Below are 170,785 nucleotides of genomic sequence, written 5' to 3'. Positions count from 1 at the left end.
TGGTGACCTGCATGGTCGGTCGCGATATCCAGGACATCTACGACTACCGCCCGCGCGAGCACGGCGAAGTGGCGCTCAAGGTAGACGGCCTGCTTGGCCCGGGCCTGCGCGAGCCGATCAGCTTTGAGGTGCGCAAGGGCGAGGTCCTTGGGCTGTTCGGGCTGGTGGGGGCAGGGCGCACCGAGCTGTTTCGCCTGCTCAGTGGCCTGGAGCGCGCCAGCGCCGGCAGCCTGCAGCTGTGCGGGCAAGCCCTGCAATTGCGCTCACCCCGCGACGCCATCGCCGCCGGTATCTTGCTGTGCCCGGAGGATCGCAAAAAGGAAGGCATCATCCCGCTGGGCAGCGTCGCTGAAAACATCAACATCAGTGCCCGGGATGCGCACTCCACCTTTGGCTGGCTGTTGCGCGACGGCTGGGAGAAAGCTAACGCCGACCGGCAGATCCAGGCGATGCGGGTCAAAACCCCGAACGCGGCGCAGAAGATCCTGTACCTCTCCGGCGGCAACCAGCAGAAAGCCATTCTTGGCCGCTGGCTGTCGATGCCGATGAAGGTCCTGCTGCTGGACGAGCCCACCCGCGGTATCGACATCGGCGCCAAGTCGGAGATTTACCAGATCATCCATAACCTGGCGGCCAGCGGCATTGCGGTGATCGTGGTGTCCAGCGACCTGATGGAGGTGATGGGTATTTCTGACCGCATCCTGGTGGTGAGCGAAGGCGCCCTGAGCGGTGAACTGCCCCGCGCCCAAGCGGATGAAGCGCGCCTGTTGCAACTGGCGCTCCCGCGTTCGCGGGCTTGAAGAAATGAGAGGGGTTGGCTATGTCTGAAGTTAAAACTGCAAAGGGTTTCTGGCCGGGGTTCAATCAGCGCAAGTTTCTCGACGACTGGGTGATGCTGCTGGCAGCGTTGAGCATCTTTGTACTCAGCGCGGTATTTATCGACAACTTCCTTTCGCCACTGAACATGCGCGGCCTGGGGCTGGCGATATCCACGGTGGGCATCGCCGCGTGCACCATGCTGTTCTGCCTGGCGTCGGGGCACTTCGACTTGTCAGTGGGGTCGGTGATCGCTTGTGCCGGGGTGGTGGCGGGCATCGTGATCCGTGACACCGACAGCGTAGTACTCGGCGTGTCGGCGGCACTGGCCATGGGGCTGGTGGTGGGGCTGATCAACGGCATCGTGATTGCCAAGCTGCGCATCAATGCGTTGATTGCCACCTTGGCGACCATGCAGATCGTGCGCGGCCTGGCGTACATCTTCTCCAACGGCAAGGCAGTGGGGGTGATGAATGAAGATTTCTTCGTATTCGGCAATGGCCAACTGATGGGCGTACCGGTGCCAATCATCATCACTGTGCTGTGTTTCGTGTTCTTCGGTTGGCTGCTCAATTACACCACCTATGGGCGCAACACCATGGCCATTGGTGGTAACCAGGAAGCCGCGCTGCTGGCCGGGGTGAATGTCGATCGCACCAAGATCATCATCTTTGCCGTGCACGGTTTGATCGGCGCATTGGCCGGGGTGATTCTCGCGTCGCGCATGACCTCGGGCCAGCCGATGATCGGCCAGGGTTTCGAGCTGACAGTGATCTCTGCGTGCGTGCTGGGCGGCGTATCGCTGAGCGGCGGCATCGGCATGATCCGCCATGTAATTGCCGGGGTGCTGATCCTGGCGATCATCGAGAACGCGATGAACCTGAAGAACATCGACACGTTTTACCAGTATGTGATCCGGGGTTCGATCCTGCTGCTGGCGGTCATCATCGACCGCATGAAGCAACGCTAATGTTCGCCCTGTGAAGATTAAACTGTGGGAGCTGGCTTGCCTGCGATAGCGGGCTGTCAGCCAGCCTATCTTTAACTGACCCACCGCCATCGCAGGCAAGCCAGCTCCCACCTTGGATCTCCTGTGTTCAGGAGGGCGGTATTTGCCATAATGCCGCTCGTTTTCGTACTACCACATAGGCCCGATATGCAGGAAAACGCCCACACCCCCGTCAAAGACGCCGCCCCCACCGGTACCCAAACCCTGTTGCGTGGCCTGGGCGTGGTGCACGCGGTGGCGGCTGGTGCGCGGGATCTGAAAGAGATTGCCCGGCGTATCGGCACTACCCGTAGCACTACCCACCGCCTGGCCAGTTGCCTGGTCGAGGAGCGTTACCTGCGCGTGGTGCCGCAGGTTGGTTACCTGCTGGGGCCAAAGTTGATAGAGCTGGGCTTCCAGGCCCGCGAAGAGCTACCGTTGGTAAGCCTGGCGGTACCCTATCTGGACGAGTTGTCGGCGCTCACCGGCGACACCATCCACCTGGCGATCCGTGAATACGACGATGTGCTTTACCTGCACAAGAACCCTGGCCGCAATGGCCCGGAAATGCGCTCGCGGGTCGGCCACCGTATGCCGCTGGCGCGCACCGGTATCGGCAAGGCGTTGTTGCTGGATGATTCGCCGCAGGAGTGGCAGCGCCTGTACCACGCCAGCTTGCCGGCGACGGGCAAAAGCCTGCAATGGCCGCAGCACCCGGAGCAATCCTGGGCGCAGTTCGAACAGCGCATGGGCGAGTATGTAGCGGGCGGGTATGCGTTCGACCTGGAAGACAACGAACCGTCGATTCGCTGTGTGGCCGCACCGGTGCGCGATGCCGGCGGGCGAATTGTCGCCGGCATCAGCATCGCCAGTACCGTGCCCTACATGCCGCTGGAGAAAATGGCCGAGCTGATCCCTGTGATCAAACAGGTCGCAGCCCGGCTGTCAGCGGAGTTGGGCGCCAAAGCCTGATCAGGCTTTGAGGCTCGCCATGTCGATAACGAAGCGGTACTTCACGTCACCGGCGATCATGCGGGTGTAAGCCTCGTTGATCTGGCGGATGTCGAGCATTTCGATGTCGCAGGTGATGTTGTGCTCGGCGCAGAAATCCAGGACTTCCTGGGTTTCGGCAATGCCGCCGATCAGCGAACCGGCCAGCACTTTACGGCCCAGCACCAGTTTCGCGGCGTTGACGGGCGGGTCTACCGGCTCGATCAGGCCGACCAGGATATGCACGCCGTCAAAGCGCAGTACATCGAGGTAGGGGTTCAGGTCGTGCTGTACCGGGATGGTATCGAGCAGGAAGTCGAAGTGCCCGGCAGCGGCCTTCATCTGCTCGGCATCGGTGGACACGATCACATGGTCGGCGCCCTGACGGCGGCCTTCCTCAGCCTTGCTCGCCGAGCGGGTGAACAGCGTCACCTCGGCGCCCATGGCCTTGGCGAACTTGATGCCCATATGGCCCAGGCCGCCCATGCCGAGAATGCCGACTTTGTCGCCGGCTTTCACGCCGTAGTGCTTGAGCGGCGAGTAGGTGGTGATGCCTGCGCACAGGATCGGCGCAGCGCTGGCCAGGTCGAGCTTGGCCGGGATCTTCACCACGAAGTGTTCGCTGACTACGATGCTGTCGGAGTAGCCGCCCATGGTGTTGCTGCCATCCACGCGGTCCGGGGTGGCGTAGGTCATGGTCGGGCCTTCGAGGCAGTATTGCTCAAGGTCTGACTGGCAGGCTTCGCAGTGGCGGCACGAATCCACCATGCAGCCCACGCCAACCAGATCACCGACTTTATGCGCGGTGACGTTGCCGCCGACGGCGGTGACCTTACCGACAATTTCATGGCCCGGCATCAGCGGGTACACGGCAATGCCCCACTCGTTGCGAGCCTGGTGGATATCGGAGTGGCACACGCCGCAGTAGAGGATCTCGATGGCCACGTCATCGACACGCGGGCTGCGGCGTTCAAACGACATAGGGGCGAGGGGAGTGGTGGCCGACTGGGCGGCATAACCGATGGCGGTGTACATGAAGAAACCTCGCAAAAAAGCAATGACAAGTGAGGCGAGCCATTCTGCGTACCGAGCGCACCGGCGGCCATGGCGATTGCTCCGAGTCTCATGCCTATTCGTCCGACACTGCCTCAAGTTTGGATGTATTGGTCGCCAGACCTGCGATGATGCTCTCATCCCTAATTCGCGAAGTTTTTTGCCATGTTGCTGACCCGCCATCTCGATGCCAATGCCACCCTGGTCGCCTTGATTGAGGGCCTTGCATCCCGCGACGGTTTTTCCCCGACTCATCTGCCCGGTGTAAAGGTATTGCGCGCCAGTTGCGATGTGGCGCGCGGGCCACAGATCTACGAGCCGAGCCTGATGTTCGTGGCCCAAGGCAGCAAAGTCGCGTACCTGGGCCCGCGTACCCTGGAGTATGGCGCCGGGCACTATCTGATCCAGGCGATGCCGGTGCCGTTCGAGTGCGAGACTTTTGCCATGGCGCCCGATGCGCCGCTGTATGGCGTGACGGTGGGCATCGACCGGGTGGTGTTGGGCGAGTTGGTGATTGCGATGGGTATGCAGGCCGGGCCGCCGCCTACGGCGCAGACGTTGGAGTCGATGAGTTCGGTGGTGCTCGATGACGTCATGCGTGGATGCGTCGAACGGCTGTTGCAGTGCCTGCACGATCCGCTGGAAAGCCGGATCATGGGCCCGGCGCGGGTGCGCGAATTGTTGTTCACCGCCTTGCGCGGGCCGCAGGCGGATGTGCTGCGTGCATTGGTGGAACAACAGGGGCAGTTTTCGCGCATCGCCACCTCATTGAATCACCTGCATGCCCATTATGCCGAACCGCTGAATATCGAGACGCTGGCCGGGTATGCGCACATGAGTGCGTCGACCTTTCATGAACATTTCAAGCGTTGCACCTTGTTGTCGCCGGTGCAGTACCTCAAGCGCCTGCGACTATTGAAGGCCCAACAGTTGCTGCTGGTGGAGGGCATGAGCGTGGCGCAGGCGGCGCACAGCGTGGGGTACCAGAGTACGTCGCAGTTCAGTCGCGAATATAAGCGTTACTTTTTGCGTAACCCTGGTGAAGAGCGAGCCGCCTGAGTCTGCCGGGTACGCCTGCCAGATAAGCCTTGCTTGCATGAAGATCGAATAGGGGGGCAATACCTGATAACTGTTTAAGCGCGGTGGCAACGGAACTGCTCTGGCTCGTAATGCACTCACGATTGCACCAGGCGAATTAGCGACTGGGACCAAGGAGGTAGTGCGCGTGAAAGTTCAGCCCCTCACTCATACGATGCTTATCAGCACTCAGCAATCCGTTTCTGCACTGCCTGCAAACCCTGTAACCGCAGGTGAGGTTAACGGTTCGGCAGGCATGAAAGTGAGTGTTGTCAACAACACGACAGTCGCCCCTGACCCGAGTCACGAACTTGATTTTTCCAAAGGTGTAATTTACGGCTCGCTCGATGTAACACCGCCTACCGCGAGGTATACGTTTGGCGAGCGTGAACGGCGAATCAATGCCTATGCTGGTCGCGTTGTTGCGCAGATACGGACTATGGAAACTGGCGACGAAGGCCAACGCAATATCAGATTCCAGCACCTGCGTCCGTTCTTGGAGCCTGCAGGTTATTTCAGCGGTGGATTGCTGGCGGCGGGGTACGACCCACATCAAAAAATCACGGTGACGTTCCAGTCTTACGTCAAGGAACTCAATGGTGTCTCGCATCTGACTAATCAGGATGAACGCACCTACTTGGCATGGCAAATTGCAGCCGGTGCGTTGAAGCACGATAAAGTGGCGCCGGGGGGCCAGTTGAACGCCCAAGGCATGCATATCAATGCGCAGGCCAAGGAAGTGATCAACGACCTTGAGGCCCTGGGCAGCGTACTTCAACGTCATTGGGAGCAAGAAATAGCCAAGCCGATGCGCGACCCTGAGGGCAAGCTAGCAGAGCGCTCGGGGAAAGCGGACGCCTATGTGCTCAAGGGGACATTGCAAGGTCTGCATGACGACAAGGCTACGTTCAGTCAGCTTACGCCGGCGGGCCAGAAAGCCATCATTCGTACACTTGAGGACAATGGAAACGTCGTTGTTCCAAATATATACGGTTACTCTCTGACCGGTTATGCCTTTGTTCCTTATGTCCATTATCACGGTGATTATGACCATCGACCTGATAAAGGCTTAATGGTCGATTTGAGACGCGGCACTGTCAGTGAATTGCACGGGGATGATGACTTTGCCAAATGGGCTGAAAGAAATCGTGCTCATGTGCAGAACAGTTTCAACGCCCGTGACCGGCAAGGCGGCAAAGACGCGCATTGGCCAAGGGCAGACTATGTTCTGGGGGCGCTTATTCACGGTAATAGCGCCACCTTCCCAGGCAGAAAAAATCTGCTTGCGGATAGGGCCGTACCCGTTCGGGAGACATTCAATTACACCCAATCGAGAGACAGCGATTATTACCTGAAGTTTGGCGATCTGAAGAGCGGCATTGCCTCTCACTTTCAGGCTGTTAACGCAAAAGACGCAAGGTGGGCCGACCAGACTGAGGTCTTTGGTGCGTCGCAGCAGAACTGGAAAGCCGCGAAAGAATTTTGGGGCAATACCTTCGGTTACCTGCCCATCATCGGTAACACCGGCAACATTGTCTTCGGGGTTCATGACGCCGTTGATGGCATGACGCAAAATGATCGAGTAGCCGGCGGTGCCGCAGCGGTGATCTCAGGTCTGCAACTGGCCCATGAAATTGCCATGGCGAAGGCAAATGTAGAGTTGGGAGAACCCTCGTTAACCAATAGCACTGCCGCCCAACACTACCGCTGGGAACTTGACTCACAGACAAACGACCTGCAATTGATGAGAGCGCCCAATGCTGGCGCTTCTTTTCCAGGTATGCGGGAAATCGAGTTAGGTGGCAGACCCTATTACGTCGCCAATGCCCCTGATGCCGGGGACGGCACGCATTACATTTTGCGTGTAGTCGATCCACATGACCCCGACCAGTTGGCCAGTAGCGCCATTGTTGCCAAGCCCGATGCTCAGGGTGTTTGGCGTCGAAGAGGAGTCACGGGCGGTGGGCTGGATGAACTTGAGGGACGATTGAAAGACCCCGTCGGGTTTGGCTCCCGTGCGATGGTGTATGCCGACCCGGACGATGCTGACTATGTGATCAAAGTAACGTTCCCTTTACCGGCTGCCAAGCGCATTGCCGATATGAAAAATGAGGTGGCGTTATTTAACCGATATTATGGAGAACAGCGTGCGACGTTCCTTGGCAGCAATGCTGCTGACACCGTTTCCTATATGCGTATGCCCAAAGTGCCGGGAGAATCGCTTGAGCAACTGATGGTCGGGGATAAAGCCTTGCCAGAGGGCTTATCAGCCAGCGTGTTGAATATGCTGGTCGAATTGGAAAACGCCGGCATTGCTCACAATGATTTGGCCGCAAGGAATATTCTTTACGACGCCAATACTCGCAAGTGTTATCCGGTGGATTTTGGTTCGGCGAAGACGGCAGGGGTTAACCTGGCACAGTCCGATGACCGCTACAGTATTTGGGAGCTGAGGGAACAGATTCAATCGGATAACCAATCTTTTGAAGAAATGGTCGAATTGTTGGAGTCGTTGAAAACCAATGCCGTCAGTTGAGCCGATCAGCAATTTTAGCCCCGCTGACAGCACGTCCACCGGCTGAATCGAAGAAGCCATTGATTCAGCCGGTGCAGCCTGATCGTAGAACCACTGGTCAAGCGGCCTTACATATTCGGGTAAGTCGGCCCGCCCGCACCTTCCGGCGTTACCCAGGTAATGTTCTGCGAAGGGTCCTTGATGTCACAGGTCTTGCAGTGCACGCAGTTCTGGGCGTTGATCTGGAAGCGCTTCTCGCCGTCCTCCTTGGTCACCACCTCATACACGCCGGCCGGGCAGTAGCGCTGCGCCGGTTCATCGTAGAGCGGCAGGTTGGTGCCGATCGGGATGCTCGGGTCTTTGAGCTTCAGGTGGCACGGCTGTTCTTCTTCATGGTTGGTACCGGAGATGAACACCGAGCTCAGTTTGTCGAAGCTCAGCTTGCCGTCGGGTTTGGGGTAGGCGATCTTCTGGCTGTCTTTGGCCAGCTTCAGGCAGGCGTAGTCCGGCTTGGTGTCGTGCAGGGTGAAAGGAATCTTGCCGCCGAAAATGTTCTGGTCGAGCCAGTTGAAACCGCCGCCGATGATCGCGCCGAACTTGTGCACGGCCGGGCCGAAATTGCGGCTGGCGAACAGTTCTTCGTACAGCCAGCTGGCTTTGAAGCTGTCGACATACGCGGTCAGTTCATCACCCCCTTCGGATTCGGCAAACAGGCGGTCGGCCACGGCGTCGGCGGCGAGCATGCCGGACTTCATGGCGGTGTGGCTGCCCTTGATCTTGGCGAAGTTCAGGGTGCCGAGGTCGCAACCGATCAGTGCACCGCCCTTGAAGACCATCTTTGGCAACGAGTTCAACCCGCCTTTGCAGATCGCGCGGGCGCCGTAGCTGACCCGCTTGCCGCCTTCCAGGTATTGGGCCAGCACCGGGTGGTGCTTGAGGCGCTGGAATTCATCGAAGGGCGAAAGGAAGGTATTGCTGTAGGACAGGTCGACGATCAGACCGACCACGACTTGATTGTTTTCCAGGTGATAGAGGAACGAGCCACCGGTGTTCTCGTTACCCATGATGTCCAGCGGCCAACCGGCGGTGTGCACCACCAGGCCTGGCTGGTGCTTGGCTGGATCGATTTCCCAGATTTCCTTGAGGCCGATGCCGTAGTGCTGGGCGTCGGCGTCGCTGTCCAGGTTGAAGCGCTGGATCAGTTGCTTGCCGATGTGTCCACGGCAACCCTCGGCGAACAGAGTGTATTTGCCACGCAGCTCCATACCTGGGGTGTACAGGCCGTCTTTGGGCTTGCCTTCGCGGTCGACGCCGAGGTCGCCAGTGATGATCCCGCGCACCACGCCGTTTTCATCGAACAGGGCTTCCTGGGCGGCGAAGCCTGGGTAGATTTCCACGCCCAGGTTTTCGGCCTGCTGGGCCAGCCAGCGGCACAGGTTGCCCAGGGAAATGATGTAGTTGCCTTCGTTGTGCATGGTCTTGGGCACAAAGAAGTCGGGAACCTTGGTGGAAGTATCGCCGCTGCGCAGTACATAGATGTCATCGCGCACCACCGGGGTGTTGAGCGGGGCGCCGAGCGCTTTCCAGTCCGGGAACAGTTCGTTCAGGGCGCGGGGTTCAAACACGGCACCGGAGAGGATGTGGGCGCCGACTTCGGAGCCTTTCTCGACCACGCAGACGCTGATTTCCTTACCGGCTTCGGCGGCCTTCTGCTTCAGTCGGCAGGCGGCAGACAGGCCAGCCGGGCCGGCGCCGACGATGACCACGTCGAATTCCATGTATTCGCGTTCCACAGGCTATCTCCTACTCAAGGCTCAACAGGCTTTTTTTTCTAATGGGTGGAGGTTCGGTAGCGTCATGCACAACGGCACGACCCACCTGTCTCTCTAGGTGGCGCATTATATATAGACCACTGGCAGCGTCCAATACAAACGTTTGTTTGAATTGCCCGCAGCCTAGGTAAATCAAAGCAACGGGGCTTATGACTGACCATTTTGCCGTATTGACCAGAATAGGCGTTCCGGTCAAGATACGGTCGGTTTCGCGCTTCCCGTAGGCAGACTGCAGGTTTCAAGAGCACGTCCAAAGGTAAGCTGGTGTGCAGTTTACACGCCGCGATAAAGAATGACCTCTCAGTCACCGCTGACGAACGGTCATCATTTTCCCGTGTGCAAGGCCACTGCCGAGGTCTTTGGAGGTGCCCTTGTGTGCCGATGAGCATCAACCGCCAGGTTCGCCTAGGCGACTTTCTTTTCACCGGAGAGTAACGAGGAATCCATGAAGGTTCTTGTAGCTGTCAAACGCGTTGTCGATTACAACGTGAAAGTTCGCGTCAAGGCGGACAATTCCGGCGTCGACCTTGCTAACGTCAAGATGTCGATGAACCCTTTCTGCGAAATCGCTGTGGAAGAAGCCGTACGCCTGAAAGAGAAAGGCGTTGCGACTGAAATCGTCGTGGTGTCCATCGGTCCGACCACTGCCCAAGAGCAGCTGCGTACCGCTCTGGCCCTGGGCGCCGACCGCGCCATTCTGGTGGAGTCCGCTGAAGAACTGACTTCCCTGGCCGTTGCCAAACTGCTCAAGGCCGTTGTCGACAAGGAACAGCCTCAGCTGGTGATCCTGGGCAAACAAGCCATCGACAGCGACAACAACCAGACTGGCCAGATGCTGGCTGCACTGACCGGTTACGGCCAGGGTACCTTTGCTTCGAAAGTCGAAGTGAGTGGCGACAGTGTTGCTGTCACCCGTGAAATCGACGGCGGCGCCCAGACGGTTTCCCTGAAACTGCCGGCCATCGTCACCACCGACCTGCGTTTGAACGAGCCGCGCTATGCGTCCCTGCCAAACATCATGAAAGCCAAGAAGAAGCCGCTTGAATCGGTGACTCCGGATGCTTTGGGCGTTTCCACCGCCTCCACCAACAAGACCATCAAAGTTGAAGCGCCGGCTGCACGCAGCGCGGGCATCAAGGTCAAGTCGGTGGCTGAACTGGTCGAGAAACTGAAAAACGAAGCGAAGGTGATCTGATCATGGCTATCCTCGTAATCGCTGAACACGACAACAAGGTGCTGGCCCCGGCCACCCTGAACACCGTGGCTGCCGCCGCTAAAATCGGTGGTGACATCCACGTACTGGTTGCAGGCCAAGGCGCTGGCGCCGTGGCTGAAGCGGCTGCAAAAATTGCAGGCGTGAGCAAAGTCCTGAACGCTGACAATGCCGCTTACGCACATCAGTTGCCGGAAAACGTGGCTCCTCTGGTTGCAGAGCTGGGCAAAAGCTACAGCCACATCCTGGCTGCCGCTACTTCCAACGGCAAAAACATCCTGCCACGCGTTGCCGCGCAGCTGGACGTTGACCAGATCTCCGAGATCATTTCGGTAGAAAGTGCTGACACCTTCAAGCGCCCGATCTATGCCGGTAACGCCATCGCTACCGTGCAGTCCAACGCCTCGGTCAAGGTCATCACCGTACGCGCCACCGGTTTCGACCCGGTTGCCGCCGAAGGTGGTTCAGCCGCCGTTGAAGCCGTCTCCGCTGCCCACGACGCGGGTACTTCCAGCTTTGTTGGCGAAGAGCTGGCCAAGTCGGACCGTCCTGAACTGACCGCCGCCAAGATCGTCGTTTCCGGCGGGCGTGGCATGCAGAATGGTGACAACTTCAAACACCTGTACGCCCTGGCCGACAAGCTGGGCGCTGCGGTCGGCGCTTCCCGCGCAGCCGTGGACGCAGGCTTTGTACCCAACGACATGCAGGTCGGCCAGACCGGCAAGATCGTTGCGCCACAGCTGTACATTGCCGTCGGTATTTCCGGTGCGATCCAGCACTTGGCCGGTATGAAAGACTCCAAGGTGATCGTTGCGATCAATAAGGACGAAGAAGCACCGATCTTCCAGGTGGCCGATTACGGCCTGGTGGCGGACTTGTTCGAAGCCGTACCAGAGCTTTCGAAGCTGGTCTAATCCAGCAGCTTCACTTATAAAGAGCCCGGTCTTATGACCGGGTTTTTTTTTACTTATCAGGAGAACCTTGCCATGGAGTTGCGCCCCTGGACTTTACTGCTGGGCCTCACGCTGCTGCCGAGCCTGTCATTCGCCGCCGGCAAATGCGAACGCCTGGTGATCACCGGCAGCCCGGACGCACCGCCCTTGCTGTGGCGCGACCCCCAGGACCCCACGCACCTTATCGGCGCTACCGCCGACGTGTTGCAACAAGTGGGCAAGGACCTTGGGTTGAAAATCGACCTGCTCTACGGCGGCAAACGCTCCCTGGCCTTGGATGAGGCGCGCAGCGGGCGCATGGATATTCTCGCTGATGCTCCACTGAATCTCGGTGAGCTGGACAACTTCGACTACATCCATCCGGCGTTGATGCAGACCGACTACCTGGTCTGGACGCGCAGGGAGTCGCCGCTGGCCTATACCACGGCGGCTGACCTGCACGGCCACAAGGGTGCGGTATCGGAGCGCGCCCGTTTGAGCGCTGAATTCGAAACCTTCGCCGGCCAACAGCTCAGCCTGCAACGCCTGCCGAATCTCACGCCGGCGTTCCAGAAACTGTTACTGGGGGAGGTGGACTACGTGCTGGCGGGACGCTATTCCGGCATGGCCATGGCCCAGACCTTGGGCATGAGTAACGACTTGGTTGCCCATGAGGTGCCTGTCGATCAGCCCGGGTTGTACCTGGCGATTTCCCATAACTCGGCGTGCAATGATCCTTGGCTGCGCGGACAGCTGACCAAAAAGATGACAGAATTGCCCGCGTCCGGTGTCGCGCAAGCCGCGCTGCAGCGCAATCTGGAGCGCTGGAAAGCGCAATTGCAACAACCCGTCGGCACCCCAACAAAGTAGGGATTTACAGTGATTTTTCGACCTCTTTTCGCGGCCCTCGCCGTTGTCGCTCTGGCGGGATGTGCAACCGATCCTGCGCCGAATGAACAAATGCGCCTGACCCAGCAAGCCCTGGAGCAAGCCAACGCGGTCGGGGTCAACGCCGATGAATCGCCCGAACTGAAACTGGCCGAAGAAAAATTCGCCAGGGCCAAGTCCAACATGGCCGACCAATCCTACAAGCGCGCGCGTATGCGGGCCGAGCAGGCCGAGCTGGATGCGCGCCTGGCCGAGGCAAAAGTGCTGACCGCCAAGAGCCAGGAACAATTGAACGTGCTTAATACCCGTATCACTCGCCTGCGCAAGCAACTGCAATTGGGAGACGCGCAATGAGCCCGATGATCCGTGGTTTGAGCTGTGCGTTGCTCTTGGGCAGTGCGGCACTGGGCGGATGCGCCAGCCAGCCCAGCAGCGAGCAGGCATTGCAGCAGGCGAGCGATGACTTCCAGAAGGTCAAGGAAGACTCCAATGTGCTGCGCTTTGCGCCCAAGGATGTGATCCGCGCCGGCGAGTCCCTGGCCCGTGCCGATCGCCTGTCCAGCTACTGGGGGAGCGGCTCCGACGTGGTGCATTACGCCTACCTGAGCCAGCGCTACAGTGCCATCGCCCGCGAACACACCGAGCAGGGCCTCAATGCCGAGCGCGGCACCCAGCTCGAGTTGGAGCGTCAGCGCCTGCAACTGGCCCTGCGCGAAAACAAGCTGGCCAGTGTGCAGCAGCAGGGCAAGTGGGTTGAAGCGCAGATCGCCAGCCTCACCACCCAGACCGACCGAGGCCTGGTGATGACCCTGGGGGATGTGTTGTTCGATACCGGCGAAGCCGAACTGCAAAACTCGGCCAGCCGCACCGTGCTCAAGATCGTGCAGTTTCTGCAACTGAACCCCAAGCGTCGGGTGCGTATCGAGGGCTATACCGACAACACCGGGGGCGAGCAGGAGAACCACAAACTGTCTCGTGACCGCGCCCAATCGGTGGCAGACCTGTTGATGGACCTGGGTGTCGACGACAAGCGTATCGAAGTCCAGGGTTACGGTGATCAATACCCGGTGGAAGCCAATGCCTCCGAGCGTGGCCGCGCGCAGAACCGCCGGGTGGAAATCGTGTTCTCTGACGAGAAGGGCCAACTGGGTGCCGCTCGCTAAAGTCTGACGCAATTGCATGTGGGAGGGGGCTTGCTCCCGATAGCGGTAGTTCAGTTGCAACATCTTCGACTGATACACCGTCATCGGGAGCAAGCCCCCTCCCACATTTTGTCACGCGTACTCCCTTCACAGTTTTTGCTGTCACTACGGTTCGCGCTCGATTATTGTGTTAACTGTCCCCGTACACTTCTAAACTGTGCTGGTATGTTTCACACAAAAATAAAATAGCCGTGAAATCGAGTGCTGCGTCATGACCAATCTGTTGCTTTACCAACGTATTGCCCAGCAACTGGCTGAGGACATCCGGCGCGGTGTCTACCAACCGGGAGAGCGCGTGCCCTCTGTGCGCAAGATGAGCTCCCAGCTCAATGTGAGCCATGCCACGGTGTTGCAGGCCTACGCCAACCTGGAAGACCAGGGGTTGATTCGGGCGCGGCCGCAATCGGGTTATTACGTGCACCAGACCCCGGCACTCACGGCGCCGACGCCAGACATCGCCCGGGTCGAGCGCCCGGGGCTGGTCACCCGCAGCAGCATCATCCAGCAGGTGTTGGTCGAGTCACGCCGTGAAGGCGTATTCCCCCTGGGCGCTGCGGTGCCGAGTGTGGACTACCTGCCGGTACGGGCGCTGCACCAGCAGTTGGCCAAGGTCACGCGGTTCCAGAGCCCACGGGCCTTCAGCTACATGTTCAGCCCCGGCTTTGAACCGTTGCGTCGCCAGGTGGCGATCAGAATGCGCGATGCCGGCGTAGTCGTGGATCCGTCCGAAGTGGTGATCACCCACGGCTGCGTCGATGCGTTGCAGATGTCCTTGCGCGTGCTGACCCGGCCCGGCGACTTGATCGCCGCCGAATCACCGACTTACTACGGCTTGCTGCAACTGGCCGATTTGCTCGGCCTCAAAGTCATCGAGATCCCCAGCGACCCCGCCACAGGCATGAGCCTGGAAGCCCTGCAATTGGCGGCCAACCAATGGTCGATCAAAGCGTTGGTGCTGACCACGCGCCTGAGCAACCCCTTGGGCGGCACCATGCCGGAGGAGCGGCAGAAGCAATTGCTGCGCCTGGCGTCGGATTTCGATATCCAGATCGTCGAGGATGATATCTATGGCGAGCTGATGTTCGAACTGGGCCGCACCAAGGCCCTGAAAGCCTATGACCGTCTTGACCGGGTCATCTATTGTTCGAGTTTTTCCAAGACCTTGTCCCCGGGCGTGCGCATCGGCTGGATGATCGCCGGCAAGTACCAGCAGGAGATTCAGCGCCTGCAAATGTTCAGCACTCACTCCGCCTGCAGCGTCACGCAGATGGGCGTGGCGGCGTACCTGGAAAATGGCGGCTACGACCGTCACCTGCGTTACATTCGCCAGGAATACCGCAAGAACCTCAGCGCCTTCCAGCTGGCGGTACAGCAATATTTCCCCGAAGGCACCCAGATGACCCGTCCGACCGGCGGCTTTATCCTGTGGGTCAGTTTGCCGGGGCGGGTCAATACCCAGGAGCTGCACGTGCGTGCCCTGCAACAGGGCATCAGCATTGCACCAGGGCTGATCTTCAGTAATACCGAACAGTTCAACCACTGTATCCGTCTCAATTGTGGCACCCCGTGGAACCGCGAGGCAGAGCGTGCATTGATGACCCTGGGCATGCTTGCCAGCCAGCTGTGCCAGGAAACTGCAGCAGGCTTTTGAGGGGGGCAGAGGGGACAACATTGATCTGCGCCCTTGTCATGCCACGCACAACAAGCGAGCATATGGCCTTCTGCCGTTAATGCTGTTGGCGATATGACGTCTATTTTCCGCGTAACTTTGGTGATTGGCCTGTTAAGCCTGTGCAACGTCTGCACTGTGCTGGCTGCAACGCCGGTGGCTGACGTTAAACCCGCCGCGAGTGCCGAGCAAAAAACGTCGGTCAAGCAGCCAACGCCCGCAAAAAAAGCCCCAGCCACCGTGAAAAAAGCGGTGAAGACCAAAAAGCGCGCACCTGTGGCGAGCAAGTCCAAGTCGGCCCATGAAGTGGCCCAGACCAAACTGCCACCGGCACAGTTGGACCTGTCCCTGCCTTCGGACATGGTCAGGCACTTGCAACCGATCGGCACCATGCCCAAACCCAAGAGCGTGCCCTTGCTGCCGCCGATGTTTGGCGAAAAGCCTACCGATAACAGCGCGTTCCAGATCAACGGCCGCTTGCTCAGCAATGAGATGAAGCTGCAACTGCGTAACGATGAGCGTCGCGATGTAGAAGGCGCCGCGCTGGATTTCGAATTCAAGCAATAAACTGTTCAGTCACAGGTGACCCGGGTTGCCGACCATCTGTCGTAGACTGGTCGGTCATCTTTGCTTTGTGCGAAAAACCCCTGTTGGACCATTTTAAAACGGCTGTTTAAGGGCGTACTCTAGCCCGGCCATCCTATTGAGTCGTCGAGGACCTGCTGGTCATGAAATGCCGTGAAGGCTGTGGCGCATGCTGCATCGCCCCCTCCATCAGTTCACCGCTGCCGGGAATGCCCCAGGGCAAACCTGCAGGCGTGCGTTGTCTGCACCTGTCGGTGGAACAATTGTGCCAGCTGTTCGGTCAACCGGAACGTCCGGCGGTGTGCAGTGATTTCAAGGCGGATATCGAGGTCTGCGGTAACGACCAGGCCGATGCGATTCGCTTGATCGGCTGGTGGGAGCAAATGACGGCGGCTTGATGGGCTTTACTATCGGAACTTCAACAACAAGGAATACAACGATGGGTTCGCTGAAACGAATGGCTGTGGTGTGCGGTTTTACGATGATGTTCGCGGCCACTGCCCAGGCTGAGGATTGGCAAGTTGCCAAGGACGAAGACGGCATCAAGATTTCGCTGAGCGAAATGGCCGGCTCCAAGTACAAAGCCTATCGCGGTGTGACGGTAATCAAGGCCCCCGTCGCCAAAATCCAGGCTTTGCAGGAAGACGTCGCGGGGGCCTGCGTGTGGATCCATGAATGCAAATCCCAGAAACTCGTCGACAAGAAAGGCGACGAGGCATGGACCTACACCCAGTTCAAGGCGCCGTTCCCTGTGACGGATCGTGATTCGTATATCCACGTCACCACCACCAAAGCCGCTGACGGCAGCATTACGCGCAAGCTGGTAGGCGTGCCGACTTACAAGCCTGAAGAAAAAGGCTACGTGCGAGTGGCCCAGGTTGATGGCTTCTGGAAACTGGTGCCCAAAGGTGCCAATGAAACTGAAGTGACCTACCAGGTACACACCGAGCCAGGCGGCAGCGTGCCGTCGTGGTTGGCCAACAAGTTCGTGGTGGACGCGCCGTTCAACACCTTGAAAGCCTTGAAGGAACACGCTGAAAAATAAGCGCTGTTTGATCAGGTGCCTCCGGGCTTGAGTGGAACGTTTGGCGAGCCCTCAAGGTCCAGATAAATGTTAGCCCACCAATGGGTTTTATCGAGGAGGCACCGATGCAAAAGTGGCAGATTACCTTCGTTGATGATCACGGTGTGAAGTCCGTGGAGCAGTTCACCTGCGAACAAAAGCCCAGCCTCGAAGATGCGGCGCATATGATTCGCAACAAGCTGGTGCCAGTGGCTGCCGAGCTCGACCTCAATGATCTCGAGGGCCGTAAGCCCGAGCCAACGGTAAAGATTCTTAAAGACCAGAACAGTATTCAGATTCTCGATATTTCTCCCTCCGTCTGAATATTCCCTGTCTGCCTTTCAAGCACCTCTGGTGGAGGTGATAGCTTCGCGCTACTCTGCAATCGAGATCAGCGAATGAATCGCTAAGGTCTGGTCTTGTCAGCTACATGCTTGTTTTCCAGCGGTGTTGTTCCTGCCGTAGTACTCGCGCCAGCAGGGCGCGAGCTTCGGGAAGCACGGAAAGTCTATCCATCATTTGAGGAGCACTTTTCATGAGCACAGCCTATCAAGAAGACATCAGCACCAACGTTCTGCGCCGCATGAAAGAAGGCGGTTTTGATTTTTCGCGTTTTCACCCCATCGAGTTCTACGCCATTTTCCCGGATGAGGAACGGGCGCGCAGGGCTGCGGGTCGATTTCGTGGAGAGTCCCTGAATGCCCAGGTCAGTGCGCGCGATGACGGCGCCTGGTACCTGGAGCTGAGCAAGGTCATGTTCGCCACCTACGACGGTATAGGAGACTTTGAGCAAGACTTTGAAGCGGTGGTCGAACCGCTCGGCGGCATCATCGAAGGATGGGGCGTCAAGCAGGAGGTGCGTGGGTTACCCATGTAGCAAGTGTTATGAGCAGCGCAGCGTATCGGCTGACCTTTGGGTCGGCCGTTTTTGTTTGCAGGGCTGCACATCGCAGTCTTGCGCGCAAAAAAAACCACCCGGATAGGGTGGCGGAAAGGGAACCTTGAGGAGTAAATCAGTACAACAGGTAACACATTACCGATTGCGCAAAAGCGTTGGCTGTAGGACATCTCCTGATCAGCTGATGGAAGCGATTATGTGCGGTGTCCGCCGAGCCGTGAAATCAACTCTGACTATGCTGTTGATAGTTAAAGCGCGCGTTGCAATGAAGCACCCCACATCACAGCGGGCGTTCTGCGCACCAGGACGGTGCGGCGAAGCCGCTTGGTTTATTCAACTCATTGATAACCAAGTGTTTATGTCGATGGCACGGGCCTTGCGAAGGTTCTTGCGTCCCAGTGACAAGGAGTACGGCATGATCCGCACTTATTACGATGAAATGTACGATGGGGCAGGGCAGGTGCGCGCCCATTACCGCGAGTTCGCCCGCTGGCTCGCCGATACCCCTGCCGAACTGCTGGCCCAGCGTCGGCGCGAAGCCGATTTGCTGTTCCACCGCGCCGGCATCACCTTCACCCTCTACGGAGACGAGCAGGGCACCGAACGCCTGATCCCCTTCGACACCATCCCGCGCAGTATTCCCGCCAGTGAATGGCGGATCGTCGAACGTGGATGTATCCAGCGGGTCAAGGCGTTGAACATGTTCCTCGCCGACCTGTATCACGAACAGCGCATCATCAAGGCCGGTATCGTGCCCGCCGAACAGGTGCTGGCCAACGAGCAATACCAGTTGGCAATGCAGGGGCTGGATCTGCACCGCGATCTGTATTCCCACATCTCTGGGGTAGACCTCGTACGTGATGGCGATGGCACCTACTACGTGCTGGAAGACAACCTGCGCACGCCCAGCGGTGTCAGCTACATGCTCGAAGACCGCAAGATGATGATGCGTCTGTTCCCCGAGTTGTTCGCCGCCCAGCGCATCGCGCCCATCGACCATTACCCCAACCTGCTGCTCGATACCCTCAAAAGCGCCAGCCCTCTGGATAACCCCAGCGTGGTGGTGCTGACCCCGGGGCGCTTCAACAGTGCGTTCTTTGAGCATGCCTTCCTGGCCCGGGAAATGGGTGTGGAACTGGTGGAGGGCGCGGATTTGTTTGTGCGTGATGATCGCGTGTTCATGCGCACCACCGACGGCCCCAAGGCTGTCGATGTGATCTACCGCCGCCTCGACGATGCTTTCCTCGACCCCTTGGCATTCAACCCCGACTCGATGCTCGGTGTCCCTGGCCTGCTTGCGGCCTATCGCTGTGGCAATGTGGTGCTGGCCAATGCCATCGGCACCGGGGTCGCGGACGATAAATCGGTGTATCCGTTCGTGACAGAAATGATCCGTTTCTATCTGGATGAAGAACCGATCCTGCAGAACGTTCCGACTTTTCAATGCCGCAAGCCTGACGAACTGTCCCACGTACTGGCTAATCTGCCCGACTTGGTGGTCAAGGAAACCCAGGGCTCCGGTGGCTACGGCATGTTGGTTGGCCCGGCGTCCACGACGGCCGAAATCGAAGCGTTCCGTGCGCGTATCAAGGCCAAGCCACACGCCTATATCGCGCAGCCGACCCTGTGCTTATCCACCTGCCCGACCTTTGTCGAAAACGGCATCGCCCCACGCCACATAGACCTGCGCCCGTTCGTGTTGTCCGGCAAGGAAACCCGGGTGGTGCCTGGCGGCCTGACCCGCGTGGCGCTGCGCGAAGGTTCGCTGGTGGTCAACTCGTCCCAGGGCGGCGGCACCAAGGACACCTGGGTGGTCGAGGACTGATGCCATGCTGAGTAGAACTGCCTCGGATTTGTACTGGATGTCTCGCTATCTGGAACGCGCCGAAAACCTCGCGCGTATGCTGGATGTCAGCTATTCGCTGTCGCTGATGCCCCAGGATGGGCGCGGCGATGGCCTGCACGAACTGGCCATGCCGTTGTTGATCACTGGCACGCTGGAGGATTATCACGAGCGTCATGGCGAACTTCATGCCGAACGGCTGCTGCATTTTTTCGCGCTGGATGCGGCCAACCCGGCCAGCATCTACAGTTGCCTTGGCGCCGCGCGGGCCAGCGCCCATGCGGTGCGTGGGCGTATTACCGCCGACATGTGGGAAAACATCAACGCCACCTGGCTGGACATTCGTGACATCGCCCAGCAAGGGCTGAGCCACTACGGTATGAGCCGGTTTTGTGAGTGGGTCAAGGAGCGTTCCCACCTGTTCCGCGGCGCCACCTACGGCACCATCATGCGTAACGATGCCTTCCGCTTTATCCGCCTGGGTACCTTTATCGAGCGCGCCGATAACACCCTGCGCCTGCTGGATGCCCGCTATGAAATGGCCGGCGACCAGGCGGCGGTCAGCGATGGCACCGCTCACGCGTATTACCAGTGGAGCGCATTGCTGCGTGCGCTGTCGTCATTCGAGGCGTACACCGAAATTTATCGTGATGCCCCAGGTGCCCGGCAGGTTGCCGAGCTGCTGCTGTTACGTGCTGATGTCCCGCGTTCACTGCGGGCGTGCAGTGAAGAGATCGACCAGATCCTCGCCAGCCTGCCCGGTCTCAACGGCCGCCCGGCCCAGCGCCTGGCCGCCGAGATGGATGCGCGCCTGCGCTTCACCGCCATCGACGAAATCCTTGAGGAAGGCCTGCACGCCTGGCTGACCGACTTTATCCCCTTGGTCCGCCAGTTGGGCGACGCCATCTACAGTTCTTACCTGGAGGCGGCATGAGACTCTCCATCAGCCACGAAACCACCTACCACTACGAAGACCAGGTACGTGCCAGCATTCAATACCTGCGCCTTACACCCCACGACAGTGAGCGCCAGCACGTGCTGAGCTGGCAACTTGACCTGCCGCGCCCGGTGCGGGCGCAAGTGGACCCGTTCGGCAACATCCTGCATGTGCTGACCCTGGATGAACCCCACGACGCCATCATCATCGGCGCCCGCGGCCAGGTAGAAATTGATGAGTTGCGCGAGGCTGAGCACGAAAGCCAGTCGCCCTTTCCGTTCCTGCGCAGCACGCGCCTCACCGAGCCCGACGAAGCCTTGCGCCGGTTTGCCGAACAACACTGCCATCAGCGTCGCGACCGCACCGCGTTGATCGACCTGATGCAGGCCCTCAACCAGGCGATGATCTACACGCCAGGTGCGACTGCCGTCGATACCTGCGCCGCCCAAGCCTTCGCGGGCGCGGCGGGCGTGTGCCAGGACCACACCCATGCGTTCCTGGCCTGCGCGCGCAGCCTGGGGATTGCTGCGCGGTATGTGTCGGGGTATTTGTACACCGAAGACAGCGCGCACCTGGCCAGCCATGCCTGGGCCGAAGCCTGGCTGGATGGCGCCTGGTACAGCTTTGACGTGACCAACCAACTGGCCCGTCCGGAGCGGCATTTGAAGCTCGCCGTGGGCCTGGACTACCTCGACGCCTGCCCGGTACGCGGTATGCGTCGTGGCGGCGGGCATGAGCAGATGCATGCCAAGGTATTTGTAGCCCCGACCTTGGTTTCCGTGCAGCAGCAATAAACTTCCTGAGCACAGCAGGCCAGATGTGGGAGGCTTAAGGTTGCTGTTTACGCCCCGCCATATGCTGCAAATACCCCACCAGCAAATCCAGCTCGTGGTCTGGCAACACGCTGGCGGCAAACGCCGGCATCTTGGCCTGTGGCCAGTGCCTCAGGCTTTGTGGGTCGCGGATGTAGCGCTTGAGGAAATCGCCACCGAAATACTCGGTCGGGTTATAGGGAATATTCAGGTCCGGCCCCATTTGCGCATCGCCGGCACCATTGAGGCGATGGCAAACCATGCAGTTCTTCTGGAATAACGCAAAGCCTTGGTTCACCGGGTCATCCGCCGCCAGCTTCGGGTCGGGCAGCAACGCTGGAAAGCGCTCGGCGACCGTCTGCAATTGCTTGATCGTGGAAATCTGGAAGGGCCATTGTTCCGGGCTGATATGCCCGGCTTGGGGGTTGGTCCACACCAGGTAGAACGGCCCGGCGCTGGGTTTTCCTTGCGCCAGCGCCGGCCACGGATGGGCCGGGTCTTCCACGGCCAGCCAGGCGCGTGCACCGGTTTTTTCCAACAAGGGCGCGGCGGTGAGTTCGGCGGCAAAGCCATCAAGGGCAACGGCTTGCAGGTGGTTCGCAGGCTTCAGGCCCGGCAGGAGTACCGCCAGGGGCACCGCGCGATAGGTCATGTCGCGCTTGTAAGACACGTCGTCGACGATTTGTACGTCCTGCGCCTCGGGGTGCTTGAGCAACTGCGCGGTCTGCCAGGTCTTGCTGGCGTGGTCCAGCTCAATGGTCAATTGCGCAGCCGCAGCGGGTAGGCTCAGCAAAGCAGTAAAAAAAGCGAGGATCAGTTTCAAGGCACAGGCCCGACGATAAATGGCGATAGCGCACAAGATACCCGAAACGCACAGGTAAAAAGACAGCGCCCGCAACGGTAGCGCTAAGCGCAGTATCCCGGCAGGTGCTGCCAAACGCTGCTGGTCCGGTGCTGTGTGAGCACGAAGACCGGGTGCTGGGTCGTCACCCGATAACCTTGGTTAAATTGGGCAAGATCAGAATCAGTGTGGTGGCGAACAGAATAAGTCCCGCCTGACGTACTTTCGAATGTTTGAACATGGCTGACTGCCTATTTGTTGTTATTCCTGAGCGTCAAATGCGTGCCGGTTTATTTCAGTATCGCGAGATGACATTGCACTTTTCTTACAACTGCTCCAGCAAAACCCGGCAGCAGTGTCCTACAGGTTCAACCTTAGAGCGCCCGATCTTCTTCGCTTAGATCCATTTCATATCAGCTAATCAGCATTTGCGCTAAAAACGGCATGAGGCTTATTGCCATCTTGGCGCGAGCCCTAGGGCTAGACAGCTAAAACGATTAATCAGGTAATTCCCGTAGCTACCTACCGTTCGTCCGAGCGAGGGGGTCAAAAGCAATGAGCGCATCCGTCATTGAAACCGTGTCAATCGGGCCTAAGGTAGGGGGCATACACCCACAGCGGTTCGAGGATGTCATGACCCAAGCTTTGATCTTTGATGCGATACGCACGCCCCGGGGCAAAGGCAAGGCCGATGGTGCCTTGCACAGCGTCAAACCGGTAAACCTGGTGGCCGGCTTGCTCACGGCGCTGGCACAACGCAGCGACCTCGACACCCGCCAAGTGGATGACATCGTCCTGGGCTGCGTCACGCCGGTGGGCGACCAGGGCGCCGATATCGCCAAGACCGCCGCCCTGGTGGCGGACTGGGACATCAGCGTCGCCGGCGTCCAGGTCAATCGCTTCTGCGCCTCGGGGCTGGAAGCAGTCAACCTGGGGGCAATGAAAGTGCGTTCCGGCTTCGAAGATCTGGTCGTGGTGGGTGGCGTCGAATCCATGTCCCGCGTGCCCATGGGCAGCGATGGCGGCGCCTGGGTGCTCGACCCGCAAACCAATATGCACAGCCACTTCACCCCTCAAGGTATTGGCGCTGACCTGATTGCCACGCTGGAAGGGTTCACTCGCCAGGATGTGGACAGCTTTGCCCTGCAGTCACAACAGAAGGCCGCCAGGGCGCGGGCGGACGGTTCCTTCAACAAGTCGTTGATCGCGGTGCAGGATCAGAACGGCATCGTGCTGCTGGATCATGACGAATTTATCCGCGGCGACTCCACCCTCGAAGGCTTGGGCAAGCTCAAGCCCAGCTTCGAAATGATGGGCCAGATGGGCTTTGACGCCACCGCGCTGCGGGTCTACAGCCATGTGGAACGCATTGACCATGTGCACACACCGGGCAACAGCTCCGGCATCGTTGATGGCGCGGCATTGATGTTGATCGGCTCCGAGGCCAAGGGGCGCGAGTTGGGCCTGCAACCGCGGGCGCGCATTGTCGCCACGGCAGTCACCAGCACCGACCCGACCATCATGCTCACCGGCCCCGCACCGGCCACCCGCAAGGCGCTGGCCAAGGCTGGCCTGCGGGTAGAAGACATCGACCTGTTCGAAGTCAACGAAGCGTTTGCCTCGGTGGTGCTCAAGTTCATCAAAGACATGGGCATCGACGCCGCACGGGTCAACGTCAACGGCGGTTCCATCGCCATGGGTCACCCATTGGGCGCCACCGGTTGCGCCATCCTCGGCACCCTGCTCGACGAGCTGGAGGTGCGCCAGCAACGCTACGGCCTGGCCACCCTGTGTGTCGGCGGTGGCATGGGAATCGCCACCATCATCGAGCGCCTCTGAGCTCAAGGAATTTGTCATGACCGATGCCATTCGTTACGAAAAAGGCCAGGACCAGATCGTGGTACTGACCCTGGACATGCCCGGCCAGAGCGCCAACACCATGAACGCCGTCTACCGCGAAGCAATGGAGGCCACCGTCACGCGCCTGGAAGCAGAAAAGGACCAGATTGCCGGGGTGGTGATCACCTCGGCCAAGAAGACCTTTTTTGCCGGTGGCGACCTCAATGAACTGATCAAGGTCGACAAGGCCCAAGCCAAGGATTTCCATGACAGCGTACGGGTGCTGAAAGCGCAGTTACGCCGCCTGGAAACCCTCGGCAAGCCGGTGGTGGCCGCGATCAATGGCGCGGCCTTGGGCGGTGGCTGGGAAATTTGCCTGGCCTGCCATCATCGGGTCGCTCTGGACGACAAGTCCGTGCAGTTGGGCCTGCCCGAAGTCACCCTTGGCCTGTTGCCGGGCGGCGGCGGGGTGGTGCGCATGGTGCGGATGCTGGGTCTGGAAAAAGCCCTGCCGTATTTGCTCGAAGGCAAAAAAGTCCGGCCCGCCCAGGCACTGCAAGCAGGCTTGATTGATCAATTGGCGGCTGATCGCGATGAGCTGCTGGCCAAGTCCCGCGCCTGGATTCTCGCCAATCCCGAGGCCAGGCAACCCTGGGACAACAAGGGGTATCAGATCCCTGGCGGCACGCCGTCCAACCCCAAAGTCGCGCAGATGCTCGCCATTGCCCCGTCGATGTTGCGCAGCAAAACCAATGGCTGTTTCCCGGCACCGGAGAAAATCCTCTGCGCCGCCGTTGAAGGTGCCCAAGTGGATTTCGACACCGCACACCTGATCGAAACCCGCTACTTCACCGAACTGGTGACCGGGCAGGTGGCGAAAAACATGATCGGCACCTTCTGGTTTCAGCTTAATGAAATCAATGCCGGCAGCTCACGCCCACAGGGTTTTGCCCCTCACGTCACCCGTAAGGTCGGTGTGCTCGGCGCCGGGATGATGGGTGCGGGCATCGCCTATGTCAGTGCCTGTGCGGGGGTCGAGGTGGTGCTCAAAGACATCAATCTCGCCGCCGCCGAAAAAGGCAAAGCCCATAGCGCTGCCTTGCTGGACAAGAAAGTCAGCCGTGGGCAATTGACCGCCGAACAGCGCGAAGCCACCTTGGCGCGCATTCACCCTACGCAGGATGATGCTGACCTGGCCGGCTGTGACCTGATCATCGAGGCGGTGTTCGAAGACCGCGAACTCAAGGCCAGGGTCTCGGCCGCCGCACAAAGCGTGGTCGGTGCCGATGCGGTGATCGCCTCCAACACTTCCACTTTGCCCATCAGCGGCCTGGCCACGGCGGTGCCGGACCCATCCAGGTTTATCGGCCTGCACTTCTTCAGCCCCGTGGACAAGATGCCCCTGGTGGAAATCATCAAAGGCACCCACACCAGCGATGAGACCCTGGCCCGCGGTTTCGATTTCGTCCTGCAAATCAAGAAAACCCCGATTGTGGTCAACGACAGCCGTGGCTTCTTCACCTCGCGGGTCTTTGGCACCTTCACCAACGAAGGCATTGCCATGCTCGGCGAAGGCGTGGCCGCGCCGATGATCGAGACCGAAGCGCGCAAGGCCGGGATGCCGGTGGGGCCGCTGGCGGTGTCCGATGAAGTGTCCCTCAGCCTGATGAGCCATATCCGACAGCAAACCGCCAAGGATCTGCAGGCCGAAGGCAAGGCACTGCCGAATCATCCGGCGACAGCGGTGATTGATTTGCTGGTGAATGAATACAAGCGCACCGGCAAGGCGGCGGGCGGCGGTTTTTACGATTACCCCGCCGGTGGTCAGAAGCACCTGTGGCCAGAGTTGAAAGCCCGGTTCGAACGGCCCGGCAATCGAATTTCACCCCAGGACGTGCGCGACCGCTTGCTGTTTATCCAGGCCATCGAAACCGTGCGCTGCGTGGAGGAGGGCGTGTTGATGTCCACGGCTGACGCCAACGTCGGTTCGATCTTCGGCATCGGCTTCGCCGCGTGGAGTGGCGGCGCGCTGCAGTTTATCAACCAATACGGGCTGAACGATTTTGTCGCCCGCGCTCGTTATTTGGCCGAAGAGTATGGGGAGCGCTTCTCACCACCGACGTTGTTGCTGGAGAAAGCGGCACAGGGCGAAGTGTTCGGCTGAGCAAAATGTGGGAGGGGAGCTTGCCTTGAGGGTGTATTTCAAGGCAGGCTCTGGGGTGTGCAATATTCCCATCGCCGTGTCAGGTATTTTTTATGTCGCTACGCGTCTGCATCCTGGAAACCGATATCCTGCGTCCAGGCTTGATCGATCAGTACCAAGGTTACGGGCAGATGTTCAAGCGCCTGTTCGCCAAGCAACCGATTGCCGCCGAATTTGTCGTCTACAACGTGGTGCAGGGCGAATACCCGCCGGATGACGAGGTGTTTGACGCGTACCTGATCACCGGCAGCAAGGCCGACTCATTCGGCACTGACCCCTGGATCCAGACCCTCAAGGCTTATTTGCTCACACGGTACGAGCGTGGCGACAAGTTGCTGGGTGTGTGCTTTGGCCATCAGTTGCTCGCCCTGCTACTGGGCGGCAAGGCCGAGCGTGCCAGCCAGGGTTGGGGCATGGGCACCCACGCCTACAAGCTGGATGCCAAGACGCCATGGATGAGCCCCGAGGTGCCGGAGCTGACGCTATTGATCAGCCACCAGGATCAAGTCACCACGTTGCCGGACAATGCCACGGTCATCGCTTCCAGCGAGTTCTGCCCGTTCGCCGCTTACCACATCGGCGATCAGGTGCTGTGCTTCCAGGGCCATCCGGAATTTATCCATGATTATTCCCGCGAGTTGCTGGAGATTCTTCAGACAACCCTGGGTGAGAAGGTCTACACCAACGGCGTGGCCAGCCTGGATCGCGACCACCACGGCGTAACCGTGGCGGAGTGGATGATGCGCTTTGTCGCGCACAAGCCGGATACCGCGGCCTAAAGCCAGCCTGAACGCTTGAAGCTGGCCCACAAACCGCCACAGCCCACAGCGATAAACCCGAGCACCGCAAAATAGCCGTAATGCCATTGCAGCTCGGGCATGTTCTGAAAGTTCATCCCGTAGATCCCCGCCACCGCCGTGGGGAACGCCAGGATCGCCGCCCACGCGGCGAACTTGCGCTGCACCACGCTCTGGCGCGACGCCTCCAGCAACACACCGATCTCGATGGTCTGGCTGGCAATGTCGCGCAGGGTGGTGAGGTCTTCCATCTGCCGCGTAACGTGGATTTGCACATCGCGGAAATACGGGCGCATGTTCTTGTCGATAAACGGGAAGCTGAGCTTCTGCAACTCCTGGCTGATTTCCACCATCGGCGCCACATGACGCTTGAGCCGCAGCACGTCACGACGCAGGCCGTGGAGGTGCTGGATATCGCGCTCATTGAGTGAGCTGCACAATACGTTGCGCTCCAGCTCATCGATCTCGGCGTGGATCGCTTCGCTGACCGGCTGGTAGTTTTCGGTGACAAAATCCAGCAGCGCATAGAGTACGAAATCTTCCCCATGCTCCAGCAACAGCGGCCGCGCCTCACAGCGTTGGCGCACAAATCCGTAGGACGCCGAGTGACCGTTGCGTGCGGTGATGATGTAGCCGTTGCCGGCAAAAATATGGGTTTCGATAAACTCCAGCTTGCCGTTCTCGCGCACCGGTGAGTAGGTGACGATAAACAGCGCGTCGCCGAAGGTTTCCAGCTTCGGGCGGCTGTGTTTTTCCATGGCGTCTTCGATGGCCAGTTCATGCAGGTTGAACTGGCGTTGCAGGTTGTTCAACTCCTGGGCGCTGGGCTCTTCCAGGCCGATCCACACAAAGTGTCCGGGTTTGGCGGCCCAGGCCGCGCCTTCATCGAGGGTGATATCCGAGACTTTCTTTCCGGCGCTGTAGACGGCGGCCGCAACAACTCTACCCATGGTGCTGATCACTTCTTATTAAGAGGACAGATATTGGGCAGCTTAGCCTGAATGGCGTTCCGTTGTTGCTGACTGATATTGCCCATTCCCTTGTGGAGCGAGCTTGCTCGCGAAGATCATCAACGATGACGCAGCGCTATCAGATGACCCGCGTCGCTTACACGGTTTTCGCGAGCAAGCTCGCTCCTGCAAGTTCACGGTCCATTGTTTCAATGCATGCGGTCATTTGCGCATGACAGTCCAGCATCAATTGAGGGATGTCATCCACCGTCATGCCAGTTGTAGGAATCGGCGGCAACGACCGTATCAGTACTTCCCCGCTGTTCCAGCGGTTGAGCTGCATCTGCGTTACATAATTGCTGACACACACCTGCACGATAGGCACGCCGGCCGCAATCGCCATATGAAACGCACCTTTCTTGAACGGCAACAGCCCTTTACCCAGGTTGCGCGTACCCTCCGGGAACACCCAGATCGACGTGTCCTTGTGTTGCAAGGTCTGGGTGGTGGTGAGCATGGCGCGTCGGGCCTTGTGCGCATTACCGCGGTCGATCAGCACATTGCCCGCCAGCCAGAACAACTGGCCGAACAGCGGCACCCATTTCAGACTTTTCTTGGCGATACATACGGTGCGGTGCGGCACTACATTGCCAAGTACAAACAGGTCGTAGTTGGACTGGTGGTTGGCGATCACCACACAGGTGCCGGGCTTGTTGCGCAGCGAGTCGACATCCGTCTTCACCTTCAGGCGCAAGATCCACATGGCTGGCAATGCGTAAAGGCGGGCGCAGAGGCGGCTGTTGTCCGGATTGAATGGCCGGCATACCCCTAAAAGTACGCCCAATACCCCTGCGATCATAAAGTGCAGGCCCATCAACAACATACGTAACAGAAAAAGCATCGAAGCGGCCCATTGGGACAAAAGGTGGCGCAGTGTACGGATGTGCACTGTATTCGGCAATTGCCCCTACAGAGGTGGGAGATAGGCGATGTTTAAGCGCATGTTTCCACATATGCCCACAAAGGCCGGCTAGAGCGGCTACGGATATGTCGGATTCATTTGTAAGAAAAAGCCCGACGCTAGGTCGGGCTTAGGTAAGACGGGTGTAGGCATTAACTCAGATTGTGGCCCTGATCCTGGATGATCGCATCATCCAGGGCTTCCAGCAGTGCGCGGCGCACTTTCAACTTGGTGTGCTTGTGGGCATTCATATTGATCTTCTTCAACTGACGTGCCGCTTCCAGTGCGGCTGCGTGCAATTCCTCCGGTGCTACCACCTTATCGAGGAAGCCCGCTTGCAAGGCGCCTTGCGGGTCAAACATCTCGGCATTGATCACTGACCGATGGAACGCCGACTTGCGCAGCCGATCCCGCGCCAACTCGATACCGGCGTGGTGCATGGTCATGCCAATCGCGACCTCATTCAAACCAATGCTGAACGGGCCTTCGACGCCGATACGGTAATCGGCCGACAACAACAGGAACGCGCCCTTGGCTACCGCATGGCCCGGGCAAGCCACAATCACCGGGAACGGGTGCGCCAACAAGCGCCGCGCCAGGGTCGAGCCCGACGTCACCAGGCTGATCGCTTCTTTAGGGCCGGCAGTCATCACCTTCAAATCATAACCACCCGACAAAATCCCCGGCGTGCCCGTGATGATCACCACCGCCCGATCCGTCACGGCCTTATCCAGCGCAGCATTGAATTCACTGACCACCGCCGGAGAAATGGCATTCACCTTGCCGTTGCTCAGGGTCAGGGTCGCGATACCGTCTTCGAAGTGGTAGGCAATCAACTCACTCATGACGCGGTTCCTTGTAGGGTTTGTTATAGAGGTAGATGCGCAGACGTTACTCACCACGCCCGCGCTGGTAAAGCGCCGTGACTGACTACCCAGTCAGGCTTTTCCTGCATCCCCAAGGGTAGACGGCCCGCAGCAGGGCGCAGCAACCGTCCCAGACGCCTGCCGCCGGTGCCCGAGAATGGCACAATCATCACCCCTTGCCGGGCGGGGAATGGCATAACCGTCTAACCGCATGAAAATTCTGAAAAAAACCTTTGCCATCAGAAAGGCTTTCGACTACATTAGCGCGCCTCGACAGACTGAACTGGTTTGCCGAGATACGGTGAAGTGTCCGAGTGGCTTAAGGAGCACGCCTGGAAAGTGTGTATACAAGAAATTGTATCGAGAGTTCGAATCTCTCCTTCACCGCCACATTTAGTAAACGCAAACCCCTGATTTTCCTAGAGAAAGTTGGGGGTTTGTGGTTTTTGGCGTCTAAAAAAGCGTGATATGGGACAGATCTGGGACAGATTGCTGGTTCTCTTATACGAGCGCGGTATCCCTTTTCCTGCTTCGCTGTGCATACAATTGGCCAGCATCCCAGGAGCCTTTTGCCATGAGCACGCATACCTGTCCCAGCTTTGCTGAGTGGTTCAAAGTCGTTGACCTCAGTGGCGCGTTTCCAAGAGGTAGGAGCGTGACAGCATTATCTGTCCTGCCTGTGGTGCCAAGGTGAGTATTGAGGTCGCCAGTGCAGTTGTGTTCACCAACGCTTTACGTGCCGAAGAAAAGGTCTCGCATGAGCTTGAAGTGAGTCCTCGGTCCCCGAGTCAGAATTCAGTGCGTTTATGGTAGACAGGTTATTCCATCTGGGTATCAAGGCGCGGCGGGATACTTTATCCGGTAACGCCAAACAAGTGATTGCGGCTACGTCAGGGCGCACACTCAATTTCAATACATTAAGAGCTGGGATTATATGGATATTAGAATAAAGAAATTCAAAAAAATTGATGATGTCGCCGTAACTTTAGCACCATTGAATATCTTTATTGGTGCGAATAATTCTGGGAAAAGCAGCTTTATACAAGGTATTCAGTTTGCTATTTCAGGTTGCCAAACATTGAATCTTAAAGGTGGCGTTTGGGGTAAGGGAGTTAAAACCTTGTCGTTGGACTCAAGTGAATACCTATATACTCCAACCAATAATATTGAGTATCTTTACCACGGAAAGAGATTGACGGGGTCGCGGACAAAGACGGCTAGGAATTGGATTGAGTTTGTTTTGACTGATGGTAAGACTTCAACGCTAAAAATATCAAAAGGTAAAAATGGGGGGTTTACGACTAGTCTTATTGGAAAAGACTTGGGAGAAAAGCTCAGCGATATTGAAAAACCTTACTGCGTATATGTTCCAGGGATTGCTGGGGTGCCAACGCAAGAGAAGTATGAAGTAGCTATTACGGTCAAAAAGTCTGCAACGCGTGGGGATAGTAATAACTATCTGAGAAATATTTTATATTCGATTAGTAAAGACGGCGAGCGCTGGAGGGCATTTAAGGATTCAGTAAATAGTATTTATATAGATATTGATGTGGTTGCAAGATTTGATGAGCATAAGTCGGAGTTTATTCATGTTTTTGTAATCGATGGCAATCTTGAGTTGCCTTTGGATTCCGTAGGTACAGGACTGCTTCAGGTAATCCAGATATTTGCATATATAGAGTATTTCAATCCTAGAGTGATTTTGTTGGATGAGCCCGACTCTCATATTCACCCAACAAAACAAAAGCTGCTAGCTAAAGAACTAGCTAGACGGGCTGATGAAAATCATGATCTGAGAATTGTTTTTTCAACCCATTCAAGATACATATTGGACGCTCTCGAAGATAAGGCGAATGTCGTTCACTTTCAGGATGGTAATGTTTTTCAAGATGTAAAAGGTAGTAATATTTTATTGGATATTGGCGCGGCGGATGCTGATTATTTGTTTGCGAAGAAAGCATTGAAGTACGTTATTGTGACGGAAGATAAGGTCGATAAGATAGATGAGAAGAAAGACTTTCTGAAAAAGTTTTTGATTGCTAACGGACTCAATGAAGAAGAGTTTGTATTGCATTCATATGAAGGCTGTACAAAAGTTGATTTTGCAAAAATACTTCAGGGTTTTGTTCGGAAGCAGATCCCGACAGTTAAGGTTATTGTGCATATAGACAGGGATCAAAAAATAGATAGCGATAGGGAAGTGCTGAAGTTACTTGCCGACTGTGAAGCACGAGACCTGATTTTTTTCATGACTAAGCATCAAGAGGTGGAATCTTATTTTTGCACGCCTCTGCATATTCATAATGTGTATGGTGTTCCGCTACCCGAAGCAGAAAAAAAGTATAATGAGTTTATAGTTGAGCTGGCAGATGAAACTAAACGGAAGCTTTCGAATTTTATCTTAAGGGATAGACCAGAGCTTAGTTTGAATAAAGATGGCCGTAGGGATATAGATGTTATAAATAAACTCGTTGCTCAATGGTATGAGCTGTACGGTGAACAGCTCACCCCAGGTAAAGAGTTATTGGGAAAGGTTAAAAATTATGCACAAGTGGTATTGGGCAGAGATCCTAATGAAATATTGAATATTTCGGATGGTTTGGCCTCCGATGAATTCAAAAAACTATTAGAAGTGTAAGTGAGGGATAAGCGGGTAATGCTTGTAGAGGGCTCATCTAGGCTTAGCCCGCTTATCCAAAGTTAATGATTCTTCTGACCATTAGCATCCGATTGTGAATGCAAAATCCACAGCTAGAGTTTTAAAGCGAGTTGTAACATTCCAACTACGTCGGGTCCATCCTCGTTGATCCAAATTCCATAATGTTGGCGGATCATGTTCCCATTGGTATGTCCCATCTGTTCTGCTATCCAGTCGATCGAAGCCACACCGGTGGTCAGCAACTGGCTGGCGTACGTGTGCCGGCATTGACCTAGTAGAAAAGGGGACGGATTTATTTGATTTTCGGATTTATTTGATTTTCGCTTCACCACCAATTTGAAGCAAACAGCCCCTCTGGTTTCAGAACCGGAGGGGTGTAGTTTTTGAGTCTCAAAATGTAGGTTTCTTAGATCATGCGCACGGCACGTCCATTCGTCGTCCAATGACATCGAGCAAATCACACCCGTCCCGCAGAGGAATCGAGCAGAGCAGTGCAAAATCACTGAGCACCACCGCATCACTACTGATTTCACTACGTAGAGCAAGGTTCTCAAGGACTTGTGTAACGGCACGAAGTCGATAGGTCGCGGCGTCGAGGAGTATTTCCAATGGCACGGTGGTATCGACAAAAAGGGCAGGTGTGGCGCTGTCGTTGCTGGTAAGTGCTATGTATTGGTTCATGCGTAAAGTCCGTTCGCTTGGAGGGGTAGAAGCCACCTATTTGTCGCCAAACAAAAGGTGGCAACTGTACGCAGGTTGGCGAACCGGCATAAGAACGGACAAAGACCGGCAGACCCGAGGGTCTCCCACGCACAGCTACCATTGAGCAGCTTATTGCGTGCAGGGGCATCCCGCAAATCAGCCGGGAGGCTTTTGCCATCTTATAGTCGAGTCGCCAAACCCGGTCGCCATATGGGCGACCAAAAGACTATAGGCATTGAGGTTTTAAAACGGCAGCCTGTCGCTTCTGAGTAATGTGTAGGACGTTGCCCAAAGCCACCAACCCCTGTGCGATTGAAGGCGCACATGTAGCTCGAACCTACTCTGGCGACGGGTGGTGTGATCATGACCCGTTGCATTGACTCACAACCGTAGCCGTTTCCTCGAGGCTCCCCGTTGATCCTGGCTCAAGCAGCTGAACAAATCGGGTATCTTTAGCCGACTCAGCCGCCAGTTTTCCTCAGGCTCAGCGCATGATCGATTGTTTAGGGAAGAATGGAATGACTCTCAGGGTGATGGTAGTTGGTGGCTACGGCAATTTCGGCAGCATCGTTTGTCGTCATCTAGTATTGGCGCCGGGTATTGAGGTGGTGATCTCTGGCCGCGACCCACACAAGCTGCAGCGCAAGTTGGATGAGCTGAAAAACCAATCGGGCACCCTCTGCGAAGGCTGGTGCGGCGATGCCATGGAAGCCGGGTTCGCCTCGGTTTTGCGGTCGATGAACATCAAGTTGGTGATCCACACAGGCGGTCCGTTCCAAGGACAATCCTATGCCGTCGCCCAGAGTTGCATCGACGCTGGCGTGAACTACTGCGACTTGTCCGACTGCCGCACCTTCGTCAACGGCGTGAGCATGCTGGATGCACAAGCACGGCAGGCAGGCGTGGCGATCCTTAGCGGGTGCAGCTCGGTGCCGACCCTGTCGTCGGCCATCATCGATCAGTACCGCTATCGCTTCACCCGTATCGACTCGATCGAGCACGGTATTTCCTCCTCGGCCAAGATGCCGGGCCGGTCCACCGTCGAAGGTGTGCTGGCTTACGCGGGCAAACCCATCAAGCAGCTCAGGCATGGCCAGGTGCATGAAGTGCTGGGCTGGCAGGACCTGACGCTGCGCAAGATGCCTGGGCTTGGCACGCGGGTGCTGGCGAATGTGGACGTGCCCGACATGGATATCTTTGCTGGCCGCTATGGTGCCCACACCCTGAGCTTCAAGGCTGGTGCGGGGCTCAAGCTTGGCGGTGTTGCTAACTATCTGCTGGCCCAGGCGCTGCGGTGGGGCGTCGTGCGTGACCATCTTGCCTGGGCTGCACGACTGCATCGGCTGGGTACTTGGTTCGAGCGCTTTGGCGATGGCAAAAGCGCGTTGTACATCGACGTGAAAGGCCTCGGTAAAGAAGGGCAATCGCTGTCCCTGCTGGTGCAACTGACGGCGCTGAATGACAAAGGCCCGGAAATCCCCAGCTGCGCCGCTGTTGCTCTATCCCTCAAAATTGCCCAAGGCTATGTGCCCGAACCCGGCGCGCGGCCATGCATTGGCGAAATCACTGTCGACGAATACATGAGCGCTATCAACGACCCGGCGAACCTCAGCCTGGCCGTGCAATTCTCTGACGGGCAGGGCTGACCCATGCTCTATCTGGGCCTGAAGTACATCCACATCATTGCGGCGATTTTCCTGTTCGGCTTCGGCATGGGCTCGTATCTGTATCTGATTGCCGCGAGCCGTACGGCCAACCCGCAAGTGATCGCCCATGTGGCGCGGATGGTGGTGCAGTTTGATACCTGGATTACTACGCCGGCGGGCGTCATTCAGATCATCACCGGCTTTCTGCTGATCAAGCTTGCCGGGATTCCGTTGAGCATCGAATGGGTGCTGACTTCACTGATCATCTTCTTGTGCGTGGGGGCGCTTTGGCTGCCGGTGCTCGTGCTGCAGAAGCGTTTGCAGCGGATGGCGCTCAGTGCGGTTGAGACGGGCAGGGCGCTCGATGATGGCTACCGCAGCATCTATAGGAAATGGTTCTGGATGGGTGTTTTCGGGTTTTCGGGGATGTTTGTGATCGTGCTGATCATGGTGACGAAAATGACGCCATGGCAGTTGATTGGGCTGTTTATGTGTTGCTGATATCAGCACTGGCAGCTGCACTTGAGACGATCGAGCCGAAATAAATGCCCGCTCAGGGCTTGGTATTCCAAGCCACCGCACACAAGGCCAACCCCGTCACATTCAGCGACACTGGATTAAACGCTTCCCTGAGCATCGCCGGGCTCAATATAGCGACATCCACCAGCAATGCCGTCAGCGCAGTCGCAGCCACTGTAATCGGCCAGGCACTGCGTGGCGAAAGCAGTATCCATGCCGCCAGGACAATCTCACCAATCCCCGCCAGCGTAGCGAACAACTGCACCTGTTCGATCCCGTGCGCCTGGATCATTGCCCGCTCACCCTGGCTTAGCCACAGCAGCTTTGGCACCAGCCCATGGTAGGCAAACATGAACGCCAGGCCGCCCCGGGCGATCCAGTTGATGCGTACCAAGGTATTCATGGCTGATCCTTTAAAAAACGCTGTTCATGATCCGGGTTCGGCAACAGGCAGGTGTCGTATTTCCCGAAGAGCCGATAGCGATTGTGCGCGATGCGGTCGTAAGCCCAATCCCGAAGGATGCGCGGGATGGCGCGCAGGAGCAGCAATGGGCGCCAGCGGGCAGGCAGTTGCGCAATGATTTCGAACGCCGCCTCCGAACGCTCCCAACAGTGCCGGTCGCGGATCACTGCGATGGTGTCGAACTGATCCAGCGGCAACCCCGCCCATGCCAGCAGCGCCTGGCCCTCGGGCGACTGCACGGCAGCTAATCGCAAGCGCTGTTGGTGGTCGTGGCGGATCAGAAACCTTGCCCAACCGTTGCACAGCTTGCACACACCGTCGAACAACACCACGGTTTCGCCGGGCTTGAGGAATGGCGCAGGGGTAGGGTGGGTTTCGGAGGCAGGCATGTGTATGGGTCCAGTCGGGCCGGGTTAGTCTGATCATACCTGCCTTCGCCCAAACTGTGCTGTTTGGGGTTAGCTACCCCAATGAGCTTCAGGGGGCGCGTCGATGTTTCGAAGGCAGATCTGTCACCGCTTCAAGGCGATTCTTCGGTACTCAGAAACGGTCCGACTGAGCCAAATGGGTAACTGTTCATGCCAATACGCAAAGGCGCTATCGGGCTAGCTGCAGCGCCGATCAGCAGGACGTTGTCGATAACAATGGTCTCTCCCGGCGCCCGATTATCTGCGGCGACGATGAGGTAATAAGTACCGCTGTTTTTCACTGTACCGGTCAAGGCTTGGTTGATGACTCCGACTATGCCGGTGGCCTTGCCAAAGCCTTCGCCTTGCACATTACCCTGGGTATCGATGAGGATTAAATACGGGTTCAAAGCGTATTTGCTGAATCCTAAACAAGCGTTGACGCACCAAGAGTTAACGTTGATATGGAAGACTTTGTCTTTAACCAGGGTAGTGCTGAACACTCGATAATTAGAGGGCGTTCCATTGATCAGGATACGAGGTTCTGCGGCGGTAATTTTCCATTGAGGTGGTCGCCAACCGGGGTCGACAGGCATGGGTACTGCCTGCGAAATATGCAGGGCTTCCACCGGTGTGAGAGCCAAAGGCGTCTGGCTGTTTTTGACTTGGTCTACAAACAGCGTTGCTGGATTGCTTGAACACGCAGTTATAAAAAAACAGAAGAGTGATACAAACAATATTCGCATGGCTGCTTCCCTTAATCGGCTGCTCTCGACTTAGCACACCCGCCTATCACTTGCGCTAAAAAGCCGCTGTCTCATACCGAGATCAAGCGGCTTTTTCACACTTATTGCGCGGTTTTCAGCTTGATCACATCACCGGAAATCTTGGTGGTGTAGCCGTTCAATACCCAGGCCCAGAACCACTTCTCCTGCACTTGGGTGTTGATCAGCGCGTCGCCGCCTTTGGCCTTGATGGCTGCATTCTGGGCGCGTACGAAACGGTTGTTCTGGCCGATTGGGATGACGCCCAACAGCATGATGCCGGTGGCGCTGGCTTCGCTGTGGCCGAGGACGGTGTATTGGCTGGCGTCGTATTGCTGGGTTTTCATGGCGGTGCCGGTGCAACCTGCCAGGGTGAAACCAAGAACAGCTGCTGCAACTACTTTACTGACGTATTTCACTTGAAACTCCATGGACTCAACCTCGAGATTCAATTCCCGAGGGGGCGACACTTTAAGCGCTCGGTTGGCAGATTGAAAACAATCTGCCCAGGTTTCATGTTCAGGCTTGTGCGTGCGCCCAGGCGATCAAGCTCGGGTCTGAAGGTTATGCGCTTCTGCGTGCCAGCAAACTCCGGATCAACCGCCCATACACCACGGCATTGATCAATATCACCACCGCCCCCAGCAGCAGTTGAATATTCGCCGTCAGCCCGGCGGGGTAGATCAGCGTCAGGATGTAGTGCTCGATAAACCCACCGCCATAACCGTCTTGCCCGGCCAGGTGACGAAACAGGTTTTCCCAGCGGGTGAGGGGGCAGGGCAGGTGCAGCACCTCTACCGCGATCCCCCAGGCCACGGCGGGCAAGTGCAGCCACATTACCCTGGGCCATTTCAGGGCGAGCAGGCCACCGAACAGTACGAACAGGATAAAGGTCAGGTGAAACAGCACGAGGCCGTCGGCGACGAGTCGGTAGAGCATTGTGGGCACTTCGAAAGGAGGGGCAAACAGTCTAAAGGGTTGCTCGCCGGCAAGGGTGGCCGTTATTGTGCTGAATCCATTTAGTCCTTGCCCCAAGGTTGTATCGTGATGAATGCACCGCGTACCGCTGTCCCGATCAAAGCCGTGATTTTCGATATGGACGGGTTGTTGCTGGATACCGAAGGCATCTACACCGAAGTCACGCAGATCATCGCCGAGCGCTATGGCCGTACCTATGACTGGGGTATCAAGCAGCACATCATCGGGCGAGGCGCTCAGGATCTGGCCGATTACGTGGTCAAGGCGCTGGATTTGCCGATCACGCCCGCCGAGTTTCTGGAAATTCGCGAACCGCTGATGAGCGAGCGGTTTCCCAAGGCCCTGGGTATGCCGGGCGCCGAAGCGTTGGTGCGGCATCTGAAGGCGCACAATATCCCGATTGCGGTGGGCACCAGTTCATCGCGTAACTCGTTTGGCCACAAGACCACCTTGCACCGCGAATGGTTTGGCCTGTTCGACACCATCGTCACTGCCGACGACCCGGAAGTCGGTGCGGCCAAGCCGGCGCCGGATATCTTCCTCACGGCTGCGCGCCGTCTGGGTGTGGCGCCTGAGGATTGCCTGGTGTTCGAAGATTCGCCGTTCGGCGTGACTGCGGCGAAGGCTGCCAACATGACCGCCATCGCCGTGCCCCATGAGGCCATGGCGGACAGCAAGTACCAACATGCTGACCAGATTATTCGCAAGCTCGCCGACTTTGATTTGGCCGCCTACGGCTTGCCCCCCATGGCCTGACCCCGCGCGGTCAAAAATGTGGGAGCTGGCTTGCCTGCGAAAGCGGTAGTGCAGTGACAGATGTGGCACTGACACACCGCCTTCGCGGGCAAGCCCGCTCCCACATTTGGTTTGCGGTTTTGCAAAATCAGGCGCTGAAACCACCATCGATGGTCAGGCTGGCGCCCGTGATATACCCGGCTTCCGGCCCGGCCAGATACGCCACAAAGCTGGCAATCTCCTCCACGTGCCCATACCTGCCCACCGCCATCAACCCGATCAAGCTTTCGGCAAACTCACTGTTCGCCGGGTTCATATCGGTATCCACCGGCCCGGGCTGCACGTTGTTGATGGTGATACCCCGTGGCCCCAGATCCCGCGCCAAACCCTTGGTCAACCCCACCAGCGCCGCCTTGCTCATGGCATAAGGCCCGCCACCACCGAAGGGCATACGCTCGGCGTTGGTGCTGCCGATATTGATTACGCGGCCACCTTCGCCCATGTGCCTGGCGGCTTCCTGGGTGGCGATAAATACGCTGCGCACGTTGATTGCCAGGGTCTGGTCGAAGTCCTCCAGCTTGAAGTCTTCCAGCGGCGCTATGGCCAGCACGCCTGCGTTGTTCACCAGGATATCCAGGCGCCCAAACGCATCGACCGTGGCGTTGACGGCATTGCGAATTGCCGTGGCATCGGCGCTGTCGGCTTGAATCGCCAGGGCTTTGCCGCCTTCGCTGATCACGTCGTGCTGCAACGCTTGGGCCTTGGCGGCCGAACTGACGTAGGTAAAGGCGACTGCAGCACCCTGCGCGGCGAGGCGCTTGACGATGGCGGCGCCGATGCCGCGGGAACCGCCTTGAATCAGGGCGACTTTGCCGGTGAGGTTTTGTGTGGTCATGTCGATCTCCAAGTAGTTGATGGGCTGAGTATCGACCTGCCTCCGGCACGCCGGTAGACCGTGATTGCTATAGTCTGTGTAAACCAAAAGTTTAGAGTGGCCGATATGGAGAGCTTTGGCAGTATCGAATGCTTTGTGCGCAGCGCCGAGGGTGGCAGCTTTGCCGAGGCGGCCCGGCACCTGAGCCTGACGCCCGCAGCCGTGGGCAAAAGTGTCGCCAAACTGGAAGCGCGCCTGGGTGTGCGGCTGTTTCAGCGCAGCACTCGGCGGCTTACGTTGACTGAAGCCGGCAAGTTATTCCTGGAAGAGGTCAGCGCCAGCCTCACCACTATCCAGAATGCTGTGGCCAACCTGGCCAGCGCCGAAGGGCGACCGGTGGGCACGCTCAAGGTCAGCATGGGCACGGTGGTCGGCTGTTTGTATATCGTGCCGCTGCTGGGGGAGTTTCTGAAACGCTACCCCGATATCAGCCCGGATTGGCATTTCGACAATCGCCAGGTCGATCTGATTGGCCAGGGCTTTGACGCGGCCCTTGGCGGCGGCTTTGAGTTGCCCCAAGGCGTGGTGGCACGCAAGCTGACGCCGGCTCACCGCGTGCTGGTGGCATCGCCTGACTATTTGGCGGCACGCCCAGCGGTGTTGCAGCCAGAAGACCTGGAGCACTGCGACGGCATCCTGATTCGCTCACCGCAAACCGGGCGCGTGCGCTCCTGGCAACTGACTCATCGCAATGGCGAGCACGGCCCGCTGAGTCTCAAACCGCGCATGACCATGAGCGACTCGCAGGCCGCCTGCATCTGCGCCGAACAGGGCTTGGGCGTTGCGCTGGTGAGCATGCCGTTTGCCGTACCCTGGCTGGCGAGCGGCAAGTTGCTGCGGGTATTGCCGGACTGGTATGTGAACGACGGCAATATTTGCATCTACTACGCCGAACATAAACTGCTGCCAGGCAAGACTCGGGCGTTTGTGGATTTCATCATCGAGCAGTTTGCCGAGCAGCAGTTAGGCCAAAGATTCAGTGCCATCTAACACCTTGTAGTGATCAAAATGTGGGAGGGGGCTTGCTCCCGATTGTGGTGGGTCAGCTATAGATAAGCTGGCTGATACACCGCTATCGGGAGCAAGCCCCCTCCCACATTTGATCTCAGTGGCCGAACTTGCCGGGCCAACCAATGACTTTTTTGGGTCTTGGCGCCGCATACGTTCTGATTTTGGATGTCGACAACCCCAACCGTACCAACGATTCGGCAATCATCACCGCCGCTGTCACCCCGTCTACCACCGGCACCCCGGTGCGCTGTCGAATCTGCTCATCTAACCCGGCCATGCCGCCGCAGCCCAGGCAAATCACCTCGGCCTTGTCGTCACGAATCGCCAGTTCCGCTTGGCGCACAATGGCCTCCATAGCGGCCAGCGGGTCTGCTTCCAGCTCCAGCACCGCCATGCCGCTGGCGCGCACCGAAGCACAGCGCTGGTACAGGCCGGCGAGTTTCAGTCGGTCTTCAATCAGTGGCACGGTGCGGTCCAGGGTGGTGACCACCGAGTAGGCGTGCCCCAGGAACATCGCGGTGCTGGCCGCCGCCTCGGTGATATCCACCACCGGCACATTGAGCAGCTCCTGCAGGCCTTCACGGCCATGTTCGCCATAGCCGGCCTGGATCACCGCATCAAAGGGCTGGTCGTAGGCCATTACCCGATCCATCACGGCGATGGCTGCCAGATAGCTTTCAAAATTGCCTTCCACCGATTCTGCGCCGAAGTACGGGGTGAGCCCGACAATCTCGGTGCCCGGTGAAGCCACGGCCCGTGCTTGCTGGGCAATGGTGTCGGTGATGGATTCGGTGGTGTTGACGTTGACCACGAGGATACGCATGGAGAGTCCTTGTTTAATGACTGACGTTATCGACGGCAATGCTTTCGCCGCTGACATCGGCGTAGTGCGGCTGACGCTTGGCGATCAGCAGGTACAGCAACCCTGCGATGCCGGCGCCGAACAGCCAGGAAAACGGTGAAACGCTGGCAAACCCCGGCAACAGCGCCAGCAGGATGGCGATCACCGCGGCAGGAATAAACGCCGCCACGGCGCGCATATTCACCCCCCGGCTGTAGTAATAAACGCCATTGGGGTCTTCGCTATACAGCTGCGGCACGTCCACCCGGCTTTTACGGATCAGCCAGTAATCGACCATGATCACCCCGTACAACGGCCCCAGCAGCGCGCCCAGGCCAGAAAGGAAGTACACAATCACCAGCGGGCTGTTGTAGAGATTCCACGGCAGTATCAGTACCGCCACGAAGGCGCTGATCAACCCGGCGCGGCGAAAGTTCAGGTACTTGGGCGCCAGGTTGCTCAGCACAAAGGCCGGGGCGACGAAGTTGGCCATGATGTTCACCGCCACGGTGACGATCAGAAAGGCCAGGCAACCGAGCACCAGGAAGAAGGTATTGGGGATTGCCGCGATGATTTCGGTCGGGCTCTCGATCACCCGGCCATTGAGCTGGAACTGGCCGCCGCACAGCAGCACGGTAATGGCGGCAAACACCAGGATATTCACCGGCAGGCCCCAGAAATTGCCGACCTGGATGGTCTTGCGGCAGGGCGAAGAGCGGGCGAAGTCGCAAAAGTTGAGGATCAAGGTGCCGTAGATCGCCAGCCACAGCGCGCCACCGGCAAAGATATTGCGCCACATCTCGCCGCCGCTCAGCGGTTCACGGATCGACCAGGCGATATGCCCGCCCGCCTGGAAGTACATCCAGCCGGCCAACGCAGCCACCGTAAGCAAAATCACCGGCCCGGCGAAGCCCTCATAGCGGCGTACCATTTCCATGCCATAGGCGAGGATCACCAACTGCACCAGCCAGATCGCGACAAAACACGCCCAGCCCAGGCTCGACAGGCCCAGGATCGAGTTGTGGTCATAGTCGGCAAAGCCCGGATGAATCGCCGTCAGCAATACACGGAAAACCACCGACGCCAGGTACGTCTGGATACCAAACCAGGCAATCGCAATCACCGCCCGGATCAATGCTGGAATCTGCGCACCGTGGATACCGAAACTGATGCGGCTGATCACGGGAAACGGCACACCGGTCTTCTGTCCCATGTACCCCGACAAGTTCATGAAGAAGTACACCAGCGCCGCGCCGATCCCCAGGGACAGCAATATTTGCCAGCCGCCCAAGCCCAATGCATATAAGCCGATGGCAAACGAATAGTTGGCAATGTTGTGCACGTCATTGGTCCACAGCGCAAAGATGCTATAGCGCCCCCAGCGTCGGCCCTCGACTTTGGTGGGGGCCAGGTCCTTGTTGTGCAGGCGCGGGCTGAGGACCAGGGGGCCGGGGCTTGCAGCCTCGGGGTGGAGGGTGGAGGAGGGCAGATCCAGCGCGATATTGCTCGAAAGACTTGTACGCATTCCGGCAGGCTCCAGCGCATCGGCAGCAAAGCGGCGGATGGCAAAGTGTATGTAGGTTTTGTATTGATTGTATACAAAGCGTACTTTTCACTAAGCCACATGCGTGCCAGTTTTCGTTATATGAAAAACGGGGATAATTTCTTTTTTATAGTATTTTTAAATAAACTACTGAATTAAAAGCAATATAAATTGACCGTTTGAACAGGTATTTATTTTTGATTGGGAGTAGCGTGATTCGGGGGTGTGGGGACTAGCAGAGATGAATGTTACGTTTTGGTGCGCTCGAATATGAGTTGCACACAAAAATGGCACCTATGGTTACAAGGTTGTGTACATTTTATGCTGCGCACAAAACAAAATGTGGGAGGGGGCTTGCTCCCGATAGCGGTATATCAGTCAGAAAATCTGCAACTGACCCACCGCTATCGGGAGCAAGCCCCCTCCCACATTTTTACCTCACCAGTTTGCCAGGCCTCAGGCCTTGCTGATGATATTCCCCGCATGCAGCCCGCATTCCTTCTGCGTGGCTTCTTCCCACCACCAGCGACCTTCGCGCTCATGCTGGTTCGGCAATACCGGGCGGGTGCAGGGCTCGCAGCCGATGCTGATAAAGCCGCGCTCATGCAGGCTGTTGTAAGGCAACTCCAACATGCGGATGTAACCCCACACCTCTTCGCTGGTCATCTGCGCCAGCGGGTTGAACTTGTACAGGGTACGTTCCGGGGTGGAGAAAGCCGTGTCGATTTCCAGCGCGGCCACCTGGCTGCGGGTGCCGGGGCTCTGGTCGCGGCGCTGGCCGGTGGCCCAGGCACTTACACTTGCGAGTTTGCGGCGCAGCGGTTCGATCTTGCGGATGCCGCAGCATTCGCCATGGCCGTCCTTATAGAAGCTGAACAGGCCCTTTTCCTTGACGAAGGGTTCCAGTTTGCTCTGGTCCGGCGAGATCAGTTCGATATCGATCTTGTAGAACTCACGCACCTGCTCGATAAACCGGTAGGTTTCCGGGTGCAGACGGCCAGTGTCGAGGCTGAATACCTTGACGTTCTTGTTCAGCTTCCAGGCCATGTCCACCAGCACCACATCCTCGGCACCGCTGAAGGAGATCCACAGGTCATCGCCGAACTGGCTGAACGCCAGCTTGAGAATATCCTGGGCAGACTTGTTGGCATAAGTCGCAGCGAGTTCAGCGACGTCGAAGGCTTGGTTCATCAGGACGGTTCCTACAGGTCAGTGGCGCTGAGCGCTCTATAGGCGGCGATGGTATCAAAATCTGCCGTGCGTTGCGGCGGCGTGCTTGAGTCGCTAGAGTTCGGCAGTCCTTTTGCCCGCCCAACTAATAAATCCAATGGAGTGTCTTGTGGAAATTGCCTGTCTTGACCTGGAAGGGGTGCTGGTTCCGGAAATCTGGATTGCCTTCGCCGAAAAAACCGGTATTGAATCACTGCGCGCCACCACCCGCGACATTCCCGACTATGACGTGCTGATGCAGCAGCGCCTGCGCATCCTCGACGAGCACGGGCTCAAACTGGCCGATATCCAGGCGGTGATTGCTACGCTCAAACCGTTGGACGGGGCCGTCGAGTTCGTCAACTGGCTGCGCGAACGCTTCCAGGTGGTGATCCTGTCCGACACCTTCTACGAATTCTCCCAACCGCTGATGCGCCAGTTGGGTTTCCCGACCTTGCTGTGCCACCGCTTGATCACTGATGAAAATGATCGGGTGGTAAGCTACCAGTTGCGCCAGAAAGACCCCAAGCGCCAGTCGGTATTGGCGTTCAAAAGCCTCTACTACCGCGTGATCGCTGCCGGTGATTCGTACAACGACACCACCATGCTGGGGGAAGCGGACCGTGGGATTCTGTTCCATGCGCCGGAGAATGTGATTCGCGAATTCCCGCAGTTCCCGGCGGTGCATACGTTTGAAGACTTGAAGAAAGAGTTTATCAAGGCGTCGAATCGGCAGTTGAGCCTGTAAGTTATGCGACGCGACTGATTGCCCCATCGCAGGCAAGCCAGCTCCCACCTTTGATCGCGGCGCGGTCGAAGGTGGGAGGGGGCTTGCCCCCGATAGGGCCGGTACAGGCCCTACAAACTTTCCAAAGTCTGTAACAACACCCGCACCTTCGTCAGCGACTCCTGATACTCCGCCTGCCACTGCGAATCCGCCACAATCCCACCGCCACCCCAGCAACACACCTGCCCGTCCTTGACCAGCAAACTGCGGATGGCAATGGAGCTGTCCATCTCGCCGCGCACGTCCAGGTAGACCAGCGAGCCGCAATACAACCCGCGGCGGGTGGGCTCTAGCTCGTCGATGATCTGCATCGCGCGTATCTTCGGCGCGCCGGTGATGGAGCCGCCGGGGAAGCTGCCGGCGATCAGGTCGAGGGCGTCTTTGTCGTCGGCCAGTACACCGGTGACACTGCTCACCAGGTGGTGCACGTTGGGGTAGCTTTCCAGGCTGAACAGCTCTGGCACTTTCACTGAGCCGATGCGGCAATTGCGACCGAGATCGTTGCGCAGCAGGTCGACGATCATCAGGTTTTCTGCGCGGTCCTTGGGGCTGGCGAGCAACTCGGCGGCGTTGGCGGCATCTTCTGCAGGTGTTACGCCGCGAGGGCGGGTGCCCTTGATCGGGCGGGTCTCGACCTGGCGTTCGCTGATGCGCACAAAGCGTTCCGGTGACAGGCTCAGTACCGCACCGTCATCGGGCAAGCTCTGGAACCCGGAAAACGGCGTGGGGCAGGCTTCGCGCAGGGCGCAATAGGCTGCCCAGGGATCCCCCATGCAGGGTGCGCGAAAGCGCTGGGCAAAGTTGACCTGATAGCAGTCGCCGGCCTGGATGTAATCCTGGATACGCGCGATGGCTTGGCGGTAGGCCTCTGCGGTGAGGTCTGGTGCCATCGGGCCCTGGAGTTTGAACGTCGCAGAGGTGTCGACAGTCCCGTGGCTGAACAGCGCGATCAACCGTTGTCGTTCGCTATCGGCCAGCGTGGGATGAAACACCAGTTGGCTGCTCCGGGCCTGGTGGTCGCTGATCAGCGCCCAGGCGTACAGCCCGAAGCGCGCGTCCGGCAGGTGCAGGTCATCCAACGCCAGGTGCGGCATGGCCTCAAGGTGCCGGCCGAAGTCGTAGCTCAGGTAGCCTATCAAGCCTCCGGCGAACGGCAACTGTAAATCCGCGGGGATTGCGGCTTCACCCAATCGCGTGAGGTTTTCCCGTAAGCGTTGCAGGAAATCACTGCCGCTTTCGTCCGGCCCTACCGTCAATGTCGCTTCGGGCCAGGCACTGAGCAGGTCATACCGGCCGCGCTCAGCCGTCGGCCGGCCGCTGTCGAGCAGTACCGCGCCTGGAGCATGGCGAATCGCCGCAAAATACTCGGCGGGGTTGGCCCGGTAGGGCAATGGGTGTACGGAGCAGGTCAACATGCGGGGTTGGATCAGCCAATGGCGCGGGGGAGGGGGATTGTAGTCCCCTGTAGGATTTGCTCCTAGAGGGGATGTCGGGGATAGACAGTTTGAAGACCGGATCAGCCTTCCACGGGCGGTATATGCCCAAACATCTCCTGCACGAACTTCACCCGCTCTTGCGGGGTTTCCGTCACGCCGGCAGCTTTGAGTTCCTCCAGTCGCGCCTCCACCGCATGGGTGCGCAAGGTCAGCCCGCAGTCATTGGCGATCTGGATATTCAGCCCCGGCCGTGCATTCAATTCAAGGATCAGCGGGCCTTTTTCCTGGTCCAGCACCATGTCCACGCCGATATAGCCCAGCCCGCACAGCTCATAGCAGCCGGCCGCAAGCTGCATGAAACCGTCCCAGTTGGGCAGTTGCACACCATCGACCGCATTGGTGGTGTCAGGGTGCTTGGTGATGATGTTGTTCAGCCAGGTACCGCGTAGGGTCAGGCCGGTGGCAAGGTCGACGCCTACGCCGATCGCGCCCTGGTGCAGGTTGGCCTTGCCGCCGGATTGGCGGGTCGGCAGGCGCAGCATGGCCATCACCGGGTAGCCCATCAGCACGATGATGCGGATATCCGGCACGCCTTCGTAGCTGATGCTCTTGAAGATCTGATCGGGCACCACGCGGTACTCGATCAGCGCCCGGTCGCGGTGGCCACCCAGTGAGTACAGGCCAGTGAGGATGCTGGAAATCTGGTGCTCGATCTCTTCATGGCTGATGATCTTGCCGGACACCGTGCGATAGCGTCCTTCAAACCGGTCGGCCACTACCAGGATGCCATCACCGCCCGCACCCTGGGCCGGCTTGATCACGAAGTCGCTGCGCCCACCGATGATCTCGTCGAGCTTGTCGATTTCCTTCTCGGTGGAGATCACCCCGTACATTTCCGGCACATGAATGCCGGCCGCCAGCGCCCGCTCCTTGGTGATGATCTTGTCATCCACAATCGGGTACAGGCTGCGCTTGTTGTACTTGAGCACGTAGTCGGCGTTACGCCGATTGATGCCCATGATCCCGCGCGCTTCCAGGGCCTTCCAGGTTTTCCAGAAGCCAAACATCAGGAGTCAGCCTTCAGGAATGCCTTGAAACGCACCAGCTCGGTGAGGCGATAGCCGCGATAACGACCCATGGCCAGCATGAAGCCCACCAGAATCAGCAGGATCGCCGGGAAGGTGAACACGAAGTAAACCAACTCCGGCACGCTCATGATGAGGTGGGCCAACGAGGCGGCGAACAGGGTGCCAATCGCCACTTTCAGTGCATGGTTGGCGCCGCGTTCTTCCCAGGTAATCGACAGTCGCTCGATGGTCATCGTCAGGATCACCATCGGGAACAGCGCCACCGACAAGCCACGCTCCAGCCCCAGCTTATGGCTGAACAGGCTGATGGCGGCGATCAGCACCACCACGAAGGTCAGCACCACCGACAGCCTCGGCAGCATCTGCAGTTTCAAATGTTCCAGATACGACCTGAGTGACAGCCCCAGTGCCGTGATGATCGTGAACAGCACAATGCCGAAGCCCAGTTGCGTCTCGCGGAACGCCAGGGCGATCAGCACCGGCGTGAAGGTGCCCAGGGTCTGCAGGCCGATCAGGTTGCGCAGGATCAGAATCACCAGCACGCCAATCGGGATCATCACCATGATCATGAAGGTCTGCTGGGTTTGCAGCGGCAGGCCGTACAGCGAGTATTCGAGGAAGTTGGCGTCGGTGTTTTCGTCGGTCAGCTTGGCCAGGCGAATCGCGTTCATTTCGCTGTTGTTGAGGCTGAAGGTCACCATGGCCTTCTTGCCGCCATCGACCGTGATCAGGTTTTCATCGCCGGTCCACCACAGCAGGCGGTCGGCGGGCAGGCCCTGTTCACCGGTCTCCGGGTTGAAGTACAGCCAGTCGTTGCCGTTGAAGCTGCGCAGCCACAGTTCCGGGGTTTGCGGCTGGTCGGCCACCAGGCGGATGGTGTGGACTTTCTCCACCGGCACATGGGCAATGGACAGCAGCAGCTCGACGATCCTGGCCTTGTGCGGCGTCGACGGGTCGCCGGCCAGCAGCAGCTTCACATTGTCGTCGTTGAGGTTGTTGGTGCGCTTGATGGCTTCGCTGATAAAGGTCTCGACGTCGGCCGAGTGCTGGCGGATCGGCGCCAGCAAGGCTTCGGCGGCGATTTTTTCCGGGCCTTCCACGGCGATGCTGTCGCGGAAGGTCGGGCCTTTGATCTTGACCTTTTCGCCGCTGTAACGCTTGGTCAGCACCAGGCGGTAATACAGGGTCTGGTTGCCCTTGGCCCGGCGCGCTGACCAGGTGACCTTGCGGTTGCCGTCGATGCGGTTGACGCTGACTCCGTAGTTGTTGGAGATAAAGCTTTCATTAAGGCTGACGAAGTCGCGGCTCAGTGGCGGCACGAACATCTGGATCTTGACCGGGTCCTTGGGGTTGGCGACGAACTCGACCTTGGCGTCGATGTTCCACAAGTCGTCGGTGGCATCCTCGGTCACGGGGATCCCCAGCACGAAAATCTGATAGGCGGTGACCGAAATGCCGAGCACCACCAGGAAGGTGATCAGGATTTTCAGGTGCAGGGTCAGAGAGCGCATTCGGTTTACTCGGCGGTATGAGCGTCGGCGACGCAGGCGGGTTTGCCTGCTGCATATTTAAGACTGGGGTCGACCAGCGCATCAAAGCGTTTAAGCGCTTCGGAGCCGATCAGCAGCGGGTATTGGAAACTGCTGCGGTCAGTCAAGTTCACTTCGATGCTGCGTAAAGCAGTGCCCATGCAGATATCCAGGGCAACCACCGGACGGGCGGTGTAGTTCTTGTCCTCATCGGGGTCGTAGTCGCCGGCGCGGCGCTTGATCTTGCTGACGCGGGCCAGGGGCAGTTCGATGGGGTGGGAGTGGGCGGTGTCGATGGCCAGGTAGAAGCGTACCCAGGTTTCGCCGTTGCGCTTGAAGCGCTTGATATCGCGGGCGCTCAACGAGGCGGTCTTGGCGCCGGTGTCGAGCTTGGCCGCGACTTCCAGGTCGATACCGTCCAGCTTGGCGTATTCATTGAGGCCATACACCGTTTTCTCGGCGGTGAAGCCAAGGCTGGGCAGCAACAGTAGGCAAACAAACAGGGGGAAGGGCTTGAGTCTCATAAATCCTGAGGCGGTGCCGTGCGATGTTTAATTCAAGGCGACTGGCATTGCTGCGCAAACTCCCTCGTGCGCCGTTTCATCCAGGGATGTCAGGCAAATACGCCGGGCATTCTAACATGATGCTTTTTTGGCGCCAGCGCTGGCAGGCGGCCATGCCTTGGATTGGTTAATCAGGCGTATTAGACGATTGTCGACAATGTGTATTTATTCTTTGACTGTTAAGGGGTAATTGGCTAGTTTTTGCGGCATTGCTTTTGAAGGTGTCGACAATATGCTGGGTCAGGCGGAAATTCCGATAGCGGCGTCAGACGATTCCCAAACCATGTCCGAGAACGTTTTTCGGCGTATCCAGGCCGCCATCGTCAAAGGTGAAATCGCCCCCGGCAGCAAGATTTCCGAGCCGGAACTGGCGCGTACCTACGGCATCAGCCGCGGCCCGCTGCGCGAGGCGATCCACCGCCTGGAAGGCCAGCGCCTGCTGGTGCGCGTGCCCCACGTCGGCGCACGGGTTGTGTCGTTGAGTCATGCCGAGCTGATCGAACTCTATGAGATCCGCGAGTCCCTGGAAGGCATGGCCTGCCGTCTCGCTGCCGAGCGCATGACCGACGCGGAAATCGAAGAGCTGCGCCAGGTATTGCACACCCATGAGCGCGATGCCGCGTTCCAGGCCGGTGTTGGCTACTACCAGCAGGAAGGCGACTTCGACTTTCATTACCGGATCATCCAGGGCGCCGGTAACCGCACCCTGACCCAAATGCTCTGCGGCGAGCTGTACCAACTGGTGCGCATGTACCGCATCCAGTTTTCCGCCACCCCCAATCGTCCACGCCAGGCATTTGCCGAACACCACCGCATTCTCGACGCGATTGCCGATCGCGATGGTGAATTGGCCGAACTGTTGATGCGCCGGCATATCGGCGCCTCCAAACGCAACATCGCCCGTCACTTCCCGGACGGTGCTCCTTCATCACGAGGTGAGTCATGAGTTCCCATAACAACAGCACTCCCGGCCAGCGTTTCCGTGACGCAGTCGCCAGCGAACAGCCTTTGCAAGTTGTTGGTGCAATCAATGCCAACCACGCGTTGTTGGCCAAGCGCGCCGGCTTCAAGGCTATTTACCTGTCGGGTGGCGGTGTCGCCGCCGGCTCGCTCGGCGTGCCGGACCTGGGTATTACCGGGTTGGATGACGTACTCACCGACGTGCGCCGCATTACCGACGTCTGCGACCTGCCGCTGCTGGTGGACGTGGACACCGGTTTCGGCTCCTCGGCGTTCAATGTGGCGCGCACCGTCAAGTCGATGATCAAGTTCGGCGCCGCCGCCATCCATATCGAAGACCAGGTCGGCGCCAAGCGCTGCGGGCATCGCCCCAATAAAGAGATCGTGTCGCAGCAGGAAATGGTCGACCGCATCAAGGCTGCCGTGGATGCGCGTACCGATGACAGCTTCGTGATCATGGCGCGCACCGACGCCTTGGCGGTCGAGGGCCTGGAGTCTGCCCTTGAACGTGCCGCCGCGTGTATCGAAGCCGGTGCCGACATGGTCTTCCCGGAAGCCATCACCGAGCTCGAGATGTACAAGCTGTTCGCTTCCCGCGTAAAGGCGCCGATCCTGGCTAACATTACCGAGTTCGGCGCGACGCCGCTGTACACCACCGAACAGTTGAAATCTGCGGATGTTTCCATTGTGCTGTACCCGCTCTCGGCCTTCCGTGCCATGAACAAGGCCGCCGAGAACGTCTACACCGCGATCCGTCGCGACGGCACCCAACAGAACGTGATCGACACCATGCAAACGCGCATGGAGCTCTACGATCGCATCGACTACCACACCTTCGAGCAGAAGCTCGACGCGCTGTTTGCCGCGAAAAAATAATGCGGTGCGCCTCCCTAATAAATTCAAGATTGGAGAACGAACATGGCTGAAGCAAAAGTATTGAGTGGCGCCGGCCTGCGTGGCCAGGTTGCCGGGCAGACCGCACTGTCGACCGTGGGCCAGGCTGGTGCAGGCTTGACCTATCGTGGCTACGATGTGCGTGAACTGGCCGCCGATGCGCAGTTTGAAGAAGTCGCCTACCTGTTGCTGTACGGCGAGTTGCCGACCAAGACCGAACTGGCCGCCTACAGCGCCAAGCTGAGCAAGCTGCGTGACTTGCCCCAGGCATTGAAAGAAGTGCTCGAACGCATCCCCGCCGACGCCCACCCGATGGACGTGATGCGCACCGGTTGCTCGTTTTTGGGCAATATCGAGCCGGAAAAAGATTTCAGCGTACAGCGCGATGTCACTGACCGCCTGCTTGCCGCATTCCCGGCGATCATGTGCTACTGGTACCGCTTCAGCCACGACGGCAAGCGCATCGACTGCGTGACCGACGAGCCGAGTATCGGCGGCCACTTCCTGCACCTGCTGCACGGCAAGAAACCCAGCGAGCTGCACGTCAAAGTCATGAATGTGTCGCTGATTCTCTACGCCGAGCACGAATTCAACGCCTCGACCTTCACTGCCCGGGTGTGCGCCTCGACCCTGTCCGACCTGTATTCCTGCGTCACTGCCGCCATCGGTTCCCTGCGCGGCCCGCTGCACGGCGGGGCCAACGAAGCGGCGATGGAAATGATCGAGCGCTTTTCCTCGGCCGAAGAAGCGGTCGAAGGCACCCTTGGCATGTTGGCGCGCAAGGACAAGATCATGGGCTTCGGCCACGCGATCTATAAAGACAGCGACCCGCGTAATGAGGTGATCAAGGGCTGGTCGAAAAAACTCGCTGATGAAGTGGGCGACACGGTGTTGTTCCCGGTGTCTGAAGCCATCGACAAGACCATGTGGGAGCAGAAGAAGCTGTTCCCCAACGCCGACTTCTACCATGCCTCGGCGTACCACTTCATGGGCATCCCGACCAAATTGTTCACACCGATCTTCGTGTGCTCGCGCCTGACTGGCTGGGCCGCGCACGTGTTCGAACAGCGCGCCAACAACCGCATCATCCGTCCAAGCGCCGAGTACATCGGCGTTGAGCAGCGCAAGTTCGTGCCAATCGAACGTCGCTGAATGGGATGGGCTGTGTTCGCTGGCTAATGTGCTTTTTTGTGGGAGCTGGCTTGCCTGCGATGGCATCACCTTGGTGTACCTGTCACACCGCAGTGATGCAATCGCAGGCAAGCCAGCTCCCACAGGAAACAAAGCCAGTGTCGACAGTTCACCTTTCGAACTTACCGTGACCGAGTCCTGACGATGAACACTGAATTTCGCAAACCGCTCCCCGGCAGCCGCCTGGATTTCTTCGACGCCCGTGCGGCTGTCGAAGCAATCACCCCCGGCGCCTACGCCACCTTGCCTTACACCTCGCGCGTGCTTGCCGAAAACCTGGTACGCCGTTGCGACCCGGCCACCCTCAACGCATCCCTGAGCCAGTTGATCGAGCGCAAACGTGATCTCGATTTCCCCTGGTTCCCGGCGCGCGTGGTGTGCCATGACATCCTCGGCCAGACCGCTCTGGTGGACCTTGCCGGTCTGCGCGATGCCATCGCCCTGCAAGGCGGCGATCCGGCGCAGGTCAACCCGGTGGTGCCGACCCAACTGATCGTCGACCACTCCCTGGCTGTCGAGGCTGGCGGCTTTGACCCGCAGGCGTTCGAGAAAAACCGCGCCATTGAAGACCGTCGCAATGAAGACCGCTTCCACTTTATCGAGTGGACCAAAAAAGCCTTCAAGAACGTCGATGTCATCCCGCCGGGCAACGGCATCATGCACCAGATCAACCTGGAGAAAATGTCGCCGGTGATTCAGGTCCGTGACGGCGTAGCCTTCCCGGATACCTGCGTCGGTACTGACAGTCATACTCCCCACGTCGATGCCCTGGGCGTGATCGCCATTGGCGTCGGCGGCCTGGAGGCCGAGAGCGTGATGCTCGGCCGTGCGTCGTGGATGCGCCTGCCGGAAAGCGTCGGCGTGGAACTGACCGGCAAGCTGCAACCGGGCATCACCGCCACCGATATGGTGCTGGCACTCACCGAGTTCCTGCGCCAGCAGAAAGTGGTCGGCGCCTGGCTGGAGTTCTTCGGCGAAGGGGCTAGTGCACTGACCCTGGGCGACCGTGCGACCATCTCCAACATGGCTCCTGAATACGGCGCCACTGCAGCGATGTTCTATATCGATCAGCAGACCATCGCCTACCTCAAACTCACTGGCCGAGAAGACGAACAAGTCGCCCTGGTCGAACAGTACGCGCGCCACACCGGTCTGTGGGCCGATGACCTCAAGGGGGCTCAGTACGAGCGTGGCCTGACCTTCGACCTGTCCAGCGTCGTGCGCAACATGGCCGGGCCCAGCAACCCACACGCCCGTGTTGCCACCCGCGACCTGGCGTCCAAAGGCATCAGCGGCCAATGGGACGAAGTGCCAGGGCAAATGCCCGACGGGGCGGTGATCATTGCGGCCATCACCAGTTGCACCAACACCAGTAACCCGCGCAACGTCATCGCGGCGGGGCTTCTGGCACGTAACGCCAACAAGCTCGGCTTGGCCCGCAAGCCGTGGGTCAAGTCGTCGCTGGCGCCGGGCTCGAAAACCGTGGCCATGTACCTGGAAGAGGCCGGCCTGGGCCATGAGCTGGAAAAGCTCGGTTTCGGCGTGGTGGCCTTTGCTTGCACCACCTGCAACGGTATGTCCGGCGCGCTCGACCCGGTGATCCAGCAGGAAATCATCGACCGCGACCTGTACGCCACCGCCGTGTTGTCGGGCAACCGCAATTTCGACGGGCGCATTCACCCTTACGCCAAGCAAGCCTTCCTGGCTTCGCCGCCGCTGGTGGTGGCCTATGCGATTGCCGGCACCATCCGTTTCGATATCGAGAAGGACGTGCTCGGCCTGGATGCCGACGGCAAGGAAATTCGCCTGCAGGATATCTGGCCGAGCGACGAAGAGATCGACGCGGTGGTCAAGGCATCGGTCAAGCCCGAGCAGTTCCGTGCGGTGTACATCCCCATGTTCGCGATTCACGAAGACACCGGCCCCAAAGTCACCCCGCTGTATGACTGGCGCCCGCAGAGCACCTACATCCGTCGCCCGCCGTACTGGGAAGGCGCGCTGGCCGGCGCGCGGCCGCTCAAGGGTATGCGCCCGCTGGCGGTGCTGCCGGACAACATCACCACCGACCACCTGTCGCCGTCCAACGCGATCATGCCGGGCAGTGCCGCCGGGGAATACCTGGCGAAGATGGGCTTGCCGGAAGTCGACTTCAACTCCTACGCGACCCATCGCGGTGACCATCTGACGGCGCAGCGCGCCACCTTCGCCAACCCGAAACTGTTCAACGAAATGGTGCAGGAAAACGGCAAGGTCAAGCAGGGCTCGCTGGCGCGAATCGAGCCGGAAGGCAAGGTCACGCGGATGTGGGAAGCGATTGAAACCTACATGGAGCGCAAGCAACCGCTGATCATCATCGCCGGTGCCGACTACGGCCAGGGCTCGTCCCGCGACTGGGCCGCCAAGGGCGTGCGCCTGGCCGGTGTGGAAGCGATTGCCGCCGAAGGCTTCGAGCGCATTCACCGCACCAATCTGGTGGGCATGGGCGTGTTGCCGCTGGAATTCCTGCCGGGCACCGACCGCCACACCCTCAAGATCGACGGCAGTGAAACCTATGACGTGATCGGCGAGCGCACCCCGCGCGCGCAACTGACCCTGGTGATCAACCGCAGGAATGGTGAACGTGTCGAGGTGCCGGTGACGTGCCGCCTGGATACTGCCGAAGAAGTGTCGATCTACGAGGCGGGCGGCGTGTTGCAACGTTTTGCCCAGGATTTCCTGGAATCGGCGGCCACCGCCTGAAGAGGACTACCATGGCACACGTAGCGCAAATCAAGATCCCCGCCACCTACATGCGTGGCGGCACCAGCAAGGGCGTGTTCTTCAGCCTCAAGGACCTGCCCGAAGTCGCTCAGGTGCCGGGGGCGGCCCGCGATGCCTTGTTGCTGCGGGTCATCGGCAGCCCCGACCCTTACGACAAGCAGATCGACGGCATGGGCGGTGCCACTTCAAGTACCAGCAAAACCGTGATCCTGGCCAAAAGCGCCCGCGCCGATCACGACGTGGACTATCTGTTCGGCCAGGTCTCCATCGACAAGCCGTTTGTCGATTGGAGTGGCAACTGCGGCAACCTGTCGGCCGCAGTGGGCTCGTTCGCCATCAGCGCGGGCCTGGTTGACCCGGCCCGCGTGCCCGAGAACGGGGTGGCGGTGGTGCGGATATGGCAGGCCAATATTGGCAAGAGCATCATCGCCCATGTGCCGATCACCAACGGCGCGGTGCAGGAAACCGGCGACTTCGAACTGGACGGTGTGACCTTCCCGGCCGCCGAAGTCCAGCTGGAATTCATCGACCCGGCGGCGGAAGAAGAGGGCGGCGGTGGTTCGATGTTCCCCACCGGCAACCTCATCGACGACCTGGAAGTACCGGGCGTGGGCACCTTCAAGGCCACGTTGATCAACGCCGGTATTCCGACCATTTTCATTAACGCTCAAGACCTCGGCTACACCGGTACCGAACTGCAGGGCGCGATCAACAGCGACCCCAAGGCCCTGGCCATGTTCGAGACGGTACGGGCTTATGGCGCGTTGCGCATGGGCCTGATCAAGCACCTGGACGAGGCCGCTCAGCGCCAGCACACACCCAAGGTTGCGTTCGTGGCCAGGCCTGCGGACTACGTGGCCTCAAGCGGCAAGGTAATCAAGGCCGGCGATGTGGATCTGTTGGTGCGTGCTTTGTCCATGGGCAAACTGCACCACGCCATGATGGGTACGGCGGCGGTAGCGATCGGCACGGCGGCGGCGATCTCCGGCACCCTGGTCAACCTGGCGGCGGGCGGCGTGGAGCGCAATGCCGTGCGCTTCGGGCATCCGTCCGGCACCTTGCGCGTCGGTGCCGAAGCCAGCCAAGTGAACGGTGAATGGGTGGTGAAGAAAGCCATCATGAGCCGCAGTGCGCGGGTGTTGATGGAAGGTTTCGTGCGCGTCCCCGGTGACGCTTTTTAGCTTTATGTGGGAGGGGGCTTGCTCCCGATAGCAGGGTGTCAGTCGCCCCATTCATTAACTGACCCACCGTCATCGGGAGCAAGCCCCCTCCCACAGGGATACAAGCAGGCAATCAGACCTGCGCAACGATTAACCCTGACCCTGAGGATGGAACAACCCAACTTTTAGGAGAACTGCCATGAGCGCCAACGTCGACCAGAACAACCGCCCCGACTACGACCAGGTTTTGCAGGACATCGCCGACTATGTCCTCAACTACCGCATCGAATCCCGGGATGCACTGGACACCGCCCGCAATTGCCTGATGGACACCCTTGGCTGTGGCCTGCTGGCCCTGCGGTTCCCCGAGTGCACCAAGCACCTGGGGCCGATAGTGGAGGGCACCGTGGTGCCGTTCGGCGCGCGCGTGCCGGGCACTTCGTTTCGCCTCGACCCGGTCAAGGCCGCCTGGGACATTGGCTGCATCGTGCGCTGGCTCGACTACAACGACACCTGGCTCGCCGCTGAATGGGGCCACCCTTCGGACAACCTCGGGGGCATTCTCGCCGTGGCCGATCACCTTTCGCAAAAACGCGTGGCCAATGGCGAGGCGCCGCTCACCGTACGTGCGGTGCTGGAAGCGATGATCATGGCCCACGAAATCCAGGGGGTGATCGCCCTGGAAAACTCTTTCAACCGCGTCGGCCTTGACCATGTGCTGCTGGTCAAAGTCGCCTCCACCGCGGTCACCGCCAAGCTGATGGGCGCCAATCGTGAACAACTGCTGTCGGCCTTGTCTCACGCTTTCGTTGATGGGCAGGCGTTGCGCACCTATCGCCATGCACCGAATGCCGGCTCGCGCAAATCCTGGGCCGCAGGCGATGCATCGAGCCGTGGTGTGCGCCTGGCGGATATCGCCCTGCGTGGCGAAATGGGCATCCCCGGTGTGTTGAGTGCGCCGCAGTGGGGGTTCTACGACGTGTTGTTCAGCCACACCAACAAGGACCTGGCGCTCAAGCCCACAGACAAGCGCGCCTTCAGCCTGCCTCAGGCCTACGGCACCTACGTGATGGAAAACGTGCTGTTCAAGATCAGTTTTCCGGCGGAGTTCCACGCGCAAACCGCCTGCGAGGCGGCGGTGACCTTGCACCCGCAGGTCAAGCATCGTCTGCATGAAATCGAACGTATCGTGATCAGCACCCATGAGTCGGCGATTCGGATTATTTCCAAGGTTGGCCAATTGGCCAACGCTGCCGATCGCGACCACTGCCTGCAATACATGACCGCCGTGCCCTTGGTGTTCGGCAATCTGGTGGCCGAGCACTACGAAGATGATTTCCACGCGGCCCACCCGATCATCGACGAGCTGCGCGACAAGATGGTCATCGTTGAAGACCCACGCTATAGCCGCGAATACCTGGAGGCGGACAAGCGTTCCATTGCCAATGCGGTGCAGGTGTTCTTTATGGATGGCACCTGCACTGAGCAGGTAGCGGTGGAATACCCGATTGGCCATCGCCGCCGTCGGGTGGACGGTATCCCATTGCTGGAAGACAAGTTCAAAGCCAACCTGGCGACGCGGTTCACTGCGCAGCGCAGCGCCGAGATTGTTGCGTTGTGCAAGGATCAGGCACGGCTTGAGGCGACGGCTGTGAACCGTTTCATGGATCTGTTGGTGATCTAAAAAACAACGCGGCCAATGTGGGAGGGGGCTTGCTCCCGATAGCTGGGTGTCAGTCAACAGATTCATTGACTGGTCCACCCCTATCGGGAGCAAGCCCCCTCCCACATTTTTCCTCCATTGGGGCAACTATCGGGTCAGGCGCAAGCTTGTTCAAACCGCAGTATCACCCTGCGGTTGTGCTTGCTCTTCTTTTCGATTTTCTCGCAGAACACCCGGCCGATTTCCTCGGTGTTGAGCACATGGGTGCCGCCGCATGGCTGGATATCGATGCCGGGGATCTCAATCACCCGTACCGAGCCCGACACCACCGGTGGCGCAACCGCCTGGGTGCGGGTGATCTGTAGCAAGGTCGCGTATTCGGTGGCGGGCATCGACAGGGTCTTCACCGCGTGGGCCTGCTCGATCAGGGCGTTGAGGTCACGGGTTAGACCGTCTTTGTCCAGGGTCATTTCCGGCAGGTCGAAATCCAGTCGGCCTTTATCCGCACTGATGCTGCAACCGGTCACGGGCGCGTCAATGAGCGAGCACAACAAATGCAGGCAGGTGTGCATTTTCATGTGCTGGTAGCGCCGCTCCCAATCCAGGCCGGCGTCTACCTGGATGCCCGCCGTCAACTGCTCGGGGCAATGGTCAACCTGATGCCAGATGATCGAGCGCAACACCGGATCGCGCACGGTACCTGTCACCTCGACCCGCGTGCCATCGGGCAGGGTGAAATGGCCGGTATCGCCCGGTTGCCCGCCGCCGGTGGGGTAGAACAGTGTGTGCTCCAGGGCGATGCCGTGTTCACTGACCGCAATAACCCGGGCGCTGAACGCGTTCTGATAGGGCGCGCTGTCGAACAGCGCCAGGGTTTCCATGGTATGCACGGACATGTTCAACCTCCAACGATCAGTGGGCTGGCTTGCAAGAGATGGCGCACCATCGCGCTCAAGCCAGGGGGAGAGAGCAGGGTGATTTCAAATTCCGGCCCGCAGACTTTCAGGTTCAGCGGCAAGCGCGGCAGTTGTTCGCCGGTATCGACACGGTGCAGACGAAATTGCAGGTGGTGGCGCTCTTTCACCGTGGGTTCGAGCATTAACCCTTGCAGCGGATGAAAGTCGGCATCCAGCACCGTGACCTTATGACCGGCACTCACCTCACCGACGACGTGCAAGCGCTCATCCAGGGCAAAGGCGCCTAGGTAATTGCTGCGGTCCGATTCGTCGTTTTTTTGCAACTGGATCTGGTTGACTACCTTGACCTTGGTGCCTGCCGGTACGTCCTGGGTGATCACGCAGGAGGGGCTGATAAATACGTTGTCGCCGATCGACACGTAGCCCAGCACCCGGGCACCGGCGCCCACCTCGACGTTGTTGCCCAGGCGCGGGTGGCGCTTGCCGTCCGGATTGTTGGCGATGCCGCGGGCTCCCAGGGTCACGCCGCACAGGATGTAGCAGTCGTTGCCGATCACGCAGGTTTCGCCGATGACGGTGCCATAGCCATGGTCCAGTACAAAGCGCCGGCCGATACGCGCCGCCGGATGAATCTCGGCACCGGAGAGAATCTTGCCCTGGTTGCTGAGCTTGAGTGCCATGCGCGAAAACATCCCATGGCCCGTGTCGGGGAAATTCCACACCTGGTGCGCAAGACGATAGAACAGCACTGCCTTGAACGATGCATAGGATTCCAGGATCAACTCACCGCGCCCACGCGATGCCGGATCTCGATAGGCGTAGGCGATCAGGTCCTCGGCCACTGCTTGGGCGGCGTTCTGGATCAGTGGCGCCAGGTGTGGTTCCAACTGCTTCATCTGCCCGGGCGTCAGGGTCGTGATGAGATGGGTAAGCAACTCATCGTGCAGCAGTTGCATGTCGATAAAGCCCCCCATGGAGGCACCCCCGCATTCTGGATGATTGAAAAACCCGTTACTCGAAACTGGGCAGGTAGCTGTCGGCATTGTCGTAGACCATGGTCAGCACCACCGTTTCAGGCGGCAGTTCGGGGGCGAGTTGGGCGATGGCAACCATGTTGGCGGCGGAGGACAGCCCCAGGCTGATGGCGTCGGTGCGCATGATGCGTTTGATCATGTCCAGGCACGCCGAGTGCGACACCTTGAGCATGCCGTCGATCACGTCCAGGTTGAGGATGCTCGGGATCAGGCCAATCGACAGGCCCTGGATTGCGTGCGCAGCGTGCTGGTCTTTGAGCAGGTCGCATTCCTGCGGCTCCACGCCCATCACGCGGATCGCTGGCCAGGCGGCCTTGAGGGTTTCGCCAATGCCGGTGATATGGCCACCTGTGCCGATGCCGCTGACGAAGTAGTCCACGCGCTGATCACCGAAGGCGCGGATGATCTCCGGCGCGGTGGTGTCGCGGTGGGTCTGCGGGTTGGCGCCGTTGCGCTGCTGGTTGAGCATCACGAAGTTGGGGTTTTCCAACTGCAGTTCCATGCACTTTTCGCCGTGGGAGTTGTTGCCCAGGCGGCTGTCTGACAGCACCACTTTGGCACCATACAGGCGTAGCAATTTCTGCTTTTCGGGGCTGTAGTTGTCAGGGATCACCAGCACCACTTTATAGCCCAGGACATTGCCGGCCATCACCAGGCCAATGCCGGTGTTGCCGCCGCTGGGTTCGATGATGGTTTGCCCGGAGTCGCGGATCAGTACGCCACGGCGCTCGGCATCGAGGATCATGCCCAAGGCGATGCGCGCCTTGTGGCTGCCACCGGGGTTGAGGGATTCCAGCTTGGCGTAGACTTCGATGCCGAGGTCTTCGGAAAACTGGGCCAGGCGCACGATAGGCGTTTGGCCGATGACGTCGAGAATGGAGTTATGCAGCATCAGCAAGTCTCCACGATCAGTACAGAGGCATGTCGGGTTCGACGTCGCGAACCCAGTGCTTCATGCCGCCCTGCAGGACTTTGGTGTTCGCGAACCCGGCTGCCAGCAGGGTGCTGGCGGCTTGTTCGGCTCGGGTGCCCGCGTAGCAGATCAGGTAATGGGTGTTGTCTCGGCTGAGGTTGTCGAGTTGCCCATCCAGTTCGGCCAGGGGAATGTGCAACACGCCTGGCAGCTTGCACACTTCCAATTCGCTGGCGTCGCGCACGTCCAGCAATACATCGGCGCTGTTGGGGTGCTCAAGCACCTGCTTGAGGTTCTGAGGCTTGATGTAGCGTTCTGCCGCCAGCGACGGTTGGCTCGGTACGGCATCGGCACATGCCGTGGGGGCGGCGCTTTCGCTGCTGCGCAGCTCCGAGCAGCAGGGGCAGTCGAGGCGGCGCTTGAAGCGGATCTCGCTGAACTTCATCGCCAGCGCGTCAAAGCGCATCAAGCGGCCGGATAAAGGTTCGCCAATGCCGATCAGCAATTTGATCGCCTCGGTGGCCTGGATCATTCCTACCACACCCGGCAGCACGCCGATCACGCCGCCGGCGCTGCAATTGGGCGCCAGTTCTGCGGGCGGGGCCTTGGGAAACAGGCAGCGATAGCACGGCCCGCCTTTGTAGTTGAGCACGCTGATCTGCCCGTCGAAACGGTAGATGGCGCCATAGACCAAAGGTTTGCCCAACTGTACGCAAGCATCGTTGACCAGGTAGCGGGTATCGAAATTATCGGTACCGTCGATCACCAGGTCATAGGCGCCCACAAGTTCCAGAGCGTTGTCGGTGTCAAGCGCGGTGTTGTGCGCATTGATCCGGATATGAGGGTTGAGGTCCAGCAGGCGTTGCTTGGCGGACTCGACCTTGGGCATTCCCAGGGTGCTGTTGCCATGGACAATCTGGCGCTGCAGGTTGCTGCTTTCCACCACGTCAAAATCCACCAGCCCCAGGGTGCCGATGCCTGCCGCTGCCAGGTACAGGCTGATGGGCGAGCCCAGGCCCCCGGTGCCGATGACCAGAACTTTGGCTTTCTTCAGGTTCAATTGGCCTTCGCGGCCGACGCCCGGCAGGGTGATGTGGCGCACGTAGCGCTGCACTTCTTCGTTGCTCAGGGTGTCGATGTCCATGCCGCCTGAGGTGGCGAGCAACACTTCGATCCGGGATTTTGGCGGCAGGACTTCATCGGCTTCGATCAGCGCCTCCTCGGCGGTAAACAGGAAATGTTCCTTGAGCTGGTTGTTCTTTTCATGGAACAGGTGCTGACGCAATTGGGGGTGATTGGTGCAGAGATTTTCAATGACTTCGCGCAATGTCGATCCGGCGCCCTCAAGGGTCGATTCCGGCAGCTTGGCCACGCGAACCAGAATGTCGGGGAAAGAGACAGCGTTCATGGACAACTCCGTGTGCAGGTCGTTGAAGGGTTGAGGTGCGAAATGCTTGCCATCCCAGGCAAACAGTTTTGAACCCAGGACCTGGCGTTGGCGAACATCCACCACCAGATAGCTGACGGGGTAGATCGGCTCCCCCATGAACAGCGCCTTGTCCTGGTCTTCATCACTGAAATAGGCGCCGACATCCGGGTGGGAGTGATAGATCACCACCACCGGATTGTCGCTGCGAAACGCCTTGTTCAGCAGCAGGGTATCGGCCACCGAGAAGGTGTAGCCGTTGGCCGCGCTGCGGGGGTACATCTGGGAGTTCTTGTGGTGCAGCTCGTTCTGGATATTGCTGCCCAGGTACACACTGCCGTCGGCGAAGACGAAGCCGCAGCACTCTTCTGGGTAGCTGCGGCTGGCGTGGGCGTAGATCTGTTCCAGGGCGGTGGGGCGGAGGACTTCCATGTTTCTCTCGCGTTGGTTGAGGGTCATTTTTTCTTGGCCAGGAGTTTTTCAACCGGCAGCTTGGTGATCGCAAAGCCGGCCAGCAGAATCGCCGAATACAGCATAAGGTCGCGGGAAATTTCCACGCCTTCGTACCAGGCACCGATGATCACCGCGAACACCGGGAAGATGATGAAGACGAACGACAGGATGATCGGGCTCAGGCGCTTGAGCAGCATGAAATACACAATAAACCCGCCTACCGAGGCCACCAGCCCGAGGTAGAACAGTGCAGTCCAGGAGCGCAGGGTGATGTCATTGAAGGCTGGCGTTTCAAACCACAGGCCGGCGACGAACAACATCAGCCCGGCGATGCCGATGGGCAGGGTGTTGTAGGTAATCACGCTGATGGCACTGCCTTTCTGCTTGGTAATCACGTAGCACAACGCGTGCATGATCGCGGCGCTCAGTATCGCCAACACCCCGAAGAACTCGGCGTGGTCCAGGTGCAGGCCCTGGCTCTTGATGATCATGTAGAGGCTGCCAAACCCGATACCGATGCCAACGACCTGGGAGAAGTAGATGCGCTCACGCAGGAACAGCGCCGAAAAGATCAGGATGAATACCGGCATGCAGCTGAACAGCAGGGCCGTCAGGCCGGATGACACGTGCATCTCGCCATAGTTGAGCAGGTAATAGGGAACGCTGAAGTACGACAGGGTCACAAACACAAAGAACCAGCGGCTTTCCCGTGGGAACAGGATCGGCTCGCGACGCACCATGGCAAAACACAGGAACAGCGGAAACGCGATCAGAAAGCGCAGCCCGGCGGATGTCAGCGGCGGCACGCTCTCTACGGCGATCTTGATGCCCAGCCATGTAGTGCCCCAACTCAGGCACACGATCAGAAACATCAAGCTGGTCACCAGCCCGGCGAGCCACTGTTTTTGAGTTTTTGTTTTTGCAGTGTTTTCGAGAACGGCGGACATTGGCATCTTTTATTGCTTCCCTGAGCCGGAATTGAACTCTATATTGAACTTGTAATGAGTTATGTTTATCGGCGATTGAACCCGTAAAAGCACACTATTAGGGCGAAAGATGGCTGTCAAAACAAATATTGACATGGTGTCAATTATGCGTGAGGGCCTGTCCAATGGGCAGGGCGTGAAGTACAAGCGCCTGTCTGATGTGATGGAGCGGGGCATCCTCGAAGGCTTGATTGAACCGGGACGAAAACTGCCGCCCCATCGGGTGCTGTCCGACAACCTGGGGGTGACCATTGGCACCATCAGCCGGGCCTACGGTGAGCTGGAGCGCCTGGGCTTGGTGGTTGCACGGGTCGGTGACGGAACCTTCGTGCGCAAGCGTGGGATGGAGCGTCAGCGTGATGAAGGCTTTCGCAATTTCAGCGAGGAGCCGCGCCAGTACTTCGACATGAGTCGCAACATGCACATTCCGGGGCAGGAAACGGTGTTTCTTGCCCAGAGCTTCCAAACGCTGTCGACCAACGCCAAGTTCCTGCAGGACATCAGCGCCTATACCCCCGACGCCGGCTTGCCGCGTTACCGTGAAGCCGGGGCGCAATGGCTGGTGCAGCGCGATTTTCATCCGATTCCAGAGCAGGTCATCTGCGTCAACGGCGGCCAGCACGGTTTGCTGTGCGCGATGATGGCGCTGCTGCGTGCTGGCGATACGGTAGTCACCGAGCAACTGACTTATCCTGGGCTGATTACGGCTGCGCGCATGTTGGGCGTGCGCCTGATTGGCCTGGAAATGGATGAAGAAGGCGTGTTGCCCACGGCGCTGGATGAGGTCTGTCGTAATCACCGCATTTCGGCGTTGTACTGCACGCCGACTATTCAGAATCCCACGACGGCGGTGTTGTCGGTGGCGCGTCGCGAAGCCTTGGCCAAGGTGTGTCGTGAGCACAACCTGCTGATTCTCGAGGACGAAGCCCACGGCGTGCTGGTTGAGGATCGCCCGCCGCCCCTCAGCTATTTCGCGCCTGAGCGTACGATTTTGATCAGCAGTCTGAGCAAAGCGGTGTCGGCAGGGTTGCGGGTAGGCTACGTCCACGCACCGCCCGCGCTGGTCAGTCGCATTTCCGCGGCGTTGCGCTCGACCTGCTGGATGGCGACGCCTGTGACCCTGGAACTGGCCACCCAGTGGATCGAAAACGGCACGGCGGAATATCTGTTGCGCCAACAAATCAACGAAATCAGCCGCCGCAAGACCTTGGTCGAGGATTTATTGATCGGGCTGGCGTATCGCACCCACCTCAACAGCCCGCATTTCTGGATCGAAGTGCCGGAGCCATGGCGTGCGTCGGAAATCGAGGCAGAGCTCAGGCAGAACAATTACCTGATCGCCACCGCCGAGGCGTTTGCCGTGGGGCAGACGGCGGTGCCGCAGTTTATTCGGGCGAGTATCTGCAATACGTCTGGCGATGATCAGTTACTGCGCGAGGGGTTTGATGCGCTGGCGACGGCGTTGGGGCAGGGGGGGGGGCGGTTTCATCTGTAAATCCGCGTTACCGTTCATCGCAGGCAAGCCAGCTCCCACAGGGGAACGCATTCCAACTGTGGGAGCTGGCTTGCCTGCGATAGCGTCAGATCAGGCGACAGAGATCACTTGAAGCGCCGCTCCACACCCTTCTCAACCAAAATCTTTGCCGAAATCTCTTCCACCGAAAAATGCGTGGAATTGATGTGTGCAATATTCTCGCGACGGAACAGATTTTCCACTTCACGCACTTCGAATTCGCACTGCGCATAGCTGGAGTAGCGGCTGTTGGGCTTGCGTTCGTTACGGATGGCGGTCAGGCGGTCCGGGTCGATGGTCAGGCCGAACAGTTTGTGCGAGTGGGCGCGCAGGGCGGCGGGCAGCGTCAGGTGCTCCATATCGTCTTCGGTCAGCGGGTAGTTGGCCGCACGGATACCGAATTGCATGGCCATGTACAGACAGGTCGGGGTCTTGCCGCAACGCGACACGCCCACCAGGATCAGGTCGGCCTTGTCGTAGTAGTGGGTGCGGGCGCCATCATCGTTGTCGAGGGCAAAGTTCACCGCCTCGATGCGCTCCATATAGTTGGAGTTATGCCCGATGGAATGGGACTTTCCGACAGAGTATGAAGAATGCTCACTCAACTCCTGTTCCAATGGCGCCAGGAAGGTCGAGAAAATGTCGATCATGAAACCATTCGACGTTGCGAGAATCTCACGAATGTCTTGATTGACGATGGTGTCGAAAATGATCGGGCGAAAACCGTCTTTTTCAGCCGCCAGATTGATTTGTTGTACCATGGCCCGCGCTTTATCCACGCTGTCTATATAAGGCCGGGTGAATTTGGCGAAGGTAATGTTTTCGAACTGCGCAAGCAGGCTCTGGCCCAGTGTTTCGGCTGTGATGCCGGTGCCGTCGGAAATAAAGAAAGCAGATCGTTTCATTTGAGCCCTGGGCCTTAAGCTGATGGCGAATCTTGGATATGATAGGCGCGATTTTGCCGTCCCGCAGTGGGCCGCATTCTCACTTATTTTCCAGGTCCAGGCCACAAGCGCTGGCGTTAGCTCCTACTGAGCAACCCGCGTCCTGAGCTTTTCCAACACAGAAAGTGGAGAGATCACCTTGGTAGAGTACGTAGTTTCCCTCGATAAGCTCGGCGTCCATGATGTAGAGCATGTGGGGGGCAAGAACGCATCCCTCGGCGAGATGATCAGTAATCTTGCAGGCGCTGGTGTCTCGGTGCCCGGTGGTTTCGCCACCACGGCCCAGGCTTACCGCGACTTCCTCGAGCTGAGCGGCCTCAACGCCCAGATCCACGCCGCGCTGGATGCCTTGGACGTCGACGACGTCAACGCCCTGGCCAAGACCGGCGCCCAGATCCGTCAGTGGATCATGGAAGCCGAGTTCCCCGAGAAGCTCAACGAAGAAATTCGCACCGCCTTCGCCACCCTGTCCGCCGGCAACCCGGACATGGCCGTCGCCGTGCGCTCCTCGGCCACCGCCGAAGACTTGCCGGACGCTTCCTTTGCCGGCCAGCAGGAAACCTTCCTGAATATCCGTGGCGTGGAAAACGTCATTCGCGCGGCCAAGGAAGTATTCGCCTCGCTGTTCAACGACCGCGCTATTTCCTACCGTGTACACCAGGGTTTCGACCACAAGCTGGTGGCCTTGTCTGCTGGTGTGCAGCGCATGGTGCGTTCGGAAACCGGCACTGCTGGCGTGATGTTCACCCTGGACACTGAGTCGGGCTTCCGTGATGTGGTATTCATTACCGGTGCCTACGGCCTGGGCGAAACCGTCGTACAAGGCGCGGTCAACCCTGACGAATTCTACGTGCACAAGCACACCCTTGAGGCCGGACGCCCGGCCATCCTGCGCCGCAACCTGGGCAGCAAGGCGATCAAGATGATCTACGGCGACGAAGCCAAGGCCGGTCGCTCGGTGAAAACCGTTGACGTCGACAAGGCCGAGCGCGCGCGTTTCTGCCTGACCGATGCTGAAGTCAGCGAACTGGCCAAACAGGCGATGATCATCGAGAAGCACTACAAGTGCCCGATGGACATCGAGTGGGCCAAGGACGGTGACGACGGCAAGCTATATATCGTGCAAGCGCGTCCGGAAACCGTGAAGAGCCGCACTTCGGCCAATGTCATGGAGCGTTACCTGCTCAAGGAAACCGGCACCGTACTGGTGGAAGGCCGTGCCATTGGTCAGCGCATCGGTGCTGGCAAGGTGCGGATCATCAAGGACGTGTCGGAAATGGACAAGGTCCAGCCCGGCGACGTGCTGGTTTCCGACATGACCGACCCGGACTGGGAGCCGGTGATGAAGCGCGCCAGCGCCATCGTCACCAACCGAGGCGGGCGTACTTGCCACGCGGCGATCATCGCCCGTGAACTGGGGATCCCGGCGGTAGTCGGTTGCGGCAACGCCACCCAACTGCTCAAGGAGGGCCAGGGTGTCACCGTGTCCTGCGCCGAAGGCGATACCGGTTTCATCTTTGAAGGTGAACTGGGCTTCGACATCAAGCAAAACTCCATCGACGCCATGCCGGACCTGCCGTTCAAGATCATGATGAACGTCGGCAACCCGGACCGCGCCTTCGATTTCGCGCAGTTGCCGAACGCCGGTGTGGGCCTGGCCCGCCTGGAATTCATCATCAATCGCATGATCGGCGTGCACCCCAAGGCCTTGTTGAACTATGACGGCCTGCCGCTGGATATCAAGGAAAGCGTCGACAAGCGCATCGCCGGCTACAACGACCCGGTAGGCTTCTATGTCGAGAAGCTGGTGGAAGGCATCAGTACGCTGGCCGCGGCGTTCTACCCGAAAAAGGTCATCGTGCGCCTGTCGGACTTCAAGTCCAACGAGTACGCCAACCTGATCGGCGGCAAGCTCTACGAGCCGGAAGAGGAAAACCCGATGCTGGGCTTCCGTGGCGCCTCGCGTTACATCAGCGAAGCGTTCCGCGACTGCTTCGAGCTTGAGTGCCGTGCCCTCAAGCGCGTGCGCAACGAGATGGGCCTGACCAACGTCGAGATCATGGTGCCGTTCGTACGCACCTTGGGCGAAGCAAGCCAAGTGGTCGACCTGCTGGCCGAAAACGGCTTGACCCGTGGCGAGAACGGCTTGCGCGTGATCATGATGTGCGAATTGCCGTCCAACGCCATCCTCGCCGAAGAGTTCCTGGAGTTCTTCGACGGTTTCTCCATCGGCTCCAACGACCTGACCCAGCTGACCCTGGGCCTGGACCGCGACTCCGGGATCATCGCTCACCTGTTCGACGAGCGTAACCCAGCGGTCAAAAAGCTGCTGGCCAATGCCATCCAGGCGTGTAACAAGGCCGGCAAGTACATTGGTATCTGTGGCCAAGGCCCTTCCGACCACCCTGACCTGGCCAAATGGCTGATGGAGCAGGGCATCGAAAGCGTCTCGCTGAACCCGGACTCTGTGCTGGAAACCTGGTTCTTCCTGGCGGAAGGCCAAGCGTCCGCTTAAAGTCGCAACGTCAAAAGTGCCGGTCACTCGTGAGGGTGACCGGCATTCTTATCTGTACTGGGCGGGAACTCCTTGCGGACGCCGCCCTTTTTTGTGCAAGAGCATTATGCAAAGCAGCAGCAACCTGTTTCCCGTCGCCTTGATCAGCGCTGAACGTCGTGGCGACCTGAGTGAAGACGTCTACCGGCTCAAGCCCGGCAATAGCCCTGATGGCACCGTCGAGCTGGCGGTTACCCGTTTGGGCCTGGCCGATGTCCCGGAAAACCGGGGCACGCCGATTATTTTATTGCATGGCAGCTTTTCCAATCGGCGCTTCTGGTACTCGCCCAAGGGGATCGGCCTGGGCGCTTACCTGGCGCGCCGGGGTTTTGATGTGTGGATCCCGGAAATGCGCGGCCATGGGCTGTCCAAGCGCAACCATGAGTACGCCAGAAACCGCGTCGCCGATTACGCCCGCTACGATTTGCCGGCCATGGGGGCCTTTGTGCGTGAGCAAAGCGGGCAGGTCCCGCACTGGATCGGGCATTCCCTCGGTGCCACGACCTTGGCTGCGGCCCTGGGCGGGCAACATTTGGGGGCGCCTGAGGTGGCTTCGGTGGCATTGTTCGGCTGCCAGGTCAGCCGCACCCATTGGCCGTTGAAAATTCCACCCGTGGAGTGGGGTACTCGGTTGATCCTCAAGCGCCTTGCCCATGTGTCTGGCCCACGCTTCAAGCGCGGCCCCGAGGATGAGCCGGCGGGAGTGATGATCGAAGCGATGCGCTGGAATGGCCTGTTCGGCCGCTTCGGCGATGCCGAATGTGACTGGTGGAAGGGCTTGGCGCAGATCGATGTGCCGTTGCTCGCGGTCAGCGCGGCGGGCGATCGGCAAGACCCGGACTGGGCGTGTCGCAAGCTCTTCGAGCAGGTCGGCAGCGAGCATCGCCAGTATCTGTGCCTGGGGCGCGAGCAGGGTTTCAGCGAGGACTTCGGGCATGTGCAGATGCTGGTCAGCAAAGCCGCGCAGGCCGAAGTATGGCCATTGGTGGAACGGTGGTTGAACGACCCACTGACACCATTATTCGGGACTCGACCCCAAGTGGCCGCAGCAGTTTGAGCAAACGCTCTACCAAGGGCGTTTCACTCTTGAGTGGTTGCGGCTAAGATATGACGCGCTGGGCGCTTCTGGTCATATTCAGTCGCGCAACGTGTATTGCGTTGCGCTGATGCGGGTCCGATCATGGCGGCTCACCACTGGCAGGCACTTAAAGAATGCCTGTCGCGGCGCGTTTTTCTGATGTACACCGTGGATGTTCGATCTCTTCTTTGACGACAGGAGCTTCTCGATGAACCATTACGTGACCCCCGACCTGTGTGACGCCTACCCGGAACTGGTGCAGGTAGTGGAGCCGATGTTCAGCAACTTCGGTGGCCGAGATTCTTTTGGGGGTGAGATCGTCACCATCAAATGCTTCGAAGATAATTCCCTGGTAAAGGAACAGGCTGACCAGCCGGGCGCTGGCAAAGTGATGGTCGTTGACGGCGGAGGCTCACTGCGCCGCGCGTTGCTGGGCGATCTGATTGCCGATAAAGCTGCGAAAAATGGCTGGGAAGGGCTGGTGATCTATGGTTGCGTCCGGGATGTGGATGTTCTCGCCCAGACCGACTTGGGTGTGCAGGCACTGGCCTCCCACCCGATGAAAACCGACAAGCGTGGCCTCGGTGACCTGAACGTCGTTGTGACGTTCGCGGGTGTGACGTTCCGTCCGGGTGAGTACATCTACGCCGACAATAACGGCGTGATCGTGTCGCCCAGCCCGCTGAAAATGCCTGAATAAACCCAAGGAGTCTGGATGTTCGAGGAAGAGAACGCGCAATGGGGGCTGGTACATGCCCTGGTGCTGGATGGTAAAGGCGGTGCGCGTTCGATTGCCCGGACTGAGCTCGACGATCTGCAGTTGCAACCCCAGGAAAGCCTGTGGCTGCATTGGGATCGCAGCCATCCCCAGACCCAGACCTGGCTGCGCAAATCCAGCGGCCTGAGCGAATTTGCCTGCGACCTGCTGCTGGAGGAGAACACCCGCCCACGGTTGTTGCCGTTGCCCGACGCCGAATTGCTGTTGTTTCTGCGCGGGATCAATCTCAACCCCGGGGCAGAGCCGGAGGACATGGTTTCGGTGCGTATCTTCGCCGCCGCCAATCGTGTGATCTCCCTGCGTTTGCGCCCGTTGCGCGCCACCGATGAGCTATTGGTGCAACTGGCGGACGGCAAAGGCCCAAAAACGGCGTCTGAACTCATACTTTATATGGCTCAGTACCTGACCAATAAAGTGCAGGATCTGGTTACAGGGTTGTCAGAAATCGTCGATTCCGAGGAAGAAAAACTCGATGCCGACGAACGGTATACCCCAGAGCACGGCAGCGTTTTGCAGATCCGTCGGCGCGCGGCCGGGCTCAAGCGGTTTTTGGCACCACAGCGGGATATTTTTGCCCAGCTGACGCGAATAAAATTGGCATGGTTCTGCGATGACGATGCTGACTATTGGAACGAGTTGCACAACAGTCTGACCCGTTACCTGGAAGAGCTGGAACTGGCCAGAGAGCGCGTGGGGCTTGTGCTTGAGGCCGAAGACCGGCGCTTGAGCCTGCGCATGAACCGCACCATGTATCGCTTCGGGATCATCACCGGGATCTTCTTGCCGATGAGTTTTCTCACCGGTTTGCTCGGTATAAATGTGGGTGGCATTCCGTTCTCCGAGAGCCCCTACGGATTCATGATTGCGTGCCTGTTGATGGTCTCGGTGGCCCTGGGACAATGGTGGCTATTTCGACGATTACGATGGGTTTGAGCTGAATATGACCTGAACGTAGGAAAGGGTCGATGTGACCCGATGAATTTTACCCTCGTCTTTTAATTCACTTGCGAGAGGTCTCTATGCACGATCCGTTCGAACAGTCTTTGCGTGACATGCTCAATGCTTCGCCATCCAACCGTGATGACGATGCTTGCCTGGGTCGCGTATTGAAAACCGCCAACCGTCAGGTCGGTGCGGGTGATCTGTTCGGGCTGCTCGGGCGTTGGTTGCCGGCATTGATGATGGCCCTGAACAACGGTTCGGCCCATGTGTCACCGGTTTCGCGCCGTAAACCTCTTGCTCGCACTGCTGATAAGGCTGATTGAATATGGAACTTGATCTCTGGACCCAGAGCCTGGTCACCGCGATGACCGCATTGTGGACCAAGGTTGCGAATTTCATTCCCAACCTGTTTGGTGCCCTGGTCCTGGTGTTGCTGGGCTTTGTCGTGGCCAAGTTGCTCGACACCCTGTTGTCCAAGCTGCTCGCCAAACTCGGGCTGGATCGCCTGATGGCCGGCACCGGTTTGACCAAATTGCTGGGTCGCGCCGGGCTGCAGGTGCCGATTTCTACCTTGATCGGCAAGATCGTCTACTGGTTTGTTCTACTTATTTTTCTGGTTTCTGCAGCGCAATCCCTTGGACTTGAGCGAGTTTCAGCTACGCTCGACATGCTGGCACTGTATTTGCCGAAAGTTTTCGGCGGCGCGCTGGTGTTGCTGGTAGGTGTTTTACTCGCGCAATTGGCCAATGGGCTGGTGCGCGGGGCCGCTGAAGGCGTGGGGTTGGACTACGCGGCAGGCTTGGGGCGAATCGCACAGGGGCTGGTGATCATCATCAGTATTTCCGTCGCGATCAGCCAGTTGGAGGTCAAGACTGACCTGCTGAACCACGTCATTGTGATTGTTTTGATTACCGTTGGTCTGGCCGTTGCACTGGCCATGGGTTTGGGAAGCCGGGAAATTGCCGGTCAGATTCTTGCGGGAATCTATGTGCGTGAGCTATATCAGGTTGGGCAACAAGTGCGTGTGGGCGAGGTTGAAGGGCAGATCGAGGAGATCGGTACGGTCAAGACGACAGTGCTGACCGATGACGGAGAACTGGTTTCGCTGTCCAACCGGATTCTCCTGGAGCAGCAGGTCAGTAGCCGCTAATCCGGCAAACCCTGCTAATGTACGCCGCCGCAAACCCGGGTGACCGGGTTGCAACGGACATTGACCTGACTGCCGGCACGACTTGTTTTGAATAAAGCCCAAACGCTGTCCACGCGCTATGACCCCCGTGAGCTCTCTGATGAGGAGTTGGTCGCGCGCTCGCACACGGAGCTGTTTCACGTAACACGCGCGTACGAAGAATTGATGCGCAGGTATCAACGCACTCTGTTCAACGTTTGTTCAAGGTATTTGGGGAACGATAGAGACGCGGACGATGTCTGTCAGGAAGTGATGCTCAAGGTGCTATATGGCCTGAAGAACTTCGAGGGCAAATCGAAGTTCAAGACCTGGCTGTACAGCATCACGTACAACGAGTGCATCACGCAGTATCGGAAGGAACGGCGAAAGCGTCGCTTGATGGACGCTTTGAGTCTGGACCCCCTTGAGGAGGCGTCTGAAGAAAAGGCGCCGGCACCCGAGGAGAAGGGCGGACTTGATCGCTGGTTGGTGCATGTGAACCCGATTGACCGGGAAATTCTGGTGCTTCGCTTTGTCGCAGAGCTGGAATTCCAGGAAATCGCTGACATCATGCATATGGGCTTGAGTGCTACAAAAATGCGGTACAAACGTGCTCTTGATAAATTACGTGAGAAATTTGCGGGCGAGACTGAAACTTAGTGCGTAGCAAATATCTCTTACGTGTAGGCAAGTTCTGTTAGACTTGTCGCCGAGTTGTCCCCCGGTTTGTGGGACTGCTTTACAATCACCAGATGGGGATTTAACGGATGAAACTGAAAAACACCTTGGGCTTGGCCATTGGTTCTCTTATTGCCGCTACTTCTTTCGGCGTTCTGGCACAAGGCCAAGGCGCAGTTGAAGGCGAGCTGTTCTACAAGAAGCAGTACAACGATAGCGTTAAGCACATCGAAGACGGCTTCAACCCAGGCGCTCGCATTGGTTACTTCCTGACCGACGATCTGTCGTTGAATCTGTCGTACGACAAGACCAACCACACCCGTTCGAACGACGGCACTGGCAACCAGAAGATCAAAGGTGACACTGGCAGCCTCGTTGCTCAGTACCACTTCGGTCAGGCTGGCGTTGATAGCCTGCGTCCATACGTTGAAGGCGGTTTCGGCCACCAGAGCCGTACCAACGTCAAGGCTGACGGCCACAGCGGTCGCGACCAGACCACTTTCGCCACCATCGGTACTGGCGTGAAGTACTACTTCACCAACAACCTGTACGCTCGTGCTGGTGTTGAAGCTGACTACGGTCTGGACAACGGCAAGTGGGACTACTCCGCACTGGTTGGCCTGGGCGTGAACTTCGGCGGTAACGCTGGCGCAGCTGCTCCAGCTCCTACCCCAGCACCAGCTCCAGAGCCAGTTCCAGAGCCAGAAGCTCCGGTTGCTCAGGTTGTTCGTGTTGAGCTGGACGTTAAGTTCGACTTCGACAAGTCGGTTGTTAAGCCTAACAGCTACGGCGACGTGAAAAACCTGGCCGACTTCATGGCTCAGTACCCAGACACCAACGTAGAAGTTGCTGGTCACACTGACTCCGTCGGTCCAGACGCTTACAACCAGAAGCTGTCCCAGCGTCGTGCTGACGCTGTTAAGCAAGTCCTGGTTAAAGATGGCGTAGCTCCTAGCCGCATCACTTCCGTTGGTTACGGTGAGTCCCGCCCAGTTGCTGACAACGCAACTGAAGCTGGCCGCGCTGTTAACCGTCGCGTAGAAGCAGCTGTTGAAGCCACCGCTAAGTAATTAGCCTGGCTTTACAAAAAAACCCGGCTTAGGCCGGGTTTTTTTCGCCTGGAATTTGCCTCAGGCACTGGCCGCCGTCGCCAGGCAAGCCGCCTGCGCAGCACCAGCAACGCTACCAATCACCAGGATAGCCGGGCTTTTCAGGGCGAACGCTTGCGCATCCTCATGCATCCGCGCCAGATCACTGCGGCATTCGCGCTGCTGGGGCAGCGAAGCATTTTCGATCATCGCCACGGGCATGTCCGGGGCCATGCCGCCTTCGAGCAACTGCTGACGAATCTCCTCCAGCTTCGCCACGCCCATGTACACCACCAGTGTGGTTCCACTTTCCGCCAGTGCGCGCCAGTTCAACGCGCTGTCGTCCTGAGTATGAGCAGTGACCAGCGTCACCCCACGGCTCACACCGCGTAACGTCAGGGGAATATCGCAGCTCGTCGCCCCGGCTAACCCCGACGTGATGCCGTTGACCAACTCCACCTCAATGCCACGTTCGCGCAGCCACAGCGCCTCTTCGCCACCGCGACCAAAAATGCACGGGTCGCCGCCCTTGAGCCGCACCACGCATTTGCCCTGGCGGGCATAACGCAGCATCAGGCGATGGATAAAATCCTGGGGCGTGGAGCGGCAGCCACCGCGTTTACCGACGGTAATCACGCGTGCATCGCCGCAGTGTTCGAGCACGGCCGGGTTGACCAGGTCATCAATCAGCACCACGTCCGCTTCATGCAGGGCTCTGACTGCCTTGAGGGTCAGCAACTCCGGATCACCGGGCCCAGCGCCTACCAGCCACACTTTTGCGCTCATGTTGTTCCCCTTACACACTGATGGCGATTGGCTGCGGTTTGCTGGCCAAAAGACGTTTGATTTCCGGCACGCAGGAGCCGCATTGGGTGCCGCAACCCAGTTCCCGTTTAAGTCCATCCAGGTCCAGGCCACGTCCAACGCCCGCACACACGGCGTTTTCGCTGACGTTCTTGCAGTTGCACACAATCTTGTTGCTGGCCGTTGCGGCACCGGGTGGCGCGCTTAAAGGTGCCAACAGCCAGCGTCGCAGTTGTTCGTCGGCGCGGCCTTCCAGCCACAGGCTTTGCAACCAGTGGCGGGCCAGGGTTTCGCCGGCCAGGCGCAGGGCGGTGATACGTCCTTTTTCGATTTTCACGCGCTTGCCGATCGAGCGGCGCGGGTCGTCGTAGGCCATGACCGGACCGTCGTTCAGGCCCAGCAAGTGGTCAATCCGAGTCAACAAATGCAGGTCCGGCGCCTCGGTATGGGCTGCCCGTACCAGCAACGCAGGGCGTTCACGGCCGGCCAGGCTCAGGCTGACGTAGGCAAATTCCTCACACAGCGGGCGCAGCGCTTCGAAATGCTGCTGCACATTGCCCTCGATCAACGCGAACAGCTGCCACGGCAGTTGCACGGCTTCCAGACGCACCCCGCTGTGCTTGAGTTCAGGCTGTTTGGACAGTGGGTCAAACGCCGGTTGGGTGATCACATTGACGCCGCCCTTGAGAAAGCGGTCGCCCCAATGCATCGGCAGAAATGCATGGCCGGGCCGTACGCTGTCATCGCTGCTGACAGCGACGATCACGCTGCCGCGACGGCTTTTCAGGCTGACCAGGTCACCTTCCTGGAGGCGGTGGCGGCGAAGCTCGTCCGGGTGCAGGCTCAACAGCGCTTCACTGACATGCCCGAACAACTGTGCGGCCGTGCCGGTGCGGCTCATACCGTGCCACTGGTCACGCAGACGGCCGGTGATCAAGGTCAGGGGGAAGCGCGCGTCCCGTTGTTCCTTGGCCGCGCGGTAAGGGGCGGCCACAAACCGCGCCCGGCCATTGTCGGTGGGGAAGATGCCATCGCTATACAGGCGCGCTGTGCCTGTCTGTGCGCCTGTGGGAAACGGCCATTGCTGCGGGCCGAGTTGGTCGAGCAGGCCATGGCTGATACCGGACAAGTCGAGGTCACGCCCTTGAGTGAGCCCCTTGAACTCGTCAAACAGCTGCGCCGGCTGTGCAAAGGCGAACAGGCTGGGCAACCCTGGCCGTAGGCGACGCTCCAGGCGCTGTGCGAAATCTACGGTAATTGCCCAGTCCGCCCGCGCCTCTCCCGGTGGGCTGATGGCGCGGCGTACGTGGGAAATACGCCGCTCGGAATTGGTGACCGTGCCGTCTTTTTCGCCCCAACTGGCGGCAGGCAACAGCAGGTCGGCATAAGTGGCGGTTTCGGTGGTGCGAAAAGCCTCCTGCAACACCACGAACGGGCACGCCGCCAAGGCCGCACGCACGGCGTTCTGGTCGGGCAAGGATTGTGCAGGGTTGGTGCAGGCGATCCACAGGGCCTTGATCTTGCCTGCCTGCATCTGTTCAAACAGTTCGATCGCGGTAAGGCCGGCGGGTGCAGGCAGTTGCTCCACACCCCAATAGGTGGCCACTTCAGCGCGATGTGCCGGGTTGGACGCCTCGCGGTGGCCCGGCAGCAGGTTGGACAGGCTGCCGGTTTCGCGACCGCCCATGGCATTCGGTTGACCGGTCAGGGAAAACGGCCCGCACCCCGGCCTGCCAATGGTGCCCGTGGCCAAGTGCAGGTTGATCAACGCGCTGTTTTTTGCGCTGCCGGCAGTGGATTGGTTGAGGCCCATGCACCATAGCGACAAAAAGCTGCTGGAGGTGCCGACCCACTGCGCACACAGGCGCAACTGTTCGACGCTGATCCCGCACAACTGCGTGACCATCTGCGGCGTGTAGTCATGCACCAGGCGTTTGAGCTCGGCCAAGCCATCGGTGTGGGCCTGGATGAACGCACGATCAATCCAGTCTTCCCACAGCAGCAAATGCAAAATCCCGTGAAACAACGCCACGTCCGTCCCCGGCAAGATTGCCAGGTGCAGGTCAGCCAAATCGCAGGTGTCTGTACGCCGAGGATCAATTACCAGTACTTTCATCTGCGGGCGCTGCGCTTTGGCCTGCTCCAGGCGTCGGAACAATACCGGGTGGGCGTAGGCCATATTACTGCCGACGATCATCACGCAGTCGCTGTTTTCCAGGTCTTCATAACTGCATGGCGGCGCATCGGCGCCCAGGCTGCGTTTGTAGCCGACCACCGCCGATGACATGCACAGCCGAGAATTGCTGTCGATATTGTTGGTGCCTACCAACGCCCGGGCCAGCTTGTTGAAGCTGTAGTAATCCTCGGTCAATAGTTGCCCCGAGATATAGAACGCCACGCTGTCCGGGCCGTGCTCGGCGATGGTCTCGGCGAACACGTTGGCGGCGTGATCCAGGGCGGTGTCCCAGTCGGTACGGGTACGGGCCAAACCTTTGCCCAGGCGCAACTCCGGATACAGGGCGCGTGCGCTCACGTCGCCGGTCAGGTGCAGGCTGGCGCCTTTGCTGCACAATTTGCCGAAGTTGGCCGGATGGCTCGGATCGCCTTGTACCCCCAGGATCTGCTCGCCGTCATGCTCGATCAGCACGCCGCAGCCCACGCCGCAATAACAGCAGGTGGACGCGGTGGTCTGGCGGTTCATCAACCCGCGTCCCGCAGGGCCAGCATCACCCGGCCGTTTTCTACCCGGGCCTGATGATGGTGGGCGCAGCCGATATCCGGCGCCTGGGCTTCGCCGGACGCCAGGTCAATCTGCCAGTTGTGCAGCGGGCAGGCGACGCGCTTGCCATAGATTAAGCCTTGGGAGAGCGGGCCGCCCTTGTGCGGGCAACGGTCGTCAAGGGCGAAGACTTCGTCGTCACTGGTACGAAAAATCGCGATGTCGCCTTTGGGCCCACTGATGATGCGCGAGCCCAGGGTATTGATTTCATCAAGGGCGCAGATATCCAGCCAGTTCATAGCGACACCTCCAGTTGTTTGACCGGGATAACGTCGAACTCCTTTTTCAGCAGCGGCTGTTCCAGGCGTTCCTTCCACGGGTCCTGTTCGAATGACAGCGAGAACTGCAAACGCTCATTGAGCGCCTGGCGGCGGGCCGGGTCTTCCAGAACGGCCTTCTTGATGTGCTCCATGCCCACCCGTTGCAGGTAGTGCACCGTGCGTTCCAGGTAGAACGCTTCTTCGCGGTACAGCTGCAGAAATGCGCCGTTGTATTCGCGCACTTCATCGGCGGTCTTGAGCTTGACGAAAAACTCCGCGACTTCGGTCTTGATGCCGCCGTTGCCACCGATATACATCTCCCAACCGGAGTCGACACCGATAATTCCCACGTCCTTGATGCCCGCTTCCGAACAGTTGCGTGGGCAACCGGACACCGCCAGCTTGACCTTGTGCGGTGACCACATATTGAACAGGTCATGCTCCAGTTCGATGCCCAGTTGGGTGGAATTCTGCGTGCCGAAACGGCAGAACTCGCTGCCCACGCAGGTTTTCACGGTGCGGATGGATTTGCCGTAGGCATGGCCGGACGGCATGTCCAGGTCCTTCCACACCCCTGGCAAGTCCTGCTTCTTGATGCCGAGCAAGTCGATGCGCTGGCCGCCGGTGACTTTCACCATCGGCACGTTGTACTTGTCGGCCACATCGGCGATGCGGCGCAGCTCCGAAGGATTGGTCACGCCGCCCCACATCCGTGGGACTACAGAGTAGGTGCCGTCTTTCTGAATATTGGCGTGGGCCCGTTCGTTGATCAGTCGTGATTGCGGGTCGTCCTTGGCCTCGCCCGGCCAGGTTGAAATCAGGTAGTAGTTGAGAGCGGGGCGGCAGGTGGCGCAGCCATTGGGGGTACGCCAGTTCAGGTAGCGCATGGTGCTGTCGATAGTCAGCAAGTGCTGCTCGCGGATAGCCTGACGGATCTGCCCGTGATTAAGGTCGCTGCACCCACAGATGGCCTTTTCGCTTTTGGGTTTGACGTCAGCCGCGCCGCCCACGGTGTTGATCAGGATCTGCTCAACCAGCCCGGCACAGGAACCGCAGGAGCTGGCGGCCTTGGTGTGTTTTTTCACCTCATCGACGCTGAACAGCCCTTGTTCCTGGATTGCCTTGACGATGGTGCCTTTGCACACGCCGTTGCAGCCGCAGACTTCGGCGCTGTCGGCCATGCTCATGGCTTTGTCCTGGCCTTGATGGCCCACATCGCCCAAGGCGTTCTCACCGAACATCAGGTGATCGCGGATCTCGCCAATTGCATGGTTCTCACGGATCTGGCGGAAGTACCAACCACCATCCGCGGTATCGCCGTACAGGCACGCACCGACCAGGATGTCGTCCTTGATTACCAGCTTCTTGTATACGCCGCCGATCGGGTCGGAGAGGGTGATGGTCTCGGTGCCTTCACCGCCCATGAAGTCGCCGGCAGAAAAGAGGTCGATGCCGGTCACCTTCAGCTTGGTCGAGGTCACCGAGCCTTTGTAAGTGGCAAAGCCCAGTTGGGCCAAGTGGTTGGCGCAGACCTTGGCTTGTTCGAACAGCGGCGCCACCAGGCCATAGGCGATCCCGCGATGGCTGGCGCATTCGCCGATCGCGTAGATGCGCGGGTCGTAGGTTTGCATCGTGTCGTTGACCAGGATCCCACGGTTGCAGGGGATGCCGGACTTCTCCGCCAGTTCGGTGTTGGGGCGGATACCGGCGGCCATCACCACCAGGTCGGCGGGGATGATGTCGCCATTTTTGAATTGCACCGAGCCGACGCGACCATTACCGGCATCATGCAAGGCCTGGGTTTGCTCGCACAGGCGAAACACCAGGCCACGGCTTTCCAGTTCGGTTTGCAGCAACTGGCCGCTGGTCTTGTCCAGTTGGCGTTCCAGCAGCCATTCACCGAGATGCACCACCGTCACGTGCATACCGCGCAGCATCAGGCCGTTGGCCGCTTCCAGGCCGAGCAGGCCACCACCGATCACCACCGCGTGCTTGTGGGTCTTGGCGGTGTCGATCATCGCCTGGGTATCGGCAATGTCGCGGTAGCCAATCACGCCCTGCAAGGTGTTGCCGGGAATCGGCAGGATAAACGGCGTAGAACCGGTGGCGATCAGCAGGCGATCGTACTCGGCCTCGGTGCCGTCTTCGGCGATGACTTTGCGCTTGACCCGGTCGATCTGCACCACCTTGCGGTTGAGCAGTAGCTTGACGTTGTTATCCAGGTACCAGTCGAGGTCGTTGAGCACGATCTCTTCGAAGGTTTGCTCACCGGCCAGCACCGGCGACAGCAGGATGCGGTTGTAGTTGGTGTGGGGCTCGGCGCCGAATACGGTGATGTCGTACAGCTCGCTGCTCAGCTTGAGCAATTCTTCAAGGGTGCGAACCCCGGCCATGCCGTTGCCGATCATCACCAGTTTGAGTTTTTTCATGTCGTTCTCCGCAATGGCTCGACAAATCATGCGCAAACAAAAAAAGGCGTCCCCGCTAGTCAGCTAGCGAGGACGCCTTTGTCCTGGTCCCGTTCTCTCGGGAAGCTCGACCCTTCGACGTTGAAGGGGCGGCTATATGTGGGTTGTTGGAAGACCTAATGCAGCAGCTGTGCCAAGTTGCATACCCCCAGTTTTATTGGGCGTTTAAACAGGAGAGAGGTGGATTTTGCTCGTTAGTGGTGCAGCAGCCAGTACAGCAGCACCAGATTGATCAACAGTGAGGCCACTGCCAGGGTTTGCCAGACCTTCAGCGGCTCGCGCTCCAGCAGCGGCCGTGGCCGTACGCTCAGTTCGCGGCGGTCAGCCTGTTCCAGTACCAGCAGCCATTCTTCGGCAGTTTCATAGCGCTGTGCGGGCAGGGCGGCCACGGCGCGCTCCAGGCTGTGGGGCAACCAATCCGGCAGGTCGGGGCGATAGCGGCTGGCGCTGACAGGCTGGTTGAAACGCGGGCGTTGGAAGGCTTCGATTTCGCCGTAGGGGTAATGCCCAGTCAGCAGGTAATACAAGGTCACACCGACACTATACAAATCCTGTTGCGCAGTAGGATGCTCGCCACCGAAAGCTTCGGGTGCGATAAAACTCGGGGTGCCGGGCAGTAAGTGGGCACGGTCTTCAGAAAGGCCAGGGCAGTAGGCCAGGCCAAAGTCCAGCACCCGCAGTTCCCCGTCATCGCCCAGCAGCAGGTTTTCCGGCTTGATGTCGCGGTGCAGAATCTGTCGGCGATGCAGCAGGCCCACGGCGCGCAGCAAGCGTTCGGCGATTGACTGCCATTGCGCCAGCGGCAGCGGGCCTTGTTGTTGAAACAGCTGGGCGAGGGTCTGCCCGGGGTATTCGCGCATCACGTAGTACAAATGCTGACGACCACTGGCGGCATGCACCTCCGGAAAGGCACGGCCAGCGACGCGGCGCAGAAACCATTCCTCCGATAACAAGGCTTGGGCGGCGTCGGTGTCATCGTGGCGCAAGGGCAAGGTCTTGAGCAGCCAGGGTTGCCGCTGCGCATCGTGCACGCGGTACAGCAACGATTGCCGACTCTGCGCCAGCACGCTTTGCACCTCCCAGCCTTCAAAGATCTGCCCAACCTTCAGCGGCGGCGGCGTTGGCCATTGCTGCAACTGCACCAAGGCGTCGCCGAGGGTGGCGGCGCCGAGTTGGTCGATGCGCACCAGCAAGGCGCTGGCGTTGTCTTGGCTGCCGGCCAGGTGGGCGGCGCTGACCAGGGTGCTGACGGCCAGGTCGAGGTCGTCTTGCTCACGCAGAATCGCGCCAATGCTGTGATCGCCCAACGTCGCCCACACCCCGTCGCTGAGCAAGAGGAAACATTCGCCCTCGCGCAATTGGCCGTCGAGGAAGTCCAGCACCAGGTGCTGATCCAGGCCAAGGGCGCGTTTGAGTACGTGCTGCATACCCGGCTGTTCCCACACATGGTCTTCGCTGAGGCGTTGCAACTCGCCGTCGAACCAGCGATATGCACGGCAATCACCGACATGGGCCAGCGTGAAGCGTTGGCCGCGAAACACTAGGGCGCTGAGGGTGGTGAGCAACGGTTGCCCACCACCGTTGGCTTGCAGCCAGCGATTTTGCGCGACCAACAGACGTTCGAGCGCCTGGGCCACCCCCCAGGTCTGCGGCGTGGCGTAGTAGTCCAGCGCCAGCGCCTGCAAGGTCGAGCGCGCGGCCAAGCCACCGTCGGCGCATTGGCTGACGCCATCGGCCAATGCGCACAGGTAGCCTTTGCTCGCCGCCAGTTCCGCCATCGGTGTGACCACCCGCAGCGCATCCTGGTTTTCACTGCGTGGGCCAATGGCGCTGGCCTGGGCGACGCTCAGTCGAAGGCTCATCAGACGCGGGCAGCGGTGACCGCAGCCGAGCCCCAGGTGGTTCTCCAGCGGCGCTTGACGCCATGCAGGCCAAACCAGGCCAGCACTCCGAGGCTGGCGAACAACCACAGCGCCAACTGGTAACTGCCGGTGCTCTGTTTGATCGCGCCCATGCCGGCGGCGAGGGCGAAGCCGCCGATGCCACCGGCCATGCCGATCAAGCCGGTCATTACGCCGATCTCACTGCGAAAACGCTGCGGCACCAATTGGAATACCGCGCCATTTCCGGCACCCAGGCCGAGCATGGTGCAGACGAAAAGCGCCAGCGCCGCGTAGGAGCTGGGCAGGTTGAAACCCACTGCGGCAATACAGATCACCGCCACGCTGTACATGCCGAGCAGGGTCTTGATCCCGCCAAAACGGTCGGCCAGGGCGCCGCCCAGCGGGCGCATCAGGCTGCCACCGAACACGCAGGCCGCGGTGTAGTAACCGGCGGTCACCGGGCTCAGGCCGTATTGGTCGTTGAAGTAGCCGGGCAGGGCGCTGGCCAGGCCGATGAAGCCACCAAAGGTCACGCTGTAGAAGAACATGAACCACCAGCTGTCGCGGTCGCCCAGGGCCTTGAAGTAGTCGGCCATGGACTTGGCTTTCGGACGTTGTGGCGCGTTGCGTGCGAGCCAGGCGAATACGATCAGGGTAAGGACCAGCGGAATCAGCGCAAAGCCGAACACATTGCTCCAGCCGAACGCAGCCGCCAGCACCGGTGCCAGCAAGGCGGCAAATACGGTGCCGGAATTACCGGCACCGGCGATGCCCATGGCCTTGCCCTGGTGCTCTGCGGGATACCACTGCGATGCCAGGGGCAGAGCCACGGCAAAGGAGGCACCGGCCATGCCCAGAAACACGCCCAGCAGCAAGGCTTGCTCGTAACTGTGGATCCCCAGCTTCCAGGCGCAGAACAGCGCCACGATCACAATCACTTGGCCTATCAGCCCAGCGGTCTTGGGTGACAGCTTGTCGGCCAACATGCCCATCAGAAAACGCAGGACCGCGCCCGCCAGGATCGGCGTGGCCACCACCAGGCCGCGCTGCTGGGTGGTCAGGTGCAGGTCGGCGGCAATTTGCACCGCCAGCGGGCCCAACAGGTACCAGACCATGAAACTCAGGTCGAAATACAGGAACGCGGCAAACAGGGTCGGGGTATGCCCGGATTTCCAGAAGCTTGATTTCATCACGCACCTCAACGGTTGGGGGTCTGAAACGAAAAAACGCCGCCACCGGGTTCGCGAGGGCAAACCGGGTGGGCGACGTCTTTGTCGTGGAGGGGCAACCGCCGTTGGTTACCTGTGAGGATTCTTTAGCAAGAGCTGAGCCAGATCAGCCGAGCAACTCGCTCATGGCAATAATCTGCTCTGCCACCTGGATCAGTTTCTGCTGGCGACTCATGGCCTGACGGCGCATCAGGGTGTACGCCTCTTCTTCATTACAGCTCTTCATTTTCATCAGCAGGCCCTTGGCCAACTCGATGCGTTTACGTTCGGCCAATTGCAGGTCGCGGGCCTGCAACTGCGCGCGCAGGGCCTGGTCACTCTCGAAGCGGGCCATGGCCACATCAAGGATCGGTTGCAGGCGTTGGGCCTGAATGCCTTCGACGATATAGGCACTGACGCCGGACTTGATTGCCTGGCGCATCACATTCGGGTCATGCTCATCGGTAAACATCACGATAGGCCGGGGCTGGTCGCGGCTGACCAACACCACTTGCTCCATCACATCGCGGCCGGGTGACTCGGTATCGATCAGGATCACGTCCGGGCGCACTGTTTCGACGCGTGCGGGCAGGTCGATGGTCAGGCCGGATTCATCGATCACCTCGAAGCCGGCTTCGGTCAGGGCGGCCTTGAGGCGCCCGACCTTGCGCGGGGTGTCATTGATCAACAGGATTCGTAGCATCATTGAGCTCCTGTCAGCGCAGCGCTTGACGGTGGTTGTCATCGCCCAGGGCATTGAGGCGGAAGCTGCGGGCGTAACCGGCGGGGTCGGAGCCGTCCCAGATTTTGCCGTCGATCAATTGGCTGCTGCGCATCGGCGCGTCGCCAACGCTGAGGCCCAGCGCATCGGCGGCCTGGCGATACAGCGCCAATTGCTGGACCTGGCAGGCGACGTCGAGGTAGTCAGGGTCTTCACGCAACAAGCCCCAACGCCGGAACTGGGTCATGAACCACATGCCGTCGCTGAGGTAGGGCAAATTCACCTCGCCACCGGCGAAAAAGCGCAAAGCATGGGGATCCTGCCACTGGTTACCCAAGCCGTCCTCGTAATGACCCAGCAGACGCGGCTCGATGCAGTCCAACGGGGCGTCGAGGTAGTCGCGAGCGCTGAGCAACTGCGCGGTGGAACGGCGGTTTTCAATGCTCTGTTCGATAAACCGGCTGGCCTCGAGGATCGCCATGACCAATAGGCGGGCGGTATTGGGAAACGCGTCGACGAACGCCTGGGTGCAGCCCAGGACCTTTTCCGGATGATTGGGCCAGATTGCCTGGGTGGTCGCCAGAGTAAAGCCTTGATGATGTTGCACTGCACTGGCACTCCAAGGCTCGCCGACACAAAAACCGTCGATGCGTCCGGCCTGCAGGTGCGCCACCATTTGCGGCGGCGGTACCACCACGCTGTTCACATCCTGCAATGGATGAATGCCTTGGCTTGCCAGCCAGTAATACAACCACATGGCGTGGGTACCCGTGGGAAATGTCTGGGCGAAGGTCAGTTTTGTCCGGCTTTGGTGCACGTGGCGTTCCAGCGCTTCAGGAGTGACCACTCCCTGATGTTGCAGGCCGTGGGACAGGTTGATGCTCTGGCCGTTCTGGTTGAGGCCCATCAGTACGGCCATGTCGGTAGGCGCAACGCCGCCGATGCCCAGATGCACGGCATAGATCAGCCCGTACAGCCCGTGGGCGGCGTCCAGCTCGCCACTGACTAGCTTGTCCCGCAGGTTGGCCCAGGATGATTGGCGCTTGAGGTTCAGTGTGAGGCCGTAGGGCTGGGCGAAGCCCTGGGTGGCAGCGACCACCAGCGACGCGCAATCGGTCAGGGCCATGAACCCCAGGTCAAGGCTGCTCTTTTCCGGGGCATCGCTGCCGTTTACCCAAGCCAGCGGATCGTTCATCAATACCTGCCTTTTCTGAAAAAAAAGCGTCGTTTCCCGGCTTGGCGTGACAGGCCATTGCCGGGTAACGACGCCTTTGTCCGTAGGCCCGCGCCGCCTTTGGTGCGGGCCTGATACAAAGTGCGAAGCAAGGCACATGCCACGGGGGCGTGGTGCAGTCTGCCGTCAACTTTCCATCATGATTGAACCTCTTGCGCCTCGCAGTATGGCCGCTTCTTCAGGCCAGATCGCCCAGGAATACCCACGGTGCACACTGATTCCCCGAACCCCATGAACTGCCGCTGGCTGCACTGCGGGTTACTGTGTGCCGCCCTGTTGCTGGGTAGCCGCGCAGCCTGGGGCCAGGCGTACCAGGCACAGGATGAAAGTTTGCATACTTTCTTTACCGCGCTGTCGGGGCCATTGGGCCTGCCTGTGGTCACCAGCCGTGCGGTGGCGCGCAGGCGCATCAGCGGAACCTTCGACTTTGCAGCGCCGCAACGGGTCCTGGAAACCCTCGCTGAGCAGCAAGACCTGATCTGGCACCGCAGCGGGCAAGTGGTGCATCTCTACACCGCCGATGAGGTGCGTAGTTCTGCGGTCGTGCTGCGGCATATCTCAGTCAATCGGCTGCGCGGCATCATGCGGCGTGCGGGGCTGGATGAGCCGCGCTACCCATTGCGTGAGAGCGGGGCACGTACGTTCTACGTTTACGGGCCACCGAGCTATGTCGATCATGTCTTGCGGCTGGCCAGCCTGATGGACCAGCCACGCCGCAAGCAGCCCGAAGGCGCAACGGCATTCGGCGTTGTCCAGGTGATCAATGCAGCTGTTCAGGACCGCCAGCAAGGAGAGGGTGCCAATAAGGTCCGCGTACCGGGTATGGCTGCCATGATCGAAGCCCGGCTATCCCCTGAGCAGAAAGGTCAATTGGCAGACGGTAGCCTGGTGTTGGTGGCCTATTCGGATACCAACAGTTTGTTGATCAAGGGCCAGCCTGCCCAGGTGAGTCTTATCGAAAAACTGGTGGCGGAGCTGGATAGCGCCACGGTCCAGGATGACGTTTCGTCAGGCCCTGACCCATTACCGCCACCTCCCGCGCCTGCGCAATTGAGCACAGCACAACATGAGCGTGTGCAGCGTGCGTTCCTGCGCACCGATCGTGAGTTTTCCCCATGAAAAAGGCGTTTGTCCATGCACCTGGAAATACTGCTGCAGGAGCAATTGATCAGCCGCAAGCGTTTGGCTGCGTTCGCACCGGGGAAGGTGCTGCCTCTGGATCCAGGGGCGACTCGATGTGTGGAGGTACGGGTCAATGGGCAACTGATGGCGTTGGGTGAGCTGGTGCAACTGGAGGATCGGCTGGGGGTTGAGTTGCAGGAGACGTATCAGGAATGGCTACCCCAATAAGTGCGTCAGGAGAATTGTCTGACCGAAAGTTTCCAAAAAAGGGCGCCCGAATGGGCTTTGTCCTAGCGCGAGCCGTAGGCCGGTTTTTTATAGTCGTGACATTGGCAGGTGAGCCGGTACGGAAACTAAGGATGTGAATGTCAGTAGTAAAAAGCAGAGGTGCGTATGGCCGTCGTGATTGATGAATCGACGACCTCCCTGGTCTTCGCTCGCTGGACCTTGCATGGCGATGGCCGGTTGACAGGCGGCGATGCGGATATTCAGTTGCCGCCCAAGGAGTGGCATGTGCTGCGATTGTTGCTGGCCTCCGGTGGCACGCTGATGACCAAGGATCGCCTGCTGGAGCTGGCCTGGCCCCGGGGAGAGGTGGCCGATGAGTCACTGACGCGCTGTATCTATTCCCTGCGCAAACATTTGAGGGCCGACAAAGGGTTTATCAAGACGATTTATGGCAAGGGGTATCGCTTTACGTGCCCGGTGCGGGTGGGGGAACCACCACGGGGTGTCGTGCATGTGTGCTCTGTGTGTGGCCAGGCCAGCAATGCTTAAGGTTTGGAGCGTGGTACTGCTGCTCAGTGGGCTGATGGGCAGTCACCAGGTACTGGCCTATTGCTGGGACGAGGCGGCCAGCCGGTACGATCTCGAACCGGAACTGTTGCAGGCTATCGCTGATGTCGAATCGGGTTCGCGTGCGCAGGCGATCAACTACGCCAACCGCAATGGCACGCGTGATATCGGCTTGATGCAGATCAACAGCATCCACCTGCCGCGTTTGCTCAAACAGGGCATTACCGAGGAGCGGTTGTTGAGCGAACCTTGTTTGTCGGTGCAAGTCGGTGCCTCGATTCTGGCCGAGTTTATTCAGCGTTTCGGCTACAACTGGATGGCGGTGGGTTCCTACAATGTTGGACCGGGCCCTGGCTCGCAGCGTGAGGCGTTGCGCCAGCGCTACGCCGAAAGGATCTGGGTGCGTTATCAGGCGTTGATTGCTCAGCGCCGATGAGCGCAGCACGCCTCGCATGAGGCCCGCCACCCCGGCTATAATCGCGTCACCTTTTGCCGCCATCCGAGTCTAGCCCGCCCATGTATACCTTGGCCCGCCAGCTGTTGTTCAAACTCTCCCCGGAAACCTCCCACGATCTGTCCCTGGACTTGATCGGTGCCGGTGGCCGCCTGGGGCTCAATGGCCTGGTATGCAAGGCTGCGGCGAAAGTGCCGGTGTCGGTGATGGGCCTGGATTTTCCCAATCCGGTCGGCCTGGCAGCCGGCCTGGACAAAAACGGCGCGGCCATCGACGGGTTTGCACAGTTGGGGTTCGGCTTCGTTGAAATCGGCACCGTGACGCCACGGCCACAGCCGGGAAATCCCAAGCCACGCATTTTCCGCCTGCCGGACGCAGAGGCGATCATCAATCGCATGGGTTTCAACAACCTCGGCGTCGATCACCTGTTATCGCGGGTTCAAGCGGCAAAATACACAGGCATCCTCGGGATCAATATCGGCAAGAACTTTGACACGCCGGTAGAGCGTGCAGTGGACGATTACCTGATCTGCCTGGACAAGGTTTACGCCCACGCCAGCTACGTCACCGTCAACGTCAGCTCGCCCAATACCCCGGGCCTGCGTAGCCTGCAATTCGGTGACTCCCTCAAACAACTGCTCGAAGCCTTGCGCCAGCGTCAGGAAGACTTGGCCGTGCGTCATGGCAAGCGTGTACCCCTGGCAATCAAGATCGCCCCGGACATGAGCGATGAAGAAACCGTACTGGTGGCCCAGGCCCTGATGGATGCGGGCATGGACGCAGTGATTGCGACCAACACCACCCTCAGCCGCGTGGGCGTCGAGGGGCTGGCACATGGCGACGAGGCGGGCGGCCTGTCCGGCGCGCCGGTACGGGACAAGAGCACCCATATCGTCAAGGTGCTGGCGGCCGAGTTGGCCGGGCGTTTGCCGATCATCGCGGTGGGCGGTATTACCGAAGGCAAGCACGCGGCCGAGAAGATCGCGGCTGGCGCCAGCCTGGTGCAGTTGTACTCCGGCTTTATCTATAAGGGGCCGGCGTTGATTCGCGAGTCGGTGGATGCCATCGCTGCCCTGCGCTGACAATCTGCCAGGCAATAAAAAGGGCTCCATAAAGGAGCCCCTGGGCCGAAGCCCGCCGCCCGGATGGGGCGCGCGTGGTTAAGTCGTTACTCATTCAAAGATGTGTGTCGGAATAAAATGCCCCTGATTAGCCGACGGCGTGAAGTTCGTTGAGTCTGTGGATGCCCGCAGTGCCAGTCATACCGTCCCAATTGTCGCCGCGTCCTTCTCGCCAGCCGTTGATCCAGGCTTGGCGTACCGACGGTAGAGTAAATGGGCAAAGCTCACGGGATTTTCCATGAACGCCATATTGATATCCGCGTAAAAATGCTCTTTCCAACGGATCACGCTTAAGTCTTCTCATAGGGTGTTTCCCTCACTTGTTGACTGTCTAGATATCCTTCGGCCTTGTCCAAGGCCGGGCAGAGTTTTTCTGCCGTTGGTGGGCTCGCTGCCGGCGTGGCGAGCCGATGTGTCGGCGTCGTTACGGCGCCAACCTGTGTTGAGTTCTAACCAATAGGTCACATGTATTCAATGATCGTTTTGTCATAAGCACGTAACGATAACGATGCTATAGCCATAAGCTGGGATGGTTTTTCGCCCCTTTTATGCAGCAAAGCCAGCTATGATGTGCCCTGCACAGCGAAGCGGGTTAATCCTTTAGTGAGAATGCCCGCCTGTTGCAGTCGGTTATTATTCGACGAAGGGTCTGAATATTTCCTTTTGTTGCTTCACATTGTTTCTCTGCCCCGTCAAACAAGGCTCAACGGCCCGGAAAGCGGGGTGGGACGGCACATTCGTGCCACGCGAGCACTCTTCAAGAAAAGTGCTTGATTGAAAACCGAGCCGGCGATGCGTCGCCCGTTCATTTATTGCTGAAAAGCCTGGAATGCCCCATGTCGGACCGTTTTGAACTCTTCCTCACTTGCCCCAAGGGCCTCGAAGGCCTGCTGATCGAGGAAGCCGTCGGGCTTGGCCTTGAGGACGCCCGCGAGCACACCTCGGCCGTTCGCGGCATGGCCGACATGGAAACCGCCTACCGCCTGTGCCTGTGGTCACGCTTGGCCAACCGTGTGCTGCTGGTACTCAAGCGCTTCCCGATGAAGGACGCCGAAGACCTCTACCACGGCGTGCTGGATATCGAATGGGCCGACCACATGGTTCCCGACGGCACCCTGGCGGTCGAGTTCAGCGGTCACGGCTCGGGCATCGACAACACTCACTTCGGCGCGCTGAAGGTCAAGGATGCGATCGTCGACAAGCTGCGCACCCCAACCGGCGAGCGTCCATCCATCGACAAGATCAACCCGGACCTGCGCATTCACCTGCGCCTGGACCGTGGCGAAGCGATCCTGTCCCTGGACCTTTCCGGCCACAGCCTGCACCAGCGTGGCTACCGCCTGCAGCAGGGCGCGGCACCGCTGAAGGAAAACCTGGCAGCGGCGATCCTGATTCGCGCCGGCTGGCCACGCATTGCAGCCGAAGGCGGTGCGCTGACCGACCCGATGTGCGGCGTCGGCACCTTCCTGGTTGAAGGCGCGATGATCGCCGCCGACATGGCCCCCAACCTCAACCGCGAGCTGTGGGGTTTCACCACGTGGCTGGGCCACGTCCCGGCGCTGTGGAAAAAGCTGCACACCGAGGCCAGCGAGCGTGCGGCCATTGGTATGAACAAGCCACCGTTGTGGGTCCGCGGTTACGAAGCCGACCCGCGCCTGATTCAACCCGCCCGCAATAACATCGAACGCGCCGGCCTGAGCCACTGGATCAAGGTGTACCAGGGCGAAGTGGGCACGTTCGAGCCGCGCCCGGACCAGAACCAGAAAGGCCTGGTGATCTGCAACCCACCCTACGGTGAGCGCCTGGGTGACGAAGCCAGCCTGTTGTACCTCTACCAGAACCTCGGCGAGCGCCTGCGCCAGGCCTGCATGGGCTGGGAAGCTGCGGTGTTCACCGGCGCGCCGGACCTGGGCAAGCGCATGGGCATCCGCAGCCACAAACAGTATTCGTTCTGGAACGGCGCGTTGCCGTGCAAATTGCTGCTGATCAAGGTCAACCCGGATCAGTTCGTCACCGGCGAACGTCGCACGCCGGAGCAGCGCCAGGCTGAGCGTGAGCAAGCGGCTTACGACCAGGCGCCGACCGAGCCCGTTGAGCGCCAGTACAACAAGAACGGCAACCCGATCAAGCCAGCCCCGGCCCCGGTGGTCGAACAGGCGCGCTTGAGCGAAGGCGGGCAGATGTTTGCCAACCGCCTGCAAAAGAACCTCAAGCTGCTGGGCAAATGGGCCAAGCGCGAAGGGGTGAATTGCTACCGTGTGTATGACGCCGACATGCCCGAGTACTCCATGGCCATCGACCTGTACCACGATTGGGTTCACGTACAGGAATACGCGGCACCAAAATCCATCGACCCGGAAAAAGCCTCGGCGCGCATGTTCGACGCCCTGGCAGCGATTCCCCAGGCCCTGAACGTCGACAAGAGCCGCGTGGTGGTCAAGCGTCGCGAGCGTCAGAGCGGCACCAAGCAATACGAACGCCAGAGCGCCCAGGGCAAGTTCACCGAGGTCAGCGAAGGTGGCGTGAAGCTGCTGGTCAACCTCACCGACTACCTGGATACCGGCCTGTTCCTCGACCACCGCCCGATGCGTATGCGCATCCAGAAAGAAGCGGCCGGCAAGCGCTTCCTCAACCTGTATTGCTACACCGCCACCGCCAGCGTCCATGCTGCCAAGGGTGGAGCGCGCAGCACCACCAGCGTCGACCTGTCCAAAACCTATCTGGACTGGGCGCGTCGCAACTTCTCCCTCAATGGTTTCTCCGACAAGAACCGCCTGGAGCAGGGTGATGTCATGGCGTGGCTGGAGGCCAGTCGCGATGAGTTCGATATGATTTTCATCGATCCGCCGACCTTCTCCAACTCCAAGCGCATGGAAGGTATCTTCGACGTGCAGCGTGACCACGTGCAGTTGCTCGACCTGGCCATGGCGCGCCTGGCGCCGGGTGGCGTGCTGTACTTCTCCAACAACTTCCGCAAGTTCCAGTTGGAAGACAACCTCAGCGAACGCTATGCGGTCGAAGAGATCAGCGACAAGACCATCGACCCGGATTTTGCGCGCAATGCGAAGATCCACCGGGCCTGGAAAATCACTGCTCGCTGATTAATATCAGCAGTTCTGAATGCGCCGAGTATCCAGTGTGGGAGGGGGCTTGCTCCCGATAGCAGAGTATCAGTCACCCATGTATTGGCTGATCCACCGCTATCGGGAGCAAGCCCCCTCCCACATTAAGCCCCTGCAGTTTTTAGGCTGGTCAAACACCCGACCAATGGCTATAACTTAAACCCCAGCCAACGTGACACCCCCGCACACTGGCGTTGTGAGTGTTGCCTATGCCGATGCAAGCTGTCCGCCCGAAAATCCTTGGTTTTATCAGTGAACAGGCGTCGGCTTGGCTGGTGGCATTGGTGGTGTTGTTGGCTGGCAGCGCGTTGACGATGGTTGTCGCGTGGGCGACTGCCGACCTGTATCAGCAACAGGTGCGCCAGCGTTTCCAGTTGCTGGTCAATGAGCGCTACACCCGCATCCAGGAGCGTTTTGAGGATCAGGAGTTGCGCCTGGGTAGCCTGCAGCGTTTCTTCATCAACTCTGGCGATGTCTCCCGTGCCGAGTTTGACGGCTTCGCCCAGCCTCTGTTGCTCAATGCGCGTGCCTACGCCTGGGCACCGCGCATATTTCGTGAGCAGCGCAGCGCGTTCGAGCAAGAGATTTCCCGTCAGCGTGGCATCCCTTTCAGCATCCGTGAACTCAATGGCTTGGGTGAGTTGGCGCCCGCGCCCGAGCGCGATGAATACGTACCGGTGTTGTACAGCCAGACGCAGAGCTTGTTGGGTTCGCCCTTGGGTTTTGACCTGCTGGCCCAGCCCTTGCGCCGTTCAGCCCTGGAGCGTGCGCAAAAAAACGCCAGGCCGGCAGTGTCACAGCCCATGCAATTGGTGGGCGTGGAGCCTGCCTACGCGGCCGGCGTGCTGCTGGTGGCGCCAGTGAGCAAAGCCGTTGGCAGCGAGCCCTACGGCTTTGTCATGGCGGTGCTCAGCATGCGCCAACTGGTGGCCGATGGGTTGCCCAAACCGAATCGCGACAATCTGGTCATGCAGATCGTTGACACTTCCGATACGCAGCAACGGGTGTTGTATGCATCCAGCAATACGGTGGGCAACAGCGACCTGACGGCGACACGCCGCCTCACCCTTGGCGATCACGTCTATGCCCTGAGCCTGCGTGCCAGCGAGGTGTTCGACAAGGCCAATCATTCCTCGATGAACACCATTCTGGGCATGGGTGTGCTGCTCAGCGCCTTGCTCAGTGCCTTGCTCTACGTGCTGGTCAGCCAGCGCCAGCGTGCGCTGAAACTGGTGGAACAGCGCACCGTGCAGTTGCGCTTGCGTGAGCAAGAGTTGCGTGGGGCTCACGGGCAATTACGCAGTGTGCTGAATGCGGCGACTCAGGTCGCGATCATCGCCACCGATTTGCGCGGTGTGATCAACACCTTCAATGCTGGCGCCGAACAGATGTTGGGTTTCAAGGCCGAAGAGGTGCTGGGTCGCCTGACCCTGGAAAGCCTGCACCTGGCCGTGGAACTCGAAGCGCGGGCTGCGCCGTTGAGCCTGGCGCTAGGCAAGCGTATTGCGCCGAGCCAGGCAATGCTGGTGGAGAGCCCTGACAGCCTGCATGAAGCTCGCGAGTGGACGCTGGTGCGCAAGGACGGTACCCAACTGACGGTCAACATGCTGGCCACCGTGCTCCTGGACGACTTTGGCCTGTGGGTCGGGCACTTGGCAATTTACCTGGATATCACCGAGCAAAAGCGCGCCTATGAAGCCCTGGCCGCCCGGGACCGTCTGCTGAAAAAACTCAGTGCTCATGTGCCTGGCGGGATTTTCCAGTTCACCCAGGACCTGCAGGGCAATGGGCGTTTCATTTACGCCAGCGAAGGTATGCGCGATATCTATGAAATCGAACTTGGCGCATTACAGCAGGATGCAGGCAAGGTGCTGGAACGCATTCACCCCTTGGACATTGAGCGAGTGCGTGCCTCGATACGTTTGTCGGCGTTGCAACTGAGCCATTGGCGCGAAGAATATCGCGTGCAGTTGCCTCAGCGAGGCTTGCGCTGGATTCGCGGCGAAGCGACACCTGAAGAGTTACCTGGAGGCGGTACGCTTTGGCACGGTTATGTGTCGGATATTTCCGATCTCAAACGGGTCGAGGAAGAACTGCGCGCGCTTTCCATCACTGACTCTCTGACGGGCATCTATAACCGGCGTTATTTTCAGGATCGGCTCAAGGGCGAGATGCTGCGGATCAACCGCACCTCGGGTGCACTGTCGTTGATCATGCTCGATATCGATCACTTCAAGCGCATCAACGACCAGCATGGTCACGCCGTGGGCGACGGGGTGTTGCAGGAGTTGTGCAAGCGCATAGGCCAGCGCTTGCGCCGTACCGACGTGTTTTGCCGCCTGGGTGGGGAAGAATTCGTGGTGCTGTGCCCAAGTACCAATGGTGCCCAGGCCTATAGCCTGGCAACTCAGTTGTGGCAGTCGTTGCGCGATACGCCGATGGAACCGGTGGGCATCGTCACTGCCAGCTTTGGCGTAGCCAGTTGGCGGACCGATGAAGATATCGATGGGTTGCTGCTGCGCGCTGATTCGGCAGTGTATGTGGCCAAGCAGGCGGGCAGGGACCGGGTCGAGGCGTGTGGGAGCGAGCAAGCCCTACTGACTGTAGGAGCGAGCTTGCTCGCGAAAAAACCATAGACGCCGCGTGTACTCAGGAAACACGCGTGATCGTTGACGTTTTTCGCGAGCAAGCTCGCTCCTGCAGGGTAGTGTGATGCTTTACAGAACCGGCGCGGCTGCAACGGCCTTCGGCTGGCGATACAGGTCCAGGAGCACCTGGTCCAACACCGATGACGCGCCCCAAGGCTTGGAGTCGTTGAGAATCGCCACCACCGCCCAAGTGTTGCCATTGTTGTCACGGCTGAACCCGGCGATGGCGCGCACGGTGTTCAGGGTACCGGTCTTCACATGAGCTTCGCCGCGCATCGCTGTGGTCTTCAGGCGTTTACGCATGGTGCCGTCAGTGCCGGCGATTGGCATCGAGCTGATGTACTCCGCCGCGTAGGGGCTTTTCCAGGCGGCTTGCAGCATGGCCGCCATCTCGCGGGCGCTGACCCGTTCGGCGCGGGACAGGCCGGAGCCGTTCTCCATTACCAGGTGCGGTGCGGTGATGCCTTTTTTGGCCAGCCATTGGCGCACGACGCGTTGCGCGGCCTTGGCATCGTCGCCATCGGCATCGTTGCGAAATTGCGCGCCCAGGCTCAGGAACAGTTGCTGGGCCATGGTGTTGTTGCTGTATTTGTTGATGTCGCGAATGATTTCCGCCAGGTCCGGCGAGAATGCGCGGGCCAGCACCTTGGCATCCTTGGGCACTGGCGCCTGGATATCGCGGCCCTGGATGGTGCCGCCCAGCTCCTTCCAGATCGCACGCACGGCGCCGGCGGTGTAGGTGGCGTGGTCGAGCAGTGACAGGTAAGTCTGCGAGCTGCAGCCATCAGCCAGTTGGCCGCTGACGGTCACGGTCACACTGCCGTCGGCGGCGGTCACCGGGTTGTAACGCACGTCACCGGTGCACTGCTTGGCGTTGGTGACTTTCACCTGGTTGTCGATGCGAATGCTGGCAATCGGCGGTTCGACCGACACGATCACGCGTCCCGAATCATTACGGGTCACGAAGCGCAGGGCCTTGAGGTTGACCAGCAAGGCATCGGGCTTGACCAGGAACGGCTTGTTCTCGTCGTTGCCGTCGTCATTGAAATCAGGCAACAGCGGCTGGTTGAAGAAGTTGCGATCCAGTACCAGGTCGCCGGTGACCTGCTGCACGCCATTGGCACGCAGGTCGCGCATCAGCAGCCAGAGCTTTTCCATGTTCAGCTTGGGATCGCCGCCGCCCTTGAGGTACAGGTTGCCGCGCAACACGCCACCGCTGAGGGTGCCGTCGGTGTAGAACTCGGTCTTCCACTGGTGGTTGGGGCCGAGCATCTCCAGGGCCGCGTAAGTGGTCACCAGCTTCATGGTAGAGGCCGGGTTCACCGATACGTCGGCATTGAATACGGTTGGCGTACCGGGGCCGTTCAGAGGCAGCATCACCAGGGATAACGCGGTATTGGGCAGTTTGGCTTTCTGCAAGGCCTGCGCGACGCTGGGGGGCAGGGCAGTATTGATGGGGGCGGCAGTGGCCGAAAGGGCCAGAGGCAAAAGGACACTGGCAAGTAATACAGAACGCAACGATTTGATCATAAGAAATAAAACCCTACTGCTGAGAAGGGTGAAAAAGGCGAGGGGTATATAAGAAAATCCCTCAATGGTCACGAAAGTGTCGGCATTATGCCCCAAGGTGGCTTCACTTGTAGCTGAACGATAGCTGCTAATCAGGTTTTTTTAACGGCCGATATGCCGCCCGTCCCAGAGAGTCGGGCAATTGCCGCCTTAAACTGCTAAAGTGCCGCCCGTTATTACTTATGAGGATTGTTCCAATGGCGACTAACCGTTCCCAGCGTCTGCGCAAAAAACTGTGCGTTGATGAATTTCAAGAGCTGGGTTTCGAACTGAACCTGGACTTCAACGAAGGCCTGAGTGAAGAAGCTATCGACGCTTTCCTCGAAGCATTCATCAAAGAAGCCATGGAAGCCAACGGTCTGGGCTATGTCGGCGGCGACGACTACGGTCTGGTTTGCCTGCAGAAGCGTGGCTCGGTTTCCGAAGAGCAACGCGCAGCTGTCGAAGCCTGGCTGAAAACCCGTTCCGAGCTGACCAAGGCTGAAGTCAGCCCGTTGCTGGACGTGTGGTATCCGGAAAAGCCGATCAACGCGGCTAAGTGATACTAAACAAAACGGCGACCTGAGGGTCGCCGTTTTTTTATGCCTTGCGCCAATTCAGAATCAACAGCGTCAACACCCCCGCCACAATCCCCCAGAACGCCGACCCGATGGAAAACAACGTCAAGCCTGACGCGGTGACCATAAAGGTGATCAGCGCCGCTTCCCGCTCCTTCGGCTCATTCATGGCAATGCTCAGGCCGTTGATGATCGAGCCAAACAACGCCAGCGCTGCAATCGAAAGCACCAGTTCCTTGGGTAGGGCTGCGAACAATGCTGCCAGCGTGGCGCCGAATACCCCGGCAATCCCATAGAACACCCCACACCACACCGCAGCGGTGTAGCGCTTGTTGCGGTCTTCATGGGCGTGCGGCCCGGTGCAGATCGCCGCGCTGATCGCCGCCAGGTTGATGCCGTGGGAGCCGAACGGTGCCAACACCAGCGAGGCCAGGCCGGTGGTGGTGATCAGCGGCGAAGCCGGCACGGTGTAGCCGTCGGCCCGCAGCACGGCGACCCCGGGCATGTTCTGCGAGGTCATGGCCACCACAAACAGCGGGATACCGATGCTGATGGTCGCCGCCAGTGAGAAATGCGGCGTGGTCCATACGGGCGTCGCCACTTCCAGATGAAAACCGCTGAAGTCCAGCAACCCCATCAGCCCCGACAGCGCGGTGCCTATCAGTAGCGCGGCAAGCACGGCATAGCGCGGCGACAGGCGCTTGATGATCAGGTAGGTGAAAAACATCCCCAGTACCAGACCGGTGCGATGCTGCGCAGCGACGAAGATTTCGCTGCCGATCTTGAACAGGATCCCCGCCAGCAACGCCGCCGCCAGCGATGCAGGGATGCGCTTGACCAGTTTTTCAAAGCTGCCGGTCATCCCGCATAGGGTCACCAGCACTGCGCAGGTGATGTAGGCGCCGATGGCTTCGCCATAACTCACGCCGCCTAAACTGGTGATCAACAGCGCCGCGCCGGGTGTGGACCAGGCGATGGTGATGGGTGTGCGATAGCGCAGGGACAGGCCGATGCTGCATACCGCCATGCCGATGGAAATCGCCCAGATCCACGAAGAAATCTGTGCGGTGGTCAAACCGGCGGCCTGGCCGGCCTGGAACATCAGCACCAGGGAGCTGGTGTAGCCGGTCATCATGGCGATAAAACCGGCGACGATGGCCGAGGGGGAGGTGTCGGCCAGCGGGCGCAAGGGCGCTTGGGTGGCGTCGGTCATGGAAGGGTGTTCCTTTTACCTGGGATTTGCCGGTGACGGCGCAGATTCAAGCCTAAACTCAAACGTAACGAGTCATTGCAATACAGCCGGGGCCGCAAACAGCCGTACAGTGTGTTGGCGCATTGGGTTGTGTACAATGTGCGCTGTTTTTAGGTGATACTTGCCAGCGACCCGTAGTTGCCGTATTACCTTGAATTTGCCGTATTACCGTTAATTCGCCGCCGTTCTCCCTACCCGAGTGCCCATGAACGAACAGTTGCAACCTCTCAAGAAACAACCGCGAGCCGGCAAGACCGGTCGCAGCGGAACCCAGGACGATATCGTCTACGCGCATATCTTCGAGGCGATCCTCGAACAACGCCTGGCACCCGGAACCAAATTGAGTGAAGAGGCACTGGGCGAGATCTTTGGCGTTAGCCGCACCATCATTCGCCGCGCACTGTCGCGCCTGGCCCATGAAGGCGTGGTACTGCTGCGGCCCAATCGCGGCGCAGTGGTTGCCAGCCCCAGTGTGGAAGAAGCGCGCCAGGTGTTCATGGCCCGGCGTCTGGTGGAGCGAGCGATCACGGAGTTGGCGGTGCAGCACGCTACCGCTGAGCAATTGGCCGAGTTGCGCCAGATGGTCAATGACGAGCGCGACAGTTTCTCCCGGGGTGATCGTGGTGCCGGTATCCGTCTTTCGGGCGAGTTCCACCTGAAACTGGCCGAAGCGGCCAAGAACGCGCCGTTGATCAGCTTCCAGCGCAGCCTGGTGTCCCAGACCTCATTGATCATCGCCCAGTACGAAAGCGGCAACCGCTCACACTGTTCCTACGATGAGCACACCCAGTTGATCGACGCGATCGAAGCCCGCGATGCGGTGCTGGCGGTGAACTTGATGATGCACCACATGGATCATATTGACAGCAAGCTCAACCTCGATGAAGAGAGCGCGTCGGATGATTTGCATGCGGTGTTTTCGCATTTGTTGCAGACCAGGAAGCCTGGGCGCTCTTCGGTAAAACTGTAATCGCCCTGATTCACTGGGGGACAAAAATGTGGGAGGGGGCTTGCTCCCGATAGCAGAGTGTCAGGAGCAGATAGGCTGACTGACACACCGCTATCGGGAGCAAGCCCCCTCCCACATTGGTTTTGTGGTGTCTCTGAGATCAGCGCTGGTGCACCAGCTGGCCGGCTGCATAGGTTTGCAACACTGCCCGATCATCCCCCAGCGTCATCAGCACAAACAACGTCTCGGCAATGTTATTGGCCTGCTTCAAGCGATAGCTGAGCAGTGGCGTGGCGTTGTAGTCCAGCACCAGGAAGTCCGCATCCGTCCCCGGCTGCAATGTGCCGATCCTGTCTTCCAGACGCAACGCGCGCGCACCGCCCAGGGTCGCCAGATAGAGCGACTTGAACGGGCTCAACCGCGCTCCCTGCAACTGCATGACCTTATAGGCTTCATTCAGTGTTTGCAGGAGCGAGAAGCTGGTGCCGCCGCCCACGTCGGTGCCCAGGCCTACGTTCAATTTGTGTTTCTCGGCCATGGGCAAGTTGAACAACCCACTGCCGAGGAAGAAGTTCGACGTTGGGCAGAACGCCACCGCCGAGCCGGTCTCCGCCAGCCGTGCGCATTCGTCGTCACACAGGTGCACGCCGTGGGCAAACACCGAGCGCTCGCCGAGCAGTTTGTAATGGTCGTACACGTCCAGGTAGCCGTTGCGCTCGGGAAACAGCTCGTTTACCCACTCGACTTCCTGCTTGTTCTCACTGATGTGGGTCTGCATGTACAGATCTGGGTATTCGCCCAGCAATTGCCCGGCCAGCGCCAGTTGCTCAGGCGTGCTGGTGGGGGCGAAGCGTGGCGTAACGGCATAATGCAGGCGGCCTTTGCCGTGCCAGCGTTCGATCAACGCCTTGCTTTCCTGATAGCCGGATTCAGGTGTGTCGGTCAGGTAGTCCGGCGCGTTGCGGTCCATCATCACTTTGCCGGCGATCATGCGCAGGTCGAGTTTCTCGGCCGCTTCAAAAAACGAGTTCACCGATTGCGGGTGTACGCTGCCGAAGACCAGTGCGGTGGTGGTGCCGTTGCGCAACAACTCCTTGATGAAGATATCCGCGACGTTATCGGCGTGGGCCTTGTCGGCGAACTGGCTTTCACAGGGGAAGGTGTAGGTGTTGAGCCAATCCAGCAATTGCTCGCCGTAGGCGCCGACCATGCCGGTTTGCGGCAGATGGATATGGGTGTCGATCAGGCCGGGGGTGATCAATGCGTCCTGGTAGTGCGTGATGTCGATGTCGGCGGGCAGCGTCGGCAGCAGGTCGCTGGCGTGGCCGAGCGCACTGATCTGGCCGTTATCGATCACCAGCAGGCCGTCTTCGAAATACTCGTAGGAGGCGTCGATGCCAACGATGGCAGGGTCGTCGATGCTGTGCAGGATGGCGGCGCGGTAGGCTTTGCGAGTCAAAGGCATGGTTATCTCAATTGATAGCTTGGCTGCGGCGCGAAGCCGGCAGCAGTTTGGCAATGGGTTCGGCGCCGGCAGTGTGCTGGCCGAAATTGGCGTTATAGGTGGCGATGATTTCGCCGGCGATGGAGATGGCGATCTCTACCGGCAACTTGCCCTTCACCTCGGTGAGGCCCATGGGGCAGCGCATGCGTTGCAACTGTGCGGTGTCGAAGCCGCGGTCACGCAGGCGGTGTTCGAATTTGACGCGTTTGGTTTTCGAGCCGATCAGGCCGAAGTAGGCGAAGTCATTGCGCTTGAGCAGGGCGGCGGTGAGTTCCAGGTCCAGCGCGTGATTGTGGGTCATGACGATGCAGTAACTGCCCGCGGGCAGGTCGGCAATTTCATCGACCGGTTCTTCACTGACGATTTTACGCACGCCTTGCGGGATGTGCTCCGGAAACTCCTGCTCACGGGAATCGATCCAGCGTACGCGGCAGGGCAAGCTTGCCAGTAACGGCACCAGCGCACGCCCGACATGGCCGGCGCCAAACACCGCGATCTGCGCCTGCACCTGGCCCATGGGTTCGAACAGCAATACCGCCACGCCACCGCAGCACTGGCCCAGGCTCGCGCCGAGGCTGAAGCGCTCCAGATGAGTGGTTTGCTGGCCGCGCACGAGCATGTCGCGAGCGAGCTGCATTGCCTTGTATTCCAGGTGCCCGCCGCCGATGGTGTCGAAGGTGCGCGCGGCACTGATCACCATCTTGGAACCGGCATTACGTGGCGTGGAGCCCAGCTCTTCGATGATGGTCACCAGTACGCAGGGTTCGCCCTGGTTTTGCAGGGTGGCGAGGGCGCTGATCCAGTTGTCCATGTCTACCTCAACATTTCTGCTGTTAGTTCGGCCGCTATCGCAGGCAAGCCAGCTCCCACATTTGATCGGGTTAGCACCTCAAAATGTGGGAGCCGGGCTTGCCCGCGATGGCAGCGCCTGGGTCTAGAGCGAAGCCAATTCAGTGTCAGCCTCGACAGCCTTCGCCGCCCGCAATTGCCGCATCTGCTCACACCCCCACAACACCCGCTCGGGCGTGGCCGGCGCATCGATCTTTGGTTGCTGGCGATAGTCAGCCAAACTCGCCACCGCATCTTTGATCGCGCACCACGAAGCAATCCCGAGCATGAACGGCGGCTCACCCACGGCCTTGGAATGGAATACTGTGTCCTCCGGGTTCTTGCGGTTCTCCACCAGTTTCACCCGCAGGTCCAGCGGCATGTCCGCTACGGCCGGGATCTTGTAGCTGGCCGGGCCGTTAGTCATGAGCTTGCCCTTGTTGTTCCACACCAGTTCTTCCATGGTCAGCCAACCCATGCCCTGGATAAAGCCGCCTTCGACCTGGCCGATGTCGATGGCCGGGTTCAACGAAGCGCCCACATCGTGGAGGATGTCGGTGCGCAGCATCTTGTATTCGCCGGTCAGGGTGTCGACGATCACTTCGCAACACGCGGCGCCGAACGCGTAGTAGTAGAACGGTCGTCCGCGCGACTGGCTGCGGTCGTAAAAGATTTTCGGGGTCTTGTAGAAACCGGTGCTCGACAGCGAGACCTGGCCGAAATACGCCTGCTGGATCAACGCTTCGAACGTCAGGATCTGCTCGCGCACGCGCACATGGCCGTTGCGGAACTCTACGTCCGCTTCACTGACGTCGTACTTGCGCGCAGCGAACTCCACCAGGCGCTGCTTGATGGTCTCGGCGGCATTCTGTGCCGCCTTGCCGTTCAGGTCGGCGCCGCTGGAAGCCGCAGTGGGCGAGGTGTTGGGCACCTTGTCGGTGTTGGTGGCGGTGATCTGCACGCGGTCGATGTCCACCTGGAACACTTCGGCCACCACTTGCGCGACCTTGGTATTCAAGCCTTGGCCCATCTCGGTGCCGCCGTGGTTCAGGTGGATGCTGCCGTCTGTGTAGATATGAATCAGCGCGCCGGCCTGATTCAGGAAGCTTGCGGTGAAAGAGATGCCGAATTTCACCGGGGTCAGCGCCAGGCCCTTTTTCAGGATCGGGCTGTGGGCGTTATACAGACGGATCGCTTCGCGGCGTTCGGCATATTGGCTGCTGGCTTCGAGTTCGGCGGTCATCTCTTCGAGCATGTTGTGCTCGACGGTCTGGTAGTAGTGGGTGACGTTGCGCTCGGTCTTGCCGTAGTAGTTGGCCTTGCGTACCGCCAGTGGGTCTTGGCCTAAATGGCGGGCGATGGCGTCCATCACTTCCTCGATGGCGACCATGCCTTGGGGGCCGCCGAAGCCGCGATAGGCGGTGTTGGAGGCCGTGTTGGTCTTGCAGCGATGGCCGTTGACCGTCGCATCGCCCAGGTAATACGAATTGTCGGCGTGGAACATCGCGCGGTCGACAATCGAGTTGGACAGGTCTGGCGAGCAGCCGCAGTTACCCGCCAGTTCCAGGTTGATCCCGTGCAGGCGACCGTTGTCGTCGAAGCCCACGTCGTACTCGATATAGAACGGGTGACGCTTGCCCGTCATCAGCATGTCTTCAACCCGCGGCAAACGCATCTTGGTCGGCTGGCCGGTCAAGCGTGCCACCACCGCGCACAGGCAGGCGGGGCTGGCGGCCTGGGTTTCCTTGCCGCCGAACCCGCCGCCCATGCGACGCATGTCCACGACAATCTTGTTCATTGACACGTCAAGCACTTCGGCCACCAGCTTCTGCACTTCGGTGGGGTTTTGCGTAGAGCAATAGACGATCATGCCGCCGTCTTCGGTGGGCATTACCGAAGAGATCTGGGTTTCCAGATAGAAGTGTTCCTGGCCGCCGATATGCAGGGTCCCCTGGATACGGTGCTTGGCACTCGCCAGCGCAGACGCCGAATCGCCGCGTTGGTGCGTGTGGCTGTCGAGCACGAAATGCTTGTTGCGAAAGGCCTCGACCACATCCAGCACTGGCTCCAGGTCTTCGTATTCGATCACTGCCGCCATCGCCGCCTTGCGCGCGGTCTCCAGGTCACGGGCCGCCACGGCCAGCACCACCTGGCCGACGAACTGCACAGTGTCGATGGCCAGCAATGGGTCGCCGGGCATCAACGGCCCGATGTCTTTCAGGCCCGGTACATCTTCGTGGGTAATCGCAATGCGCACGCCGTCGAAGGCGTAGCAGGGCGCAGTGTCGATACTGAGGATGCGGGCGTGGGCACGGTCGGACAGGCGCGCATACAGGTGCAACTGGTTGGGAAATTCCAGGCGGTCATCGATGTACTGCGCTTCGCCGCTGACGTGCTTGGCGGCGCTGTCATGCTTGACGCTGCGCCCGACCCCGGAGGTGAGATCCCGGGCAAACAGTTCGGCAAGTTCGGCCTGGGTCTTTACGACGGCGTGATGGTTAGACATAAGCGGTCACCCGAGTCTCGATGTGCGGCGTTTGCAGTTCGATGAAGTATTTGCGCAGCAGGTTCTGCGCGCTGAGCAGGCGATATTCCTTGCTGGCGCGGAAGTCCGACAGCGGGGTGAAGTCCTGTGCCAGGGCGGCGCAGGCTTTCTCGACCGTGGCCGAGTTCCAGATGGCGCCCACCAGCGCGGCCTCGCAACTTTTTGCGCGTTTTGGTGTGGCAGCCATGCCGCCGAAGGCAACGCGCGCCGCGCTGATCACACCGTTGTCGATGTTCAGGTTGAACGCCGCGCACACGGCGCAAATATCATCGTCCAGGCGCTTGGACACCTTATAGGCACGGAACAGTGCGTGGCCCTTGGGCACGATGATCTTCTCGATGAACTCGCTGTCCTGGCGGGCGGTGACACGGTAATCGATGAAATAGTCTTCCAGCGCCAGCGTGCGGCGGGTGTTGCCTTTGCACAGTACGATCTGGGCGCCGAGCGCAATCAACAGTGGCGGCGAATCCCCAATCGGTGAGGCGTTGCCGATATTGCCGCCCAGGGTGCCCTGGTTGCGGATTTGCAGGGAGGCGAAGCGCTGCAGCAGTTCGCCGAAGTCCGGGTATTCATGGTGTAGCGCGGTGTAGCAATCGGAGAGAACGGTGGCCGCGCCGATCTCCAGGCGGTCGTCGAAATGTTCGATGCGCTTCATGTCTTCAATGTTGCCGACGTAGATCATCACCGGCAGGGTGCGGTGGAACTGGGTCACTTCCAGCGCCAGGTCGGTGCCGCCGGCCAGCAGGCGGGCTTGCGGATAGGCGTCGTAGAGGTCGGCCAGGTCGGCGACGGTCAAGGGCACCAGGCAGCGTTTGTCACCGCTGTTGAGCTCGCCGGTCTGGGTGGGCGCGATGCTTTTAAGGCGGGCGATGGTGTCGGCCTCGCGGCTGTCGAACTGATCCTGAGGCTTGTTGCAGCAGGCTTGTTCGGCGGCGGCCAGGATCGGGCGATAACCGGTGCAGCGGCACAGGTTGCCGGCCAGGGCTTCATGGGCTTTGTGGCTGTCGGGGGCGTCGCTGTTCTTTTGCAGGGCAAACAACGACATCACGAAACCCGGGGTGCAAAAGCCGCACTGCGAGCCATGGCACTCGACCATGGCCTGTTGCACGCTGTGCAGTTGGCCCTGGTGCTTGAGATCTTCAACGCTGATCAGTTGTTTGCCGTGCAGCGACGACACGAAAGTCAGGCAGGAGTTGAGGCTGCGGTAACGAATCTGCTCGGTGCCTTGGTCATCGGTATGCAGCTCACCGACCACCACCGTGCACGCACCGCAGTCGCCGCTGGCGCAGCCTTCCTTGGTACCGGATTTGCCCACATGCTCACGCAGATAGTTGAGCACGGTCAGGTTGGGGTCCAGGGCGTGCTCGCTACGGAGTTCCTGGTTGAGTAAAAACTGGATCACGGAAGGCCTCGCAGACTCATTATTGTTGTTAACCGCTTTGCGCCGAATCTAGTCATGTCTGACTTTTCGGTCAATGGTTTTCTGACCTGTGGGTCAAGAAAATGCGATCGCAACACTTTCAATTATGGTTCAGTCTTCTGGAACCGGTGTTTTTGGCGGCGTGTGGGCTGTTAACGTTGCTTATTTCATGCCAAATTCGCCACGGTGGGCGTAGCGCCATCAGCGGGCCAATGCGCTACACTGCCGCGCTTGTACCGATAGAAGATTTTGAAGGGAAAACATGACGTTCAAGGCGCCGGACAGTCTCGCCGAGCAAATCGCTCACCACCTCGCCGAACGTATCATTCGCGGCGAACTCAAGCCTGGGGAGCGGATCCAGGAACAGAAGGTCACGCTGGCGCTCAACGTCAGTCGCGGTTCCGTGCGCGAAGCCTTGCTGATCCTCGAACGCCGCCATCTGATCGCGATCCTGCCGCGCCGTGGCGCCCACGTCACCGAGCTCACCGCGCACAAGGTGCAGAGCCTGTGTACGTTGATGGGCGAGATGTACATCCTGCTCGGCAATGCAGTGGCCGAAGGCTGGCAGACCCAGGCCGATATGGCGCCGTTCCTGCAGATCCAGCAACGCCTGCAGCTGAGCTTGGAGCGCGAGGACATCCGCGCCTTCGTCGAAGAAAGCTTCAGCGTGATGCGCGCCGCGTATCCCTTCGCCAACAACCCTTATTTGCAGGAAACCGTTGAAAACCTGCAGCCGGCGATGAACCGCGCTTATTACCTGGCCCTGGATCAGCGCAAGGCGTCCATGAGCGAGTTCCAGGCACTGTTCGAGCAATTGCTCGCCGCGGTGCTCGCCCGTGATCTGGTGCAGATTCGCCTGGTGCTGTCGGCCTACTGCCAGCGCAGTAGCTCGCTGGTCATCGCTGCGTTGGCGGACGCCTAAGCGTGCGGCTCAAGTGCATCAAGTTGGCGGGGTTCAAATCCTTCGTCGACCCGACTACCGTGAACTTCCCCAGCAACATGGCAGCGGTAGTGGGACCCAATGGCTGCGGCAAGTCGAACATCATCGACGCCGTACGCTGGGTGATGGGCGAGAGCTCGGCGAAGAACCTGCGTGGCGAGTCGATGACCGATGTCATCTTCAACGGCTCCACCAGCCGCAAGCCGGTGAGCCAGGCCAGCATCGAACTGGTGTTCGACAACTCTGATGGTACCCTGGTCGGCGAATACGCCGCCTACGCAGAGATCTCCATTCGCCGCAAAGTCACGCGCGACAGCCAGAACAGTTACTTCCTCAACGGCACCAAGTGTCGCCGTCGGGACATCACCGATATTTTCCTTGGTACCGGCTTGGGCCCGCGCAGCTATTCGATCATCGAACAGGGCATGATCTCCAAGCTGATCGAAGCCAAGCCCGAAGACCTGCGTAACTTTATCGAAGAAGCAGCCGGCATTTCCAAGTACAAGGAGCGCCGCCGCGAAACTGAAAACCGCATCCGCCGTACCCATGAAAACCTCGCCCGCCTGACCGACCTGCGCGAAGAGCTGGAGCGCCAGTTGGAGCGTCTGCACCGCCAGGCCCAGGCCGCCGAGAAGTATCAGGAATACAAGGGCGAAGAGCGCCAGCTCAAGGCGCAACTGTCGGCCCTGCGTTGGCAGGCACTGAACGATCAAGTGGGCCAGCGCGAAGCGATCATTGGCACCCAGGAGGTCAGCTTTGAGGCGCTGGTGGCCGAGCAACGCAATGCTGATGCCAGCATCGAACGCTTGCGTGACGGGCACCATGAATTGTCCGAACGCTTCAATCTGGTGCAGGGGCGTTTCTATTCGGTGGGGGGCGATATCGCTCGGGTCGAGCAGAGCATCCAGCACGGCCAGCAGCGTTTGCGCCAGTTGCAGGATGACTTGAAGGAGGCCGAGCGCGCCCGCCTGGAAACCGAGTCGCACCTGGGCCATGACCGCACCTTGCTGCTGACCCTCGGCGAAGAGCTGGACATGCTCACCCCCGAGCAGGAAATCACCAACGCCGCCGCCGAAGAGGCCGCCGCCGCGCTGGAAGAATCCGAAACCACCATGCACGTCTGGCAGGAGCAGTGGGATATCTTCAACCTGCAATCGGCCGAGCCGCGTCGCCAGGCCGAGGTGCAGCAGTCGCGCATTCAGCAACTGGAAACCAGCATGGAGCGCCTGGCCGAACGCCAGCGTCGCCTGCAGGAAGAACGTGTATTGCTCGCCGCCGACCCCGAAGACGCGGCGATCATGGCGCTGAGCGAGCAACTGGCCGAAAGCGAAATGACGCTGGAAGAGTTGGAAGCCAGCGAGGAACAACAGGTGGAACGCCTGGAGCAATTGCGTCAGCAACTGCATACGGCAACCCAGGCGCAGCAGCAGGCCCAGGGCGATCTGCAACGGCTCAATGGGCGCCTGGCATCTCTTGAAGCCTTGCAGCAAGCTGCGCTGGACCCTGGCACCGGCACCGCCGAGTGGCTGCGCGACCAGCATCTGGCCGAGCGCCCGCGCCTGGCCGAAGGCTTGAAGGTAGAAGCCGGTTGGGAGCTGGCGGTGGAAACCGTACTCGGCGCCGATCTGCAAGCGGTGCTGGTGGACGATTTTGGCGGCTTCGACCTGGCCGGTTTCGCCCAGGGCGATTTGCGTTTGCTCAGCCCGGCGGCCGACGGCACGCGGGTACCGGGCAGCCTGCTGGACAAGGTCGAGGCGGCGATTGATTTGTCGCCATGGCTGGGCCAGGTCAAGCCGGTTGAGTCACTTGAACAGGCCCTGGCCCAGCGCGGTCAACTGAGCGCCGGCGAAAGCCTGATCAGTCGCGACGGTTATTGGATCGGCCGCCATTTCCTGCGCGTGCGCCGTGCCAGCGAGGCGGAAAGCGGCGTATTGGCCCGCGGCCAGGAAATCGTCAACCTGATCGCCGAACGCGAAGAGCGCGAAGCCACCCTCGAAAGCCTGGAAACCGAACTGCAAACCCTGCGCGCCACCCAGCGCCAGCAAGAGACCGGCCGCGAACACCTGCGCCGCTTGTTGCAAGACGAAGCGCGCCAGCAAGGCGAATTGAAAGCCCAACTGTCGGCGAGCAAAGCCAAGGTCGAACAACTGACCCTGCGCCGCACCCGCCTTGACGAAGAAGTGGCCGAGATGGGCGAACAGCGCGCCCTTGAACATGAGCAGGTTGGCGAAGCGCGCCTGCAATTGCAGGAAGCCCTCGACAGCATGGCGCTGGATACCGAGCAGCGCGAGTTGCTGCTGGCCCAGCGTGACAGCCTGCGCGAACGCCTCGACCGCGTGCGCCAGGAAGCTCGCCAGCACAAGGATCACGCTCACCAGTTGGCGGTGCGCCTGGGCTCTCTGCGGGCCCAGCATGATTCCACGCGCCAGGCCCTTGAGCGCCTGGAGATGCAGTCCGAACGCCTCACCGAAAAACGTGAGCAACTGAGCCTCAACCTGGAGGAGGGCGAGGCGCCGTTGGAAGAGCTGCGCCTCAAGCTTGAGGAACTGCTCGACAAGCGCATGACCGTCGACGTAGAGCTCAAGACCGCGCAGATCGCTCTGGAAGATGCCGACCGCGAACTGCGTGACGCTGAAAAGCGCCGTACCATGGCCGAGCAGCAATCCCAATTGATCCGCGGCCAACTCGAACAACAGCGCATGGAGTGGCAAGCCCTCACCGTGCGCCGCAAGACCTTGCAAGACCAGTTGCTCGAAGACGGTTATGACCTGCATGGCGTGCTCAACACCCTGACCGCCCAGGCCAACGAGAAGGAAGCCGAAGAAGAACTTGAGCGGATTGCCGCACGCATTCAACGCCTGGGCGCGATCAACCTCGCGGCCATTGATGAGTACCAGCAGCAGTCCGAGCGCAAACGTTATCTGGATGCCCAGGATGCCGATCTGGTCGAAGCCCTGGATACCCTGGAAAACGTGATCCGCAAGATCGACAAGGAAACCCGCAACCGCTTCAAAGATACCTTTGATCAGATTAATGGCGGTTTACAGGCGTTATTCCCAAAAGTTTTCGGTGGTGGCAGTGCCTACTTGGAACTGACGGGCGAAGATCTACTCGATACAGGGGTAACGATCATGGCGCGGCCTCCGGGCAAGAAGAACAGCACCATCCATTTGTTGTCCGGTGGCGAAAAAGCCCTGACCGCATTGGCCCTGGTATTTGCCATCTTCAAGTTGAACCCGGCGCCGTTCTGTATGCTCGACGAAGTTGACGCGCCGCTGGATGACGCTAACGTTGGACGCTACGCTCGGTTGGTCAAAGAGATGTCCCAGACTGTGCAGTTCATCTACATCACCCACAACAAGATCGCCATGGAAATGGCGGACCAGTTGATGGGGGTCACGATGCACGAGCCGGGCTGTTCGCGTTTGGTCGCAGTGGATGTGGAAGAGGCGATGGCAATGGTGGAATCCTGAACCATGCCAGGAGAGAGAATTTACGGCACGTCGTAGGGCGATTTACCGGTCTGGCGAAAGTGGCAAATGGACATATTTGTTCAAGGCATTTTGACAGACGGTGTAAAGTTATCTTTGGTCGTGCTAGTTTAATGTCAATTTTTCGTATGCGTGGGCAAAACGTCAGTCAGAACATAGAGTTGGCGCCACGTTTTAAAGCGGTTTGCACGGTGCTAAACCCCTTATTTTTCAGCATTTTTTATTAGAGGCACGGGATTACATGGAAATCGGTCTGCGCGAGTGGCTGATCGTCATCGGCATCATTGTCATTGCCGGTATTCTTTTCGATGGCTGGCGCCGCATGCGCGGTGGCAAGGGCAAGCTCAAGTTCCGCTTGGACCGAAACCTGTCCAACTTGCCTGACGACGACGGCGCCGCCGAGCTGCTGGGGCCGCCCCGTGTGCTGGATACCCACAAAGAGCCGCAACTGGACGAGCATGATTTGCCGTCAATGAGCGCGCCGTTGCGGGAAGCCCGCGAGCCGTCCTCCAAGCGCGGCAAGCGTGGTGGCGCGGCGGTTGCCGAGCCGCATCAAGGTGACCTGAACCTCGACGTCGATGACGGCCCGAGCTTCAGCAGCCGTGATGACGACTTCCCCGACGAGACTCCGACCAAAAGCGCGCCACGCCAATCGGTAAACGATCAGCCGGCCGCCGAGGAAGTCCTGGTTATCAGTGTGATCTGCCGCGATGCCGGTGGCTTCAAGGGCCCTGCGCTGTTGCAGAACATCCTTGAGAGCGGCCTGCGCTTTGGCGAGATGGATATATTCCACCGTCACGAGAGCATGGCCGGTAATGGCGAAGTGCTGTTCTCCATGGCCAATGCGGTCAAACCCGGCACTTTCGATCTGGACGATATCGACCTGTTCAGCACCCCGGCGGTGAGTTTCTTCCTCGGCTTGCCAGGCCCGCGTCACCCCAAGCAAGCGTTTGATGTGATGGTGGCCGCAGCTCGCAAGCTGTCCCAGGAATTGAACGGCGAGCTCAAGGACGACCAACGCAGCGTCCTGACCGCCCAGACCATCGAGCATTATCGTCAGCGCATCGTCGAGTTCGAGCGTCGTGCCCTGACACAGAAACGCTGAGGTTCGATCATAAGCGTTGTCTGTAGAATCCATGCACTAACATATTGAGCAGCTTCGGCTGCTCTTTTGCTTTATGAGAGAACACCCATGACCGCCGCCCCTACCCGCATTCTCGAACTGCGCGCTGAACTGGATCAGCACAACTATCGCTACCACGTGCTTGACGAGCCGAGCATTCCGGACGCCGAGTACGATCGCTTGTTCCACGAGCTCAAGGCCCTGGAAGCCGAGCATCCCGAGCTGGTGACGCGTGATTCACCGACACAGCGGGTCGGCAGTGCGGCGCTGTCGGCATTCACCCAGGTCAAGCATGAGATCCCGATGCTCAGCCTGGGCAACGCCTTTGATGAAACCACCATGCTGGAGTTTGATCGCCGGGTGACCGAGGGCCTCGACCTGCCGGTAGGCGATCTGTTTGGCGCGGGTGCGGCAGTGGAGTACAGCTGCGAGCCAAAGCTCGATGGCCTGGCGGTCAGCCTGCTGTATCAGGACGGCGAACTGGTACGCGGCGCCACCCGGGGTGACGGCACTACCGGTGAGGACATCAGCGTCAACGTGCGCACCGTGCGCAATATTCCGCTCAAGCTGCACGGCAGCGGCTGGCCGGCTACTCTGGAAGTCCGTGGCGAAGTGTTCATGTCCAAGGCCGGGTTCGAACGCCTGAATGCCTCGCAGCTGGAAGTTGGCGGCAAGACCTTCGCCAACCCGCGCAACGCCGCGGCGGGCAGCCTGCGCCAACTGGACTCGAAGATCACTGCCAGCCGCCCCCTGGAATTCTGCTGCTATGGCATCGGCCAGGTGACCGCGGATATCAGCGATACCCATATCGGCAACCTCAAGCAGTTGCAGAAGTGGGGCATGCCGATCAGCCACGAACTGAAGTTGGCCAAGGGTATCCAGGAGTGCCTGGACTACTACCGCGACATTGGCGAGCGCCGTAATGCGCTGGGCTATGAAATCGACGGCGTGGTGTTCAAGGTCAACAGCATCGCGTCCCAGCGTGAACTGGGCTTCCGCGCCCGCGAGCCGCGTTGGGCGATTGCGCATAAATTTCCGGCGATGGAAGAGCTGACCGAGTTGCTCGACGTGGAATTCCAGGTTGGCCGCACCGGTGCTGTGACCCCGGTGGCGCGCTTGAAGCCGGTCAAGGTGGCTGGCGTGACGGTGTCCAACGCGACCCTGCACAACATGGACGAAGTGGCGCGCCTGGGGCTGATGATCGGTGACACTGTGATCATCCGCCGCGCTGGTGATGTGATTCCGCAGGTGGTCTCGGTGGTCACCGAGCGTCGCCCGGAGCACGCCCGTGCGGTGCAGATCCCCGAGAACTGCCCGGTGTGCGGCTCCCATGTGGAGCGCACGCAACTGGTCAAGCGCAGCAAAGGCAAGGAAACCGTCAGCGAAGGCGCGGTGTACCGTTGCGTCGGGCGCCTGGCCTGTGGCGCGCAGCTCAAGCAGGCGATCATCCATTTCGTCTCGCGGCGTGCCATGGACATCGACGGCCTGGGCGACAAGACCATCGAGCAATTGGTGGATGAGAAACTCATCGGTTCGCCGGCAGACCTCTACAAGCTCAAGTACGAACAGATCATCGACCTGGAAGGCTTTGCCGATATCTCCAGCAAGAAGCTGATCAGCGCCATCGAAAACAGCAAGACCCCGACCCTGGCGCGTTTTATCTACGCCCTGGGTATTCCCGATGTGGGCGAAGAGACCGCCAAGGTGCTGGCACGCTCGCTGGCGTCCCTGGAGCGTGTGCAGAAGGCTTTGCCTGAAGTGCTGACCTACTTGCCCGACGTCGGCCTGGAAGTGGCACACGAGATTCATAGCTTCTTTGAAGACAGCCATAACCAGGATGTGATCGGTGCACTGTTGTCGCCGGACGAATGCGGCCTGCAATTGCAGGAGCAAGGCGAACTCAGCGCAGAATTCGCCGCCAGCACCACCTTGGGCGGCTTGCTCGACAAGCTGCATGTACCTTCCGTCGGGCCGGGAGCTGCGCAGAAACTGGCAGACAAGTTCGGTTCGCTGGAAGGCGTGATCAAGGCCGATTGGCTGGATATGCGCCAGGCCCTGCCCGAGAAGCAAGCCAAGGCCGTGCGCGAATTCTTCGACAACCCTGACAACGCCCATCATGCCCTGGCCATCGAGCAGCAGCTCAAGGACTTCGGAATGCACTGGCAGAGCGAGAAAAAGGTCGTTGAAGGCTTGCCCGAAGCCGGGCACACCTGGGTACTCACCGGCTCCCTGGAGTTGATGAGCCGCGACGTCGCCAAGGACAAGCTCGAAAGCCTGGGCGCCAAGGTGGCCGGTTCCGTCTCGGCGAAAACCCACTGCGTGGTCGCCGGGCCGGGAGCCGGTTCCAAATTGGCCAAGGCCAGCGAGCTGGGCCTTAAAGTGCTGGATGAGGAGGCCTTCGTCGCCTTCCTGGCCAGCCACAACATCAGCGTCTGACCTCTTCCTGTGGCGAGGGAGCTTGCTCCTGTCGGGCTGCGCAGCAGCCCCTCAAGAAAGCGGAACGATCTCGAGCGAGAAATGATCTAGTCTCTGTCACCCCAGGGAGAGCCCGCCATGTTCCGTTACTTCGAGCAACTCAGTTCGCGCATCGCCGCCCCGTTCATGGCTCAAACCTCGCGCAACAGCAAGGTGTGGCAATGCCGCTGCGGCCAGTCTTTATTCTTTCGCAACAGCCAATGTCTGGCCTGCCAGGCGGTGCTGGGTTATCTGCCGCAGCAAAGCCGTCTGTCTTCCCTGCAACCCGGCCCTGTCGTTGACACTTGGCTGGCGGATGACGCGCCCGATGCCGGCACCTGGCGTCGCTGCGCCAACCTCGACTCACCGGCCGCGTGCAACTGGCTGATCCCCGCCCACAGCACTGCGTCGCTGTGCGTGGCCTGTAGCCTGAATCGCACAATTCCTGATCTATCCATCCCGGAAAACCCCGAACGCTGGCGCAAGGTCGAAACTGCCAAGCGTCGGCTGGTGGCACAACTGATCAGCCTGGGCCTGCAGGTGGTGCCCAAGAGCGTTGACGAAGACACCGGGCTGGCCTTCGACTTCATCGGGACTGACCTGGCAGGCAATGCGCCGACCACTGGCCATGCCAACGGCCTGATCACCCTCGATATCAAGGAAGCCGACGATGCTCACCGCGAAAAAGTCCGCGTACAGATGCGTGAGCCTTACCGCACCTTGCTCGGTCATTTTCGCCATGAAGTCGGCCACTATTACTGGGATCGGCTGATTGCCAACAGCCACTGGCTTGACGCTTTTCGCACCTTGTTCGGCGATGAGCGCGCCAGTTACGCCGAAGCGCTCGACCAGCATTATCAGAACGGCCCGCGTCCGGATTGGCAGCACACCTGCGTCAGCGCCTACGCCACCATGCATCCCTGGGAAGACTGGGCTGAAACCTGGGCCCATTACCTGCACATGATGGACGCGGTGGACACCGCGTTGGGCTTTGGCATGAGCGCCCGCGAGATGGACCTGGACTACCAACCGTTCCCGCTGACAACGCTGTATGACCCGGCACACCCCGGCGGCCCGGCGTTCCTCTCGTTCGTCAATGCCTGGATCGAGCTGGCCGGTATGCTCAACGAACTGTCCCGCGCCATGGGCCAGCCGGATTTCTACCCCTTCGTGCTGCCGCCGGCGGTGATAGCCAAGTTGCACTTTATCCACCTGGTCATCCAGGAAGAGGGCGGCAGAGCGGACGAGGTTCTGCAGGCACAGTGATTGCCCCTGTGGGAGGGGTAATTGCAGAGGGCCATGGCAAGTACTTGAAGCTTCTCATTTTTTACGGTTGTAACTTCCGATCAGATCGGTACAATGGCGCGGCTTGCCGAGAGGCTTGCGTCGTTATGGTGACCCCATCGGTCCCCCCGCAACGATTACCCGTGAACCTGGTCAGAGCCGGAAGGCAGCAGCCACAGCGGGAACATTGTGTGCCGGGGTGTGGCTGGTGGGGTTGCCTCCATAACGCTCCCTTCTGTTTTACCTATTCCTGAATCCATATAGTCAGCCAGTCATCTGTGACCCTTATCGCACAGTGCACGACGGCCACTCCACGACTAGTGGCATACTCCCAAGCGTGTCTTTCCCCTGGCTACGAGGCTGTATGCACTCGGAACATTTTGATTTGTCCAGCCCTGTGTTCTTGCCGATCACCGAGCAAACCTGTGTGGGTTTGTTGAGCGGTGAGGGTTTCGATGCGCTCGTAGCCCTGAGTGAGCCGGAGTTGGCGGCGGTGCTGGTGATCCAGAACCTGGCGCAGGTGCCCGAAAGCGACCTGAGCGCCAATGGTGCCGAAAAAGTGTTGGCCAAGCTGATTGACTGGGCGGTAGAGCCCAGCCATTCGGCAAGCGTCTCCCTACTCTCCGAGGCGCAGCGGCTGTTCGACCAAAGGAAGCTGTACTTCGGCCTCAATGTGGTCAAAAGCCTGAAGCTGCGTTTTCTGTTAGCGGAGGAAGTGCAGGCGCGCGACTATCTGTTGCCCAGCGGCAAGTGGGACGTAGAGTACAAAGTCCGCCATCTCAAGACCAATGATCCCTTCAGCAAGCAGATGGTCACGCCCAGGCATCGCGAGCGCTGGTTGAGTGCCGAGCAAGACAAGTTGGTCAGAACCTTCCGCGCCAACTTGAACGAAGACCTGCATGTTCAGGGCTATGCAGGTATCGGCAAGAGTCACCTGCTGGTGGCCTTGATGGAGCACTTGCGTCCGGAAAAGACTTTGTTGCTGGCGCGTACCCCGGCAAAGCTGGAAACCCTGCGTGCCCGTATGGTGGGCGTACGCGAGCGAAAGGCCGGGCACACCTTCCATGCATTCGCCCACGCCTTGATGCAGGGTCCCAGGCCCAAGCCGCTGACTGCGCAGGTGAGGGCGCCGAGCAAGCAGGCACTGGCTCAGGAGCTGAATATCTTCGGCTTTCGTGGCCTGCAAGGGCAGGCTGTGGTCGACGTTTGCCTCAACGTATTGCAAGCCTACTGCCGCTCCTGGGAATACAGCCTGTCGGCGAAGCACTTGCCGCATTTCAAACAGCCGCTGTCCAGCGTTGATGCCAGGGCACTGCTCGAATATGCCAGCCGGCTATGGAGCTATCTCGAAGCGAATCCGGCCTGGGGCAGCCAGACTGGGTTTGAAGCCTTGCTGATGATCAAGCGCGCCAGCCTCGCCGGCTGCGTGGTGCCCGAGCGTTATACCCACGTCCTTATCGACGAGAGCCAGGATATTCCGGCGCCGCTGCTGCAAATCATCGAGCGGGGCCGGCAGGTGCTGATAACCCTGGGGGATGAGTATCAGCAGGCCAGTGGAGTCATGGTCAGGCGCGCCCGTGAGGTGCGCCATACGGATGTGTGTTACTCCGTGCGCTCCGGACGCAATGTCGAGCGCCTGGTCAATCCCTTGATCAGCCAGCATTCGGATAAGAGCAAAGTGCTTTTCGAGGGGGCTCGGGATGCCGACGTCGGTATCGAGTTTTATCCGCTGGGCTTTGTACCGCCGCAAGGCTGCGTGTTATTGACCGCATCCCACTGGGACACAATGAAGTGGGCCATCCAGTTGAGCGAAGCCCGTTGTGCGTTCAGCCTGACCGGTAAAGAAGCGCAGCAGTCGCTCAAGTACTTTATGGACACCGTGGTCGCGTTGTTCAAGCCTGACTTCTACAGCAGCGAGTTCAATGACAGCGGGCCCCATCCGTTTTTCAGCGATATGGCCGATTGGCAGCAAGTACGCGAGGCCTGCCAGTTCGATGAGGCGTTTCTCTGGGTCGAAGCTGAGCTGCAAAAAGGCTTTAATCTGGCGGATGTCACGCGCTTGAACAGGCAAAGCGGCCATCCGGATGAGCGCTGCCTCTTGATGTTGGCGCAAGACGCCGGTGGCATGGAGTTCAACCGGGTGTTGCTCACACCAGCGTTGTTGACCAACGTAAAGTTCCAGGATGCCTACGCGTTCGACCAGCGACTGTGTGCGGTGTATATCGCAATTTCGCGAGCAACCCAGCAGCTCTATCTGCCCTACGATGTGGTGGAGTGGCTCGACTATCACAAGTATCAGAAAACCCGCGAATTACACGGTTACTGAAGGATTTAATCCAGCTGTTTCACAACTTTGGAAAAGCCCTCTGGACAACCCCCAGACCGCCTTGTTAGCTTGCGTCGGCCACTTGTTTCAGAGCATGACAAGGGCATGGACTTGATATTGAAGTGCTATCGCTTCTCTAACTTACAAGGATGTCTGTCATGAAAAGCCTGCAAGGGTTGCCTCGACTTATCAGTGCCTCAGTCGGCGCTCCCGGCAAAGCCCGCAACTTGCCCGCCGATGTGCAGTGCATCCAATATTTATTCAACCTGATCATTCCCAAAATGGGCTTTGCCTTGCTGGAAAACGGCAAGTGCGATGGCCAGTTGGTGCAGTGCATCAGCCAGTATCAGTTCCGCCATCTCAAATATGCTCATCCCGATGGGGTGATCGACCCCACGGGGCGTACGTTCAACAGCTTGATCGAGGAAGCGGTGAAAGTACCCGTACGGGCCTTCCCGACCATGCGTATTCCGAGCTTTCTCAACGCATTGGGCAATAACAACGTCGATGCGGTGCAAGCCACGGTCAATGTCTACCTGAACCAGGTGCGTGCGGTGATCGAGGCCGAGCGGCGCAACCGCCAATTAATGCTGCAGGCCACCTGCGACGGCGGCACGACGCTGAGCGATACGGACTTCCAGAATGCTGCCAAGCAATTGGGCAACGGCATCTCGGTGAATGTGGTCAAGGCGTTCGCCACCATCGAGTCGGGCGGGAAGGTGGGGTTCGGGCCGGCCAAGCTGCCGATCATCGCCTTCGAAGGTCATCACTTTCGCAAGTACACCAAGCATATCTACGACCAGTCGCACCCGCTGCTGTCGTACGTCTACAAGAAAAAAGCCGGGCCGCAGTGGCAGACCAACAACAAGGACCAGGTCAAGGCCTGGGAAACCATGGCCACCGCTTTTGCTCTCGACCAGGAAGCGGCACTGATGTCGGCGTCCTGGGGGATGTTTCAGGTCATGGGGTTCAACTTCGCGTCGTGCGGGTTCAAGACGGTGTTCGAGTTTGCAGCGGCGTTAAAAGTAAACGCCGGTAATCAACTCAAGGCCTACCTCAGTTTTTGCAGCAAGAGCACGGCGCTGATGAGTGCGATGAAAAACAAGGATTTCACAGCCATGGCTCGTAACTATAACGGCGAGGACTACGGCAACTATGACGTGCTGATGAAACAAGCCTACGAAGCCTTTGAAGGGAAGAAATAAGATGATTCGTTTTCTGGCGATGGGAATGCTGTCGTTGTGCGCCGTGGCCCCCGCGTTTGCTGGTTCGGCCGCTTTGCATTCAGGCAAGTACGAAGGGTTGATGCTGGCGGTGACGCCCGGTAACCAGGTTGAAGGCTTTTATTCCGAAGCGATGGGCGAGGGCGTTAGCCGCCGTTGCACCTTCTACCTGCAAGGCAAGCCAGAGACGCTTACCACCTGGCTGGATGCTGCCTACCCTGGGAGTGTGGCAGTGGCGTCCGACGGTGTGGTCCTGACAGTGGAGCAGGGCCGGCAACACCCCGGCTGCATCAACGTGTTGATGCCGGAAATCGCCACGGGCCTGGACCTGACCCAGACTGCCAGCAAAAAGTGGATCGGGCTGGTGACGGTGTCTGCCGACAAGGCTTACCTGCTGAAAACTCCGGGGGCCAAGGCGGTCAAGCGTCCCTATATCGTCAAGGGTGATGTAGTGGGTGTGCTGGCGTTCAAGGACGGCTGGGCGCAGGTGGAGTTTATCAATGCGCACGACCGTTCCTTCACGGGCTGGATCAGCCAGGGCCAGTACACACGGTTGGCTGCACCGAAGCTCTGAGAAGCTCTGAAATGTGGGAGGGGGCTTGCTCCCGATGAGGAAGGGTCAGCTAGCACCTATATTGATTGACCCGCCGCTATCGGGAGCAAGCCCCCTCCCACATTTTGGCGGTGTTAGCCGAAGGTTTCGCGCAGTAGCCCGGAGAATGCATCCCGTGCAAGATGCCGATGGGTATCTTTGTGCCAGAACAGCAAGTTGTCTACCGCTGCCAGTTCGTCGAACCGATACGATGCCAGCTGATTGGCCTGCTCATAACGCGCCAGGACGCCCTCCGGCACCAACGCCACGCCAATCCCCGCGCTGACGCAGCCGATGATCGTGCCCCAACTGGTATAGCTGGCAATCGCCGGCTTGAAGTCCTGGGGCTTGAGCCAGTTTTCCAGTGTTGCGCGGTAGGGGCAGCCGGGCGGCCACACCAATAATGTGCGGCCAGCCAGGTCTTCGGGGCTGTGGATGGGCGCGCTGGACGCGCTGGCGATCAGTACCAGGCGTTCGCTGTAGACCACGCTGTGCTCCAGCTTCGTGTGTTTGCCACTGGCGGCCACGAGGGCCACATCCAGACGATGGTGTTGCAGGTCGTCCAGCAGTTGCGCCCAGGCGCCGGTCACCAACTCCAGGCTGACCTCGGGATAACGCCGGTGATACTCCGCCAACAGCGGCGGCAGGCGGCCGCTGGCGCTGGATTCCACCGCGCCGATGCGCAAGGTGCCACGGGGAATCGCGCTGGCATCCACCGCACGTTTGGACTCATCCACCAGCGCCAGGATGCGTTCGCAGTAATCCAGGAAGATCTCACCCGCAGCACTGATCGCCAACCCGCGGCCGGCGCGGATAAACAACGGTGTGCCCAACTCACTTTCCAGCTGCTTGATGCGGGTGGTGATGTTGGACGGCACACAGTGCAGTTGCAGGGCGGCCTGGGCCACGCTGCCGGTTTGCGCCACGGCTCGCACCATTTTCAGTTGGGCCAGTTCCATTGCTCAGTTCCAGTGATTTCAGAAGTCAGAAACGCTTAATTGTCCTACGCCTGGCCCGGGCCAAGACTGACGGCACTCCTTCTTTTATGGATGCCATCGATGAGTACCCCGTCACCGCTCAAGCTTACGCTAGTCATTGCCAGCGTCATCCTCTGTTGGGCTTATTCACCCATAGGCGTGCATATGGGGCTGCACAGCTACAGCCCTGGCCAATTGGCGTTGCTGCGTTTCTTGATTGCGTCGCTATTCATGGCGGCTGTGGCCTGGGTAGTCGGCATTGGCCGGCCCCAGGTGCGCGACCTGCCGTGGCTGCTGGTGCTGGGTTTCTTCGGGGTGTTCCTGCACCACACCAGCCTCAATCACGGGCAGCAATGGGTGACAGCGGCGGCGTCGAGTGTGTTGGCACAGTCGGCGCCGCTGTTCAGTGTGTTGATCGCTTTTTTCTGTTTGCAGGAGCGCGTCAGCATCTGGCGTTGGAGCTGTGTACTGTTGGGGTTGGCCGGCGTGCTGGTGGTGATCTGGGGCGATCATGGTGTAGGCGATATCGACCCGCGCGGCTTGTTGATCCTGCTGGCGGCCTGCTCATGGAGCGTGTACTTCGCCATCCAGAGGCATTTCGCCCATCGCTACAGTCCATTGACGATGGCGTGCTACATGGTCTGGTCCGGCACCTTGATGCTGTGCGTGAACCTGCCGGGCCTGCCTGCCGCTATCGTGCAGGCGCCGTTGCGGGAGAACCTCGCGGTGCTGGTGTTGGGTATTTTTCCCAGTGCGTTGGCCTATCTGGCCTGGGGTTATGTGCTCAAGCACGTCGAAGTCAGCCGCGCTTCGGTGGCGATGTACCTGATTCCGCCGGTTGCCATGGTGATGGCCGCCACGCTGCTCGGTGAACAGGTGACCCTGCAGGTGATGCTGGGTGCGGTGATCGTGCTGACCAGCGTCGCCGCTATCAGCCTGGAGGGACGCTGGCGCTCAATCGTGCGGCCGGCACACCCGCAGACGCCATCTGGACGGGCAATCAAGCCAGCTTCGTCAGATTAGACGAGCGTGCCGGATGCAATTTCCCCCCTGCTCCGCTAGCATTACCGGCTTCCGCTTCCCAGTTGCGACGGTTTTCGATGAGTTATCAGGTTCTTGCACGTAAATGGCGCCCGCGCTCGTTCCGCGAAATGGTCGGCCAGACCCATGTGCTCAAGGCTCTGATCAATGCCTTGGACAGCCAGCGGCTGCACCACGCCTATCTGTTCACCGGTACTCGCGGGGTGGGCAAGACCACCATTGCGCGCATCATCGCCAAGTGCCTGAACTGTGAGACCGGTATCACGTCAACGCCTTGCGGCACCTGTTCGGTCTGCCGCGAGATCGACGAAGGGCGTTTCGTCGACCTGATCGAGATCGACGCCGCAAGCCGCACCAAGGTCGAAGATACCCGCGAGCTGCTCGACAACGTGCAGTACGCGCCGAGCCGTGGGCGCTTCAAGGTCTACCTGATCGACGAAGTGCACATGCTGTCCAGCCACTCCTTCAATGCGCTGTTGAAAACCCTGGAAGAGCCGCCGCCCTACGTTAAGTTCATCCTGGCCACCACCGATCCGCAGAAACTTCCTGCAACCATTTTGTCGCGGTGCCTGCAGTTCTCGCTGAAGAACATGACGCCCGAGCGCGTGGTCGAGCATTTGACCCATGTGCTGGGTGTCGAGAACGTACCGTTCGAAGACGACGCCCTGTGGTTGCTGGGCCGCGCCGCCGACGGTTCGATGCGCGACGCCATGAGCCTCACCGACCAGGCCATCGCTTTTGGCGAAGGCAAGGTGATGGCTGCCGATGTGCGCGCCATGCTCGGTACCCTGGACCACGGCCAGGTCTTCGACGTGCTGCACGCGCTGATCGAGGGCGACGCCAAGGCATTGCTTGAGGCCGTGCGCCACCTGTCGGAGCAAGGCCCGGACTGGAACGGTGTGCTCTCCGAAATCCTCAACGTATTGCATCGCGTCGCCATCGCCCAGGCCCTGCCGGAAGGCGTGGACAACGGCCATGGCGACCGAGATCGCGTATTGGCCCTGGCCCAGGCGTTGCCGGCCGAAGACGTACAGTTCTACTACCAGATGGGCCTCATCGGTCGCCGCGACCTGCCCCTGGCGCCGGACCCGCGAGGTGGCTTTGAAATGGTGTTGCTGCGGATGCTGGCGTTCCGGCCGGCGGATTCGGCAGACGCGCCGAGACAGCCGCTAAAGCCAGTGGGGATCAGCCAGGCCACAGTTGATTCCGCCAAACCAGTGGCTGGCGCGGCCGTTGTCGCGCCAGTAGTGGCTGCGCCTGCGCCGGTGGCGCCGGCACCTGAGCCCGAACCTGCGCCGGTTGCAGTGGCACCTGTGGTTGAGCCCGAGCCGGTTATCGAGCCCGCCCCCGTGGTCGACCTGCCCTGGAACGATCCGGTCGAAGCAGAGGCTGAGCCCGAGGCTGAGCAACAGCCCGCCGTAGAACCCGTACTGGAAACTGCCGGCGAGCAGCCGGAGCTGACGCCGATGCCTGCGCCGACCCCGGACAGCGTGGTGCCGGATGCCCCTGAGTGGGTATCGGCGCCGGTTCCCGAGCCGACGGTAGCCCAGGTCGAGGCCGCGACCCCCGGCATCGACCTGGACGACGAACCGCCGCTGGACGAAGACTACATCGAGCCGGACATGGATTCGGCCTACAGCTACCTGGACGAATTGGCCAGCGAGCACACCGCCGAGCCAGCGCCCGAGCCCGAGGCAGAACCGGCTGCGGCCCCGGCCACCGGCCTGGCCCTGCAATGGCTGGAATTGTTTCCGAAATTGCCGATCTCCGGCATGACCGGGAGTATCGCCGCCAACTGCACACTGATCTCCATCGAGGGCGACCATTGGCTGCTGCACCTGGATCCGGCCCACAGCGCCTTGTTCAATGCGACCCAGCAGCGTCGGCTCAACGATGCGCTCAACCAATACCATGGGCGCACGCTGACCATCGCCATCGAACTGATCAAGCCCGAGCAGGAAACCCCGGCCCAGGCCGCGACCCGTCGGCGTCTGAACCGCCAGCGCGAGGCTGAGGATTCGATCCACGCTGATCCGCTTATCCAACAAATGATGCAACAGTTCGGTGCGGTCGTCCGCCACGATACTATTGAACCTGTCGAAGCCCCGGTGCCCCAAGCGTCATGACACCGGGCTATTTATTGATCCACGTACTTTTGAGGTGATTCCCATGATGAAAGGTGGCATGGCCGGCCTGATGAAGCAGGCACAGCAGATGCAGGAAAAAATGGCCAAGATGCAGGAAGAACTGGCCAACGCCGAAGTCACCGGTAAAGCCGGTGGCGATATGGTCAGCGTGGTGATGACCGGTCGTCACGACATCAAGCGTGTCAGCATCGACCCTAGCGTGTTGCCTGGCGTGGGCGAAGATGACCTGGAAATGCTCGAAGCGTTGTTCGCCGCAGCCGTCAACGATGCTGTGCGCAAGATCGAAGCCAATAGCCAGGACAAAATGTCCGGCGTGACGGCTGGCATGCAGCTGCCACCGGGCATGAAACTGCCGTTCTGATACAAACGTTGGCTAGACTCAAATGCCGGGCATTGCGCCTGGCATTTTTTTTGCGCGCACGAAACATCGAACCCCGGCCCGTTGCCTATGGTCTGCACCCTATACCGCTGAATTCTCATCGATAAAAGGAGCCCCGCTGATGCCTCAAGAAATGACGCTCAACCAACGCATCGTTCTGGTCTCACGCCCTCAAGGCGCACCCACGCCGGAAAACTTCCGCCTGGAACGTGTAAGCCTGCCGGATCTGGCAGACGGTCAGGTGCTGCTCAAGACGCTGTACCTGTCTTTGGACCCCTACATGCGTGGACGCATGAGTGACGCGCCGTCCTACGCCGCGCCCGTGGAAATCGGCGAAGTGATGACCGGCGGTGCTGTCAGCCGTGTCGAGCAATCACGCAACCCGAAATTCGAGGTAGGTGATCTGGTGGTCGGTGCCACCGGCTGGCAGAGCCACAGTATCTGCGACGGCAAGAACCTGATGCCATTGCCCAAGGGGCTTGCGAGCCCGTCGATGGCTCTGGGCGTGTTGGGTATGCCAGGCATGACCGCTTACATGGGCCTGATGGATATCGGCCAGCCGAAGGCCGGGGAAACCCTGGTGGTGGCGGCTGCGTCCGGCGCGGTGGGCTCGGTGGTGGGGCAGGTTGCCAAGCTCAAGGGCTTGCGCGTGGTGGGGGTTGCTGGCGGTGCCGACAAGTGCCGCTATGTGGTGGATGAGTTGGGCTTTGACGCCTGTATCGACCACAAGAGCGCAGACTTCGCCCATGAGCTGGCCCTGGCCTGTTTCAAAGGCGTGGACATTTATTTCGAAAACGTCGGCGGTAAGGTCTTCGATGCGGTGCTGCCGCTGCTCAATGCCAAGGCGCGCGTGCCGCTGTGCGGGTTGATCGCCGGCTATAACGCCCATGAAACCCCCAGCGGCCCTGATCGCCTGCCGGCACTGCAACGCACCTTGCTGACCAAGCGTGTGCGTATCCAGGGCTTTATCGTGTTCGACGACTATGGCGACCGCCAGCCGGAATTCCTCAGCGCCATGGCGCCGTGGGTGCGCGATGGCAAGATCAAGTTCCGCGAGGATGTGGTCGATGGCCTGGAGCAAGCGCCTGAAGCCTTTATCGGCTTGCTGGAGGGACGCAACTTCGGCAAGTTGGTGGTGCGCGTCGCGCAAGATTGAGTATTTGACGCTAATCCGGGGCGCGGGTATAAACCGCGTCTCGTTGTTTTGTCGGACCCTTCGCCCATGAGCTTCAGCCCCCTGATTCGCCAACTGATCGACGCCCTGCGCACCTTGCCAGGTGTTGGCCAGAAAACTGCCCAGCGCATGGCGCTGCAACTGCTGGAGCGTGATCGCAGTGGCGGCACCCGCCTGGCCCAGGCTCTGAGCCAGGCCATGGAAGGCGTGGGCCACTGCCGTCAGTGCCGCACCCTCACCGAAGAAGAACTTTGCCCGCAATGCGCCGACCCCCGTCGCGACGACACGTTGCTCTGCGTGGTGGAGGGGCCGATGGATGTGTATGCAGTGGAGCAGACCGGCTATCGCGGCCGCTACTTTGTGCTCAAGGGCCACCTGTCGCCGCTCGACGGTTTGGGGCCGGAAGCCATCGGTATCCCGCAACTGGTCGCGCGCATTGAAGAGCAGGGCACCTTTAGCGAAGTGATCCTGGCGACCAACCCAACGGTGGAAGGTGAAGCCACGGCGCATTACATCGCCCAACTGCTGACCAACAAGGGCTTGATCACTTCTCGGATTGCCCATGGCGTGCCGTTGGGGGGCGAGTTGGAGTTGGTGGATGGCGGTACCTTGGCGCACTCTTTCGCCGGTCGCAAACCGATCGCGCTCTAACATCCGCAGCAGGATCAAATGTGGGAGGGGGCTTGCTCCCGATTGCTGTGTGTCAGTCGACAGAGTTATTGGCTGATCCACCGCTATCGGGAGCAAGCCCCCTCCCACAGTAGTTTTATGGTGTCAGTGATAACTGTGTATGGCTTGAAAACCAAGCAAGCGCTTGGTAAGTTCGTTCCATCTCGCCATGGAGCTTGCCGATGTCTGCCTATCAGGAATACTTCGACCCCAGCCACCAATTGGTCCGCGACAGCGTGCGCCGGTTTGTCGAGCGCGAGATGTTGCCGGGCATCGAGCACTGGGAGGAGGCTGAGAGCTTTCCTCGTGAGCTTTACCTCAAAGCCGGAGCGGCGGGCATTCTTGGGATCGGCTACCCCGAGGCATTGGGTGGAAGCCACGAAGGCGATCTGTTCGCCAAGGTCGCCGCCAGCGAAGAACTGATGCGTTGCGGTTCCGGTGGTGTGGTGGCCGGGCTCGGCTCCCTGGATATCGGCCTGCCGCCCATCGTCAAATGGGCCCGGCCTGACGTGCGGGAGCGTATAGCGCCCCTGGTGCTGGCCGGCGAGAAAATCATCGCCCTGGCGGTTACCGAACCGAGTGGCGGCTCTGATGTCGCCAACCTGCACACCCGCGCCGTGCGTGACGGTGAGCACTACCGTGTGAGCGGTGCCAAGACCTTTATCACCAGCGGCATTCGGGCGGATTTCTATACTGTGGCGGTGCGCACCGGCGGGCCGGGCTTCGGCGGTATCAGCCTGTTGCTGATTGAAAAAGACACCCCCGGTTTCACCGTTGGCCAGCCGCTGAAGAAGATGGGCTGGTGGGCGTCGGACACGGCCCAGTTATTTTTCGACGACTGCCACGTGCCCGTCGGCAACCTCATCGGCGCTGAAAACATGGGGTTTGCCTGCATCATGGGCAACTTCCAGAGCGAGCGCCTGGCGCTGGCGCTGATGGCCAACATGACCGCGCAACTGGCCCTGGAAGAAAGCCTCAAGTGGGCCGCCCAGCGCGAAGCGTTCGGTAAACCCATCGGCAAGTTCCAGGTGCTCAAGCACCGCCTGGCGGAAATGGCCACTGCCGTGGAAGTGTCCCGCGAGTTCACTTACCGTCAGGCGGCGAAGATGGCCGCTGGCAAGAGCGTGATCAAGGAGATTTCCATGGCCAAGAACCTGGCCACGGATACAGCTGACCGGGTGACCTATGACGCGGTGCAGATGTTGGGCGGGCAGGGGTACATGCGGGGTAGCCTGGTGGAGCGGCTGTATCGCGATAACCGGATTTTGTCGATTGGTGGCGGGACGCGCGAAGTGATGAATGAAATCATCAGTAAGCAGATGGGGTTGTAAACCGGGCTGTTCTTTCGGGCCTCATCGCGGGCAAGCCCGGCTCCCACAGGGGAATGCATTCCAAGGTGGGAGCCGGGCTTGCCCGCGATGACGGCAGTACTGACGACCCTTACTTCTCAGTCAGCCCAAACTGCGTCAGGCAAAACGTGGGAATCCCCATGTCTTCCAACCGCTGCGAACCACCCAATTCCGGTAAATCAATAATCGCCGCCGCTTCAAAGATCTGCGCGCCCATGCGCCGTACCAGGTTGGCCGCAGCAATCAGGGTGCCACCCGTGGCGATCAGGTCATCGAATATCAGCACCGAATCACCTTCGCACAGGCTGTCGGCGTGTACTTCCAGGAAGGCTTCGCCGTACTCGGTCTGGTAACCCTCGGCCAGCACATCCGCCGGCAGCTTGCCTTGCTTGCGAAACAGGATCAGCGGCTTGTTGAGCTGGTAGGCGATGATCGAACCGATCAGGAAACCGCGGGCATCCATCGCACCGATATGCGTGAAATCGGCTTCGACATAGCGCTGGGCAAAGCTGTCGGCTACCAGGCGCAGGGCGCGGGGTGATTGGAACAGCGGGGTGATGTCACGAAAGATAACCCCAGGCTTGGGGAAGTCGATGACAGGGCGAATCAGGGATTTGATGTCGAACGAATCGAAGGTCATCGTCGCAGAGTCCTGGGCGGAAAACGGACTCGAAGTATACCTGCGGCCTTGCCGATTGGCGCGGCCGCAGTGTCTGGATCAGACCTCCAGTGAGCCCCCGGCCAATGCGCAAAGCTGGATCGGGTCGAGGATATGCACTTCCTTGCCCTCGGCAGCAATCAGCTGGTTCTGCTGGAAACGGGTAAACACGCGGGACACGGTCTCAACTGCCAGGCCCAGGTAATTGCCGATTTCATTACGCGACATGCTCAGGCGGAACTGGTTGGCCGAGAAACCACGGGCACGGAAGCGCGCCGACAGGTTGACCAGGAATGTCGCGATGCGCTCGTCGGCGGTTTTCTTCGACAGCAGCAGCATCATTTGCTGGTCGTCACGAATCTCGCGGCTCATCACGCGCATCAATTGGCGGCGCAGTTGTGGCAATTGCAGGGCCAATTCGTCCAGGCGCTCGAAAGGAATTTCGCACACCGACGTCGTCTCCAGGGCCTGGGCCGACACCGGGTGAATCTCGGTGTCCATTCCCGACAGCCCGACCAACTCGCTGGGCAGGTGGAAGCCGGTGATTTGTTCTTCGCCGCCGTCGCTGAGGCTGAACGTCTTCAATGCGCCCGAACGTACTGCATAGACGGAATCAAACTTGTCGCCCTGGCGAAACAAAAATTCGCCTTTTTTCAATGGGCGGCCGCGTTTGACGATGTCGTCCAGCGCATCCATGTCTTCCAGATTCAACGAAAGTGGCAGGCAGAGGGGAGCCAGGCTGCAATCCTTGCAATGGGCCTGGCTGTGAGCGCGCAGTTTAACTGGCTCGGACATTTCTTAAATCCTTGTGGGAAAACACACATAAGACGTAAGGGTAACGCACTGGGGGGTATGGAGGCCAGCGTGTACAAAAAACCTGTCGGTATATAAAGATCTGGCTAAAACCGCCGATAGTACTGCTATCGACTACAAATACGGCGACTCAAAACATGTTAGCCCTCAGTACTCAACTCGCTTCGCGTACTCAGATCCAGGCACAGCCCGAAACCAAGAAAGCTGCCGATTCCGATGTTGCCGCGATTCCGACAGCGGATGAAGCCAAGCCTGCCGTTTCGGTGACCATTTCCGGCGCCGCGATGAAAGCTGCCGCGGCGGAAAAAACCTCAAACAGTGACATCGACGAAAGCGGCCTGGCGGACAACGTCAAGAATCTGCTCAAGATGATTCGTGAGATCAAAAAGCAGATTGCCGAGAAACAGGCTGAGATGGCAGCGGTAATGGCCGACAGAAGTCTCAGCCCTGAACAGGCCCGTGCCCGGCTCTCCGGGCTGCAGTCAGCGTTGAGCGCGCTGCAAGCCAGCTTGACCAGCGCCCAGGCATCCCTGACCAAGGCGATGAAAGACATGAGCGCGGGTGATGCGGTCAAGGCCGCGAGCCTGGCCATGAAGTAAGTACGTCTAGATGACCCGCGAAAATCGTTGCCTGTTCTGGTGCTCCAGATAGGCATCGAACACCATGCACACTGAACGCACCAGCAAGCGCCCGGCCGGCAGCACACGAATGCCCTGGGCGTCCAACTCGATCAGGCCATCGGTGGCCATCGTCTCCAATTGCGGCCATAGCTCGGCGAAGTAGCCGCGAAAGTCGATGTTGTACGCCTGTTCGATCGCCTCGAACCCCAGGCTGAAATTGCAGATCAACTGCTGGATCACTTCCCGTCGCAGACGATCGTCGGTGGTGCAGACCAAACCACGGCTGGTTGCCAGTTGTGCGCCCGCCAAGGCGTTCTGGTAGTGGGTGAGGTCGCTGCTGTTCTGGCAATACAAGTCGCCAATCTGGCTGATCGCCGAAACGCCCAACCCAATCAGATCGCAATGCCCGTGGGTGGTATAGCCCTGGAAGTTGCGCTGCAGCTTGCCTTCCTCCTGGGCGATGGCCAGTTCGTCGTCCGGCAGGGCGAAGTGATCCATGCCGATATAGCGGTAACCGGCCTGGGTCAGTTGTTCAATGGTGGTTTGCAGCATCAGCAGTTTTTCGGCCGGCGAGGGCAGCTCGTCGGTGTTGATCCGCCGTTGGGGCATGAAACGTTCCGGCAGATGGGCGTAGTTGAATACGGACAAGCGGTCCGGCTGCAAGCGGATGACTTCTTCCACAGTGCGCGCAAAGTTCAGCGGTGATTGCTTGGGCAAGCCGTAGATCAAATCGATATTGATCGAGCGAAATTGCAGGGTACGTGCCGCATCGATCACTGCGCGGGTCTCTTCCAGGCTTTGCAGGCGATTGACCGCTCGTTGCACCTCGGGGTCAAGGTCTTGCAGGCCGATGCTTACGCGGTTGAAACCCAGCTCGCGCAGCAGGCCCATGGTGGCCCAGTCGGCTTCGCGAGGGTCGATTTCGATGCCATAGTCGCCCGAATCATCATCGAGCAAATTGAAATGCTGGCGCAGGCAATTCATCACCTGGCGCAGTTCGTCGTGGCTGAGAAAAGTCGGTGTGCCGCCGCCAAAGTGCAATTGCTCCACTGGCTGCTTCGGATCGAGGTGGCAGGCCACCAGCTGGATTTCCTGCTGCAGGCGCTGCAAGTAGGCCTGGGCGCGACCACGGTCCTTGGTGACCACCTTGTTGCAGGCGCAGTAGTAGCAAATGTTTGCGCAGAACGGTACGTGCACATACACCGATAACGGCCGTACCGCCTTGCGGCTTTCGCGCAGGGCATGGAGCAGGTCGAAGGTGCCGACCTGGCTGTCGAATTGGACGGCGGTAGGGTAGGACGTGTAGCGCGGCCCCGCCAAGTCGTAGCGGTGAATCAGATCTGTGTCCCAACGAATGGCGTCGAGCATGCGGGCGGTCCCCCGGATTGGCTAGTGGGCCGAGTCTAGGGGCAGGGCTGGCAAGGCATGTTGATTTGCATCAACGGGGAGCGGCGCTATGCCACAGGGGCTTTCAATGACCCATGAGCCAGTGCTGATGCGGGCCCGGCAAGGTCCAGATACCGAAGATGATCACCAACAGGCCGCCGGCCATGCGCACGCTGCGTTTACGCAAGAGCGCGGTGACACGCTCCGCCGCCAGCCCGGTGGCCAGCAGCACCGGCCAGGTGCCGAGGCCGAACGCGAGCATCAGCAACGCGCTGTCCAGCGCATTGCCCTGGCTCGCGGCCCACAGCAGGGTGCTGTAGACCAACCCGCACGGCAACCAGCCCCACAGCGCGCCCAGCAGCAAGGCGCGCGGCAGGCTCGACACCGGCAGCAAACGGTTGGCAACAGGCTGTATATGCCGCCATAGGCCGCGTCCGAGACTTTCGATGCGGGTCAGGCCGCTCCACCAACCGGCCAGGTACAGGCCCATGCAAATCAGCAGTAACCCGGCGAGCACGCGCATGAACATCGCCGCCGGGCTGTTGGCCACCGCCCAGCCGGCCAGGCCAATCAGCAAGCCGGCCGTGGCATAGCTGAGGATGCGCCCCAGGTTGTACGCCAGCAGCAGGCGAAAGCGGCGGCTGCGTTGCTCCTTGGGGATCGCCAGGGTCAGGGCGCCCATCAGTCCGCCACACATGCCCAGGCAATGGCCGCCGCCCAGCAGGCCGAGGATCAGCGCCGAGACCAGCAGGGGCGCCAGCTCAAGCATGGGGTGGATCTTTGGGCGGTTGTTCGGGGCTGTTGGCTTGGTCGATGGCGGCCAGGTGGTTCGGGTCCTGGTCGTCGAACAACACGCTGTGGGCGGGGCCATCGAGATCCTCGTACTGGCCGCTGTCCACGGCCCAGAAGAAGATGTAGATCGCCACACCCACTAACAGCAGCGCCGCCGGTATCATCACGTATAGAGCTGGCATCTGCACTCCATGCCCACGCGGCTCAGGCCGGCAGCGGGCGGGTTATCAAGGTGGTGCCGGTGGCTGGCGCGCTCGGCAGGCGAGTCAGGCGCAAGGCGTTGAGCACCACGGTCAATGAGCTGAGGGACATGCCGATCGCCGCCCAGATTGGGGTGATCCAGCCCAGGGCGGCAAACGGCAGCATAAGGCCATTGTACAGCCCGGCCCACAGCAGGTTCTCAATGATCACTCGACGGGTGCGCCGCGCCAGGCTGAAGGCCTGCACCAATGCCTCCAGGCGGTTGGACAACAGCACCGCGTCGGCGCTGGTTTTCGCCAGATCAGTGGCCGAGCCCATGGCCACGCTGATATCGGCGGCGGCCAGCACTGGCACATCATTGACGCCATCGCCCAGCATCAGCACTTTGCGGCCTTGCCTGTGCAGGTTTTGCAGCACCTGCAACTTGTCATCAGGGCGCAGGCCGCCGTGGGCTTCGTCGATGCCCAGTTCAAGGGCGACACTGGCGACCATCGGTGAGCTGTCGCCCGAGAGCAGCAGCGTACTCCAGCCGCGTGCCTTGCACGCTGCGAGCAGGGCAGGGGCGTCGCTGCGCAGGCGGTCGTCGAGTACGAACCAGGCGAGGGCGCCGCTGTTGTCACCCAACAGCAGCCATTGCCCGGCTTCGTCCGGTGAGGCGGGAATCGCGCAGCCACTGAGTTCGCAGACAAAACCCGGTTGGCCAATACGCAACAGGCGGTCCCCCACCCGACCCTCCAGGCCCAGGCCAGGGGTGCTCAACACTTCATCAGCGGCCAGTGGCGCACGCCCAAAGGCACGAGCAATCGGGTGTTCCGAGCGGTTCTCCAGGGCGGCGGCGAGGCCCAGGCACTGGTCGCTGTCCAGCGCGCCCAGGGGCTGGATGGCGCGCAACGCCAGGCGTCCTTCGGTGAGGGTGCCGGTCTTGTCGAAAATCACCGTGTCGATCTGGTTCAGGCCTTCAAGCACATGGCCGCGGGTCAGTAGCAACCCCAGGGTGTGCAAGGTGCCGGTGGCAGCGGTCAGGGCGGTTGGGGTGGCCAGGGACAGTGCACACGGGCAAGTCGCCACCAGCATCGCCAACACAATCCAGAATGCGCGTGACGGGTCCAGTTCCCACCACAGCAGGCCGATCAGCACGGCGGCGATCAGCGAGCAGAGCAGGAACCACTGCGCGGCACGGTCGGCGATTTGCGCCAGGCGTGGTTTCTCGGCCTGGGCGCGCTCCAGCAGGCGCACAATGGCGGACAGACGCGTGTCGTGGCCCAGGGCGCGCACCTCGACCGTCAGTGCGCCCTCGACATTCAGCGTGCCAGCCGTAACGCTGTCGCCGATCCGCCGCGGCTGTGGCAGGTACTCGCCGGTCAGCAGGGATTCATCGATGCTGGATTGGCCGTCGAGGATCACGCCATCCGCCGGCAGCACCGCGCCGGGATGCACCAGGACACGATCACCCAATGCCAGTTCACTGAGCAGGATGCGTTCGCTCTGACCATCACCTTGGAGGCGCAAGCAGGAGGCGGGCAACAGGTTGACCAATTGAGCGGTGGCCGCTGCGGTGCGCTCCCGGGCGCGGCGCTCAAGGTAACGCCCGGCCAGCAGGAACAGCGCAAACATGCCCACGGCATCGAAATACAATTCGCCCACGCCAGTGATCGCGGTCCAGATGCCCGCCAGGTACGCACCGCCAATTGCCAGGGATACCGATACGTCCATGGTCAGGTGTCGCGTGCGTATGTCACGCAGCGCCCCTTTGAAGAACGGTGCGCAGCTATAGAACACGATGGGGGTGGTGAGAAACATCGCAACCCAGCGCAGGATCACGTGCAACTCCGGGCTCAGGTCGATATTGAATTCCGGCCAGGTCGCCATGGTTGCCATCATCGCCTGGAACCACAGCAAGCCGGCAACCCCCAGTTGACGCAGGGCCAGGCGATTTTCGCTGGCCAATTGTTCGGCGGCGCGGTCGGCCTGGTAGGGGTGGGCGGCGTAGCCGATATGGCGCAGTTCGCTGAGCAGTTGGCTCAACGGCAGTTGCCCATCGGCCCAGCGCACGTGCAAGCGATGGTTGGACAGGTTCAGCCGCGCCTCGGCCACCGCGGGCAGGCTGCGCAGGTGTTTCTCGATCAACCAGCCGCAGGCGGCGCAGCTGATGCCTTCCATCAACAGGGTGGTTTCGGCCAAGTCGCCTTGATGGCGCACAAAGGGTTTTTGCACATCGGCGCGGTCGTACAGCGCCAGCTCATCCACCAGTTGCACCGGGAGCGCCTCAGGGTTGGCCGAGGCTTCGCTGCGGTGCTGGTAATAGCTTTCCAGCCCACCGGCCACAATCGCTTCGGCCACGGCCTGACAGCCGGGGCAGCAGAGTTCGCGGCGTTCGCCGAGGATCCGGGCGGTGAACCGGCTGCCGGATGGGACGGGCAGGGCGCAGTGGTAGCAGGGGATTGGGCTGGTCATGGGCGCTGCTATTTTTTCAGGTCTTCGGCACCCTGCAATGGTTCGTCACCCAACAGCAAGTCTTTGTCGTGGCTGACCTCTTCTTCCTCGAACATCCTCCAGGTGTTGCTGCCTTCCACGCCAAGCAGTTCCACGAAACGCCGGCCTTCGACCTTGTCGGTGACCTGGCCGATGTAGCGGCCCTGCTCGCTATCACTGCGGGCCAGGACGATCTTGCGATCCTTCTCCGGCTGGGTCGGGGAAATCAGGTTCAGTTCCAGGGTTGCAGGGCCGCTGTTACCGGTCAGGTGCAACTCGACTTCGCCGGTCAGTTCATCCAGGTGCAACTTGGCACGCAGTTGCAGCGTCTGGGCCAGGCGTTCACGGTCCAGGGAGCGGTTGATGCCTTTGCCGGCCTCGTAGTAATTGTCGTTGACCAGGTTGTCCGGGTTGTTGACCGCGATGGTCACCATGGACAGGGTCAGCGTCACCGAGCAGGCCAGGATCGCGATGATGATCCAGGGCCAGAGGTGCTTGTACCAAGGGCTTGCAGCAGTGGTTGCGGGCATTCTTGTGTTCCCTGTTTAACGAACTTGTGGGCCGATGAATCGGCTCTTGGCTTCAATATGAACGCTGGTGTCATCGGCATCTTTGAGGATGAAAGTCACCTCGTTGGTGCTCGACGGCAGTTGCTCCGGCGCACTCGACAACTCCACCGGCATACTGACGATATCGCCGGCGGCCACCTTGATTTCGCGTCGCCCCTGCAACTTGAGGTCCGGCAGGCCGGCGGCGTCGAGCACGTAGGTGTGGTCGTGCTGGTCCTTGTTCATGATCTTCAGGCTGTAGACGTTTTCGATGCGCCCTTCGGCGTTTTCCCGGTACAGCACGCGGTCCTTGCTGACATCGAAACCCACCAGCGAGCGCATGAAGAATGCGCCGACCAGCAAGCCGATCATGGTCAGCAGCACCAGCGCATAGCCGATCAGCCGTGGGCGTAACTTATGGGTCTTCTGACCGGACAGATTGTGCTCGGTGGTATAGCTGATCAGGCCGCGTGGGTAGTCCATCTTGTCCATGATGTTATCGCAGGCATCGATACAGGCGGCGCAGCCGATGCACTCGATTTGCAGGCCGTCGCGGATATCGATGCCGGTCGGGCACACCTGCACGCACATGGTGCAATCGATGCAGTCTCCCAGGCCCTGGGCCTTGTAGTCGACGCCCTTTTTACGCGGGCCGCGCACTTCGCCACGGCGCGGGTCATATGAAACGATCAGGGTGTCTTTGTCGAACATTACGCTCTGGAAGCGCGCGTAAGGGCACATGTAGATACACACCTGCTCGCGCAGCCAGCCGGCGTTGCCGTAGGTGGCGAGGGTGAAGAAGCCGACCCAGAAATACGACCAGCCGTCGGCCTGGCCGGTGAAGAAATCGAACACCAGCTCGCGGATCGGCGAAAAGTAGCCGACGAAGGTCATGCCGGTGGCGAAACCGATCAACAGCCACAGCGTGTGTTTGCTGAACTTGCGCAGGAACTTGTTGGCGCCCATGGGCGCCTTGTCCAGCTTGATGCGCTGGTTGCGGTCGCCTTCGGTGACCTTTTCGCACCACATGAAGATCCACGTCCACACGCTTTGCGGGCAGGTATAGCCGCACCACACCCGTCCGGCGTACACGGTGATAAAGAACAGGCCAAAGGCCGCAACAATGAGAATGCCCGAGAGCAGGATGAAATCCTGGGGCCAAAAGGTGGCGCCAAAAATGAAGAACTTACGCTCCGGCAGGTTCCACCACACCGCCTGGTGGCCGCCCCAGTTCAGCCACACGGTGCCGAAGTAAAGCAGGAACAGGCCGGCGCCACCGAGCATGCGCAAATTGCGGAACAGGCCGGTGAAGGCACGGGTATAGATTTTCTCTCGCGAGGCGTAGAGGTCGACGCTATTGCTCGCGTTTTTGGCAGGCGGGGTAACGTCATGTACCGGTATCTGGTTGCTCATCATTGCATCCCACGGCGGTGGAGATTTGCCTCGGCCAGTACGTGCCAGCCAGGGTCAAATGGGGGGTGTTGCAGTGGCCTAATGATACGCCCCCGATGTTGTGCAAAGGGTGCGACCTTTGGTCGCGTTGGGAGAAATCAAATGATGGTGTACGTGACCTGGATCAATTGACTTGTGAAGTATGGACGGTTTTTGCTCGCAAGACGGTCATTCGTCCCATGGATTGATCAGCGCAACGCCGCTGGACTTGAAGTCGCTGACGTTGCGTGTGACCACGGTAAGCCCATGAACCAGAGCGGTTGCGGCAATCAACGAGTCACTTTCGTTGGCGCGGTCTGGAACATGCAAGTGCGCGCAACGCAACGCGACGGCCGCATCGACGGGCAGGATTCTGGCATCAAAGGCGGGCATTACGTGGCGTTTGAGCCAGGCCCTCAATACCTTCCCCTGAGCCGGGTCTCGCCGTTCGATGCGCAGAACGCCGGTTTCCAGTTCCTTTAGCGTGATCGCCGAAATAAACATACGCGGCGCAATCACGCTTTTCGCCCAGGCAACGACATTTGCATCAGCCTGAGGTTTACGCAGTTCAGAAATTACATTGGTGTCGAGTAGATACATCAAGAAAGGTCCACGGGTCGATGAATGATCACGGCACGTTCGGTTTCGAAGTCGATATCGGCCGCTTCCGGCATCACCAGCAGGTCAACGATGTCGGCATTCAGACCTGTGAGTTTCTGGTAGTCCTCAATGCTTAGCAGTACATGGGCAGGCTTGCCGCGATCGGTGATGAAAACCGGGCCGTTGCGCGTGGCTTTTTTGGCGCCACTTGTGTCTTGGTTGAATTCTCGGCTGGAAATTGTCGTGATGGTCATGGGGTAACCCCCTTCGTTAGGCTTAATGTAGTTACGTTACTACTTAGGCATGGCGCGTGGCAAGTTCGAGGTATGAGCGGTAATGAATGACAGTCTTGAACGGCCAAGGGGAGCCAGAAACAAAAAAGCCCCGCCAGTTTTCGCTGGGCGGGGCTTTTTTATGGGCGAGGATTTACTGCTCTTCTGCCTTCTTGTCCCCATGGGACAAGCTGTAAACATACGCAGCCAGCAAATGCACCTTGTCATTGCCTTGCAGTTGCTCTTGCGCGGGCATCTGGCCCTGGCGGCCATAACGGATAGTCTGTTGCAGTTGCGCAAAGCTTGAACCGTAGATGAATGCGCCTGGATGCGTCAGGTCGGGCGCGCCCATGGCTGGCGTGCCTTTACCGGTCGGGCCGTGGCAGGCCACGCAGTTGGCGGCGAAAAGTTTCTCGCCGTTGGCGACGTCGGCCTTGGCGCCTTCGGGCAGTTTGCGGCCATCGAGTTGGGTCACCACAAAGCCTGCTACGTCAGCTACGCCTTGCTCGCCGATGACTTCGGCCCAGCCTGGCATCACTGCGTGGCGGCCTTTCATGATGGTTTCCTTGATGGTGTTGGGCTCGCCGCCCCAGCGCCAGTCAGCGTCGGTCAGGTTAGGGAAACCGTAGGCGCCCTTGGCGTCGGAGCCGTGGCACACCGAGCAGTTGGAGGCAAACAGGCGGCCGCCCATCTTCAGGGCTTGCGGGTCCTTGGCCACCTCTTCAATGGGCATCGATGCGAATTTGGCGAAGATCGGCCCGAACTTGGCTTCCGATCTGGCCATTTCCTTTTCCCATTCGTGCACGCCGGTCCAGCCGGTCTGGCCGTTGGCAAAGGCGGTTTGCTTGTCGTTGTCCAGGTAGTTATAGCCCGGCAGCAAGCCTTTCCAGTTACCCAGGCCGGGGTAGAGCACCAGGTAGCCGAGGGCGAAGACGATGGTGCCGACAAACAGCATGAACCACCATTTGGGCAGTGGGTTGTCGTACTCCTCGATGCCATCGAACGAGTGGCCGACGGTCTCGTCCGTCTGCTCGGTGCGCTGGCCCTTGCGGGTCGACAGCAGCAGCCAGGTCAGGGCGAAGATGGTACCCAGACTGAGGACTGTGACGTACAGACTCCAGAACGTAGTCATTCTTTGTTACTCCTAGAAGCTTGCTCGACGTGCTTGATGGCTTCGGGATCATCTGCAAAGGGCAGCATGGTCGCGTCGTCAAACTCCGACTTGCGCCGCGGGCTGAACACCCACAGCGCCAGGCCGACAAAGGCCACCATCACCACAACGGTGCCCAGGCCACGAATCATCCCGATATCCATGTAGGTCACCGTTTGCTTTTGATGATGGTGCCAAGGCCCTGCAGGTAGGCCACCAGTGCGTCCATTTCGGTCTTGCCCTTCACAGCGGCCGCTGCACCGGCGATGTCTTCGTCGGTGTAGGGCACGCCCAGGGTGCGCAAGACTTCCATCTTCTTCGCGGTGTCCTTGCCGTCGAGCTTGTTTTCCACGAGGAACGGGTACGCCGGCATTTTCGACTCCGGCACCACGTTGCGCGGGTTGTACAAGTGCGCACGCTGCCAGTCATCGGAGTAACGCCCGCCGACCCGGGCCAGGTCCGGGCCGGTGCGCTTGGAACCCCACAGGAACGGGTGGTCCCACACGCTTTCACCGGCGACCGAATAGTGGCCGTAGCGTTCGGTTTCGGCACGGAACGGGCGAATCATCTGCGAGTGGCAGCCCACGCAACCGTTGGCGATGTAGACGTCGCGGCCTTCCAGTTCAAGGGCGGTACGCGGCTTCATGCCTTCGACCGGCTTGTTGGTCACGTCCTGGAAAAACAGCGGCACGATCTGGGTCAGGCCGCCGATACTCACGGCAATGACCATGAAGAAGGCCAGCAGGCCGATATTCTTCTCGACTACTTCATGCTTCATCAGTGAGCTCCCACAACGGCGATCTTGGCGGCGGCTTCAGCTTGCGCCGGGTCGGAGGCACGCACGGTGCGCCAGACGTTGTAGGCCATCAACAACATGCCGCTGGCAAAGAATGCACCGCCCAGGGCACGCACGATAAAGCCCGGGTGGCTGGCTTGCAGCGCTTCGACGAAGGAGTAGGTGAGGGTGCCGTCATCATTGATCGCACGCCACATCAGGCCCTGGGTGATGCCGTTGACCCACATCGAAGCGATGTAGAGCACGGTGCCGATGGTCGCCAGCCAGAAGTGCGCATTGATCAGCCCGACGCTGTGCATCTGAGCGCGGCCGAACAGTTTGGGGATCATGTGGTACAGCGCGCCGATGGAGATCATCGCCACCCAGCCCAGAGCCCCGGCGTGTACGTGGCCGATGGTCCAGTCGGTGTAGTGGGACAGCGAGTTGACGGTCTTGATCGCCATCATCGGGCCTTCGAAGGTCGACATGCCGTAGAACGCCAAAGACACCACCAAGAACCGCAGGATGGGGTCGGTGCGCAGCTTATGCCAGGCGCCCGAGAGCGTCATCATGCCGTTGATCATGCCGCCCCAGCTTGGCGCCAACAGGATGATCGACATCGCCATGCCCAGGGACTGTGCCCAATCCGGCAGGGCGGTGTAGTGCAAGTGGTGAGGGCCGGCCCAGATGTACAGGGTGATCAGCGCCCAGAAGTGCACGATGGACAGGCGATAAGAGTAGATCGGGCGCTCGGCCTGCTTGGGCACGAAGTAGTACATCATCCCCAGAAAGCCCGTGGTGAGGAAGAAGCCTACGGCGTTGTGGCCATACCACCACTGGATCATCGCGTCCGTTGCGCCGGAATAGGCCGAGTAGGACTTGAACAGGTTCACCGGCAAGGAGGCGTGGTTGACGATGTGCAGCATCGCCGTGACCACGATAAAGGCCCCGTAGAACCAGTTGCCCACGTAGATGTGCTTGGTCTTGCGCTTGACGATGGTGCCGAAGAACACCAGGCCGTAGGTCACCCACACAATGGCAAGCAAAATGGCGATCGGCCATTCCAGCTCGGCGTATTCCTTGGTGGTGGTGTAGCCCAGGGGCAAGCTGATGATGGCGCCGACGATGACCGCCTGCCAGCCCCAGAAAGTGAAGGCGGCCAGGCCATCGGAGATCAGTCGCGTCTGGCAGGTGCGCTGCACGACATAGTAGGAGGTGGCAAACAGTGCACATCCGCCGAAGGCGAAGATCACCAGGTTGGTGTGCAGCGGGCGCAAACGACCGAAGGTCGTCCAGGGCAGGTCGAAATTCAATTGCGGCCAGACCAGTTGCGAGGCGATGAACACCCCGAGCCCCATGCCAAGGATCCCCCAGACCACCGTCATGATGGCGAACTGGCGGACTACCTTATAGTTATAAGCAGTCGGACTGATTGCTGTGCTCATTCTAAGGTTCCACGGTTTAGGTTTTTTTATAGGTAAAATCGGTCGCAAGTATGTAGAAAGCGAGGGGCCATTGCAACGCAATGGCTGACCTGTATCAATGCGTTCCACGCCAGATTCTGCGCCCTTTCCATGTTTGGCGTAAGGATTAAATCCGAAATAGAAAGCTGATCAAGTGGACAGGAATTTTAGGGAGCGCAACGGATACCGTCGCCTACGCCAGAATTGCTCCACTGTGGGAACAAGCGTAGACCCGAATGGGAGGGGGGGAAAGTTGGGTGTTGCGAGGGTGCGACACTTGGTCGCGACTTATGCCTGTGGCGAGGGAGCTTGCTCCCGCTGGGCTTCGCAGCGGCCCCAAAATCTTGGGAGCGCTTCGCACTCCAGCGGGAGCAAGCTCCCTCGCCACAGGTAGAGCTTTTACTGCGGTTGGCTGTCTGGCGTTGCACCATCAGTATTATGGGACAGGCTATACACGTACGCCGCCAGCAGATGCACCTTGTCATTACCCTGCAGCACTTCCTGGGCCGGCATCTGGCCCTGGCGACCATGGCGGATGGTCTGCTGCAACTGCGCCAGGCTGGTGCCGTAGATAAACCCGCTTGGTTCGGTCAGGTTCGGCGCGCCCATGGCTTCCACGCCGTGGCCTTGTGGGCCATGGCAAGCCACGCAGGTGGTGCTGAATGCGGCTTGGCCCGCGGCCAGGTCAGCGGTGTTGTCCGCCGGCAAGGGCAGCTTGGCCAGGTCGTGGCGCACATAGGCGGCGACGTTTTTCACCCCGTCCTCGCCCAGCACTTCACCCCAGGCCGGCATGGCCGCGTGGCGACCGGCCATGATGGTAGCCTTGATCGCTTCGGCCGAACCACCCCAGCGCCAGTTGTTGTCCGCCAGGTTGGGGAAGCCATAGGCGCCCTTGGCATCCGAACCGTGGCACACCGCGCAGTTGGAGGCGAACAGGCGGCCGCCCATCTTCAACGCTTGCGGGTCCTTGGCGACTTCTTCCACGGGCATCGCCGCGAACTTGGCGAAGATCGGCCCGAACCTGGCGTCGGCCTTGGCCATTTCCTTGTCCCATTCCTTGGTCTGGGTCCAGCCATCTTCATAGCCCGGCAGCACGCCTTTCCAGTTGCCCAGGCCCGGGTAGAGAATCAGGTAGCCGACGGCAAATACCAGCGTGCCGGCGAACAGCATGAACCACCACTGGGGCAGCGGGTTGTCGTACTCCTCGATACCGTCGAAGGCGTGGCCCATGGTCTGGTCGACGCTGCCCTTGGTTTCGCCCTTGCGGGTGCCGACCAACAGCCAGGTCAGGCCGATCAGGCTGCCGAGGGTCAATACGCAGATCCATGTACTCCAAAAAGTAGTCATGGCCGAGTGCTCCTTGTTACTGGCTCTGCTTGAGCGTCGGTTGGGGAGGGTTCATCGGCAAACGGCAGCATGGTCGCATCGTCAAACTCCGACTTGCGCCGTGGGCTGAACACCCACAGCGACAGGCCGATAAAGGCGATGGCGACCACCAGTGTGCCGAGGCCGCGGATGGTGCCCGCATCGAATTCAAATCCCATGGCTCACCTCTTGCTCTTGATGGCAGTGCCGAGCACTTGCAGGTAGGAAACCAGCGCGTCCATCTCGGTCTTGCCCTTGAGGCTGGCGACCGCGCCGTTGATGTCGTCGTCGGTGTACGGCACGCCGAGGGTGCGCATCACTTTCAATTTGGTCTCGGTGTGGCTGCTGTCGACGGCGGCGGTGACCAACCACGGATAGGCCGGCATTTTCGACTCCGGCACCACGTTGCGCGGGTTGTACAAATGCGCGCGGTGCCAGTCGTCCGAGTAGCGCGCGCCGACGCGGGCCAGGTCCGGCCCGGTGCGCTTGGAGCCCCACAGAAACGGGTGGTCCCACACGCTTTCGCCGGCCACCGAGTAGTGACCGTAGCGCTCGGTCTCGGCGCGGAACGGGCGGATCATCTGCGAGTGGCACTGCACGCAGCCTTCGCGGATGTAGATGTCGCGGCCCTCCAGCTGCAGCGCGGTGTAGGGCTTCATGCCTTCCACCGGCTTGTTGGTCACGTCCTGGAAGAACAGCGGGACGATCTGGGTCAGGCCGCCGATGCTCACGGCGAGCACCATCAGCAGCATCAGCAGGCCGACGTTTTTTTCAATCGTTTCGTGTTTCATCATCGACTCCTCAGGCCATCTGCGCTGCGGCGCTGATTTCGGCTGGCTGCGCCGAACGCACGGTGCGCCACGTGTTGTAAGCCATCAGCAACATGCCGGTGAGGAAGATCGCACCGCCCACCAGCCGCACGATGAAGCCAGGGTGGCTGGCCACCAGGGTTTCGACGAAGGAGTAGGTCAAGGTGCCGTCTTCGTTGACCGCACGCCACATCAGGCCCTGGGCGATGCCGTTGACCCACATCGAGGCGATGTAGAGCACGGTGCCGATGGTGGCCAGCCAGAAGTGCGCGTTGATCAGGCCGAGGCTGTACATCTGCTCGCGACCGAAGACTTTCGGGATCATGTGGTACAGCGCGCCGATGGAGATCATCGCTACCCAGCCCAGCGCCCCGGCGTGTACGTGGCCGATGGTCCAGTCGGTGTAGTGGGAGAGAGCGTTGACGGTCTTGATCGCCATCATCGGACCTTCGAAGGTCGACATGCCGTAGAAGGCCAGGGACACAACGAGGAAGCGCAGGATCGGGTCGCTGCGCAACTTATGCCAGGCACCCGAGAGGGTCATCATGCCGTTGATCATGCCGCCCCAGCTTGGCGCCAGCAGCACCAGTGACATCACCATGCCCAGGGACTGCGCCCAGTCCGGCAAGGCGGTGTAGTGCAAGTGGTGAGGGCCGGCCCAGATGTACAGGGTGATCAGCGCCCAGAAGTGCACGATCGACAAGCGATAGGAATACACCGGACGCTCGGCCTGCTTGGGTACGAAGTAGTACATCATCCCCAGGAAGCCTGCGGTGAGGAAAAAGCCTACCGCGTTATGCCCATACCACCACTGCACCATGGCATCCGTCGCACCGCCGTACAGCGAGTAGGACTTGGTCAGGCTGACCGGGATTTCCAGGTTATTGACGATATGCAGGATGGCCACGGTGATGATGAACGCACCGAAGAACCAGTTACCGACGTAGATGTGCTTGGTCTTGCGCTTCATGATCGTGCCGAAGAACACGATGGCATAGGCGACCCAGACGATGGTGATCAGGATATCGATCGGCCATTCCAGCTCGGCGTATTCCTTGGAACTGGTGTAGCCCAGCGGCAGGCTGATTGCGGCCAGCAAAATCACCAGCTGCCAGCCCCAGAAGCAGAACGCGGCCACTTTTGGCGCGAACAGCTGAGTCTGGCAGGTACGTTGTACCGAGTAGAAGGAGCTGGCGAACAGCGCGCAGCCACCGAAGGCGAAAATCACCGCATTGGTGTGCAACGGGCGCAGGCGGCCGAAGCTGGTCCAGGGTAAATCGAAGTTGAGCGCAGGCCAAACCAATTGGGCGGCGAGAAAAACCCCGAGCCCCATGCCGACGATGCCCCACACCACCGTCATAATGGCGAATTGGCGGACCACCTTGTAGTTATAGGCGGTACTTAAAGTAGTGTTCATGGTTCCCCATCCACGGTTCAACCCAAGCAAGTGCGGCACTTGGGCTGGAGTTATAGGCAGACTAAAAAGCGAGGCAAGCATGGGCAAAGAGCACAAGGCCAGTATTGACGGGGATCAATGGGCGCAGTGTGTGCGTGAACGCGGCTGGCTGTGGGATGTCGCCACGGGCACGGCTTCGGGCGAGCCGGTCACGCTGATCCTGGCCCACGGCGCCGGGGCACCGATGGACTCGGCGTTCATGAACGACATGGCGGCACGCCTTGCCGGGCATGGCGTGAGCGTGGTGCGCTTCGAGTTCCCGTACATGGCCCAGCGCCGTATGGATGGCGGCAAGCGCCCGCCGAATCCGGCGCCGAAACTGCTGGAGTGCTGGCGCGAGGTGTATGGCGAGGTGCGACGTCATGTCGCTGGGAAACTGGCAGTTGGCGGCAAGTCCATGGGTGGGCGGATGGCCAGTTTACTGGCCGATGAACTGGGCGCCGATGGGTTGGTGTGCCTGGGCTATCCGTTCTATGCGGTGGGCAAGCCAGAGAAACCCCGGGTGGAGCACTTGGCTGCGCTTACGACGCCAACGTTGATTGTGCAGGGCGAGCGTGATGCCTTGGGCAATCGGGCAGCGGTGCAGGATTATGAGTTGTCAGAGAGTATTGAAGTGATGTGGTTGGTGGCGGGCGATCATGACTTGAAGCCGTTGAAGGCTTCGGGGTTCAGCCATGAGCAGCACTTGGAGGCGGCGGCGGTGCAGGTGGCTGAGTTTCTCAGGGCCTGTTAGGGCCCTATCGGGGGCAAGCCAGCTCCCACATTGGACTGGGTTCACCTATTTCTATCGGTGAATACCGTCCAGTGTGGGAGCTGGCTTGCCTGCGATAGCGGTTTATCGGTTAAAACGCTCCACCAGCGAGTACTGGGTATTGGCGGTATGCGTCAACTCCTCACTCAACTGCGCCGAGTTCATCGCCTGCTCTGAAGTCTGATCCGCCAACAGCGCGATGGTGCTGATATTGCGGCTGATCTCCTCGGCCACGGCGCTTTGCTCTTCGGTAGCAGCGGCAATCTGGGTGGTCATGTCGGTGATATTGGCCACCGCCTCACTGATGCCCACCAACGCCTGATCCGCTTCCATCACCCGCGCTACACCCTCTTCAGCCTGGCGATGCCCGGCGTCCATGGTTTGCACAGCCGCAGCCGCCGTGTGTTGCAGCTTGGCGATCAGGGTATGGATCTGCCCGGTGGATTCGGCCGTACGCTGCGCCAGTTGGCGCACTTCATCGGCGACCACCGCAAATCCACGGCCCATCTCACCGGCACGCGCGGCTTCGATAGCGGCATTGAGCGCCAGCAGGTTGGTCTGGTCGGCGATGCCTTTGATCACATCGACCACGCCGCCGATTTCATCGCTGTCCTTGGCCAGTTGAGTGACGGTCACGCCCGTCTCGCCCACGGCCACCGACAGTCGCTGGATCGCCTCGCGGGTTTCCCCGGCGATATCGCGGCCGCGACCGGTCAGGCGGTTGGCTTCCTGGGTGGCATCGGCGGTGCGCTGCACATGGCTGGCGACTTCCTGGGTGGTCGCGGCCATCTGGTTGACGGCGGTGGCCACCTGTTCGGTTTCCACGCGCTGACGTTCCAGGCCGCTGGAGCTGCTGTGCGCCAGGGTGTTGGACTGCGCCGCTTGGTCGTTGAGGTGCTCGGCGGTGTCCTGCAGACGGGTCAGGCAGGTCTTCAGGCGCGCTTCCTGGCTGAGGATCGACATTTCCAGTCGGGCCTGGGCGCCACGGCTGTCGGTGTACATCTGCGCGATCAACGGATCGGAGGTGGTCTGCTCGGCCAGCCGCAGCAAGCGCTTGAGGCCGCGCTGCTGCCAGCTCAGGCCCAGCAGGCCCAACGGCACCGATAGCGCCGCAGCCAGGGCAAAGCCCCACTGGGAGGTGAGGGTGGCGCCGATCATGAAGCTCAGTTGGCTGACCAGGATAAACGGCAGCCAGTCCTGTAGCACCGGCAGCCATTTGTCGCGCTGGGGGATGGCCGACTTGCCCTGGTTGATGCGTTGATAGAGCGCCTCGGCCCGGCGGATCTGCTCGGCGGTGGGCTTGATGCGCACCGATTCGTAGCCGATCACCTGATTGCCGTCGAACACCGGAGTCACATAGGCGTTAACCCAGTAATGGTCACCGGTCTTGCAGCGATTCTTGACAATGCCCATCCATGGCAAGCCTTGTTTGAGCGTGGACCACATGTGCGCGAACACGGCCGAGGGCACATCCGGGTGGCGCACCAGGTTGTGCGGGGCACGGATCAGTTCGTCGCGGGTGAACCCACTGATTTCGACAAACGCGTCGTTGCAGTAGGTAATGACACCCTTGGCATCTGTGGTGGAGATCAACCGTTGCTGAGCGGGGAAGGTACGTTCGCGCTGGGTAACGGGTTGGTTATTACGCATGATTGTTCAATCCGCAAGGCTTTCAGGGGGTATCGGCCATGGCGGGCATTTATTTAACTTATTTTTGCAACAATCCTGGGAGCAGTGGGCTGGCTGTGGTGAGGGAGCAAGCTCCCTCGCCACAACAACTCGCTCCTACAGCAAGAAAGGCTCAGCCGGCCAGCATCGGGTAGGTGAACAGCCCGAAGTGCAGCAGATTCAAGCCAAAGTGCGTGGCAATCGCTGCGCCGAGCCCGCCAAAGCGATACGCCAGGCCGTAACCGACCCCGGCAATACTCGCCAGCATTACCCATTGCCAACCCGCACCAAAATGCGCCAGGCCGAATAACAGCGAGGCCAGCAGCAGCGCGAGGTTCTCGCCGTAGGGCAGGTGTTTGAAGCGCTGGCTCAGGCCGCCCTGAACATAGCCACGAAACAGTGCTTCTTCCACCAGCGTCACCAGCAGCAGGTTATTGAGTACCCACAGCCATGCCTGGTCCGGCCATTTGGGGGCCCAACTGATCATCCCCATCAGGGCCGCGCCACCCAGGGCAGCGATGGCGGTCAGGGTCAGTGCCAGGGCGGTGACGCAGATCGACAGGCGCAATGAACGTCGCGCCACAATCCACGGGCAGGCCAGCAACAGCCAGAAGCCGATCAGGGGTTTGTCCTGGTTCAGGTACATCGAGAAGGGCACTGAGTCCGGGGTAAAACGCTGGGGTGCAATACCTCGGCCATTGTAGAAACCCGGCAGCCAGTGCATCGCTAGCCCCAGGGCCAGGACGATAAACAAGCCGTGGCCCAGGTAGCGTGCCCAAGGAGTGCGTTGCTGGCGTACGGCGTAGCCGGCCACCAGCAACAGCGCCACTGACACCGCCGCCAGTATGCCCAGTTGGCCGTAGATCAAGGCCGTGACATAGCCAATGCAAAGTAGTGTGAGGTACAGCCAGGGCAGAGCAATCATGTGAAATCCTTAACAAAAACCGGGCGGCATTATAGCGAGTGGTCTGGTTCGAGGGCATGAAAACGCCTCCACGTACGAGGCAAGGGGGAAAGGATTGCAAAGTATGTTTGCGGCTGGTTATAGTCGTCGCGTCTTTCTCCCTTCAAAAAGATCAGCACATGCCAGCTTCCCAGCGCATAGCGGTAGTCGATTCAGCGGTCAACGCTGTGGTCGTGCCGTGCGGCGCAAAGCAGCCTGCGCAGATCAGTCACTACCCCCCACCTGTCAGTAGCACGCCGGTGTACGCAGTCGTATCACCGCCGGGCGTTGGCATTTCGGGCTGATCAGCTGTTTGCTGTTCCCCTGTGCCTGCCTGAAAAAAACCTACTGAAATTCAGTCCTTACTGAATCGGCTTTTTTGCCTGATAACAGGTGGTAACTCATGTCTGTTCTTTCGAAACAATCCGTGGCCGCGGCGGCCTCGACGAGCTTGTTTGTCTTGCTGTGGAGCAGCGGGGCGATCTTCTCCAAGTTGGGCCTGGCCCATGCTTCGCCCTTTGCCTTTCTGCTGATCCGCTTTGCCATCGCCCTGATGGGGTTGGTGGTGCTGGTGCCGATCCTCAAGTTGAAGCTGCCACGTCCCGGCAAGCCCATGCTGTATGCGGCGGCGACGGGCCTGGTGTTGTTGGGGGCCTACCAGATTTTCTATCTGCTGGCCCTGGACCTCAAAGTCACCCCCGGGGTGATGGCGACCATCATGGGCGTCCAGCCGATCCTCACCGTGGTGCTGATGGAGCGTCAGCGCTCGTTACGCCGGCTGTTCGGCCTGGGGTTGGGCCTGGCCGGGTTGATCATGGTGGTGTACCAGGGCATCGGGCTGGCGGGCATGTCCCTGGCCGGGATGCTGTTCGGGCTGCTGGCGCTGGCGAGCATGACGTTTGGCTCGATCATGCAAAAGCGCATCACCGACAACCCCTTGGGCACGTTGCCGTTGCAATACCTGGCCGGGATGCTGTTGTGTGCGGTGTTCGTGCCGTTCCAGCCCTTCCATTTCGAGCACAGTTGGGGCTTTTACCTGCCGGTGCTGTGGATGGGATTGGTGGTGTCAGTGCTGGCGACGCTGTTGCTGTATAGGCTGATCGCCCGCGGCAACCTGGTGAATGTCACCAGTTTGTTCTATCTGGTGCCAGCGGTGACGGCGGTAATGGACTACCTGATCTTCGGCAATCGCCTTGCGCTGTTAAGCGTGCTGGGAATGGCGTTGATCATCGTCGGCTTGGTGTTTGTATTCCGTAAACACTAAAACCTATCCCTGTAGGAGCAAAGCTTGCTGTGGCGAGCAAGCTTGCTTGCGCTGGGGGGCGAAGCACCCCCAGGAGCAAGGGCGCGCTCCTATAGTTTTTGCGGGCGCAGCACCAACCACAACGCCCCGGCAATCAGCACCCCGCCATACAGGTGAGCCATGGACAGCGGCTCATCCAACAGCAACGCCCCCCACAGCACGCCGAACGGCGGAATCATAAAGGTCACGGTCATCGACTTGACCGGGCCAATGGATGACAGCAGGCGGAAGTACAAAATGTAGGCGAACGCCGTACACACCAGCCCCAAGCCCAGCAGCGACGCCCACACCTGCCAGCCGCCCCAACTTGCCGGTGGATGGCTGATGGCGCTGTAGGCAAAGAGCGGCAATAGAAACAAGGTAGCGCCGAGCATACTGCCCAAGGCCGACAGGCGACTGTCCAGCCCGCCGCGCTGATCCAGCCAGCGTCGTGCCAGGAAACCGGCAAAACCGTAGCAGGTGGTCGCCAGCAGGCACGCCAACGCGCCCATCAACAATTGCAAATCAAAGGCCACTGGCCCCGCACGTGTGAGCACGGCGACGCCAAACAGCCCCAAGGCAACGCCCGCTATTTTCGACGGTGTCAGGCGCTCGCTGAAAAACAACCCGCCAATCAGCACGCCCATCAGCGGCGTGGTGGCGTTGAAAATCGCCGAATAACCCGCCGGCAGTACCTGCGCTGCCACTGAATACATGGTCGCCGGAATTCCGGAGTTGATCACCCCCAACAGCAAAACGGTCTTGAACTTGCCCTGGAAATCCCAGCTCACGCGCAGCATCGCCAGGATCACCAGCAACCCGGCGGCGGCAATCGACACGCGGAAAAACGCAGTCGGCACTGTGCCGATTTCCGGCGCAATGATGCGCATGAACAGGAAACTCGCGCCCCAGATGGCAGCCAGTCCCAGCAAGTAGAGGGTGTCAACAGGTCTCACGGAAAACTCCTACGCCAATCAGGCGGGGAGTGTTGCCCAGTGCTCAGGCCGACACAATCGCTAACTACGACGGCCCCTTAAAAATCCTCCTTCTCCTCCCAGCGTTCACTGGCTAAGCTCTGAGCTTCCCGCTACCCGTTCGAGGTTTCCCGCATGTCGCAGCCCGCCCTTGCTATCGCCCGGATGATCCTCGACGGTTTCGACGATTACCGTGAGCACTTTCGCCAGATCACCGATGGGGCCCGCGAGCGTTTCGAGAAGGCCCAGTGGCAGCAAGGGCAGGCGGCGTCTGCGGCACGCATCAACCTGTATGAAGAGAAAGTTGCCGAGGTCACTGCCCGCCTGCGCGCCGGTTTCGAAGCGAGTGCGTTGCAGGACATCGAGCTGTGGCCCTTGGTGAAAAGCGCGTATATCGGCCTGATCGACCTGCGCTTTGACGATGAGTTGTCCGAGACCTGGTACAACTCGATCTTCTGCGGCCTGTTCAGCCATGACCTGATCAGCGACGGCTGCATGTTCATCCACACCACCCGGCCGAGCCTGCGCCGGGCGCGGGCGGCGCAAACCCGGGTCTACACGCCGGCCGGTAAAATATCAGACATGCTGGCGCAGATTTTCTCTGACTACAGCTTCAGCGAGCCTTACGCCGACCTTCCTGCCGACCTGCGTCGCCTCGAAGCCCAACTGCGGGAAAACCTGCCGGATTGGGTATGCAAAGACCCGGACCTCAAGGTCGAGCTGTTTTCCTCCGTGCTCTACCGCAACAAAGGCGCCTATCTCGTAGGGCGCATTTATACCCGCGACGAACAGTGGCCGTTGGTCATCCCGTTGCTGCACCGCGAAGGGCGCGGCATCCAGATCGATGCGTTGATCACCGACGAAGCCGACGTGTCGATCATCTTCTCGTTCACCCGTTCCTATTTCATGGTCGACGTGCCGGTGCCTGCCGAATTCATCGGTTTTCTCAAGCGCATCCTGCCGGGCAAGCACATTGCCGAGCTGTACACCTCCATTGGTTTCTACAAGCACGGCAAGTCCGAATTCTACCGCGCACTCATCAACCACCTGGCCACCACCGACGACCAGTTCATCATGGCCCCCGGCGTGCGCGGCATGGTCATGAGCGTGTTCACGCTGCCGGGCTTCAACACCGTGTTCAAGATCATCAAGGACCGCTTTTCGCCGTCGAAAAACGTCAACCGTGCCACGGTGATCGAGAAGTACCGGCTGGTTAAGAGTGTCGACCGGGTAGGGCGCATGGCTGACACCCAGGAATTCGCCGACTTCCGTTTCCCCTTGAGCAAGTTCGAGCCCGAGTGCCTGGCCGAGCTGCTGGAAGTCGCGGCCGGCACGGTCGAAGTGGAAGGCGACAGCGTGCTGATCCGCCACTGCTGGACCGAGCGGCGCATGACCCCGCTCAACCTCTACCTCGACAACGCCAACCCCGCCCAGGTGCGCGAAGCCCTGGAAGACTACGGCCTGGCAATCAAGCAATTGGCGGCGGCGAATATCTTCCCCGGCGACATGCTGCTGAAAAACTTCGGCGTCACCCGTCATGGCCGCGTGGTGTTCTACGACTACGATGAAATCTGCTTTCTGACCGAAGCCAACTTCCGCCATATTCCCGCACCGCGCACCCCCGAGGACGAAATGGCCTCAGAGCCCTGGTACTCCATCGGCCCGCTGGACGTATTCCCCGAAGAGTTCCCGCCGTTCCTGTTTGCCGACGCTGGCCAGCGCAAGTTGTTCGACGAGCTGCATGGCGAGCTGTACAACGCCGATTACTGGAAGGGCCTGCAGGACGCGATTCGCGCCGGCAAGGTTATCGACGTATTCCCCTATCGCCGAAAGGACCCGCTGTAAGGCTTTCTCTTATGGGAGCAAGCCCCCTCCCACATGTTTGACCTGCCAGATAAGTCGATTTTCTGCCACACTTGCCGGCCGCGCATAACATAGATGACCGTCGAAGTAGCTGATGACTGACCAAGCACCCACCATCGACCAACTGCTCAAAACCCTCGATCACGCCATGCTCGCCGACCGCCACCGCTTGCGCCGGCAGTTGCTTGAGCTGCGCAAGAAACCCGATGAGGACAAGCTGGCGCAGTGGGTGGCGCGGATGCAGGCATCCTGTGCCCAGGTCACGGCGCGGCGCGCCAGCCTGCCGGTGATTCGCTACGACGACAGCCTGCCGATTGCCGCCAAGCGCGATGAGATCAAAGACGCGCTGCTCAAACACCAGGTGTTGATCATTGCCGGCGAGACCGGCTCGGGCAAGACCACCCAGTTGCCGAAAATCTGCCTGGAAATCGGCCGCGGCCAGTACGGCCTGATCGGCCACACCCAGCCGCGCCGGATCGCAGCGCGCAGCGTCGCCAGCCGTGTCGCTGAAGAGCTGGCCACGCCATTGGGCGCCTTGGTCGGCTATCAGGTGCGCTTCGAAGACCAGAGTGATTCCAACACCCTGATCAAACTGATGACCGACGGCATCCTGCTGGCCGAAACCCAGAACGACCGTTATCTGGAACGCTACGACACGATCATCGTCGACGAAGCCCATGAACGCAGCCTGAACATCGACTTCCTGCTCGGCTACCTCAAGACCCTGCTGCCGCGTCGCCCTGACCTGAAAGTCATCATCACCTCGGCGACCATCGACCTGGAGCGCTTTTCCAAGCACTTCGACGATGCGCCGATTGTCGAGGTCTCGGGCCGTACTTTCCCGGTGGACACCTGGTATCGCCCACTGACCCTGGAACAGGACGAAGAGGGCAACCGCGTCGAGGATGACTTGACCGTCGACCAGGCGATCCTCGCCACCCTCGATGAAATCGCCGCCTATGAGCGCAGCGAGCGACGCAGCCCCGGCGATGTGCTGGTGTTTCTGCCCGGAGAGCGCGAGATTCGTGATGCCGCCGACATGCTGCGCAAGGCCCAGCTCAAGCACACCGAGATTTTGCCGTTGTACGCACGGCTGTCACCGGCCGAGCAACAGCGCATTTTCCAATCCCACCCAGGCCGGCGCGTGGTACTGGCGACCAACGTTGCGGAAACCTCGCTGACGGTGCCGGGCATTCGCTATGTGATCGACAGCGGCACGGCGCGCATCAGCCGCTACAGCTACCGCGCCAAGGTGCAGCGCCTGCCGATCGAGGCGATCTCCCAGGCCAGCGCCAACCAGCGTAAAGGCCGTTGCGGCCGGGTTGAGCCGGGCATTTGCGTGCGCCTGTACAGCGAAGAAGATTTTATCGGGCGCCCGGAATTCACCGACCCGGAAATCCTGCGTACCAACCTCGCCGCCGTGATCCTGCAGATGCTGCACCTGCGCCTGGGCGAAATCACCGATTTCCCGTTTATCGAACCGCCAGATGGCAAGGCGATCAGCGACGGTTTCAACCTGCTGCAGGAACTCTCGGCGGTGGACCGTAACAGCCAACTCACGCCGTTGGGCCGCCAGCTTGCACGCTTGCCGGTGGACCCGCGCATGGGCCGCATGTTGCTCGAAGCGGCCAAGCTGGGCAGCTTGCAGGAAGTGCTGATCGTGGCCAGCGCCATGTCTATCCAGGACCCGCGCGAACGCCCACCGGAGCGTCAACAGGCCGCCGACCAGGCCCACGCTCAGTGGAAAGATCCGGATTCGGACTTCGCCGGGCTGGTCAACCTGTGGCGCGGCTTTGAAGAGCAGCGCCAGGAACTGACCGCCAGCCCGCTGCGCAACTGGTGTCGCAAGAACTTCCTCAACTACCTGCGCCTGCGCGAGTGGCGCGACTCCCATCGCCAGTTGAGCCTGATCTGCCGCGACATGCAGCTGAACATCAATAAAGAGCCTGCGGACTTCCCCAAACTGCACAAGGCGGTGCTGTCCGGCCTGCTCAGCCAGATCGGCCAGAAGACCGAAGACGGCGATTACCTCGGTGCGCGGCAGCGGCGTTTCTGGATCCACCCCTCGTCCGGTATCGGCAAGAAGCGCCCGCAATGGCTGATGACTGCCGAGCTGGTGGAAACCACCAAGCTCTATGCGCGCATGGTGGCGAAGATCGATGCCGACTGGATCGAGCCGCTGGCCGGGCACCTGATCAAGAAAAACCACTTCGAGCCCCATTGGGAGAAGAAGCGCGGCCAGGTGGTGGCGTTTGAGCAGATCACCCTGTTCGGGCTGATTGTGGTCGGGCGCCGGCCGGTGCATTACGGGCCGATTGACCCGGTGGTGTCTCGCGAGTTGTTTATTCGTGAGGGCCTGGTACGCGGCGAGATTCAGTCCCGGGCCAAGTGTCTGACGGCTAACCAGCAACTGCTGGAGCAACTTGACGAACTGGAAGCCAAGGCGCGCCGTCGCGACATCCTCGCCGACGAAGAAACCCTCTACGCGTTCTACGATGCGCGCCTGCCAGCGGAGATTCACCAGACCGCTACGTTCGACAGCTGGTACAAGGTCAACAGCCAGAAAGACCCGCACCTGCTGATCATGCGCGAAGAAGATGTGCTGGCCCGCCAGGCCAGTGAAGTCACCGCTGCGCATTATCCGGACACCTTGCACCTGGGTGACCTGGCGTTGGCCTTGAGCTACCACTTCGAACCCAACCACCCTCGCGATGGCGTCACCCTGCGTGTACCTGCGCCGTTGCTGCCGGCGTTGCCGGCCGAGCGCCTGGAGTGGCTGGTGCCGGGCGTGATCGAAGCCAAATGCATCGCGTTGGTACGCAACCTGCCCAAGGCATTGCGCAAGAACTTCGTGCCGGTGCCGGACTTCGTCAAGGCGGCGCTGCAACGCATCGAATTCGGCCAGGGCTCGCTGCCCCAGGCGCTGGGGCGCGAGTTGCTGCGCATGACCGGTGCGCGGGTCAGCGATGAAGCCTGGGCTGAAGCGGCGCAGCAGGTAGAAAGCCACCTGAAGATGAACCTGGAAGTGGTCGACGGCCAAGGCAAGTTCCTTGGCGAAGGCCGCGACCTGGCCGAACTGACCGCACGTTTTGCAGAGGCCAGCCAGGCCGCGTTGGCCGTACCGCAAACCGCGAAAAGCCAACAGCCGGTAGAAGCCAAGGTGTTCGCGGCGGTGGCTGAAAAGACCCAGCAAAACATCGCCGGCCTGTCGATGACGGTGTACCCGGCGCTGGTGGAAGAGAACGGCACGGTCAAGGAAGGGCGTTTCTCCACCGCCGCCGAAGCCGAGTTCCAGCATCGCCGCGCGTTGCAGCGCCTGCTGATGCAACAACTGGCGGAACCGGCGAAATTCCTGCGCGGCAAATTGCCGGGCCTGACCGAGCTGGGCTTGATGTACCGCGAACTGGGGCGTATCGACGCGTTGGTGGAAGACATTCTGCTGGCCAGCCTCGACACCTGTGTACTTGAGGGCGAAGAAAGCCTGCCGCGTGATGGCGCGGGCCTGGCTGCCCTGGCCGAGCGCAAGCGTGGCGGTTGGACCGAACACGCCGAGCGCCTGGCACGCCTGACCCTGGAGGTGCTGAAACTCTGGCACGGCCTGCAAAAGCGCTTCAAAGGCAAGATCGACCTGGCCCAGGCGGTGGCCTTGAATGATATCAAGCAGCAACTGAGCAACCTGGTGTACCCAGGTTTTGTGCGCGAAACCCCGGCGCAATGGTTCAAGGAGCTGCCGCGCTATCTCAAGGCTATTGAACTGCGCCTGGAAAAACTGCCGAGCCAGGTGCAAAAGGACCGCGTGTGGAGCAGCGAATTGGGCGGCCTGTGGGCTCAATACCAGAACCGCTTGAACAAGCACGCCCAGGAAGGCAAGCGTGACCCACAGTTGGAGCTGTACCGCTGGTGGCTGGAGGAATACCGGGTGTCGTTGTTTGCCCAGCAGTTGGGCACCAAGGTACCGATTTCCGATAAACGCTTGAGCAAGCAGTGGAGCCAGGTAGAGCCCTGAACCTTTCCCGGTTTCCCGATCCGGGCAGGGCCAAATGTGGGAGGGAGCAAGTCGAATCGTCGCACCGCCCCTCCCACATTCAAGGTGTTTGTCTGGCCTATAGCGCCAAATCTCCAGGGTTGTGGCAAACTTCGCGGTTACAAGATTGAATAAAGCGTCGCCAGTTTGATGCCTGCTGGACGGAATCAAACGACTTTAAGTTTGGTACGACGGTACCAATATCTTCTGCCTGACAGATTTAGAGGAACGACCGTGCATAACGTCGTCATCAGCGGCACTGGCCTGTACACCCCGGCCAACAGCATCTCCAACGAAGAGCTGGTGCAGTCTTTCAATGCCTATGTGCAACAGTTCAACGCAGACAACGCCGCCGCCATCGAGCGTGGCGAGGTGCAGGCGCTGACGGAGTCGAGCGCGGCATTCATCGAAAAGGCATCCGGCATCAAGAGCCGTTTTGTGATGGACAAGGACGGCATCCTCGATCCGCAGCGCATGGCGCCACGCCTGCCCGAGCGTAGCAACGACGAATGGTCGGTGCTCTGCCAGATGGCGGTCGGCGCCGCCGAACAAGCCCTGCAACGTGCCGGCAAGACCGCCGCCGACATTGATGGCGTGATCGTTGCCTGTTCCAACCTGCAACGTGCCTACCCGGCGATTGCCATTGAAGTCCAGGAAGCCTTGGGTATCCAGGGCTTCGGTTTTGACATGAACGTGGCGTGTTCTTCGGCCACCTTCGGCATCCAGAACGCGGCCAACAGTATCCAGTTGGGCCAGGCCCGGGCGATCCTGATGGTCAACCCGGAAGTCTGCACCGGCCACCTGAACTTCCGCGATCGCGACAGCCACTTCATCTTCGGTGACGCCGCCACTGCGGTGATCCTGGAACGCGCTGACCTGGCGACGTCCGAGCACCAGTTCGATGTGGTGAGTACAAAGCTGCTGACCAAGTTCTCCAACAACATCCGCAACAATTTCGGCTTCCTCAATCGCACGGCGGAAGAAGGTGTCGGTGCCCCCGACAAGCTGTTCGTGCAGGAAGGCCGCAAGGTGTTTCGCGATGTCTGCCCGATGGTGGCCGAATTGATCGGCGCGCACCTGGCGGAAAATCAGTTGAGTGTGACCGATGTGAAGCGCTTCTGGCTGCACCAGGCCAACCTGAGCATGAACCACCTGATCGTGAAAAAGCTGCTGGGGCGCGACGCGTCGGTGGAAGAAGCGCCAGTGATCCTCGATACTTACGCCAATACCAGCTCGGCCGGCTCGGTGATTGCGTTTCACACTTACCAGGATGACTTGCCCAAGGACTCGGTTGCCGTACTCAGCTCCTTTGGCGCCGGGTATTCGATTGGCAGTGTGATCCTGCGCAAACGCTGATTGTGTGGGGGCTGGCTTGCGTGCGATGGCATCACTGTGGTGTGACTGATACACCGAGGTATCTGCATCGCAGGCAAGCCAGCTCCCACAGGACCGGGTGTGCACTTTTAAATAGAGGTTTGAATGGCAGCAGCGGACGACGCGCACCTGCTTGAACGCCTGCTCAAGGGTGAGCAGCGGGCCTACAAGGAATTGGTCACCACTTACCAGAGCGCAATGCGGGCGGTGGCCTACGCCATCGTCGGTCAGCGCCACGCCGACGAAATCGTGCAAGACGCCTGGGTTTCGGTCGTACGCAACCTGGCCAGATTCGAAGGGCGATCGAGCCTCAAGACATGGTTATTGACCATTACCGCCAACGCCGCCAAGGGACGTTACAAGCAGAATCGTCGGGAAGTACTGCTCGACGATTTGCCTTCGCCCCACGGCACCATTGGTGATGATCGCTTCAGCCCGGATGATGGCCATTGGGCCGTCGCCCCGTATGCCTGGCACCAGGACACCCCTGAAGCGCTGCTGACCGAAGATGAACTGCGCAAATGCCTGGAGCATACGATTCTGAGTTTGTCCGAACTGCAAAGCAGCGTGCTGGTGTTGCGTGAACGCCAGGGTCTGGAACTGGAGGAAATCTGTAATCTTCTGAGCCTTTCGCTCTCCAACGTTCGTGTGCTCCTGCATCGAGCACGGCTTAAAGTCTTTGCTACGGTGGAGCATTTTGAGGAGACGGGCGAATGTTGACCTGTAAAGAGCAAGTAGCGCGCTCCAGTGACTATCTGGATGGTCAATTGACCTTCCGTGAACGTCTGATGGTGCGTCATCACTTGATGTTCTGCCCGAACTGCCGACGATTTATCCGGCAGATGCGCCTGTTGCAGGCGACGCTCAAGCGTATGCCGCAGGAGCCGGTGGACGGTGCTGATGCGCTGGCTGAACAGATGGCAGCCGAGCGCCGTAAGGATATGTAGGAGCGAGCTCACCAAGCTCGCTCCTACAGTAACGGTTAGAACTTGGCTTCAGCATCCAGCTGCAGGGTGTTGGTGTTGGCATCCCGCTGGGTACGGCTGGCGTAGTCCGCCTTGGTCAGGAAGTAGGTGGCGCCCAGGGCGAAGTTCTTGTCGATGTCGTAGCTGACCTTCATCTTGTGGCCGCGCGAACCGGTGGTACCGTTGGCGAAGTCCGAATCGGTGAACGCGCCTACGACGGCATTACGCTGAACATCGCGGTAGTTGTAGTCCAGGTTGAAACCGAACACCTTGGACTTGGCACCCAGCAACCACGCGGTGTCCTGGTCGGTCACGGCATCGTTGTTTTTCACGTATTGGCCGTAGAACGACAGTGGCACTGCCAGGCCGCCGATGTCTGCCTGGGCAAAACCTTCGTACAGGCGGAACTCGTTGTTGGCCGAGTTGCCGTTGACCGCCAACGCGCAAGGTGTGGTAGTGGTTGTGCAGCGGCTGTCCTCGTCATTTTTGTAGGCGTAGACGCTGCCGCCCAGGGTCATTTTCAGGTTGTCGGTGACCGAGAAACGCGTACCCAACTGGCCGGACGTCAGGCGCAGGTCGTGGCGGAACTGCACGCCGTCGCCGTCGACGTTGTCCTTGAGGTTGTAGTTACCCAGGCTGCCGAACAGTTCGGCGCTGCTGCCCAGTGGGTATTTGTAGGTGACGGCCAGGCCTTCAGGGTTGATATCGCTATCCCAGATCACGTCGCCCATGTTTACCCAAGGCTGAAGCATCTTGCCGCCGATCACGTGCAGGTTCTTGATCTGGTCCGGGTGGTAGTCGATGTAACCGAGGTCCAGCCAGATCGATTTTTTATCGAAGTAGCCGTCCTGATCCTGGTTGGTAGAACGCGCATCGTCACCACCGCCGGTGGCGATACGGATACCGGTGTCCACCTGCGGGTTGATTTCGGTGTAGGCACCCAGGCGGGCGCGGATACGTTGACGGTCTTTGTCACGCCCACCGTTGTTGGGTTCGCCATCAATCTTGATGGTTTCCTGGCGGAAGCGTACATCACCCTTGAATTGAGTCTTGGCGGCCCAGGCCAGCTTTTGGTCGAAGCTGCTCAGCTCGTTGGTTTTTTTCGCAGTGGCTGCGATCTGCTCGTTGGTCTCTTGCTGAGCTTGGCGTGCGATCTGCTGTTCTTTCTGGTCCTTGGCCAGTTCCGCTTGCAGTTCTGTGTACTGCGACGCGGTGATCTGGCCGTTGGCCTTGAGCATGTCGAGCAATTTAGCGTCGACTGCAGCGCTGGCCGGTACGCTCAGGGCCAGCAACAGGCCGCCACACAGGAGCGCCGCAGTTTTAGTGGAAGCAAGACGCATATCAATCTCCGAAAGTGAGGAGGGATGGCAAACCATCCAGGACACAACCGACCCATGACGGACGGAAAAAATGTCGCCCGGTAGATCCGGACGCTCTAAAAACTGGCGTCAGTATCGCGACCGTTTATGACGGAGTAGTGGCTAAGTGATTTCATGTAGATGACAGCTTGTAACGAGAAGGAACTAACGCTTGGGCGTTCTGTCGGCGCGTTTTGCAGATGTACGCCAGGCTGCGATAAGCGATACTGCCCAGGCTTTCATGCCGCGAAACAATGAGGATGTCGATGCCACTGCAACGCCTGGACAGCCTGTCCGCAATCGCTGCTCACACTTGGGATGCCCTGGTGCCGCAGGCCCAGCCTTTTGTGCGGCATGGGTTTTTGAGCGCGCTGGAAGACAGCGCCAGCCTGGGCCCGCAAACAGGCTGGCAGGCGGAACATCTGCTGCACTGGGAAGGCCCGCGTTTGGTGGCGGCATTACCCAGTTACCGCAAGTGGCACTCTTATGGCGAGTACGTGTTCGACCATGGCTGGGCCGACGCCTGCGAGCGTGCCGGCATTGATTACTACCCGAAGCTGCTGACAGCCGTGCCGTTCAGTCCGGTCAGCGGGCCGCGTTTATTGGCCGCCAGTGCCGAAGACGGCTTTGAGTTGCTCAAAAGTTTGCCGGGTTACCTGGAAATCGAAGGGCTCTCCAGCGCCCATATCAATTTCACCGACGCTTTGGCCGACGACGCCTTGGCCCGGCAGCCCGACTGGATGCAACGCCTGGGCTGCCAGTTTCATTGGCAGAACCGTGGCTATCGCGACTTCCAGGACTTCCTTGATGCCTTGAGTTCACGCAAGCGCAAGCAGATGCGCAAAGAGCGTGAACAAGTGGCCGGGCAGGGCATCGAGTTCGAGTGGCTGCAAGGTCATCAATTGAGCGAGGCCCAATGGGATTTTGTTTATGCCTGCTATGCCAACACCTATGCGGTGCGCCGCCAAGCGCCCTATCTGACACGGGCGTTTTTCAGCCTGTTGGCCGAACGTATGCCCGAGGCGATCCGCGTGGTGCTGGCCAAGCAAGGCCCGCGTCCGGTGGCCATGGCGTTCAGCTTGATCGGTGGCGACAGCTTCTACGGCCGCTACTGGGGCTGCCTGGGGGAGTTCGACCGGCTGCATTTCGAAACCTGTTTCTACCAGGGCATGGACTACGCCATCGCCCACGGCCTGCAACGCTTCGATGCGGGGGCCCAGGGCGAGCACAAATTGATTCGCGGGTTTGAGCCGGTGATCACGCGGTCCTGGCACTACCTGCGCCATCCGGGGCTCAAGAGTGCCGTGCACGACTTTCTTGAACGTGAACGGGTGGGGATTCTGGCGTATGCCGAAGAGGCGAGGGCGGCTTTGCCTTATCGGCAACCTGACAGCAAGTGAAACACCTTGTAGGAGCGAGCTTGCTCGCGAAGAACGCTTAGGCGAAGCGGGCTGCATCTGGAAGCCTGCGTCATCGTTGACGTTTTTCGCGAGCAAGCTCGCTCCTAGAGGGGGTTGGTCAGGCAGGCTTTTCTGCGCCCAACCATCGGTACGTAATGCCACCGATCACCGCGCCCAGGATCGGCGCAAGCCAGAACAGCCACAACTGTTCGAGCGCCCAGCCGCCGACAATCAACGCGGGCCCCGTGCTGCGGGCCGGGTTGACCGAGGTGTTGGTGACCGGGATCGAGATCAGGTGGATCAGCGTCAGCCCCAGGCCAATGGCGATGGGGGCAAAGCCCGCGGGGGCACGGCGGTCGGTAGCGCCCAGGATGATCAGCACGAACATCGCCGTCATCACCAGTTCACAGACCAATCCTGCTGCCATCGAGTAACCACCGGGTGAGTGTTCTCCATAGCCGTTGGAGGCCAGGCCACTCGCCAGTTCAAAGCCGGGTTTGCCGCTGGCAATAAAGTACAGCAGCGCAGCGGCGATGGTGGCACCGATCACCTGAGACACGATGTAGGCCGGCAACTCTCTGGCCGGAAATCTTCCGCCCACTACCAGCCCCACCGAAACGGCCGGGTTGAGGTGACAGCCGCTGATGTGCCCGATGGCAAACGCCATGGTCAGCACTGTGAGCCCGAAGGCCAGGGCCACGCCGAGCAGGCCGATTCCGACATTGGGGAACGCTGCGGCCAGCACCGCACTCCCGCAACCGCCCAACACCAGCCAAAACGTACCCAGCCCTTCCGTTACGGAACGTTTGAACAGTGACATGAACACTTCCTTAGATTGCTCTATCTGATTAACGGTCTGTGAAGCTTCCCTGCCGACTAAATCAGGGCCCTCCTGGGGCCTGATTGCAGTACAGCAGGATTGTGTCGCAAGACCAGTTCGATAGAGAAAACTGTCAGAATTGTTCGGAATTGCCCGGGCACCTATCCAATGAAATCAGTCTATTCCGACGAATCCGCCGGTCTGGTGCTGCCATAACCGCGAATAAAGCCCGCCCTGCGCCAGCAACTCGGCATGGCTGCCGCTTTCGGCAATCTGGCCTTTCTCCAGCACTACCAAGCGGTCCATTCGTGCGATGGTCGACAACCGGTGGGCGATCGCAATCACGGTCTTGCCCTGCATCAGGGTTTCCAGGCTCTCCTGGATTGCCGCTTCCACTTCCGAGTCCAATGCCGAGGTGGCTTCGTCCATGATCAGGATCGGTGCGTCCTTGAGCAGCACGCGGGCGATGGCGATACGTTGACGTTGGCCGCCAGAGAGTTTCACCCCGCGCTCACCGACATGGGCGTCCAACCCGGTGCGGCCCTCGGAATCCGACAACAGCGGGATGAACTCATCGGCGCGAGCCTTGTGCACCGCAGCCCAGAGTTCTTCCTCGGTTGCGTCGGGCTTGCCATACAGCAGGTTGTCACGGATCGAACGGTGCAGAAGCGATGTGTCCTGGGTGATCATGCCGATCTGTGCACGCAGGCTTTCCTGGGCCACTTCGGCGATGTTCTGGCCGTCGATCAGGATGCGGCCGCCCTGCAGGTCGTAGAGGCGCAGCAGCAGGTTGACCAGGGTCGACTTGCCCGCGCCGGACGGGCCGATCAAACCGATCTTTTCCCCGGCCTTGATGTTGAGGTTGAGGCCGCCAATGATCCCGCTCTTCTTGCCGTAGTGGAAATCCACCTGCTCAAAGTGCACTTGGGCATTGGGGACTTTCAGGCGCGGGGCGTTTTCACGGTCGGTCACGGCCAGTGGCTGGGCGATGGTTTTCAGGCCGTCCTGCACGATGCCGATATTTTCGAAGATGCCATTGACCACCCACATGATCCAACCGGACATGTTGACGATGCGGATAACCAAGCCAGTGGCCAAGGCAATCGCACCGACGGAAATCAGCGACTGCGTCCACAACCACAGGGCCAGGCCGGTGGTGGTCACAATCAGCAGGCCGTTCAAGATACAGATCACGGTGTCCATGCTGGTGAGCACACGGGCGGCCAGTTGGGTTTTTTCGGTCTGCTCGATGATCGCTTGCTTGGCGTATTCCTGTTCATTCTGCGTATGGGCGAACAGTTTCAAGGTGGTGATATTGGTATAGCCGTCGACAATTCGGCCCATCAATTTGGAGCGCGCCTCCGAGGAAATCACCGAGCGCTCCTTCACGCGCGGTACGAAGTAACGCAGGGCCAGGCTGTAGCAGATGATCCAGGTGATCAGCGGGATCATCAGCCGCCAGTCGGCCTCGGCAAACAGCACCAGGGCACTGATGGCATAGATCGACACGTGCCAGATGGCTTCTGCCGTCGCCACTGCCGAATCACGCAAGGAGTTGCCGGTTTGCATGATCCGCTGGGCGATGCGCCCGGCGAAATCGTTCTGGAAAAAGTTCAGGCTCTGCTTGAGCACGTAGCTGTGGTTCTGCCAGCGAATCAGGCTGGTCATGCCTGGGTTGATGGTCTGGTGCACCAGCAAGTCATGCAGGCCGTTGAAAACCGGGCGCAGCAGCAGGGCGACCACGGCCATCCAGATCAGCTCGGCGCTGTGGATCTGGAAGAAATTCGCCGGTGGTGTGCCCTGGGCCAGGTCGATGATGCGGCTCAGATAGCTGAACAGCGCCACTTCGATAAGCGCACCGACCAGCCCCACCACCAACAGTGCGGCGAAGCAGGGCCAGACCTGGCGCAGGTAATAGAGATAGAAGGGCAGGACTTTTTCGGGAGGGGCCGCGCTGGGAGCGTCGCGGAAAATATCGATCAGTTGTTCAAAGCGACGATAGAGCATTGGGTTTGACGCCCGCCGGGCGGGCTCTCCTTTCAAATGCGCGCGGTGCCGTGTGGGCACCACGCGAAGCTACCTGCAGACCTCAGTCGATGCGCTTGGCCGACTTGATCAACACAGGATCGATTGGCACGTTCTGCATGCCTTGTTTGGTGGTGGTCTGGGAGTTGACGATGATGTCGACCACATCCATGCCCTTGACCACTTTGGCGAACACGGCGTAACCGGCATCGCGGCCCGGGTCGAGGAAGGCATTGTCGGCTACGTTGATGAAGAACTGGCTGGTGGCCGAGTTCGGGTCATTGGTGCGGGCCATCGACAGCGTGCCGCGCACGTTATGCAGGCCATTGCTGGCTTCGTTCTTGATCGGTGCTTCAGTCGGTTTTTGCGACATCTGCTGGGTGAACCCGCCGCCCTGGACCATGAAGCCCGGGATCACGCGGTGGAAAATCGTGTTGGTATAGAAACCCTTGTCGACATAGGTGAGGAAGTTCTTGGTGCTGATCGGCGCCTTGACCGGGTCCAGTTCGATTTCAATGTCGCCATTGGTGGTGGAGATCAATACGTGGGGCGCCTTGGCCGGTTCGGCCGCCATCAGGTTGGCAGCGAACAAAACAGAACCGGCAAAGAAGGCGATTTTTTTCAGCATGGGTCAGTGATCCTGGGTAGTGGTTTCGACTGTCTTTAGAAAATCGAGCAAGGTCGCGTTAAAGACTTCGGGTTGATCCAAGGGCGTGGCATGGCGGGAATCTTCGATCACCACCAGTCGCGCATCGGGCAGCAGTTTTACATAGATTTCTTTCTGCGCCACGGGGGTGTAGTCGTGGTCGGCGCTGATGACCAGGGTTGGACAGGTAATTCGCGAAAGTTGTTCCTGCACGCCCCAGCCCACAATCGCGTCGAAGCTGGCGAGATAAGCACGTTTGTCGTTGCTTGCCCAGCGTTCGGCCATCTTGCGGCGCAGGTCGGCCTGGGCAGGTTTGGGAAACAGTCGTTCGCCCAGGGCGTTGCCGATGGTGCGCAGGCTGAGTACGCGGGCCAGGGTCCAGCGTTTGGCCCACTGCCAATAGTCACTTGCGCTGTGCACCTTGACTTCGGGCGCGCTGTTGACGATGCACAGGCTTCTGACTCGCGCAGGGTCGTCCACCGCCAGTTGGAAGGCGATCATGCCGCCCATGGATAAACCCACAACGTGGGCGGGCGGCAGGTCCAGGTGCTCGATCAGGGCGAGCAGGTCGAACGTGAAGCCCTGGATGCTGTAGCGCTCGCGGGGCTTATCGGAGCGGCCATGCCCACGCACGTCGACCACGATCAGGCGATAGTGCCGAGCCAGTACCGGCACTTGCAGCTCCCAATCCTGGCTACTGGAGCCCAGGCCGTGGATCAGGATCAGCGGCGCGCCGTGGCCGTATTCCTCGTAGTGCAGGCTGCAGCCTTCGTGGTCGAACCAGGCCATGGATGAACTCCGTTTCAGGCTTGTCGGGGAGCGGCGAAAGGCGCGTCCAGGGGAGCGGTGTCAAACGTGCGTAGCAGCTCCACGAGAATCTGCGTCGCCGGCCCCAGGGGTTTGTCTTTGTTGGAGTAGAGATAGAACGTCGGGTGACGGCTGCCGCCTTGTTCCAGGGGCAGTTGCTTGAGTACACCTTCGGCCAGTTCGCGCTCGATCATGTGCCGTGGCAGCCAGGCAAAGCCCAGGCCGCTGCCCACGAAGGCGGCGGCGGTAGCCAGGCTGCCGACGGTCCAGCGCTGTTCGGCGCCCAGCCAACCCACGTCGCGCGGTTGCTGGCGGCCGGAGTCGCGGATGACCACCTGCATCTGGCTTTCCAGGTCCTGGAAACTCAGCTCGCGATTCATGCGGTGCAACGCATGTTCGGGGTGGGCCACGGCGATAAATTCCACATCGCTCATTTCGGTGCCCAGGTAACCGGGGATACTGAAACCGCAAATTGCCAGGTCGGCTACGCCTTCGATCAGCAGTTCTTCGACGCCGGACAACACCTCTTCACGCAAGCGCACGCGGCAGCCGCGACTTTGCGGCATAAACGCAGTCAGGGCGCGCACCAGGCGCGCATTGGGATAGGCCGCATCCACTACCAGGCGCACTTCGGCCTCCCATCCCTGTTCCATATGATGGGCAAGGTCTTCCAGTTGACTGGCGTTCTTCACCAACTGCCGGGAGCGACGCAGCAGCACTTCACCGGCCTCGGTCAGCACCGCTTTGCGCCCGTCGATGCGCAGCAGCGGCACGCCGAGTTGATCCTGCATACGAGCCACGGTGTAGCTCACCGAGGATTGCGAACGGTGCAGCGCTTCAGCCGCCTGGGCGAAGCCGCCATGGTCAACCACGGCCTGCAACGTGCGCCATTGATCGAGGGTAACGCGGGGCGCTTTCAAGATGAGCTCCTCTTGTCCTAAGCTGGCGGTCCTTATTGGAGACTGCCGAATGAGAAAATTGTGTTGTGTGTTGCTGGCGCTGCTGCCGATGAGCGTATTTGCCTACCCTATCGACGTGACGAAAAAGATCGATGGCGTCAGCATTGATTACACCGCCTCCGACGTGGACGCAGACATCAGCTCGATTCAGCTGAACAACTACGGCACCCAGGATGCTGTGTGTTCGGTAATCTTCACCAACGGCCCGGAATCGCCGCGCCGTCGCACCGTGAGCGTGCCAGCAGGCAAAAGCACCAACACCACGGTCAAGTTCAACCGCTCCATCATCAAGATGCGCATTGCCTTGGACTGCAGCCCCAAATAAAGCGATAGCGGAGCCTTTCTACAGGAGTACTCCGCTTATAAACAAATTTATAGATGGGTTATAGCAGTTTTTTGCGCTTTTTTATCGAATGAGCCCTGGTTAATCTTTTCTCCATCGACTTACAACATTCACCGATGGAGCCTACATAGCCATGTCCAACGTTCTGATCATCGAAAGCAGTGCGCGCCAGCAGGATTCTATCTCTCGCCAGCTCACGCAACAGTTCATCAGCCAATGGCGGGCTGCCCACCCAGCCGATCAGATCACCGTGCGCGACGTGGCACTCAACCCGGTTCCACACCTGGACGCCAACCTCCTTGGCGGCTGGATGAAACCTGAAGATCAGCGTAACGACAGCGAGCAGGTATCCCTGGAGCGTTCCAACGCATTGACCGACGAATTGCTCGCCGCCGATGTGTTGGTAATGGCTGCACCGATGTACAACTTCGCCATCCCCAGCACCCTCAAAGCCTGGCTGGATCACGTCCTGCGCGCCGGCGTAACGTTCAAGTACACCGCCACCGGGCCGCAGGGCTTGCTGACCGGCAAACGTGCCATTGTGCTTACCGCCCGTGGCGGCATTCACACCGGGGCCACCTCGGACCACCAGGAACCCTACCTGCGCCAGGTGATGGCCTTTATCGGCATTCACGACGTGACCTTCATTCACGCCGAAGGGGTGAACCTGAGCAGCGACTTTCAGGAAAAAGGCATCAACCATGCCAAAGCCCTGCTCGCACAGGTGGCGTGATCCGTTAATCGCCAGATAATCGCGGGCTGTTTATATAACGCCACGCCAACCCTTCAAGTACGCGTATCGAACCTCCCTTTGCACTTGTTGCTCCTGAGTGCTCCTGCCCGACTGCCGCTTTAGCGAGGTCGGGTTTTTTTTGCCTTGAGTTTCTTCAAGGCTGGAAAAGCTTTAATGTCGCGCCCATTCGAAACGAGGCGCGCATGGGCTATTTACTGGTTGTCACCCTGATTCAGGCATTTTCCTTCAGCTTGATCGGCGAATACCTCGCCGGTCACGTCGACAGCTACTTCGCAGTGCTGGTGCGCGTGGTGCTGGCCGGGCTGATCTTTATCCCGCTGACGCGCTGGCGCTCGGTGGAGCCTGCGTTCATGCGCGGCATGTTGGTGATCGGTGCATTGCAGTTCGGCGTGACCTACGTATGCCTGTACTTGAGCTTTCGCGTGCTGACGGTGCCGGAAGTGCTGCTGTTCACCATCCTCACACCGCTGCATGTGACCCTGATCGAGGACGCGCTTAATCGGCGCTTCAATCCTTGGGCACTGGTCGCGGCCCTAGTGGCGGTGGGCGGTGCGGCGGTGATTCGTTTCGATCAGATCACCCCGCACTTCCTGATGGGATTCTTGCTGCTGCAATTGGCCAACTTCACCTACGCCGCCGGGCAAGTCATGTACAAGCATCTGGTGGCGCGTTATCCCAGTGACCAACCGCACTTCCGGCGTTTCGGCTATTTCTACCTGGGCGCCTTGTTGGTGGTGTTGCCGGCGTTCCTGCTGTTCGGCAAGGCTGACTTCTTGCCGCAAGCGCCGCTGCAATGGGGCGTGCTGGTGTTCCTTGGTTTGGTCAGCACCGCGCTGGGCATGTACTGGTGGAACAAGGGCGCCTGTCTGGTCAATGGTGGCACCCTGGCGGTGATGAACAACCTGCATGTACCGGTGGGGCTGCTGTTGAACCTGCTGATCTGGAATCAGCATGAGCCGCTGGGCCGTCTGGCCCTGGGCGGCCTGGTGATTCTGGGCGCGGTGTGGATCAGTCGGCTCGGCGCACGCCAGGCGCGGGCGGCGCTGTCATCGTGATCACCACTTTGCCTTTGGCGCGGCCTTGTTCGACATAGCTCAGGGCTTGGGCTGTGGACTCGAAAGGGAAGGTGCGGTCGATCACCGGCTTGATAATGCCGGCTTCCACCAGCGCGGTCAGTTCATCCAATTGGGCGCCGCTGGCGCGCATGAAGAGGAAGTCATAACGCACGCCTTGTTTGCGCGCTTTGCGGCGGATACCGCTGCTCAACACGCCCATGACCAGGCCCAATAGCCACGACAGCTGCTGCTCGCGAGCAAACGCCCGCGTAGGTGGCCCGGAGATGGAGATAAGTTGACCGCCTGGTTTGAGAATGTCGAGTGACTTTGCCAGTGCGTCCGGGCCTAGGCTGTTCAAGACGACGTCATAATCATTGAGCAGGGTTTCGAAGTTTTGCTGCTTGTAGTCGATCACTACATCTGCGCCCAGTGCCTTGACCCACTCGACATTGGCGGTGCTGGTCGTCGTTGCGACAAATGCGCCCAAATGCCTGGCAAGCTGGATGGCGATACTGCCGACTCCGCCGGAACCGGCATGAATGAAGACCTTCTGGCCTTTTTTCAGCCTCGCTGTTTCAACCAGTACTTGCCATGCCGTCAATGCGACCAGAGGCAGGGAGGCGGCCTGCTCCATCGTGATGTTTGCAGGTTTGCGTGCCAGTGCGTCCTCGCGTACCGCAATCAGCTCGGCGAACGTGCCGATACGCTGCTGTGGAGGGCGGCCATACACTTCGTCACCCGGCTTGAAGCGTCGCACCGCGGCCCCGACGCTGAGCACCACGCCAGCCAGGTCATTGCCCAGTATCAACGGCAATGCATACGGCAGAATCAGTTTGAATTCGCCCTTGGCGATTTTTGCATCCAGAACGTTGACGCTGCTGGCATGTACTTGAACCAGCACGTCATGCTCACCCACCACTGGTGTTGGCGCTTCGGTGATGCGACCGGTCTGTTTGCCGTAACGTTCGATGGAAAATGCCTTCATGGTTCAACGCTCATCGCTTCGAGAGGAAGGGCAGGCGCATAGAGCGCGCCTGCAACCGGTTGATCAGGCTTGGGTCAGGTACCGCTCGGCAACCTCGGACTGCTTGATCTGCGACAGCAAGCCTTGTCGGGCTGCCTGCAAGGCATCCCAGCGTGCGCCGTCCTGCAAGGGCGGGATGGTCACGGGCTCACGACGGTCGAAACCGACCAGCGCCGCATCCACCAGGTCACCTACCTCCATCACATCTGTGAGAGTGTTGATGTCAATGCCCGCCCGGTCCCAGATCTCGGTACGCGTAGCGGCCGGTAGCACGGCTTGCACATAGACACCTTTGGCGCCCAACTCCAGGCTCATGCCCTGGGACAGGAACAGTACGAATGCCTTGGTCGCGCCATATACGGTCATGCCGAACTCCGGCGCCAGGCCCACCACCGAGCCAATGTTGATGATAGCGCCGTTGCCGGCTGCCGCCAGGCGTGGGGCAATGGCGCTGGCGAGCCGTACCAGCGCGGTGGTGTTGAGCGCGACCAATTGAGCGACGCTGTCGGTGGACTGTTCGATGAAGCTGCCGGACTGTGCGGCACCGGCATTGTTGACCAGCGTACCGATGCTGGAATCTTCGCGCAGGCGTGCTTCGACCGCTGCCAGGTCAGCGATCTGGGTCAGGTCAGCGGGGAGGATATCAACCGTGATGGCGTGCTCTTCACGCAGACGTGCAGCGAGCGCTTCCAGGCGCTTGGTATCGCGGGCGACCAGAACCAGGTCGTGACCACGCTGGGCAAAACGTTCGGCGTAGGCGGCACCAATGCCGGTCGAGGCGCCAGTGATGAGAACGGTCTTGGAAGTGCTCATGGTGTGATGCTCAGTGAGTGCAGGGAGGTTTTATGATGTCGATCATAATCAAAGCTGTCAACGGTTTTGATTATGATCGACATCATAGTAAGATCCCTCTATCGCAGGGCAGCAGGAGCGCATAGAAATGAAGATCACCAAGACGCAATCACAGAACAATCGAGCGCATATCGTCGCGACGGCTTCCGCGCTGTTTCGTGAACGCGGTTTCGATGGGGTGGGTGTGGCCGAATTGATGGCTGCCGCTGGTTTTACCCAGGGCGGCTTCTACAAGCACTTCGGCTCCAAGGCGGATTTGATGGCAGAAGCGGCCGCCAATGGCCTGGCGCAGTCGCTCGCCAGCAGCGTGGAGATGGAGGCGGGGGAGTTTTTCGAGGTTTACCTGTCCCGGCAGCACCGCGATCATCGCGGCGGCGGGTGCACGTTGGCGGCGTTGTGTGCAGACGCTGCGCGTCAATCAGGGACCCTCAAGGAAACCTTTGCCAACGGCTTGGAAAACACGCTGCAAGCGCTGGAGGCAAAGTACAACACGACGCAGGACGAGCCACAGCAAGACGTGCGCGCGAAAATGCTCAACAGGATGGCCCATGCCATTGGCGCAATCATGTTATCGCGGGCGTGCCCGGATGATTCCGCTTTGGCTGATGAAGTGCTTGAGGTTTGCCGCCGGGAGATTACGGTATCACTGCCGTAATCCCGTTCGGATCACTTCACGCCGTTTCGATGGCGGGTAGTTGCGCGGCCCCGGCCAACGCCGGCAATACGCCGGCGCGCAAGTCATTGCCACTCGGCTGCTGATACAGGGGGGGAGAAAGAGCTGGATCCAGACCCTTTGGATCGGGCGGAGCTTTAGATTTTAAGCGCTCCAATCCTGAGGCAAGCGATGAGGGCGTTGAATCCTACGCTGAGGCTCACTGGTTTGGTCACGCTTGGCGATTACCCATGTGAACTTCGACTCCGGGCGCGCTCTGCGGCCGTTAGGGATGCTCCGATCAACTTGCCGTATGCCGGCGGCCAGTCGCAATTTTCC

Annotated in this window: 149 protein-coding genes, 1 tRNA gene, 1 other RNA gene and 2 pseudogenes; 81 read left to right on the top strand and 72 right to left on the bottom strand. The window is 59.8% G+C overall.

Annotated elements, in window-relative coordinates; translation table 11 throughout:
- The 3 genes from E4O97_RS19735 to E4O97_RS19725 all read left to right on the top strand — a co-directional run.
- Positions 1-800: ATP-binding cassette domain-containing protein (locus E4O97_RS19735; protein ID WP_248162015.1), on the top strand; the 800-nt coding region annotated here is incomplete at its 5' end.
- A 20-nt stretch (positions 801-820) separates the two neighbouring features.
- Complete coding sequence (araH, locus tag E4O97_RS19730) at positions 821-1,786, top strand: L-arabinose ABC transporter permease AraH (RefSeq protein ID WP_005790489.1); 966 nt, start codon at positions 821-823, stop codon at positions 1,784-1,786.
- A 186-nt stretch (positions 1,787-1,972) separates the two neighbouring features.
- Positions 1,973-2,776 (top strand): IclR family transcriptional regulator, encoded by an 804-nt coding sequence (locus tag E4O97_RS19725; protein WP_032879879.1) that lies wholly within the window; start codon positions 1,973-1,975, stop codon positions 2,774-2,776.
- On the opposite strand, the gene E4O97_RS19720 is transcribed toward E4O97_RS19725, so the two are convergent.
- A complete protein-coding gene (locus tag E4O97_RS19720; protein ID WP_228308852.1) occupies positions 2,777-3,829 on the bottom strand; it encodes an NAD(P)-dependent alcohol dehydrogenase in 1,053 nt (350 codons plus the stop codon).
- Between the two features lie 183 nt (positions 3,830-4,012).
- Between E4O97_RS19720 and E4O97_RS19715 the strand changes: the two genes are divergently transcribed.
- Together E4O97_RS19715 and E4O97_RS19710 are read left to right on the top strand one after the other, a co-directional pair.
- Positions 4,013-4,906: an AraC family transcriptional regulator gene (locus E4O97_RS19715; RefSeq protein ID WP_005790482.1), complete on the top strand. Its 894-nt coding sequence runs from the start codon at positions 4,013-4,015 to the stop codon at positions 4,904-4,906.
- Between the two features lie 166 nt (positions 4,907-5,072).
- Positions 5,073-7,460, top strand: coding sequence for a hypothetical protein (locus tag E4O97_RS19710; protein WP_248162013.1), 2,388 nt, complete (start codon positions 5,073-5,075; stop codon positions 7,458-7,460).
- A gap of 107 nt (positions 7,461-7,567) precedes the next feature.
- On the opposite strand, the gene E4O97_RS19705 is transcribed toward E4O97_RS19710, so the two are convergent.
- Positions 7,568-9,232, bottom strand: coding sequence for an electron transfer flavoprotein-ubiquinone oxidoreductase (locus tag E4O97_RS19705; RefSeq protein WP_032879883.1), 1,665 nt, complete (start codon positions 9,230-9,232; stop codon positions 7,568-7,570).
- Positions 9,233-9,716: 484 nt separating this feature from the next.
- On the opposite strand from E4O97_RS19705, the gene E4O97_RS19700 reads away from it, so the two are divergent.
- The 14 genes from E4O97_RS19700 to E4O97_RS19635 all read left to right on the top strand — a co-directional run bounded on the left by E4O97_RS19700 (position 9,717) and on the right by E4O97_RS19635 (position 21,295).
- Positions 9,717-10,466, top strand: a complete 750-nt coding sequence (locus tag E4O97_RS19700; RefSeq protein WP_005790477.1) for an electron transfer flavoprotein subunit beta/FixA family protein — start codon at positions 9,717-9,719, stop codon at positions 10,464-10,466.
- 2 nt (positions 10,467-10,468) lie between these two features.
- Complete coding sequence (locus tag E4O97_RS19695; protein WP_032879884.1) at positions 10,469-11,398, top strand: FAD-binding protein; 930 nt, start codon at positions 10,469-10,471, stop codon at positions 11,396-11,398.
- A 72-nt stretch (positions 11,399-11,470) separates the two neighbouring features.
- Positions 11,471-12,286, top strand: a complete 816-nt coding sequence (locus tag E4O97_RS19690; protein WP_078822107.1) for a transporter substrate-binding domain-containing protein — start codon at positions 11,471-11,473, stop codon at positions 12,284-12,286.
- A gap of 9 nt (positions 12,287-12,295) precedes the next feature.
- Complete coding sequence (locus E4O97_RS19685) at positions 12,296-12,658, top strand: DUF4398 domain-containing protein (protein ID WP_005790472.1); 363 nt, start codon at positions 12,296-12,298, stop codon at positions 12,656-12,658.
- Positions 12,655-13,467, top strand: a complete 813-nt coding sequence (locus E4O97_RS19680; RefSeq protein ID WP_078822082.1) for an OmpA family protein — start codon at positions 12,655-12,657, stop codon at positions 13,465-13,467. Before E4O97_RS19685 ends, E4O97_RS19680 begins: the two co-directional genes overlap by 4 nt.
- A 250-nt stretch (positions 13,468-13,717) precedes the next feature.
- A complete protein-coding gene (locus E4O97_RS19675; protein WP_005790467.1) occupies positions 13,718-15,157 on the top strand; it encodes a PLP-dependent aminotransferase family protein in 1,440 nt (479 codons plus the stop codon).
- A 93-nt stretch (positions 15,158-15,250) separates the two neighbouring features.
- On the top strand, positions 15,251-15,742 hold the full coding sequence (locus E4O97_RS19670) for a translation initiation factor 2 (protein WP_216091973.1): 492 nt from the start codon (positions 15,251-15,253) through the stop codon (positions 15,740-15,742).
- Positions 15,743-15,903: 161 nt separating this feature from the next.
- On the top strand, positions 15,904-16,158 hold the full coding sequence (locus E4O97_RS19665) for a YkgJ family cysteine cluster protein (RefSeq protein WP_005790462.1): 255 nt from the start codon (positions 15,904-15,906) through the stop codon (positions 16,156-16,158).
- A 41-nt stretch (positions 16,159-16,199) separates the two neighbouring features.
- Positions 16,200-16,805, top strand: a complete 606-nt coding sequence (locus E4O97_RS19660; RefSeq protein ID WP_248131149.1) for an START domain-containing protein — start codon at positions 16,200-16,202, stop codon at positions 16,803-16,805.
- A gap of 104 nt (positions 16,806-16,909) precedes the next feature.
- Positions 16,910-17,146, top strand: a complete 237-nt coding sequence (locus E4O97_RS19655; RefSeq protein ID WP_103733851.1) for a hypothetical protein — start codon at positions 16,910-16,912, stop codon at positions 17,144-17,146.
- Between the two features lie 212 nt (positions 17,147-17,358).
- Positions 17,359-17,700, top strand: a complete 342-nt coding sequence (locus E4O97_RS19650; RefSeq protein ID WP_005790456.1) for a ribonuclease E inhibitor RraB — start codon at positions 17,359-17,361, stop codon at positions 17,698-17,700.
- Positions 17,701-18,136: 436 nt separating this feature from the next.
- Positions 18,137-19,546 (top strand): circularly permuted type 2 ATP-grasp protein, encoded by a 1,410-nt coding sequence (locus tag E4O97_RS19645; RefSeq protein WP_005790454.1) that lies wholly within the window; start codon positions 18,137-18,139, stop codon positions 19,544-19,546.
- 4 nt (positions 19,547-19,550) lie between these two features.
- Positions 19,551-20,498 carry an alpha-E domain-containing protein gene (locus E4O97_RS19640; protein WP_005790452.1) on the top strand — a complete coding sequence of 316 codons (948 nt, stop codon included), beginning with the start codon at positions 19,551-19,553 and terminating at the stop codon, positions 20,496-20,498.
- Complete coding sequence (locus E4O97_RS19635; protein ID WP_005790450.1) at positions 20,495-21,295, top strand: transglutaminase family protein; 801 nt, start codon at positions 20,495-20,497, stop codon at positions 21,293-21,295. Before E4O97_RS19640 ends, E4O97_RS19635 begins: the two co-directional genes overlap by 4 nt.
- 34 nt (positions 21,296-21,329) lie before the next feature.
- On the opposite strand, the gene E4O97_RS19630 is transcribed toward E4O97_RS19635, so the two are convergent.
- Positions 21,330-22,136, bottom strand: coding sequence for a cytochrome c (locus E4O97_RS19630; protein ID WP_248162011.1), 807 nt, complete (start codon positions 22,134-22,136; stop codon positions 21,330-21,332).
- Between the two features lie 651 nt (positions 22,137-22,787).
- Between E4O97_RS19630 and E4O97_RS19625 the strand changes: the two genes are divergently transcribed.
- The 3 genes from E4O97_RS19625 to E4O97_RS19615 all read left to right on the top strand — a co-directional run bounded on the left by E4O97_RS19625 (position 22,788) and on the right by E4O97_RS19615 (position 26,975).
- Positions 22,788-23,993 (top strand): acetyl-CoA C-acetyltransferase, encoded by a 1,206-nt coding sequence (locus E4O97_RS19625; RefSeq protein ID WP_032879889.1) that lies wholly within the window; start codon positions 22,788-22,790, stop codon positions 23,991-23,993.
- Positions 23,994-24,009: 16 nt separating this feature from the next.
- On the top strand, positions 24,010-26,157 hold the full coding sequence (locus tag E4O97_RS19620) for a 3-hydroxyacyl-CoA dehydrogenase NAD-binding domain-containing protein (RefSeq protein ID WP_216091971.1): 2,148 nt from the start codon (positions 24,010-24,012) through the stop codon (positions 26,155-26,157).
- Between the two features lie 92 nt (positions 26,158-26,249).
- Positions 26,250-26,975: an amidotransferase gene (locus E4O97_RS19615; RefSeq protein WP_032879891.1), complete on the top strand. Its 726-nt coding sequence runs from the start codon at positions 26,250-26,252 to the stop codon at positions 26,973-26,975.
- On the opposite strand, the gene E4O97_RS19610 is transcribed toward E4O97_RS19615, so the two are convergent.
- The 3 genes from E4O97_RS19610 to E4O97_RS19600 form a co-directional block, all read right to left on the bottom strand.
- Positions 26,972-27,943 (bottom strand): magnesium and cobalt transport protein CorA, encoded by a 972-nt coding sequence (locus E4O97_RS19610; RefSeq protein ID WP_032879893.1) that lies wholly within the window; start codon positions 27,941-27,943, stop codon positions 26,972-26,974. The genes E4O97_RS19615 and E4O97_RS19610 overlap by 4 nt on opposite strands.
- Positions 27,944-28,100: 157 nt before the next feature.
- A complete protein-coding gene (locus tag E4O97_RS19605; RefSeq protein ID WP_103733607.1) occupies positions 28,101-28,844 on the bottom strand; it encodes a 1-acylglycerol-3-phosphate O-acyltransferase in 744 nt (247 codons plus the stop codon).
- A 212-nt stretch (positions 28,845-29,056) separates the two neighbouring features.
- Positions 29,057-29,749: a crotonase/enoyl-CoA hydratase family protein gene (locus E4O97_RS19600; protein ID WP_078822076.1), complete on the bottom strand. Its 693-nt coding sequence runs from the start codon at positions 29,747-29,749 to the stop codon at positions 29,057-29,059.
- A 321-nt stretch (positions 29,750-30,070) separates the two neighbouring features.
- Here E4O97_RS19600 and E4O97_RS19595 point away from each other — a divergent pair.
- Together E4O97_RS19595 and E4O97_RS19590 are read left to right on the top strand one after the other, a co-directional pair.
- Positions 30,071-30,160, top strand: a tRNA-Ser gene (locus tag E4O97_RS19595).
- A gap of 544 nt (positions 30,161-30,704) precedes the next feature.
- The gene (locus E4O97_RS19590) at positions 30,705-32,408 is read left to right on the top strand and encodes an ATP-binding protein (RefSeq protein ID WP_248162009.1); all 1,704 of its coding nucleotides are present in this window, start codon (positions 30,705-30,707) and stop codon (positions 32,406-32,408) included.
- Positions 32,409-32,521: 113 nt separating this feature from the next.
- Here the strand turns inward: E4O97_RS19590 and E4O97_RS19585 are convergent.
- Both E4O97_RS19585 and E4O97_RS19580 read right to left on the bottom strand, forming a co-directional pair.
- Positions 32,522-32,701 (bottom strand): annotated as a pseudogene (locus E4O97_RS19585) (site-specific integrase); the annotation flags it as partial.
- A gap of 139 nt (positions 32,702-32,840) precedes the next feature.
- Complete coding sequence (locus tag E4O97_RS19580; protein ID WP_032895755.1) at positions 32,841-33,110, bottom strand: hypothetical protein; 270 nt, start codon at positions 33,108-33,110, stop codon at positions 32,841-32,843.
- 539 nt (positions 33,111-33,649) lie between these two features.
- On the opposite strand from E4O97_RS19580, the gene E4O97_RS19575 reads away from it, so the two are divergent.
- Together E4O97_RS19575 and E4O97_RS19570 are read left to right on the top strand one after the other, a co-directional pair.
- Positions 33,650-34,777: a saccharopine dehydrogenase NADP-binding domain-containing protein gene (locus tag E4O97_RS19575; protein WP_248162007.1), complete on the top strand. Its 1,128-nt coding sequence runs from the start codon at positions 33,650-33,652 to the stop codon at positions 34,775-34,777.
- Positions 34,778-34,780: 3 nt separating this feature from the next.
- Positions 34,781-35,278 (top strand): DUF2269 domain-containing protein, encoded by a 498-nt coding sequence (locus E4O97_RS19570; protein ID WP_248162005.1) that lies wholly within the window; start codon positions 34,781-34,783, stop codon positions 35,276-35,278.
- A gap of 52 nt (positions 35,279-35,330) precedes the next feature.
- On the opposite strand, the gene E4O97_RS19565 is transcribed toward E4O97_RS19570, so the two are convergent.
- The 5 genes from E4O97_RS19565 to E4O97_RS19545 form a co-directional block, all read right to left on the bottom strand.
- Positions 35,331-35,699: a DoxX-like family protein gene (locus tag E4O97_RS19565; protein WP_248162003.1), complete on the bottom strand. Its 369-nt coding sequence runs from the start codon at positions 35,697-35,699 to the stop codon at positions 35,331-35,333.
- Positions 35,696-36,148, bottom strand: coding sequence for a thiol-disulfide oxidoreductase DCC family protein (locus tag E4O97_RS19560; protein ID WP_248162001.1), 453 nt, complete (start codon positions 36,146-36,148; stop codon positions 35,696-35,698). Before E4O97_RS19560 ends, E4O97_RS19565 begins: the two co-directional genes overlap by 4 nt.
- Before the next feature lie 131 nt (positions 36,149-36,279).
- Positions 36,280-36,912, bottom strand: a complete 633-nt coding sequence (locus tag E4O97_RS19555; protein WP_248161999.1) for a hypothetical protein — start codon at positions 36,910-36,912, stop codon at positions 36,280-36,282.
- Between the two features lie 101 nt (positions 36,913-37,013).
- Entirely contained in the window at positions 37,014-37,349 is a 336-nt protein-coding gene (locus E4O97_RS19550; RefSeq protein WP_248161997.1) for a hypothetical protein, read from the bottom strand.
- Positions 37,350-37,494: 145 nt separating this feature from the next.
- On the bottom strand, positions 37,495-37,869 hold the full coding sequence (locus E4O97_RS19545; RefSeq protein ID WP_005790428.1) for a DUF2784 domain-containing protein: 375 nt from the start codon (positions 37,867-37,869) through the stop codon (positions 37,495-37,497).
- 108 nt (positions 37,870-37,977) lie between these two features.
- On the opposite strand from E4O97_RS19545, the gene E4O97_RS19540 reads away from it, so the two are divergent.
- A complete protein-coding gene (locus E4O97_RS19540) occupies positions 37,978-38,664 on the top strand; it encodes an HAD-IA family hydrolase (RefSeq protein WP_248161996.1) in 687 nt (228 codons plus the stop codon).
- Between the two features lie 127 nt (positions 38,665-38,791).
- Here E4O97_RS19540 and E4O97_RS19535 read toward each other — a convergent pair whose 3' ends face one another.
- Complete coding sequence (locus tag E4O97_RS19535; protein WP_032879901.1) at positions 38,792-39,538, bottom strand: 3-oxoacyl-ACP reductase family protein; 747 nt, start codon at positions 39,536-39,538, stop codon at positions 38,792-38,794.
- A 105-nt stretch (positions 39,539-39,643) separates the two neighbouring features.
- Between E4O97_RS19535 and E4O97_RS19530 the strand changes: the two genes are divergently transcribed.
- Entirely contained in the window at positions 39,644-40,567 is a 924-nt protein-coding gene (locus E4O97_RS19530; protein ID WP_032879902.1) for a LysR family transcriptional regulator, read from the top strand.
- Between the two features lie 115 nt (positions 40,568-40,682).
- On the opposite strand, the gene E4O97_RS19525 is transcribed toward E4O97_RS19530, so the two are convergent.
- The 3 genes from E4O97_RS19525 to E4O97_RS19515 all read right to left on the bottom strand — a co-directional run bounded on the left by E4O97_RS19525 (position 40,683) and on the right by E4O97_RS19515 (position 44,163).
- On the bottom strand, positions 40,683-41,411 hold the full coding sequence (locus E4O97_RS19525) for an aspartate/glutamate racemase family protein (protein ID WP_078822066.1): 729 nt from the start codon (positions 41,409-41,411) through the stop codon (positions 40,683-40,685).
- A gap of 13 nt (positions 41,412-41,424) precedes the next feature.
- A complete protein-coding gene (locus E4O97_RS19520; RefSeq protein ID WP_248161995.1) occupies positions 41,425-42,954 on the bottom strand; it encodes an NCS1 family nucleobase:cation symporter-1 in 1,530 nt (509 codons plus the stop codon).
- A 474-nt stretch (positions 42,955-43,428) separates the two neighbouring features.
- Positions 43,429-44,163, bottom strand: a complete 735-nt coding sequence (locus E4O97_RS19515; protein WP_032879905.1) for a phosphoadenylyl-sulfate reductase — start codon at positions 44,161-44,163, stop codon at positions 43,429-43,431.
- A gap of 148 nt (positions 44,164-44,311) precedes the next feature.
- Here E4O97_RS19515 and thrH point away from each other — a divergent pair, with 148 nt between their 5' ends.
- The gene (gene thrH / locus E4O97_RS19510) at positions 44,312-44,929 is read left to right on the top strand and encodes a bifunctional phosphoserine phosphatase/homoserine phosphotransferase ThrH (protein WP_005790415.1); all 618 of its coding nucleotides are present in this window, start codon (positions 44,312-44,314) and stop codon (positions 44,927-44,929) included.
- A 110-nt stretch (positions 44,930-45,039) separates the two neighbouring features.
- Here thrH and pabB read toward each other — a convergent pair whose 3' ends face one another.
- The 4 genes from pabB to E4O97_RS19490 all read right to left on the bottom strand — a co-directional run bounded on the left by pabB (position 45,040) and on the right by E4O97_RS19490 (position 49,545).
- Positions 45,040-46,383, bottom strand: coding sequence for an aminodeoxychorismate synthase component I (gene pabB / locus E4O97_RS19505; protein WP_248161994.1), 1,344 nt, complete (start codon positions 46,381-46,383; stop codon positions 45,040-45,042).
- 101 nt (positions 46,384-46,484) lie between these two features.
- On the bottom strand, positions 46,485-47,471 hold the full coding sequence (locus E4O97_RS19500; protein ID WP_005790412.1) for an alpha-L-glutamate ligase-like protein: 987 nt from the start codon (positions 47,469-47,471) through the stop codon (positions 46,485-46,487).
- Positions 47,471-49,003, bottom strand: a complete 1,533-nt coding sequence (locus E4O97_RS19495; protein WP_032879907.1) for an inactive transglutaminase family protein — start codon at positions 49,001-49,003, stop codon at positions 47,471-47,473. The genes E4O97_RS19500 and E4O97_RS19495 overlap by 1 nt, the downstream gene beginning before the upstream one ends.
- Positions 49,004-49,008: 5 nt before the next feature.
- Positions 49,009-49,545 carry an ATP-dependent zinc protease gene (locus tag E4O97_RS19490; protein WP_032879908.1) on the bottom strand — a complete coding sequence of 179 codons (537 nt, stop codon included), beginning with the start codon at positions 49,543-49,545 and terminating at the stop codon, positions 49,009-49,011.
- A 271-nt stretch (positions 49,546-49,816) separates the two neighbouring features.
- Here E4O97_RS19490 and E4O97_RS19485 point away from each other — a divergent pair, with 271 nt between their 5' ends.
- The 6 genes from E4O97_RS19485 to prpD all read left to right on the top strand — a co-directional run bounded on the left by E4O97_RS19485 (position 49,817) and on the right by prpD (position 58,233).
- Positions 49,817-50,530 (top strand): GntR family transcriptional regulator, encoded by a 714-nt coding sequence (locus E4O97_RS19485; RefSeq protein ID WP_032879909.1) that lies wholly within the window; start codon positions 49,817-49,819, stop codon positions 50,528-50,530.
- Complete coding sequence (gene prpB / locus E4O97_RS19480; RefSeq protein WP_032879910.1) at positions 50,527-51,420, top strand: methylisocitrate lyase; 894 nt, start codon at positions 50,527-50,529, stop codon at positions 51,418-51,420. Before E4O97_RS19485 ends, prpB begins: the two co-directional genes overlap by 4 nt.
- 42 nt (positions 51,421-51,462) lie before the next feature.
- Positions 51,463-52,590, top strand: a complete 1,128-nt coding sequence (prpC, locus tag E4O97_RS19475) for a 2-methylcitrate synthase (RefSeq protein ID WP_005790404.1) — start codon at positions 51,463-51,465, stop codon at positions 52,588-52,590.
- A 183-nt stretch (positions 52,591-52,773) separates the two neighbouring features.
- Entirely contained in the window at positions 52,774-55,368 is a 2,595-nt protein-coding gene (gene acnD, locus E4O97_RS19470; RefSeq protein ID WP_032879911.1) for a Fe/S-dependent 2-methylisocitrate dehydratase AcnD, read from the top strand.
- A gap of 11 nt (positions 55,369-55,379) precedes the next feature.
- Entirely contained in the window at positions 55,380-56,570 is a 1,191-nt protein-coding gene (gene prpF / locus E4O97_RS19465) for a 2-methylaconitate cis-trans isomerase PrpF (protein ID WP_248131133.1), read from the top strand.
- Positions 56,571-56,748: 178 nt separating this feature from the next.
- Positions 56,749-58,233, top strand: a complete 1,485-nt coding sequence (gene prpD / locus E4O97_RS19460; RefSeq protein ID WP_248161993.1) for a 2-methylcitrate dehydratase — start codon at positions 56,749-56,751, stop codon at positions 58,231-58,233.
- A gap of 134 nt (positions 58,234-58,367) precedes the next feature.
- Here the strand turns inward: prpD and E4O97_RS19455 are convergent, their stop codons facing one another.
- The 5 genes from E4O97_RS19455 to E4O97_RS19435 are packed head-to-tail and all read right to left on the bottom strand — an operon-like array spanning position 58,368 to position 63,902.
- Complete coding sequence (locus E4O97_RS19455) at positions 58,368-59,108, bottom strand: alanyl-tRNA editing protein (RefSeq protein WP_032879914.1); 741 nt, start codon at positions 59,106-59,108, stop codon at positions 58,368-58,370.
- Between the two features lie 2 nt (positions 59,109-59,110).
- On the bottom strand, positions 59,111-60,103 hold the full coding sequence (locus E4O97_RS19450) for a serine O-acetyltransferase (protein ID WP_248161992.1): 993 nt from the start codon (positions 60,101-60,103) through the stop codon (positions 59,111-59,113).
- 37 nt (positions 60,104-60,140) lie between these two features.
- Positions 60,141-61,055: a cysteine synthase family protein gene (locus E4O97_RS19445; RefSeq protein ID WP_057701141.1), complete on the bottom strand. Its 915-nt coding sequence runs from the start codon at positions 61,053-61,055 to the stop codon at positions 60,141-60,143.
- 16 nt (positions 61,056-61,071) lie between these two features.
- Positions 61,072-62,934 carry a molybdopterin-synthase adenylyltransferase MoeB gene (gene moeB / locus E4O97_RS19440; RefSeq protein ID WP_248161991.1) on the bottom strand — a complete coding sequence of 621 codons (1,863 nt, stop codon included), beginning with the start codon at positions 62,932-62,934 and terminating at the stop codon, positions 61,072-61,074.
- A gap of 23 nt (positions 62,935-62,957) precedes the next feature.
- Entirely contained in the window at positions 62,958-63,902 is a 945-nt protein-coding gene (locus tag E4O97_RS19435; protein WP_032879916.1) for an EamA family transporter, read from the bottom strand.
- A 109-nt stretch (positions 63,903-64,011) separates the two neighbouring features.
- Here E4O97_RS19435 and E4O97_RS19430 point away from each other — a divergent pair, with 109 nt between their 5' ends.
- Positions 64,012-65,436, top strand: a complete 1,425-nt coding sequence (locus tag E4O97_RS19430; protein WP_248161989.1) for a PLP-dependent aminotransferase family protein — start codon at positions 64,012-64,014, stop codon at positions 65,434-65,436.
- 104 nt (positions 65,437-65,540) lie between these two features.
- Here the strand turns inward: E4O97_RS19430 and E4O97_RS19425 are convergent, their stop codons facing one another.
- Positions 65,541-66,359 (bottom strand): pyruvate, water dikinase regulatory protein, encoded by an 819-nt coding sequence (locus E4O97_RS19425; RefSeq protein ID WP_003193298.1) that lies wholly within the window; start codon positions 66,357-66,359, stop codon positions 65,541-65,543.
- A 178-nt stretch (positions 66,360-66,537) separates the two neighbouring features.
- On the opposite strand from E4O97_RS19425, the gene ppsA reads away from it, so the two are divergent.
- The 8 genes from ppsA to E4O97_RS19385 all read left to right on the top strand — a co-directional run bounded on the left by ppsA (position 66,538) and on the right by E4O97_RS19385 (position 74,666).
- Complete coding sequence (ppsA, locus tag E4O97_RS19420) at positions 66,538-68,913, top strand: phosphoenolpyruvate synthase (protein WP_005790384.1); 2,376 nt, start codon at positions 66,538-66,540, stop codon at positions 68,911-68,913.
- A 106-nt stretch (positions 68,914-69,019) separates the two neighbouring features.
- On the top strand, positions 69,020-70,009 hold the full coding sequence (locus E4O97_RS19415; protein WP_032879918.1) for an alpha/beta fold hydrolase: 990 nt from the start codon (positions 69,020-69,022) through the stop codon (positions 70,007-70,009).
- Positions 70,010-70,238: 229 nt separating this feature from the next.
- The gene (gene rraA / locus E4O97_RS19410) at positions 70,239-70,730 is read left to right on the top strand and encodes a ribonuclease E activity regulator RraA (protein WP_005790380.1); all 492 of its coding nucleotides are present in this window, start codon (positions 70,239-70,241) and stop codon (positions 70,728-70,730) included.
- Between the two features lie 15 nt (positions 70,731-70,745).
- The gene (locus E4O97_RS19405; RefSeq protein ID WP_005790378.1) at positions 70,746-71,741 is read left to right on the top strand and encodes a zinc transporter ZntB; all 996 of its coding nucleotides are present in this window, start codon (positions 70,746-70,748) and stop codon (positions 71,739-71,741) included.
- An 86-nt stretch (positions 71,742-71,827) separates the two neighbouring features.
- Positions 71,828-72,073, top strand: coding sequence for a hypothetical protein (locus E4O97_RS19400; protein ID WP_005790375.1), 246 nt, complete (start codon positions 71,828-71,830; stop codon positions 72,071-72,073).
- 2 nt (positions 72,074-72,075) lie between these two features.
- The gene (locus E4O97_RS19395) at positions 72,076-72,900 is read left to right on the top strand and encodes a mechanosensitive ion channel domain-containing protein (protein ID WP_003193288.1); all 825 of its coding nucleotides are present in this window, start codon (positions 72,076-72,078) and stop codon (positions 72,898-72,900) included.
- 87 nt (positions 72,901-72,987) lie between these two features.
- Positions 72,988-73,578, top strand: a complete 591-nt coding sequence (gene sigX, locus E4O97_RS19390) for an RNA polymerase sigma factor SigX (protein WP_003193286.1) — start codon at positions 72,988-72,990, stop codon at positions 73,576-73,578.
- 107 nt (positions 73,579-73,685) lie between these two features.
- Positions 73,686-74,666 (top strand): OmpA family protein, encoded by a 981-nt coding sequence (locus tag E4O97_RS19385; protein WP_005790371.1) that lies wholly within the window; start codon positions 73,686-73,688, stop codon positions 74,664-74,666.
- Between the two features lie 60 nt (positions 74,667-74,726).
- Here the strand turns inward: E4O97_RS19385 and cobA are convergent, their stop codons facing one another.
- The 8 genes from cobA to E4O97_RS19345 all read right to left on the bottom strand — a co-directional run bounded on the left by cobA (position 74,727) and on the right by E4O97_RS19345 (position 86,002).
- A complete protein-coding gene (gene cobA, locus E4O97_RS19380) occupies positions 74,727-75,470 on the bottom strand; it encodes a uroporphyrinogen-III C-methyltransferase (protein ID WP_032879920.1) in 744 nt (247 codons plus the stop codon).
- A gap of 10 nt (positions 75,471-75,480) precedes the next feature.
- The gene (locus E4O97_RS19375) at positions 75,481-78,189 is read right to left on the bottom strand and encodes a nitrate reductase (RefSeq protein ID WP_248161988.1); all 2,709 of its coding nucleotides are present in this window, start codon (positions 78,187-78,189) and stop codon (positions 75,481-75,483) included.
- On the bottom strand, positions 78,189-78,506 hold the full coding sequence (nirD, locus tag E4O97_RS19370; RefSeq protein ID WP_005790365.1) for a nitrite reductase small subunit NirD: 318 nt from the start codon (positions 78,504-78,506) through the stop codon (positions 78,189-78,191). The genes E4O97_RS19375 and nirD overlap by 1 nt, the downstream gene beginning before the upstream one ends.
- A complete protein-coding gene (gene nirB / locus E4O97_RS19365) occupies positions 78,503-80,956 on the bottom strand; it encodes a nitrite reductase large subunit NirB (protein WP_032879922.1) in 2,454 nt (817 codons plus the stop codon). The genes nirD and nirB overlap by 4 nt, the downstream gene beginning before the upstream one ends.
- A gap of 233 nt (positions 80,957-81,189) precedes the next feature.
- The gene (locus E4O97_RS19360) at positions 81,190-82,857 is read right to left on the bottom strand and encodes a bifunctional protein-serine/threonine kinase/phosphatase (RefSeq protein ID WP_248161985.1); all 1,668 of its coding nucleotides are present in this window, start codon (positions 82,855-82,857) and stop codon (positions 81,190-81,192) included.
- Positions 82,857-84,068 carry a nitrate/nitrite transporter gene (locus tag E4O97_RS19355; RefSeq protein ID WP_078822055.1) on the bottom strand — a complete coding sequence of 404 codons (1,212 nt, stop codon included), beginning with the start codon at positions 84,066-84,068 and terminating at the stop codon, positions 82,857-82,859. Before E4O97_RS19355 ends, E4O97_RS19360 begins: the two co-directional genes overlap by 1 nt.
- Positions 84,069-84,213: 145 nt before the next feature.
- Complete coding sequence (locus E4O97_RS19350) at positions 84,214-84,789, bottom strand: ANTAR domain-containing protein (RefSeq protein WP_005790358.1); 576 nt, start codon at positions 84,787-84,789, stop codon at positions 84,214-84,216.
- Positions 84,790-84,802: 13 nt separating this feature from the next.
- Positions 84,803-86,002, bottom strand: a complete 1,200-nt coding sequence (locus E4O97_RS19345; RefSeq protein ID WP_248161983.1) for a CmpA/NrtA family ABC transporter substrate-binding protein — start codon at positions 86,000-86,002, stop codon at positions 84,803-84,805.
- 270 nt (positions 86,003-86,272) lie between these two features.
- Here E4O97_RS19345 and E4O97_RS19340 point away from each other — a divergent pair.
- From E4O97_RS19340 to E4O97_RS19320, 5 genes and pseudogenes are all read left to right on the top strand, one after another.
- Positions 86,273-87,022: pseudogene (locus tag E4O97_RS19340) on the top strand (secretin N-terminal domain-containing protein); the annotation flags it as partial.
- Between the two features lie 153 nt (positions 87,023-87,175).
- Positions 87,176-87,391 (top strand): FliM/FliN family flagellar motor switch protein, encoded by a 216-nt coding sequence (locus tag E4O97_RS19335; RefSeq protein WP_005790352.1) that lies wholly within the window; start codon positions 87,176-87,178, stop codon positions 87,389-87,391.
- Between the two features lie 165 nt (positions 87,392-87,556).
- Entirely contained in the window at positions 87,557-87,940 is a 384-nt protein-coding gene (locus tag E4O97_RS19330) for a winged helix-turn-helix domain-containing protein (RefSeq protein WP_032879928.1), read from the top strand.
- Positions 87,933-88,394: a transglycosylase SLT domain-containing protein gene (locus E4O97_RS19325; protein ID WP_279309750.1), complete on the top strand. Its 462-nt coding sequence runs from the start codon at positions 87,933-87,935 to the stop codon at positions 88,392-88,394. The genes E4O97_RS19330 and E4O97_RS19325 overlap by 8 nt, the downstream gene beginning before the upstream one ends.
- 80 nt (positions 88,395-88,474) lie before the next feature.
- On the top strand, positions 88,475-89,494 hold the full coding sequence (locus E4O97_RS19320; protein WP_248091966.1) for a quinone-dependent dihydroorotate dehydrogenase: 1,020 nt from the start codon (positions 88,475-88,477) through the stop codon (positions 89,492-89,494).
- 127 nt (positions 89,495-89,621) lie between these two features.
- Here the strand turns inward: E4O97_RS19320 and E4O97_RS19315 are convergent, their stop codons facing one another.
- Entirely contained in the window at positions 89,622-89,837 is a 216-nt protein-coding gene (locus tag E4O97_RS19315; RefSeq protein ID WP_002553055.1) for a ribosome modulation factor, read from the bottom strand.
- Positions 89,838-90,369: 532 nt separating this feature from the next.
- On the opposite strand from E4O97_RS19315, the gene rlmKL reads away from it, so the two are divergent.
- Complete coding sequence (rlmKL, locus tag E4O97_RS19310; protein WP_216091954.1) at positions 90,370-92,634, top strand: bifunctional 23S rRNA (guanine(2069)-N(7))-methyltransferase RlmK/23S rRNA (guanine(2445)-N(2))-methyltransferase RlmL; 2,265 nt, start codon at positions 90,370-90,372, stop codon at positions 92,632-92,634.
- 230 nt (positions 92,635-92,864) lie between these two features.
- Positions 92,865-95,291 carry a diguanylate cyclase gene (locus E4O97_RS19305; RefSeq protein WP_216091953.1) on the top strand — a complete coding sequence of 809 codons (2,427 nt, stop codon included), beginning with the start codon at positions 92,865-92,867 and terminating at the stop codon, positions 95,289-95,291.
- Between the two features lie 81 nt (positions 95,292-95,372).
- On the opposite strand, the gene dacB is transcribed toward E4O97_RS19305, so the two are convergent.
- The gene (gene dacB, locus E4O97_RS19300) at positions 95,373-96,833 is read right to left on the bottom strand and encodes a D-alanyl-D-alanine carboxypeptidase/D-alanyl-D-alanine-endopeptidase (RefSeq protein WP_005790339.1); all 1,461 of its coding nucleotides are present in this window, start codon (positions 96,831-96,833) and stop codon (positions 95,373-95,375) included.
- Positions 96,834-97,069: 236 nt separating this feature from the next.
- Here dacB and E4O97_RS19295 point away from each other — a divergent pair, with 236 nt between their 5' ends.
- Positions 97,070-97,414 (top strand): YggL family protein, encoded by a 345-nt coding sequence (locus E4O97_RS19295; protein ID WP_003193255.1) that lies wholly within the window; start codon positions 97,070-97,072, stop codon positions 97,412-97,414.
- A 37-nt stretch (positions 97,415-97,451) separates the two neighbouring features.
- Here the strand turns inward: E4O97_RS19295 and E4O97_RS19290 are convergent, their stop codons facing one another.
- The gene (locus E4O97_RS19290; RefSeq protein ID WP_032879937.1) at positions 97,452-98,642 is read right to left on the bottom strand and encodes a benzoate/H(+) symporter BenE family transporter; all 1,191 of its coding nucleotides are present in this window, start codon (positions 98,640-98,642) and stop codon (positions 97,452-97,454) included.
- A gap of 244 nt (positions 98,643-98,886) precedes the next feature.
- Here E4O97_RS19290 and E4O97_RS19285 point away from each other — a divergent pair, with 244 nt between their 5' ends.
- Complete coding sequence (locus E4O97_RS19285; protein WP_056845646.1) at positions 98,887-99,651, top strand: GntR family transcriptional regulator; 765 nt, start codon at positions 98,887-98,889, stop codon at positions 99,649-99,651.
- Between the two features lie 139 nt (positions 99,652-99,790).
- Here E4O97_RS19285 and guaD read toward each other — a convergent pair whose 3' ends face one another.
- The 4 genes from guaD to xdhA all read right to left on the bottom strand — a co-directional run bounded on the left by guaD (position 99,791) and on the right by xdhA (position 105,909).
- Positions 99,791-101,095 carry a guanine deaminase gene (gene guaD / locus E4O97_RS19280; protein ID WP_032879939.1) on the bottom strand — a complete coding sequence of 435 codons (1,305 nt, stop codon included), beginning with the start codon at positions 101,093-101,095 and terminating at the stop codon, positions 99,791-99,793.
- A 7-nt stretch (positions 101,096-101,102) separates the two neighbouring features.
- A complete protein-coding gene (gene xdhC / locus E4O97_RS19275) occupies positions 101,103-101,945 on the bottom strand; it encodes a xanthine dehydrogenase accessory protein XdhC (RefSeq protein ID WP_078822049.1) in 843 nt (280 codons plus the stop codon).
- Positions 101,946-102,068: 123 nt separating this feature from the next.
- Positions 102,069-104,468: a xanthine dehydrogenase molybdopterin binding subunit gene (xdhB, locus tag E4O97_RS19270; RefSeq protein WP_103733631.1), complete on the bottom strand. Its 2,400-nt coding sequence runs from the start codon at positions 104,466-104,468 to the stop codon at positions 102,069-102,071.
- Positions 104,461-105,909: a xanthine dehydrogenase small subunit gene (xdhA, locus tag E4O97_RS19265; protein ID WP_248161981.1), complete on the bottom strand. Its 1,449-nt coding sequence runs from the start codon at positions 105,907-105,909 to the stop codon at positions 104,461-104,463. Before xdhA ends, xdhB begins: the two co-directional genes overlap by 8 nt.
- A gap of 280 nt (positions 105,910-106,189) precedes the next feature.
- Here xdhA and E4O97_RS19260 point away from each other — a divergent pair, with 280 nt between their 5' ends.
- From E4O97_RS19260 to E4O97_RS19220, 9 genes are all read left to right on the top strand, one after another.
- Entirely contained in the window at positions 106,190-106,849 is a 660-nt protein-coding gene (locus tag E4O97_RS19260; protein WP_005790326.1) for a GntR family transcriptional regulator, read from the top strand.
- A 2-nt stretch (positions 106,850-106,851) separates the two neighbouring features.
- On the top strand, positions 106,852-110,340 hold the full coding sequence (gene smc / locus E4O97_RS19255) for a chromosome segregation protein SMC (protein WP_248161979.1): 3,489 nt from the start codon (positions 106,852-106,854) through the stop codon (positions 110,338-110,340).
- A gap of 259 nt (positions 110,341-110,599) precedes the next feature.
- A complete protein-coding gene (gene zipA / locus E4O97_RS19250) occupies positions 110,600-111,463 on the top strand; it encodes a cell division protein ZipA (RefSeq protein WP_005790323.1) in 864 nt (287 codons plus the stop codon).
- A gap of 87 nt (positions 111,464-111,550) precedes the next feature.
- The gene (gene ligA / locus E4O97_RS19245; protein ID WP_248161977.1) at positions 111,551-113,917 is read left to right on the top strand and encodes an NAD-dependent DNA ligase LigA; all 2,367 of its coding nucleotides are present in this window, start codon (positions 111,551-111,553) and stop codon (positions 113,915-113,917) included.
- Positions 113,918-114,034: 117 nt separating this feature from the next.
- On the top strand, positions 114,035-115,201 hold the full coding sequence (locus E4O97_RS19240) for a putative zinc-binding metallopeptidase (RefSeq protein ID WP_248161975.1): 1,167 nt from the start codon (positions 114,035-114,037) through the stop codon (positions 115,199-115,201).
- Positions 115,202-115,336: 135 nt separating this feature from the next.
- An RNA gene (gene ffs / locus E4O97_RS19235) (signal recognition particle sRNA small type) lies at positions 115,337-115,433 on the top strand.
- A 150-nt stretch (positions 115,434-115,583) separates the two neighbouring features.
- Positions 115,584-117,545, top strand: coding sequence for an AAA family ATPase (locus E4O97_RS19230; protein ID WP_248161973.1), 1,962 nt, complete (start codon positions 115,584-115,586; stop codon positions 117,543-117,545).
- A 158-nt stretch (positions 117,546-117,703) separates the two neighbouring features.
- Positions 117,704-118,750, top strand: a complete 1,047-nt coding sequence (locus tag E4O97_RS19225; protein ID WP_032879947.1) for an N-acetylmuramidase family protein — start codon at positions 117,704-117,706, stop codon at positions 118,748-118,750.
- Position 118,751: 1 nt separating this feature from the next.
- Complete coding sequence (locus tag E4O97_RS19220; protein ID WP_078822042.1) at positions 118,752-119,342, top strand: hypothetical protein; 591 nt, start codon at positions 118,752-118,754, stop codon at positions 119,340-119,342.
- A gap of 113 nt (positions 119,343-119,455) precedes the next feature.
- Here E4O97_RS19220 and E4O97_RS19215 read toward each other — a convergent pair whose 3' ends face one another.
- Positions 119,456-120,319 (bottom strand): LysR substrate-binding domain-containing protein, encoded by an 864-nt coding sequence (locus tag E4O97_RS19215; RefSeq protein WP_248161971.1) that lies wholly within the window; start codon positions 120,317-120,319, stop codon positions 119,456-119,458.
- A gap of 99 nt (positions 120,320-120,418) precedes the next feature.
- On the opposite strand from E4O97_RS19215, the gene E4O97_RS19210 reads away from it, so the two are divergent.
- The 6 genes from E4O97_RS19210 (at position 120,419) to E4O97_RS19185 (ending at position 127,078) form a co-directional block, all read left to right on the top strand.
- Complete coding sequence (locus E4O97_RS19210; RefSeq protein ID WP_148852774.1) at positions 120,419-121,360, top strand: DMT family transporter; 942 nt, start codon at positions 120,419-120,421, stop codon at positions 121,358-121,360.
- A 77-nt stretch (positions 121,361-121,437) separates the two neighbouring features.
- Positions 121,438-123,504, top strand: coding sequence for a DNA polymerase III subunit gamma/tau (gene dnaX, locus E4O97_RS19205; RefSeq protein ID WP_248161970.1), 2,067 nt, complete (start codon positions 121,438-121,440; stop codon positions 123,502-123,504).
- Positions 123,505-123,547: 43 nt separating this feature from the next.
- Positions 123,548-123,886, top strand: a complete 339-nt coding sequence (locus tag E4O97_RS19200; RefSeq protein WP_003193199.1) for a YbaB/EbfC family nucleoid-associated protein — start codon at positions 123,548-123,550, stop codon at positions 123,884-123,886.
- A 139-nt stretch (positions 123,887-124,025) separates the two neighbouring features.
- Positions 124,026-125,060: an NADP-dependent oxidoreductase gene (locus E4O97_RS19195; RefSeq protein WP_032879952.1), complete on the top strand. Its 1,035-nt coding sequence runs from the start codon at positions 124,026-124,028 to the stop codon at positions 125,058-125,060.
- Positions 125,061-125,126: 66 nt separating this feature from the next.
- Entirely contained in the window at positions 125,127-125,729 is a 603-nt protein-coding gene (recR, locus tag E4O97_RS19190) for a recombination mediator RecR (RefSeq protein WP_005790294.1), read from the top strand.
- Between the two features lie 200 nt (positions 125,730-125,929).
- A complete protein-coding gene (locus E4O97_RS19185) occupies positions 125,930-127,078 on the top strand; it encodes an acyl-CoA dehydrogenase family protein (protein ID WP_248161968.1) in 1,149 nt (382 codons plus the stop codon).
- 109 nt (positions 127,079-127,187) lie between these two features.
- On the opposite strand, the gene E4O97_RS19180 is transcribed toward E4O97_RS19185, so the two are convergent.
- Both E4O97_RS19180 and fnr read right to left on the bottom strand, forming a co-directional pair.
- Positions 127,188-127,736, bottom strand: a complete 549-nt coding sequence (locus E4O97_RS19180; protein ID WP_078822037.1) for an adenine phosphoribosyltransferase — start codon at positions 127,734-127,736, stop codon at positions 127,188-127,190.
- A gap of 78 nt (positions 127,737-127,814) precedes the next feature.
- On the bottom strand, positions 127,815-128,549 hold the full coding sequence (gene fnr / locus E4O97_RS19175; RefSeq protein ID WP_005790290.1) for a fumarate/nitrate reduction transcriptional regulator Fnr: 735 nt from the start codon (positions 128,547-128,549) through the stop codon (positions 127,815-127,817).
- A gap of 155 nt (positions 128,550-128,704) precedes the next feature.
- Between fnr and E4O97_RS19170 the strand changes: the two genes are divergently transcribed.
- Positions 128,705-129,166 carry a hypothetical protein gene (locus tag E4O97_RS19170; protein WP_032879954.1) on the top strand — a complete coding sequence of 154 codons (462 nt, stop codon included), beginning with the start codon at positions 128,705-128,707 and terminating at the stop codon, positions 129,164-129,166.
- Positions 129,167-129,172: 6 nt separating this feature from the next.
- Here the strand turns inward: E4O97_RS19170 and hemN are convergent, their stop codons facing one another.
- From hemN to ccoN (E4O97_RS19090), 16 genes are all read right to left on the bottom strand, one after another.
- Positions 129,173-130,555, bottom strand: a complete 1,383-nt coding sequence (hemN, locus tag E4O97_RS19165; protein WP_248161966.1) for an oxygen-independent coproporphyrinogen III oxidase — start codon at positions 130,553-130,555, stop codon at positions 129,173-129,175.
- A gap of 103 nt (positions 130,556-130,658) precedes the next feature.
- Complete coding sequence (locus E4O97_RS19160) at positions 130,659-131,342, bottom strand: sulfite exporter TauE/SafE family protein (RefSeq protein WP_032879956.1); 684 nt, start codon at positions 131,340-131,342, stop codon at positions 130,659-130,661.
- A complete protein-coding gene (gene ccoS / locus E4O97_RS19155; RefSeq protein WP_032879957.1) occupies positions 131,335-131,547 on the bottom strand; it encodes a cbb3-type cytochrome oxidase assembly protein CcoS in 213 nt (70 codons plus the stop codon). The genes E4O97_RS19160 and ccoS overlap by 8 nt, the downstream gene beginning before the upstream one ends.
- Before the next feature lie 22 nt (positions 131,548-131,569).
- The gene (locus E4O97_RS19150; protein WP_248161964.1) at positions 131,570-134,020 is read right to left on the bottom strand and encodes a heavy metal translocating P-type ATPase; all 2,451 of its coding nucleotides are present in this window, start codon (positions 134,018-134,020) and stop codon (positions 131,570-131,572) included.
- 8 nt (positions 134,021-134,028) lie between these two features.
- Positions 134,029-134,568, bottom strand: a complete 540-nt coding sequence (locus tag E4O97_RS19145; protein WP_032879960.1) for a FixH family protein — start codon at positions 134,566-134,568, stop codon at positions 134,029-134,031.
- Between the two features lie 15 nt (positions 134,569-134,583).
- Positions 134,584-135,999: a cytochrome c oxidase accessory protein CcoG gene (gene ccoG / locus E4O97_RS19140; RefSeq protein WP_032879961.1), complete on the bottom strand. Its 1,416-nt coding sequence runs from the start codon at positions 135,997-135,999 to the stop codon at positions 134,584-134,586.
- A 207-nt stretch (positions 136,000-136,206) separates the two neighbouring features.
- Positions 136,207-136,617, bottom strand: a complete 411-nt coding sequence (locus E4O97_RS19135) for a type II toxin-antitoxin system VapC family toxin (RefSeq protein WP_216091938.1) — start codon at positions 136,615-136,617, stop codon at positions 136,207-136,209.
- Positions 136,617-136,871, bottom strand: coding sequence for a type II toxin-antitoxin system Phd/YefM family antitoxin (locus tag E4O97_RS19130; RefSeq protein WP_216091937.1), 255 nt, complete (start codon positions 136,869-136,871; stop codon positions 136,617-136,619). Before E4O97_RS19130 ends, E4O97_RS19135 begins: the two co-directional genes overlap by 1 nt.
- Positions 136,872-137,043: 172 nt before the next feature.
- A complete protein-coding gene (gene ccoP, locus E4O97_RS19125) occupies positions 137,044-138,021 on the bottom strand; it encodes a cytochrome-c oxidase, cbb3-type subunit III (RefSeq protein ID WP_216091936.1) in 978 nt (325 codons plus the stop codon).
- Positions 138,018-138,203: a CcoQ/FixQ family Cbb3-type cytochrome c oxidase assembly chaperone gene (locus E4O97_RS19120; RefSeq protein ID WP_005790274.1), complete on the bottom strand. Its 186-nt coding sequence runs from the start codon at positions 138,201-138,203 to the stop codon at positions 138,018-138,020. Before E4O97_RS19120 ends, ccoP (E4O97_RS19125) begins: the two co-directional genes overlap by 4 nt.
- A gap of 5 nt (positions 138,204-138,208) precedes the next feature.
- Complete coding sequence (ccoO, locus tag E4O97_RS19115) at positions 138,209-138,817, bottom strand: cytochrome-c oxidase, cbb3-type subunit II (protein WP_003193167.1); 609 nt, start codon at positions 138,815-138,817, stop codon at positions 138,209-138,211.
- Complete coding sequence (ccoN, locus tag E4O97_RS19110) at positions 138,817-140,259, bottom strand: cytochrome-c oxidase, cbb3-type subunit I (protein ID WP_248161962.1); 1,443 nt, start codon at positions 140,257-140,259, stop codon at positions 138,817-138,819. The genes ccoO (E4O97_RS19115) and ccoN (E4O97_RS19110) overlap by 1 nt, the downstream gene beginning before the upstream one ends.
- A gap of 417 nt (positions 140,260-140,676) precedes the next feature.
- Positions 140,677-141,624 (bottom strand): cytochrome-c oxidase, cbb3-type subunit III, encoded by a 948-nt coding sequence (gene ccoP / locus E4O97_RS19105; protein ID WP_078822028.1) that lies wholly within the window; start codon positions 141,622-141,624, stop codon positions 140,677-140,679.
- The gene (locus tag E4O97_RS19100; RefSeq protein WP_032879966.1) at positions 141,621-141,821 is read right to left on the bottom strand and encodes a CcoQ/FixQ family Cbb3-type cytochrome c oxidase assembly chaperone; all 201 of its coding nucleotides are present in this window, start codon (positions 141,819-141,821) and stop codon (positions 141,621-141,623) included. Before E4O97_RS19100 ends, ccoP (E4O97_RS19105) begins: the two co-directional genes overlap by 4 nt.
- A 3-nt stretch (positions 141,822-141,824) precedes the next feature.
- Complete coding sequence (gene ccoO / locus E4O97_RS19095) at positions 141,825-142,433, bottom strand: cytochrome-c oxidase, cbb3-type subunit II (RefSeq protein WP_003193159.1); 609 nt, start codon at positions 142,431-142,433, stop codon at positions 141,825-141,827.
- A gap of 10 nt (positions 142,434-142,443) precedes the next feature.
- A complete protein-coding gene (ccoN, locus tag E4O97_RS19090) occupies positions 142,444-143,868 on the bottom strand; it encodes a cytochrome-c oxidase, cbb3-type subunit I (RefSeq protein WP_005790268.1) in 1,425 nt (474 codons plus the stop codon).
- A 79-nt stretch (positions 143,869-143,947) separates the two neighbouring features.
- On the opposite strand from ccoN (E4O97_RS19090), the gene E4O97_RS19085 reads away from it, so the two are divergent.
- The gene (locus tag E4O97_RS19085) at positions 143,948-144,640 is read left to right on the top strand and encodes an alpha/beta family hydrolase (RefSeq protein WP_248131086.1); all 693 of its coding nucleotides are present in this window, start codon (positions 143,948-143,950) and stop codon (positions 144,638-144,640) included.
- 102 nt (positions 144,641-144,742) lie between these two features.
- Here E4O97_RS19085 and E4O97_RS19080 read toward each other — a convergent pair whose 3' ends face one another.
- Both E4O97_RS19080 and E4O97_RS19075 read right to left on the bottom strand, forming a co-directional pair.
- Positions 144,743-146,308, bottom strand: coding sequence for a PAS domain-containing methyl-accepting chemotaxis protein (locus E4O97_RS19080; RefSeq protein WP_032879969.1), 1,566 nt, complete (start codon positions 146,306-146,308; stop codon positions 144,743-144,745).
- A gap of 151 nt (positions 146,309-146,459) precedes the next feature.
- Positions 146,460-147,251: a CPBP family intramembrane glutamic endopeptidase gene (locus tag E4O97_RS19075; protein WP_078822027.1), complete on the bottom strand. Its 792-nt coding sequence runs from the start codon at positions 147,249-147,251 to the stop codon at positions 146,460-146,462.
- Positions 147,252-147,672: 421 nt separating this feature from the next.
- Between E4O97_RS19075 and E4O97_RS19070 the strand changes: the two genes are divergently transcribed.
- Positions 147,673-148,533: a DMT family transporter gene (locus tag E4O97_RS19070; RefSeq protein ID WP_248161961.1), complete on the top strand. Its 861-nt coding sequence runs from the start codon at positions 147,673-147,675 to the stop codon at positions 148,531-148,533.
- A gap of 89 nt (positions 148,534-148,622) precedes the next feature.
- On the opposite strand, the gene E4O97_RS19065 is transcribed toward E4O97_RS19070, so the two are convergent.
- Positions 148,623-149,507, bottom strand: coding sequence for a DMT family transporter (locus tag E4O97_RS19065; RefSeq protein WP_032879973.1), 885 nt, complete (start codon positions 149,505-149,507; stop codon positions 148,623-148,625).
- A 153-nt stretch (positions 149,508-149,660) separates the two neighbouring features.
- Here E4O97_RS19065 and aceK point away from each other — a divergent pair, with 153 nt between their 5' ends.
- The 5 genes from aceK (at position 149,661) to E4O97_RS19040 (ending at position 157,733) form a co-directional block, all read left to right on the top strand.
- Positions 149,661-151,370, top strand: coding sequence for a bifunctional isocitrate dehydrogenase kinase/phosphatase (gene aceK, locus E4O97_RS19060; protein WP_078822025.1), 1,710 nt, complete (start codon positions 149,661-149,663; stop codon positions 151,368-151,370).
- A gap of 112 nt (positions 151,371-151,482) precedes the next feature.
- Positions 151,483-155,394 carry an ATP-dependent RNA helicase HrpA gene (gene hrpA / locus E4O97_RS19055; RefSeq protein ID WP_248161959.1) on the top strand — a complete coding sequence of 1,304 codons (3,912 nt, stop codon included), beginning with the start codon at positions 151,483-151,485 and terminating at the stop codon, positions 155,392-155,394.
- A 252-nt stretch (positions 155,395-155,646) separates the two neighbouring features.
- Positions 155,647-156,768 carry a beta-ketoacyl-ACP synthase III gene (locus E4O97_RS19050; protein ID WP_248161957.1) on the top strand — a complete coding sequence of 374 codons (1,122 nt, stop codon included), beginning with the start codon at positions 155,647-155,649 and terminating at the stop codon, positions 156,766-156,768.
- A 123-nt stretch (positions 156,769-156,891) separates the two neighbouring features.
- A complete protein-coding gene (locus E4O97_RS19045; protein WP_005790248.1) occupies positions 156,892-157,506 on the top strand; it encodes an RNA polymerase sigma factor in 615 nt (204 codons plus the stop codon).
- Entirely contained in the window at positions 157,500-157,733 is a 234-nt protein-coding gene (locus E4O97_RS19040; protein ID WP_032879977.1) for a zf-HC2 domain-containing protein, read from the top strand. Before E4O97_RS19045 ends, E4O97_RS19040 begins: the two co-directional genes overlap by 7 nt.
- 35 nt (positions 157,734-157,768) lie before the next feature.
- On the opposite strand, the gene E4O97_RS19035 is transcribed toward E4O97_RS19040, so the two are convergent.
- Complete coding sequence (locus E4O97_RS19035; protein ID WP_005790244.1) at positions 157,769-159,091, bottom strand: putative porin; 1,323 nt, start codon at positions 159,089-159,091, stop codon at positions 157,769-157,771.
- Between the two features lie 284 nt (positions 159,092-159,375).
- Between E4O97_RS19035 and E4O97_RS19030 the strand changes: the two genes are divergently transcribed.
- The gene (locus tag E4O97_RS19030) at positions 159,376-160,509 is read left to right on the top strand and encodes a GNAT family N-acetyltransferase (protein WP_216091932.1); all 1,134 of its coding nucleotides are present in this window, start codon (positions 159,376-159,378) and stop codon (positions 160,507-160,509) included.
- A gap of 118 nt (positions 160,510-160,627) precedes the next feature.
- Here E4O97_RS19030 and aqpZ read toward each other — a convergent pair whose 3' ends face one another.
- From aqpZ to E4O97_RS19005, 5 genes are all read right to left on the bottom strand, one after another.
- A complete protein-coding gene (gene aqpZ / locus E4O97_RS19025; RefSeq protein ID WP_005790241.1) occupies positions 160,628-161,329 on the bottom strand; it encodes an aquaporin Z in 702 nt (233 codons plus the stop codon).
- Between the two features lie 174 nt (positions 161,330-161,503).
- Positions 161,504-163,336 (bottom strand): ABC transporter ATP-binding protein, encoded by a 1,833-nt coding sequence (locus tag E4O97_RS19020; protein ID WP_032879980.1) that lies wholly within the window; start codon positions 163,334-163,336, stop codon positions 161,504-161,506.
- 82 nt (positions 163,337-163,418) lie between these two features.
- Positions 163,419-163,982: a peptidylprolyl isomerase gene (locus E4O97_RS19015; protein ID WP_078822021.1), complete on the bottom strand. Its 564-nt coding sequence runs from the start codon at positions 163,980-163,982 to the stop codon at positions 163,419-163,421.
- A 3-nt stretch (positions 163,983-163,985) separates the two neighbouring features.
- Positions 163,986-164,789, bottom strand: a complete 804-nt coding sequence (locus tag E4O97_RS19010; protein ID WP_248161955.1) for an alpha/beta hydrolase — start codon at positions 164,787-164,789, stop codon at positions 163,986-163,988.
- A gap of 14 nt (positions 164,790-164,803) precedes the next feature.
- Positions 164,804-165,727 (bottom strand): LysR family transcriptional regulator, encoded by a 924-nt coding sequence (locus tag E4O97_RS19005; RefSeq protein ID WP_005790234.1) that lies wholly within the window; start codon positions 165,725-165,727, stop codon positions 164,804-164,806.
- A 49-nt stretch (positions 165,728-165,776) separates the two neighbouring features.
- Between E4O97_RS19005 and E4O97_RS19000 the strand changes: the two genes are divergently transcribed.
- The 3 genes from E4O97_RS19000 (at position 165,777) to E4O97_RS18990 (ending at position 167,918) form a co-directional block, all read left to right on the top strand.
- Complete coding sequence (locus E4O97_RS19000; RefSeq protein WP_032879985.1) at positions 165,777-166,091, top strand: hypothetical protein; 315 nt, start codon at positions 165,777-165,779, stop codon at positions 166,089-166,091.
- 151 nt (positions 166,092-166,242) lie between these two features.
- Positions 166,243-166,842, top strand: coding sequence for an FMN-dependent NADH-azoreductase (locus tag E4O97_RS18995; RefSeq protein ID WP_103733652.1), 600 nt, complete (start codon positions 166,243-166,245; stop codon positions 166,840-166,842).
- Positions 166,843-167,045: 203 nt separating this feature from the next.
- The gene (locus E4O97_RS18990) at positions 167,046-167,918 is read left to right on the top strand and encodes a carboxylate/amino acid/amine transporter (RefSeq protein ID WP_005790229.1); all 873 of its coding nucleotides are present in this window, start codon (positions 167,046-167,048) and stop codon (positions 167,916-167,918) included.
- Here E4O97_RS18990 and E4O97_RS18985 read toward each other — a convergent pair.
- Both E4O97_RS18985 and E4O97_RS18980 read right to left on the bottom strand, forming a co-directional pair.
- Entirely contained in the window at positions 167,872-168,903 is a 1,032-nt protein-coding gene (locus E4O97_RS18985; protein WP_248161953.1) for an NADP-dependent oxidoreductase, read from the bottom strand. The genes E4O97_RS18990 and E4O97_RS18985 overlap by 47 nt on opposite strands.
- Before the next feature lie 63 nt (positions 168,904-168,966).
- Entirely contained in the window at positions 168,967-169,755 is a 789-nt protein-coding gene (locus E4O97_RS18980) for an SDR family oxidoreductase (protein WP_103733654.1), read from the bottom strand.
- Positions 169,756-169,882: 127 nt separating this feature from the next.
- Between E4O97_RS18980 and E4O97_RS18975 the strand changes: the two genes are divergently transcribed.
- A complete protein-coding gene (locus E4O97_RS18975; protein ID WP_248161951.1) occupies positions 169,883-170,449 on the top strand; it encodes a TetR/AcrR family transcriptional regulator in 567 nt (188 codons plus the stop codon).
- The last annotated feature ends 336 nt before the right edge of the window (positions 170,450-170,785 follow it).

This window comes from Pseudomonas sp. W15Feb34 (assembly GCF_023127765.1).
Classification (GTDB): domain Bacteria; phylum Pseudomonadota; class Gammaproteobacteria; order Pseudomonadales; family Pseudomonadaceae; genus Aquipseudomonas; species Aquipseudomonas synxantha_A.
The sequence above is the reverse complement of the archived record's forward strand: the minus strand, read 5'-3'. Positions and strand labels throughout refer to the sequence as shown.

Excerpts from the sequence above, each read along its gene's own strand:
- araH (WP_005790489.1), top strand. The coding sequence starts at position 821 with ATGTCTGAAGTTAAAACTGCAAAGGGTTTCTGGCCGGGGTTCAATCAG.
- E4O97_RS19725 (WP_032879879.1), top strand. The coding sequence starts at position 1,973 with ATGCAGGAAAACGCCCACACCCCCGTCAAAGACGCCGCCCCCACCGGT.
- E4O97_RS19720 (WP_228308852.1), bottom strand. The coding sequence starts at position 3,829 with ATGTACACCGCCATCGGTTATGCCGCCCAGTCGGCCACCACTCCCCTC.
- E4O97_RS19715 (WP_005790482.1), top strand. The coding sequence starts at position 4,013 with ATGTTGCTGACCCGCCATCTCGATGCCAATGCCACCCTGGTCGCCTTG.
- E4O97_RS19700 (WP_005790477.1), top strand. The coding sequence starts at position 9,717 with ATGAAGGTTCTTGTAGCTGTCAAACGCGTTGTCGATTACAACGTGAAA.
- E4O97_RS19695 (WP_032879884.1), top strand. The coding sequence starts at position 10,469 with ATGGCTATCCTCGTAATCGCTGAACACGACAACAAGGTGCTGGCCCCG.
- E4O97_RS19690 (WP_078822107.1), top strand. The coding sequence starts at position 11,471 with ATGGAGTTGCGCCCCTGGACTTTACTGCTGGGCCTCACGCTGCTGCCG.
- E4O97_RS19680 (WP_078822082.1), top strand. The coding sequence starts at position 12,655 with ATGAGCCCGATGATCCGTGGTTTGAGCTGTGCGTTGCTCTTGGGCAGT.
- E4O97_RS19675 (WP_005790467.1), top strand. The coding sequence starts at position 13,718 with ATGACCAATCTGTTGCTTTACCAACGTATTGCCCAGCAACTGGCTGAG.
- E4O97_RS19670 (WP_216091973.1), top strand. The coding sequence starts at position 15,251 with ATGACGTCTATTTTCCGCGTAACTTTGGTGATTGGCCTGTTAAGCCTG.
- E4O97_RS19665 (WP_005790462.1), top strand. The coding sequence starts at position 15,904 with ATGAAATGCCGTGAAGGCTGTGGCGCATGCTGCATCGCCCCCTCCATC.
- E4O97_RS19660 (WP_248131149.1), top strand. The coding sequence starts at position 16,200 with ATGGGTTCGCTGAAACGAATGGCTGTGGTGTGCGGTTTTACGATGATG.
- E4O97_RS19655 (WP_103733851.1), top strand. The coding sequence starts at position 16,910 with ATGCAAAAGTGGCAGATTACCTTCGTTGATGATCACGGTGTGAAGTCC.
- E4O97_RS19650 (WP_005790456.1), top strand. The coding sequence starts at position 17,359 with ATGAGCACAGCCTATCAAGAAGACATCAGCACCAACGTTCTGCGCCGC.
- E4O97_RS19645 (WP_005790454.1), top strand. The coding sequence starts at position 18,137 with ATGATCCGCACTTATTACGATGAAATGTACGATGGGGCAGGGCAGGTG.
- E4O97_RS19640 (WP_005790452.1), top strand. The coding sequence starts at position 19,551 with ATGCTGAGTAGAACTGCCTCGGATTTGTACTGGATGTCTCGCTATCTG.
- E4O97_RS19635 (WP_005790450.1), top strand. The coding sequence starts at position 20,495 with ATGAGACTCTCCATCAGCCACGAAACCACCTACCACTACGAAGACCAG.
- E4O97_RS19625 (WP_032879889.1), top strand. The coding sequence starts at position 22,788 with ATGACCCAAGCTTTGATCTTTGATGCGATACGCACGCCCCGGGGCAAA.
- E4O97_RS19620 (WP_216091971.1), top strand. The coding sequence starts at position 24,010 with ATGACCGATGCCATTCGTTACGAAAAAGGCCAGGACCAGATCGTGGTA.
- E4O97_RS19615 (WP_032879891.1), top strand. The coding sequence starts at position 26,250 with ATGTCGCTACGCGTCTGCATCCTGGAAACCGATATCCTGCGTCCAGGC.
- E4O97_RS19610 (WP_032879893.1), bottom strand. The coding sequence starts at position 27,943 with ATGGGTAGAGTTGTTGCGGCCGCCGTCTACAGCGCCGGAAAGAAAGTC.
- E4O97_RS19605 (WP_103733607.1), bottom strand. The coding sequence starts at position 28,844 with ATGCTTTTTCTGTTACGTATGTTGTTGATGGGCCTGCACTTTATGATC.
- E4O97_RS19600 (WP_078822076.1), bottom strand. The coding sequence starts at position 29,749 with ATGAGTGAGTTGATTGCCTACCACTTCGAAGACGGTATCGCGACCCTG.
- E4O97_RS19590 (WP_248162009.1), top strand. The coding sequence starts at position 30,705 with ATGGATATTAGAATAAAGAAATTCAAAAAAATTGATGATGTCGCCGTA.
- E4O97_RS19580 (WP_032895755.1), bottom strand. The coding sequence starts at position 33,110 with ATGAACCAATACATAGCACTTACCAGCAACGACAGCGCCACACCTGCC.
- E4O97_RS19575 (WP_248162007.1), top strand. The coding sequence starts at position 33,650 with ATGACTCTCAGGGTGATGGTAGTTGGTGGCTACGGCAATTTCGGCAGC.
- E4O97_RS19570 (WP_248162005.1), top strand. The coding sequence starts at position 34,781 with ATGCTCTATCTGGGCCTGAAGTACATCCACATCATTGCGGCGATTTTC.
- E4O97_RS19565 (WP_248162003.1), bottom strand. The coding sequence starts at position 35,699 with ATGAATACCTTGGTACGCATCAACTGGATCGCCCGGGGCGGCCTGGCG.
- E4O97_RS19560 (WP_248162001.1), bottom strand. The coding sequence starts at position 36,148 with ATGCCTGCCTCCGAAACCCACCCTACCCCTGCGCCATTCCTCAAGCCC.
- E4O97_RS19555 (WP_248161999.1), bottom strand. The coding sequence starts at position 36,912 with ATGCGAATATTGTTTGTATCACTCTTCTGTTTTTTTATAACTGCGTGT.
- E4O97_RS19545 (WP_005790428.1), bottom strand. The coding sequence starts at position 37,869 with ATGCTCTACCGACTCGTCGCCGACGGCCTCGTGCTGTTTCACCTGACC.
- E4O97_RS19540 (WP_248161996.1), top strand. The coding sequence starts at position 37,978 with ATGAATGCACCGCGTACCGCTGTCCCGATCAAAGCCGTGATTTTCGAT.
- E4O97_RS19535 (WP_032879901.1), bottom strand. The coding sequence starts at position 39,538 with ATGACCACACAAAACCTCACCGGCAAAGTCGCCCTGATTCAAGGCGGT.
- E4O97_RS19530 (WP_032879902.1), top strand. The coding sequence starts at position 39,644 with ATGGAGAGCTTTGGCAGTATCGAATGCTTTGTGCGCAGCGCCGAGGGT.
- E4O97_RS19525 (WP_078822066.1), bottom strand. The coding sequence starts at position 41,411 with ATGCGTATCCTCGTGGTCAACGTCAACACCACCGAATCCATCACCGAC.
- E4O97_RS19520 (WP_248161995.1), bottom strand. The coding sequence starts at position 42,954 with ATGCGTACAAGTCTTTCGAGCAATATCGCGCTGGATCTGCCCTCCTCC.
- E4O97_RS19515 (WP_032879905.1), bottom strand. The coding sequence starts at position 44,163 with ATGAACCAAGCCTTCGACGTCGCTGAACTCGCTGCGACTTATGCCAAC.
- pabB (WP_248161994.1), bottom strand. The coding sequence starts at position 46,383 with ATGTTGACCTGCTCCGTACACCCATTGCCCTACCGGGCCAACCCCGCC.
- E4O97_RS19500 (WP_005790412.1), bottom strand. The coding sequence starts at position 47,471 with ATGTTTGGCTTCTGGAAAACCTGGAAGGCCCTGGAAGCGCGCGGGATC.
- E4O97_RS19495 (WP_032879907.1), bottom strand. The coding sequence starts at position 49,003 with ATGCGCTCTCTGACCCTGCACCTGAAAATCCTGATCACCTTCCTGGTG.
- E4O97_RS19490 (WP_032879908.1), bottom strand. The coding sequence starts at position 49,545 with ATGAGACTCAAGCCCTTCCCCCTGTTTGTTTGCCTACTGTTGCTGCCC.
- E4O97_RS19485 (WP_032879909.1), top strand. The coding sequence starts at position 49,817 with ATGCTGGGTCAGGCGGAAATTCCGATAGCGGCGTCAGACGATTCCCAA.
- prpB (WP_032879910.1), top strand. The coding sequence starts at position 50,527 with ATGAGTTCCCATAACAACAGCACTCCCGGCCAGCGTTTCCGTGACGCA.
- prpC (WP_005790404.1), top strand. The coding sequence starts at position 51,463 with ATGGCTGAAGCAAAAGTATTGAGTGGCGCCGGCCTGCGTGGCCAGGTT.
- acnD (WP_032879911.1), top strand. The coding sequence starts at position 52,774 with ATGAACACTGAATTTCGCAAACCGCTCCCCGGCAGCCGCCTGGATTTC.
- prpF (WP_248131133.1), top strand. The coding sequence starts at position 55,380 with ATGGCACACGTAGCGCAAATCAAGATCCCCGCCACCTACATGCGTGGC.
- prpD (WP_248161993.1), top strand. The coding sequence starts at position 56,749 with ATGAGCGCCAACGTCGACCAGAACAACCGCCCCGACTACGACCAGGTT.
- E4O97_RS19455 (WP_032879914.1), bottom strand. The coding sequence starts at position 59,108 with ATGTCCGTGCATACCATGGAAACCCTGGCGCTGTTCGACAGCGCGCCC.
- E4O97_RS19450 (WP_248161992.1), bottom strand. The coding sequence starts at position 60,103 with ATGGGGGGCTTTATCGACATGCAACTGCTGCACGATGAGTTGCTTACC.
- E4O97_RS19445 (WP_057701141.1), bottom strand. The coding sequence starts at position 61,055 with ATGCTGCATAACTCCATTCTCGACGTCATCGGCCAAACGCCTATCGTG.
- moeB (WP_248161991.1), bottom strand. The coding sequence starts at position 62,934 with ATGGAAGTCCTCCGCCCCACCGCCCTGGAACAGATCTACGCCCACGCC.
- E4O97_RS19435 (WP_032879916.1), bottom strand. The coding sequence starts at position 63,902 with ATGTCCGCCGTTCTCGAAAACACTGCAAAAACAAAAACTCAAAAACAG.
- E4O97_RS19430 (WP_248161989.1), top strand. The coding sequence starts at position 64,012 with ATGGCTGTCAAAACAAATATTGACATGGTGTCAATTATGCGTGAGGGC.
- E4O97_RS19425 (WP_003193298.1), bottom strand. The coding sequence starts at position 66,359 with ATGAAACGATCTGCTTTCTTTATTTCCGACGGCACCGGCATCACAGCC.
- E4O97_RS19415 (WP_032879918.1), top strand. The coding sequence starts at position 69,020 with ATGCAAAGCAGCAGCAACCTGTTTCCCGTCGCCTTGATCAGCGCTGAA.
- rraA (WP_005790380.1), top strand. The coding sequence starts at position 70,239 with ATGAACCATTACGTGACCCCCGACCTGTGTGACGCCTACCCGGAACTG.
- E4O97_RS19405 (WP_005790378.1), top strand. The coding sequence starts at position 70,746 with ATGTTCGAGGAAGAGAACGCGCAATGGGGGCTGGTACATGCCCTGGTG.
- E4O97_RS19400 (WP_005790375.1), top strand. The coding sequence starts at position 71,828 with ATGCACGATCCGTTCGAACAGTCTTTGCGTGACATGCTCAATGCTTCG.
- E4O97_RS19395 (WP_003193288.1), top strand. The coding sequence starts at position 72,076 with ATGGAACTTGATCTCTGGACCCAGAGCCTGGTCACCGCGATGACCGCA.
- E4O97_RS19385 (WP_005790371.1), top strand. The coding sequence starts at position 73,686 with ATGAAACTGAAAAACACCTTGGGCTTGGCCATTGGTTCTCTTATTGCC.
- cobA (WP_032879920.1), bottom strand. The coding sequence starts at position 75,470 with ATGAGCGCAAAAGTGTGGCTGGTAGGCGCTGGGCCCGGTGATCCGGAG.
- E4O97_RS19375 (WP_248161988.1), bottom strand. The coding sequence starts at position 78,189 with ATGAACCGCCAGACCACCGCGTCCACCTGCTGTTATTGCGGCGTGGGC.
- nirD (WP_005790365.1), bottom strand. The coding sequence starts at position 78,506 with ATGAACTGGCTGGATATCTGCGCCCTTGATGAAATCAATACCCTGGGC.
- nirB (WP_032879922.1), bottom strand. The coding sequence starts at position 80,956 with ATGAAAAAACTCAAACTGGTGATGATCGGCAACGGCATGGCCGGGGTT.
- E4O97_RS19360 (WP_248161985.1), bottom strand. The coding sequence starts at position 82,857 with ATGAGCCTTCGACTGAGCGTCGCCCAGGCCAGCGCCATTGGCCCACGC.
- E4O97_RS19355 (WP_078822055.1), bottom strand. The coding sequence starts at position 84,068 with ATGAAATCAAGCTTCTGGAAATCCGGGCATACCCCGACCCTGTTTGCC.
- E4O97_RS19350 (WP_005790358.1), bottom strand. The coding sequence starts at position 84,789 with ATGCTACGAATCCTGTTGATCAATGACACCCCGCGCAAGGTCGGGCGC.
- E4O97_RS19345 (WP_248161983.1), bottom strand. The coding sequence starts at position 86,002 with ATGAACGATCCGCTGGCTTGGGTAAACGGCAGCGATGCCCCGGAAAAG.
- E4O97_RS19335 (WP_005790352.1), top strand. The coding sequence starts at position 87,176 with ATGCACCTGGAAATACTGCTGCAGGAGCAATTGATCAGCCGCAAGCGT.
- E4O97_RS19330 (WP_032879928.1), top strand. The coding sequence starts at position 87,557 with ATGGCCGTCGTGATTGATGAATCGACGACCTCCCTGGTCTTCGCTCGC.
- E4O97_RS19325 (WP_279309750.1), top strand. The coding sequence starts at position 87,933 with ATGCTTAAGGTTTGGAGCGTGGTACTGCTGCTCAGTGGGCTGATGGGC.
- E4O97_RS19320 (WP_248091966.1), top strand. The coding sequence starts at position 88,475 with ATGTATACCTTGGCCCGCCAGCTGTTGTTCAAACTCTCCCCGGAAACC.
- E4O97_RS19315 (WP_002553055.1), bottom strand. The coding sequence starts at position 89,837 with ATGAGAAGACTTAAGCGTGATCCGTTGGAAAGAGCATTTTTACGCGGA.
- rlmKL (WP_216091954.1), top strand. The coding sequence starts at position 90,370 with ATGTCGGACCGTTTTGAACTCTTCCTCACTTGCCCCAAGGGCCTCGAA.
- E4O97_RS19305 (WP_216091953.1), top strand. The coding sequence starts at position 92,865 with ATGCCGATGCAAGCTGTCCGCCCGAAAATCCTTGGTTTTATCAGTGAA.
- dacB (WP_005790339.1), bottom strand. The coding sequence starts at position 96,833 with ATGATCAAATCGTTGCGTTCTGTATTACTTGCCAGTGTCCTTTTGCCT.
- E4O97_RS19295 (WP_003193255.1), top strand. The coding sequence starts at position 97,070 with ATGGCGACTAACCGTTCCCAGCGTCTGCGCAAAAAACTGTGCGTTGAT.
- E4O97_RS19290 (WP_032879937.1), bottom strand. The coding sequence starts at position 98,642 with ATGACCGACGCCACCCAAGCGCCCTTGCGCCCGCTGGCCGACACCTCC.
- E4O97_RS19285 (WP_056845646.1), top strand. The coding sequence starts at position 98,887 with ATGAACGAACAGTTGCAACCTCTCAAGAAACAACCGCGAGCCGGCAAG.
- guaD (WP_032879939.1), bottom strand. The coding sequence starts at position 101,095 with ATGCCTTTGACTCGCAAAGCCTACCGCGCCGCCATCCTGCACAGCATC.
- xdhC (WP_078822049.1), bottom strand. The coding sequence starts at position 101,945 with ATGGACAACTGGATCAGCGCCCTCGCCACCCTGCAAAACCAGGGCGAA.
- xdhB (WP_103733631.1), bottom strand. The coding sequence starts at position 104,468 with ATGTCTAACCATCACGCCGTCGTAAAGACCCAGGCCGAACTTGCCGAA.
- E4O97_RS19260 (WP_005790326.1), top strand. The coding sequence starts at position 106,190 with ATGACGTTCAAGGCGCCGGACAGTCTCGCCGAGCAAATCGCTCACCAC.
- zipA (WP_005790323.1), top strand. The coding sequence starts at position 110,600 with ATGGAAATCGGTCTGCGCGAGTGGCTGATCGTCATCGGCATCATTGTC.
- ligA (WP_248161977.1), top strand. The coding sequence starts at position 111,551 with ATGACCGCCGCCCCTACCCGCATTCTCGAACTGCGCGCTGAACTGGAT.
- E4O97_RS19240 (WP_248161975.1), top strand. The coding sequence starts at position 114,035 with ATGTTCCGTTACTTCGAGCAACTCAGTTCGCGCATCGCCGCCCCGTTC.
- E4O97_RS19230 (WP_248161973.1), top strand. The coding sequence starts at position 115,584 with ATGCACTCGGAACATTTTGATTTGTCCAGCCCTGTGTTCTTGCCGATC.
- E4O97_RS19225 (WP_032879947.1), top strand. The coding sequence starts at position 117,704 with ATGAAAAGCCTGCAAGGGTTGCCTCGACTTATCAGTGCCTCAGTCGGC.
- E4O97_RS19220 (WP_078822042.1), top strand. The coding sequence starts at position 118,752 with ATGATTCGTTTTCTGGCGATGGGAATGCTGTCGTTGTGCGCCGTGGCC.
- E4O97_RS19215 (WP_248161971.1), bottom strand. The coding sequence starts at position 120,319 with ATGGAACTGGCCCAACTGAAAATGGTGCGAGCCGTGGCGCAAACCGGC.
- E4O97_RS19210 (WP_148852774.1), top strand. The coding sequence starts at position 120,419 with ATGAGTACCCCGTCACCGCTCAAGCTTACGCTAGTCATTGCCAGCGTC.
- dnaX (WP_248161970.1), top strand. The coding sequence starts at position 121,438 with ATGAGTTATCAGGTTCTTGCACGTAAATGGCGCCCGCGCTCGTTCCGC.
- E4O97_RS19200 (WP_003193199.1), top strand. The coding sequence starts at position 123,548 with ATGATGAAAGGTGGCATGGCCGGCCTGATGAAGCAGGCACAGCAGATG.
- E4O97_RS19195 (WP_032879952.1), top strand. The coding sequence starts at position 124,026 with ATGCCTCAAGAAATGACGCTCAACCAACGCATCGTTCTGGTCTCACGC.
- recR (WP_005790294.1), top strand. The coding sequence starts at position 125,127 with ATGAGCTTCAGCCCCCTGATTCGCCAACTGATCGACGCCCTGCGCACC.
- E4O97_RS19185 (WP_248161968.1), top strand. The coding sequence starts at position 125,930 with ATGTCTGCCTATCAGGAATACTTCGACCCCAGCCACCAATTGGTCCGC.
- E4O97_RS19180 (WP_078822037.1), bottom strand. The coding sequence starts at position 127,736 with ATGACCTTCGATTCGTTCGACATCAAATCCCTGATTCGCCCTGTCATC.
- fnr (WP_005790290.1), bottom strand. The coding sequence starts at position 128,549 with ATGTCCGAGCCAGTTAAACTGCGCGCTCACAGCCAGGCCCATTGCAAG.
- E4O97_RS19170 (WP_032879954.1), top strand. The coding sequence starts at position 128,705 with ATGTTAGCCCTCAGTACTCAACTCGCTTCGCGTACTCAGATCCAGGCA.
- hemN (WP_248161966.1), bottom strand. The coding sequence starts at position 130,555 with ATGCTCGACGCCATTCGTTGGGACACAGATCTGATTCACCGCTACGAC.
- E4O97_RS19160 (WP_032879956.1), bottom strand. The coding sequence starts at position 131,342 with ATGCTTGAGCTGGCGCCCCTGCTGGTCTCGGCGCTGATCCTCGGCCTG.
- ccoS (WP_032879957.1), bottom strand. The coding sequence starts at position 131,547 with ATGCCAGCTCTATACGTGATGATACCGGCGGCGCTGCTGTTAGTGGGT.
- E4O97_RS19150 (WP_248161964.1), bottom strand. The coding sequence starts at position 134,020 with ATGACCAGCCCAATCCCCTGCTACCACTGCGCCCTGCCCGTCCCATCC.
- E4O97_RS19145 (WP_032879960.1), bottom strand. The coding sequence starts at position 134,568 with ATGCCCGCAACCACTGCTGCAAGCCCTTGGTACAAGCACCTCTGGCCC.
- ccoG (WP_032879961.1), bottom strand. The coding sequence starts at position 135,999 with ATGAGCAACCAGATACCGGTACATGACGTTACCCCGCCTGCCAAAAAC.
- E4O97_RS19135 (WP_216091938.1), bottom strand. The coding sequence starts at position 136,617 with ATGTATCTACTCGACACCAATGTAATTTCTGAACTGCGTAAACCTCAG.
- E4O97_RS19130 (WP_216091937.1), bottom strand. The coding sequence starts at position 136,871 with ATGACCATCACGACAATTTCCAGCCGAGAATTCAACCAAGACACAAGT.
- ccoP (WP_216091936.1), bottom strand. The coding sequence starts at position 138,021 with ATGACTACGTTCTGGAGTCTGTACGTCACAGTCCTCAGTCTGGGTACC.
- E4O97_RS19120 (WP_005790274.1), bottom strand. The coding sequence starts at position 138,203 with ATGGATATCGGGATGATTCGTGGCCTGGGCACCGTTGTGGTGATGGTG.
- ccoO (WP_003193167.1), bottom strand. The coding sequence starts at position 138,817 with ATGAAGCATGAAGTAGTCGAGAAGAATATCGGCCTGCTGGCCTTCTTC.
- ccoN (WP_248161962.1), bottom strand. The coding sequence starts at position 140,259 with ATGAGCACAGCAATCAGTCCGACTGCTTATAACTATAAGGTAGTCCGC.
- ccoP (WP_078822028.1), bottom strand. The coding sequence starts at position 141,624 with ATGACTACTTTTTGGAGTACATGGATCTGCGTATTGACCCTCGGCAGC.
- E4O97_RS19100 (WP_032879966.1), bottom strand. The coding sequence starts at position 141,821 with ATGGGATTTGAATTCGATGCGGGCACCATCCGCGGCCTCGGCACACTG.
- ccoO (WP_003193159.1), bottom strand. The coding sequence starts at position 142,433 with ATGAAACACGAAACGATTGAAAAAAACGTCGGCCTGCTGATGCTGCTG.
- ccoN (WP_005790268.1), bottom strand. The coding sequence starts at position 143,868 with ATGAACACTACTTTAAGTACCGCCTATAACTACAAGGTGGTCCGCCAA.
- E4O97_RS19085 (WP_248131086.1), top strand. The coding sequence starts at position 143,948 with ATGGGCAAAGAGCACAAGGCCAGTATTGACGGGGATCAATGGGCGCAG.
- E4O97_RS19080 (WP_032879969.1), bottom strand. The coding sequence starts at position 146,308 with ATGCGTAATAACCAACCCGTTACCCAGCGCGAACGTACCTTCCCCGCT.
- E4O97_RS19075 (WP_078822027.1), bottom strand. The coding sequence starts at position 147,251 with ATGATTGCTCTGCCCTGGCTGTACCTCACACTACTTTGCATTGGCTAT.
- E4O97_RS19070 (WP_248161961.1), top strand. The coding sequence starts at position 147,673 with ATGTCTGTTCTTTCGAAACAATCCGTGGCCGCGGCGGCCTCGACGAGC.
- aceK (WP_078822025.1), top strand. The coding sequence starts at position 149,661 with ATGTCGCAGCCCGCCCTTGCTATCGCCCGGATGATCCTCGACGGTTTC.
- hrpA (WP_248161959.1), top strand. The coding sequence starts at position 151,483 with ATGACTGACCAAGCACCCACCATCGACCAACTGCTCAAAACCCTCGAT.
- E4O97_RS19045 (WP_005790248.1), top strand. The coding sequence starts at position 156,892 with ATGGCAGCAGCGGACGACGCGCACCTGCTTGAACGCCTGCTCAAGGGT.
- E4O97_RS19040 (WP_032879977.1), top strand. The coding sequence starts at position 157,500 with ATGTTGACCTGTAAAGAGCAAGTAGCGCGCTCCAGTGACTATCTGGAT.
- E4O97_RS19035 (WP_005790244.1), bottom strand. The coding sequence starts at position 159,091 with ATGCGTCTTGCTTCCACTAAAACTGCGGCGCTCCTGTGTGGCGGCCTG.
- E4O97_RS19030 (WP_216091932.1), top strand. The coding sequence starts at position 159,376 with ATGCCACTGCAACGCCTGGACAGCCTGTCCGCAATCGCTGCTCACACT.
- aqpZ (WP_005790241.1), bottom strand. The coding sequence starts at position 161,329 with ATGTCACTGTTCAAACGTTCCGTAACGGAAGGGCTGGGTACGTTTTGG.
- E4O97_RS19020 (WP_032879980.1), bottom strand. The coding sequence starts at position 163,336 with ATGCTCTATCGTCGCTTTGAACAACTGATCGATATTTTCCGCGACGCT.
- E4O97_RS19015 (WP_078822021.1), bottom strand. The coding sequence starts at position 163,982 with ATGCTGAAAAAAATCGCCTTCTTTGCCGGTTCTGTTTTGTTCGCTGCC.
- E4O97_RS19010 (WP_248161955.1), bottom strand. The coding sequence starts at position 164,789 with ATGGCCTGGTTCGACCACGAAGGCTGCAGCCTGCACTACGAGGAATAC.
- E4O97_RS19000 (WP_032879985.1), top strand. The coding sequence starts at position 165,777 with ATGAGAAAATTGTGTTGTGTGTTGCTGGCGCTGCTGCCGATGAGCGTA.
- E4O97_RS18995 (WP_103733652.1), top strand. The coding sequence starts at position 166,243 with ATGTCCAACGTTCTGATCATCGAAAGCAGTGCGCGCCAGCAGGATTCT.
- E4O97_RS18990 (WP_005790229.1), top strand. The coding sequence starts at position 167,046 with ATGGGCTATTTACTGGTTGTCACCCTGATTCAGGCATTTTCCTTCAGC.
- E4O97_RS18985 (WP_248161953.1), bottom strand. The coding sequence starts at position 168,903 with ATGAAGGCATTTTCCATCGAACGTTACGGCAAACAGACCGGTCGCATC.
- E4O97_RS18980 (WP_103733654.1), bottom strand. The coding sequence starts at position 169,755 with ATGAGCACTTCCAAGACCGTTCTCATCACTGGCGCCTCGACCGGCATT.
- E4O97_RS18975 (WP_248161951.1), top strand. The coding sequence starts at position 169,883 with ATGAAGATCACCAAGACGCAATCACAGAACAATCGAGCGCATATCGTC.